The sequence below is a fragment of the Ensifer sp. EB106-05-01-XG146 genome (assembly GCF_058791875.1).
The window spans coordinates 2392014-2610384 of the sequence record NZ_JBYTDX010000001.1; the positions used below are offsets into that span (position 1 = coordinate 2392014).

Below are 218371 nucleotides of genomic sequence, written 5' to 3' on the forward strand. Positions count from 1 at the left end.
TGTTCACGCGGATGGCGATCGCCATGCGTACGATCGCCGGCGCAAAGAATTCGCCGGTGCCGAAATGGTGGGCTCTGACCAGCGCATTGTTGAATTCGGCGAGATCGTCGGCGGTCCAGAGCCGGTCCTTCATCGAGCCGACGCCGGTGTTGGAGCCGTAGACGGGAAGCCCCATCGCGACACGTTCGGCAACCACCTTGTGGGCGGCCGCCACCCGTTCCATGCCGCCGTCGTCGGCCACCGGTCGCGCCCTTCCCGCCCCGATATCCTCGAGCGTCGCGAAGTCCAGCGGTTTCCCGCAGAGAACGGTGGTTTTGACCTGATACAGCATGCCGATAAATATCCTTCCGCGCCGAGCGCGCTTCGGTTTCGAAACGGTGCGCGGATGCTCTGATGTCTCGCACCCGACGCTCGAAAACGCCGGGGTGCTTCATGCATGCTATGCGCTTATCGCGCATCCATGCTATATCCCAAATCCGGAACGGGTGATGCATATTTCAGAACGCACCTGGTGAAGGTGCCACGTCCGGGGTCATTGGAATGGATATGGCGACGATCGCGTTGGTCGATGCGGTGCTTCGTGAAGGTGGCGTTCGCCGCGCCGCAACTCGCTGCGGCCGGGCGCCGTCCAGCGTGAGCGCCGCGGTCAAGCGCTTCGAGCAGGCGATCTCCATGCCGCTTTTCCGTCGGGAAGAAACAGCGCTGGTGGTTACGCTCGAAGCGCGCGCGCGCGCCGTCGACGTCGAAGAGGCAACCGGCAAGATCACCGCCATCCTGGAAGGCGTCGGACGGGAGACGACCGCCCCCGTGCCGCCGATCGGCCTCGTCGCGCTCGACCGCTTCGTGCGCATCGCCCGCTCCGGCAGCATCCGTGCCACGGCAAAGGCGCTCGGCCTCGGCCAGCCGCAACTGACGCGGCAGATGGCGGATCTCGAACGCCATCTCGGCACCAGGCTGTTCGAACGCTCCCATGGCGGGGTCCTCTGTACGCCAACCGCGGAGCGGATCATTCCGCTCAGCGAGGCCCTGCTCGATATCTGGGCGCGGCTGACCCACGCCTCTGCCGACCGCTTTCGCCGCGACGTCGCCACCTGGCGGCTCGGCGCCGTCATGCCGCTTGGTCCGGAAAGCGAGATCGCCCGCATGCTGGCGGCCCTGACGGCAAACTGGCACCGCGCCCGCCCGCGCCAACCACTGTTCATTTCCAGCACCACGGCCGACGAACTGCTCGTCGGCCTTCGCAGCCGACGGTTCGATGCCGCGCTGCTCGATGTCGCCGAGATCCCGGCCGACTGTGAGGGCCGGCTGGTGTCGCAGACGCCGCTGGTGCTGGCGGGGCCAGCCTCCGCCCTTTCGGAACTGGGCGGCAACCTGCCCCGGCTGCTCGCCGCCTGCCCGATCGCGGTGCCGAGCGTCCGGAGCGGCCTTCGCCGCGAGGCCGCGCGCTTCCTCGACGACACGCTTGATGAAGCCGAACGGCGGCGCATCACCCTCGTCGAGGTCGATTCCATCCCCGTCATCATCAACCTCGTTCGCCAGCACGGCTATCTCTCGGTGCTGCCGCAATCCTCGCTCGCCCGCGTGCATCGCCCGCCAGCCATGATCCGGCTCGGCCCCGCCTATCGGCAGTCGCTGACACTCGTCTGGCCGCGCGGCGCCTTCGCCGCCGAGATCGGCGAGTTGATGATTTCGATGATGAAGATGAGCGCCGAGACGAGACCGCCGGCGGAATCAGTTCCTGATCATCGGCCGCCAAACGCCTGAAACGACTCTGAAATTCCCGCTTGAATCGATACTTGAAGCGCGCGCTCAGCTCTTCAGCTTCAGCCGCCTGCGCGTTTCGCTCGGGCTTTCACGGTAGTGCGCCCTGTAGCTGCGCGAGAAAGAAGACGACGAGTTGAAGCCGGAGATCGCGGCAATGTCGGCAAATTCCATCCGCGTCTCGATCACCTTGCGCCGCGCTGCATTGAGACGAAGCGCCAGGTAGTGCTCGTGCGGCGCAACGCCCATCGTGTCGCGAAAGAGATCTTGCAGATGCCGGGTGCTGACGCCGATGCGGCGGGCGAGCCTGGCGAGCGTCAAGGGCGCTTCCACCGTTTCCTCCATCAGCTTGACGGCGGCACCGACGCGTGGATCGAGGATGCGCATGTTGCCGATCGTCGGCATCTGCAGGAGATCGCCGCGGGTGCGCTCCTGCTCGTAGATGAAGAGGCGGGAGACTTCGAGTGCCAGCGAATAGCCATGCGCCCGGCGGATCAGCTCCAGCATCAGGTCGAGCGTCGGCAACGAGCCACCGGTCGTGATGCGCTTGCCGTCGATGACGAAGCGCTCGCGCACCATCGTCACCTGCGGGTAGGCGGCGGTGAAATCCTCGAAATCCTCCCAGTGGGTCGTCGCCTTGAAATTGTCGAGCAGGCTGGTCTCGGCAAGCAGCCAGGAGCCGGATTCGATGCCGGCCATCAGCTCGCGGTGCCGCGCGGTCTGCGAGAGCAGCATCTTTAGCTGCGAAGTGGCGCTGCGCTGCCAGTTGTAGCTCGAGAGGATGAAAAGCGGCGACGTCTCGCGCTGCGGCCGGAAGATACCGGAGACCGGAATGGGGATGCCGCTCTTCGTTTCGATCGGCGCACCGTCGGGGCTGTAGATCGTCCAGTCGTAGAGCGGGCGGCCGGCAATGCGGTTGGCGGCACGCATCGGCTCGATGACCGAGGCAACGAGGATCAGATTGGTCTCCGGCAGCACCAGGACATCGACGTGCTGCACCTGCGAAACGTTCTGATCCATGCCCAAACTTCTCCACTCTGTCGCCGATAATGTATAGAATGAAGCCGATAATGAAAAGCAGCGCGGTCTTTCTTGGCTCGTAATGGGCGCAATAAAAGGGAGACAGCAATGCCGCTCAGCATGAACCGCGAGGTATTCATCACCTGTGCCGTCACCGGCTCGGGAGACACCGTTTCAAAGTCCAGCCACGTGCCGATCACGCCGAAAAAGATCGCCGAAGCGGCGGTCGAGGCGGCCAAGGCCGGCGCTGCCGTGGTCCACTGCCACGTCCGCGATCCGGAGACCGGCGCGCCGGCCCGCAGGCTCGATCTCTACAGGGAAGTGACTGACCGTATCCGCTCTGCCGATGTCGACATGGTGCTGAACCTGACCGCCGGCATGGGCGGGGACCTGATCTTCGGCAACGTCGAAAGCCCGCTCCCGCTCAGCGAGAAAGGCACCGACATGGCCGGCGCCACCGAGCGCGTCGCCCACGTGGCCGAATGTCTGCCGGAAATCTGCACGCTCGACTGTGGCACCATGAACTTTTCGCTCGGCGACTACGTCATGACCAACACGCCGTCGATGCTGCGCGAAATGGCCCGCCAGATGACCGCCCTTGGCGTGCGTCCGGAGATCGAAGCCTTCGACACCGGCCACCTCTGGTTTGCCAAGCAGCTGGTCGAGGAAGGCCTGATCGAGGATCCGGTCTTGATCCAGCTCTGCATGGGCATTCCGTGGGGCGCGCCCGACGACCTCAACACCTTCATGGCCATGGTCAACAACGTGCCTGCCTACTGGACCTTCTCGGCCTTCTCCATCGGCCGCAACGCGCTCGCCTATCCGGCAGCAGCCATCCTTGCCGGCGGCAACGTCCGCGTCGGCCTCGAAGACAACCTCTATATCGGCAAGGGCCAGCTCGCCACCAACGGTCAGCTCGTCGAAAAGGCGGTCGGCGTCATCGAGGGCATGGGCGCCAAGATCATCGGACCGAAAGAGGTCCGCGAGAAACTGAAGCTGACGAAGCGCTGAGCAAGGACTGGACACCATGAGCTTTATCACCAAAGCAGCCTGTGTCGGCGGCGGCGTCATCGGCGGCGCCTGGGTGGCGCGCTTTGCGCTTGCCGGCATCGACGTAAATATCTTCGACCCGCATCCGGAAGCCGAGCGCATCATCGGCGAAGTCATGGCCAATGCCGAGCGCGCCTATGCCATGCTGACCATGGCGCCGTTGCCGCCGAAGGGAAAACTCACCTTCTGCAAGAGCATCGAGGAAGCGGTCGAAGGTGCTGACTGGATTCAGGAAAGCGTGCCGGAGCGGCTGGAACTGAAGCGCGGCGTGATCACCAAGATCGATGCCGCCGCAAGGCCCGATGCGCTGATCGGGTCCTCCACCTCGGGCCTTTTGCCCTCCGACCTGCAGTCCGAGATGCACCACCCCGAGCGCATGTTCGTGGCGCATCCCTACAACCCCGTCTACCTCTTGCCGCTCGTCGAGCTCGTCGGCGGCAAGAAGACGTCGAAGGCGACGATCGAGCGCGCCATGCAGGGCGTCGAGCAGATCGGCATGAAGGGCGTCGTCATCGCCAAGGAGATCGAGGCCTTCGTCGGCGACCGCCTGCTCGAGGCACTCTGGCGCGAGGCACTCTGGCTGATCCAGGACGACATCTGCGATACCGAAACGCTCGACAACGTCATGCGTTATTCCTTCGGCATGCGCTGGGCGCAAATGGGCCTGTTCGAGACCTACCGCATCGCCGGCGGCGAGGCCGGCATGCGCCACTTCCTCGCCCAGTTCGGCCCCTGCCTGAAATGGCCCTGGACGAAGTTCACCGACGTCGTCGACCTCGACGATGCGTTGGTCGAAAAGATCGGAGCCCAGTCGGACGCGCAGGCCGCCGGTCGCTCGATCCGCGAGCTCGAACGCATCCGCGACGAAAACCTCGTCGGCATCATGCATGCGCTGAAATCCGGTAACGGCGGCGAAGGCTGGGGTGCGGGCAAGCTGCTTGCCGATTTCGAGGCCAAGCTCTGGGCCAACGCCCGGAAGCCGGAAGCCGACCTCGGCGACGTCAAGCCGCTGCGCATCCTCGACACCAAGGTCAGCGCCGCCTGGGTCGATTACAACGGCCACATGACCGAGCACCGTTATCTCCAGGTCTTCGGCGACACCTCCGACGGCGTGCTGCGCCTCATCGGCGTCGACCTCGACTATGTCCGCGACGGTCACAGCTACTACACGGTCGAGACCCATATCCGGAACCTTGGCGAAGCCAAGCTCGGCGAGGCGCTCTACTCGACCTGCCAGATCCTGTCGTCGGACGAAAAGCGTCTTCACATCTTTTCGACGATCTACAACGCCGCAACCAACGAGGCCGTCGCCACCGCCGAACAGATGATGCTGCATGTCGACAGCAAGGCCGGCAAGGCGGTCGCGGCACCCGAGGCGGTGCTGAGCAAGCTCCGCGCGATCACTGAAGCCCATGCGCAACTGCCGACGCCCGTTGGTGCCGGACGCTTCGTCGGCCAGAAGCGCGCCTGACCGCAACAGCGGCGGGCCAGCAACAACAGGCAGCTTCGCCTTCCGGCGGAGCCGCAAACCGCAGCCGAAGGACGCTTGAGGAGGCGGCCATCGTTTGCGGCACCGACGTCAGCGGCGCGAAAACGAGGGGAACAACACAATGAATTTCGCACTGACCGAAGAACAGCAGATGATCGTCGATACGGTCAGGAGCTTCGTCGAAACGGAAATCTATCCGCATGAGGACGAGGTCGAGCGCACCGGCGTAGTGCCGCGCGAACTCGGTCAGGAGATCGCCCGCAAATGCAAGGAGATCGGCTTCTTCGGCTGTAATTTCCCGGAGGAAGTCGGCGGCGCCGGTCTCGATCACACCTCCTTCACCCTGGTCGAGCGCGAGCTTGGCCGCGGCTCCATGGGCCTGACCGTCTTCTTCGGTCGCCCCTCTGGCATCCTGATGGCCTGCAACGCCGAGCAGCGCGAAAAGTACCTGCTGCCGGCCGTCAAAGGTGACAAGTTCGATGCGCTTGCGATGACCGAGCCGGACGCCGGCTCGGACGTGCGCGGCATGAAGTGCTTTGCCCGCAAGGACGGCGACGACTGGATCGTCAACGGCACGAAGCATTTCATCAGCCACGCCGACATCGCCGATTTCGTCATCGTCTTCATCGCGACCGGCGAAGAGGATACGCCGCGCGGCCCGAAAAAGAAGATCACCTGCTTTCTCGTCGATCGCGGCACGCCCGGCTTCGAGATCCGCAAGGGCTACAATTCCGTGTCGCACCGCGGCTACAACAACTGTGTCCTGACCTTCGACGATTGTCGCCTGCCCTCCGCCCAGATCCTCGGCGAGGTGCACAAGGGTTTCGACGTCGCCAACGACTGGCTGTTCGCCACCCGCCTGACGGTGGCGGCGACTTCGGTCGGCCGTGCCCGTCGCGCCTTCGACTATGCGCTGAATTACGCCGCCGAACGCAAGCAGTTCGGCAAGCCGATCGGTGCCAACCAGGGCGTCTCCTTCAAGCTCGCCGACATGATCACCGAGATCGACGCCGCCGACCTCCTGACCCTTTCGGCCGCCTGGCGGCTCGATAACGGCCTGCCCTCGAACCGCGAGATTGCGTCCGCCAAGGTTTTTGCCACCGAGATGCTCGCCCGCGTCACCGACGAGGCGATCCAGATCTTCGGCGGCATGGGCCTGATGGACGACCTGCCGCTCGCCCGCTTCTGGCGCGACGCTCGCGTCGAACGCATCTGGGACGGCACGTCTGAAATCCAGCGCCACATCATCAGCCGCGACCTGCTGCGGCCTCTGGGAGCGTGATCGGCCGATGATACGCTCCCTCGACCGCCTCATCCGCCCGCGCACCATCGCCGTCTTCGGCGGCAAGGAAGCCCGGCGTGTCATCGAGCAATGCGACAAGATGGGCTTTACCGGTGAGATCTGGCCGGTGCACCCGCGCGAAGCCGAAATCCTCGGCCGCAAGTGCTATCGCTCGGTGGCAGAACTGCCAGGCGCACCGGATGCCTCCTTCGTCGGCGTCAACCGGCAGCTGACGATCGATATCATCCGCGATCTTGCGAGCCGCGGCGCCGGCGGCGCCGTCTGCTACGCCTCCGGCTTTCGCGAGGCGGCAAGCGAGCTTGACGACGGCAACGACATGCAGGAGGCGCTGGTGGCGGCTGCCGGCGACATGCCGATCGTCGGGCCGAATTGCTACGGCTTCATCAACATGCTCGATGGCGCCCTGCTCTGGCCGGACCAACACGGCATGCAACGCGTCGAAAAAGGCGTCGCGATCCTGACGCAGTCCTCCAACATCGCCTGCAACATTTCGATGCAGACGCGCGGTCTGCCGCTTGCCTATGTCATGACCGCCGGCAACCAGGCGCAGACGGGTCTGTCGGACATCGCCTGCGCCGTGCTCGAAGACCCGCGCGTCACCGCCGTCGGCCTGCATATCGAGGGTTTCGACAGCGTTGCTGCCCTCGAGCGGCTGGCGACGCGCGCGCGCGAACTCGGCAAACCGGTCGTGACGCTGAAGGTCGGCAAGTCGGAAGCGGCCCAGCTTGCGACGGTGTCGCACACCGCATCGCTTGCCGGCAACGACCGCGTCTCCTCGGCGCTTCTTGCCCGCCTCGGCATCGGCCGCGTCGACACGTTGCCGGCGCTCTTGGAAACGCTGAAGCTGCTGCATGTGGCAGGCCCACTCGAGAGCAACGACATCTCCTCGATGAGCTGCTCCGGCGGCGAGGCCTCGCTGATGGCGGATGCCGGCGAGCGCTACCGGGTCAATTACCGGCCCTTGCGCGACGAGCAGAAGAAGCCGCTGAAGGATGCGCTCGGCGAGATGGTGACGATCGCCAACCCGCTCGACTACCACACCTTCGTCTGGGGCAACCGCGAGAAGCAGACCACCGCCTTTACCGCCATGATGAAGGGCGGCTACGCGATCAACCTGCTCGTGCTCGACTTCCCGCGCCTTGACCGCTGCGACCCGGCAGACTGGGAAACCACCTGCCATGCGGTGATCGACGCGGCCCGGGCAACGGGTGCCCGCGCCGGCATCGTCGCCAGCCTTGGCGAAAACATGCCGGAAGCCACCGCCCTCTTCCTGATGAAGGCGGGTGTCGTGCCCTTCTTCGGCATCGAGGAAGCACTGGCAGCCATCGAGACGGCCGCCGAGATCGGCACCGCCTGGGCCAAGCCCGTCCCGCCCCGCCTGCACGATGGCGGTGTCGCCGCTGCCGGTGAAGCCATCACGCTCAGCGAACACGAGGCCAAGGTGGAGCTTGCTGCCGCCGGCCTGACCGTGCCGAAGGGCAAGACCGCAGCAACCGCCGAAGAAGCCGCAGACGCTGCCGAAGCGCTCGGTTTCCCGGTCGTGCTGAAAGGCCTCGGCGTCGCCCACAAGACCGAAGCGGGTGCCGTGAAGCTCAACCTTGCGAGCCGCGCGGACGTCCTTGCGGCGGCCAAGGCCATGGCCGCCGTCACCTCCGGGTACCTTGTCGAGAAGATGGTGGCGAAACCGGTCGCCGAGCTCATTATCGGCGCCATGCGCGACCCCGTCGCCGGCCCGGTTTTGACGATCGGTGCCGGCGGCATCCTCGTGGAACTGCTCGATGATTCCGCCATCCTGACGCTGCCGACGACGCCGGAAGCGATCGGGGAAGCAATCGGCGGGCTGAAGATCCGCAAGCTGCTCGACGGTTATCGCGGCGCGCCTGCTGCCGATTACGCCGCTTTAACCGCGGCTGTCGCGGCAGCGGCATCCTATGTCGTTGCAAACGCTTCGAAACTCGAAGAACTGGATATCAATCCATTGATGGTGTTGCCGAACGGTCAGGGTGCCGTTGCCGCCGACGCTCTCATTCGCCGGAGGAACTGACCCTCATGACCGGACCGATCCTCACACGCCGCGAAGGCGGTATTCTGGAAGTCACGATCGACCGGCCGAAGGCGAACGCCATCGACCTGAAAACCAGCCGGGTCATGGGCGAGATCTTCCGCGACTTCCGCGACGACGACAGCCTACGTGTCGCGATCATCACCGGCGCCGGTGAAAAATTCTTCTGTCCGGGATGGGACCTGAAGGCTGCTGCCGACGGTGACGCGGTCGATGGTGACTACGGCGTCGGCGGCTTCGGCGGCATGCAGGAACTGCGCGATCTCAACAAGCCGATCATCGCCGCGATCAACGGCATCTGCTGCGGCGGCGGCCTCGAGATCGCGCTTTCGACCGACCTGATCCTTGCCGCCGAACACGCGACCTTCGCGTTGCCCGAAATCCGCTCCGGCACCGTTGCCGATGCTGCCTCGATCAAGCTGCCGAAGCGCATCCCCTATCACATCGCCATGGACATGCTTCTGACCGGCCGCTGGCTCGACGTGCAGGAAGCCCACCGCTGGGGCTTCGTCAACGAGATCCTGCCGGCAGGCAAACTGATGGAGCGCGCCTGGGAGCTCGCCCGCCTGCTCGAAAGCGGCCCGCCGCTGGTCTATGCGGCGATCAAGGAAGTGGTCCGCGCCGCCGAGGGCGAAGCCTTCCAGACGACCATGAACAAGATCACCCAGCGGCAGTTCAAAACCGTCGATATTCTCTATTCGAGCGAAGACCAGCTGGAGGGCGCGCGCGCCTTCGCGGAGAAGCGCGACCCCGTGTGGAAGGGGCGCTGAGACCGAACGAGAGTGCGTGCGGTTTCCGCCCGCAACCCGCTTCGAAGAGCACCGCCAACCCTTGGCGGCGCAGGCAACAGAGCCGGATGGACCGGCACCGGAACGTGACGAGACGCGCGGGCAACATCGCGCGCCATTAAACACGTGTCCATAAGCCATGCTTATGGAAATAAATTGTAATTTAGGGCGTTACAACAAGAGTTCCAGCGATTACGCTTATCGATCTGAACGAAGGACGCCCGGCCAGAAGGAAGGAGAGACAAGAACCCGGAAGAAAACAAGCGGCCCTCCGGCCCAGTCCGAAGCCATCGATACAATGGCTGTACGCAGCAATCTCTACCAACCACAACGAACGGCGAATGCCGACGAGAAAAGGGAACAGGGGAATGAGCGATTACAAGGATTACCTCACACGACAGGTCATGCTCGGCAAGATGAACCGGCGCGAGTTTTTGGGCCGCGCGGCAGCAGCCGGCATTCTCGCCTCGACGGCCGGCACTTTGTTTGCCACCAGCGCTGCAGCGCAGGAGCCGAAGCGCGGCGGTCACCTGAAACTCGGTCTCGAAGGCGCTGCCGCCACCGACTCGAAGGACCCGGCCAAGGCGCTGTCGCAATTCATGTTCGTCGTCGGCCGCAACTGGGGCGACATGCTCGTCGAAAGCCACCCGACGACCGGCGCGCCGGTGCCGGCACTCGCCGAATCCTGGGAGCCCTCGACCGACGCGTCGACCTGGACCTTTACCATCCGCAAGGGCGTAAAATTCCACGACGGCAAGGAGCTGACGCTCGACGACGTCATCAAGACGCTGCAGCGCCACACCGACGAAAAGTCTGAATCCGGCGCGCTCGGCGTGATGAAGTCGATCAAGGAAATCAAGGCCGACGGCGACAAGCTGGTGCTCGTGCTGACCGAAGGCAATGCCGACCTGCCGCTGCTTCTGACCGACTATCACCTCATCATCCAGCCGGGCGGCGGCATCGACAAGCCGGACGCGATGATCGGCACCGGCCCCTTCAAGGTGACGAGCTTCGAAGCCGGCGTTCGTGCCACCTTCGAGAAGAATGCCGACGACTGGCGCACCGACCGCGGCTATGTGGACTCGGTCGAGCTGATCGCCATGAACGACGCCACGGCCCGCATCGCCGCGCTTTCCTCCGGCCAGGTGCACTACATCAACCGCGTCGATCCGAAGACGGTCAACCTTCTGAAGAAGGCGCCGACGGTCGAGATCCTGAACACGTCCGGCCGCGGCCACTACGTGTTCATCATGCATTGCAACACCGCACCCTTCGACAACAACGACCTGCGCATGGCGCTGAAATATTCGATGGACCGCGAGACCATGGTCCAGCGCATCCTCGGCGGTTACGGCAAGGTCGGCAACGACTTCCCGATCAACGACACCTACGCCCTCTTCCCCGAAGGCATCGAGCAGCGTGCCTATGATCCGGACAAGGCGGCCTTCCACTACAAGAAATCCGGCCACAGCGGTCCGGTACTGCTGCGCACCTCCGACGTCGCCTTCCCGGGTGCTGTCGATGCAGCGGTGCTCTACCAGGAAAGCGCCAAGAAGGCGGGCATCGAGATCGAGGTCAAGCGCGAGCCGGGTGACGGCTACTGGACCAACGTCTGGAACGTACAGCCCTTCTCCACCTCCTACTGGGGCGGCCGTCCGACCCAGGACCAGATGTACTCCACCGCCTATCTTTCGACCGCCGACTGGAACGACACCCGCTTCAAGCGTCCGGATTTCGACAAGATCCTGCTCGAGGCCCGCTCGGAACTCGACGAGGCCAAGCGCAAGGACATGTACCGCACCATGGCCATGATGGTGCGTGACGAAGGCGGCCTGATCCTGCCGATGTTCAACGACTTCGTGAACGCCTCCACCAAGCAGGTGAAAGGCTACGTGCACGACATCGGCAACGACATGTCGAACGGCTATGTCGCAACCCGGGTATGGCTGGACGCATGATGATGGAAAGCGGACCGCTCACTGGTCCGGTTCCGACGGATGGAACCGCGGGTGCAACACACCCGCGGTCTGCCGAACTTTCCGGAGTACCAGCAAAACCCAACCCTGCCACCAATCCCTCGAACGGTGAAATCGGCGGCACCTTCTGGCGGCGCTTCACCTTCCGCCGCCCGCTCGCGGCGCTGATCCTGCAGCGCCTCGGCTTGAGCGTCGGCCTTCTGTTCGCCGTATCGCTGATGATCTTCGGCGGCATCGAGGCGCTTCCAGGCGACTTCGCCACCACCTATCTCGGCCAGTCGGCAACGCCGCAGGCGGTCGAAAACATCCGCAAGGATCTCGGCCTCGACCGGCCCTGGACCGAACGCTACGTCTCCTGGCTCGGCGGCGCTGTCCAAGGCGATTTCGGCACCTCCTGGGCGAGCAAGAACTCGGTCGGCGAGCAGATTTCCAAGCGCCTCGGCAACTCGCTGTTCCTTGCCTTCTTCGCAGCCCTCGTCTCCGTACCGCTCGCCGTCGGCCTCGGCATGCTGGCGGTGCAGTTCCGCAACCGGCTGCCCGACAAGATCATCAACGTCGTCTCGCTCGCGGCGATCTCGCTGCCCGAGTTCTTCGTCGGCTATCTCCTGATCATGTTCTTCGCCGTCAAATACGGCGTCGCGACCTTCCCCGCGACCGTCTATGACAGCATGAGCTTCACCGAACGTCTCTCGGCGATCGCGCTTCCCGTCGCGACCCTCGTTCTCGTCGTTCTCGCCCACATGATGCGCATGACCCGCGCGGCGATCCTCAACGTCATGTCGTCGGCCTATGTCGAGACGGCGGAACTGAAGGGCCTCGGCATGTTCCGCATCATCGCGCGTCACGCCGCCCCCAATGCGGTGGCGCCGGTCATCAACGTCATTGCGCTCAACCTGGCCTATCTCGTGGTCGGCGTCGTCGTGGTCGAAGTGGTCTTCGTCTATCCGGGCATGGGCCAATATATGGTGGATGCGGTGACCGTGCGCGACATGCCGGTCGTTCAGGCCTGCGGTCTGATCTTTGCCGCCTTCTACATCTTCCTGAACATGGCGGCCGACATTCTCGCGATCATCGCCAACCCGAGACTGAGGCATCCGCGATGAACCTGAGATCCATCCCCTTCAGCGCCTGGATCGGCATCGCCGGCATCGCGATTGCGATCTTCTGCGCCCTCTTTGCGCCTGTCATCGCCCCCTTCGGTGAACGCGACGTGGTCGGCGACGTCTGGCTTCCGGCCGGCGGCGACTTCTTGCTCGGCACCGACAATCTCGGCCGCGACCTGCTGTCGCGTCTGATCTATGGCGCCCGCACCACCATCTTCGTGGCATTTGCGGCAACCGTGCTTTCCTTCTCGCTCGGCATGATCCTGAGCTTCACCGCCGCTGTTGTCGGTGGTTTCACGGACCAGCTGTTTTCCCGCTTCAACGACCTGATGATGGCGATTCCGACGCTCATTTTCGCCCTCGTCGTTCTCGCCGTCCTGCCGCAGCATCTGTGGATCCTGATCCTGGTGATGGCGGTACTCGACAGTACCCGCGTCTTCCGCATCGGCCGCGCCGTGGCGCTCGATGTCGCGGTCATGGAGTTCGTCGAGGCGGCAAGGCTGCGTGGAGAAGGTTCGCTCTGGATCATCTTCCGCGAGATCCTGCCGAACACGCTGTCGCCGCTCTTGGCCGAATTCGGCCTGCGCTTCGCCTTCTCGATCCTGTTCCTCTCCACCCTCTCCTTCCTCGGCCTCGGCATCCAGCCGCCGGCAGCCGACTGGGGCGGCATGGTCAAGGACAACAAGGACGGCATCATCTTCGGCATTTCGGCAGCGCTCATCCCCGGTGCTGCGATCGCGACGCTCGCGATCTGCGTCAACCTTGTGGTCGACTGGCTGATGAAGAGAACCTCCAGCCTCAAGGGAGGACGCGGCGATGCCTGAGATGCTCTCCGTCAAGAACTTGAAGATCGAAGCGACCAGCTACCCGCCGGGCGAACCGCCGAAGGTTGTCACCCTCGTCGAGGGCGTCTCCTTCGACGTTCAGAAGGGCAAGGTGCTCGGCCTCATCGGCGAGTCCGGCGCCGGCAAGTCGACCATCGGCCTTTCGGCGCTCGCCTATGGCCGCGGCGGCGTGCGCATCACTGGCGGCCAGGTCCTGCTCGACGGCAAGGACATTCTGACGCTCGACAAGAACGGCATCCGCTCGATCCGCGGCGCCCGCGTCTGCTACGTCGCGCAATCGGCAGCGGCCGCCTTCAATCCGGCGCATCGGCTTGGCGACCAGGTGATCGAGGCGTCGCTCCGCCACGGCATCATGAGCCGCGAGGAGGCTAAGAAGCGGGCGCTCTATCTCTTCCGCGTGCTGGGCCTGCCCAATCCGGAAACCTTTGGCGAGCGCTATCCGCACCAGGTCTCCGGCGGCCAGCTGCAGCGCGCCATGACCGCCATGGCGCTCTGCCCCAACCCGGAGCTGATCGTCTTCGACGAGCCGACGACCGCGCTCGACGTCACCACCCAGATCGACGTGCTCGCCGCGATCAAGCATGCGATCGAAGAGACGCACACGGCAGCCCTCTACATCACCCACGACCTCGCCGTCGTCGCCCAGATCTCCGACGACATCATGGTGCTGCGCCATGGCAAGACGGTGGAATACGGCTCGACGAAGCAGATCATCGAAGAGCCGCGCGAGGATTACACCCGGGCACTCGTCAGCGTCCGCCAGACGAAACGCGAGGAAGCCGCCGACCAGACCGGGACGCAGTTGAAGATCGAGCATATCAGCGCCGGCTATGCCAACGGCTTCAAGGTGCTGCATGATGTCTCGATGCATCTGCCGAAAGGCCAGACACTGGCGATCGTCGGCGAAAGCGGCTCGGGCAAGTCCACCCTTGCCCGCGTCATCACCGGGCTTTTGCCGCCGACCGAGGGGCGCATCACCTTCGAGGGCAAGGAGCTGCCGCGGGCGCTGAAAGGCCGCAGCAACGACGAGCTCCGCCGCATCCAGATGATCTACCAGATGGCCGATACGGCGATGAACCCGCGCCAGACGGTGCGAGACATCGTCGGTCGACCGCTCTCCTTCTACTTCGGCATGCACGGCCAGAAGAAGACGGAGCGGGTCAAGGAACTGCTCGACCAGATCGAAATGGGAACGCGTTTCCTCGATCGTTATCCGGCCGAACTTTCGGGCGGCCAGAAGCAGCGCGTGGCGATCGCAAGGGCGCTCGCCGCCAAACCGGAGCTGATCCTCTGCGACGAGCCCACCTCGGCACTCGATCCGCTTGTGGCCGAAGGCATCCTGAATCTGCTTCTTAAGCTTCAGGAGGAAACCGCTGTTTCCTATGTCTTTATCACCCACGACATCGCCATCGTGCGGGCGATCGCCGACAGCGTCGCGGTCATGCATCGCGGCCGCCTCGTGCGCTTCGGGCCGAAGTCGAAGGTGCTGTCGCCACCCTTCGACGACTACACGGACCTGCTGTTGAAGTCGGTTCCGGAGATGGAAATCGGCTGGCTGGAGCGGGTGCTGAAGACACGCCGCATGGAAAGCGCCGGCAACTGAAAAACGAGACGGCGGCACGATCGCGTGCCGCCGTCTCATGCCTTCGTCAGGCAAGCTCAGCGTTGCCAGAAGGCCTTGCTCGTCTCTGCGCGAACCTCAGCCCTCGTCATCCCGATATCCTTGAGCCGCTCCGGATATTGATCCGCCATGAGCTGAAGTTGCTCGCGGACGCGAACGCGGTCCTCCCAGACGACAAGGATCCGGAAGGGATCGTGGCGGCCGAGGCTGTCGGCCAGATGCTTGGCCGGCTGGTTGAGATCAAGCCGAACGGCGTGATAGAAATCGGACATTCCCGAAAGCAGGCTGCTCATCGCCGTTCCCACCTCTTCCTGCCCCTCAGGGCGTTGAAACACTGTCGGAACTCTAGGCCCGTGGAACGCGTCCCACATCGCGCAGCTGCTGTGTTTTCCTCTCCTGCATTTGTAGTATTTTGCCTGCAGCACCGCGCGCGCCGTTGGACGCGCAAGAGGCACTGTGGCACCTTGCCTTATGTCGCCATTGAAAACGGCCCGGTCAGATGGCAGGAAGCAGCCATGAACCGTATCCCGACACCACAGGTCGCCACCGAAGCCTTGTCAGACCGCGAGCGCGCCGTGGCCGAGCGTTTTGCCGCCGGCCTGACCTATCGCGAAATCGGCGAGGCGCTGTTTATCGCGCCGTCGACGGTGCGCACGCATCTGGCGACGATCTACGGCAAGCTTGGCGTTCGCAACAAGATCGAGCTTGCCGCCTCGGTCGCGCAGATGGTGGCCGGCAGGACGGCGACCGAGGCGGTCGCGCCGTTACGCGACGCCGAGCCCGCCTCGCCGACGCTCGCGGTCTTTCCCATTGAAAGCCTCAATCCGGAGGAGCGCTGGCGCCGTTTCGCCGACGGGCTGTCATCCGACATCTGCGTCGATCTCGCGCGCTTCGCCGATCTGCCCGTGATCGCCTTCCACACAATGAAGCTGCTCGGCAACCGGCCGGAAAGCTTCGAAGACCACGTCCAGGCGGTCGGCGCCACCTATGCCATCACCGGGCAGCTGCGCGCGGACGACCGGCGGGTCCGCCTGACGATCCAGCTTTCCGATACCCGCACCGGCATGACGCTCTGGAGCGAGCGCTACGAGCGCACCATGGAAGACGTGCTGACGCTGCAGGACAGCCTCACCGAAAGCGTCATCAACGTGCTCGCCGGCTGCTTCGGCACGCTGGCCGCCATCGGCCGCAAGGCGAGCCGGCAAAAGCCGCCGGGCAGCCTGCAAGCCTATGACTACTTCCTGCTGGGCGTCGAACAGCACAATCGCTTCAGCCCGGATGGCAACGCCGCCGCCATGCAATTGCTGGCGCGCTCGATCGAGCTCGATCCGGGGCGGGCGCGCGCCTGGACCGAACTTGCCTATGCCCATTCCATCCAGGCGGCGAACGGCTTCGGCGACGACCTCGAAAGCGCAAGAAAGAACTGGCGCAGCGCCGCCGAGGAGGCGCTGCGGCTCGATCCGACGGATCCGGCCGGCCATACCTGTATCGGCGATTTCAAAGCCTGCATCGGTGATCTGGCGGGTGCCGCCGAGGCCCACGCCCGGGCGCTCGAATATGGCAGGAACAACGCCGATACGCTGGCGCTGCTCGCGGGAGCCAAGGCCCTGATCGTCGGCGATCCCGCCGACGGGATTCCCTTCATCGAGCGCGCCCTCTCGCTCAACCCGCTCGGCCCGCCCTGGTACCACGGCATGTTCGCGCGCGTTCTCTTCGTCGTCGGGCGCTATCGCGCGTGCTTGTCCGCGCTTGAAAAGAGTTCGCAGGAATCGCCGAACACACTGATGTTCCAGGCGATGGCACACGCGTACCTTGGCGAGATGAAGGAAGCGGCAGAGGTCGTGTCGCGGCTGCAAAGCCAGTTCCCGTCGTTCACGGTCGAGGGCTTCATTGCCGGCTATCCCATCTCCAATCCGCCGGCGCTTTCGGCCGTTCGGGAGGGTGCCCGGTTGGCCAGGCTCGTCTGACGATAGCTGTCACTTCTGCCGGCAATCGACGTCGCCCACCCTCTGCGCCGCCTCGCCTTCGAAGGTCACCGTCGCCTCGCCCTTGGCCGAGCAGTCGCCCTTTTCGCCGCTGCCGGCGCGGAAGTGCACCACCGGCTGGCCTTCGACCATGATGCTCGGCACCACCTCGTAGAGTTCCGGCGGGCAATTGGCGACATCGGAAAGCCTGAGCGCCGGCTGCCCGCCGATCATCACGCTGGACGCACCCGAAAGCGCACAGGACGGGATCGGCGCCCGTGCCTCCTCGGCCTTTGCCGGTGACATCGGCAATGCGAAGCAAAGGCAGGCGATAGCGGCCAAAGCAGATTTCATGATCCCCTCCTCGATCGGTGCGTTCGGCGAAACCTACCACATGGCGACGCCGCCTCAATATTCGGTCGGCACGGTCAAGAGCTCGGCATCGGGCGTATCGAGGAAGGCTCGCACCGTCTGCGGCAGGTGCCGCGAGCCGAAGGACAGCACGCCGCAGCGTGAGAGCATCTGCCGCAGATCCGGCTGCGCCCCGAGCGAGCGCCAGATCATCCGGGACGCGTAAGGCAGGTTTTCCTTGCGCCAGGAGACCCCCATGGTGGTGCCGCGCAGATAGACCCGCTGATGCACTTCGAACGGCAGAAGGATGGTCTGCGCCAGCATCGGCTCGCGCCCGATGCTGCGCTCGGCGATGAAGATGCGGTTTCGCCAGAGAGTGACGAGGCCGACATATTTTGAGAACTGTTGGATCTCGTTTGCGGGATCGCGGATGCGCTCGATCGATTTCACCCGGATCGAGCCTGCCTCCTCGTAGATCCGCGCGCAGGAGCAGACGACCAGCCCCGGCCAGGAGAGCGACACGTGATAGGTCTGGTAGTAGCCGACATGGCGCCGGAGGCCCGCGATGTCGCCCGGGAAACCCTCAAGCAGCAGGCCCGCATCCGAGCGGTCCCGATCGGGGCGCGTGATGCGCGCCTCGAACTGTTTGGCCGGCAACGCGAAGTCTTCGGCCGAAAGCCCGAAGAAGCGGGCAATGCGCGCCACATTGTGCGCCGATGGCCGCGCCTCGCCACCGATGTAGCGGTTGAACTGCTGGCGGTTAATGCCGATTTCGCGGCAGATCTGCGAAATCGACCGTCGCGTCGCACAGGCAAACTTGAGATTGGCGGCGAAGATGTCGATGTCCTGCACGATGCTTTTCGAACCCCATTCAACGCGCTTCCAATCCCTGTCGAACAGGAAGCATTCAGGTAGCGTAAAAGAGCGTAAAGAAGCGTCAAGTCGCGAAATTGTGTGCCGGTCGGCAAACGCTAGGTTTTCCCTAACAAGCATCACTCCAAAGGGAACCCTAGAATGACCGAATTCACGAAGCGTCCTGACGGCCTCCTTATCCCCGCGAGCCTTGCCTCGACCGGCCTCAGCCGGCGCGGCTTCCTGGCCGGCACGGCAGCATTGGGCCTTGCGGCCGGTTTCGGCGGCACGCTCGCCGCCACGGACGCAAGGGCTCAGGAGCCGAAGCGTGGCGGCCATCTGAAGCTCGGTCTCAAGGGCGGCGCCACGACGGACTCGCTCGACCCGGCCGCCTATAGCGGTTCCGTTTCCTTCGTCATCGGTCACCTCTGGGGTGATACGCTGGTCGAATCCGACCCGAAGACCGGCGCGCCCCTGCCGGCGCTTGCCGAATCTTGGGAGCCCTCGGCCGATGCGTCCGAGTGGACCTTCAAGATCCGCGGCGACGTGAGCTTCCACGACGGCAGCAAGCTGACCGTTGCCGACGTCGTCGCCACGCTGAAGCGCCATGCGGACGAAGGCTCGAAGTCCGGCGCGCTCGGGCTGATGCGCTCGATCAAGACGATCGAGGAGAAGGCAGGCAGCCTGGTGCTGACGCTCACCGAAGGCAATGCCGACCTGCCGCTGCTTCTGACCGACTATCACCTGATCATCCAGCCGAAGGGCGGCGTCGACAATCCGGCCTCGCCTGTTGGTACCGGCCCCTACAAGCTTGCAAGCTACGAGGCAGGCCTGCGCGCCACCTTCGAGAAGAACGCCGATGACTGGCGCTCGGACCGCGGCTTCGTCGACAGTGTCGAGATCATCGTGATGAACGACACGACGGCGCGCATCGCAGCACTTTCTTCCGGCCAGGTCCACTTCATCAACAACATCGACCCGAAGACCGTGCCGCTCCTGAAGCGCGCCCCGCGCGTCGAGATCCTCAGGACCTCCGGCAAGGGCTTCTACAGCTTCCTGATGCATTGCGACACCGCGCCCTTCGACAACAACGACCTCAGACTGGCGCTGAAATATGCGGTCGATCGACAGGCGATCCTCGACCGGGTGCTCGGCGGCTTCGGCACCCTCGGCAACGACTATCCCGTCAACGGCAACTATGCGCTGGCACCCGAAGGCATCGAGCAGCGCGCCTATGACCCGGACAAGGCGGCCTTCCACTTCAAGAAGTCCGGCCATGACCGGCCGATCCTGCTGCGCACTTCCGACGCCGCCTTCCCGGGTGCTGCCGACGCCGCGGTGCTCTTCCAGGAAAGCGCCAAGAAGGCGGGCATCGAGATCGAAGTGCGCCGCGAGCCGGAAGACGGCTACTGGACCAATGTCTGGAACGTGCAGCCCTTCTGCGCCTCCTATTGGGGCGGCCGGCCGACGCAGGATTCGCGCTACTCGACCTCCTATCTCTCGACCGCCGAATGGAACGACACCCGCTTCAAGCGCGAGGATTTCGACAAGCTCCTGCTGCAGGCCCGCTCCGAGCTCGACGAGGCCAAGCGCAAGGAAATGTACCGCACCATGGCGATGACCGTGCGCGACGAAGGCGGCCTGATCCTGCCCGTCTTCAACGATTACGTGAACGCCGCCTCGGCTTCGCTCAAGGGCTTCGTCGACGACATCGGCAACGATCTCTCGAACGGCTACGTCGGCAGCCGCGTCTGGTTCGACAGCTAAGCCATTGCGACGAATGCCGGACGCGGGCTCGCGTCCGGCATTTCCCGAGAAAACAAAGAGATCGTTAGAACCACATGTCAGAGCGCGAATTCACAGTCATCGAAAACGAATGGATCCGGCTGAAGGACGGCACCGAGCTTGCCGCCCGCATCTGGATGCCGGCCGGCACGGAGGCCGATCCGGTTCCGGCCGTGCTCGAATACCTGCCCTACCGCAAGCAGGGCGGCACGAGCCTGCGTGACGAATCCACCTATCCCGTGTTTGCCGCCGCCGGCATTGCCGGCGTGCGCGTCGACATCAGAGGCTCCGGCGAAAGCGAAGGCGTGATCGACGGCGAATATACGCCGCGCGAGCTTTCCGACGGTTGCGAGATCGTCGAATGGATCGCCGCCCAGCCCTGGTCAAACGGCAAGGTCGGCATGATGGGCATCTCCTGGGGCGGCTTCAACTGCCTGCAGGTCGCGGCCTTGAAGCCGCCGGCGCTGAAAGCCGTCATCTCCATCGCCTCGACCGTCGACCGCTACAACGACGACATCCACTACAAGAACGGCTGCCACCTCTCCGCCCAGCTGTCCTGGGCGGCGACCATGCTCGGCTACCAGTCGCGCTCGCCGGATCCCGCCATCGTCGGCGACCGTTGGAAGCAGATGTGGATGGAGCGGCTGGAGAAAGAGCCCTTCTTCATGGAGGAATGGCTGGAGCACCAGCGTCGAGACGAATTCTGGCAGCACGGATCGATCTGCGAAGATTTCGACAGGGTTGGGATCCCCGCGCTGGTCATCGCCGGCTGGGCCGACGGCTACCGCAACACGCCCTTGAAGGCGGTCGAAGGCCTTGGGGAAAAGGCCAAGGCGCTGATCGGCCCCTGGGTGCACAAGTACCCGCATTTCGCCTTTCCGAAGCCGCGCGCCGATTTCCACGGCGAGGCGATCCGCTGGTGGAACCGCTGGCTGCGCGACGAGGAAAACGGCGCCGAGAACGGGCCACAGGTGCGCGCCTATATTCTCGACGGGCCCCGCCCGTCGCTCCGGCGTGACAGCGATCCCGGCCGCTGGGTGGCGAAGGACGCCTGGGCAACGCCGGAAATGCAGCTCTTCGGCATCTCCCATGACGGCCGGCTGACGCCGTCGGCCGGCGGCACCGGCATCGGCGAGGTCTACCTGAAATCGCCGCTCGATACCGGCACGGCATCCGGCGAGTATTTCACGCTGAAGCCCGATGCCGAAATGGCCGGCGACCAGCGCATCGACGATGCCGGCTCGCTCACCTTCGAGACGGCACCGCTACTGGAAGCCGCCGACTATCTCGGCCAGCCAACGCTGACCGTCGACGTCACCTGCCAGGAGCCGACCGCCAATCTCGCCGTGCGCCTCGTCGACGTGCATCCGGACGGTACCGCCACCCGCGTCGCCTTCGGCGTGCTCAACCTTTCGCATCGCGACGGCAACGCCCAGCCGCGCGCCATGGAGCCCGGGCGCAAGACGCGCATCACGCTTACGCTCGATGCCTGCGGCTACCGCTTCCGCGCGGGCAATCGCATCCGGGTGTCGCTCTCGACCTCCTATTGGCCGCTGATCCTTCCCACCCCGACCGATCCGGGTCTTTCGATCGACACAGCAAGCCTCTCGCTCGCCCTTCCCCTGCTCGGCGCCCACAGGGAGATCACCGTGCCCGAGCCGGAGAACCCCGACCCGCTGCCAAAGTATCGCGAGCTGACGCGCGGTATTTCGAGCCGCACCGTCGAGCGCGACATGACCCACGGCATGACCCATTACCGGATCTACGAGGACACCGGGCTTTCAGAACATCCGGATACGGGCCTTGCCACCCAGGATATCCGCGACGAGACCTGGTCGATCGCGCCGGACGACCCCTCGTCGATGATCGGAACCTCGACCTGGACCTGTGTTGCCAAGCGCGAGGGCTGGTCTGTGCGTACCGTCTCGACCTCGACGCTCCACTGCACGAAAAGCGAGTGGATCACCGAGGCGGAGGTCGTCGCCTATGAGGGCGAGACACGGATTTTCGAGAAGCATTTCAAGAAGCGCATCCCCCGCGACTTCATGTGAAGGGCACGGGCGGCCGGTTCCAACGCGCTGCCCCGCCCCCGCATTGACATCTCACACAAGTCAGTGTACCAATCGGTAAATAGTTTACTGATTGGTACACCCATGCGCCATTTCTTCTCGCGTCATCAGCCTCCCGTTCATATCAACCGCGGCTTGATTGCCGGCATCGGCGGCCTCGTCGCCATCGCCGCCGTCGGCGCCCTCACAGGCCTTGTCGGCCACCCCATGTTGATGGCGCCCTTCGGCGCCAGCTGCGTGCTGATCTTTTCCGTCACGGCGAGCCCGCTGTCGCAGCCGGCCAACGTCGTCGGCGGCCACTTCGTCGCCACCCTCGTCGGCCTGATCCTCAGAACCGTCTTTCCGAATGAATGGTGGGCGGTCGCCATCGCCGTCGGCGCGGCGATCGCGCTGATGGCGGCATTGCGCATCACCCATCCGCCGGCAGGCGCCAACCCGCTCGTCGTCTTCGCCGCCGATCCCGGCTTCGAATTCCTGCTCTTCCCGGTGCTGACCGGCTCGCTTATTCTCGTCGCCATTGGCGCGCTGTTCCACCGTTTCGCCAAGGTCGAGTATCCGCTGGTGAGGAAGCCCGCATGAGCCGCGTCGTCGCTGAGCGAAAGGACGTGATCGCCATGCTTGCGGAAATCTTCCGCGAGCACGGTTATGACGGCACCAGCCTCAGCCTGATCACCGAGAAGACCGGGCTTGGCAAAGGCAGCCTCTACCACTTCTTCCCCGGCGGGAAGGAGGAGATGGCAGAGGCCGTGCTTGGCGATATCGCCGCCTGGTTCCGCACGCACATCTTCGAGCCACTACGCAATGCGGAAGACCCGGCCGCAGCGCTGGGCGCGATGTTTGCCGCCGTCGACGGCTACTTTCGCCAGGGCCGACGCCTCTGCCTGATGGGGGTGATCGCTACGAGCGGCGCACACGACCGCTTCGCCCGCGAACTCAACCGCTATTTCTCCGATTGGCGTGCCGATCTATCCGCAACGCTTGAACGCGCCGGCACACCGGCCGCCGAGTGCGACGGCCTTGCCGAGGAAATCGTCGGCGGCATCCAGGGCGCGCTGATCCTTGCCCGAAGCCTCGAGGACCCCGGCGCCTTCGTCCGGGTGCTGGCCCGCCTCAAGGCGCGCCTGCCCGTATCATCGTAAAAGCAAGCGACCACCCTTCCTCCCCCGCCCAAATTGACAAAAATCAGATCGGGGCTTGAGCCTGCCTTGACAATCGCCTTTTCGCACGGATATTAACCGCTAAGTTAAATAACTCTACGGTTAAAGACTGGGCGTATTGGGGCGCCCGGAGGAGGAGGATTCATGACAGCGGCGACCGCAAACGCAGCACGCAAGGATATCAGCCTGGAAATCGTGCACGACTTCGAGGCGCCGATAAACCTCGTCTTCAAGGTCTGGTCGACGCCGGAGCACCTGTTGCGCTGGTGGGGACCGCAGGACTTCACGCCGCATTCGGTCAACATGGACTTCCGTCCGGGCGGGGCCTGGCGCGCCTGCATCCGCTCGCCCGAAGGCCAGGACTATTGGATGAGCGGCATCTTTCGCGAAGTGCGCGAGCCCGAGAAGCTGGTCTTCACCTTCGCCTGGGACGAAGACGGCGAGCCCGGCAGCGACACGCTGATCACCGTTTCCTTCGCCGATATCGGCGGCAAGACGCGGCTCACCTTCCAGCAAACACCATTCGAGACCGTCGAAGAGCGCGACTCGCACCAGGATGGCTGGGGCGAGTGCCTCGAGCGGCTCAGGGATTACGTCGACCATGTCTGAGATTTCGAACCTTGAAACCGAAAACGCGCCCGGTCCGAAGGCGACCCGGCGCGAATGGATCGGGCTCGCCGTGCTGGCGCTGCCCTGCATGCTCTATTCCATGGACCTGACGGTGCTGAACCTCGCGGTCCCGCAGCTTGCCGAACAGCTCAAGCCCTCGGCCGCCCAGCTTCTCTGGATCATCGATATCTACGGCTTCATGGTCGCAGGCTCGCTGATCACCATGGGCACGCTCGGCGACCGCATCGGCCGCCGGCGCCTGCTGATGATCGGCTCGGTCGCCTTTGGCCTGGCGTCGATCTTCGCCGCCTTCGCCTGGAATGCCGAGACGCTGATCATCGCGCGCGCGGTGCTTGGTGTCGCGGCAGCAACGCTTGCGCCCTCCACCCTCTCGCTCATCCGCAACATGTTCCTCGACGACCGCCAGCGCACGTTTGCGATCGGGGTGTGGATCGCCAGCTTCTCGGCCGGCGGCGCCATCGGCCCCGTGGTCGGCGGGCTGATGCTGTCGCAGTTCTGGTGGGGCTCGGTCTTCCTGCTCGCCGTGCCGGTCATGGTGCTGATCCTCATCCTCGGGCCGATCCTCCTGCCGGAATTCCGCGATCCCGAGGCCGGCCGGATCGATCTCGTCAGCGCCGCCCAGTCGCTCGTCGCCGTGCTTTCGGTGATCTACGGCATGAAGCACATCGCCGAGGCCGGGTTCGATACGATCGCAGTCTTCTTCATCCTGCTCGGCATCGTCGTCGCGATCCTGTTTGCGCGGCGCCAGCTTCGTCTCGCCGATCCGCTGATCGACCTCGCGCTGTTCAGGACGCCGGCCTTCAGCGCCGCCCTTGGCGTCAATATCCTCGGTCTCTTCGTCGGCTTCGGCGCCTTCCTGTTCGTGGCGCAGTACCTGCAGCTGGTGCTCGGGCTCACGCCCTTCGTCGCCGGTCTCTGGTCGGTGCCGACGGGTGTGGCGATGATCGTCGCCTCGATGACCGTGCCTATGCTTGCCACCCGTTTTGCCGCCTCCAACCTGATTGCAGCGGGCTTCGTGCTGACGGCGATCGGCTTTGCCATCTGCACCCAGGTCGGCACCACAAGCAGCCCGCTTCTCGTCACCACAGGCCTCGTGGTGCTCTGCCTCGGTTTTGCCCCGGTCGGCACGCTGACGACGGATATGATCGTTGGCTCTGCCCCGCCGGAGCGCGCCGGCGCCGCCTCGGCGATCTCGGAGACCAGCTTCGAGTTCGGCGGCGCGCTCGGCATTGCCGTGCTCGGCAGCCTGCTGACCTCGGCCTATCGCGGCCGCATGGACCAGCTGGTGGTCACCGGCCTGCCGGAGGAAACCGTTGCCGCCGCCCGGCAGACGCTCGGCGGAGCGGTCGCGGTGGCTGCCGACCTGCCACCTGCAGAAGCCGAACGGCTGCTGACGGCGGCGCGCGGCGTCTTCACTCAGTCCTTCGCCTTCACCGCCTCGATCTGCGTGCTGCTATCGCTCGGCACCGCACTCATCGCCTTCCTGCTCCTGCGCAAGGCCAGCGATGACGGTGACGGCAAGGCGCAGGTGGCCGCCGATCAGCCGGCGCCTTCGGGCAACTCCGGTTAACGGTGCCCGGCGCCAGGCGCCGGGCCGGAAACGCAAAGTGGCGCAAATCTCAAGCGGCGCCGGCCATATGGCCGGCGGGCGATGATCTGCGTCCAATCCCAAGGAGGAAACCGATGAAGAAGCTCTATCGCGGCAGCTGCCATTGCGGCGCCATCGCCTTCGAATGCCAGCTTGATCTCGCCGAGGGCATCCGCCGCTGCAACTGCTCCTTCTGCGCCAAGACACGGATGCAGAAGGCCTTTGCGCTGCGCGAAGAATTCGAGATCACGTCAAGCAAGGACCGGCTGACGAGCTACCGGGCCGACAATTCGAGCTGGATCGAAGGCGAGGTCGATCATTATTTTTGCAGCCGCTGCGGTGTCCGGCCCTTCTCGCGCGGCTACCACAAGGATTTCATCGGCCATTTCTACGCGGTCAATGTCGCCTGCCTCGATGGCGTCAGCGACGCGGAACTCGCCGATGCGCCGATCATCTACGAAAACGGCCGCGATGACGACCACTTCAACGCACCCGCCGACACGCGCTTCATGTGAGCGTACACGGCCAGTCAGGCGACGGTCAGCGCCCGGAGCGCATCGAGCGCTCGCTCGGCATCGGCTTCCGGCACGAAGATGTGGTCATGGTAATAGGCGGCGATCACATTGGCGCTGATGCCCTCGCGCGTCAGCGCTGCCGAAACGGCCGCCGTCAGCCCCACGGCCTCGAGCGCCGAATGCACGTTGAGCGTGATGCGGCGAAGCAGCGGACCATAGGCGAGCCCGGCCTCGTCAGCGGCCGCGCGGGTAACGACCAGGGTCAGCCCCTCGTCCTCGCGATAGGTGGCAAGCGCCTCCAGCGCCTGGTAGCGCGCCTGATCCTGATAGGCGACGGTACAATAGACGTAGGTCTGCGGAAACAGCACCGGGTTCATCGTCGAAAGCAGTTTCGCGAGATCCGTTTCTCCGGCCATGTCATCGTCCCTCGTTCTCGGCGCCTCGTGCTTGCCCACTGGTATCGGATCGTCACGTTGGCGTGAAGCACGCGATCGCGATTTGACCGTTGCCAATCCCATGAAAACATGAGGTCATCGAACGCCGGCGCTGGAGCCGGGCGACGGGAGGACGCGATGGCGCGCAGCAAGTCGGTACAAACCTCTGACAGATCCCTCACAAGATTGACCGCGGCCTTCGCCGCGTTGCTGGCGTTTTCGCCCATCGCCGCCGCCCAGGAGCCGGCCGTCGTCATCCCGCCGCCGTCACTCGACGAGAAGTCATCCGCTTCGACCGAAATCGCCGTCTTTGCCGGCGGCTGTTTCTGGGGCGTGCAGGGCGTCTTCCAGCACCTTAAGGGCGTGAAGAAAGCGGTCTCCGGCTATTCCGGCGGCACCGCGGCAACCGCCGACTACGAGACGGTGAGCGGCGGCAAGACCGGCCATGCGGAGGCGGTGGAAGTGACCTTCGATCCGCGCGACGTCACCTATGGCCGGCTGCTGCAGGTGTTCTTCTCCGTCGCCCACAATCCGACCCAACTCAACTATCAGGGGCCGGATCACGGCCCGCAGTATCGATCGGCGCTCTTTACCGTCACCGATGAACAGAAGCGGATCGCCGATGCCTATATAGCCCAGCTCGGCAAATCAGCCGCCTTCCCGGCAAGGATCGTCACGCAGGTTTCGCCCTTCAAGGGCTTCTACGCTGCCGAGGACTATCATCAGGATTTCCTGACGCGAAACCCGACGCACCCCTATATCGTCTACAACGACCTGCCGAAGATCGAGAACTTGAGAACCCTGTTCCCCGAGGCCTTCCAGGCAAATCCGGCGCTGGTGTTCAAGCCGAAGAGCTAGGCCCGCTTCACAAACGGACACAGCAGGTCGTCAACGCGTTCCGACAAGGACCGCCACGCCTTCCGCCAGCCGGCGAAACCCGTCGCGCGCGCCCTCGCTCATGTGCCGCGCCCTCAGCCACGCATGGATCATCTGCGGCTCCTCGCGGAAGGTGACGTTCACGCCGGCCATGGCAAGCCGCGCCGCATAGAGGCGGGCATCGTCGCGCAAGGGGTCAAAGAAGGCGCCGGTTACATAGCTCGGCGGCAGGCCCGAGAGATCCGTTTCCGCCAGCGGCGCGGCGAAGGGATTGTCCGCCGGCGCCTTGAGGATATCGCGATAATAGCTGACATCGGCGGTCGTCAACCCCGGCGCCTCGGCCATGTCGGCATAGGAACCCGACACGAGATCGCCGCCAAGGCCGGGATAGATCAGCACTTGGCCAACGATGCCGGAAAGCCTTTCCGCCCGTGCCTTGAGAACGATGCCAGCCGTGAGATTGCCGCCGGCGCTGTCGCCGGCCACGACGACCGGGCGGCCGTCGGACAGGAGGTGTTGCAGCACGGCGTAGCTGTCGTCGAAAGCAGCCGGCCAGACATGCTCCGGCGCGAGCCGATAATCGACCGAGACCAGCTCGGCCTGAGCGAAATTCGCAAGCTCGGCACAGATCGCATCATGGCTGTCGAGCGAACCGACGACGAAGCCGCCGCCATGGATGTAATAGATGCGCGTTTCGCTCGAGACCTTGGCCGGCCGGTAGCGCCGGGTCGGGATACGGCCGTCGACGAGTTCATCCATGCGCGTCAGCCCGGCCGGGCTCGGCGCATCGAACTCGGCGCAGAGCGCGTCATACCATTTGCGCTGCTGTTCGATCGAGGCATCGACCGCGTCGGCGGGATAGAAGTCCTCGCAGCGGCGATGAAAGGCGAGGATCCCCTCCTCCGTCGGCATCGGCCGCTTGGTCACCTGATCCACGTCGTCCTCCCTGCAATCCCGAAGTCGCCTGCAGCTTAGCACCGGCGTTCCGGCTCCCTGTCCGAAAACCGACATGACGGGAAAAAATCGGCGGTCGATCCGGTTGCATCGGCCACCCGCTTGCCAGCCCGGCCTCGCACCTATTAACTCGCGCCATGGCCTTCACTTTCAGACAGTTGCAGTATTTCGTCGCCGTTGCCGAACAGGGGTCGATCACCCGTGCGGCGCAGAACCTGTCGATCTCGCAATCCTCGATCACCGAGGCGATCAAGGAGCTGGAAGGCGATCTCGGCGTCGAGCTCTTCGACCGGCATCCGCGCGGCCTGTCGATCACCCACAACGGCCACCAGTTCCTGCGCCACGCCACCAAGATCCTCTCCAATGTCTCGGACGCCCGCCGCAGCTTTTCCGACAGCCGCGAGGAAACCGGCGGCAAGCTCAATCTCGGCGTCACCTCGCTGGTTGCCGGCTACGTGCTTTCCGATCTGCTCGCCCGCTATCGCCGCGCCTGCCCCGGCGTGGAAGTCAGCGCCATCGAGGACAACGGCTCCTATCTCGAACATCTGCTGATCGGCGGCGAGCTCGATGTCGCCGTCATGGTCATATCCAACCTGCGCGACCGCATGGCGCTGCAGGCGGAGATTTTGGAGACCTCGCCCTATCGCCTATGGCTGCCGATCGGACATCCCTTGGTCAGCGCCGACATCATCTCCGTCAGCGATATCGCCAAGGAACCGCTGATCATGCTGACAGTGGACGAAATCGAGGAGAACACCGGCAAGCTTTTGTCCGCACTTGGCGCCCGCCCGCATGTCGCCTTCCGCACCCGCTCGGTCGAAGCGGTGCGCAGCCTGGTGGCGACAGGCGCCGGCATCGCGCTTTTGCCTGACCTCGTCTACCGCCCCTGGTCGCTGGAAGGCGACCGCATCGAGAGTCGCGACGTGTCGGGCGCGCTTCCCGTCGTGCAGGTCGGCATGGTCTGGCGCAAGGGCTCCGGCCTGCCACAATCGGCGCGCGATTTCGTCGGCATCGCCGAAGCGCTGAGAAGCGCCAGACCGCGCTAATTCACTAGATTTATTAGTCTTCTCCCGACACTGGCCACACCTTTGGCGTGCCGGTGGGTGACCGATATCGGAAAAACCGAAAGCGACATTCTGTTTAATGAATTTGCGAATACGGTGAAATGAAGGCACGCTTCATCCTGGGAACGAAGCCGCAAAACGCGGCTCAAAACTGGGAGAATTCAGATGAAGCAGATGCTCAAATCCTGCACGGCATTGACCTTGTCGCTCGGCCTTGTCGCCCCGGCCTTCGCGCAGGAGCCGCTGAAGGAACTCGGCAAGGGCGAAGGCGAACTCTCCATCGTCGCCTGGGCCGGCTACATCGAGCGCGGCGAGACCGACAAGGCCTATGACTGGGTCACGGATTTCGAAAAGCAGACCGGCTGCAAGGTCTCGGTCAAGACCGCCGCCACCTCGGACGAAATGGTGGCGCTGATGAACGAAGGCGGCTTCGACCTTGTCACCGCCTCGGGCGACGCCTCGCTGCGCCTCGTCGCCGGCAAGCGCGTCCAGCCGATCAACACCGATCTCATCCCGAGCTGGAAGACGATCGACGAGCGCATGCAGAACGCGCCCTGGTACACAGTCAATGGCGTCCACTACGGCACGCCCTACGTCTGGGGCCCGAACGTGCTGATGTACAACAAGGACGCCTTCAAGGGCGAAGCGCCGAAGAGCTGGAACGTCGTCTTCGAGGAAATGAACCTGCCCGACGGCAAGTCCAATAAGGGCCGCGTCCAGGCCTATGACGGCCCGATCCATGTGGCCGACGCTGCCAACTACCTGATGAAGCACAAGCCGGAACTCGGCATCAAGGACCCCTACGAACTCAATGAAGACCAGTACAAGGCAGCGCTCGAGCTGCTGCGCGGCCAGCGCAAGATCGTCGGCCGCTACTGGCACGACGCAATGATCCAGATCGACGACTTCAAGAACGAAGGCGTCGTCGCCTCCGGCTCCTGGCCGTTCCAGGTCAACCTGATGGAAGCCGAGAAGCTGCCGATCGCCTCGACCATTCCGGAAGAAGGCGTGACCGGATGGGCCGACACCACCATGCTGCACGCCGACAGCCAGCATCCGAACTGCGCCTATATGTGGATGGAGCACTCGCTGTCGCCGAAGGTCCAGGGCGACGTCTCCGCCTGGTTCGGCGCCAACCCGTCGGTCGGTGCGGCCTGCAAGGGCAACGAACTCTTGACCGACGCCGGCTGCAAGACCAACGGCTACGAGGACTTCGACAAGGTCAAGTTCTGGAAGACGCCGGTGACGAAGTGTGAAAGCCAGGGCGAATGCGTGCCCTATCACCGCTGGGTCTCCGACTATATCGGCGTGATCGGCGGCCGCTAAGCCGTCAGACCTATCGCAAGCATTTGCCCCTCACCCTGACCCTCTCCCCGCACGCGGGGAGAGGGAACGCCCCCGGCCAAACCGTAGGGCGTGAACTTGAGGCAAGACGCCCGCCGCATGTCCCCTTCGCCCCGCCTGCGCGGAGAAGGCGCCGGCAGGGCGGATGAGGGGCCACATTTCCCGGAGCCATACAATGACCACCGCCGTTCTCTTCGACAATGTTTCCCGCCACTTCGGCGCCGTGCGCGCCGTTGATGGCGTGAACCTCGAGATTGCCGAGGGCGAGTTCTTCGCCATGCTCGGCCCCTCAGGCTCCGGCAAGACCACCTGCCTGCGCCTGATGGCCGGCTTCGAGCAGCCGACCGGCGGCCATATCGAGATCTTCGGCGAAACGGCGGAGGGCGTGCCGCCCTATCGCCGCAGCGTCAACACCGTCTTCCAGGACTACGCGCTCTTCCCGCACCTCTCGATCCTCGACAACGTCGCCTATGGGCTGATGGTCAAGGGTGTCGGCCGCGAGGAGCGGCGCAAGGCGGCCGAGGACGCACTCGCCATGGTGAAGCTGCCGGGCTATGGCACCCGCCGTCCCGGGCAACTCTCCGGCGGCCAGCGCCAGCGCGTGGCGCTCGCCCGGGCACTTGTCAACAAGCCCAAGGTGTTGCTCCTCGACGAGCCGCTCGGCGCGCTCGATCTGAAGCTGCGCGAGCAGATGCAGGAGGAACTGAAGAGCCTGCAGAAGTCGCTGGGCATCACCTTCGTCTTCGTCACCCACGACCAGGGCGAGGCGCTGTCGATGGCCGACCGCATCGCCGTCTTCAACGATGGCCGCATCCAGCAGCTTGGCAGCCCGGAAGACGTCTACAAGCAGCCGAAGACGCGGTTTGTCGCAGATTTCGTCGGCTCGTCCAACGTGCTGCCGCAAAAGCTCTGCCAGCGGCTCGGGCTGAAGGCACCCTTTGCGAGCCTGCGTCCCGAAGCGATCGTCCTCGCCCAGCCGGTAGATGGCGCGCTCAGCCTCTCGGGCACCGTCTCGGCCCATAGCTTCCTCGGTGCCGTCAACCGTGTCGTCGTCGATGTCGATGGCGCCCGCGTCGCGGTCGCCAGCCCCGCAGCGCTCGCCGTGCCCGCGCTCGGCAGCCCCGTCACCATCAGCTTTGCCGCAAACGAGCTGCACCCGATGGAGGACGCATGACCGCCTTTGCCGAACCCCTCGTTCTGCCTGAACGCCGAGGCCCCGCCGGCCGCCTGTCGGACTTCTTCTGGAAGCACCCGCATCTGCTTCTGTTGATCATGCTCGCCCCGCCGCTGCTCTGGCTCGGCGTCGTTTATCTCGGCTCGCTGTTTGCGCTTCTGCTCCAGAGCTTCTTCTCGATCGACGATTTCTCGGGCCTGATTAACTACGAGTTCACGCTCGCGACCTATCGCCAACTGCTCAGCGAAACCAATCTCGACATTATCCTGCGCACCGTGCTGATGGCGGCGACCGTCACCGTCGCTTCCGCCGTCATCGCCTTCCCGATCGCCTATTACGCCGCGCGCTACGCACAGGGGAAATGGAAGGTGCTCTTCTATCTCGGCGTGATGCTGCCGCTCTGGTCGAGCTATCTGGTCAAGATCTATGCCTGGAAGCTGATTTTGGCCAAGGAGGGCATCCTCACCTGGTTCTTCGAAAAGCTGCATCTCATGTGGCTGCTCGACGGCTGGCTGTCGCTACCCGTGGTCGGCGGCAACTCGCTCTCGGTCAGCTACACCGGCACCTTCATCGTCTTCGTCTATGTCTGGCTGCCCTTCATGATCCTGCCGATCCAGGCAGCGCTGGAGCGCGTGCCCGGCAACCTGATCGAGGCCTCCTCCGATCTCGGCGGCACGCCGGCCCAGACCTTCCGCTACGTGCTCTTTCCGCTGGCCCTGCCCGGCATCGTCGCCGGCTCGATCTTCACGTTCTCGCTGACGCTCGGCGACTACATCATCCCGCAGATCGTCGGCTCGTCGCGCCTCTTCATTGGCCAGGCCGTCTATGCCCAGCAGGGCACGGCCGGCAACATCCCGCTGGCTGCCGCATTCACGGTCGTCCCGATCGTCATCATGGGCGCGTACCTCTTCGTCGCCAAACGCATGGGAGCCTTCGATGCGCTCTGAACGAAACCGCTCACCGATGGGCCTGAAGATTGCGGCCGCCGCCGGCCTCGCCTTCCTGCACCTGCCGATCCTCCTGATCTTCCTCTATGCCTTCACGACGGAGGAAAAGAGCTATCAGTTCCCGCCGCCGGGGCTGACGACGCAATGGTTCGCCGTTGCGTGGAACCGGCCCGACGTCTGGGCGGCGCTGACGCTTTCGGTCAAGGTCGCCTCGATCGCAACCGCGGTCGCGCTGGTGCTCGGCACGCTCTGCGCCGCAGCCGTCAGCCAGACGCGCTTCTTCGGCCGCGAGACGGTCTCGCTGCTCGTCATCCTGCCGATCGCGTTGCCCGGCATCATCACCGGCATTGCGCTGCGCTCCGCCTTCTCGATGGCCGATATTCCGTTTTCCTTCTGGACCATCGTGCTCGGCCACGCGACCTTCTGCATCGTCGTCGTCTACAACAATGCGGTCGCACGCTTCCGGCGGATTTCCGGCTCGCTGATCGAGGCCTCGATGGACCTTGGCGCCGACGGCTTCCAGACCTTCCGCTACATCATCCTGCCCAACATCGGCACGGCTCTGCTTGCCGGCGGCATGCTCGCCTTCGCGCTCTCCTTCGACGAGGTGATCGTTACCACCTTCACTGCCGGCCAGCAGTCCACGCTGCCGATCTGGATGCTCGAAGAGCTGATCCGCCCGCGCCAGCGGCCGGTGACCAATGTGGTTGCCATGGTCGTGGTGCTCGTCACTTTCCTGCCGATCCTCGGCGCCTACTACCTCACCCGCGACGGCGACCAGATCGCCGGCGCCGGCAAATAACTCGACTATCAAGGGAGAACAGACATGGACACCCAACTGCTGATCGGATCGCGCTTCGAGGCCGGCACCGAGGCCGACGAACACATCCTGAACCCGCGGACGGGCGGCAAGATCGTCGATCTGCCGGAAGCCTCGCATGCCCAGGTCGAGGCGGCCGTCGACGCTGCTGAAAGCGCCTTCACCAGCTGGTCGCAGACGACACCGGCCGAACGCTCCAACTATCTCTTGAAGATCGCCGATGCGATCGAGAAGGATGCGGACGGCTTTGCAGCCCTCGAGGCGCTCAACTGCGGCAAGCCGATCAACGCGGTCAAGAACGACGAACTGCCGGCGATCGTCGACTGCTGGCGTTTCTTTGCCGGCGCCGTGCGCAACCTGCACGCCCCGACCGCAGGCGAATACCTGCCCGGCCACACCTCGATGATCCGCCGCGATCCGATCGGCATCGTCGGCTCGATCGCGCCGTGGAACTATCCGCTGATGATGATGGCCTGGAAGCTGGCGCCGGCGATCGCCGGCGGCAACACCGTCGTCTTCAAGCCATCCGAACAGACGCCGCTGACGGCGCTGAAGCTGGCCCGCGTGCTTGCCGACATCCTGCCGGAAGGCGTGGTCAATGTTGTCAGCGGCCGCGGCGAAACCGTCGGCAATGCGCTGATCAACCATCCGAAGATTTCGATGGTCTCGATCACCGGCGATATCGCTACCGGCAAGAAAGTGCTGGCGGCGGCCGCCAAGACCGTGAAACGCACCCATCTGGAGCTCGGCGGCAAGGCCCCGGTCATCGTCTATGACGACGCCGACCTCGAAGCGGTGGTCAACGGCATCCGCACCTTCGGCTATTACAATGCCGGCCAGGACTGCACCGCCGCCTGCCGCATCTATGCCGAAGCCGGTATCTACGAGAAGCTGGTCGCCGACCTCACCTCGGCGGTCTCGACCATCCGCTACAACCTCGCCGACGACACCGAAAACGAGATCGGCCCGCTGATCTCGCGCCGCCAGCGCGATCGCGTTGCGAGCTTCGTCGAGCGCGCCGCCGACCAGAAGCACATCGAGATCACCACCGGCGGTGCCGCCGGCAGCTCGGACGGCTTCTTTTTCCAGCCGACGGTTGTGGCCGGCGCCACGCAGGAAGACGAGATCGTGCGCCGCGAAGTCTTCGGCCCCGTCGTCTCCGTTACCCGCTTCACCGGCAAGGACGATGCCGTCGCCTGGGCCAACGACAGCGACTATGGCCTCGCCTCCTCCGTCTGGACCAAGGACATTTCCCGGGCGATGAAGGCCGCCTCCCGCCTGCAATACGGCTGCACCTGGATCAACACCCACTTCATGCTGACCAACGAGATGCCGCATGGCGGCGTCAAGCAGTCGGGCTACGGCAAGGACATGTCGGTCTACGCGCTCGAGGACTACACCGCCGTTCGCCACATCATGATCAACCACGGCTGAGGCTCACCGCCCCGGGCGCGGAGAATGCATGCAAACGAAACAAACGGGAGGAGTTTGCGATGTACCGTCGTCAATTGCTTGTTGCCGCTGGAGCCCTCGGCCTCAGCGCCCTCGTGCTCACGCCGGCGGCGTTTGCCGCCGACGCGGCGCCGGATGTGGTCGCGGCCTATGTCGCGGCCTGGAATGCCCATGACTCGAGCAAGGCCGCATCCTACTTCGCCGATGACGTCACCTATTACGACGCGTCGGTCGGCAAGCCGGTCACCGGCAAGGATGCAGCCAAGACCGGCGTCATCGACAATTTCCTGAACGCGGTGCCTGATGCCGTCTGGACCATGAAGGGTGATCCGATCGCTAGCGGCGACAAGGTCTCCTTCGAATGGGAGTTCTCCGGCACCAATTCGGGCGCCTGGGCCGACGGCACGGCCGCGACCAACAAGAGCTTCAAGTTCACCGGCGCCTCGGTCTTCACCGTCAAGGATGGCAAGATCGCCGCCCAGAATGACTATTACGACGCGCTCGGCTTTTACAAGCAGCTCGGTCTGATGCAGTAGGCGAGCCGAGCGGCGGTTTCGCCGCTTCGATGGCCGCAGGCTTCGGCTTCCGGCCATCGTCTCTTGGCTTCAAATCATGAATACAAAACTCATAAATGACTTGCACCGGAAAAAATCTTGAGTAACACGATCACCTTATGAGTTTCTGACCACGCTCAGAAGGTATCGCATGCTTGCAGGACGGCGTTCTTCCAAGGCTCCATTACCGATCGGGCTTACCCGCGCGCGGGTGACGTCTTGACGGCGGCCGTGTCCGAACCGGTCGTCGCGACAGGCGGCCCCAAGGCGCTGTCGGTCGCCTTTGCCGGCACCCATGCCTGGTGCAATGAGAAGATGGTGCTCTCGGACGAGCTTTCCGACGGCATGGCGCTGCCGGACTTCTTTGCCTCCGGCGCCTTCGACCGCGCGCTCGATATCTACACGGAGAAATCCGGCGCCAGCGACCGCCGTGCCGTCGCCTCCATGTGGTCGCTCTACTATTTTTCGAGCCTCACCATTCCCTATCTCGTCGCGCGCGTGCTTGACGATCAGGTGCTGCCCGTCGCCTTCGATCAGATGAAGGTGGCGCTCGCCGAGGATGGCCTGCCGCGAACCTTCGGTGTCGCCACACTGGGCGACTGGCAGAAAGCGGACGATAGCGACGTTTTCGCCACGCTTGCCCCCCTGATGCAGGGGCATCTGCGTGAGGTCGTCAGTTATCTCAAGTCCGTCGGCGGCATAGCCCCGAAGCTCGCTTGGAACAATGCGCTCGTCTATATCGACTATGCGCTGCGCGCCTCCGGCATCGAGCCGCTGAACGCGCAAGCCGACGCGCTGATCGGCAGCAAGTCCCTGCCGGACGGCACACCCAATCCCTTCTTCGATTGCCTGCGGCACGAGGAGGAAGATGGCGCCCGTGTCTGCCGGCGCAAGATCTGCTGCCTGCGCTATCTGCTGCCCGGCGTCCCGAGCTGCGGCAGCCTCTGCGCCCTCCCAAGCCAAAGGAACCAATAGGTTTTGTCTTCCCGCTTCCTCTTCCCGGCCGCCCTGCGGCTGACGCTCGTTTTCATCACCGCCCTGCTCTTTGCTGTCTCCGCCCGCGCCGAAAGCAACTGGCCGATGACCGTCACCGATGCGGTCGGCCGCGAGGTGACGATACCGGCAAAGCCGAAGGCGATCCTGCTTGGAAGCGGCTTCAATCTCGTCGCCCTGTCGCTCATCCATCCCGATCCCGTCAGCCTGCTTGCGGCCTGGTCCGGCGACATGAAGACCGACAACCCCGAGATCTACGAGAGCTTCCGGCGTAAGTTTCCTGATATCGCCGACGTGCCGCAGATCGACGATGGCACCGGCCCGGGCCTCTCCTTCGAGACGCTGCTGACGGTGAAGGCCGATCTCGCGCTGCTCAATAACTGGCAATCCGACACTGAGTCCGGCAGGCGCGCCATCGAGTATCTGACCGGCATCGGCGTGCCCGTGGTGGTGGTCGATTTCAACAACGACGCGCTGACCGGCACGCCGCGCATGATGCGTCTGCTCGGCCGCATCCTCGAACGGGACGAACAGGCAGAAGCTTTCGCCCGGTTCTACGAGGACAAGCTCAAGCTGATCCGCGACCGCATCGCCGCCAAGCCGGAACCGCGCCCGCTGGTGCTGATGGACGCCTTCCCCCAACCCGACCGCTGTTGCTGGGCCTATGGCACCGGCGGTCTCGGCGAATTCCTGACGGTGGCCGGCGGCCGCAATTTTGCCGAAGGCGTGCTGCCGCGGCCGGGCGGGACCGTCAACGCCGAGGCGATCATGGCCGCCAATCCGGAAATCTATATCGCCACCTCCTCGCCCGGCGGCAAATACGGCACGCTCTCGATCGGCCCCGGCGTCAGCGAAGACGAAGCGCGCGAGACGCTGGCCCGCACCATCGAGGCGCCGGCGCTGAAGACCATCCGCGCCGTCGAGGAAAAGCGCGTGCACGGTCTCTGGAACTTCTTCAACGCGATCCCGCTCAACATCGTCGCCGCCGAAGCCTTCGCCACCTGGATCCGGCCGGATCTGTTTGGCGATCTCGACCCCCAGAAGAGCCTTGCCGAGATCAACGCCCGCTTCGCCGCGGTGCCGTTCGAGGGCACCTACTGGGTGGACCTGACACCCGCCAGATAGGGAGACGCCCTGCACACGCGAGCGCGGACCCACACGGCATCGTCACGCGTGTTCACCAATTCGTCAGGGTGCTTCCTTTCGTCCGACGCCCCGGCGTGTTGCCAGTCGGCGCCCACCCTATATAAAGGCCAGGTGGTGTAGCGCGCCGTTCCAAAAGGCGAGCGTCGCTGTAACACGTTGATCGGCTGCACGATTTCTCTGTTGCGTCGATTCCGGACCAAGGAATGATGCGGGGTTGAGGAGGATCTTGATGCTATGGTTGATCGCGTTACCGCTGGGTCTTGTCGTGGTGTATCTGGCAGCGCGCTTCAGCCGCTTTCGTCATTGGGCCGAACCGATCCTCTCCGTCGCCGTGGCGCTCGGCCTGCTCGTCGCCTTCATCATCTGGTTTGCCGACCGCGACGGTCGCACGCCGGCCGCGCCGCCGCCCGTTGAGACGACCCAACCGGCCGGCCTCACGGCCGCCGACGTTGCCCTCGAAGGCCTGACCTTCGAACAGAGCCAGCCGGAGAGAAGCTTCCGGCTGCGCGGCACGGTGACGAATAAAGGGCCGCAACTGCTCGAATATTTCCGCCTCGCGGTAACGCTCGAAAACTGCCCTGACGGCAATTGCGAGACGATCGGCAATGACACCGCACTCATCCTCGCCCGCGTGCCGGCGGGCCAGAGCCGTTCGTTCGAAACCTTCCTCACCTTCCCCAACCGCGAGGGCGAAAGCCTGACGGCGCCGAAATGGACGACCGAGATCCAGGAAGTCCGCGGCGCCAACCGGTAGTCGGCGGCGCGGGAGCGGAAGCGCCTGAACGGTAGCCCCCGTCTGCCCTCGCCCGACCGTCAAGCCGCTGCCGGTCGCTGCAACGCCTCGACGAGCTTCGCCGTCGACAACACCTCGGCAAATTCCGCCCGCAAGGTCGCCACGTGGGCGCGGTGGATTTCGCGCGCCGAGATGACTCCGCCTTCGCCGTCCGGCTGGTCGAAACAATCGCAGGCATCCTCGACGAGGATCATTCGGTAGCCGAGATTGGCGCCGACGCGCACCGAGGTCGAGACGCACATGTCGGTAGAAATGCCGAAGGCGACGACCGTCTCGACGCCGAGACGACGCAGGCGCAAGTCGAGGTCGGTGCCGATAAAGGCGGCGTTGACGCCCTTGGTGACGAGTGCCTCGTCTCCCATCGGTCCGAAGCCCGGCCGGAAGCCGTTGCCGGGCGCGCCGAGGGAAAGCGTCGAGCCGGGCATGACGCTGTCGTGGCGCACGTGAATGACTGGTCGGCCGCTTGCCCGCCAGGCGGCAAGAAGCGCAAGGCCGTTTTCATCGACCGCCTCATTCCAGCGACGCGGCCAGGGGGCGCTGTCAAAGGCCTGCTGCATGTCGATCGGCAGCAGCACGGCGTTGTCGGGGACACTCATTTTGGGCATGGCAAGGCTCCTTGGTTGTAGGGAGACGCTATCTTGCCTATCGTCCGATTTCACTGGACACGATGACGCCTGACCGGACATATGTCCGGAAATGGCGACAAGGAGGCGACGTTTTGACGGAAATCGATGAAAAGGATCGCCTGCTTTTGGCAGCGCTCAGGCAGGATTCGCGCCAGAGCCTGGTGGCACTGGCCCGCCACAGCGGCCTTTCGCGCAGCGCGGCCCATGACCGGCTGCGACGGCTGGAATCCAAGGGCGTGATTGCCGGCTACACCATCCGCCTCGGCATCGAAGACCAGAGCCCGACCGTCAAATCGCTGATCGCGATCACTTTCCAGCCCGGCAAGAACTGCGACCATATCGTGCCGCATCTCTCGGCCATGCCGCCCATCGTCACCTGCTGGTCGCTCGCCGGCGCCACCGACCTGATGGTGCTGGTCGAATGCGCCTCCAACGGCGATCTCGACACCATCCGCCGCCAGATATCGATCATCCCGGGCGTCGCGACGGTGCAGACGCACGTGGCGCTGAGGACGCATTTCAACCGGCGGGACTAGGCAAACGAAATGCGTCGCCGGCACGCTTGCAACGGCGACGCGATTTGCCTGCAGCTTGCCGCTCAGGCCGGCCGGCTGATCTCGTCGAGATACCAGTTGATGTAGCGCAGCTCGTTCTGCTCCATCGGCGCGATTGGGCCTGGCACAAAGTAGTGCGAGCGCACGCCCCGAGCGGTGTGCTCGATGATCGCCTTGTCCTCGTCGGTCGTCACCTTCCAGAGCCAGGTGAGCTTTTCCAGATCGTAGTCGCGCCCCTCCTCGGCCTTGCCGTCGACGAGCCAGATCAGCTCCATCTCCGAGGTTTCGGCCGTCTTCGGGATGAAGCGGTAGATCATGCCGTGGTCCGGATAGCAGACGAGGAAGGTGGTGCCGCCCAGATGGATCGAGGTGACGCCGCCGTCGAAATCGGTGAAGCGGCCCATCAGCGTGCTCAGCGCCTGCCCGTCCTTGCTGCCGGTCTGGACGCCATCATAGAGCGCGTAGCGGAAGGCATGAATGGTCTCCTTGCCGCCGGTGGAATTCTGCCAGTGATTGCCGGAGGCGACCTCGATGCCGAGCGCGCAGGTGCGCGCCTCCATCCTGGCGTTCAGTTCCTCGATCAGGTGCAGCGGCTGTTCCAGCGCATGGGTTTCGGAATATTCCGGATGCGCCGGCCCGCAATGGTAGCACTCGACATAGTTTTCGACCGCAAGCTTCCAGTTGGCGTCGATCGCATAGCTCTGACGATGGGCGATCTTCGCCGATCCCCAGCCATACTGGCCGCAAGTCGCACGCAACAGGCGCTCGACTTCGGAGAAATCAAGCGGCTCGGCGGCAAAGGAGATGAAGATCAATCCTTCGACGACACGCACGTTGAGCTTCTTCAGGCCGTGGTCCTCGCGCTTGAAGTCCTTGGGCATCAGCCGCGCCGCCTTCAGCGCGCCATCATTGCCATAGGTCCAGGCATGGTAGGGACAGATGAAGGCACGGGCATTGCCCTTGTCCTTGGTGCAGACCTCGGCCCCGCGATGACGGCAGACATTGAGCATCGCATGGATCTCGCCGCTTGCCGTACGGGTGACGATCACCTGCTCGGACGCCATGCGGAAGACCTCGAAATCATTGGCGTTGGGGATCGCGCTTTCATGGGCGACGCAATGCCAGTGACGCCGAAAAACCCGCTCGAGGTCCCGTTCATAGATCTCCGGGTCGAGGTAGAAGGCGCGGGCAAGCCCATGGCCCGGACGATGGCCGGCGACCAGCTGATCGATGCGGTCGCCCGCAACTGTCGTATCCTTAAGCTCCGATGCGAGCATGGACTGAACTCCAGAAAGAAGACCGGAAACCCGCGATCCGGCACGCGTATTTTCGTTGTGCCTCGAAAGGCCCCTCATCCGCGCGGTGAGGGGCTGTCTCAAGCGCCAGGCACGCCACCCAAACGCCTGCCTACATCCGCACCCGCTCCGCCCGCGGGTCGTACATCGGCTTCAACGACACCTCCGCCTTCACCCGCGTTCCGGCGATCTCGATCTCGAAGCTTGATCCGAGCACCTCCTCTGCGCTCTCGCCTTCCGAAGGCACGTAGCCAAGCCCGATGGCACCGCCGAGGTGGTGGCCGTAATTGCCTGACGTGATCGTGCCGACGATCTTGCCGTCGCGAACGATCGCCTCGTTGTGGAAGAGCAGCGGCTCTGGATCCGAGAGCCGAAACTGCACCAGCCGGCGCGAAAGCCCGCGATTGTGCTTGGCGAGCACCGCTTCGCGGCCGATGAAATCGCCCTTGTCGGCCTTGACCGCAAAGCCGAGCCCGGCTTCGAGCACATGATCTTCGTCGGTGATGTCGTGGCCGAAATGGCGGAAGGCCTTTTCGATGCGGCAGCTATCCAGTGTGTGGATGCCGCAGAGCTTGAGGCCCAGGTCCTGCCCCGCCGCCTCCAGCGCCTCGAACACATGCGCCGTCTGGTCGGTCGAGACATAGAGCTCCCAGCCGAGCTCGCCGACATAGGTGACGCGGTGGGCGCGGGCGAGGCCCATGCCGACCTCGATCTCGCGCGCCGTGCCGAACGGATGCCCCGCGTTGGAAAAATCGTTCGGGCTCACCTTCTGCATGAGCTCACGCGCCTTCGGCCCCATGACGCAGAGCACGCTTTCGCCAGCGCCGACATCGGTGATCACCACGAACTCGTCCGTCAGATGCTTGCGCAGCCAGGCGAGGTCGCGCTGGAGCGTGGCGCCGGGCACGACCAGCAGGAAGGCGGTTTCCGACAGCCGCGTCACCGTCAGGTCGCTCTCGATGCCGCCGCGGGCGTTGAGCATCTGGGTATAGACGATCCGGCCGGGCTCGACGTTCATCTCGTTGGCGCAGAGCCGCTGCAGGAAGGAAAGCGCATCGCGCCCTTCGACCCGGATCTTGCCGAAGGAGGTCATGTCGAACAGGCCGACGCCGTTTCGCACCGCAAGATGCTCGTCCCTCTGGTTCTCGAACCAGTTCTGCCGCTTCCATGAATAGCGGTACTCGCGCTCCTGGCCTTCCTTCGCAAACCAGTTGGCGCGTTCCCATCCGGCGACTTCACCGAAGACAGCGCCGCGGGCTTTCAGATGCTCGTGCAGCGGCGAACGGCGCACCCCGCGCGCGGTCGCCATCTGGCGATAGGGGAAATGGTCGGCGTAGAGCAGGCCGAGCGTTTCCGAGACGCGGTCTTTCAAATACGCGCGGTTCTTCTGGAACGGCTGCGCCCGGCGGATATCCACCTCCCAGAGATCGAAGGGCGGCTCGCCGTCATTCATCCATTGGGCGAGCGCCATGCCGGCGCCGCCCGAGGAAACGATGCCGATCGAATTGTAGCCGGCCGCGACCCAGTATCCCTTCACCTCCGGCGCTTCGCCGAGATAGTAGCGGTCGTCGGGCGTAAAGCTTTCCGGGCCGTTGAAGAAGGTATGGATCCCAGCCGTTTCCAGCATCGGCATGCGGTTGACCGCCATTTCGAGGATCGGCGCGAAGTGGTCGAAATCGTCCGGCAACTGGTCGAAGCAGAAATCCTCGCGGATGCCGTCCATTCCCCAGGGCTTGGCCTTGAGCTCGAAGGCCCCGATCAGCATCTTGCCGGCATCTTCCTTGTAATAGGTGCACTCGTCCGGCACGCGCAGAACCGGCAGGCGCTTCAGCTCCGGAATCGCCTCGGTGACGATGTAGAAATGCTCGCAGGCGTGCAGCGGCACCGTGACGCCGGATTGCCGCGCAAACTCCCTGCCCCACATACCGGCGCAGTTGACGACATGATCGGTCTCGATCGTGTAGCTCTCGCCGTTCTGCTCGCAGGTGACGCCGGTGACCCGGCCGTCCTTCTTCACGACGGACCTCACCTTGACGCCCTCGATGATCGTTGCGCCGTTCTGGCGGGCGCCCTTGGCGAGCGCCATGGCGATGTTGGCCGGGTCGCACTGGCCATCGAGCGGCAGATGCACCGCCGCCTTCACATCCGAGGTGTTGAGGTGCGGATACATCGCCTTTACTTCGTCAGGCGTGATCTCGCGCACGTCGACATTGAAGGCACGCGCCAGCGACGCCTGGCGATAGATCTCCTCCTTGCGCTCCTCCGTCAGCGCGACGGTGATCGAGCCGTTCTGGCGCATGCCGGTGGAAATGCCGGTTTCGGCCTCGAGCTTGACGTAGAGGTCGGCCGAGTATTTCGCGAGCCGCGTCATGTTCTGCGAGGCGCGAAGCTGACCGATCAGGCCGGCCGCATGCCAGGTGGTACCGGAGGTCAGCTGCTTGCGCTCAAGCAGAACCACATCGGTCCAGCCGAGCTTGGCGAGGTGATAGGCGACGGAACAGCCGGAGACGCCGCCACCGATGATGACTGCGCGGGCTTTCGAGGGAATGGGCTTGCTCATGCGCGCAGTCTTTCATTGGAGGGATCCCAGAGCGGTTGGTCCGCCTCGACCGTCGCCTTGAAGCGATCGCCGAAGATCTCGACCTCGATTTCCTTGCCGGGCACGGCAAGGTCGGCGCGCAGCATGCCGAGCGCGATCGACTTGCCGACGCGGTAGCCCCAGTTGCCCGAGGTCGTCTCGCCGACAACCTGGCCGTCGGACCAGAGCGTCGACATGTAAGGCGCGTCGCAGCCGTCGGCGGCGACGGTCAACGTCACGAAGCGTTTGGAAACGCCCTGCTGCTTCTCACGCTCCAGCGCCGCCTTGCCATTGAAGCCGGGCTTGCCCCAGTCGACGAAGCGCTCCAGCCCACCCTGCAGGATGGTGTAGTCGGTCGACAGATCGCCCTTCCAGGCACGGTAGCCCTTCTCGATGCGCAGACTGTCGAGCGCTTCCATGCCGAAGGGTTTGAGGCCATGCTTCTGACCGGCCGCCCAGACGGCGTCGAAGATGGCGGCCGTGTCCTCGACCTTGGTATGGATCTCCCAGCCGAGTTCGCCGGCGAAGGAGACGCGCACGAGCTGGCAATAGCGCCCGGCGATCTGCGCCGTCTGGTGCGTGAGCCAGCCCTTGGCGAGATCCGCTTCGCTGACCTCGGCGAGGATCGCGCGCGATTTTGGCCCGGTGAGGATCTGGCAGGAGAAGGACTTGGTGACGTCGTCGATGGTGAAGGCGGCGTCTGCCGGCCGGTGCTTCATCAGCCATTCGAAATCGTGCCACTGCGCGGTTGCGGCGGTGATGAGGAAGAAGAAGTCTTCGTCGAGCATCATCACCGACATCTCGGTAACGATCCGGCCCTTGTCGTCGGCGAAATAGGCCAGGCCGATGCGCCCAGGCTTCGGCACGCGGCCTGTGATGAGGCCGGAGAGCCATGCGGTCGCGCCCTCGCCCTTTACCCGGAAGCGCGAGAAGCCCGGCAGGTCGAGAATGCCGGCGGCATCGCGCACGGCCAGGCACTCTTCTTCGATGCGCTTGGCCCAAGGCCCTTCGCGGCCCCAGGTCTGCGTCGCCTCTTCCGAGGTGTCATCGCCTGGTTTGGCGTACCACATCGCACGCTCCCAGCCGTTATAGGGCTTGAACTGGGCGCCGAGTGCGGCGATGCGATCGTGGATCGGCGATAACTTCTTGCCGCGCCCGGCTGGCCAGTAATGCTTCGGAAAGTGCATCGCGTATTCATGGCCGTAGATCTCCATGCCCTTGGCGATGCAATAATCCTGGTCGGTGTAGTCGGTGTAGCGGCGCGGATCGCAGGACCACATGTCCCACTCGGTCTGGCCCTCGGTGATCCATTCGGCGAGCACCTTGCCGGCGCCACCCGCCTGGCAGATACCGAAAGTGAAGACGCAGGCCTCGAAGGCATTGGGCACGCCGGGCATCGGCCCGATCAGCGGGTTGCCGTCGGGTGCATAGGGGATCGGGCCGTTGATGATCCGCGACAGCCCGGCCGTTCCGAGGATCGGCACGCGCTCGACGGCGTCGTTCAGGTACCATTCCAGCCGGTCGAGATCGTCCGGGAAGAGCTGGAACGAAAAGTCTTCCGGCATCGGGTCGTCGGGCGTTACCCAGTGGGCGCGACAGTTGCGCTCGTAGGGGCCGAGGTTCATGCCGTTCTTTTCCTGGCGCAGATAGTAGGAGCTGTCGACGTCGCGCAGGAGCGGCAGCTTGTGGCCGGCCTCCTTCGACCAGGCGGCGAGTTCCGGGATTTCGTCGAACAGGATATACTGATGGCTCATCACCATCATCGGCACGTCGCGGCCAAACATCTTGCCGACCTCGCGGGCGTAGTAGCCGGCGGCGTTGACGACGTATTCGCAGCGGATCTCGCCCTGCGGCGTCGAGATGACCCATTCGTCGTTTTCGCGGCGCGCGCCCGTCACCGGACAGAAGCGGATGATCTTGGCGCCCATGTCGCGCGCACCCTTGGCGAGCGCCTGGGTCAGCTGCGCCGGGTCGATGTCGCCGTCATAGGGATCGTAGAGCGCGCCGGTCAGCTCGCGGGTTTCGAGGAAGGGATAGCGGGCGCGCATCTCGTCGGGCGACAGGATATCGAGATCCATGCCCTGGTAGCGCCCCATGCCGACGACGCGTTTGAACTCCTGCAGCCGCTCCTTGGAGTGGCCGAGCCGGATCGAGCCGGTGACGTGATAGTTCATCGGATAGTCGACGAGCGCCCCGAGGTCACGATAGAGCGACGCCGAATAGCGCTGCATGTTCATGATCGACCAGGAGGACGAGAAAGTCGGCACGTTGCCGGCGGCATGCCAGGTGGAGCCCGCCGTCAGCTCGTTCTTTTCCAGAAGCACGCAGTCGGTCCAGCCGGCCTTGGCAAGGTGGTAAAGCGAGGAAGCCCCAATCGCTCCCCCACCGATGATCACGACGCGTGCGTGCGACGGCAAATTCGACATTAACTGTTCCCTCGTTTTGGCGAATTCTTGCCGGTGAAGCCGGGCGCCATCAAGCAACGGAAACAGGCTTTATTGATCGATGTTTTCGATTAGATTGGAGCGATTGCAGCGGGAGAGAACGGCATGCAGGTGGAGCTGATCGAAACCTTCCTGGACCTGATGGAGAGCCGCTCCTTCAACCGCACCGCCGAGCGCCTGAACCTTACCCAGTCGACCGTCTCACATCGGGTGAAGGCACTGGAAGCGCAGTTCAACCGCAAGCTCTTTACCCGCAACAAGGGCGGCACCGTGCCGACGGCCGCCGGCCTGCGCTTTCTAGATTACGCAAAAGCCCTGCAAAACCAATGGCATGAGGCCACACGCGCGGTCACCAACGCCGGCGCGCTGGAGCGCTCCATGCGGCTTGGTGTCCAGCATGATCTGGCGGAAGCCTTTGCCGGGGAATGGATGGCGACGATCCGCCGGGAGCTGCCCGGCATCGAGATCTATATGGAGGCGGACTACTCCAACCAGATGAACCGCGATCTCGGCGCTGGCGAGCTGGATCTGGCGATCCTCTACACGCCCCACTACCTGCCCGATCTCTATTACGAAAGGATCGGCGATCTGCATTACGTGATGGTGAGCACGGAGGCGCAGATGCTCGCCGAGATCCGCTCCGAGAGCTACATCCGCTCAAGCTATTCGCCAGGCTTCGATCGCGCCCACCGGCTGGCGCTGCCGCATCTCTCCGCAGCGCTGCTTGCCGCCGGCCAGAACATGGCGATCACCCGGCTGCTTCGCACACTCGGCGGATCGGCCTACGTGACGGCAGCAACGGCCGAGCGGCTGGCGGACGATGGATTTACTGCGCGCGTTCAGGACGCGCCCGTCATCCCGCAAACGGTCTATGCCGCCACCAGCCTGCGCACCCGCCACGCCCACCAGCACCGCAAGATCATCGCCGCCATGGCCGATCTGCTTGCAACGCTGCCGGTGCCGAATTCGGAAACGGGTTAAGCCATGCGGCGTTGAATCAGCCGCTGCAGAAACATCAGGATCGAAACGATCGCGAGATAGTAGACCAGCGCTGCCGAATACCACTCGACGAAGCGGAAGCTGGAGGCGATCGCGTCGTTGACGACCGCCATGATCTCGCGCATCGAGATTACATAGGCAAGCGAGGTCAGCTTGATCAGGTTGATGAATTCGTTGACCAGCACCGGCATGACGATCCTGAGCGCCTGCGGCAGAACCACCAGAAAGAAGGTCTGCCAGCGATTGAGCCCGAGCGCGCGGGCGGCATCCGTCTGCCCCTGGCCGATCGCCGCAAGCGCCCCGCGCATCGCCTCCGCCATATAGGCGGCCGTGACCAGCGTAAACGCGATGAAGGCAGCGACGAAGGGCGTGTACCAGGGCGCCCGCGTGAGCCCCGGAAAGAGCTGCGGTGCGCCGTTCCAGACGATCAGGAGCACGAGTATCAGCGGCGCCGAGCGAAACAGCCAGACATAGACCTGCGCCGCTGTGCGCCTGACCGCCGCCATCGAATTGAGCGCGACGGCCAGCGGCAGGCAGAGCAGGAACGACGCCGCCTGCACCAGGATCGACAGCAGGATGGCGATGCCCGCCCCCTGCAACATGACGGGCATGGTCAGGGCATCGAAAAACAGTTTCGTATCGAAGTTCATGCCCCGCCTCCTTTCGCTCAGGAGTCGTAGTCGACGTCGAAGAGCGCCGGATCGAGCCCGTATTTCCTGGCGAGATCGCCGAAGAAGCCCTTCTCCTTGAGCGCCTTCAGCCCTGCCTTCACCGCGGCTGCATCGCCACCGTCACGGCGGCTGTAGATGCCGTATTTGAAGTCCGAGGCCCAGATATAGGGGAGCGTGAGCGCGCCGTCGGAGCGCGACGCGCGATAGGCGCCCTCCGCCTCTTCCGTTACGGTCGCATCGACGCGGCCGACGAGCACCTGCTGGTAGGCGGCCTGCTGGGTCGGGTATTCCTGCACATCGACCGGCGGCAGGCCCTTGGCCGCGAGCGCCTCGTTTAAGGGCCCGATCCGCTCTTCCTTGTAGTAGGCGCCGGCTTCGAGCGCGATGACCTTGCCGCTGAGATCCTCCGGCGCCTTGATCGTATCGCTGCCCGCTTTGGTGACCATGGCGGTCGCCGATTTCATGTAGGGCACGCCGTCATAGGTCTCGCGCCGCTTGGCGTTGATGTAGATGCCGCTGACGATGACGTCGCAGCGCCCTGCCCCGAGCGTCGGCAAGAGGCCGGCGAATTCGGTGACGGTGTAGTTCACCTTCGCATTCCATTGCGCGGCCAACGCTTCGGCGATCTCGATGTCGATGCCGGTCGGCTTCGCATCGGCCGGATGTTCCTTGAAGGAGAGCGGCGGAAAGGCCGCGGTGGTGCACACGCCAACCTCTCCATCGGCGGCGAAAGCCGGCGGCTCGGCCTGTGCGGCGCCGGCCGAAAGCACGGCGGTCGTCAGAAGGGTTGCGCAGGATGCCAGTCTGATCATCTTCATTCCCCTCATTGTGCTGGTGAAACGCGGCCGACGATGTCGCCATAGGTCTGGCTGTCGAAGGCGGGAAGGATGAGCGGATCCACAAAGCCGTCGCGCCGCGCCGCCAGCGCGTATTGCATCATCGACGCATTGTCCGGCATCTCGAAAACCTGGACGAAGTCATAGGTCCCGAGCGTGGCATAGAAGGCGACCGAGCGGCCGCCGAGCGCTGCGACCCGATCCTCGCTCACCTTGCGCCGGCTGCCACTATCGGCAAGCTCGGCCAGTCCCTTCGAGGTCAGTCGCATCAGCGAGATGTATCTTTGCATGGGGCATCATTCCGTTGAACGGTTGGCAAAAGGCTTTGGAAATGTGAGGACCGCGCCTGGAGCAATTCCAGGAGAAGCCTGAAGCGGCTTTTCGTCCGGAATTGCGCGGTGCCAGAGCGCTAGCGGGCGGCCTTGGCCAGTCCGGCAATTACGGCATCACTGGTCGAGACCGTGCCGAAGATGCCGTTCTCGATCGAGATCATGTTGATCGCCGCCTCATGCGCCCACTGCTCGCCGCTGGCGCAGCAGTCCGAAATCGTCAGGCACTGGAAATTGCGGTCGCAGGCTTCGCGCAGCGTCGTATGCACGCAAACGTCAGTGGTGCAGCCGGTAAAGAGCATGTGGGTGATGCCCTGGGATCTCAAGACATGCTCGAGATCCGTATAGGTGAAGGAGCTGTTGCAGGTCTTGTCGATGATGACGTCGGTCTCGGCGACATCGAGTTCCGGGAGCAACTGGAAGCCGGGGCTGGAACGCAAAAGCACCTGCGTGTTCTCAAGTCCCGAGCGCTTGCGCCGCCATTTCTCGTAAGGCGTCATGTCGGCGAGATCGGCGCGGTAGCCCTGGCGCGTGTGGATGATCAGGCAGCCGGCTTGCCGTGCCGCCGCAATCACCCGGTTGACCGCGGGCACGATCGCGGCCAGCGGCGCCGGATCGTAGCCCATCGAGGCGAAGTAACCGTTGGGCGAGCAGAAGTCGATCTGCAAATCGATCACCATCAGCGCCGTCTGCGCCGGAACCAGCTTTCCATCATAAGGAAAATCAAACGGTTGTGCCTCGATCATCGTAGTCCTCCCTCTCTCCGGTCCGATTCATAGGAGCAAAAATCGATTGGGAATAGCGATTTTTTATGCTTGATATTGTGCAGTCTGGCTAAACGATTTCACGCCGTGAGGGGCGCGATCAGAGCGGGAGGGCTCACGTGAAGGCGTTGCATTTCCTGCCCTATATCCGGGCGTTCGAGGCGGTCGCGCGCATCGGTTCCGTGCGCCAGGCGGCGGATGAGCTGGGCTTGAGTCCCGGCGCCGTGTCGCTGCAGCTGCGCCGGCTCTCGGAGACGACCGGCCTGACGCTGCTTGAAAAATCCGGCCGCAACATCAGGCTTACGGCCGCCGGCCGCGAGTTCGCGCAGACGGTTTCCCACGCGATCGGCAACCTTGCCGCCGCCGTCGAGGACGGCACCGACCGACGGCTCGAAAGCCACCAGCGCAAGCTGACGGTCGGCCTGCCCCCGGCGCTCGCGATTGCCTGGATGGCCGGCCTCCTCGTACAGTTCGCGGGTGCGCGCGGCGTCACCGATCTTTCGATGCGCAATTGCATCCGCGCCAGCGACGTCGTCTGGGACGATGTCGATCTCGCCGTCGTCTACGACAATCCGCCCTTCGACGGCCTGTGGTGGCAGGCAGTCAGCGACGTGAAGCTCAGGACGGTCTGCTCGCCGCTGCTCTTTCCGCGGCTCGAAGGCCCGCTGCGCGAGCGGAAGCTGCGCGACGTCACGCTGCTGCATGAGGATGACGGCCGGGAATGGACGCGCTGGTCGGCCGCCTCGCGCATCTCGCTCGAAGGCAGCCGGAGCGTGCGGGTGCAATCGGTCGCGATCGCCGTCGCCTCGGCGCTACAGGGCCAGGGCATCGCGCTCGTCTCCGACGTGCTGACACGCTCCTATCTCTACGAAGGACGCCTGATCCAGCCCTTCCCGACGGCGATACCGGCCTCGGCCGGCTACTATCTGCTCTGCCCGACGGAAAAGGCGGAGGAGCCGCTGATCCAGGCCTTCGCCAACCAGATCGCCGCGCACCTGCGTGGCGAGCGGTCCGGCGACAAGCAGGCTCAGTAGCGACCCTTGAGCAGCGCCTTCAGCCGCTCGGCGTCCGCCTCGCTGACATCAGCCGGTGCCATCACCTGCATCCACGCGTCGATATAGTGCTCCGGCGCATAGACATGGCCGTAGCCGATCGGCGAGGTCGTCGCGAGCGCCATGTCGGCGAGCAGTTGGAACATGGTGACGACGGGGAACCATCTGAGCGCAGGAGAGACGTCGGCACCGCGCGGCGCCTTCATCCAGTCGGGCTCGCGGTAGAAGGAGTATGGATCGAAGAAGGTGATCGGGTCACTGGCATATTGCAGATAGACGATGCGGACATTGCCCCAGGTCGCGCCCGGGATGTTCAGCGCATTCTCCTGATTGGTGAAACGGATCACCGAGCCGTCGCGATAAAGTGGCCGCCATTCCGGCGAGCCCGGATTGCGGTTTCGGGTGATCTGCAGCCAGGTCTTGGTCGGGAATGGCGAGCCGACCCAGAGCGCGCCCTGGAACGGATCGCTGATGATATCGAAGGGATCGACCGAGCCTTGCGAGTTCATCGAGCCGAGGCTGAGGCCATAGAGATAGAGCTTCGGCCTTCTGTCCTTCGGCAACGTCGTCCAGTAGCCATAGACCGCATCGAAGAGCGCATCGGCAGTCTCCGCGCCATATTCCGGCTCGACCAGCAGCGACAGCCAGCTCGTGAGATAGGAATACTGCACCGCGACGCTGGCGACGTCGCCCTTCAACAGATATTCGAGCGAATCGAGGCCCGGCGGATCGATCCAGCCGGTGCCGGTCGGCACCACGATCAGAAGGTTCGATCGCTCGAAACCACCGACGCGCTTCAATTCCTCCAGCGCGAGCTTCGCCCGCTCCTTGGCGGTCTCGGCCGAGTTGAGACCGGCGTAGACGCGCAATGGCTCTTTTGCCTCTCCGCCGAAGAAGCCGGCGATGTCCTTCGCCGCCGGACCGGAAGCGATGAACTGGCGGCCCTGGCGGCCGAGTTCGTCCCACGTCATCAGCGACGCGTTGCTGCCGGTCTTCAACGGATCGGTCGGCGGCGCGACATCCGGATCGATCAGCGCGTCCAACCGCTGGAACGAGCTGTCGGCCGCATGCAGCGCGAAGCGGAAGATGACGCCGTCAACGGCGGACCAGAACAGCGCGACGGCGGCAACGACGGCTGCGACCTTTGCCAGCGGCCGGGTCAACACATGCTCGAAGCGGCGGGTCAGAAACCGGAAGGTCAAGCGGAATAGGCGCGCGATGAGCACGATGGCGACAAACACGAGGGCCGCGATCAGCCCGAGCTTGAACGGCTCAGCACTTTCGACCGGGTCGAGCCCCATGATCTGCCGCACCGTGTTCTGCCAGTAGGCGGTGCGCCAGAGGAAGGCGAGCGCAACCGCGGTGCAGCCGAGCGCCGCTAGCACCTTCACCGTAAGGCCTGTGCGGCCGCGGATCTCCGGCAGGTCGAGCAAGGACCACAGCCAGCGCAACAGTACGCCGATCGCATAGCCGGCGGAAAGCGACAGGCCCGAAATCACCGCCTGCACCACATAGGGCCGCGGGATGAGGCTCGGCGTCAGCGACATGGCAAAGAAGAAGACGCCGACGATGAGCCCCGTGGTCGAGAACGATGCCAGCAGCGTCGAGAGAAAACGCGGCATCGGCAACCTCGACAGCGGCGTCTGTTGAAGATGGTCCATGGCGTCGGGTCCCCACTGATGCTGGCACGGTCACCGGAACAACTGCGGGCTGTTCCGGCGCCGGCAATGTCGCTTCCCCGGCGTGTCCAGTCAATCGCCACAACCGCACGACACCCTGACGCGAACCGGTCGACGGGCACTTCGGCCCCTAAACCCGGGTGACCTCGACCGGCGTCTTCATGATGATTTCACGGTGCGGGAACGGGATCGAAATGCCCGCCGCCTTGAACGCATCCCAGAGCGCCATCAGCACCTGGCCGCGGATGTTGGTGAGCCCGTTGCTCGGATCGGAAATCCAGAACCTCAGCTTGAAATCGAGCGACGAGGCGCCGAAACCCGTCATCCAGCACACCGGCTGGGCGTAGCTGCTCGCCACCCGCGGCAGCGATGCGGCGGTCTCGATGGCGATGCGCGCCACCTCGTGCGGGTCGCTGTCATAGGAGGTGCCGAAATCGACCTCGATGCGGACGAAGTCGCTGGAGAACGACCAGTTCACCACCTGCTGCGAAATGAAGTCCTCATTTGGAATGAGGTATTCCTTGCCGTCCCGGGTGATGACGGAGACGAAGCGGGAGCGCAGGTCGCGCACGGACCCGAAGGTATCGCCGAGCGTGATCGTGTCGCCCGGCTTGATGGATTTGTCGAGCAGGATGATGATACCGGAGATGAAGTTGGAAACCACCTTCTGCAGACCGAAACCGATGCCGACACCGACCGCCCCGGAGAAAACCGTCAGCGCCGTCAGGTCGATGCCGGTGGCCGATAGCGCGATTGCGCCGGCAAAGCCAATCAGTGCAATCTTGACCAGCTTGCTGATCAGAACCTTGAAGGAGGGTGTCAGGTCCGCTGACCGCTGGATCCAGTGCGACGAGACATTGCCGATCAAAACGGCAAGCCAGATCAGCGCGGCGGAGAGCACGATGGCTTTCAGGACGAGCAGCAGCGACAGGCGAACCGCACCGAGATTGATGGCAACGCCATCAAGTGTCGTCAGGATCACCCGGTCGAGCCCGACCGCATAGAGCGCAAAATAGATCCAGCCGACGACGGCGGTGACGCGCGCCAGCATCTGGTTGCGGATGATGCGTGTGAGCACCGAGATGACGAACCACGCCGCCGTCAGCGTCAGCGCGGTCGCCACCAGCCAGCGATAGGACGGCCAGCCAAAGCGCAGGATCATGCCGTCGGCAATCCAGAGCCAGACGATCAGAAACAGCCACCGCAGCCGCCGCATGAAGGCGATGATGACCCGCAAGAGATCCGGGTTGCCCTTGATCAGACGGGCTCGGGCTTCGACCCGCGGCTCTATCCGCTTCGCCAGTGCGCCGCAGACCAGGTAGCCGGCGACGATGATGGCGAGCTGATAATAGGTCCACTCGTTCAAAAAGACCGTCTGTAGCCAGGAAGCGGCGGCATCGAGCGCTGTTGCGAAATCCATCGTCTCTCTCCGAGAGAGCAAGGCGCCCGCCGAGCGTGTGGGACGCCCTCCTAACTCGAATCTAGGGCATCCCTGATGGTTTCAAAGCCGGATGGACGATTATCGAACCGCTTCAGAGGCTTATGGAGGGGTTGGCACTAGACGCGCCGCTCCTTGATCGTGTTCATCACGAAACTCGTCTCGATCGAGGCGACGCATTTGAGCCTTGCGATCTTCTCCTTGATGAAACGCTCGTACTGATCGAGGCCGGCGCTCATCACCTTCAGCACGTAGTCGCGCGAGCCGGTCACCAGATGGCATTCGAGCACCTCGTCCCAGCCGCGCACCGCCTCTTCGAACATGACGATCTCGTCTTCGTGCTGGCGGCTGAGCGTGACGGTCGCAATCGCCGTCATCGTCCAGCCGTCGACTGCGGGATCGACCAAAGCCGTATAGCCGCGGATGACCCCGGTCTCCTCCAGCCGCCGTAGCCGACGCAGACAGGGCGACGCCGAGAGCCCCACCCGCTCGGCGAGCTCGTTGTTGGTCAGGCGGGCATCCGCCACCAGTTCCTTCAAAATCCTGCGATCCGTCTCGTCGGCAATTTTCTGCGCCATATCTTCTCAACTCAGCCAAATCTTTGCGCAACTCAAGGCGATCCCGCCGGAAATAGCAAGGATCGGTCCAAGCATCTGATATAATTTGCCTGTCAGTCGAGTCCGCTTCGCTTGAGGAGACAAGCCATGACCGCACCGCATCCCTCCAAAACCCACATCGGAAACCACAAGCTGCATCCTGAAACGCAGATGCTGAACTATGGCTACGATCCGGAACTGTCGGAGGGCGCGGTCAAACCTCCGGTCTTTCTGACCTCCACCTTCGTCTTCCGCTCCGCCGAAGAGGGCCGCGACTTCTTCGACTTTGTCTCCGGCCGGAAGGAACCGCCGGCGGGTGTCGGCGCCGGCCTCGTCTATTCGCGCTTCAACCACCCGAACAGCGAGATCGTCGAAGACCGTCTCGCCGTCTACGAGCGCACCGAAAGCTGCGCACTGTTCTCGTCGGGCATGTCGGCGATCGCCACGACGCTGCTCGCCTTCGTCAAGCCGGGCGACGCGGTGCTGCACAGCCAGCCGCTCTATGGCGGCACCGAGACGCTGCTTGCCCGCACCTTCCTCAATCTCGGCGTTTCCGCCGTCGGTTTTGCCGATGGCGTGAACGAGGCGGCCGTCAGCGCCGCCGCAGAAGAGGCGATGGCCAAGGGCCGGGTCTCGGTGATCCTGATCGAGACGCCGGCGAACCCGACCAATAGCCTCGTCGACGTCGCCATGATCCGCCGCGTTGCCGATGCGATCGGCAGGAAGCAGGGCCATACCCCGATCGTCGCCTGCGACAACACGCTGCTTGGGCCCGTCTTCCAGCGGCCGATCGAGCACGGCGCCGACATCTCGCTCTATTCGCTGACCAAGTATGTCGGTGGTCACTCCGACCTGATCGCCGGCGCCGCGCTCGGCTCCAAGGCGGTGATGAAGCAGGTAAAGGCGCTACGCGGTGCGATCGGCACGCAGCTCGATCCGCATTCCTGCTGGATGCTCGGCCGTTCGCTCGAAACGCTGGCGGTGCGCATGCAGAAGGCCGACGACAATGCCCGCATCGTCGCCGAATTCCTGCACGACCACCCGAAGGTCGAGCGTATCCACTACCTGCCCTTCCACGGCGAGGACACGCCGGTCGGCCGCACTTTCAAGACGCAGTGCACCGGCGCTGGCTCGACCTTCTCCTTCGATATCGCTGGCGGCCAGGAGGCGGCCTTCCGCTTCCTCAATGCGCTGCAGATCTTCAAGCTCGCCGTCAGCCTCGGCGGCACGGAATCGCTCGCCAGCCACCCGGCGGCGATGACCCATTCCGGCGTGCCGATCGAGGTGCGCCACCGCATCGGCGTGCTGGAATCGACCATCCGCCTGTCGATCGGTATCGAGCATCCCGACGACCTCGTGGCCGATCTTTCAAACGCGCTGTCGCTCGCCTGATGCAAGAGGCCGCCGGTCCAGCCGGTGGCATCCTTCGCGAGTTCGCAAGGACGCAATTCCGGACGGAAAACCGCTGCGCACTTTTCCTGGAACTGCTTAGCTTGAAGTGGCGCATTCCGGACGGAAAACCGCTGCGCACTTTTCCTGGAACTGCTCAGTGCGCCAGGATGTTGACGATATTGCCGAACGGGTCGCGCATGTAGAAACGGCGCACGCCCCAGGGCTCGTTGGTGATGTCGTAGACGATCTCGACACCGGCGGCCTTGGCTCGCTGATAGGCCCGGTCGACATCGTCCACCTCGATCGAAAGCACCGGCACCGGCGTATCGTTGCCGCCCTCGCTGGCGATGCTCACCTGTGGCATCGCGGCCTTGCCCTCGGCGGCAAAGGTCAGGATCCAGCCGTGATCCATCACCACGTCGAGTTCAAGCAGGTCGCCGTAGAAGGCGCGCGCCACCTGCGGGTCCGGGGCGTAGAGGTTTGAGACGATACGCTTGACTGTCATGGAATTCTGCTCCCTTCGACGCGCCGCAACGCGGCAGCATCGACGCTTACTGGTTGTTCGGCTGATAACGATACAGCCCATACTGCCCGCCAACGGCAGCCGATTGAAAGCGGAAATCGCCTCGCTTCAGAATGAAGCCGCCGCATGTTCCGATGGCGCCTTCGGGTTTGCTCCGGAAAGCGCCACCCGCACAAGCGTCGCCGCAGCCTTGCCCGCCACCTCCATATAGCTTGGATCCCGGTGCAGCAGCACGACCGCGAAACTGCCGTCGAGCAGCAGCAGGATCTGCTTTGCCAGCATGGCCGGCTCGGCGACACCGGCTTCGGTAAAGGTCTCGGCAATCCAGGCCTCGAACTTCTTCTTGTGGGCGGCACCGATGCGGATCGCCGGATGACCGGGCATGTTGGCAAGCTCGGCGGACGTGCGCAGGAAGCCACAGCCCTTCCATTTCGGATGGCGCGCCGCCCGCACCAGGTTGACGAAGATCGCCTCGATCTTGTCGGCAATGTCCCCGTCGCCCGCGTCGAACCACTTGCGGAAGAGTTTCAGATTGGGCTGGTCGCGGCCTTCGAGATAGGCGGCGATCAGCTCGTCCTTGCTGTCGAAATGATAGTAGAGCGTGCGTTTGGTCACGCCCGCGGCTTCCGCCACCGCATCGACGCTGACGGCGCGGATGCCCTCGGCATAAAACAGCTTTTCCGCCGCTGCGACGATCAGCTCCCGGGTCGATTTCTCTGCTTTCGCCATCTCTCATGTATACCGACTAGTGAATATACATGGCATCTTCCCTCACCTAGCCTCTCCCCGTCAACACCTGCCGGAGAGCAACCATGTCGAACACCGTGCTGATGCAGATTTCCGAGGGCATCGCCCTCCTCAGTCTCAACCGCCCAGAGAAACTCAACGCGCTGAACTACGAGCTGATCGACCGGCTCATGAGCCTTCTCGACCAGATCGAAGCGAACGACGGCGTCGGCGCCGTGATCATCACTGGCACCGGCGACCGCGCCTTTTCCGCCGGCGGCGATATCCATGAGTTCTCGGAAAGCGTGGCCAAGGGCGTAAACCCGGCCGTGCGCGATTTCGTCCGTCGCGGCCAGGGCCTGACGGCCCGGCTCGAAGCCTTTCCGAAGCCGGTCATCGCTGCCGTCAACGGGCTTGCTTATGGCGGCGGCTGCGAGATCACCGAAGCGGTGCATCTCGCTGTTGCCAGCGACCGGGCGCGTTTTGCCAAACCGGAAATCAAGCTCGGCATGCCGCCGACCTTCGGCGGCACCCAGCGCCTGCCGCGGCTCGCCGGCCGCAAGCGCGCGCTTGAACTGCTGCTGACAGGCGAGGATTTCTTGGCCGATCGCGCGCTGGAGCTGGGGCTCGTCAACCATGTCGTCGCTCATGAGGAACTGATGTCGGCCGCCCGTGACCTGGCAAAACGCATCATGGGCTACTCCCCGCTTGCAGTGCGCTCGATTATCACCGCCGTCACCCGCGGCCTCAACATGTCGATCGCCGAGGGGCTGTTGGTCGAAAGCGAACAGTTTGCCCAGATGGTGCCGACCGACGATCTTGCCGATGCGCTTGCCGCCTGGACGGGACGGCGCCTCCACGACGACCCACCGCGGCGTGGTCTCTTTTCGCGATACTTTTAAATTCAACCGAACGGTTGACAATTAGGTCGACCGAGAGGATATTCAACAATATGGTTGAATATCAGAACGCACATCTCGATGCCGTGTTTCACGCGCTTTCGGACCCGACGCGGCGCGCCATGCTCCAGGACCTTTCGCAGGGCGAAAGACTGGTGGGTGAGCTTGCGGCGCCGTTCTCGATCTCGCTGGCCGCGGCATCGAAGCACATCAAGGTGCTGGAAGGAGCAGGTCTGGTGCGCCGCGAAGTGAAAGGTCGCACGCATGTGTGCCGGCTCGATGCCGCGCCGATGCATGCAGGCATGGAATGGATGCGCCACTACGAAGCCTTCTGGCGCACCCGCATCGACGCACTCGAGGCGCTGCTTCTCGTCGAAGACGCCACAATCCAAACTGATCCGGAGGAAAAGCCATGACTTCGTCTGCCACAGCCTTTGCCGGCGCCGACTACGGCCGTGTCGTCGCACCGGACGCGGTGCGCATCGAGCGCCTGCTTCCCGGCCCGATCGAGCGGGTCTGGTCCTATCTGACGGAGGAAAGCAAGCGCCGGCTCTGGATGGCGTCCGGAACGATCGGATCGAAGGAAGGGGCCGAGGTCGAGCACGTCTTCCGCCATTCGGAACTGACGACGGAGGACGATCGGCCACCGCAGAAATACGCCGAGCACGCCGGCGAGGTGCGCAATTACGGCCACGTGCTCGCCTGGGAGCCGCCACGACTACTGGCCTATACCTGGAACGAAGAGACCGGCACCCCGTCGGAGGTCCGCTTCGAGCTCAGCCCCCGCGGCGACAAGGTGCTGCTCGTCGTCACCCATAAGCGCATCGCCGACCGCGCGGTCATGACCAGCTTCTCCGCCGGCTGGCACGTACACCTCGACATTTTGCGAGCTCTGCTCGAAGGCGAAAAGCCGGCAGCCTCCTGGAGCAAGTTTGCCGACCTTGAAGCGCAATACGACGCGCGTATTCCGAAGCCCTGACGGCGGGATGGGCTTGAAGGTCAGGACGCGTGCAGGCGCCGGCAAGGATCGACTTGCCGGCGCTTTTCGTCAGGTGCGGGCGAAACCGAGAACGAAAAACGCCAGCGCGCCGATCGAGGCCCATGTGCGCACGTGGTTCCACCAGACCCAATCGGTCAGATAGCGCTCATGCCAGAGATCGGTCGCCGCCTGACCGGGGGCTGCCGCGGCGAGCGCGTCATTCATCGGCACGTTGAAGACAATGGTCACCAGCAGTACGCCAACGACATAGGCAATGCCACCGGCGGCAAGCCACCACCTGCCCTCGCCGCCCGAGATGAAGGCGACGACGACGAGCGCCAGGGCGAGCAGCGCCGTGCCCATGAAGGCGCTGAGGAAGATCGGGTTCTGGATCACGACATTGATGGCGTTCATCGCGGCGATCCCCTGCTCCGGCGGCAGCCGCGACAGGGCCTGCATGATGCAGACCGAGAAGATGAAGAAAAGCCCGGCCATCAGGCCGGAACCGATCGCGGCGGCAAACGCCAGAGCGGGGATCAGCGGGATCATGCGGCAAGACTCCAAACACCAGTTGCTGCGGTTTCCCGGGCGTAATCGGCAAAGTCGCGCGGACGCCGCCCAAGCACGCGCTCGACATCGGACGTCATGCTGGAATTGCGCCCGTCGAGCACCGAGGTGAAGAGATAGCGGATGAGTTCGACATAGTCATCCGGCACGCCGTCCGCCTTGAGATGCGCTGCGAAGTCGGAAACCGGAATGGCCTGATAAGAGATCCGACGGTTGGCGGCCGCGGCGATCTCGGCGACGGCCTGGGCAAAGGTCATCAGGCGCGGGCCGGTCAAGGCATAGACCTTGCCGATATGCGCATCGTCCAGAAGGGCCTCAACCGCCACGTCGGCAATGTCGTCGCAACTGACGAAGGGCTCGGTGACCTCGTCCACCGGCAGGAAGACCGAACCACTCACCACGCCGTCGGCCAGGAAGCCTTCGTCGAAGTTCTCGAAGAACCAGCTGCCCCGGATGACCGTCCAGTCGGCGCCGGAGGCCTGCAGCGCACGCTCGGAGGCTTCCGCCTCGTCCTCGCCGCGGCCCGACAGGAGCACCAGCCGCTTGATGCCGGAGCGAACGGCAAGGCTCGAGAACCGGTCGATGACGTCGACGGCGCCCGGCACCGCCAGATCGGGCTGGTAGCAGACATAGATGCGATCGACATTTTCAAGGGCGGGCGTCCAGGTCGCCTCATCCGTCCAATCGAAGGAAGGCGACGCCGAACGGGCGCCGATGCGGACCGCTATGCCCCGCTCCCGAAGGCGATCGGCCACCCGCCGCCCCGTCTTGCCGGTACCGCCCAAAACCAGTGTGACTTTCCGAGACATCGTTTCCTCCTGAGGTTCCATCAACAAACATGAGCATCTCTCACATTTGCAAATGTGATAAATCCTCGTATTTTAGGAGTCAAGTCAAAATGTGAGCATTACTCATGATTCCAGATGCAAGTCCCGCCACGCTTCCCGCCGACGACGAGCGTGCGCTGCGCCGGACGCCGAGCCAGAAGCGCAGCCGCGAGCGCGTCGAGCAGATCCTTGCCTGCGCGACGGCGCTCATCCAGGAGAAGGGCAGCGACGCCATGCGCATGAGCGAAGTCGCTGAAAAGGCTGGGATTTCGATCGGATCGCTGTATCAGTACTTCCCCGACAAGGCGGCAATCGTGCGCACGCTGGCCGAGCGCTACAATGCGGTCTGCAACGAGTGCATCGCGGCCGAACTGGCCAAGGTCACGTCGATAGCCGAACTGCGCGACGCCTTCTCGCTGCTGTTCGACATCTACTACGACATGTTCCTCGCCGAGCCGGTCATGCGCGACATCTGGTCGGCGATGCAAGCCGACAAGGCGCTGCGCGAGATCGATCTTGCGCAAAGCCGCGCCGGCGGAAAGCTGCTTGCCGATGTCTGGGCCCGCCTTGTGCCGGAGACGCCGCGCGAAGAGATCGACAGCGCCGCCTTCCTGATCATGCATCTCGGCGACTGCACCATGCGACTTGCAGTCTCGGTCGACCGGGCCGAGGGTGACCAGATCGTCGAAGCCTACAAACGCATGACCGTCAAGGATTTTGTCGCGGATGGACCGCGCGGCGGCGCGCACTCAATTGACAACTCCATGACACAATCCTAATCATCTGGGATCGATTGGTTCCCGGGACGCGAACGTGTTTCGGGAGTAAACGGGAATGTGACGGATGGACCCAAGCTGGGCATTCAAATCACGGCCGACCCCGCGACTGTAGAGCGACGTCGATCCACCGTTCCGGAGCGATCCGGAAGAAGCCACTGGCAAGACCGCGAGAGGGCGGCCGAGCTGGGAAGGCGAGGCAGATCGAGGGCATCGAGCCCAACGCCGTGAGCCAGGAAACCTGCCACTCGATACGGGCATAGGGCCCAACCGGGAATTTCCCGATGCCATCACGGAGGTTGTCATGGCTACGTCTACCATTTCGAGCACCCCGCTCTCCCTCAGCGATCGTCTGACCGCTGGCGTCATCGCGCTCTTCATCGGCGCATTCCTCGTCTTTGGCGCCGGCCTTGCCAACTCGGCAGTGCTGCACGACACGGCGCACGACACCCGCCACTCCTACGGCTTCCCCTGCCACTGACCGATGCGCCGGAACGTGAACAACGTTCCGCATCGAACAATCTGCGGACCTGAACGCATCCGGCCCGAGCCGGATGGAGGGCTGCGTGCATCCCGGTTTTTCCGGCGCGCGAAGGCCATCCGCAGCATAGGGAAAATGGGAAGGCTCGAGGACCACGCCATAGGGCGTGGCTTTTGTCGTTATCGAGGGATTTCAAGATGATTGTCAGAACGCTTCTGGCCGCGATCGTGGCTGGATTGATTGCCGGTGTCTTCATGACCGGCGCCCAGGAACTGCGCGTCACACCGCTGATCCTGCATGCAGAAGAATTCGAAGGCGAGGCACCGGCCGCTACCGAACAGCCCGCCGCCCAGCCGGGTGCGGCACAGCCGGCCGCAGAAAACCACGACCAGCATTCGTCGCTCAAAGCCGTGTCGCCGTTCGGCGCTTTCCTCGACGCTTTGTCGCCGATCACCCCGGCCTATGCCCATGAGGGCGAGCATGAGGAAGGCGGCATCATGTTCGGCATGAGCCGCTTCTCCGGCACGCTGATGGCGAACCTCGTCACAGGTTCCGGCTTCGGCCTGCTGCTCGCCGGCGTCAGCCTGGTGATCGGCTACCCGATCACGCTCAGGAACGGCGCGCTGTGGGGCGCCTGCGGCTGGCTTGCCGTGCACATGCTGCCGGCGATCGGTCTGCCGCCGGAACTGCCGGGATTTCCGGCAGCCGAACTCGGCGACCGCCAGACCTGGTGGCTGGTGACCGTGGCGCTCTCCGCCGTCGGCCTCTATCTCGTCGTCCTGCGCGAGGAGATCGTCTCCAAGGTCGCAGGCCTGGTGCTGATCGCAGCACCCCATGTCTACGGTGCGCCGCAGCCGCTCGATATCACCAGCAACGTTCCGGCCGTGCTCGGCGCCGAGTTTGCGGTTGCCGCACTCGCCACCACGCTTGCCTTCTGGATCGTGCTCGGCGTCGTCTCCGGCTTCATCAACGAGCGCTTCGTCAAGGCACAGTGATCACTGATCACAGATCGTCAGCAAAGCGACGGCGGGGTTCAGGTCCCGCCGTTTTGCATGAGATGCGCCGCCAGCCGCGCGCGGCGATCTTCCGGCTCCAGCAGCACGCAAGTGTCGCAGAAACTGCCCCCTTCCGTCTTGAAGTAGAGACAGCAGCCGCAACGGATCCGATACTGGCGCGACAGCTCAGCGCCGCTTGCCGGATCGAGAGCCGCGATCTGCTCGTAGCAGAGCTCCTCTGAGTAGAGCCGCGAACCCGGTCGTTTGACGATCGCCAGCGCCTCGGCCATGCCGCGCGCCTCGTCGCCGATCGCGCGGCCGATTTCCAGGAACGCGCCGGCCAGGGCATCGGCCGCGAGCCGCCATTGCGCCCCGCTCGACAGCCCTGCTCGCGCTTTCAGAACCGCAACGACGGGTGCCAGATGGGCGATGAAGCCCTGTTCGAATGCGCTGACGCCTTCGCCACCCTGGCGCTCCGTGGCCGGCGGATGCAGGCGAAAATGATAGCGCTTGCCCGCGATTTCGACGCCACGGTGAAGCCGCGTCCAATCCTCGAAACGAATGCCGGCCACCTCCGCCTGCAACCCGGCGCCGAGATGGAACGCGCCAAGGACCACGCTCAGCTGGCGGCTATAGAAGGCGATCAGATGCGCCGCCCGGATCCGGTCGGTCATGCCGACCCCAAAGAAATCCTGATAGGCGAGCCCCGCCTCGAGGCCAGCGCTGCCCGCAGCCCAGAAGTCGCCCGGCGCGCTGAAATCACTGGCCGCCGGCCCGAGCGAGACGGCAGCCTCGGGAAACTGGGTACGCAGATGGTCGGCGACGGCCAGCGCCTGCGGCGCAAACGCCGCGGTCTCCGCTGTCGGCCGGTGGTCGTTCAAGCGCATGCCGTCTCCGTCGTCCATTCTCATCCTCTGGCGCAGGATGCGGGCGGATTACCACACGCGCCTTCCCCCTCCTGCAGCCAGCCACCGTCGAAGCCCGCCCGTTCAAGGCCGAGGCGGATCGCCGGCATGCTGCGCATCAGTGCCCAGCTAAGGCCGCTTTGCCAGTTCTCGATCATCATGACAACGAGGCCCTGGTCAAGACCGACGACCCGCGCATCGATCCAGCCCTCCGGGCCTGCGCCGGCGGCCAGGCTCGGGTTGAAGCCGCCGGGAAAGCGCCCTTCGCTCAGAAGTCCCGGATAACTGTCTGCCATATGCACGAGGGAGGCCTGCGCCGCATCCGGCTCGAACGGCAGGCAGGCAAGCGGCGCCCAGGGCACCAGCGTGCCGTCATCAAGGCCGTAGGGTGCGCCGCGGTTCACATAGCCGAAAAGCCGCTGCTGGCGCCCATCCGCAAGCCGCAGCCGGCCGCGGGGCGCATGGCAGGCGCTCAGGCCCCACAGGTCCTCGCCATATCCGGCAAAACCGCCGGGATTGGAGCGCGCATGGTCCCGCTGCAAGGCAATGGCGCGTCGGGTATTCTCGAAATAATCCGTCCCCCGCTCCCGCATCGGCCGGTCGGAAAGCCCGCGTAGATCGAGCCAGGCCTGCGGAAAGAGATGGATGAAGAGTGGGGCCGCATGCAGATGCGGCCGGCCGTCGACCGGGATCCAGTCATGGCCCTCGGCAAAGGCCGCATAGTGCTCCGGTTCGATCGAATGGTCGGGCGCGCCGAGTGCCAGCACATAGAGCAGCAGCGCTTCGCTGTAACCCCGCCAGCGATGCTTCAAGAACCGCCCCGGCGGCCGCCAGCCCATCGTCAGCGTGTCGCCCCGATTGAGCGCCCAGCGCCAGTCCACCCGCGCATAGAGCCGATCGGCAAGAGCGCGGATCTCGCATTCGTCCGCATCCCTACCGGAAAAATATGCAGAGGCGGTCAGGCAGCCGGCGATCAGCAGCGCCGTATCGACGGTCGAAAGCTCGCTCTGCCAGGTGCGCTCGCCGGTCCGCATGTCGAGGAAGTGATGGTAGAAGCCGCGATAGCCGGTCGCCTGCCGGTGGCGGGACTGCGGGCTTTGGACAAGGAAGCGCAGCGTCGTCGCCACCCGCCGCGCGGCATCGCTGCGCGAGAGCCAGCCGCGCTCGACGCCGATGGGATAGCAGGAAAGGCCGAAGCCGGTCGCAGCGATGCTCGCCGGCGCGCCCGGCAACGCGGTGTCGGCGATCAGTCCGGTGACCGGATCCGAATGTTCGAGGAAATACCCGAACGCCGCCTGCTGCAATCGATCAATCTGAAATCGCTCAGTATTTTCCGTACGCTGCGGCATTTCGCCTTTCCTGTCCGACATCCGGCCTCATGCAGGAACCGGCAAAATCACTCTTTAGTGAAGGCCAACTACACCCAAACGGTCGCCGAAATCCAATCTTGTGTTACAGTCTTCTAATCTGACCGCGCGCAATGACTGGTTGAAGCGATGTTGAGCGTGTTGGCGTTACTCCTTTCATTGAGTGGTGGCCCGAGCCCATCGACCGCCGAGGCGACGAATGTCGACGTCGAACTGATCCTGGCGGTCGACATGTCCGGCTCGATGGATCTCGACGAGGCCCGCATCCAGCGGGCCGGCTATGTCGAGGCACTCCGGCATCGCGACTTCCTTGATGCGGTCGAAAGCGGCCAGCTGGGCAAGATCGCCATCGGCTATTTCGAATGGGCCGGAACGGTGAACGAGTCCTCCGTTGTCGCCTGGAAGGTCATCGACAATGCCGCCGACGCCGACGCCTTCGCCAAGCTGATCGAAGCGCGGCCGGTCGGCACACGCCGCGGCACCTCCATCTCCAACGCCATCACCTATGGCACGGCGCTGATCGATTCCAACGCGTTCAGCGGCGTGCGAAGGGTCATCGACATCTCCGGCGACGGGCCGAACAACATCGGCCCGCCGGTGCTTCCAGCCCGCGAGATCGCGATCACGCGCGGCATCACCATCAACGGGCTTGCCATCCTCATCCGCCCGTCGGTTTCGACCGGCCCGCTTGACCAATACTATGCCGAATGTGTCATCGGCGGCCCCGGCTCCTTCGTGCTGCCGGTGCACGAGCCCGAAGATTTCTCCATCGCGATCCGCCAGAAACTGGTGCTCGAAGTCAGCGGCCTGCCACCGCCGCCGACCATACGCTATGTCGATGCCTTCCCGGCGCCCGATTGCCTGATCGGCGAGAAATTGCGGCCGGGCTTCCTCGACCGGGTCTATCCGGAGCTCGACAAGTAGCCTCGCTAGACCGGACGATGCCCCCGCAACCTTTGCGCGTCAGATTGTCGTTTCCCTTCGCTTCGTCCGACGATAAGATGGCGCGTTGCTTCGCGGATCGATTCATGTCCTTGACCACCACGCCCCATCAGGCCGACCTGGCCACAGACCCGACCACCGACACCGGCAGTCAGCACATCCGCGATACATTGCGCGATGCGATCGTCGAGCGGCGGCTTGCGCCTGGCACGAAGCTTTCGGAAAGCGACGTCGGCGAACTGTTCAACGTCAGCCGAACGCTGGTGCGCGCCGCCCTGCAGGCGCTGTCCTATGAGGGCCTCGTCAACGTCGAGAAGAACCGCGGCGCCTTCGTTGCGCACCCTTCGATCGACGAGGCGCGCCAGATCTTTGCGACCCGCCGGCTGATCGAACCCGGCGTCGTGCGCGCCGCCGCCGCCCAGATCGGCAAGGCGGAGCTTTCCGAACTCAGGCGCATGCTGGCAGCCGAGCGCCAACTGACTGAACAGCGCGGTCAATCGGCCCGTCGTGCGGAAATCAAGGCATCGGGCGATTTCCACCTGGCGCTTGCCGACCTCTCGGGCAACACCATTCTGCGCCGCTTCATGGACGAGCTCGTCGCCCGCTCCTCGCTGGTCATCGCGCTTTACGGACAATCGACCGTTTCGAGCTGCGGCCACAGCGAACACGACGAGATCGTCAACGCGATCGAGCGTGGCGACATCGACGCGGCCGCGCGGCTGATGGTCCACCACATCGACCATATCGAAGCCGACCTCGACCTGCGCGTTCTGAAGTCGACCGACCTCAAGGCAGCGCTGGAACTCTAGTGCCGCCACCTGCGCCGGGCCTGGATTTTCAAAGCTTTTCAACACCGGTCCGAGCCCGATGGAGCTCCCCGCCGCACCTCCCTTCGTCCGCCGTCGGCAAAAGCGACGCAACCAAAAGATCAGGTTCGCAAAGCCGGAGAGAACTCGCCTGCCGTCAGCGCGAATAAAATCGGTAGACAACATGGAACCATCCCGCTGCTCTCGCGTTGCCCTCTCGCTCGAAAAGACTGTGAACGAGGAATGCAATGAGCGAGAAACTCTTTCCCACTCCCATCCCCCTGAAACTTTCGGCACGACGGCAGACCGTGGTCAGAACGGTGTTCGAAGCCGTGGAACTGCTCAGGCAGTGGCCGGGCCGTCGTGGCCGGGAATATCGCGCAGCCCTCAGGCGCTGCCTGGATGCGCTGGATGGATTGACGAGTACGGACCGGGCGAGCCGCTGCTTTGCCGCAGCCGCCCGGGAATCGGGCCTGTTGCTGGCCTGATCCGGGCGACCGGGATGATCCGGAACCGCAAAGGTGATCCGGGATATCAAGGGCTCGGCGTTTGAAGCTTTCACGATGCGCCGAAGGACGATCGGCGCATCGCCCCGACCGAAAGCACCTCAGCTGCGATCAGCAAGATTTCATGCCACGCGCGGTGATCAGTCGGCGAGTTCGGCCGCTTCCTTCGGTCCACGGTCGGCAAGCGCCTTGAGCGCCGCCTTGTCGAGCCGCCAGTCCGGCGCGCCGTAACCGAGCGGCCACTTGTACGGCTCCTTGTCGTTGAAGAAGACGACGGTCGTCAGAAGCGGGAAGGCCTGGCGGTAGGTCTGCTGATCCAGGATTTCGGCATACCATGCACGCTTGTAATCGGCCGAGCCGGAGACCCCGAGTTCGGCAACGATCACGGGCTTGCCGTAACGCGAAACGCGCTGGTACTTTTCCTTGAGCGCTTCGCCGAAGCGACGCTCGCGACCCCAATAGTCGACGTCCATCTTCTGCAGGCCCCAGACAGGGATGCCGATCGCATCGACGACATCGTCGCCCGGATAATAGGCCGCGAGATTGCGATGGCCCTTCGGCGACCAGACGTAGCGGGCGGCCGGCGCGAGTTCCCGGCACTTGCTGACGAAGTAGCGGAACGCCGTCTTGTAGCCTTCGCTGTCGCGCCGCGCCCAGGGATAGCGCTCGCCGGGCTCTTCCATCTCATGGCCCCAGCGAACGTAGACCGGCCCGCGGAAGTCGGCGGCGCGCGTGCAAATATCGGTAATCTCGCGATCGAAGCGGCCGTTGCCGATATCGGCAAACAGCCGGTTGCCGCCGGCGCGCCAGTCGGCGGCATGGGTATAGGGCTCGACTGAAAGCATCAGCGCCCGCCCCTGTCGCGCGGCATTTGCGAACTTCCGTTTCAGCTGCGCCCGATCCGGCTTCTGCCAGTAGACGAAGACATGCTCAAGTGTCAGCGCGTCGCTGGATGCGACCGCATCATGCGGATCGTAAACGCCGATTTCGACCGTGCGTGTTTCCCGCTCCCTTGCCTCAGGCGTGATGGCGGCGGTCGTCAGCGACCGGTCGATACCGTCTACGGAATCCTGCGCGCGGCCCGGCGTGACTCCGGCAACCGCCAGAAGCGCCAGCGCGCCAGCACCGAGGACCGATCTTGGGACAGCAATAGGCAACGATTTTCTCCGGCGTGCCACATCTGGCACCGCATAAAACCAGACATGGCTTGCTGCGCGCTGGAAGCCGGTGCGATCGCGAGGCCGTGGGCGTCATGCCCGGATGGCAAAAAGGCCGCCGCCAAGGCTGGCAACCGCCCCGTCTCCATGATCGATTGCGCCTGCCTTCCCGAACGCGACAGACCGTTAGAGCGAGGCTCTGAGGAAACAGTGCGACGTGCGCCCGAAGCCGCTCGGCGAGCAGATATAGGGCGCGCGGCCGAGGTAGGTTGCCGTGCGCCTGCGCGTCGGTGCCGGCTCGACGATGTCTTCATCCGCCTCGGCGATCTTCAGCTGCTTCTCTTCCTTGCGGACCTTGATCGAAGGGCTCGCATAGGCGCTCGAATGGCCCGATGCAAACAGCGGCGTTTCGCTGACGACCGTCGACGAGCAGCCGGCGGACAGAAGCAGGAGGCTTAGAACTGATGTCGTCGGTACGAGAAACTTGAAACCCGAAACGGCGGTGCGGCCTACGCCGGCACATGCGGTTTTGATTCGCATAAACGTCCTTTCGAATAGCGGTCCAGCCGCCTGGGGCTTCCTTTGGGCGAAAAGGTGGCGATCTTCAACCCCCTTTTTCATTATTCATTGCTTAAATTAACAATTCCTTTCTTAGAGATTCCGCCATGGTTGTGCCGCCGCTTTCGCCTTGCGCTGGCGAACATCGACGCCTTGCGGACGGCGGACGCAGGCATCGGCGTGGGCTATGAGCGAAACAAATACGGAAAAGCAAAGGCTTGCCGGGCCCCTGTATCACGGCATCGGCGAACGGCGACCCGTCTCTGCCGCTTCCGCGCCACCACGCCCGGTGGCAATATCCGGCCGATGCTACGGCTGATATCCCCGGACAAAAAATCGACCCCAGCCACCGGTTCTCCGCTGGAATCCGGACGGCGGCGGCTGGCGGGGACGACGGGCCGCTGCCATTCGCTATTTTTAGCTATCGCGCATTTACGGATCCTTGACCTCTGACGGCCACCTTGGAGCGAGGCGCAACATGTTTGAGCGTATGCGCCCACTCCAAAACTGCCCGCCTCCCGCGGGCATTTTTTTTGCGCGCACGGTAGCCCTGCGAGCACCAGCCGCCCGGTATTCCCAGAGACGACACCTTCCCCCGCGCGCCGCTTCAACCCGCCCCATCCTCGGCGCCCATTGCACGGGCTGAGGCCTTCCAACGTCTGGTCTTGCCTTGCCGATGGGACATGCGAACTGCGCGCCGGCCAGCCGCGATCGGCTGTTCGCCAGCGCGTTTACCACACTGCGAAAGTCCCATTGCGAGAATTTAAGGAGTTGTTAATAATAGAAAGCGGAGAGCGAGGGGCAATCCAAATTGGATCAAGATACAGGTGCCGACATCGTCGGAGCCGCCGGCATCGCTGGCGCGCGCATAACCATCATTGTTTCTGCACTCGGCGCCGGCGGCACCGAGCACGTCGTCAGTCTCGTTGCCAGCCACTGGGCCCGCCTCGGCTGCACCGTCACGGTGATTACGCTCGAAGCGCCGACCTCCGAACCCTATTACAGGCTCGATCCGCGCGTCACCATCGAGCGGCTCGACGTGCCGGTTCAGAAGGCTGGCAAGCTGCGGGCCGCCTGGCTGGTGGCAAGGCGGCTCTACCGACTGCGCTCGACGATCAGCCGCACCCGTCCCGACTTCGTGCTGAGCTTCCTGACGCGCACGAACGTGCTGACGCTGCTCGCAACGCGAGGCCTCAGGCTCCCGGTGATCGTGTCCGAGCGCAACAACCCGGCGGCGCAGCCCTTCGGCCCCTTCTGGAAATGGCTGCAGCTTCGTCTCTACCCGCGCGCCTTTGCGCTGGTGACGATGACCAAGGGCGCGCTGGACTATTTCCCGCCGAATGTTCGCCGCTCCAGCCGGGTGATCGCCAATGCGATCAATCTGCCCGACGGCTGGCAAAAGAAGCGCGGCAACAATGTGCTCACCGCCGTCGGGCGCCTGACTGAGCAAAAGGGCTTCGATCTGCTGCTCGAAGCCTTCGCCAAGGCGGCCAGCGACCACCCCGAATGGAAGCTCGTCATCTGGGGCGAAGGCGAGGCGAGAAAAGCGCTGGAAGCCCAGCGCAACGCGCTCGGATTGGCCGACCGGGTGGAAATGCCCGGCGTCACCGCGAAACCCGGCCTCTGGGTCGAAACCGCCGACCTCTTCGTCCTGTCATCCCGCTACGAAGGCTGGGGCATCGCCCTGCTTGAAGCGATGGCCGCAGGCCTCCCCGTCGTCTCCTTCGCCTGCGAATGGGGCCCGACCGACATGATTGCCAACGGCGACGACGGCATCCTCGTCGAAAACGGCGACATCAACGCCCTGGCCGAAGCCCTCTCCAACCTGATGGGCGACGAGACCCTGCGCGCCCGTCTCGCGGACAACGCCGAAGCCAATGTCCGACGCTACGACGCCGAACATATCCTCTCCCAATGGGACGCCGTGGCGCTCTCGGCACTGGAAAACTCGAGCACCCCGAGGGCCACGATGAAGCCCCGGGCCATCCCCGCTTCCGGCTAAGGATCTGGCCGCGTTAGCGGAGACAACTGCGAACGTGGCCTCGGAAAGGGTATGTCCTGACAAAGCGGTCGTGACAGGCGAGCGCTTTGTAGACCAATGTTGGTCAGCGTGCCGCCGCAGTTGAAGACCCGGTAGATGCCGGCGCCGAAGCTGCCGCCGGAGGGGACGGAAACGTTGAGCGTGGCGTCGAGCACCAGGTTGCCACCGACATCGACAAGATCGTTGAGCGCGCCACCGGCGACATTGGCCTGGCCGAATTCGAAATCGAGGAAGGAAGCGGCAGCGAGCGACAGATTGCCATTGATCGTCAACGTTCCCGGGCTGTTGCCGGGCGCCAGCGTGCCGCGGTCGTTCAGGACGACGCTGCCGCCGATCGTGCCGCTGCCGCCGGGCACGGCACCAGAACCAACCGTCGTCAGTCCGGTTGCAATCGACTGGTTGCCGTTGACCAGCAGCTTGCCGGCATCGACGTTCGTGGCACCCGAATAGCTGTTGCGCCGGAGAGGATCCGTCGCTCACGATCCTTGCATGAGGTGACGTGCAATCTGCACCAGCGCTGCATCGCTGCCGTCTGACCCCTTTGTTCGTTTTCCCGCCTCCAGCCAGCAAACGTTCATGACCGCCAGAATGTCGTCGTCGGATTGGACCACGCCTGCCGCGTCAAAGTCTCTTCGAATGATCGCAAGAATGTCGCTGCGTTCGACGTCCAGCGCCGCCATCGCAAGACCATCCGAGTAGGTCTTGGCATTTTCGCCGGCAAGGGCCAGTTTCTCCGCCGCCCAAAAGCCAACCAGCTTGTTGCGACGTACGATTCGCACCATTTCCGCGCCCGGACCAGCCATCGAAATTCTCCATTGCTGCCTGGCCGGCCATCCTAGCAGAAACCACGAGGGAGAGGGTTGGATTATCCGACGTTGGCGGAACATGCCGTGCGCAATTTCGCGTCGTACAAAATCGCTGGAAATGTCCCAAACCTGCGCGCACATCAAATCTGGGCAAAAATCAGCCAGAAAACCTAGAAAATTCAATGTTCGCAAGTGACTGGTGGGCCCGGAGGTGTCACGAAAAGCGTTTCAGATCAACAAGATGCTAGAAAGTGGGACAAAAAATTACTCTTTGATAGTGTTATGTTTTCTGTCGGGCTTGTCCCACTATTTCCTGTCTACTTGCTGGCCTGAGGCCCAAGAACGTCGCTACTCAAGCGAGTATGAAAGCGTCATTCACCAGAATCTCGGTCTCGCCCCTTCCGGATGCGATCCAGGGCCTGTTTTATATGAGGCTGGCTGCAAAGCTGCGGGTATCTGAAGTCCCGGAAAGTCTTCCCGCCATCCGGATTTCGCCGAGCTACCAGGTAACCTCTGAAAAATCCCAACTGGTCATAAAGCTGTTCAATTTCTTGAGCGATCCTTTCGAGCGTCCCAAGCTCGTACACGAATTGTTTGCGCCTAAAGGCGTCGGGATCTCCACCACCGGCGGAGTACGCCATGTAGTCTGCCTGCGAGATCCAAACTACGTGATCGGGGATGGACAGCGAAACTCCATAGCAGCCGTGCGCCAAGTCGTTGCGTTCCTTCTCCAACGAAGCTTTGCGGGATAGGTGTGCCTGAAATAATTCGAGGTCGCGCTCGTCGAGCACGACTTCAGCTGCTGCGATAAGCGCGTCGTGTTGTGTCCGACTGTTGCGCAGTGCACCAAAAACCGCGACAGCGGTCGGTACGTTGGCCCCCATGAGCTCAGCCAGCAATCGACCGCTTTCAACCTCTACATCAGCCCAGGCAGTAATAATTCTGCCGACTATCGCTGCGGCAGAAGGCCGGTCCTCAATATAGCCGACGCCAAAAGTTGTCTTGGCCTTTGGGTAGGCTTTCCAGAGGGGTTTTCGCTGTGCGGAGGAGGTCGCCACGCGCTCGGGCCGCCCTCCTGCCAGATCTTCTGATGCCTCGGTTACAAATAAGTCCAGCGTCGAATATAAATCATCGTGCGCACAACGAAGGCAAGGCACGCTTAACTGGCCATCTCCCCCGATGTTGACCTTCTTCTTCCCGCCAGAGGTGTCCTCGAGCAAATATGCCGGTTTATTACACCCCTTGCATTCGACCGCGTAATACCACAATCCCTTTGTGACTGGTTCCCGTCGGTAAATGCGATAGGCCATGCGCTACACCTCACTAAGCGTCGGAGACTTTGCCAACCCTCATTGTAGGTGAACTCTTTTGCAAGTAGTAAAAGGCAGAAGGTAAAACCGGAGGATACGATGGAAACTGAAACCATACTGTGGGCGATTTCAGTGCTGATAGGTGTTGGATTAGCGTTCGTAGGAGGAAAATGGGTAATTAACCGCCGTTCCCAAAGCGCAAAGGCGGACAATGGTTCGACAATCATTCAGTCCGGCCGCGATACGAAGCTGAAATGAGCGTTAAACAGAATGCTGAATCACAGGGTGGCGTCGTGCTTCAAGCCGCCGGGGACATCACCCTGACGACCTTCGATGCTGCTCCAATGATTCAGGTCATAGAAACCCTCAGCAAGCAGCTGATGGTCTTGACCGAGTCGGCGAACTTGAAGGTCGAGGAACGCTTGGCGGATCTGGAATCGCGAATTGTCTCAGCATTTGAAAAGTCAGACCTTGCTAACCCTCAAGCGTTTGCCGATCCCGATTTCCAATTCGCTTTAAGGAAAGCGCAGCAGGCATGTGCACGAAGCGGAGACGACGCGCTTAGTGATGTGCTCGTGGACTTGCTGGTCCACCGCTCGGCGCAAAATGATCGGACGCGACTTCGCCTTAGTCTTAATGACGCGATCGAGAGGTCCGCAGCGCTGACAGAGGAAGAGTTTGCGGAGCTGTCGCTCGCATTCCTCGTTCGCAACATTACGGTCAACGCCGGTTCAATAGCGACTTTCATACAAGATTTCGCAACCCATGCCGCGCCGCTCCTCGACAAGATTTCACTTGATCCTACGAGCTATCACTATCTGGCTGCACATTCGTGCGCGTCGATCGCCATGCCGAAAGAAACGCTGGAGGAACTTTTTCGAGAAAAGTACGCGGGCTTGTTCCATCGGGGCGTCGAGAGGAGTGAGTACGATCAGTATGAGGACCAAATCATAGGATCTCACCCTGACCTTATAATCCCATGCCTTCATGATCCTTCTCGGTTTCAACTGGCGGTCTTGACGCGCAAGGACCTTCTAAACATGCTCAGCGATACCTTGCCGGAAAGCCAAGTTATCGATTTGTGGAACATCAATATGCAGGGGTTTGGGGGACGCGATTTTATTATTTCGATCCTCAATCCACATTTTCCCGACGCCAAAAAATTGTTCGACGTCTGGGATAACTCAATGATCAGCCGCCTGGCTCTCACGTCAGTGGGGATCGTTATCGCTCACGCGAATCTTAAAAGGCTCTCGCAATTCGATTTGGACTTATCGCTGTTTATCAAGTAACGGCCCCGCCCTATTGTGACCGCATCCTTGGACCGCGACCGTTTTCCTCCAATCGTTGCAGGATCTCCCTAACGAGCCGCATGTCAGAACTCAGATTGTTGAGTGTGCTTTCGACGGCACGCATCGAAGTAGCCGCCTCCGCAGCCTGCTTCTCGACCGAGACGAGCCGGAGCTCGTGGTTGTCGATCTGACGAATCGTCGTCTCGATTTTCGTCACGCGGTCCTCAAGCTTCCCGAGACTTGTCGCGTGGGCGTCCTGGTTAGCCGCCATCCGCTCCCATGTCATGCCCCAGGCAACGAGTCCGCTGCCAAAGCCGATGAGGAGCGCGATGGTGTTTAGGTTCCACTCCCATTTCCAGACTGGTGCTCGAACGCTGGTCATCTCATCATTCCCGTTGCTCACTCTTTGCCCCTTGTGTCGCAATGCTTGTCATGGAAAAGGCCGCCCCGTCCCCAGAGCGACCTTTCGTCACCGTTATTCGCCCAGCGGCTTCTTTGCTGCCCAGCGCCCGTAAAGGGTGAGCGCGGCGCCCGCGATGACGACGACCTGGGCGGTGAGGCTTTCAGCCGTCGGCAAGGTGCCGTCGAGGAAGTCGAGCACGAGGCCATAGGTGCCACCGATGAGACCGGCCGCCGCGCCGATCGTCACCCGACTTTGCCAGATTGGCTCGTTGTTCGTCGCATGGACGATGGCTGGCGCGATCTTCTCGGAAACGGCATTGATGATCGGGCGAGCCGCGGCGGCGTCAGCCGGCACGGCCGGATCTCCCACCGCTCCGATTACAGCCAGAGCGATCTTCTCTTCGAGGGCCTGCTTAGCGTCCATTGGCTTACTCCACCGCCTTGGCTTCGCGGACTGCGACCGTGATAGCGGCGTAGGCCTCGGCGGCCTTCACGAGTGCTGTTGCGGCGGTGACGCTGCCCGGATCCCTGCAGACGGTTTCGAGCGCCGCCCACGCTGCCGCCTCCTTCGCGACCGTCTTGGGCTTGACGTTGCCGGTGCTGGCAACGATGACGAACGCAGAATGCGCCGTGGCTGCAGCCGAGCAGATCTGCGGCAGGTTCTTCTGGATGGCGGCGTTGATCGAGCCGGTGGTCGTGCAGGAGGCGAGCGAGAGCGCCGCCACTGCGCAAAGCAGCATGCGTTTCATGTGATGGTCCTTCGATGTTGGAGAGGTGATTAGCGGCGCGTTCTGAATTCGGCGCGCGTCGATCGCCGCATGCAAAGAGCGTCAGTCGGCGGCGCGAAGGGCGGCCTCGAAGGCTTTGCCGTAGGCATCGATTTTCGAGCCGTTCGCTTGAACGTCGCCGTTGATGATCGCGCGTGAGGCATAGAAGCGGTAGCCAGGCACTTCCGGCTTGGTCGTCACCAGGTAGTCGTAATCGGCGAGCTTCTTGCCGGTGAAGAGTCCGCGCTCCATGCCGTCGAAGAGGATCCGGACGGCGACGGACAATTTTCCCGCCTCATCAGGTGCGCCGGCAATGCCGAACTTGGCATAGTTCGTCCTGCCGGTGATCTGGGCGAGGCCCCTGCCCCGGAAGAGCCAGCCATCATCAGCGCCGGTATTGCCGAGCCGGCCGCCGTAGACCTTGTTGGCGAGCTTACGCGGGTTGTTCGCGAACGGCTGCGCGCTGGCGAGCGTCGGGAACCGACCCGGCCACACCTGCGTCAGCCGCTTCGCTGTGTAGGTGAGGTTCTCTGTCACCGGCTGCATGGCGCCGCCGGTCTCGTGATATGCCTCCGCAAAGATAGCCGCGAGATGAAGCCGACTTGTGCCACGGCGCTGGGCCTCGTCGAGGATCGTCTCGACGCCCTCGACCTGAGTCTTAGAAAGGGACTTTCCGAATACGCCAGACGTGCTCCGGCGCAGGGCGGCGTAAAACGCTGCTCTGTTCATGTTTCACCTGAATTTTGGAGAGAGGTTAGAGGTTAGAGGCTGACGGAAGCCAGCCACATGGCGTCGATCTTGACGTCAGAGAGGCCGAGCGCGGCGCCAACGGTCGCGATCAGCGGGTGCAAGCGATTGAACGTGGTCGCATACTCCCATTCGATCTGGGCTTTATCCTTGTCTGGACCCGCCGGCATAGCGCCGATCGTGGTCGTGACGGTGGAAGGCGAAATACCGGCGTCCAGCAACCCCAAGCGAAGCTGTCGCGCGGTGAGCGGCGGCATCAGGGCGCGCAGCTCCTCCTCCGTTGGCGGTACATAGGAGGAGACTTCGAATCCCGGATGATCCGCAAGCCACTGCCCCACCGCGGGGGTCAATCCGTGTGGGTCGCCCGGGACATAGCCAAAATCTGCCTGGTAACGGTCCCCATCCGAATCCGTGATGTCGACGACGACGATCAATGATCCTGGCGTTGCCGTCTCGCGTGCTGAGATGACCTCATGAAGCTGCATTATGCTACCCTCTGCCAAAGGTTGGTAGTATCTGCGCCACCCTCGACAACCGATCCTCTACGCCGCCAAGTGCCGGCGAGTGCTGTGCCGGCCCCGGCGATTTCGTATCGATGGTTACCGGAGAGCGTGAGCGTTGCTGTGCCGTTGCGGTTACCCGCAGCGCCGAACGAGATGACCGGATGCCCGATGGGGAAAGAGGTCTCGTTGACGTTGGAGCTCGTCGAGAAGCCGGCAGCCACGAGGTTGGCACGCGCGGTGTCAGCGTCCGAGGCGCCGGTACCGCCGTTGGCAACGGAAAGATCTGTCCCAGACCAGAGGCTGTTCTCGATTGAGTTCAGCGTCGCGAGACCGCCAAGAGCCAGCGTGGCCCTCGCAGCTGTTGCCGTAGCGTCGTCGATCAACGAGGCGCCGAAGGTTGAAACAGCGAGGTTCCCCGCGTGCCAGACCGTATTGCCGGCGACCTGTATATAAGCGGAACCGGTCACAGGGTTGATGGTGATGACCGGGCCGGCATAGGTGACGTCTGCGGAGAACCCGATTTGCTTGCCGGTGATGTTCTCGATCGACAAGGTGGCCGTGGCATCCGCTCCACGCTGACGCACAAACCAGGAGCGATCCATGCTGAATGTCAGGAGGTCAGTTCCGTCAACCGCCGCCGAACCTGGGCCCAGTGTCAGGCTTGTCATCGAATATGAGCCGAAGACGCGGGCAGCCGGTAGCGTTCCCGTTGCGTTGGCCAGATCGCGATAGAACGAGCCTTGCGCACCGTCGAGGAGGTCCGCATCCAGGAGAGAGCCTGCTCCATCATTTCCGGCATGCCAGACCGTGTTCCCTTCCACCGTGATCGAGGCACTGCCCGTGACCGGTGTAAACAAGATGACGGGGGTCGCGTAGACATTGTCTGACGAGAACCCGATTGCCTTGTTCGCGGTGTTTTCCAGCGAAAGGTTCGCCGTCGCGGCTTCTCCCCGCTGCCGGAGCGTCCACGGCCGATCGGTGGCGATCGTCAGCGCAATCTCACCGTCCGTGAAGTCACCGTCGCCCATCGTGACAGCGGTCGTGAAGGTCTTGCCGGCCATCGATGTTGGCAAGCGCGCATCCGCAACCGTGCCTGCCGTCAGGTTGCTAGCATCGTTCGCGCCGAGCGTCGCCCGGGCGGTGGCAGCATCCACGTCGTCGAGGAATGTTCTCGCGAACGGCGTCAGCGCTGTCGTCGCATAGGCGTCAGCGCCGGTCGTGTAGATCATCTGGTTGGCAGCAGTCGTAAGGCCAGAGATGGACTGAAGGCCAGCATCATAGGCTTGCACGTTCGTACCGATTGCGAGCCCGAGAGCGCTTCGAGCAGCGCTTGCCGACGTCGACCCAGTACCGCCTGCCGTGATCGGGCGAGCGGCATTTGCGTCGGCCGTCAGGTCGTCGACCCACGTATTGTAAGGGCTCGACTGGATAGTCGTTCCGGGCACGCCTTTGGTGCCTGCCGGTGGGCTATATACACCGCCTGTCCTGGGCATTGGCATTCTCCATGAAAAAAGGCTCCCGGTAAGGGAGCCTTGTAAGTTCTGCGGGTTCGTATTTTAGAATTGCCTCGACAACTTCTCGGCGATTTGCTTCATTCCCCCCATCAATGCCTGGGGGAAATCATGAAACTTAAACTTGCTGCGGTTCTCGCTACCGTCGTGGGCCTGTCTGGCTGCGTCAGCCAGGACGAAATGGCGCTCTCGAAGAACGTCTATAAGATCGACGTCGACGCGCGGGGACTGATCCCGATCGCCATTGCCCGAGGGCAAATGCAGCAACGGGTTGCTGAATCGACCCTTGCTAAGGGCTACACCCACTACATCATCCAGCAGGCCGGCTCGCAGAGCGGATCGATCTACGCCGGTAACACGCCGGTGTATGGAAACACGACCGTCAACGTCTACGGCAACACGGCTTACGCAAACACCACCTATACAGGCGGCCACCCGATCAACATCCCGACGTACCAGAACTCCATCATCGTCGCGATGTTCAAGGCGCCGAACGTCCCAGCCGGTGCGCTTGACGCTGCCGAGGTGCTTGCGGCCTCCAAACCGAAGAAGAAGAAAAATGTCCCTTCCACCTGACGTCGAAGAAGCACTCGCCGCCTTCGCGAAGGAACGCGGCATCACGAGAGACGAGGCGATCGTCATCCTCCTCAGGGACTGGCTGACAGGCGGGGGGTACATCCCCCTACCATCCGAGGATTGAGCAAACCCCGATCTCGTGTATTTTAAGGCCATGCAGATCGACCACAACCCGAACGAACCGTCTCATGCCGCGCTGAAAATCATCGGCGTGCTAACGGCTGTGATCGTCCTGGCTGTGATGATCCCCGTCAATCTCGGGGTCCGATGGGCAGTTGATCTCGTTCCCGAGGAGCTGATCTGGATTATCGACGGGGTGATTTTCGGCCTTTGCGTCGGCTTTTTCCTTGGCCGTCGCGACGCCATCCGTCAGTTCCGCACGCCTGGCAGGGCCGAGTAACCGGCGAGACCGCCAGCCCGCGTAAGAGCCCGCACCGTCGATGCCCGCTGCTGATCAATCACATTCTGCTGGCCGCGCCGAAGGATCGCCTCGACGATCTGGTCTCGGGTCGAACCTGTGGCTACGCTGAGACGACCGATATCTTCCGCCAGCTTGCCGGCGTTCGTCTCGGCGTTGCCTTGCACCACCCTCTTCATGATCGACTTGAACAGCTTGGCCGCCGTCCCCGTCAGCGTGGCATCCGAGGGGATTTCCTGCCCCTTCGACACCTCATCGAGGAACTGATTGAACCGTGAGCCCATCGCCGTGTCCGAGCCGCGCGCGACGCGGTTTGCGGTATCAGCGAAGACGTTTTCACGATCTATCGAGTTCAGCACGTTGTCGGCCCGGTCCTGGCCGAACAGCATGCCCAGTTTTTCCCGGTTCCAATCGCCCTCGCCTCGAACCGTCTTGCGCAGCGCGTTGAGGTCGTTGGCTTCCGTGCCGATCGCCCGATAGATCTCGCCTAGCGAGCTTTGCTGCATGCGGAGCGGTACACCAGACGGCCCGACCATTTCGCCCTGAGGAAGGGCGCCGTGACGAAGCGCGTCGTCGAGTTCGGACGGGCGCATGGCGGTAGCGCCATTGTTCAGGATTGCCCGCCCCTCGCCCAACGCCTCCCGCTGGCGTGCGATTTCAGCAAACTGACCGTCAACTTCCTTGATCCGCGGCACCGACGCGCGCAGACCGTCGTCGATCATTTGGCGGGCCTCTGTCAGAGCCGAAATCACCTTCGGGTTCTGCTCGGTTTCGAGAATGCCGTCTATCGCCTGCCGGGTCTCGAAGGCAATGGCAGGGTCAGTCGTGACGAGGTCCTGCCCATTGACGTTGAGCATCTGCCGGACGTTCCGCAATTGGCGCTGCGCCGGTCCGCGCGTCCTCTGGATTTCATCCTCGAGCGTGTCGGTGATGGGCGTGAAATCGTAGTTCGACCTTTCCGCCATCACCGGCCGATAGCGTTGCCTGACCTGGTCCTGGTCGCCGGCAAGCGTACGGTCCACGCGCGACGGCACCGGGTCAGGGCCGAGGTTATCGGCGACGTCGGTGCGCAGACGCGTGTTTGCGAAGCCGCTGCGCTCGTTGAGCGGATCGACGATAAGACCGCGTGTTCCCGGACGAGCTGCGGCACCGCGCGCGACACCAAGCCACTCCGGTGAGACGTCGGCCAGCATGGCGTCAGGGCCAAGCTGATCGAGGGAATCGCGGTACCGAGTGACCTTCGCCGGATCGGATAACTCGTCGACGATGTAGCGGCGCGCCTGGTCGGTGACCGTAGACAGCGCGTCGTTGCTCTCGCCCAGGATCTTGCGGGCGAGAGTGGACGCGAGCTTGTTGGCGCCGGCAGCGACAGGGAGCATGACAACGCCTGTCCCAGCGCCGATAGCCATTTCCCGCCCCGCCTGCTTCGCCCGGTCGCCCGCACCGCCCTCACCGGCGCCGAAACCTTGAACAGCACCAGTTCCGCCGCCAGCGGCCAAAGCAGACACCGCCCGGGCGCCAGTCGAAGCACCGGTATTGCCGAGCGCGTAGTTACCGATGATCGGAGCGGCCCGAAGCAGTGCAGCGGCCGAGCCGACACCGCCCGCGATCTGCAGCCCGGTCGATAGCTTCGGATTGTCGGCGTCGTATTCGTCGTCTTTCCGGCGCTGGATGCCGAGCGCCTGGTCGTAGCGCTCGCCCCAAGTCTCACCCGGCAGCTTTTCATAGCTATCGGGCAAGAACGGATCGACCAGCGGGGCAAGCGTCGCATTCGTCGCGGCGTCGAGTTCGTCGAGATAGGAGCCGATGCCGAGCGTTCCACGCGCGACCGAGCGCACCGCCCCATCAACGCCGCCGGAGCGCGCGGGAGTGTTGCCCTTGCCGCCGGCAGCGATCTGCGCAGCAATCTCGTTGACGGTGGCCTCCTGCTCTTCAGGCGACAGCGTCTTGAAGCTGTCATCGACCTTGACCTTGACGCCATTTACCGTGAGCGTGCCCATTATTCTTCGTAGCCCCAGTTTACGCCGGTCCGGGTTTTCTTGGTCCCCTCATTTGGGGTCGGTCCGTCCGGGATTTTGTAGTTTTCAAGCGGGTTCTGCAGGTCGCGGATGCGCTTGCGGCCTTCTGCCGGGGTAATTTCACGGTCAGCGACCGCGTCCGCGATGACGCCCATTTGCTGCTCATACTCGGCGATCCCGCGCATGGTCTGGAAAATGAGCTCGTTACCGCCTGGTTGGTTGATGACGCGGGGAAGCGATGCCCGGAACATCCGGATATCGGCATCTGACATCGGACCGGACCCCGGCGCGCGCTGCTCGGGAACCATCTTTTCAAGCAGCGCGGACGCTGCCTGAATGTCGCTTGTGCCTTCGCCGATCGCTACACCCCAGTCACCCGCAAGCTTCTTGAAACCGCCCTCGATGCCCTGCGGCATGTTGTTGAACAGACCTTCCAGGCGGTTGATCTGCCCTATGCGTGCCCTTGCCTGCATTCCGGTCTCGGAGAGAGCCGCGAAGGTCTCGGCGTTCTTCTTGTCCAGGTTCTCATAGAACTTGTCGCTTTCGCCGACGGTGACGTTCGTGGTTCCGGCACCGGCCTTGCGCTGCGCCTGCTCCCATTCGAGCGGCCCCAGCGGCGTGCGCCCGTTCGCGACCTCAAAATCGCGATAGTACTCGTAGTTTTGCCGGTCCGCTGTCGGCTTGTTCGCATCAGGGTACTCGGCGATGACCTGGCCCGTCTGGTTGTCGACGAGCCGGCCGTTGACGACTGAAGTCTCACGTTTGCGCGGGGCGTCCAGTTCCCGCTGAAGCTTCTGCATCTCCAGTTGCCGCTTCGGATCGCTCGCGAGCATCTGCTGTTCGATCATCGATTGCGCAATGGCTTTCATTTCCGGGGACGCAAAGTCGTTCGTCAGGATCTGATAAAGCCGCGGATCGACACCGCCTGTAGATTGCGCAGCCGGCCCCGGCTGCTGCTGCCCGGCCGCCTGTGCCTGCGCGACCTGCTGCGGCGTCGCTGGCGTTCCACCGTTGAGGGCGTTCATGATCCCGCCTTCCGCACCGGCAAGCTGCTGCGAGCCCGCGAACTGTGCAGGGATCTGCGTGTTGGCGAGAGGCTGAGAGTTCGGTGGAACAGGGTTTGCTCCCACGTTTACCGCTTGCGGAAGCGCGGCAACGGCCATGTCGTCGGCTTCCTTGCCCGGGAAAGACGGGCCGACGTTGCGGCCCGGGAAGCGAGCAGCGTACTCCGGCGTCTGCTCGAATGCGGCCACCTCTTCGGAAAGAGACGCGCCGGCCTGGTTGGCAGCCGCGGCCGACTGCATGCGAGAATCGACGAAGGGAGACACGAACGGGCTCGTCGCCGGCATGTTGCCGCCAGCCATCGCCGTCACCGCTTCGGCGGCGTTGCCCGGCGCGTTGGCCTCGACCGTCGATCGAGCATTTCCAGACGGCCGCGTCTGAGCGTCAGGAGTGACTGACGGCTGACGGCTTTCCACAGACATGCCGCTATCGTCGTAGTAGGCCATAGGCTCGCCGACGGTGGCGCCGCCCTGCCCCAGCAAGGCAAGCGCCTTCTGACGGTGGTCCGCCATCTGATTGTTGACTTTGTCGGCCACAGTACCGGGAGCGCCACCGTTGTTCGCGTCCGATGCGCCATAGCGGCCGACACCGCCGGCATTGATGGCGGAATAGATGTCCATCATGCCCATGCCGGGTTTCACGCCGGCCTTGCGCAGGTAGCTGACGACGGCACCGTTCTCGCCGAGCTGCGAGCCGACGGGGTTATTCCAGTCAACGCCGTGCTCTGCCGCCTGAGGCTCCCCGAACTGGATGAACCCCTGATGCTGGCCCCATTGCGTCCTCGGGCCCTTCTTCGTCGGGTCGAAGGTACCGGCGGTCTCGTAAGAGATGGCTGTCGCCAGGTCCACCGGGTCGACGCCGAGAGCATTAGCAGATGCCATGATGCCGTTTCGGATCTCGTCGTTGCCGGCGGTCGCAACCGGGACATTTCCCTTGCCGTCGACCTTCCGCATGTTGCCGCCCATGGCACCGGGCGTGACGGCAGGTGCGGAGCCGTTGGCGGCCGGCGAGCGAGCGGGCGTGCCAAGGATCGAATTGAAAATAGACGTCGCAGCGTCGGTGCCTTCCTTCTGCGCGCGATCCGTCCGGTACCGGCTGATACCCACGCCGATGCCGCTCAAGAGCGCACCGATGCCCTCCTGGGCCGTCTTCGGTTGCGATCCCATGATCTGACGCGCGATCGCGTCCTCAATACCGCGCTTGCGGGCGAGAGATTCGGCCGTCTCGCCTGTGTTTCCGCCGAACAGAAAATTGACCATCAATAGAGCCCTCCACTTCGGCCCATCGTGAAGAAATTGGCGAGACCGGTGAACGGTGACGGCGTCGCCCCGCCCGGAGCGGTCGGAAACGCGGCATTCCTTTTCGCGGCGCCGGCCGCAATGCCAGTCATAAGCGCGCCGACGCCAGCGGGGGCATTCTGGGGCATCGGCTGCCCCATGATCCTGGCTTGAAGCTCCTCGGCTAGCTTCTGTCGGTTCTGGGTGCTGTCAGGGCGCCTCAGGTTGCCGAGCAATGGGAGCTGGTTCATGCCTTCTTCCTTCCTGCGGCAAAGAGGGCGCCGTAATTGACGCGACGAAGGCCGTCGCTGCCTTTCACGACCGCATCGGGACGAACCTTCTCGACTTCCTGCGCCATGACGCCAATGCGCTTCGGAGCATCCTTGCCCTCGCCCTTGTAGCGGTATTCATAGAGGCCGCCGACGCGCTTGATGTCCTTCTTCGCACGCTTGTCGGACAGCGCGGCGAGACCAGCCAAACCGCCGAAAATCGAGCCGATACCGGCCTGCTTGGAGTTGTAGGCGCCGACCTTGTTCGCATAGTCCTGCTGAACCAGGCCGGCATAATCGACGGTCGGGATTGTCGCGCCCTGAGCATTGACGAAGTTCGGGTTGGTTACCTGAGCGCCGGAAAGCAGGCTCGATATCTCGTTGATCGGCTGGTTTCGGGCGGCGTAGAGCTCGTTCAGGTACTGCGCTCGCGCGTTGTTCTGGGCCGAAAGCTTCGCCTGCTGCGCGTTGAAGGTCTGATCCTTCAGCGCATTGCTTGCCGCAGTCGTCGTGTTTCGGTTCTGGAACATCTGCTGGTTGGCGTCATTGCTGAACCCAGCCGCCGCGAGTGCCTGCTGGAAATTCTGCGCCTGGGCCGAGTTGTTTGCCTCCAACTGGGCCGCATTCTGCCCGAACTGCTGCGCCTGAGCAGCGTTTGCTTGCTGCATGTTGTTGGCGTTCTGGCCGTACTGCTGCGCCTGCGCCTGGTTGGAGAAACCGGCAGCCGCGAGTGCCTGATTGAAGTTCTGCTGCTGCGCCGAGTTCTGGAACGTCGCCTGGTCGCGAGCGAGGCCTGCAAGGCGCGACTGTTCCTGACCAGCGTTCAGGATCACGCCGATGCGCGCGTCGTTCTCCTGGCGGGTCGCCGCATCGATCGCCCTGTTGAAGGCCTCGGAGCCGGGTTGCAGGCCCTGGTTCGCCAATTGCGTTTCCAGCGCCGCGCGGCTCTGTGAAAGCTGCGGGTTCAGCCGCTCCATCAGCGCGTTTTCATAGCGCGACGTGTCGATATCAACGTCGTAGTTGCGAGTGATGTCGCCGGTATCACCGAGCGACGTCTGGATCTTGCCCGCGTCCGCAACACCGCGCTGAATGTTACCGGCGCCAGCGATCGACGACTTAATGTTTCCGGCATTCGGCAGCGACGTCTGCAGCGTTGGTCCCGTTCCATAGCCGGCATACTGCGGCAGTCCGATCTTCGAAGGGTCCCCCGCCGCCGGCGCCTTCGACGTGTCGACCGGTCGGCCCAGCAGATCGTTCAGCTTGGCCGACTGGCTCGCTGCGAGCGTGGCGAGGTTCAGTTCGGCCTTGTCGCCCTGATCCTTGATCGCTTGCTGGCCCGGGGAAAGCGACTGCGTCGCGGTCGGCACTTGCAGATCGTAGACTTTACCGTTGAGCGGGTCGGTCCACTTCTGGGTGGTGTAGGTATACTTCAGAGTGCCATCTGGCGTGACCTGGTTGACGTTGCCCATGAGGTTGTTGGCAACCGCGGTCCCGATGTTCGTGGCCGTCTGCGCCGAGGCGGTCGACTTCGGGTCGGGGGATTTGGGAGCTTCAGGATACAAGCCCATATCTCATTCCTTTATCCAGTCCGCGACGGTCTCTTTCGAGCCGGCATGGCAGAGTTCGAAGAATTCTTCGGTGACTGTCTTGGCGTGCTCATGCCCGCCGATGATGGCCGCAACTGCGGTGACGATGGACCCGACGGCCTCGCGCATGACGAAGCCGAATTGCCGCTTCAGTGCATCCCGGGACGAACGCCATTCGTCGCTCAGTTGCCACTGCACGACGACGTTGTTGATGATCGGCGCCAGCGCCGCGGCATGGCGCATGAAGAACGGGTTCACCGGCAGGTGCGTCATCGTCCGCACGAGCAACCAGGCGACGTTGCGCTGCCGACATTCGTCCTCATCGACGATGTCGTCGGCTAGCCGGGCAATCTCGGCGGTCTCGTTCAGGAAATCGGCCGCGGCCTCATCACCGCACGTCCATCGAAGCACTGCCGTGCGTACCGCGCCCGGATCAGCCGGGAGCATTACGCGCTGGCCTCGCCAACACCGACCTGGAGCGTGGCGAGATCCACCTCTAGGTCGAGCTTCACAGTCCCGCCGGATGTCACTACGCAACCAACCGCGAGCATATCGCCCGATGCCCTGACGTTCTGCCGAAAGGCGTAGCGATTCAGCATGGTGACACCGTCCCAGATGGCGGTGCCCCAGAGGCCGACGTCCCACTCAGACGCTGTGGTGTCACCCTCCGACACGGCGCTGAATGTCGGAATACTCTTGTTGTCGTCTGCTCGCGCAAACAGCAGAACGCTTGGCTTCGTGTTTGCCCGGAAGAACATGTGAGCCATGTTCGCCGTGGCACGCTGGCCGAACTGTCCAGCCGCGGCCGCCTGCGACAGATAGGCGGCAGAGAACGTCATTCCGTCGTCGGTGCCTCCCGTGTCGCCCTGCAGCACGTATCCGTCCATCGAGCCGAAGAAGAGGCTGCCTTGCAGGGTCTCGTAGCAGTTGGCTCGCCAGTTCGAGAGCGTGGACCACCGACCGTTCAGGACATTGAGGACGAAGGTCGTATCGGTGACGACGGTGTTCTCCGGGAATGACACGAAGACGAGATTCTGTTCCGGCCACTGCTTCAGCGTCCAACCGGTGCCCGTCGCCTTGGCAGCGAGACGCCAATCGTCCTCGATCGGCCGCGAGACAGAAACCAGGTTGATCGACTGCCGGTCGCGCTGGAAAACCTGAGAGATCGGCGTCAGTCCATCCACGGTCGCGACAAGCACGTCGCCCCCTGCCCTGATCCAGGCGTTCTTTCCGAGCGGTTTGCCGATCTGGTAGACGCCCTTCAGCGCCCAGTTATTCGCGTCGGATGGGTCGGAGCCGGCATAGACCGCGACCTCGCCTTCGGTCGAGACGAAGACGCACATGTCGTTGAGGCCGTCGCCGCTTTCAAGCGACCACGAGAAGCCGGTCAGCAGTGAACCACCCCGCTTCATAACGCCGCCAAGCGGAAACACGACCGCAGCGCCGCCGACTGCGTTGATGGGCAGATAGTACGCATCGAGCGTTGCGTTCTTCAGGAAGAACTGCCGATTTTTGAAGAGCCAGCCATAATTGAGCTGGGGCATCGTCGTGGCGTCAGCGAACGTGATGGCCGGCGACGTCGTCCAACTGATCCCGTTGAAAAGCTGCCGATTGTTCGCCCCGTTCAGGCAGACGAGATACGATGTTCCGGCGTTCGTATGCTGGAAGGCGCACCAATCACCGCCGCTAAGCCCACTGACATCAGCCGCCGTCGTCGCCGGCGGTGCTGACGGGGCCGTCATGTTGTAGATGCCCGTCGCGGTCGCCATGAACAGGCGCTCGATGGCGCCGTACTTGTACTTGAAGGCGCTGAGGATATCCGTTCCGTCGACAGCCAGGCCGAACTTCTGCGACCCGCCTCGGATCTTGCAGCCGGTGAGCGTCGGAAAGAAATTGCGAAGGACGGTTGCAGAGCCGGGCCGCTGCGAGGCCATATCAGCGGTCGTGACCAGCCCATCCTTCGGCGCTGGATAGGTGATCGGCTGCGAGGTCTGCTGCTGGCCGATCGATACGGACCCGCGATTGCTCTGCCCGACACGCGCGGGCCTGACTGCCATCTTCATGCGACACCTCGATCGGCGTTGATTTCCTGCACGAGGTCGGCCTCAAATTCAGCGAGGTTGTCCTCATAGGGCAGGCCCTTCTGTCGCTTCCAGCGCCAGATGATGCCTTTCACGAGCAGGCGCTCCGGAAATAGCGGCGTGTCATCGTCGGCGGTCAGCGTGGCCTGAGGCCCTTCAGGATCATGCAGAACCCAGAATTTCGACAGGTACTCGATTACGGCACCGACGGCCGATGCTGCCGGCGAAAACAGGATCTGCTGGCCTCGGACGAAGAAATACGGCTGCACGGACGGGATGCCGACGATGACGGCCCATTGCGAACTGTTGGTGATCGGCCGGAAGAAATCGCCTGTCGCGGTCCGGACGGCCCCGCCAGGTGTCATGCGCTGATACTCTTCAGGCAGGTTCTCCGGAGAGCCGGCAGCGGTGTGCGTGGCCAGCATGCGCTGCCAGTCGGCGCGGCGTGCAATCTCGTCACCGGCTTCCTGGGCGAGCGCAACCATCGTCTGTGCGTTCGGATTATTGGAACCGTAGACGCTTTCGAACTGGTCTAGCGAAACGACATCGCAGACCTCGTTGATGGCGGAAAGCAGGGTCATGGTGTCGGGCCTCCAACGACGACTTGGGCATTGCCCCAGCGCGAGCGCTCATCGCCGATTTTGAGACCGGAAAGCGCCTGCATCTTCAGCTGCAGGGCGCCGCCTGCCTTGTCGACATCACGCTCCCAGATCGCGATTTCCTCGACGAGGGCGTAGAGATACGCGTCAGGCGCCTTTTCCAGCAGCCAGTTAGTCGGGTTCGTTGGCGTAAGCGGTGGGATCTTGCCGTAATAGGTGACCGTCAAATTGCCATCGCCGAGGGGGCGAACGTTGATCGTGCTCCCGACAATGGCGTAACCGGACGGGATGCCGGCACGCCCCATATAGCTGTCGGTCAGCTGCTGCAGAGCAACGGCACGAATAGGAATGCCGTTTGAATTCTTCACTTCGCGCGCCTCGAGGAAATCGGTCGGGAGCGTGCCGGTGCCATTCGTGATGGCGACGGTGTCGACCAACTCCATGTTGGCAACGCGAAGGAAGCGGTTGAGCTTGATCTCGGCGAGACCGACAAAGCGCGGGAAGAGGTGCGCGACGTCATTGCGGCCGCTGTACTCGCCGGCATCGACGAGTAGCGACACATAATCAGGAATGGCGCTCATAGGGGAACCTTTCGGGACCGCTCGGCAGCGGCGTACATGCGTGACCGATCGATCAGACGGGAGATCTGCTCATTCGCTTCCCGGTGGCCCTCGGGGTTCTCCTCGGCGCTGGGCCGACCCGCCTCAATGGCGTTCACCTGCCCTTTGATGCGGTCGTATTCGACGCTCATAGATGGCCGTCCTTTGTCCGCCAGGCGCGATTGTCGGAGCTGTTGAGGAAACGCTTCACATAGCGGTCATCGCCCTCGCTGTGGGCCTGCACGAGGCCGCTGTTGTGGGCGATGTTCAGCGGGATTGAAGCGACCCGGTGCCAGTCGCCGCGCCAGGCCTTTTCGGCGCTGTTGCGGACGTCCTGGTTCTCGCTGATGAGGTTGTCGACGGGGTAGTCGACGCGGAATACGTCTTTCTCCCCGTCGAACAGATGCCAGACCGAGCGGCCCGTCATCACGTCGTGATCGTAGAGCGTCCACGCTCCATCACGAATGATCATTTGGACTCGCCCGGAAGCGGATCGTTCCGCTCGGCTTTGCCTTCCGCGATGAGCTGCTTCGCAAAGTCGAGGGGGAGGTCGATTTCGCCACCTTTCAGCAGACGCTGGCCGTCCTCGTCCCAGACGTCGCGCTTCAGCTTGACGGGGACAAGATTGCCACCGGCTTTCGGGCCATCTTCATCGCCCTGCGAGCCGTTGCCGCTAAGAGCCGCGTCAATCCGCCTCTGCAATTCGCTTGCGTCCCAACCGGCAAAGGGGTTCTTGCCGACAAGCTCCTTGTAGTCGGCCCGAAGTTTGTTGATGTCCTCAGACATTGGTTACTCCTGTGTTTCGTTACGAAAAAGGCCCCGCACGAATGCGAGGCCTTGCTGATGATTGCTGTCTGGATGGCTTACGAGGCGGCGCTCAGGCCGAAGAGGTCGGCGGCGACGCCGAGGCCCTTTTCGTTGTGCACTTTCAGCGTGCCCTCGCCGATGAGGACGCCCTTGTCAGCGTCGCCCGTCTTCGCGACGTCCTTGTCTTCCTGGATCTTGCGGAGCCAGAGGAAGGACAGCATGTCCGGATCGATGAAGAAGGCATTGCGCGCCTGGGCGGCCGCTCCTGCCTGCACCCGGTTCGGGTGGATCATCACCGTGCCGAACGGGCCTTCGTAGTAGTCGGCCGTGGCGACGATGGTATTGCGCTCGCCACCCTTGGAAACGGCGTACCGGAACGGCGCGACGTTGCTGTCCGACATGAAGGTGACGAACACGCTCTTCACGTACGGCGAGGCCGAAACGTGACGGAAGTTCGCCCCGCTCTGGAAGCCCTGCTGCATGACGCTGTCCAAGATGGCCTTGGTAAACGCACGCTGCGTGCCGTTGGTCGGTGCGACCGTGAGACCGGTCGGAGTGTCGAAGCCGCCGTTGGCGCCGCCGGCACCGCGGGAAACGTTCGTCTCGATCCACGTGTTCAGAGAACCGAACTCGCGCGTGGCGCCGCCAACGGAAGCGTTGGTATCGACGATGGCGAACTCGGTATCCTTGCGGAGTTCAACGCCCTTCTTCAGCTTCTGGTACTTGCGCTTCTGGACGTTGCCGGCCTCGGAAACGACTTCCTGGGTGGCAGAGATGATCCAGTCCTTGCGCAGGATCTGGGTGTAATTGCCCAGACGCTCCGGAGGAGTGATCGCGCCGAAGGTGTATTCGTCACCTTCAGTCTTGATGTTGGCTGCCGGAGCGGCGAGCTCGTCGGTCTCCCATTCGGGGTGCACCGATTTCGCGGTGCCCTTCTCGATCAGGGAGTAGATCGGGGTATCTTCCGGCGTGATGCGCGACACCACGTCGGAAAGGTCTTCGCGGTTGCCCACGGCCTGGTTGGTCGTGAAGGTGTTTGCCAATGCGGCCATTTCCGTATTCCTTCGATTAAGGGGTTAGTCGAAGTCGATCGCCATTGCGTCCTTGATCGACCCGGATTTCGACAACCGCTGCATCGCTTCCTTGTTCTTGCGAACCTGCTGGGTGGCCGGCCCGTTCGGCTTGGCCTTGACGGCTGCCGGCGGGGCGTTCTGGACCTTCGCCAAAGCCTTGCCCTTCGCTTGCTCGGCCTGAAGCCCCAGCATGGCGTAGTGCATGACCTTGAAATAGCGGTGGTCCGTGAACCTCTGCATCTCGTCCTGAGAAAACCCGAGGTCCTGGCCGACCGAGAAGGCGTCGGTAAAGAACTTCTCCCGGGCGTCCTCTTTTTCGAGGTGCGGGAAGGCTTCAAGCAGCTTGGCATTCTCGGTTTGCAACGTCTCTTCAGATGCCGCTGACGCGAGTTCGCCGCCAACGGACGTAGAGTCGTTGGCCATTGCAATGATCTGGTTGATGTTTGCCAAACCATCCTCGTACGCCGCTCTCTGGCGGGTGTACTCGGCGGGGTTCTGATACGCCAACGAGCGCGGCGGTTCAGGCGGCAAACGGTCCGCCAGGTAAGAAGCGATACCCTTGACCGTGTTGGTCACGCGGGTTGTCATGGCCTCAAGAGAGCGGCTTTTGTTGCCGATTTCCTGAGTTTTGTGTCTGTAGTCGCGATCACGCATGTAACCGAGCTTCAACTCGGAAAACGGCACCTGTTCGCCACCCTTCAGGGTGATGATCTGGTTGTCGGCTACGTTGGCTGCCTCGCCATTCTCGGCACCGGCCAGCTCGTCGCTTTCGGCGTTGTCTGCGGGATCGCCGGTCTCTTGGCCATCATCCGTGGCCTCACCGGTCGCATTCGTCGACTGCCCATCTTCCTCTTCCAGCTCGTTGGCCTCTCCGGGCTCGGCAAAGTCGAGGTTCGCTGCGTCGTCGATAGTGAGTGCGGGGCGACCGCTATCACTCTCCCCGACGAACGGGGAGTTGGTGGCTGCGTCTGTCATGTGTGCTTGCCTTCTAAGGTTTGGCCCGGGCCCTATGCCGGGGCGCCTTTACCGTCAGCCGTGGCTTGTTCCTCGGCGAGAAACTTGAGCTTGCTGCGGAATTTCCGGATGGTCCGCGCTTCTGCCGCATAGGCGGCGCGGGTCTCGTCGTCGGTGATCGGGGCGTTGATGCACCCGTTGATAGCTGCCGCTTCCAGATCGTCCATGACGAGGTGGAAGAGCGGATTGTTGAGCATAGCGCGCGCGGCGGCCCGCTTCTCTTCCGGCTTCATCCTGGTAGCCCTCCGATCTGGGTCGTGGTGACGTGCTGGCTGGTCAAAAGCTGCGCCGCGTTCTGCTGGCGCTTCAGCTCAATTTCTTTGTCGATCTGGTAGCGCTTGAGTTCGGCTTCCGACTGGATCTTCGCCATTTCGATCTGCGCCTGCTGCTGAAGCTTAAGACGATCGGTCTCTGCTTGCAGCTGCGCCTTCTGCACGTCGGCCTGCGCTTCGATCTGGGCCTTTTGCAGTTCCGGGTCAGGCTTGTTGGCCTGCTCCTGCTGCCGCTTCTGGATGTCCTCAGGCGTCGGCTTCGTGAAATACAGGTCCGGGGACTTCAGGCCCGCCGCCTCGACCATCTTGGCGACCGAGTTATAGACGTTGTCGGGCGACACATACGGATTGTCCGGGCCCAGAGCCGCGACCAGCTTCTCCTGCAGCTGCTGGATCACCTGAACCATCATCATGTCACGTTCGCGCGTGCCGGCGCCGAGACCAGTGTTGACGCTGGCATCCATGCCCGCATTCCAGTGCCGAGGATCGAACGTCACCCACTTACCGCGCAGGCGAACCGTGCGCGGCTGGTCCTGGTGCTTGATGATCAGCTTCAGGAGGCCCTGAAAAACGCGCTTGAGGCCCTGCGCGAAGGTGCGAACCATCAGTTCAGTCTGGCCGATGCCCGCCGCCTCGATCATCGACGACGCCTTAGCGGTCATGTTCTGCAAGGCATCCGGCGCCATGCCGCTCGATGCATCCGAAATGCCCGTGCGGTCGCTGGCCTCCTGGTCGAGGTATCCCAGCATGTTGAACGACTTGTCAGCGACCATCGGCACTTGGTGGAAGCCGACAGCATTGCCCACGGCGGTGCCCTGCGTCACCCGGATCGGCTGGCCGAATTTCGGGTTAAGCACTGCCTCCGGGTTCTCGATGGTGCCTTCCTGCACGATCGGCTGAAGGTTGTTCTGCCAATAAAGGTTGTCGAGGGTCTGGCGTAGCAACACCGTCTTGATGCGCTGGATTTCGGTCATATCGTCGGTGACCGAGTTGCCCTCGCGCTGATGCGGCCGGCGCTCAGTGATCAGGTCGGCGAACGGCACCTCGTCCCACTCCTCGTTTTCGAGGAGGTTCTTCTCGGCGGTACCGCCCGCAAAGACCATGCGGCGTAGCTCGGCGATTCCGTCGTCGTCGGCGTCGATCCTGACATAGAGTTCGTAGTAATCGACCTCCTGAGCGGCCTTGTCCGCCTGGTCGTCGCTGCTCACGACGTCACGACGGCGCGCAAACTCCTCGGTTTCCTTCTCGTTGTCCTTAGTTGTCTCGGGCAGAGCATCGATCACCTCCCGGTCATAGCCCATCGCGACCAGGTCAGACCGGCGCATCTTCATGCTGATGCCGGTGCAGAGGCTGTCGTCGATCGACATAGCGTCGGGATGGATGAGGAATTCCTCAAGCGGCACCGCGGCGAGTTTCGTGCAGCCGTAGACCGAGGTTTTCCGGATCTTGACGTTGTAGAACTTCGTCGGAACCAACCCCTCGGGCGTCTCGACAGCCTCGACGTATTCTTCCTTTTCGAGAACGTCGATATCGTCGGCGGCGACGAGTTGGACCACCGCGGCCTCATCAAGGCCGGTATGGCTCGAAACCTGCACCTGGCGCTTCTTGTCGTACCACCAACGGACAACACCGTTGCGGAGCTTCAGCGCGTCGTGCGCTGCATCCTGCACCGCGTTGTAGCCGTCGCTCTCGGGGAAAACGACGTTATTGATGTAGTCGGTGGCTTGTTCGGCTCCCGCCTCGTCACCCTGGTTCACCGGCTCGTATTCTACAACCTTGTCGTTGCCGAGAATAGTCTTGATGAGCGACGGCAACACCTTCTTGATGGCAGAGCGCACGTCGCGCGACACGACTTTCGACCGGTTCGGGTCAGCCGGCACGTCTTTCATCTCGCCGTCGTAATACTCCATCGCCTTGACGCGATCGGCCGACGACTGGTCGCGGAAGCACTCGCAATCCTTTACCAGCTGCGACACCTGAGAGGCGACTTGTCCCTTCGTCAGCGCGGTCATCAGGCCACTTTCTCAACGTTGATGTATTCGACGTGACCGACGGGCTTTATCTCGTCGAAGGAAACGCCTTCCCGGCAAGGTGTCCATTTGACACCCCCCTTATCGTTAGCCGTCGCGTACTCGCACCGGATCAAACGACCACGAGCAGCCCCTCCCGGAGTCCACACATCACGGATCATGAAGACATCGCCGTTGTGCTCGTGACGGCGCACCTGGCCATATTCAAAGCTAGCCATGTCAAACTACCTTCCTATCTGTGAAGGCCCAGGCCTTGTTGTCGGGCTTGACCTTCGCAAAGCGCTTCATCATCAGCGCGTAACGGGACGCCGAAAGCACGTCGTCCATCTCCTTGACGACCTTCCCATCCTTGCGGTGGTAGAGAAGGAACTCGTCAAACCACTCCGGACACGTCGAGAACACTTTCCAGCGCCCGGTGATCATGCGGTCGAGCATGTCCATAAGGCCCGCCTCGACGCTGTTGCTGCCGTCCTCGAACGTCGCCTTTTCCGGCAGCAGGTTCAGGCTCTGTGCCCTGTACTGAGATGCTAGGTTCGGACCGGCCGCCATGTCGTTGTTGCCATCGTGCGGCCATGACCATGGAAGCCAGCTGCCCCACGCCTTGAGCGCTGCAGCGTGAACGATCGGCGTCGCCTCTCGCTGCCGGTAAACCTTCGTGACGTACATCACGTCTGCGTCGCGATCCCATGCCAGAGCGGCGCCGGCCGTCGGGTGGTCCCATCCGAAGTCTATGCCGCCGATCTGAACCCAATGCTTCGGAATCTCGAACGGCGCGACCTTGATACTCTCTTCCGTCACCGGGAAGATGCGGCCAGAGCCCAGCGCTGGAATGCCCTTCGTGCGAGCCTCGCGCTCGTGAGCTGGATAGCTGGCGATGATCTTTGCCCGCTCTTCCGGCGTGTAATGCTCGGCATCCTCGATCGTCATCGTTGTGACGTTGCGGTCTACGGCGCCGGGATCGTCGCCAGGCTTGATGTAGCGTCGGACCACTTCACTCATCCCCTGCAACGGCGTGAACGTGACCGCGATCAGGCCACCGGTCGCGTTTGTTCGGGTGATGCCCTCGAAATAGACTGCCTGGGGCGGCTCTTCGTCGAACCAGACGTAGTTGACCGTGTTGGCCTGCCATTTCGACCGGCCTTGCTCGTACGCCTTGAACAGCAGGGTCGAGACGCCGCCCGACTTATGCCGAACCGTGACGCTATCGAGCGCACCAGATACGCCTGAGCGCTTGGTGGTCGCGACAATGGCCTTCTTCGGAACATACCCGGTTCCCCGGTCCTCGGGGTTCATCGGTGGCCCGATCATGAGCCGCTGCACGCCGTCGCGCGTCAGTTCGTACGATTCGGAACCGGCGAGCATGACGATCGGCCCCGAGAACCGATATCCTTGCCACCAGTCCGGATATTCCCCTGTGAGGTGCATCGCCGCTTCCGCAGCGCCCGCCAGCGTCTTGCCGAGCTGGTTTCCTGCCATGAACAGCCGCTCTCGGTAGGCGGCGCCTGCGAGGTGAAACTCGCGCTGCTTCTTATAGGGGCTGTAGGAACCGAGCCGGTTTGCTCGTTGCCGGCGCTCTAGTTCCTCAAGAAGCTGCACCGCCTCCAATTTTTCCGAGTAACTCAGCGAGGCGAGCGCCGATAGATTCATCCGTCAAACCCTCAAACTTGCCCGTCACCTCGCGCCGATTCGTGTAGCTGTCGCCGACTTCCTTGGCGGCTTGCTCCATCAATGAGGCCGCCAGCACCATGTTGCCCACCCCTTCGGCCTTCTCTGCCATGCGCTGAAGAGCGCGCAGACGAACCGCACGGTGGCTGATTGCGATAGGTGAGGTGTCCTCTAGAAACCGCTTGCGTGTGGCCTCGAAAAGAAGCTTCCACTTCACTGCGAGGTTGTTGCCGGCCTTCTTCGTCGGGTCGTAGCATTCAACCGCTTGTGGGCTAATCTCTACGCCGTGGTCTTTCTTGAGCACCCCGGCGACGACAGACGGGCTGTCGAAGCACGCGAGCGACTGCACAACAAAGGTTTGCTGCGCCTGGGTGAGTTTTGCCCTGGCCATTCAAAAAATCCGGTTCTTCAAGATAGGATCAAGGATCACGCCACCCGAAGGCGACATGTCCCGCACGCGTGATCGATGGTCGCTCTCGCTATCTCCGGCGGCCGATTGGCAGCGTCGACCATTTCCTTCACACCAGAGGCAACCGCCCCATAGCGGCGGACCACACCGACGAACTGCTCGACGTCGTGCCCCATGATCGTGAACACCGGCAATCCTGTCATCCGACTGAACTTCGGGGCGCCGAAGGCGTCGCGCTCTTGGGTGGCGTGATAGAGCTCATGCTCGCACAGCGCCATGAATTCGGCGTCACCGCACTGGCTGCAATAGTCAGCATCAAGCGTGATGATGAAATCCGGGACGAACCCGAACCATTCCGTCACCTGCAGCTCTGCTCGGGCCCTTGCCCACTTCCCCATTACCCCCTGAGGCGACCCCACCTCACACTGGCCGATGACGCGGCGGCCCTTGCGACTATTCCCGACGGTGGCCCACAGAACGCCGATCGTCGCTTCCTTGAGGTGGCCATGGTCTTGATTGTGCGCCGGGCCGCCCTCGTCGATGAACGTTGCCTTCATCCAGTCGCTGACCTCGGGCGCCGGTGCGAACGAGACGAGGCCGTCAAACATCGCTGGGGGCGGAACGGGCCTCATGCGAACAACACCAGCAGCCAGGTCGCCTTACACCCGAGGTGCAGGGCCTGATCCTGGGCGAACGTCGTTCTGCCGATAACCTTCGCCTCGTCGATCACGGTATGAGCGGCCCACTCGGCGATGCCGAGCCAGACACTGCCTGTGACGAGTGCGACGGCGGCGCCTTGGATGCCGGCGTGGGCGACGAGGTGATAGAACCGAAGCGGCCCTTTCTCCTTGGCATCGGAGAGGAACTGCCCCTGCAGCGGATAGTCGCAAAGCCAGTGCGCGCCGAGCAACATCAGCGCGAGCATCAAGACTTCGTGCATGTTAACTCCATCAGGGGCCGCCCTAAGAGCTTCAACCGGCTTTCGCCTGCGGGTCTTTCGGGGTCACTCGTGTGGCGGCGCTACTACAGACCCTTGTTCGCTGGGCCCTGAAAGTTTTGTTACCGACTTGCTCACTTGGCACCGTTATGACGGGGTTCATCCTCCCCTAGGGCGGCGGCGCAGGCCTCTACGGCCACGAGTGAAAGCCTTGTCCCTCGCGTCGGTTGTCGAAGTTGGATCCCCGCCCATACAAAAAGCCGCCCGATTATAAGTCGGACGGCTTTAATTTCTAACTCGGTCAAATAGACGGACGCCCATAGGGCGCCTTGTGCGCCTAGGGCCAACGGCGGCCACTATTTCTTCGCGGGCTGCCACACACCATCAGCCAGCTCGACCCGCTTACCCTTGCGCTTCGCGACGTAGCCATTTGGCGTCGCGGCGATTGAAGTCGGCGAGTGTTCAGCCAGCTTGATTTCGTCATCCAAGATCGCCTTAGCTCCCTCTTTGTCGCCACTTCGGGCTAGGCGAATCATGTCGTCAATCCTGCTCATCGTCTGATTCCTTTTCGGGTTGAAGAGGCGACGGTGAGCCTTTCAGCAGCGCGCGACAATCACGCGGGGACAGATATACACAACCGAAGATGGGCTTATTCACAGGCCAGAACAGCCTCTCACTCGCTTTCTTCGAACGTCGTTCGTGCAAAGCTGCGGTTTGATTTCGTTCACGTCCGCTTGAAGCCCGGCGACAAGACCGGTGCCTTGTCGCTTGGCTAAACTTGTGATTGATGATCGTTTGCCAGGCGTGTGACGCAATCAACAGCGGGAGAGACCATGGAACGATTTACGAGCGCTGTACGCGATGCCGTCGCGGCGCATAATTGGTACGGGGCTCTTGCTGTCGCCCTTACGCTTCCTGACATTTGCGGGCGCTTGCAGGACCCCTCATGCTCGACCAGAGATCGCTATATGCAATGGTGGAACTCTTACCTTCTGGGACGTTACACGACTTCAAAAGGCCGGGTTTTTCTTGGCGCAGATGACGCTTACGCCCTCCGGTGCGCGTACCTTCACGAGGGATGCGCCGATATTACGATGCAGCGTGCCAGAAAGGTCCTTTCTGGGTTTCGGTTCATCAAACCGCTGCCTGGTTCCTTTCTTCACAACAACCGGATGAACAATAGACTGCAGCTTCAGACGGATATCTTCTGTCTCGACATGTGCGAAGGCGTTGATGAATGGACCGTCGATTACGCGGACGATGAAGAAATTAAGGAAAGAATGGATGCGCTAATCACCATTAATGACGATTATGGTGGTCTCATTGGATGACACCCAGCACGGGCCGGGTGCGATCACTATGCGACAAAATCGGTAGACGCTCGCTGACGGCGCCTTCCATGGCGCCGTCGTTGGACAATCTCAAATGAGGCCTTCCGACCTCAGTTCGACCAATGCGCGATCAATGTAGACTTGCCGGCGTCGGTCATCGATCGGAACCCTCGTGGGCGAATTCGGGCCTTCACGCTCTGTGAAGGCCATATAGGCGCTACCCCCGCCAACCAGGTCTCCCCACACCTCAGCGGGGTTGGTATTCTCCCTCTCAAAAATCCCTCTTGCTCGACGCTCTACAAGCTTGGCTCGTTCGTCCATTTTCGACCTCCAGTTCGAGGGTCCCACGTAGCATTTTGAATCGAGCATTCCCAGTACTTACGAAGCATAAACTTACGCGAGCTATAGTCCCCACAGATTTGATGAGGGTTGCAATGGAAGCTCTGGGTTCGATAGTAGCCGACGTTAAGAATTACGACGGCTTATGGGGCCTAGTAAGCGTCGTCCTTGTCTTCTTGACCGCCGTCGGGGCAACATGGTTCGGCTGGATCCAGCTTCAGCGAGCAGGGCGCCAAAAAATTGCCGAGGCTCGCTTAATCTGGGCTGACCAGTACCGGCAACTGGCTGTCCATCTCGATCACACCCTTATGGAGATCAACCGGCTCATGAAGCCGGGGAAACTGCCCAATTCGTTCCGCCGCCGTCGTCTTCAACTCGAAGCTCGTCGCACGGCGATCGAGATGTTCTTGATGGTGAATCCTGAGAGCCACGATGAAGCGGCGGACGCCGAGCGCATCATGGAAAGGGATCTCTGCACCCGCCTGGCCCGCCTGGGCGTGTCAATCGATATGGACTATGTCCGACACCACCGAAAGGTTCTCAAGCACAACTGGCATCGCGCGAAGAAGGAGTTCTAGATATCTGTCGATGCACACTTCCGAAAAACAAAAAGCCGCCCGGAGGCGGCCTGATTTGGTGACCGCGTCACGCAAATCACCAATGTAGTTTTTCTATATCAAACTCGTGTACACGGGCAAGCGGATTATCGCCCAATTCTGGATTTGCCACGGTTTTCATATCCCCAATGCCGAGCCAAGGCCGTGAGGCCGTCCTTTAGGTATTCTGCATAGGCTCGACGTCTCGACTGGTTATCCGATAGTTCGGAGATACCCAGCCCCTCCCCGGCAACCTTCACCATGACGTCGTAGCCAATCCCTAGAACCCGACGGGCTTCCGCCAGGTCCTGGCCGGCCGCGATCTGCCGTTCCGAAAGCGCCTCCCGAGCGCCGCCACCATCGACGGGTTCCCGCGAATAGTCGAAAGCGCCGGTACCGCTCCCACCCAGCGCTTCCCAGATAGCGCGGAACCGCTCGCCGGCCTTAACCTGGGCATCGTCGATCGACCCTCGCTGCTCGAGCACCACAAGCGCGCTTTCCTTGACGTTGACGGCGACACGGATTTTCTTCGGGTTCCATGTCTCGCCTTCGTGGGCAACGTTGTGCAGCGGGTTATCGACCATCTTGCCTTCGACAACCGCTTTCATCGTCCCGAGGCCGAGCAAGTCAACCGTGAGCTTCTCCTTCTTCGTTGCTCTCGCCTTCTGAAGGGACCCGCTACGCTCGCTCATGCGGCGTCTCCCGCCAGAACGCGGATACGGCCGCCGAACTCTCCCAGGCACTCTTCAGCCTCCCGGCGCGCCTTGATGATGTCCGTACCGCTCCACATGCAGATGCGGCCGCCACCCGCCTCGATGACATCGACGAAGTACATCCGCGTCCCAGCGTCGACCGGTGCCAGGTGTGCACCATTTGCATCGACGGTAGAGCTTCTCGTCACCACACCCGAGAAGATCTCGACCCCGACGAGTTCCGGGAACTCGATGACGTTGTCGGCAGAAAAATTATTGTCGTTCATGCAAACTCCCATTCGATCCAGTTGACCCCATCGCCCGGTTCGAGGAGATGGTCGGGCACCATGCAATTCGGCTTTCTCGGCGCTGGGCCCCACTTCGCCGTTGACCACGTGCACTTGCCCCGCGCATGGCGGAGCCGCCTCACCCAAAGATCATCATCGGGGGGCGCCGACGCGTCGGCAGACTGCGGCGGTCCGTTGTTCCAGCTCTCGGCGTTGAGCCAACGAGCGGCGTGGCGAATGAACTGCGCCTCCTTGCCCTGGACTTCCAACGCGTAGATCCGAATGCCCGCCATGATGGTTTCCAATGGCGCGACACTGCGCGCCTTCATGAAGGCCTTCAGGGCATCCTTCTTGTCGACTTTGCGGGGGTAGGCTGGCCAGAATGCTTTATCGAACTCGTCCTGAAGAGCTTTTTTGCTTTGGAGCGGAGCATCAGTCGTCGTCGCGCCATCAGGCGGCGATGAGGAAGAATCTTTATTCTCTTCCCTTCCCTTCCCTTCGTGGCCAGTAACAACCTCTCTCACAGACGCTGTCACGGTCTCTGTTACAGACTCGGTGACAGGGGTCGCGCGCTTCTTATCAGCCGCTTTTTGGGCTGCCTCTCTGGCTGCCTCGGTCCGCTTTTGGTTCTTTCGGAGCTTGCCGAATGCCTCTGTCGCAAGCTCTGTTACAGTCCTGTGATAGACCCTGCCGTCACGGACCTCCCAGCCTTCGAGAAGCAACGGCCGAAGCTCACCCCATGCCTTAGGGTCGCACATTGCCGCGTCCGCCAAGACGTCATCGTCATCCTCGATGCTGCCGGCAGGAAGCTCGTGCCACGCCCGCATCCACAAATTCATGAGATAGAAACCGAGCTCCGGCCGGCGACGGCAGCGGAGCCAAGCTTTCGATTTGCGCAGCTGCTCGATCTGCAACGGCATGTAAGGCAGGCAACGAACATCCAGATCACCGATCGACATCAAAACCTCGCTGCATTTCGGACCGCTGAGCAGGCGATATCGACGAACAGGTCGATCGTCTTGACCGCCCCGTTGCGCTGCTTGGCGATGATGAATTCAAGTTTGTTCTGGCAGTCGATCAGCCGTTCGGTCCGCTCGATCTCGGCGTCCGGGTCTTTCCCTTTCGCCTTCTCAAGGTAGTAGGCCTCACGGAAGAGGAAGGCGACGGTGTCGGCGTCCTGTTCCAGCGATCCGGAATCGCGAAGGTCGGAAAGCATCGGCCGCTTGTCTTCACGGCTCTCGACGCCGCGGCTAAGTTGCGCCAGGGCGACCAAGGCGAGGTTATTCTCTCGAGCGATCTGTCGGAGCCCGAATGAGATCTCGGCGACCTCGTTCGTTCGGTTGCCTGAGTACCGCGAGGAAGCGGCGATCAGCTGCAGATAATCGACGATCAAGACATCAATCTTGCTGCCGGCGCGCTCGGCCACATCCTGCATATGTTCGACCTTGACGCGGATGTCCGAAACGGACATGCCAGCCTGCTCCTCGATCCATAGAGGCAGCCTGTTCAGATCCTGCTTGGCCGCGATGATGGCCTCAAAGTCCTTCTCTGCCACCCGACCTGTAATCAGGTCGCTGTAAGGAACCCGAATATTCCAGTCATAGGCAATGTCCGTGAGCGCGCGCATCGCCAGGCGGTTTGAGCCCATTTCGAGGGAGAGGAAACCGACGCCGGCTCCACTCTTGGCGGCCTTGATGGCAATGCCAAGCCCGACGGCTGTTTTGCCCATGGACGGCCTGGCGCCAAGAATTACCATTTCCCCACCATGCAGGCCGCCGGTGGCACCATTCACGTCATTCAGGCCCCACGTAATCCCGGTGATGCCGCTTCCCCGGCTCATTGCCTGTTGCACCTCGTCGAGCGCTGTGTCTGCCGCTTCCGAGATGGAAAATCGGGTCTTGCCCTTTCCTCCCACGCGAAGCCCCGAACCGACTTCGTCGAGCGAGCGCGTTGCCGACCGGATCAGTTCGGCCGGGTCTATGCCCGCATCCGAGGCGGCAACCGCTATCCGCTCGGCTTCAACGCCGACGCTGATGCGAGCCCACTGCTGGATAAGATTGGGAATGCTGTCTCGAAACCCAGCAACCCCGCGCACCGTGTTGGACGTCAGCGCTGCCAGATAGGTGGCCAGGGGGTTATCGAGCGCGTCGCTCCATGCCTTGATCTCCGCTGCAGAGAACAACTTGTAAACGAGATCCAACCGGCAGGATTTGTAGCGTTCGGCCGCCAACTGGATCAGTTCAAAGAGGCGCCGATGCAGCGGCTCGACGAAGTGTTCCGGACGCACCGTGCCAGAGACAGCAGCGAATTGCCCTGTCAGCAAGAGGCCGCCCAGCACCTCCTGTTCCAATTCGATGACAAAACCGCGCTGGGAGAGATCAATGTTTGCAACCGGACCCGCCGTCACGATGTCGCCTCCGGCGAGCAGAACAATTGCATGAACGCTTGGAAGGCCTTGGCTGCTGCACGCCCGTCCTCGAACTTCATCGTCCGGTTCGCGAGCGTGAGCGCTGCCACATAGGCATTCCAGAGCATCAGCTCGCGTTCGGTGCGGGCGTCGATCGGGGTGGCGCTCCCCTCGCGTGCGTCACGCACATGCGTATGCGCAGGTGCACGAGGGATGCCCGGTTTCATCGGGGAGCCGGCGAAGTGCGGATAGACCGTTTCCGGGGTGCCGGTGGACGCTTTGCCGACGGGGAACTGGATGACGTTCTTCATGCCGACACCTCACTCTGGCGAGCAAAGTACGCCTCACGCACTCGCACCCACGATGACGGCGGCACCAGGCCATTGCTCATCTCTTCGATTTTGCAGACCAGCGCGAGAGGTGGCTCGCGCTCGCCGTTTTCATATCGATGCCAAGTCCGAGAAGGGTTCTTGCCGTCGATCCCTAGCAGTCGGGCGACAGAGGCCATGGAATAGCCGTTCGCCTTACGCCAGTCTTTCGGATTGAGGGGTGTTTTTTTCATAGCCTCTCGATTTAGCCATATAGGCAAGTTTGACGCAACTAAAATTTAGCCATTCCGGTTATGTTTTTATTAAAGATCCAAAGCCATAATGGCTTCATGGAAAACATTTCATCGAACAGATTGGCTGAAGCTCGCAAGGCCAAGGGTATTACCCAGCAAGAATTGGCCGACCGCCTCGGCGTTCACTTCGTTACAATATCCAAGCTCGAACGCGGGAAGATGCAACTCACGGCCGATTGGATCGTGAAGCTGGCTTCAGCGCTGGGGGTAGAGGTTTCGGAAATCTTTTCCCCTCCGAATCTGAAAATGCGGGTGGAGCTAGAAGGCGTCGTCCAGAATGGCTTTTCCGTTCGCCCGGTTAAGGGGATCGAGAGCCGATACATCCTGGAAACAGGGGACGCAGACAACGAAGCGAGCTTCTGGGTGGCCGTCGCCGATGACGCGTTCGCGCCATTTTTCCACCGCGGCGATGTCCTGAGATTTACAGCCTATCATGAAACTGGATACGCGAACTCCGAGGGTCGCCTTGGGTGCCTTACCCTTAGAGACGGGCGCACACTGATCGCGGTCGTGGAAAACCACCTCGGCGGCAGTCTATTTGATGTCCGCTCAACAAATGGCCAGAGGTTCCAGAGCGTCGATGTTGACCAGTTTGCGCTACTATCTGGCGCGAAAATCAAAGAGATAGAAGATAACTAGCCGTTTAGGCTTAGTTATCTATTGACTGCAACTTGCCGATACGGCTAAGTTCACTCCATCTTAACCGATGGAGATACCCATGGCGAACCAGTGTGTTCCAGCCGCCGGCGAAGCTTTGCCGTCCAGCGCCGATCCTATCATTGCTGCGATCAGAGACTATCGGAACGGCGTCGCCGCATTCAACGCGATCAAGGAGGATGACTGGGACATCCATGGCGGCGAGGAAGCCGTCATTGCCACAACGTACGCTGCGCCGATGGACGTCCTGGATGAATGGGATCGTCCCGCTGAGACGATGGGAGGCGTGATCGATGCCTTGCGCTTCGCGCTGGAGGAAGCCAAGGATTTCGCGACGTCCCAGGCAGTGCCCCGCATGATTGCGGCTGCGCTCGGCTACCTTCAGACGGCTCACCCGAACCGCAGCTGTATCGCCCTCCTCGATCTGATGAACCATCGCAAGGAAGCCATGCGGCTTGACCTCGACGCCTGGAACAAGGTCGGCGACGTTGAGGACAGCGGCGCAATGGATGCCCTGCCCCTCGTCCGGGTCCAGCTCGGGAAGCTGCGCCACGGCTACGACGACGAGGGCAACCCGATCGAAGAACCCATTTGGGGTCACAGCGCCGAACAGGTTCGCACGAAGATGCAGAAGGATTTCGACGCCTGGATGACCTTCATGGTGCCGAAGTCTGGCCCAATTCGAGAGAAGAACGTCGCCGAATGGGACAAGGCTATTCAGGCTAAGGTCAACGAGCTAGCCACACTTCAGGCCGAGGCGGATCGCATTAAGCAAGAGAGCGGCTATGCCGAAGCCCTGAGCATCGCCCAGGCGACGACGGCCGCCGTCAAGCGCATCGACCGCGCCATCATCGCGTTCGTTCCCAGGACGCTCGACGAGGCTGTAACCCTCGCCTCATGGGTGATCGAGGCCCGCAAGGAAGAATACACGCATCTCGAAGATGAGGATTTCGCCCTGGTGCTCGGGTCTATCGCGAGCGCCACGGTGCCCGCCGCGCAGGAGTCCGCCGCGTGATGGCAGATCCTGACGTCTCACTCGGTCGACGTATCATCAGGGAAGGTTCGTCCGCCGATCTGGTAGTTTTTCATGGTCAAGTCGATGGTAGAGTCCATTACCTTGATCTGCTCTTTAAGGGCGTCCGTGAGATCGTTTCCGGATGCGGCCGCCTGATACAGGCCCGCAAGCATGGTCGCGTCAATCACGGCCTGAAGCATGTCCGGCCCGGCCGCCGCAAGCATGCCCTCATAGATTTCAAGCCGCTCGGCGTCGGATTTGCCTCGAGACTGCTCAAAGGCCTCGTGGAAGTGGTCGTAGGCCGTTTTCGCGCTGGAAAGAAAAACATCGATCTCAGCAGGAATCCGGATACCCACTTGGCAAAGGCGCCGGATCGCCTCGCCACGCGAGCGAATCCGATTCTCGTGCATCCAATCGTCAAGCTCCTGAAGCTCAGACGGCGCCATCACGAGAGGCACTCGTTGGTCTTTTACTTCGCCGTCGGTCTTTTTCGGTCTAGCCATTTTTGGATTTTCACATGTTTGATTAAGTTACGCAAGAAAACCGTTGACCGTAATATCAGTCAGTGGTTAACGTTTTCTTGCGCAACTTAATCACTTAATGGAGCGCAGCATGAAGAAGGAAGCGAAGGAGCAACGAGTTCCGCTCGTGATGGAGAGAAGTTTGCTCCAACGAATTGACACCTATCGGTTCGGCGAACGCATAGGCAGTCGGTCGGAAGCTATCCGGCAGCTGATCAACGCTGGGCTAGAAAGCAAACAAGCACCGACACCGGCCGGTCAGCAGCAGAGGAGGCCCGCAGCGTGACTGGTAAAAAAGACATTCCTGTTCGCCTCGTCCAAGCAGTCAAAAGGGCTGGGACCAAGATTGCCTCTCAACGCTCGATCATTCGTTTTCAGTATCTGGCTTGGTCTTACGGGTTCCTCGAAGCGCCCTGTAGTGATTGCGGAGCTTCAGCCACTCATCGATTCTATCGTCGCTCGATGCCTTCTGTGCATCGAAAACGGTTGCATCGATTTTATCGATCGGCGCAGCTGCGTTCCTCTCTATCTCTTGCAGGTGTGTCATCACTTCAGCCCACGAGATTGGTAGGCCATCCGCGTCAAGAAGTACGTATAGAGTGTTGTCAGGTCGTACGCCCTGCTCTCGGGCAGCCTTTAACTCATGGATCAACGCTGCCCTGGATGCAGAAAGATCGGCTATCGTCGCCATCAAGCGACGTTCTGACTGACGCAGTCTCACCAGTACGTTTTTCGCGTCATACGCCTCCTGTAGGCGTGCAACCATTTCGGCATTCATCGATCGGCCAGCTTGCTGCGCGTGCTCAGCTACTGTCTCACGCAACCCCTCAGGCATGCGCAGCAGGAACTTATCGAGTTCATCGTTCGGCGTTTTCGTCGTCTTGGCCATGTGTAATCCATACTATCGTTTCGATATGAGGAAAATGATATCGGAACGATATTAGATGATTGACTCCTGATGATATCAAAACGATATATTCATTAACGTGAGGTGAAGAATGCGAGAGACGACGGAAAAGATGGGGCTCATGGTTCGGCTGCCCACCGACTTAAAGGCATTCATCAGGCATGAGGCCGAACGTAATGGGAGTTCGCAGAACAGCGAAGTCATCCGAAGCATTCGGGAACGCATGGAGCGGGCTGTTCCGCACCTGAAACGCAAAACGGCGACTGAATAGGGTTGCAGCCCTACCCGTCGCCGTAATGACCGGAAGCCGATTGCAGTCGGCTTGCCACACAGGATGTCCACACCCGTAAGGAGGTTCTGATGGACGCATTGATGAGTAACACGCCGCCAGGTGGCGGTAAACCCGGCCATATGTCGAGCCGCGAGATCGCGGACCTGCTTGACGTTCGGCATGACAGCGTCAAGCGGACGATTGAGCGCTTGGCAGACAAAGAGCACATTAGGTTCACACCGTCGGTGGAAACCTCGCATGAAGGGGCTGGCGCTCGCCCCGTTGAGGTCTATCTCGTTAACGAGCGCGACAGCTACGTTGTCGTCGCGCAGCTCTCGCCCGAGTTCACAGCTCGCCTCGTCGATTATTGGCAGGCGCACCGAAACAGCGTACCGCGTCTCCCTACGACGGCTGAAGCGTTCGCCGAGGTATTCCGGCTTGCCGCCGAAGCGGAGCGCTTGCAGGCCCAGCAGTCAGCCGCCATCCAGGCGATTGACGCGAAGGTCGACAAGATGGCCCAGGCTCACGTCATCCTCGACAAAATGCCGAGTGATTGCGAATCGATCATGCGCGTTCGCGAACGCATGTCGTCTCAGCACGGTCTCTCTGAAAAAGTGGTCGACACGATCATGCGGGACAGCCCTTTCGCCCCGACAATCCGTTGCCTTGTCAGGAACTCGCATGTTGATGCCGACGGCGCCCATTATTCCGGGTTCGCTAAAAAGGAAGTCTCGGCAATTTTCAAGCGCTTCCTGAGCGAATGCAAGCAGGTCAGCCCGAGGTTCTGGACGCATCCTTACATCGTCGGGAAGTTCCAAATCACGCAATAGCCAGCGGACCGGCGCCCGGCGCCGATCTCCTCACGAACAGTTTTGGAGAAATTTCAATGCCGAACGCGAATCCGGCCGCTGGCGAAGCCATGCCGAATGACATCTTGCCCTCGATCGACCGCTATATCGCCGCCGAGCAGGTACTCAACGCAACGAACATGCCGATCGAGGGAACGCCCGTAGGGGCCGAGTTCGAAGCGGCCATAGAGGCCATCATGGATGGCAAGCTCAAGGCCCTCACCTTCCACGGCGCCATGAAGGCGCTCCGGCTCGCCCAAGCCGAGGTAGCCAACTCCGATATCGCAGGCTCGATGGTCGAGCCGCTTCTTAACGGCGCGATGGCCTATTTCGACAGCCTGGAAGGACGCGACAGCTGGGACGAGCGTATCTTGGCAGAAAAGCTCCTCAGTTTCGATATGACGGCCATCAGCAGTGACGGATGGTCCGCCGTCTACGATGCGCTGACGATTGTCATCCACTCGCTCGAAGGAATCTCCTGCCAGCCGCGTTGCGGCAACGATAAGGGGTTTAATGCTGCCGGGAAATACCTTGCAGCATTGGAGGTGTTCGCGGTCTTGTCCAGGCGGCGCCTCGTCGATGCCGCGGCTGCCGCAAGGCCAATCAATGAGCACGATTGGGATGCGCGCGACGAGGTCCTTATGCTCGACCGCGTCGCCGGCTGCGTCGACGGCAACCTGAAAGAGATTGGCGAGTTCGCGCTTGAGCTCCACGCCCAGCGTGCCGAGCATTTCGGAGAGAACCGCTCATGACCAAAGCTATGTTGGATGCCATCACGGCAGCCAGAAGCCCTGTCCGAGACCAGATCTTTCGGCACCGCGACGCCGTCATTGCGGACGAAGCGTCGTTCGAAGATCAATGCGTGCCGATCGACGAGGACGCCGCACGGACAACCGGAGAGGCAGAAATCGCCGAGTTTCAACGGTTCGCCAAGTTTCCCTGCCAGACCCACGCGGATGCGCAGGCGAAGCTGCTCTATGTGCTTCATGGATCCGTGGGCGCCCGTTACACGCTGCTGACCTCCCTGCAGCTCGAAGAGTATGCGGCCGAGCCCGGAGAGGACACCATGTCGCTTGGGCTCGTAGAGCATTTTCTCAAGTCGCTGATCGTGCCGGAGGTGCCAAATGGCTAGAATACGGCCCGGCGCCACTCTCCCCGCTTCTCTTCCTCCCTTCGGCATCAACCGGGAACAGGCCGCCGAGCTGGTCGGCGTCTCAGTGAGCACGTTTGACAAGATGATCGCGGCGGGACGTATGCCACGACCGCGAATCGCTTCCGCGGGACGCCTCGTCTATGACGTTGCGGAAATTGCCGAGGCGTTCCGCAAGCTCCCGCGTCACGGTCCGGTTGTGGATCCAGTTGACGAAGACGAATCAGGGAGCAATCCTTGGGATCATGACTAGCAAGCCCCCAAAGACCGAAAACAAGCTTCCTAAAGGCGTGTCTCCCGACTGGGATCGACACGGCAATGTCAGATATTATTTTCGCACCAGCGGGCGACCAAAGGTACGCCTGACGGAAACACCCGGCACGCAGCTGTTCGAGAAAGAGGTCGCAGCGGCCCGCCTGGGCATCAAATGGGTGAAGCCTGACGAGAAGAAACCACCGGCGCCTGTTTCCGACGAAGCTAAGGCCGGATCGCTTCGCTGGCTCCTCGTAGAATACAAGCGACGAGCACACGGCACCGTATCAGACGACCTTATGAGCCGGCGCGTGCGCATGCTCGAGGAAATCTGCGAGAGCAAAACAGCGGGGAAGACGCCGAAGAAGCGCGGGGATTTGCCCTTCGCCCTCATGGAGCGACGGCATGTGACCGAGATTAGGGACGAGTTGCGCCAAACGATCGGCGCCAGGAACAATGTCGTCAAAGCTCTGTCTGCAATGTTCGCCTGGGCGATCGAGAATGAGGTTGCGCGTACGAACCCCTGCGCAGGCATCAAACGGAAGAAGTCGGGCGACGGTTTCCACACCTGGTCGATTGCCGAGGTCCGCCAGTACGAAGCAGTACATCCGCCCGGCAGCAAGGCACGGCTTGCCCTCCACCTCGCGCTGTTCACCGGGATGAGGCGCGGCGACCTCGTGATTCTCGGGCGCCAGCACCTTCAAAATGGATGGATCGCTCTTCGACCGGGGAAGACCGCAGGCTCGTCTGGGGTAATGGTCGAAATACCTCTGCTACCCGGCCTCTCGCAAACTCTGAAATCGTCACCAGTCGGAAACATGACCTGGCTGACGACCGAGTACGGTGCTCCGTTCACAGACGACGGGTTCGGGAATCGCTTTCGCAAGTGGTGCGATGAGGCAGGACTGTTCCATTGCTCGCTGCATGGCCTCAGGAAAGCCGGCGCCACCATCGCCGCCGAGAACGGCGCGACAGACGATCAATTGATGGCGATCTACGGCTGGACCACGAAGCAGCAGTCCACTCTTTACACCGCAAAGGCGAACCGTCGGAAGCTGGCAGCTGCTGGCATCCAACACCTCGCCCTGGAACAAAACGACGACAAAGTTGTCCCACCGCCTCAAGGGGTCGAAGAAAGTGGGACAAAAACAGTCAAAAAATCCAATAAAATCAATACCTGAAAGGAGGTATTGGTGGGCCCGGAGGGACTCGAACCCCCAACCAAGCGGTTATGAGCCGCCGGCTCTAACCATTGAGCTACAGGCCCACTCTGGATCCGCTCCTGTCCTTAAACCGTAACGGTCCAGGGATAAGACACGGGGCAGCAACTTTAAGTGCTACGGTGGCCTTTGCGCTTCTGAACGAGGCGTGGCACCGTCGTGATCCAGGCCCGCGAACCAATGGCAGTTTGCGGGTGGCCAAGGCTCTAGCGGAAAACCTTTTTGCGGACAAGCCATTGCCGCAATGCTCACACAATCGATAGCCAAGAAGACGCTTGGGACGGAACAACCGGAGAGACATTGAAGATGATTTCCACACGCACTGCCCGCACGCTTTCGATCGCCGCCTTCGCTGCAGCTTTTGCTGGCGTTGCCGCCGCTCAGGCGCAGGAGACGGACAAGGACAAGGCCACCATCGTCGTTGCCGGCGAAGGCCGCGCGACGACCGCGCCGGACATGGCAGTCCTGCAGCTGAGCGTCGTCAAGGATGGCAAGACCGCGCGTGAAGCGCTGGACGCCAACAACAAGACCATGGCCGAAGTGCTGAAGGCGCTGAAGGACGGTGGCATTGCCGATCGCGACCTGCAGACGAGCGGCTTCATGCTCAACCCGCAATACAGCTACCCGACCAACACCGACGGCAGCAACCGCGCGCCGGAGCTGATCGGCTACCAGGTGACGAACGGCGTCAGCGTCCGCGTTCGCGATCTCGCCAAGCTCGGCGAAGTGATCGACAAGTCGGTTTCGCTCGGCGTCAACCAAGGTGGCGGCGTACAGTTCACCAACGACAAGCCGGAAGCCGTGATCACCGAAGCGCGCAAGGCAGCCGTTGCCGACGCGGTTGAGAAGGCCAAGGTGCTGGCCGAAGCGGCCGGCGTCTCGGTCGGCAAGATCGTCAACATCTCCGAGCAGGGCTTCCGCCCCGAGCCGGTGCCGATGATGCGCGCCGGCATGGCCAAGGAATATGCCGCCGACGCCGTTCCGGTCGCAACCGGCGAAAACAGCTACAACGTGACGGTCAACGTGACCTTCGAAATCAAGCAGTAAGGCTTGTCAGCAACGCCCGCGGCCAAGCGCGGGCGCTCAACGATCGAACGCCCCTGGTGCCAAGGATCGGTGCCGGGGGCTTTTCTTTTGGGCGCTGGTGATCGCGATGCACTCGACTAAGACTGGGCCCGGCGCTGAACGCCGTCCGACCTCCAGGCTTAAATTTGCCGGCACCTGCTTTGACATCGCTTCCCGCGCGCGATTTGCTGCCGTCCCTCGCCCTGCGGCATCGCCCGCGACCGCTCCGCGATCTCCGCCTAGCGTCGCCCTCGCCTTCACGTCCTCGTCATCCTCGCCGCTAAAGCGGACCTCCAGCCACATCGCATGGATCGTTGGTCCCGAGTGTTCGGTCGAGGAGATCCTTGGCAGGTGTTCCGGGCGATGGCTGACACATGGGCTGGATCCGGTCTGAAGAAGATCAGCCGATGCCTAGGCCGCAGATGTCCGCGATGGAATTGCGCCGCGCGTTCATTCGTCTGGCAATGCTAGAGGGCAAACCGGCCGGAGCCTTGCCGTCGGTTCGGCAACTACGGTGCCTGACACGACGATCGCCCGAGCGGACGATTCGCACGTGTGGACCGCGCTGTCGGCCTGATCCACTTCGCTTCGTTCACGCGTCCCGACCAGGGCTGCGCGCAACCGGCGCCCCTTGGTCGCTGCGGCGTCAAACAAAAAGCCCCCCATGCCTTGGCATGAGGGGCCATTCTTCCGCCGGCCGGGGGAGACGAGGCGGGAAGATTGCTTAGGTGTTACCAGCGGCCGATCGTCGGGCAGCCGCGGGCGTTCGCAAACACGATCGTCTGGCGTTGGCCGTGGCGACGGCCTTCGACGACGACGCGGCGCGAAGAGACGTCGGCGACATAGGCGCGGCGGAGTCCACGATCGCGGGCCTTGTCGACGGCCATCCAGGGCGCGCAACGGCCGCGGCGGTCACGGTCCCAGTGGCGGTCACGGCCGCGACCCCAGTCGCGCTCGTCACCGTAGCCGCCGTCGTAGTCGCGATACTGGACATCGACGCCACCGCGCGGGCCGAAACCGAATTCGATCGATTCCGCCGAAGCGGTGGAGGCGGCACCCAGCAGGCCGGTAAGTCCGATGACGGCGGCGGCAGCGGCGTTAAAAAGGCGGTTCTTCATAAGATCTCTCCAAGCTTGAAGGGTTCGAGGGGCAATCACCGTCCCAAGCGATTGATCAGAGAATAGGGTCGCCAAGCTGAACGACAGCGGAACCCGATGTTCATGGGACGTTCAGATTGCCAGAACGAGATGACCACACGCGCGTGGAGGAGACTTTCGTGCAAGTCACAGTCGATAAGGCATTGCTTATAAACAAGTATTTCGAAGGGCTTTGACCGCGGCCAAGGCGCTGGGACGCGCCTTCGCCTGCGCTTGGACAAGCGGCGAATCAGCCGCCGTCATCGGCGTGCCAGAGGTGATTCGCGCCCGTATTTTCCCGATCAAGACATGATCGGTCATCCGGCGGTCAGTAAGAAAACTTGAAAATGAAGGGGCGCGACCGTCAGGAGCGGTCGGCTACGCGTCGCTCAGCCGGCAAGCGCCCGCTCAAAGACGCGAATATTGCGATAATGGCTGAGGCGGGTGATGGCGCCGTCCTCGATCTCGAAGACGAGCACGCTGGGAATGGAGTAGCTCTGGCCAGTCGCAGGGGGAAAGCCTTCCATGGTCTCGCGGTAGGTGCCCCGTACCGTCAAATCGGCGGCCACGCGCTGGCCGAAGGCATCGCGCATCAGCACCACGTCTCCGAACTGCTCGTCGAAACGGCGCAGATAGTTCATCAGCCAGGCGCGCAAGGGGCCGACGCCGACGGTGCGTTGACCGGTCAGCGAATCGAGTTCTATGTCCTCATGCACGAGCCGCGCCAGCGCCTCGAAATCCCGCTGGTTCAGCGCCTCGATAAAGCCGCTGGCAATCGTCTGTGCATCGGTCATTCCGGTTCCTCCCTAGCCTCGAAGGCCGGTTCCCAAGCCCTTGCTCTCGCCCCTTTATCTAGAACCCTTGCGCCGCCGTTCAATCGTCGGCGCCGGCCAATCAGGCGGAAAGATGCAGGACGATCTCGCGGCGATGCGGGCGGTCGCGATGCTCGAAGAGGTAGAGCCCCTGCCAGGTGCCGGTGAGCATCCGGCCACCACTGACGGGAATGCCGAGCGATACCGGCGTCAACGCCGCCTTGATATGTGCCGGCATATCGTCGGGGCCTTCCTGGGTGTGCACGATCCAGCGCATGGAGGTATCCGAGGAAGGCGGCACGAGGCGGCGAAAAAAGGCGTCCAGATCGCGCTTCACGTCCGGGTCAGCGTTCTCCTGGATGAGAAGCGAACAGGAGGTGTGCCGCACGAAGACCGTGAGCAGCCCCTCGCAGTCGGCGTTGGCGCGTACGAAGGCCGCCGCCTGGTCGGTAAATTCATAGAGCCCCTGGCCATGGGTGGCGATGGTGATGCGCGTTTGCGGCATGAAGGCCTCCGGCAGGCGGTCGCATCCGCCTGAGAAGCGGTGCGACCCGGTGATATGCCCAATGCTTCTATCCCCGGACCGCTCCCGGTCCAAGGCGATCTGCCGCAATCCGTCGCGCAAACAGCGCCTACATCTCCAGGAAGGCCTCGAAGCCGCCATAGATCATGCGCTTGCCGTCGAACACCTGCTTCCAGGCATCGCCCTGCAGCCGCGGATCGGCCATGACCTTGGCAACGATCGCGTCGCGCTCGGCGCGGGATTTGTAGGTGATCCAGGAGAACACCACCGTCTCATCGTCCTTGGCCTGCACCGAGCGGGGAAAGGACGTCACTTCGCCATAGGGCGCGTCATCCGCCAGGCATTCGTTGTAGGCGAGCGCGCCGTGCTCCATCCACACCTCACCCGCCGCCTTCGCCATCGCCTTGTAGGCCTCGATATTCGCCTTCGGCACGGCAACGATAAAGCCATCCACATAGGTCATCGACATAGTCTCCTCTGTTCGTTCTACGAGCATAGGACGCAGGACGGCCAAGAGTTCCGACATCGGGACGGAATTTTCTTTCAAGTGCGGCGCTGCTTTTGTCGGAACCGCGCTTCCCCGTTCGTCCTTGGCCGGTAGCATCCAAATCGGGAGACACCCATGCAGAAGATCACGCCGTTTCTCTGGTTCGACGATCAGCTGGAGGACGCCATCACTTTCTACACCGACATTTTCCGCAACACCCGCATCACCGACGTGAAGCGGGGCCCCGACGGCAGGGCCTTTACCGCATCCTTCGAGATCGAGGGGCAGCACTTCATGGGGCTCAACGGCGGGCCGCATTTCAAGTTCAGCGAGGCCGTGTCGTTCTTCCTGCGCTGCACCGACCAGGCGGAAGTCGACTACTTCTGGGAAAGGCTCTTGGACGGCGGCACGCCGCAGCATTGCGGCTGGCTGAAGGACAGGTTCGGTCTTTCCTGGCAGATCATCCCGGACGCCCTGATGCGCCACCTCGGCGATCCTGATCCGGCGCGTGCCGCCCGCGCCCAGCAGGCGATGATGGGCATGGTGAAGATCGATGTCGCGGAACTTGATCGCGCAGCCGCTGGTTAAGCGGAAGAACGGTCCCCTGGCGCCGGCTCAACCGGGCTGCGGCGTTAGCTGCCGCAGCCTCTGAGCTGCTTGCTGTAGACCTGGGCCATGCCGGCCGCCCGCTTGGCGCCGTTCTTGGCCGTATCGCTCCAGTTGCCTCGGGAATAGCCGCCGTGGCCATGGTAATAGGCGATGTAGAGCCTGTAGGCGTCGTTGAGGGCGATGCCGTTCCGCTGGGCACTTTCGCGATGGTACCAGGCGATGAAGCGGATCGCGTCGCCGAAGTCCGAACGCCGCGCCGCCCAGCGGCCGGTCTCGCTCTGATAGCGCGCCCAGGTGCCGTCGAGCGCCTGGGAATAGCCGTAGGCGGTCGAAGCGCGCGTCCAGGGGATGAAGCCGAAAAGCTTGGTGCGTGGCGGACGGGCATTATGGCGGAAGCCGGATTCGGTGTAGATCGTCGCCATCAGGATCGGCACGGGCACGCCGTATTCACGCTGGGCGCTATAGGCTTCCCGGCGCCAATTGTTGAAAAGGCCATCTTGCTGCTCGAAAACCGCGCAGGCATTCCGGGTGTCTCTCGGCACCGTTCCGCAGCCGGCCAGCAACAGGAGGACGACGACAAATACGCAACGCATCGCAGAACCTCTTGCTTCCCGCAGCACGGCTTGCGCGCAAGGCAATGCCGCGGGAAAAATGCTCGAACACCACGGGCCGCCCGTCGGGGCCGCGGCGCTCCAGAGATTGATAAAACGTAAACCTTAAGGATCTCTTTTGATTCAAAGGAGAACCATCGAAGGCCCGGCCATTGAACTTTCGCCACCGGAGGTTTTACGATCCACGGGAGACATGCCGCGCCAGCCATTGGGCGCAAAGGAGCGTATCGATGAAAGTATCCGCCTTGATGGTGCTCGCCTTCACCGGCCTGTTCGCCGCGACTGGCCTCGCGCGCGCCGACGAATGCGCCGATGCGAGCGACCAGGCGACGATGAATGCCTGCGCCGACAAGGCGCTGAAGGCCTCCGACGCCGAACTGAACGCCCTTTACAAGCAAATCCAGGGACGCCTGAAGGACGATGCCGACAAGACGAAGCTGCTGGTTGCCGCGCAAAGGGCCTGGATCGCCTATCGCGATGCCGAATGCGATTTCGCAAGCTCGGGCGTTGCCGGCGGCTCCGCCCAGCCGATGATCACGCTTGAATGCCGCGACGATCGCACACAGAAGCGCGTCGCCGACTTCAAGACCTATCTGAGCTGTGAGGAGGGCGATCTCAGTTGCGTCCTGCCGCCGGCAAACTGATCCGGAAAAGAGCGACGGTCACGGCGCTCGTAGCGGCGCTTCTCTGCCACGCCGGCAGCAACGCCGGGGCGGCAGATATCGACGCGCTTTATCGCAGTGACGCGATCGTCACCGGCACGGGTGAGGCCAACCGTGAGATCGGTTTTCGCGAATGCCTGCGTGAAGTGCTCGTCAAACTATCCGGCGATCCGATGATCACAGAGGCGCCCCGGTTTGCTGCAGCGGAGGCCAAGGCCGGCAGCTTCGTCTCGACCTTCTCCTACCGCGATCGCCTCGAAGGCATCCCGATCCATGACGAACAGGGCACGCACGACCGCCCGCATGACCTCACCTGCCGGTACCAGCCAGCAACACTGAATCCGCTTCTCGCAGAACTCGGCCGCAAGCCATGGCTCTCCCCTCGCCCGGCGATCGCCGTATGGCTGGCGGTCAAGGACCAGAAGCGCCGCTTCGTGCTGACACGCGACGGCAGTGAAAGCCCCTATATGGCGGATTCGCTTGAGGCAGCTGCAAGGCCGCTGGCGCTTTCGACCGTGCTGCCGGATGCGGCGACCGTAACCGCCCGGAAACCCGCGCTCGACACCCTGCCGCAAGCGGATCCGGCGCAGCTCTTTTCACCCGTGACACAAACCGACGGCGACGTGCCGCTCCTCGGCACGCTCGTCTGGTCCGACGCCGCCCGTGGCTGGATCGCCCAATGGCAGATGGACGCGGGCGGCAAGCGTTACCGCTGGCAGTTGAGCGGCATCAGCTTTGACGACGCCTTTCGCAACGCCATGCGCGGCGCGGCCCGCATCCTCTCAGGAAACGGTGCGCCGTGAACGAGGCATCTGGCGTTGTGGCCGCGATTATCCTCACGGCCGCAACACCGGCTGTTCATCCAAGCGAGGCGATCAGTTCGCGATAGGCAGCCTCAGGGAAAGCTTTCAGCGTCGTCGAGCGCACATTGCCGGCCATGCCAAGCGTGAGCGCGAAGCGTGCGGCCACCGCATCGTCAGGCGCTTCGACGATGGCCACCATGTCGTAGTCGCCCATGGTCAGGAAGAAATGCTTGAAGGAACCGCCCATCTCGCCGAGCACATTCCGTGCGAGGTCGAGCCTCTTCGGGGAATCACGCACATTCTTGACGCCCTGCTCGGTCCAGTTGAGGAGCATGACATACGTCGTCATCTGACACCTCCACGGGGGCACGCTTCACGCCCGCGGTGCGATTGCTCCCGCGTACAAGACGGGGTGCCCCAGATTACTGCGAAGGGGCGACTATACTCTCCGGCGAAAGCGCCCACAATAAATCGCATGGGTGAGGCGGAAACGAAAAAGCCGGGCACGTGGCCCGGCTTTCGATCTTTCCATGTACCCGACTTTAGCTGTCGAGGAAGCTTCTGAGCTTCCTGGAGCGGCTCGGATGCTTGAGCTTGCGGAGCGCCTTCGCCTCGATCTGACGGATACGTTCGCGGGTAACCGAGAACTGCTGGCCGACTTCTTCGAGCGTGTGGTCGGTGTTCATGCCGATGCCGAAGCGCATGCGCAGAACGCGCTCTTCGCGCGGCGTCAGCGAGGCGAGAACGCGGGTGGTTGTCTCGCGCAGGTTCGCCTGGATGGCGGCGTCGATCGGCAGCAGTGCGTTCTTGTCCTCGATGAAATCGCCGAGGTGCGAATCCTCTTCGTCACCGACAGGCGTTTCGAGCGAGATCGGCTCCTTGGCGATCTTCAGGACCTTGCGGACCTTTTCGAGCGGCATGGCGAGCTTTTCGGCCAGTTCTTCCGGCGTCGGCTCGCGGCCGATCTCGTGCAGCATCTGGCGCGAGGTGCGGACGATCTTGTTGATCGTCTCGATCATGTGCACCGGGATGCGGATCGTGCGGGCCTGGTCGGCGATCGACCGGGTGATCGCCTGACGGATCCACCAGGTGGCATAGGTCGAGAACTTGTAACCGCGGCGGTATTCGAACTTGTCGACCGCCTTCATCAGGCCGATGTTGCCTTCCTGGATGAGATCGAGGAACTGCAGGCCGCGGTTGGTGTACTTCTTGGCGATGGAGATGACGAGGCGCAGGTTCGCTTCGACCATTTCCTTCTTGGCGATACGCGCTTCGCGCTCGCCCTTCTGCACCATCGAAACGATGCGGCGGAACTCGGCGATCGAGATGCCGGTTTCCGTGGCCAGATTCTGGATCTCCTGGCGGATGTCGCGGATCGTCTGGTTTTCGCTCTTGGCGAATTCCTTCCAGCCCTTGCCGGCCAGGTTGCTGATCGACTTCATCCAGTTCGGATCAAGTTCGGCGCCCGAATACTGCTCCAGGAACGAGTCGCGCTTGACGCCGTAGGATTCTGCAAGACGCAGCAGACGGCCTTCGTTCTGCATCAGGCGCTTGGAGATGTCGTAGAGCTGCTCGACCAGGCTGTCGACGCGGTTCTGGTTGAGCGACAGCGACTTGACCGCCTTGATCAGCTCGTCCTTGAGTTCCTTGTAGCGGCGCTCCTGTGCGGGCGACAGCGTGCCGGTGGCAGCAAGGCGGGCTTCCACCTGCTGGTCCTGCAGCTTGCGCAGCTTCTTGTAGGTCTCCGCGATGATGTCGAGGGTTTCCATGACCTGCGGGCGCAGTTCCGCTTCCATGGCGGCGAGCGAGAGGTTCGACTCGTCGTCGTCTTCCTCTTCCTCCTCGGCTGGCATGACATCGCCGCCGACATTGGTGATGTCGTCGTCGTTGGCAGGCGAGCGAACCTTGCGGGTCTTTTCCTTTTCCTCGGCAGCCTTGCGGTCGGCCTCGATCTTTTCCGGGCTCTGGAACTGCGGAGCAGCCTTGGCCTCGGGACCGGAATAGGTGGTCTCGAGATCGATGATCTCGCGCAGAAGCGTCTGGCCTTCATTCAGTTCGTCGCGCCAGATAATCAGCGCCTGGAAGGTCAGCGGGCTCTCACAGAGACCGGCGATCATTGTCTCGCGGCCAGCCTCGATGCGCTTGGCAATCGCGATCTCGCCTTCGCGCGACAGAAGCTCGACCGAACCCATTTCGCGCAGGTACATGCGAACCGGGTCGTCAGTGCGATCGGTCGGTTCCTTCTTCTTGCTGGTGGCAAGCGAAGTACCGCTGGAAGGGGCCAGTTCGCCGCCTTCGCTTTCGTTATCGTCGTCGCTGGCCTCATCGTCGCCGCCGCCGGCAGCTTCTTCGGCTTCCTCGTCCTCGATCACGTTGATGCCCATGTCGGACAGCATCGCCATCGTGTCTTCGATCTGTTCGGAGGTGACTTCCTCGGACGGAAGGACGGAGTTCAGCTCGTCCATCGTCACGTAGCCGCGCTTCTTGGCAGCCTTGATCATCTTCTTGACAGCGTCATCGGAAAGATCGAGAAGCGGGCCGTCCGGAGCGCCTTCGCGTTCTACGTCAGCTTCTTCGTTTTCTTTGACTTTGGTTGCCATTTAGTTCGTCGCTTTCCTTGTCGCAACCGGCGTGAGCCCGGTGCCAATGCCGCTCGAAGGTCCGGGTGCGCCGCGCACCCGCCACCGAATCATTTCCCCTGACGTAACGGGATGATGTTTAATTCCTGTTTAACCACGAGTGTACTCGTGGCAAAGCGGACAAGCTCCGACAGTCCTGCCACTGAAACGTCTCTGGCATGATTCCCTAACCGCCGTGTCATCTCGCCATTTCTTATTCGGAAATGGTGATTCCCAGAATTTTCGATCCCGTCAAGCATTTCCGCTGAAAAACCGGATGATTCGGTAAAAATCACCGTTCCTGTCGCTTTTTGGGGTTTATCAGCTTCCGCTGAAGATGTAGGCGCTGCCCGCCAAAAGACAAGGGTAGCAACAATTTAATCGGCAAGGTCTCGTTGTGCCATATGCGCACGCGCAACCAGGACTGCATTTTTCGGTCCGGTCCTAAACCGACCGGCCGTCGTATTTGACGACTTTCACCGCCTCGATATCGAACTCCGGCAGGCAGCGCAGGTTGATCGCCGCCATCTTCCCATGCGGCCCGTCGCCCTCACCGAATGGCGCGATTCCGCAGGTGTCGCAGAACCGGTGCTGGATCACATGCTTGTTGAAGACATAGGTCGAGAGGTCCGCTTCCGGCGTCGTCAGCGTCAGCTTGTCGCGGGCAACGAAGGCGAGCAGTCCGCCGCGACGACGGCAGAGCGAGCAATTGCAGTCGATCGCTTCGCCAAATTCCCCTTCCACCTCGAAGGCGATCTTGCCGCAATGACAGCTTCCCTCATAACGCATGCATGCATCTCCTCTACTTCCCGGTGCGACGACGTCGCCACTGCCATCAAGATAGAGCCTCCCTGCCCTCAAGCAAGCGCAGGCGGCAGCCAGGCATGTGCACGCAAAACGATTCCCGAAGGAGCCCATTGTCGAGGAAAAATCGCAAGATTATTCCGGCTTTTTGCTTGCGCTTGACCTGATCGCGCAGGACCTTCGCACCGAAACGGAGGCTCGAATGCTCATCAAGGAAACCGACGCCATGCGGGTGTTATCGATCGGTCGGCGGCTCACCATTCCAGACGTCAAGACGGAGAGCGCCATGCTGGCGCCTCTCATCGAGGCGGAGATGGAACGTGCAGGCATGATGCCCGCAGGCCCTTGGATCTTCATCGCGAACGATCTACCGAAAAACGCCAAGACGCCGTTCGACTGGCGCATCTGCCGCCCGGTCACGGGCGGCAAGGATTATCGCGGCGCGCTCGATCTGATCGAACTGGAGCCGATCATGGTGGCGTCCACGCTGCACCAGGGTCCGATGCGCAGCCTTTTCACCCAGGGCTACGCGCCGCTGGTCGCAATGATCGAGATGTCCAGGCACAATTTCTCCGGCGAGAGCCGCGAGATTTATCATCGCTGGGCGGGCCAGGGCGCCCGCTATCACGAGATCGAGATCCAGTTCGGCCTCGCCAACTGAACCGCCGCCGTTCACGGGTACGGCGGCCCTTGCGACCTTACCAGTCCATGACGACCTTTCCGGAATTGCCGGAGCGCATGGCCTGAAAGCCGTCGCGGAACTCGTCGATCTTGATGCGGTGGGTGATGACGGGGGCAAGGTCGAGGCCGCCCTGCACGAAGGCGATCATCTTGTACCAGGTCTCGAACATCTCGCGGCCATAGATGCCCTTGAGGTTGAGCATCTTGAAGATCACCTTGTTCCAGTCGATCTCGAAGCCGGCCGGTGCGATGCCGAGAATGGCGATCTTGCCGCCATTGTTCATCTTGTCGATCATGTCGCGGAAGGCAGGGGCCGCACCCGACATTTCCAGCCCGACGTCAAAACCTTCGGTCATGCCGATCGCCTTCATCACGTCGGCAAGGTTTTCCTTCGAGGCATCGACGACATGGTCGATGCCGACGCTCTTGGCGAGCGCCAGCCGCGTCGGGTTGATGTCGGTGATCACCACCTTGCGCGCGCCCGAACGCTTGGCGACCAGCGCCCCCATGATGCCGATCGGACCGGCGCCGGTCACCAGCACGTCCTCGCCGACGAGATCGAAGGAGAGTGCCGTGTGCACCGCATTGCCGAACGGATCGAAGATCGCCGCGATCTCGTCGGGCACATCCTCCGGGATCGGCACGACGTTATACTCCGGCAGGCAGACGAACTCGCCGAACGAGCCCGGCCGGTTGACGCCGACGCCGAGCGTGTTGCGGCACAGATGCCCGCGGCCGGCCCGGCAGTTGCGGCACTTGCCGCAGACGATATGGCCCTCGCCCGAGACGCGCTCGCCGACATGGTACTTGGTGACGGCCGATCCGACCTCGGCGATCTCGCCCATGAACTCGTGACCAACGACCATCGGCACCGGAATGGTCTTTTGCGCCCACTGGTCCCAGTTCCAGATGTGCACGTCGGTGCCGCAGATCGCCGATTTCTTCACCTTGATCAGCACGTCGTTCGGGCCGATCTCCGGCACCGGCACGCGCTCCATCCAGAGGCCCTCTTCCGGCTTCGACTTCACCAGCGCCTTCATCATGTTCGTCATCAGTCTCTCCCTCAGATCACGCCGAGGTCGCGGCCGACCTCTTCGAAGGCGGCGATTGCCCGCCGGACGTCCGCTTCACTATGCGCTGCCGACATCTGCGTGCGGATGCGCGCCTGGCCCTTCGGCACCACCGGGAAGGAGAAGCCGATGACATAGACGCCCTTCTTCAGCATGCGCGCCGCCATCTCCTGGGCGAGTGCGGCATCACCGAGCATCACCGGGATGATCGGATGGCCCTCGCCGGCCAGCGTGAAGCCGAGCCTGGTCATCTCGGTGCGAAACAGCGCCGCATTGGCATAGAGCCGCTCGCGCAAGGCATCGCCGTTGTCGATCAGGTCGAACACCTTCAGCGAGGCGGCGGCAATCACCGGCGCCAGGGTGTTGGAAAACAGATAAGGGCGCGAGCGCTGCCTGAGCCAGTCGACGACTTCGGCCTTGGCCGCGGTGTAGCCGCCCGAAGCGCCGCCGAGCGCCTTGCCGAGCGTGCCGGTGATGATGTCGATCCGGCCCTCGACGCCACAATGTTCGGCCGAGCCACGGCCATTCTTCCCGACGAAACCGACCGCATGGCTGTCGTCGACCATGACCATGGCGCCATATTTGTCGGCGAGATCGCAGACGCCCTTAAGATTGGCGATGATGCCGTCCATCGAGAAGACGCCGTCCGTGGCGATCAGCTTGAAGCGGCTGCCCTCGGCCTTCTTTAGTTCCTCCTCCAGCGCCGCCATGTCGTTGTTGGCATAGCGGAAGCGCCTGGCCTTCGACAGCCGCACGCCGTCGATGATCGAGGCGTGGTTGAGGGCATCGGAGATGATCGCATCCTCTTCGCCGAGCAGCGTCTCGAACAGGCCGCCATTGGCGTCGAAGCAGGAGGAATAGAGGATCGTGTCTTCCAGCCCGAGGAAGGACGAAATGCGTGCCTCGAGTGCTTTATGCTCCTCCTGCGTGCCGCAGATGAAGCGCACCGAGGCCATGCCGTAACCGTAGCGGTCGAGCGCCTGTTTGCCGGCCTCGGCCAGCTCCGCGTTATCGGCAAGGCCGAGATAGTTGTTGGCGCAGAAGTTGAGCACCCGCTCGCCCGAGGCGACTTCGATCTCACCCGCCTGCTTCGAGGTGATCACACGCTCCGACTTGTACAACCCGGCCGTCTTCAGGCCCTCGAGTTCTAAACGGAGATGGGTGAGAAAGGCTGAAGTCATGGCGCTCTCGCTTCAAGAAAACATCGCGTGCCTGACGAGTATCATGACGGCTTTTGACTTGCAGCAAAATCCGGCGCTCGGCCGCATCCAGCGTAAAAACGACAGGCCATTTCAAGGCGCGATGGCGGGCCGGACATATTATGTCGCGAAGCGCTTCGCCACAGACATTTTCCGACGACGGAGACGCGGGGCCTACCGCCATCACCCGTCGAGATACCCGTCGATGACCGCCAGAAATGCCTCGCCGTAGCGTTCGCGTTTGCTTTCGCCGATACCGGGAATGTCGAGCAGTTCATCGAGGTCGCGCGGGCGTTCCTTGGCAAGCGCAATCAAGGTCGCATCGGGGAAGACGACATAGGGCGGGACGTTCAGATCCTTGGCGATCGAGAAGCGCTCGGCGCGCAGCAGTTCGAAAAGTTCGAGATCGGACCCGGCCAGATCGGCCCGTTCGCGCTGCGATCCCGACTTGGCGCCGCGCGCCGCCTTGCCCGAGGTCGGGCGGTCCTTGCGGAAAAACACCTGGCGCTCGCGCTTGAACACCGCACGCGCCTCCGCCTCGAGCTTCATCGCGCCGAAGGCCGCGTGGTCGACGCTGATCAGGCCCGCCGCCAGCAATTGCCGGAAGACCGATTGCCAGGTGCGAGCCGGCAGGTCCTTGCCGGCGCCGAAGACGGGCATGTCGACATGGCCGAAGCGCTCGGTCTTCTCGTTGACCGTGCCCATGAGCACATCGACGACATGGCCGGTGCCGAAGCGCTCGCCGGTGCGATAGACCGCGGCCAGCGCCTTGATCGCCGCTTCCGTCCCGTCCCAGGTCTCGACCGGCTTCAGGCAGGTGTCGCAATGGCCGCAACGGCCGGGATGGGCCTCGCCGAAATGCGCAAGGATCGCCTGGCGGCGGCAGCCCGCCGTCTCGCAGATCGCCAAGAGCGCGTTGAGCTTGCCGCGCTCGATGCGCTTGATGTCATCCGCCGCTCCACCCTCGTCGATCATCCGGCGGCGCTGCAGCACATCGGCCATGCCATAGGCCATCCAGACCTCAGAGGGCTGCCCGTCACGACCGGCGCGGCCGGTCTCCTGGTAATAGGCCTCCACCGATCCCGGCAGGTCGAGATGGGCGACATAACGCACGTCGGGCTTGTCGATGCCCATGCCGAAAGCGACGGTCGCAACGAGGCAAAGGCTCTCTTCTTTCAGGAAGGCGTCCTGATGCCTGTCGCGGAGCATGCGGTCCATGCCGGCATGATAGGGTAGCGCCCGGATGCCTTGCGCGTTCAGCCATTCGGCCGTGTCCTCGACCTTTGCGCGCGACAGGCAATAGACGATGCCGGAGGCCCCTTTGAAGCGGGAGAGAAAGCGCAGCAATTGCTGGCGCGGCTGGTCGCGCTCGACGATTTCATAGGCGATGTTCGGCCGGTCGAAGCTGGTGGTAAACACCTCGGCATTGCTGAGCGCCAGCCGCTCGACGATGTCGTCGCGGGTGTGCGGATCGGCGGTGGCAGTGAGCGCGATGCGCGGCACGCCGGGATAGCGCTCGGCTAGCAATCCGAGCGCGCGGTACTCGGGGCGGAAATCATGGCCCCATTGCGAAACGCAGTGCGCCTCGTCGATGGCAAAAAGCGCGATTCGGGCATTGCCTATGAGATCGGCGAAGCCGTCGGTGACGGTCCGCTCCGGCGTCACATAGAGAAGGTCGAGCGTACCGTCGTGGATCTGGCGCCTGACCGCAATCGCCTCCTCGCGCGTCAGCGACGAATTCAGCGCAGCCGCATTGACGCCAAGCTGTTTCAGCGCCTCCACCTGATCGCGCATCAGCGCGATCAGCGGCGAGACGACGACACCCAAACCGGGCCGGCAGAGCGCCGGGATCTGGAAGCAGAGCGACTTGCCGGCGCCGGTCGGAAAGAGAACGACGGCATCGCCGCCAGCGGTCACATGCTCGACCACTGCCTGCTGCTTGCCGCGAAAGGCGGAATAGCCATAGACGCGTTTCAGCACGTCGAGCGGTGCCTGGCCGGCTTCGTCGAAGGGCTTGCTGGCAGCGCTTCTTGAGGGCGTCGCCCTTTCGACGAACTCCATCACATCTCCTTCGGGAATCAGCTTAGGCCATCATGGCCAGATGCGCAGGCAATGCCATAGCCCTTGCCGCAACTGAAGAGACAAGGGCTGTTTTTCCCCGCAGGCCCTGCTGCGCTTCACCGGGGATTGCCCCGACAGCTTGACCTTGATAACGCATCGGTACTTTAGTGGCGCGCAGAAATCGGGACGTGATTATGGCAAATATTCTAGCGGCGAGCGGCGGCGTCAAGCAGATCATCTGCATCAACTGGGGTACGAAGTACGGCGCACCGTTCATCAACCGGCTCTACGCCATGGTGGCGCGCAACATCACCCCGCCCTTCACCTTCACCTGCTTTACCGACAATCGCGACGGCCTGCGTCCGGAAATCCTGTGCGAGGATTTGCCGCCGCTGGACATCGGCGAAATGCCCAAGAACACGCCCGGCATCTGGCAGAAGTCGCGGCTGTGGGGGCCGAAGCTCGGCAATCTCAAAGGCCCCGTCCTGTTCCTGGACCTCGACCTGGTCATCGTCGGATCGCTCGATGGTTTCTTCGAGAAGGGAGAACCGGACGACGTCATCCTCGCCCGTAACCAGACGACGCCGTTCGAGCGCCTCGGCCAGACCTCGCTGTTTCGCTATCCAGTCGGCAAGCTGGTGCCGTTGCAGGAGAAATTCCGCGCCGACCCGCAAGGCATTGCCGACGAATACCGTTTCGAGCAGCGCTTCGTCACGCGCAATGCGCCGGGCGGGACCAAACTTTTCCCCCGCCGCTGGGTCCTGCATTTCCGGCAGGACTGCCGCCGGCCGTTCCCGCTCAACTTTTTCCTGGCACCCCGACTGCCCAAGGACGCGCGCGTCGTGCTGTTCCCGCGCAACCTCCTGCCGCAGCATGCGATCGAAGGCCGCTTCGGCAAGAAGGACAAGGTCTCCACCCCGCTTGGCCATATCCTCGGGCTGTTTGCATCCGACCGTTACGAGAAGAATGCGTTTCGCTATCTCCGGCACTACCTTCGCCCATCGCCATGGGTGGCCGATCATTGGCGCGAATAGTCGAGACTTCGCCGAGAACAGGCCTGCTTTCGCTGCGGGGAAAACCCAGCAGCTAGCGCGCCGCCGGCCCCTTCACGCGGCCTGAAAGCACGCCGAAGCCCTCGATGATCGCTTCCTGGTTTTCAAGCCGCGTCACTTCGTGCTGCACTTCCTGAAGCGTGCGCAAAAGCTGTGGCACGGCTTCGAGGTCGCCCTCCTCGGTCGCATAGGCCAGTTCGCGTTCGAGCTCGCGCACCTGCCAGTGCAATGCCTTCGAGCGCTGGTGCAGTGCCAGCGCCTGCAGATAGCCTTCGCGGGCGTCCTCGGGCGCGGCCGCCGTTGTCGCGGTCCAGAGCCGCGCATAGCGGATCTGCTGGTCGATCGCGGTAATCAGCGCACCAAAACCCTCCGCCTGCAATTGTTCGAGCAGATCCTCGCGGTTCAACCGCGGCCCCTGCGCAGCCGCAGCGTTCAGCACCGCCGCCCAGCAGCGCTGCAGCTCGCGGTGGTCGAACTCGATCGTCGAGATCTCGTCATATTCGTCGAACAGCAATTGCGGGTGGTTGACGATGGTGAGTGCCAGAACGCTCTCTCTCAGAAGCGGCGCCACCTGCTGTCCGCTGACCAGTGTCGAGCGCGCCAGCCGGTCGGAGATTGCCGTCGGCCCGCTCGCATTCGGCCCCCGGGGCTGACCGGCACCGCGTGCTCCGCCGCCACCGCCTTGGCGAACGCCGCGTTCAAACGGGCGCCGCTCGCCCCGCCCTGCCCCTGAGGATTGCAGGAAGGCGTGAAGCCGGTCGCGCATGTCCTGGCCATAGTGCCGGCGCACGCTTTCGTCGGCGATCACGGATGTCACCTGCTTCAGCCGTGCTTCGAGCTCGGCGCGCTTTTCCGGCGTGTCGAAAGCGCCTCCCTGGACCTCGCGCTGCCAGACCATCTCGGCGAGCGAACGGGCGTTGGCGAGCACCTTGTCGAAAGGCCCACGGCCCTCCTGACGCACGAGGTCGTCGGGATCCTTGCCGTCCGGAAGCATGGCGAAGCGGACCGAACGACCGGGCTTCAGATGCGGCAGCGCCAGGTCGACGCCGCGGTTTGCGGCACGAATGCCTGCCCCATCGCCGTCGAAGCAGAGCACCGGCTGCGACGTCATCTTCCACAAGAGATCGAGCTGGTTTTCGGTGAGCGCCGTGCCGAGCGGCGCAACGGCGTTTTCGACGCCTGCCTGATGCAGCGCGATCACGTCCATGTAGCCTTCGACGGCGATGATCGTTCCGGCCGCATCGTCCTGCCCGACGTCACGTGCGGCTCCTTGCGAAGCACGGCGCGCGCGGGCGAAATTGTAGAGCACGTTGCCCTTGTGGAAGAGCTCGGTCTCGTTCGAGTTCAGATACTTGGCCGGTGCGTCCGGCGACATGGCGCGGCCGCCAAACGCGATGACCTTCTCGCGCGACGACAGGATCGGGAACATGATGCGGTCGCGGAACCGGTCGTAGGAAACCGGCACGTCCGGCCCGTGCACCACGAGGCCGCAGGCCTCGATCTGTTCCTTGCCGACACCCTTGCCGGCGAGATGTTCCTTGAGCGCGTTGCGGCTGTCGGGCGCGTAGCCCAAACGAAAGGTCTCGATCGTGCGCCCCGTCAGCCCGCGCTCGCGCAGATAGGCGCGCGCCTTGGCGCCGTTGGCCGTCTGGAGTTGGTCCTCGAAGTACGCGGTCGCCAGCTCCATCACGTCGAGCAGGCTTGTACGTTCCTTCTCCCGGCGCTCTGCCTGCGGATCCGGTTGCGGCATGGCAACGCCCGCCATGTCGGCGATCTGCTGTACGGCTTCGGGAAAGCTCAGGCCTTCGAGATCGGTGAGAAAGCGGAAGTGGTCACCCGAGACACCGCAGCCGAAGCAATGGTAGCGGCCCTTGCCGTCCTCGCAGTGAAAGCTCGGCGACTTCTCGCCGTGAAAGGGGCAGCAGGCCCAATAGTCGCCGCGCGAGACGTTGGTCTTGCGCCGGTCCCAGCTAACGCGCTTGGCAATCACGTCCGAAATCGGAACGCGATCGCGTATCTCGTCAAGAAAGGACTGTGAAAAGCGCATGGATACCTCTGGTCGATCCTCCATATAGGCGGCATGGCCGGCGGGCGCTACAACAGTGATCCTGCTTGCACGCTATTCACAGGAGCGAAACGGGAATCGCACGCCGGACGCCCAATCAAAAGTTGTGTATGAATATTTTCTGAAGACCCAAAGTAGCACTTGACACCCCTTTGACGAAAAGGATCAATTCGCCGTCTCGAATTGGATCACTTGCCATGGCCATTTCCGTCAAAGTGCTCGCCTCCAGTCCGGCTTTCTTCGGCGCGGTGCTGAGCTATGCGCGCAGCATGGTGGAGATGTATGCGGCAAACCCGCGGCTCGCCTCTATCTTTGCCTCGCAGCAGCGCTGGCTGATGGCCCAATCCGGGCTTGCACTTTATCACGACCGCGATCCGGATGATCCCTCGAGCGGTCTCTACAGCGGCCGTTTCATCAACTATGCCGTCATGCACGGGATCGCCAGCCGCAACACCGCGGCATCCTTCGTGCAGGAAATGGTTGCCTACCGCTTCGCCCGCTACATCACGGTGCAGCCCGACAAGCGCAGCCGGCCGCTGGAGCCTACCGAGGCAGCACTCGACTATGTCTGGAAATGGATGCAGTCCCATCTGGCCATCCTCGACGCCTTCGATGGCCAGTCGCGGCTGGCACGCCTAGGCGAAGAGCAGGACCAGTTCGGCCGGCTGCAGGCCGCCGTCGCCCACGCGCTTGTCGGCAACGACACGGTCCGTCGTCCAGGCCCGACCTTCGACCTCTTCACCTGGGTCAATTCCGGGGGCGTGGTGATGGACGATCTCTTTTCCCGCATCGGCGCCTTCGACCCCGAGGCGGAGCGCTTCGCCATCGGGCCGGTTTCGCCGAGCGATCTCAGCGAACGCTTCATCATCTCCAAGACCCACCTCAAGCGGATCTTCGACAAGGCAGCCCTTTTGGGCAATATGGGGTGGGAGCGGTCGCCCGGACGCGGCGCGGTCTGGCTGTCCAAAGCCTTCATCCGTGAATACTGGGATTATCAGGCGGAGAAGTTCGCGCTCATCGATCGCGCATTCGAAGCGACGTTTCCGGCGAAAGCCGAGGTGGCGACGCCCGTCTTATCGCAACGGGCGGCGGCACTGACTTGAGCGGAGCTACTTGAGCAGTTCCTTCACCAGGCCGGAGGCCTTGGCGAAGTCCATCTGGCCGGGGTAGCGCTCCTTGAGCACGTTCATGCACTTGCCCATATCACGCAGGCCATGTGCGCCGGTTTCGGCGATGACCGAGGCGCAGAGTTCCTTCACCTTTGCCTCCGGAAGCTGGGCCGGCAGGAACTGGTTGATGATGACGATTTCCTCACGCTCCTGCGCGGCAAGCTCCGGCCGGCCGGCGTCGTCGTAGATACGAGCCGATTCTTCGCGCTGCTTGATCATCTTGGCGAGGATCTGCAGGATTTCGTCATCGCTGACCGGGTCCTTGCCGAGGCCCCGATTGGCAATGTCCCGATCCTTGATCGCCGCCTGGATCAGCCGCACGGTCGAGGTACGCCGTGCGTCCTTGGCTTTGAGGGCTTCCTTCAGTGCGTTAGCGAACAGGTCGCGCATGTCCATACTCCATGTCAAAACCGGCCCGCGGTGCTCTGCCCGGAACCGGTTCGAAACCATCGTTGTTGTCGTCGTCTTAAACCAGTGTGACAGGCGCAATCAAACGGAATACGCAACCGCTTGAATTATAAGGAATTTTATTTCCCGACAATTCACAGCGGCCGGTTGACCCGGCTAAGCGCTTTGGGTATTTTCCCGCACCTGCACAACATCGGCATGAGAGCACTTTTCCGCGGGGTTTCCGCGCGTCCATGCCTGAGCAAAGAAATGGCGATCGACTGCCGGGCTTTCAAGCCCCCGCTTCGCGCCGCAACGGGATAGGAACGATGACCGCGACACCCGCATGGACCACTGAAAAACCAACCGCACTGCTCGTTCTGGCCGACGGCACCGTGATCGAGGGCAAGGGCATCGGCGCGACCGGCAAAGTGCAGGCGGAGGTCTGCTTCAACACGGCGCTGACGGGCTACCAGGAAATTCTGACGGACCCCTCCTATCTCGGCCAGATCGTCACCTTCACCTTCCCGCACATCGGCAACATCGGCGCCAATGACGAAGACATCGAAGACCTGACGCCGGCAGCACGCCACGGCGCGGTCGGCGTCATCTTCAAGGCCGACATCACCGAGCCGTCCAACTACCGCGCCGCCAAGCACCTCGACGCCTGGCTGAAGGCCCGCGGCATCATCGGCCTTTGCGGCATCGACACCCGCGCCCTCACCGCCTGGATCCGCGAAAACGGCATGCCGAACGCCGTCATCGCCCACGACCCCTCGGGCGTCTTCGACATCGAGACGCTGAAGAAAGAAGCCAAGGCCTGGAGCGGCCTCGAAGGCCTCGACCTTGCCAAGGTCGCGACCTCCGGCCAGTCGTCGCGCTGGGACGAGCAGCCCTGGGTCTGGAACGAAGGTTATTCGACGCTCGGCGAAACCGATGCCGCCTACCATATCGTCGCGCTCGACTACGGCGTGAAGCGCAACATCCTGCGCCTCTTTGCCGGCCTCAACGCCCGCGTCACGGTCATGCCGGCCACGACCAGCGCCGACGAAGTGCTGGCGCAGAAGCCGGACGGCATCTTCCTGTCGAACGGCCCCGGCGACCCGGCAGCAACCGGAAAATACGCCGTGCCGGTCATCCAGGACCTGCTCAAGACCGACATCCCGGTCTTCGGCATCTGCCTCGGCCACCAGATGCTGGCGCTGGCACTCGGCGGCAAGACCGAAAAGATGCACCAGGGCCACCACGGCGCCAACCATCCGGTCAAGGACCACACCACCGGCAAGGTCGAGATCGTCTCGATGAACCACGGCTTCGCGGTGGATTCGAAGTCGCTGCCGCAGGGTGTTGATGAGACTCACATTTCGCTCTTCGACGGCACCAATTGCGGCCTGCGCGTCGCCGGCAAGCCGGTGTTCTCGGTCCAGCACCACCCGGAAGCCTCCCCCGGCCCGCAGGACAGCCACTATCTCTTCCGCCGCTTCATGAACCTCGTGCGCGAGAAGAAGGGCGAACCGGCGCTCGCAGAGCGCTAAGCGACCGATCGAGACAAGCTTCGAAGGCCCGCTCCTAGCGGGCCTTTTCTTTTCGAGCATGCGCCTTCGCTGCCGCCCAGCCTCACTCTCCTGGCAGATGCGTGACGATGAAGTCGACGACGGCGCGAACCGACGGCAGTTGCCCGCGCCGATGCGGCATCAACAGCGTCGTCGTCACGCTGCCTGCCTCCCAATCGGCAAGCACACGCACAAGACTTCCAGCCTCGATTGCAGCCCGACAGATCTTTCTCGGTAGCGCGGTGATGCCAAGACCGGAGACGGCGGCCTCGAGCAACACGTTGGATTCGTCTGCGAGGAACCGCGGCATGGGGCGCACCCTGACGACCACGCCCGCGTCGTTGCGCATCGTCCATCCCTCCGAGGTCAGGGAGGCCAGCAGCCCGTCGTGGCGCGAAAGGTCGCTCGGTTCGCGCGGGTGCCCGCGATTTTCCAGGTAGGCGGGCGCTGCCACGAGCAGGATGGCATCGTTTGCCACCCGCCGCTGCACCATGCCGGAATCGGGCAGCGGTGCGAAGTGATCGCGCACCGCGATGTCGAAGCCCTCCTGCACCACATCGACGAAACGGTCCGTCGCATGCAGCATCACCCGCATCTTGGGATAGGCCTGCGCCAGCGGCGGCAGCAGCCCCGCCAGCATCATCTGAGCCGTCGGCACAGAGGCGGTGATCCTCACCGTTCCGCTCGGTTCGGCAAGGCGCCCCTTGACGATGGCTTCGGCCGCCTCCGCCTCTATCAACATCGCCGAGGCATGCCGGTAGAAATCCTCGCCTATCTCCGTCACGGTGAAGCGACGCGAAGTTCGGTTGATCAGCCGGACGCCAAGCGTCTTTTCCAGCTCGGCCACGCGCTTGCTCAGCGTCGATTTCGGCACGTTCAGCGCCCGCGCCGCCGGCGCAAATCCCTTGTGATCGACCACATGGGCAAAGACGATGAAGTCGTTGAGATTGCGCATCGCGGGTCCCCAATGTCTACAAACGTGGACGATACATCCACGTTTGCCCATCTTACGCAATATCGTCCACGAAATTATCTCTTCCTCATCGAAGCCTGATATCGAAGGAAAAGACAATGGGTATCTATCAAAACAAGAAAGCCGTCGTCATCGGCGGCACGCATGGCATGGGTCTGGCGACGGTCGAGCGGCTCGTCGACGGCGGCGCCGAGGTGCTTCTGACCGGAAACAACGAAGAGAACCTCGCCCGGATCCAGCAGCGCTTCGGCGACCGCGTTCATGCGGTAAAGTCAGATATCGCCGATCTCGGCGAGATCGCTGTACTCGGGGCGACGGTCGGGCAGAAGCTGGGTTCGATCGATCTCCTGCACGTCAACGCCGGCACATCGCTGCTCGAGCCATTCGACCAGGTGACGGAGGCCTCCTATGATCGCCAGTTCACCATCAACACCAAGGGTGCCTTTTTCACCGTCCAGCGGCTGGCGCCTCTGATCCGCGACGGCGGCTCGATCGTCTTTACCTCGTCGGTTGCTGATGTCGGCGGCCATCCGGGAATGGCGGTCTATAGCGGCAGCAAGGCGGCGCTGATCTCGTTTGCCTCCGTCTTTGCCGCCGAGCTTCTGCCGCGCGGCATAAGGGTCAACTCGGTCAGCCCCGGCTTCATCGATACGCCGACCAAGGGCGTGGCGGGCGTCACCGACGCCGAACGTGCCGAGTTCAAGGCGCTCGGCGATGCGATCACCCCGATGGGCCGCAACGGCACGGCGGACGAAGTCGCCCGCGCCGTGCTGTTCCTCGCCTTCGATGCCACCTTCACCACCGGCGCCCGCCTCACCGTCGACGGTGGCCTCGGCCAGCAATTGTCGGCGGCGGCCTGAAGCGGGCCAGAGCGGGGAACCAGGAGCGGAGAAACACGATGTCCAAATCCAAATCCAAATCCATCTCCATCATCGGCCTCGGCGCCATGGGCACGGCACTTGCCAAAACCCTCATCGACGCGGGCAACACCGCCACCGTCTGGAACCGTACGCCCGCGCGGGCCGACGCGCTGGTTGCCCGCGGCGCTCGCCGGGCAGCAACGGTCACCGAAGCCATTGCGGCCAGCGATATCCTCATCCTATGCCTCACCGACTACGCCGCCGTCGAAACGACGCTGGCAGATGTCGGCACCGCAATTGCCAGCAAGACAGTCGTCAATCTCACCAATGGTCGTCCGGATGAAGTCCGGGCGGTCGCGGCCCGCCTTGAAGCGTCCGGCGCACGCTATCTCGACGGAGGAATCATGGCGACGCCGCCGATGATCGGCACACCGGATGCCTTCATTCTCTATAGTGGTAGCGCCGATGCTTTCGAAAAAACCAGGGAGCAATTGGCCGCCTTCGGCCAGAGCCACTATCTCGGCGAGGATCCTGTTCTCGCCGCGGTCAGCGACCTCGCCTTGCTGTCGGCGATGTACGGTCTCTTCGGCGGCTATCTGCACGCAACGGCGCTCGCCGGCAGCGTCGGCTTCACCGCGAAGCAGTTCCTGCCGCTGGTCGAGCCCTGGCTTGCCGCGATGATGACGGCGCTGCCTGATTATGCCGAACGGATCGACAGCGGCGACCACGGCCGCGACGTGATGTCGAACCTCTCAATGCAATCGGTGGCGATCACCAACATCGTTGCCGCAAGCCGCAGCCTGGGCATCGATCCGACCTTCATGGAGCCGATCGAAAGGCTGGCAAAAAAGCGCCTCGCCGCCGGCTTTGGCAGCGACGAGGCCTCCGGCCTCATCGAGGCGATGCGGGGCAAATAGAGGGCGGCCCCAGCGGTCCGGATGCAAGCGCACGCCGATGATGCTCGCCAGCGCGCCGCAAGCAAACAACAAGCAGATGGCCCGCGGTCGAAACGCCGCGGGCTATCTGCTTGTTGTTGACCCTCGGCCACCCTTCGCGCATCCTCACCGCAACTGGAGGTGACGATGATTACAGGTCCACAGTGCCGCGCCGCCCGGGCGCTGATCGAAATTTCGCGCGAAATGCTTTCGAGCTTTTCCGGCGTCGACGAGGAGACGATCCTCAAGTTCGAGCGCAAGCTGGAGAAACCCGGCGACGCCGTGATCCTCTCGTTGAAGCATGCGCTCGAAAATGCCGGCGCGGTGTTCCTGCCGGAGGGCGAACGCGGCATCGGCGTACGGCTGAAGTTCACCCGCTCCGAGGCCCGCCGCCTCTCGATCCTCGAAAGCGAGGGTGGCATCGTTGGCGACGATGAGGTTCCCGGCGCCTGAGAATGAGCCCTGATTTCAAGGCCTTAGCCGGCTGACTTGAATCAGGATGACCAACGGTTGAATCGCTTTACGAACGAAAAACCCGCCGTTGCCGGCGGGTTCTTTTTTTGAAAGACGGTCGCCCGCGCTTACTTGCAGGCGGCGCAGAAGCGCTGGATGCGGCGGCAGGCTTCCTCGAGCTGGGCTTCCGAGGTCGCATAGGAGATGCGGAAGTTCGGGCCGAGGCCGAAGGCCGAACCGTGGACGACGGCGACGCCTTCGGATTCCAGCAGTTCCGACACGAAGTCTTCGTCCGTCTCGATGACCTTGCCCGACGGCGCGGTCTTGCCGATCAAGCCGGCGCAGGACGGATAGACGTAGAAGGCGCCTTCGGGCGTCGGGCACGAAATGCCCTTGGCCTGGTTCAGCATCGACACGACGAGATCGCGGCGGCCTTCGAAGATCTTCTTGTTTTCGGGAATGAAGTCCTGCGTGCCGTTCAGCGCCTCGACGGCCGCCCACTGGGCGATCGAGGTGGCGCCCGAGGTCTGCTGGCCCTGGATCATGTCCATGGCCTTGATCAGCTGCAGCGGGCCGGCGGCGTAGCCGATGCGCCAGCCGGTCATGGCATAGGCCTTGGAGACGCCGTTCATCGTCAGCGTGCGGTCATAGAGACCGGGCTCGACCTCGACCGGGGTCGCGAACTTGAAGTCGCCATAGGTCAGGTGCTCGTACATGTCGTCGGTGAGGATCCAGACATGCGGGTGCTTCATCAGCACGTCGGTCAGCGCCTTCAGCTCGGCATGGCTGTAGGCGGCACCCGACGGGTTGGACGGCGAGTTGAAGATGAACCACTTGGTCTTCGGCGTGATCGCCTTGTCCAGATCTTCGGCCTTGAGCTTGAAGTTGTTTTCCTGCTTGGTCGAAACCGTCACCGGCGTACCACCGCACAGCGCCACCATTTCCGGGTAGGAAACCCAGTAGGGTGCAGGGATCACGACTTCATCGCCGGCGTTCAGGGTCGCCATGAAGGCGTTGAAAAGAATCTGCTTTCCGCCGGTGCCGACGATCGTCTGAGCGGCGGTGTAGTCGAGGTTGTTTTCGCGCTTGAACTTCTTGGCGATCGCTTCGCGCAGTTCCGGAATGCCGGAGACCGGCGTGTACTTCGTCTCGCCGCGGTTGATCGCGTCGATGGCGGCCTTCTTGATATTGTCGGGCGTGTCGAAGTCCGGCTCACCGGCGCCAAGGCCGATGACATCGCGGCCTTTCGCTTTCAGCTCACGGGCTTTCTGCGAAACGGCGATGGTGGCGGAAGGCTTTACACGGGAAAGGGCATCGGCAAGGAAGGCCATGGGTGAAGGTCCTGATCGTTTCGAGACGAGGTGATCGCTACGGAACGAAAAGGCAGGCTCCATAGCGGTTAGGTCTATGTCGAAAGACGCCCGGTCTTGCAAGCGCCGGATAGGCAAAAACGCCGGAAACGCGGGCAAAAAGCGTCACCATGACAAAGTTTCATGAATGCGATCAGCATCGTCGATCGGAGGTCGCGATACCGAGCGATGCATCACCGTCCGTCGAGCGCCGACAAAACGGATTGTGGCACCCGTTCGAACGGCCACGAAACGTAACGGTCAGAAACGGTTGGTGATCGCGATTTATTCAAAAAAATCAGCGCAATCCCGCAATTTTTCAAATGCCATAATTTAGCCACCACAACTGTCGCGGAACGCCGCAATTCCGTCCAGCAACAGCCGGTTTCCGGGCATTTCCTTCGATGATCCGAACACATTCGCATTACGGGGGTTATGCAATGTTTCTCGACGACGAAATCGCTTCCATGAAGACACGGCAGAACGAAGCACGCTGGGGCATGTACCTGGCGCTCGCGGCCCTTGCCGCCTGCATCCTGATGTTCATCGGCCTGATGACCCAGGCGACCGCGCAAACTGCTGATGCCAAGCCGCGGCAGCTGGCGGGCTACGTTCGCCCCAACGACATCGGCACCGGCGCCCTGCTCTTTCCGTCGAAGGAGCCGGGCTATTTCGTCGAGGCGCCGCGCCTTGCGACCGACGTTCAGATCGACGTCAACGGCCCGATCATGCGCACCCGCGTCACCCAGCGCTTCGAGAACCCGAGCAAGGGCTGGGTTGAGGGCACCTATGTCTTTCCCCTGCCCGAGGATTCGGCCGTCGACACGCTGAAGATGCAGATCGGCGACCGCTTCATCGAGGGTGAGATCAAGGCGCGTGAGGCGGCCAGGGAGATTTACGAGCAGGCAAAGGCCGAGGGCAAGAAGGCAGCGCTTCTCGAACAGCAGCGCCCGAACATCTTCACCAACCAGGTCGCCAATATCGGTCCCGGCGAAACGGTCGTCGTGCAGATCGAGTACCAGAGCGCGGTCCGCCAATCGAACGGCCTCTATTCGCTGCGTTTCCCCATGGTCGTGGCGCCGCGCTACAACCCGCAGCCGATCGTTCAGACCGTCGATCTCGACAGCCGCACCGGTTATGCCGTCAGCGACCCGGTCCCCGACCGCGAGAAGATCGAAGCGCCAGTCCTCGACCCCAAAGAGAACGCCAGGATCAACCCCGTCACACTGACGGTGAACCTCAAGGCCGGCTTCCCGCTCGGCGAAGTGGAATCAGGCTACCACGACGTCGATATCGCCAATCTTGACGATCTCAGCCGCCGCGTGACGCTGAAGGGCGACAGCGTGCCTGCCGATCGCGACTTCGAGCTCACCTGGAAGGCGATCGAGGGCAAGAGCCCCTATGCCGGCCTGTTCCGCGAAACGGTCGGCGGCAAGACCTATCTGCTTTCCTTCGTCACGCCGCCGGCAGCAGCAAACGAGGCCGGCGCCAAGCCGGTCAAGCGGGAGATCGTCTTCGTCATCGACAATTCCGGCTCGATGGCCGGCCCGTCGATGGAGCAAGCCAAGGAGAGCCTGGCGCTCGCGATCTCGAGGCTGAAGCCCGAGGACCGTTTCAACGTCATCCGCTTCGACGACACCATGTCGGTACACTTCCCCGAGCTGGTCGAAGCGACACCGGATAAGCGGGAGGACGCAATCGCCTATGTGCGCGGCCTGACGGCCGATGGCGGCACCGAGATGCTGCCGGCGCTGGAAGCGGCCCTTCGCACGCAAGGACCGGTCCAGCCCGGCGCGCTTCGCCAGGTGGTCTTCCTGACCGACGGCGCGATTGGCAACGAGACGCAGCTTTTCGAGGAGATCCAGAAGAACCGCGACGAGGCTCGCGTCTTCACCGTCGGCATCGGCTCTGCTCCGAACAGCCACTTCATGACCAAGGCGGCCGAATATGGCCGCGGCACCTTCACGCTGATCGGCTCGGAGAGCGAGGTCGCCGCGCGCATGGGCGAGCTTTTCACCAAGCTCGAAAGCCCCGCAATGACCGATATCGCCGCGAGCTTCGAGGGCGCCTCGGCGAGCGACATCACCCCCAACCCGATGCCCGATCTTTATCGCGGCGAGCCCGTGGTGCTGACGGCCGAACTCGACGGCACCGCACCCGAAGGCAAGCTGCAGATCCTCGGCAAGGCCGGCGACCAGCCCTGGCGGGTGGAGATGGACATCGCCAAGGCCTCGACCGGCGAAGGCATCGCCAAGCTCTGGGCGCGCCGCAAGATCGACGACCTCGAGGCGAGCGCGTCGACGATCGCCGACCCGGCGACCCTCGACAAGCGGATCGAGACGGTGGCACTTGCCCACCATCTGGTCTCCCGCGTGACCAGCCTCGTTGCCGTCGACGCGGCGCCGTCGCGGCCCGCCAGCGAGAACCTGAGCGAAACGAAGCTGCCGCTCAATCTCCCCGCCGGCTGGGACTTCGGAAAGGTCTTCGGCGAAGCCCCTGTCGAGACTGTCCCCGGCAAAGTCGACGAACGTGACGCCGCGCTCGAAAGCCGAACCAAGCTTGCGATGGTCACGGCCGACCGCATGCTGGCCGCACCGACGGCGCGGGCGGCAGGTCTGCTCGCGGAAGCCAACAACCAGGTCGCCCTGCCGCAGACGGCAACGGAGGCCGACAAGCAGATCCTGATCGGCCTGATGCTGCTCGTCTTCGCTCTGCTTGCCGGCACGACCTTTGTCTACTGGCGGGCGCCGATCGCCGCCGTCGTGCTTGCCGGAGTGCGCCGCCGTGGCCGCTGACAAGGATCAGTCCGAGCCACGGCCGGGCTTTCTCGCCCGCCTCTCGGCGGTCGAAACGATCGTGCTCGCGATCATCTCGCTCATCGCCCTTGCCGGTCTGCTTCTGATCGGCAAGGGCTTCTACATGAAGGCCAAGGCCGAGGTCTCGCAGGTGCTTCTGAAGCGTACCTTCGAGGCGCAGCTGCACGGCAACCCGGATGGCAAGCCCTGGCCCTGGGCCGATTTTCAGACAGCCGCGGAAATCTCGGCGCCACGGATCAACCGCTCGGCGATCGTGCTCCAAGGCGCAAGCGGCGAAGCGCTGGTCTTCGGGCCCGCCTGGCTGACGACGACGCCGCTCCCCGGCGACGAAGGTACCTCGGTCATCGCCGCCCATCGCGACACGCATTTTCGCTGGCTGAAGGAGGTCAACCCCGGCGACCTTCTGGTGCTGACCCGCAAGGACGGCCGCCGCTTCCTGTTTAGGGCCGGCGAAAGCCGGGTTGCCCGCTGGGACGAAAGCGGCATCAACGCGTCCGCCAGCGGCCACCATCTGGCGCTCGCCACCTGCTGGCCCTTCGACGCGATCGAGCAGGGACCGATGCGCTACATCGTCGATGCAGAACTCATCGGCGAAGCGTCCGGTACCGCTGACGACGGGCTCGATCTCGAAATAAACCGCTTTTGATCGGATGTGACTTGAACCGCTCCGTCGATCGCCCCAGCTTGCCTGCTGAACGAGTCGGTGTGGGAGAAACGGAATGCGGCATACGGGCGCTGGAACATCGGGACGGGCGGGCAAACGGTCGCGTGCGGTCGGAATCCTGGCGGTGTCCGTTGCGCTGACAACGTTTGCTCCTCCGAGCGCCGGGGCACAGGATGCCCGCGAGTTTCCGAGCGAGCACGGTACCGTGCGTGTCGAGACGCTCGCGACCGGGCTTGAACACCCCTGGTCCGTCGAGGCACTCCCCGATGGCGGCCTGATCGTCAGCGAGCGGCCGGGTCGGCTGCGGATCCTGCGCGACGGCAAGCTCTCGAAACCGCTGACGGGCGTGCCCGAGGTCGCCGAGCGTGGCCAGGGCGGCCTGCTCGACATCGCGCTCGATCCCCGTTTTGCAGAAACCCGGACGCTCTACTTGACGATGGCTGCCAACGGCAAAGGCGGCTACGGCACCGTCGTCGTACGGGCAAAACTCGCCGCCGACGGAACCGGGCTTATCGACGTCAAGGAGCTCTTCCGGATGAGCAAGTTTACCGGCAAGGGCCAGCATTTCGGCTCGCGCATCGCAATCGCTCCCGATGGCAGCCTTTTCTTCGGCATCGGCGATCGCGGCGAAGGCGACCGGGCGCAGGACCCGCGCGATCATGCCGGCGCCATCCTGCATATCAATGCCGACGGCAGCGTTCCCGGATCGAACCCTTATGGCGGCGGCACCGGCGGCCTGCCGGAGATCTGGTCGAAGGGCCACCGCAATCCTCAAGGGATCGCCTTCGATCCGAAGGACGGCACGCTTCTGACGGTCGAGCACGGCGCGCGCGGCGGCGACGAGATCAACAATCCGAAGCCCGGCCACAATTACGGCTGGCCCGTCATTACCTACGGCAAGGACTATTCCGGCGCCGAGATCGGCGAAGGCACGGCGAAAGAAGGCCTCGATCAGCCGCTCTTCTATTGGGATCCCTCGATCGCGCCTGGCGCGCTTGCCGTCTATCGCGGCGAGATGTTTCCCGAATGGGATGGCGATCTTCTGGTGGCGGCGCTGAAGTACCAGTTGCTCGCCCGGCTCGAACGCGACGACAGCGGCGCGATCGGCTCCGAGGAGCGGCTGTTCGACGGCGAATTCGGCCGCATCCGTGACGTCGTCGTGGCACCCGACGGCGCCTTGCTGATGGTGACGGACGAGGAAGACGGCGCCGTGCTCAGGGTCTCCAAGGCGGCGACGCAATAGCCGGCGCGCGCCGCATGTTCACGATAGCCGATCGCGAACCTCGCGCCGGAACATGAATTTCAGCCCGGACCAGACGGCATCGACCGCGCAAACCTTCACGTCGACAAGGCCGAGCGGCAGGAAGATTTCACGCAAAACGTCCTCGGTCAGTGTCGTCGGCCGCTTCGACGCCTTCTTTGGCCACGAGACCCACAGCATGCCGTCCGGCTTCAATCTCGCAGCCAGCTTCGGCGCGAGCTCTTCCAAAACCGATCGCTCCGTTTCGAACACATGCGCATAGTCAATGTCGCGCGCGGCCACGGTGCCGATCTCGGTCTCGCTGGCCCGAAAGCCGGAAAAACCGCTGATCGCATCGAGCTCGGCTGGAACCCCGAGAAGCAGGGCCCGCTGCCCGTCTTTCAGCCCCAGCTTGCGCCCGAGCGGCGTGCCGGAATAGCCGGCATCGCTCATGGTCGCCGATCTCCGATGGGTGATAGGAGCTGAGCCCCCTCCTCGGCGCCCTCTCCCGGCACCGTGTCTCCGGCCGTTTCCATCGACAACAACTCCGCCCAACCGTGGCGACGATGAGCCTTGCCCGGCGAAAACGCAACTGCTAGACGCGCCTGTCCGAGGAGAGAACGACATGTCGCGCATTCAGGCCAATCTGCTGCTTTTGATTTCAGGCGCCATCTGGGGCGCCGGCTTCGTTGCACAGTCGACGGCGATGGATGCGATCAGCCCGCTGTGGTTCATCGCGCTTCGTTTTGCGATCGCGACACTGGTCGCCATGCCCTTGGCCATCATCGAAACGAAACGCGCGGCCGAACCGATCAAGCTGACGACCGTGCGCAATTTCATCTTCATCGGCCTGGCGCTCTTTGCCGGCGCCGTGACGCAGCAATTCGGCCTGCTCGACACCAGCGTCACCAATTCCGGCTTCCTCACCGGTCTCTACGTCGTCTTCGTCCCGGTCTTGACGGTGATCTTCTTGCGCCGCAAGCCGCATTGGGTGATCTGGCCGGGGGCGTCGATGGCACTGTTCGGCATTTTCCTCTTGAGCGGCGGCACGCTGTCGACGCTGACGGGTGGCGACTACCTGACCGTGGTCTGCGCCCTGTTCTGGGCGGTGCAACTGCTGCTCATCGGCCTGTTTGCCCCAAGCAGCGGCCGGCCGATGCTGCTGTCGATGACGCAATTCGCCGTCTGCGCCGTGCTCGGCTTCGCCCTCGCCGTCACGACCGAGCCGCTGAGCTTCGCTGCCATAGAGGGCGCGCTCTTCGAGATCCTCTATGCCGGCATCTTTTCGAGCGGCCTTGCCTTCATTCTTCAGGTCGTCGGGCAGCGCTACACCACGGCGCCGCAGGCTGCGATCTTCCTGTCGAGCGAAGCACTCTTTGCCGCCCTCTTCGGCGTTCTCCTGCTTGGCGAAGTCATCACCCCGATCGGTTATGTCGGCTGCGCCATCATCTTTGCCGCCATGCTGACGGTAGAGATCGTGCCGGAACTGACGAAGGGCCGCCGCGCCGCAGCACCTGCCTGAGGGCTCCTCAAGAAACTATAGGCACCCCACCGCCAAGACGCTGGACTGAGGCTTTACTTGCTGTTGTTCAGGCAATAGGCCCGTTGCTTCGCAACGAAGGCGTAGCTTTGCCCTGCGTTTTCGACCCGGCCCGAGAGCTCTGGATTTTCTGCAAGAAATCTACGTAAGAAACCGCCGACGTGAGAAGCCTCAAACATATCAGGGAGTTGCCGACGGCACGCATCCCAGGCGATTGGCCTGCTTTACGCGCCGCGCACGAGGAATCGGCGAAAACCACTCAATTTTGCAGCAATTGTTTTCAAAAAGCTGTGATTTCAACAGCTTGCGATATATTTTGCGCAACGCCCCACAAAGCCGCAAATGACCGATTTTTGAGCAATGACAAGACGCAATACCAATCCCGAAAAGTTTTGCTTGCCAATTCAAAATAAACCCATCAATCTTACTTTCGTTCGGGCAATCTGCGAACATGGGAAGATCTTGAAATAAAAGCGGGCCGGAGACGCAAAAACTCCGGGCGGCCAGACCGATGGGAAGCAGAGATGCGGCCCTTCCAATGGCTGGCTGCGGTAACCAGGACCCTTTCCTCAAACGTCGAGAACTGCCTGCCAACGCCCATCCGGGCACATTGCAATGCTACCCGTCCGTCAAACGGGTGGAGAGAAAAGGACCTGACGCATGGCCGAAACTGGCACTGTAAAATTCTTCAACACCGACAAGGGCTTTGGTTTCATCAAGCCTGACAACGGTGGTGCAGATATCTTCGTACACATTTCCGCGGTCCAGGCTTCCGGCCTGACCGGTCTGACGGAAAACCAGAAGGTAAGCTTCGACACCGAACCGGATCGCCGCGGCAAAGGCCCGAAGGCGGTCAACCTGCAGATCGCCGGCTAACGCCGTTATCTGCTGACAGATTCCAGTTGAAGCCCGGCATTCTTGCCGGGTTTTTTTGTTCAGGCTCGGTTCAGTTTGGCCGCGTTAACCTTCCTCCATCATGAAGGCCGGGTTGATCCGGTCCATGCGAAGGATTGAAGCCAAATGAACAAGTTCATCAAAGCCGCCGTTCTCTCGATCGCCGCAGCCGCTCTGGTCATCCCGACCTTTGGCGCCGCCGAGGCAGGCGGCAGGCATCACCACAACAATGACGATGCATGGGCAGCTGGTGCAGCAGGTCTCGTTGCCGGCGCTCTGATCGGCGGCGCGATCGCTTCGCAGCCGCGTTACAACGGCGGCTACAACGAGCGCGTCTACATCGATCCGGAACCGGAATACGACTATTACGAGCCGCGTCCGGCCTACCGCCCTCGCCCGGTCTACCAGGCACGCCCTGTCGTCGTCGACAGCTATGGTGGCGGTTACCGCTCGCTCGAGCCCTGGACCCCGTCCTGGTACCGCTACTGCGCGCAGCGTTACCGCTCGTTCAACCCGGATAGCGGCACCTTCCGCGGCTACGACGGTCGCAGCTACTTCTGCACCGCCGGCTAATCAGGTTCGGCGTAAGAATCGAAAAGCCCATGTCTTGATAGAGACATGGGCTTTTTTCGTGAGCGTGTGCGGTGGCTCAGAGCCCGCGCAGATAAGGATTGGTGCGGCGCTCCTCGCCGATCTGGCCGCCCGGGCCATGTCCGCAGATGAAGCCGACGCTATCGCCGAGCGGCAGGATCTTGTCGCGGATCGAATCGAGCAATTGCTGGTGATTGCCGCCGGGCAGGTCGGTGCGGCCGATCGAGCCGTGGAAGAGCACGTCGCCGACATGGGCGAAGTTCTGCGCCCGGTTGAAATAGACGACGTGTCCCGGCGCATGGCCCGGGCAATGCAGGACTTCGAAGATATGGTCGCCGAAGGAGACCGTGTCGCCTTCTTCGAGCCAGCGATCGGGAATGACGTTCTGAACCTTCATCGCCAGACCGAAGCGCTCCGCCTGGCTTTCGAGCCTTTCGAGCAGCGGCAGGTCGTCCTTGTGCGGACCGATGATTTCGAGCCCGAGGGCGTCCTTCAGTTCCTTGGCGCCGCCGGCATGGTCGATATGGCCGTGGGTGATCCAGATCGCCTTCAGCGTGATGCCGTTTTCGCGGATGGTCTGCAGGATGAGATCGACGTCGCCGCCGGGATCGACGATCACGCCTTCCTTGGTCTCGCTGTCGAACAGCACGGTGCAGTTCTGCTCGAAATGGGTAACCGGGATGATGCCCGCCTGTAACATGCGCGTCTGCCTCTCTAGAGCATGTCGCGCAAAAGTTTGGGAGCGGTATTGCGATAACGACATGCGACAAATCCAGAACCTAAAGCGTAGGAAGCGAATCTGGAAGATCGCAACGCGCTCTAGGATCTCGTCATCTTCCTATAGCGGCAATTGGCGGCGGTGACAGCGCCAATCAGCGAAGCGAGGCTATTTGCGGTGCAGACAGCTGCTGGGGTGCCGGCCACTGCACGGTAGTCATCAGCAGCGCCGAAATCGCGATCTCCGCGGCGACGACGATCCGAACGACCGGCTTGAGGCTGCGCGCGGCGACGTTGTTCTGATCCGGCTGAGCATTCTGCATTTTGTCCCTCTCCCGTTGCCTGCTCTCCTGGCGTGTCCTGCCCTCGGCAACGGCTGGAGAATGTCACAGCGTCACATTTCGTGACGTTCCCGGGGGAACATCCGCGCGTTTGCTGGCGTTTGGCCCTCGTCAATATAAGGAGAAACACGATGGTGAAGCTTACCCGCCCCCTGTTGCGAGCCGCTGCGGCCGCGGGTTTGGTGTTGGCGATCGGTACGCCGTCCGCCTTTGCAGCCATGACCGCGACCACGGTGACGGACCTTAACATCCGCACAGGTCCGGGCCCTCAATATCCGACAGTCGGCCTTGCGACCCGCGGTAGCACCGCGGTTATCGACGGCTGCATCGAAGGCAGCAAGTGGTGCCGCATTGACGTCGGCGGCGTGCGCGGCTGGGTCTATTCCCAGTATCTGACGACGGATCTTGGCGGTTCTGCCGTCGTGGTCCAGGAGCGCCGGTCCGACCTGGCCATTCCGGCCGTCACCTACGAAGTGCAGCCCAATGACCCCGTGATCGTCAGCAGCGGCGACGAATTGATCGGCCCGGTCGAACAGATCGACCCGATCGTGCCGCCGGAAAATGTGCGGACCTACGTCACGTCCAACCCCAGCGAGACCGTCTATCTCGATGGTGAAGTCGTCGTCGGTGCCGAACTGCCGCAGACCGTGGCCGTTCAACGCGTTCCCGACTACAGCTACGACTATGTCAGCATCAACGGCCAGCCCGTTCTGGTCGAGCCGGCAACGCGACGCATCGTCTACGTCTATCGCTAGCAATCGAGACCCCCGGCAATCGTTCGGTTGCCGGGGGTTCCCGACGTGCCTGCATTACCCTCCCTCGCTCTCCCGACGGCACGAATCATGCGCGGCAAGGTCATTCCCTCCAGCCGCCCCCGCCGCCGGCTTCGTTTTCCCGCTTTGCCTGTAAGAGGTTGCCTCTGCCTAAAATCGAGCCATTTCAATTGGCTACGAAGCGGGCGCCGCAACGTCATTTCACTCAAATTGACAATAATCCGGAATAGGCTTCAACCTATTGATGCCGGCTCATCGGCTTTTAGTGGCGCGTCCACGACGAGCCACGACACGGAGGGATCAATGGAAGCATTAATGCCTATCATTACCCAATTGATCGCGGGGGCCGCCGGCGGGAACGCGGCCAGCGCAGTGTTGAAGCAGCAGGCATTCGGTGTCGTCGCACGGACCATCGTCGGCGCCATTGGAGGCCTTGGCGGCGGGTTCCTCATTCAGATGCTCGGCGGAGAAGCAGCCGCGACCGGTCTCGCCATGCAAGCCATCGGCGGCCTTGTCGGCGGCGGCGTACTGAGCGGAATCGTCGGGCAATTCTTGGGGAAGACCGCCTAATTCTGCGATCATATCCGTAGCAAGACAAAAGGCGGCCCGGGGGCCGCCTTTTCTGCTTTCGAGAGCATTCCGGATGCCGTTACTCGGCTGCCGCGGCAACCGGATAGACTTCCTTCATGTAGTCGTTCATCAGCGTTTCGCAGATCGTCGCCGGCGTGAAGCGGTAAGGACCGATTTCGGAAACCGGCGTCACTTCGGCGGCCGAGCCGGTGAGGAAGCATTCGCTGAAACCGGACAGTTCCTCCGGCATGATCGCCCGCTCGACCACTTCATAGCCGCGGCGCTTGGCAAGCTCGATCACCGTGCGACGGGTGATGCCGTCGAGGAAGCAATCCGGCACCGGCGTGTGGATGACGCCGTCCTTGACGAAGAAGATGTTGGCACCGGTCGCTTCGGCCACGCGGCCGCGGTAATCCAGCATCATCGCGTCCGCATAGCCCTTGGCCTCGGCCGCATGCTTGGAGATGGTGCAGATCATGTAGAGGCCGGCGGCTTTCGACTTCGAAGGTGCCGTCTGCGGATCCGGGCGGCGATATTCTGCGATATCGAGCCGGATGCCCTTGAGCTTTTCGGCCGGGTTGAAATAGCTGCCCCACTGCCAGATGGCGATGGCGACGTTGATGCGGTTGTTCTGCGCCGAAACGCCCATGCTCTCGCTGCCGCGCCAGGCGATCGGCCGCACATAGGCCTCGGAGAAGCCCTGACGCTTCAGAAGCTCGACGCTGGCTGCGTCCAGTTCTTCCACCGAATAAGGGATCTTGAAGCCGAGGATTTCGGCGGACTGATGCAGGCGCTGGTTGTGCTCGGTCAGCTTGAAGATGCGCCCGCCATAGGCGCGCTCGCCCTCAAAGACCGCGCTGGCATAGTGCAGGCCGTGGGTCAGCACGTGAATCTTGGCATCCTTCCACGCGACGAACTCGCCGTTGAACCAGATCTGTCCGTCCAACTGATCAAAAGGAACCGCTGCCATGGTGTCATCCTCCGGCGCATGCGCGCCATTCTTAGTTGATTATCGCCCTGCTTTCAGTCTATCGGCAAACTGATTGAGGGAAAATTCAATTTCGTGATTTTGGATTTGCGATCGGAACGGCACGGCATATCCTTTCAGATGTTGCCAACGCCAAATGTCTCGCTTACCGAGCATGGACGCTAATGCTATGGTAAAAATATGTCAACAAAGCTGACATATTTTTTCGAATGTTTCGCAAGTTGCAATCAGGCTGAAAGGAAATGACCGCGTGGCCGGCCAATCCAAAGAGAACACCCGGTATCTGAACGATGCCGCCGCCGATGACGATACGATCGATTTCGAGATCATCGAGCTGCTCTTCTTCGCCTATCGCGACTTCACCTCCGACCCGGATGCGATCCTGGAAAAGAGCGGCTTCGGACGGGCGCACCACCGCGTCGTGCACTTTGTCGACCGCGAGCCGGGCATGACAGTCGCCGACCTCCTGGACACGCTGAAGATTACCAAGCAGAGCCTTGCCCGGGTGCTGAAGCAACTGATCGACTCCGGGTATATTCGCCAGGAAACCGGCCCTGAAGACCGGCGCCAGCGGATGCTCTACACGACGGAAGAAGGCCAGGCACTGGCGCGTGCGCTTGCCGAGCCACAGTCCCGCCGCATAGCCGATGCATTGGCAAGAACCGGTCCGGGCGCGCGCGAAACGGTCAAGCGCTTTCTCGCCGGGATGAAGAACAACGCCGCAGACTGACGCCCGCCGTAGCGCGGGTCTGACCTGCAACTTGGGAAGCGTGGAATGACGACAAAAGCGACTGTCTCGGACGATGCGGCTCACCTTCTGGTCGTTGACGACGACCGGCGCATCCGCGATCTGCTCAACCGCTACCTGGTCGAACAGGGTTTTCGCGTGACGACCGCGTCCGATGCGGACGAAGCCCGACGCAAGCTCGTCGGCCTCGACTTCGACCTTCTGATCGTCGACGTGATGATGCCCGGCGAAAGCGGCATTTCGCTCACCCAGAGCCTCAGGCAAATCAAGACCGTGCCGATCCTGATGTTGACGGCGCTGGCGGAATCCAACTCCCGCATCGAGGGTCTCGAGGCCGGCGCCGACGATTATCTGTCGAAGCCCTTCGACCCGCGCGAACTGGTGCTGCGCATCAACAACATCCTGCGCCGCAACCAGCCGGCCCAGGCCCCCAAGGTCGACCAGGTGATCTTCGGTCCCTACACCTTCTCGGTGGTGCGCAAGGAGCTGCGTCGTGGCGCCGATCACATCCGCCTGACGGACCGCGAGCAGGAGATCATGACACTCTTTTCGCAACGTGCCGGCGAAACCATCCCGCGCCACGAGTTGATCGGCGACGATGCCGAAGTCGGCGAGCGCACGATCGACGTGCAGATCAACCGCCTGCGCCGCAAGATCGAGGACGACCCGTCCAACCCCGTCTGGCTGCAGACGGTGCGCGGCATCGGCTACCGGCTGAGCGTGGACTGAAATGGCAGCCTTTCCGATGAGCGCGGCAAACCATGGCAAGCTTTGACGGCATAGAGCACGGCGCATCCGGGGCGAACGACAATGCCTGGAGGCGGTTCACCCGCTGGCTGCGCCGTCGCCTGCCCATGGGGCTTTACGCCCGCTCGCTGCTGATCGTCATCATTCCCATGGTGCTTCTGCAGTCGGTGGTCGCCTTCATCTTCATGGAGCGCCACTGGCAGCTGGTGACGCAGCGCCTGTCGGCCGCCGTCACCGGGGACATTGCCGCGATCGTCGATCTTATCGACACCTTCCCTGCCGACCGCGACATCTCCGAGATCATCCGCATCGCCCGCGATCAGCTCGATCTCAGCATCTCCGTGGACCCGCCCGGCGAACTGCCGCCGCCGCGCCCCAGCCCCTTCTTCGAAATCCTCGACCAGATCCTCGGCGAAGAGATTTCCAACCAGGTCCGCCGCCCCTTCTGGATCGATACGGTCGGCAACTCCAAGCTCGTCGAGATCCGCATCAAGCTCGATGACGGCCGCATCCTGCGCGTCTATGCCCGGCGCAACCAGGCCTACGCTTCCAACACCCACATCTTCCTCGTCTGGATGGTGGCGGCCTCGCTGGTGCTGCTGACGATCGCGGTGCTCTTCCTGCGCGGCCAGATCCGCCCGATCCTGGCCTTGACCAAGGCGGCCGAAAGCTTCGGCAAGGGCCAGAAGATCGACGACTTCGCGCCGCGCGGCGCCGATGAAATCCGCCGCGCCGGCCTCGCCTTCATCCAGATGCGCGAGCGCATCGAACGCCAGATCGAGCAGCGCACCGCGATGCTGACTGGCGTCAGCCACGATCTTCGAACCATCCTCACCCGCTTCAAGCTGCAGCTGGCGCTTGCCGGCAACAACCCCGATCTCGAAGGCCTGAACCAGGACGTCGATGACATGCAGAACATGCTGGAAGGCTATCTGGCCTTCGCCCGCAGCGAAGCGGAGGAGGACGTCGGCCAGCTGAAACTCAGCGACCTGATGACCCGGCTCGCCGCTGAAGCCGAACTGCTCGGCAAGACCCTGACCACATCCATCGAGGGGGAAGACGATATCCGCGTGCGGCCAAACGCCTTCACCCGTCTCGTCGCCAACATCGCCTCGAACGCCTACCGCTACGCCAACACTGTCAAGATCGATGCGCGCCACAGTGCCAAGTGGCTCACCATCACCGTCGACGATGACGGCCCAGGTATTCCCGAACGTTCGCGCGAGGATGTGTTCAAGCCGTTCTTCCGCCTCGACGAAGCCCGCAATCTCGACAGTTCCGGCACCGGCCTCGGGCTGGCGATCGCCCGCGATATCGCCCGCAGCCACGGGGGCAACGTCACGCTTGGCGACAGCCCGCTCGGCGGCCTCAGGGCAACGGTGCGCGTCCCGGCTTGACGTTCCCGCGCGGGCGGGCCACTTCTGGCCACGAATGGGCTAAGGGGAACGGGCCATGGTAGACGCCATCGATTGGGCTGACTGGGAGCGACGGCTGGCCGAACTCTGGGCAACCTTCGACCCGACAGATAGCGACGCCTTTATCGCCCGCATCGATGCCCTTGCCGCCGAACTGCCGGCAGGACATGCCATCGGATTGTTCGAAAGAGCCTCGGCGCAGGATTCGACCGGCCATGAGATGAAGGCGGAGCCGCTCTACCGGCAGGCGCTGGAAAACGGTCTTCAGGGAATTCGCCGCCGACGGGCCACCATCCAGCTCGCCAGCACCCTGCGCAATCTCGGCCGCGCCAAAGAAGGTGTCGCCCTGCTCACCGCCGAGCGGGACAAGCCATCGGACGAACTCGACGATGCGGTCGTCGCCTTCCTGGCGCTCTGCCTCGTCGATACTGGCCAGGCGCAACAGGCGGCCGCGCTCGCGCTCGCCAGCCTGTCACGGCACCTCCCCCGCTACAACCGCTCACTCAAGCGCTACGCCGAGATGCTGTTGCCGGAGAGTTGAGCCCGTCAGCGCTGGTAGATCGACGTCAGGCCGCGTCGTTCGTTGAAACGGTGCCAGGCGTCGATACGGCGCGGATGACGGGCGCGCATGACATCGAGCGGCGCGAGCAGTCGGCCGCCGCGGCCAAGGGCGGCATCGAGGATCTCGATGATGCGGCGATTCGGCCAGGGCTTGCGGGTGATCGTCAAGAGCGCCCGGAAGGCTTCGTCCTCTCGTCCCGCGCCAAGCTGATGCGCAATCAGACCATAGGCAAAGGCCGTCGAGCGGCTGACGCCGGCATGGCAATGCACGAGAATGCGGCTCTCAGCATGCTCGGCCGCCGGGCGCATCGCCTCGAAAACTTCGAGCACCAGATCCGGGAAATGCTGGGTGGCGGTCGGGTTTTCCTGGTCGCGCATGCGCACGACCCGGTGGCTGGCGTCCGCAATCACGGGCACGTTGGCATCCGGCAATTCGGGATCGAGCAGCGACAGCACATGACTTGCGCGCCAGTCGCGCGCGGCATCGGCGGCGCGCCAAAGGCAGGACACCTTGACGCGCTCGGGGATCACTTCGAAAGCAATGTTCATGGGGATCACATCAATTTCTTGCCGTTGGGGACCGGCCGTTCGGTGGCAGCCAGCACGATCGCACCGGCCTCGTCTGCAAAGCCCAGCGTCAGCACTTCAGAGCGCACAGGTCCGATCTGGCGCGGCGGAAAATTGACAACGCCCAGCACCTGCCGCCCGACGAGATCCTCCGGACGATAATGCACCGTGATTTGCGCTGATGACTTTTTTATGCCGATTTCCGGGCCGAAATCGATTTTCAGCTTGATGGCCGGCTTACGCGCTTCCGGAAACGGTTCGGCCTCGACGATGGTGCCCACGCGAATGTCCACGCGCTCGAAATCAGCAAATTCAATAGTTTCAGCCATCGTCATTCCCTATGTGAAATCTCATCCGAGGAGCTGGATTAAAGCATCGGGCGAGATTTCGGAAGCACGGCGGCCTCGGCGGGCTCCCCGCGAAATCTGGCCTCCTCCCATGGGCGACGCGCGAACTGCTCGGCAAGGAAATCGACGAAAACACGCACGCGTGGCGGCAAGAATCGCCGGTGCGGATAGACGACCGTGATCGGCTCTGCCTCGGCATAGTTGCTGCCGGTCAGAAGCGGCACCAGCAATCCCGCCTTGATATCTCCGCCCACGAGCAGTTCGGAAAGGCGCACGATGCCGATGCCTGCGAGCGCAAGCCGTCGGAGCGCTTCGGTGCTGTTGGCTTCGACGGAGCCACGAACACGGATCGCACGCCGGCCGTTGCCATCCTGAAATTCCCAAACGTTGAGACGGCCGCGGGCGGTGATGGCAAGGCAGACATGCCGCTGCAGGTCGTCAGGCGTTTGCGGCGCGCCGTGCCGCTCGAGATAGGCGGGTGCAGCGCAGATGACGCGACGGTTTGGTGCGAGCCGCCGCGTCACCAGCGTGCTGTCGCTTTGTTCCGCCACCCGCAGCGCAACATCCGCCTCACCGTTCATGAGGTCGACGACCGCGTCGCTGAAATCGAGTTCCAGGTCGATCTCCGGAAACCGTTCGATGAAATCAGGCAGCATGGGCACGATCAGACGATGACCGAAGGCGCTGGGCAGGCTCACCCGCAGCCGCCCGCGCGGCACCGCCCCCGGTTGGATCGCAACCTCCGCATCTTCCATGTCGCCGAGGATGCGGCGGCTCGATTCCGCATAGGCGCTGCCTTCGCTCGTCAGGCTGATGCTGCGCGTCGATCGCTGCAGCAGGCGCACGCCAAGGCGCGCCTCCAGCCGGCCAACGATCTTGCTGACCGCCGATGGCGTCATGCGCAACCGCCGCGCCGCCGCCGAGAAATCTCCCTCCTCGACGACAGCGAGAAACACCGCCATGGCTTCCTGTCGATCCATCTATCTATTCCATTTCGTCACAGATAAACGGAATTTAACATGGATTATCGCCGCGAGCGACAGGCTGTAGCTTGGACCGGAACTCAGACAGCGAAGCTTGAGGAGTAACGGAAATGGGCAAGCAGCCGAGCAGCAGTCTGCCGATGAGTTATGAGCTGCATTCCTGGGCTCGGCGTCAACGCAGCATTGCGATCGGCGACCTCTGCCGCCGCGTGATCGGCACAATCTGGAGAAGTCTCGTCAATCGCCAGCCAAGCCGCGATCATGGGGCCTGCGCCGGCGCTTCCCCGGCGCGAAACCCTTAGGCCAGGCGCCATGCCGGCCCAACATGGGGCCAGCCGCATTCAATATTCAGCCTGCGAGTTCTTCCGCGCGCTTGCGCGCCGCAGCGATCGCCTTGTCAAACAGCGGCTGCATGCCGTCGTCGGCCATCAGCACGGACAGTGCCGCAGCCGTCGTGCCGCCGGGCGAGGTCACGTTCTGGCGCAGCCGCGCGGCTTCGTCAGGCGACTGGTGCAAAAGTTCGCCAGCCCCAGCGACGGTTTCCCGCGCGAGCCGCATGGCGAGGTCCGCCTCAAGGCCGGCCTTGCGGCCCGCCTCGGCCATGCATTCGACGAGGTAGAAGACATAGGCCGGACCGCTGCCCGAAACGGCGGTGACGGCATCGATCTCGGCTTCGGTGCGGACCCATTCGACCGGACCGCTGACCTTCAGGAGATCATGAACCCGAGCGCGCTGCTGATCGCTGACGCGGGCATTGGCAAAGGCGCCGGTGACACCGCGGCCGATCATGGCCGGGGTATTCGGCATGGCGCGCACGGTCGCCGCGGCACCAAGATGGGCTTCGATGAAGGAAAGCGTCTTGCCGGCAGCAACCGAAACGATGACGGTATCCGGGCCGACGAGAGATTTCAGCGGCGGCAAGACGGCGTCCATCACCTGCGGCTTGACCGCAAGGAAGATCACACCCGCCTGGACACCCAACGGTACCGAGGTCGCATGCGTCACGCCGTTGTCCGAGATCAGCTGCGCCATGGCCGGCGGCGGGCCGGGATCGACGACGAGAACGTCCGCGCCTTTAACGCCGCTCTTCAGCCAGCCCGAAAGCATGGCGCCGCCCATATTGCCGGCGCCGACGAGCACGATGGGACCGGAAGCGGCGTTCGTCATGATCAGGCTTCTCCAACCGTTTCGAACAGGACGGCATCGACGGCGCGCTGCGCGTCCATGCCGGACCAGACGACGAATTGAAACGCCTGATAATAGGATTCGCAAGCGTCGAGTGCGCTCGAAAGCAGAACTTCGACCTGCTGGTTGGTGGGCTCGGCGCCGCCGGCAAGCAGCAGCGACTGGCGGAAGATCACCACTTCCTCCTGGCGCCACAGATCGAAGTGGCCCATCAAAACCTGCCCATTGATATGGGAGAGCAGACGGATGACTTCGTTGACCCGGCTTTCCGACACCTTGATGTCGAAGGCACAGGCCAGGTGCAGCGCCTCGAATTCCTCCATCCAGGAGAAGGAAACGTGGTAGTCCGCCCACTTGCCTTCGACCGTCATGGCGATTTCGTCTTCGCCGGATCGTTCGAACGACCAGTCGTTATTGGCAGCCACGAACTCGATCATATCGACCGGGTTGGATTGGCGCTCGACTTCCATTTCCAAAAGGCTCATGCATCACCCTGCATAGGTGTGGCACGGGCATGCGTCATCACGCTCACAAGACGCAACGCCGCAAACCCAACACCGATTACAAACACGTATGATTGCTGAACTCACATCCATCCTGGCTGACTTACCCTGCCCGGAGCTTACGTGGTTCGTTTCGAATCATCATTTAAAATCAGTGTATAATGGCGGAGTCAGGCTGCCAGCCCCTCGGCCCAAAAATAGCCGTGAACAATCGCGTCCACGTTGTCATGTGAATGAAGCGGTTGAGCTTAACTGACTCTGCCATAAGGGTTTTTTGGCAGTGTCCACAGGTGGAAAACTTTTCAGGTTTTATTAACCACCCATCATGCCGTTTCAGACCTATGCGGCTGAACCACAGCAAAACGCCCGCAGATGAGGTCCGCGGGCGAAGTAAAAACGCTGAAATGCCGTTATTTCAAGGGAATCGCGTTACTTGCCCGTATCGACGAGACGCGCTTCGAGAGCCTCAATACGGGCCAGAAGCGCATCGTTTTCCTCGCGCGCCTTGATGGCCATTTCCTTGACCATTTCGAACTCTTCGCGCTTGACGACGTCGAGCGAATTCAGCGCCCGCTCCGCCTGCGCCCGGAAGGCCGTTTCAACCTCGCGGCGCACGCCTTGAGCGGCGCCGGCAGCATCGGTCATCAGCTTGGCAAAGTCATCCAGGATGCGGTTGGTGCCTGTGCTCATCGTCGCGATCTCCATATCAGCCATCGCCTCTAAAGGCGCGATGCGGTCCATGGGTTTCAGGTAGGGTCACCGGCCGCGCGATGCAAGAAAAATCACGCGCGCCATCACGGCTCCCTTCACGACCCTGTGTCCGGGGCGCGCATTGCCGCCCTTGACCGAGGTGAAATCGCTCGCCATGGTCCGCCGAAACAACCGGCCCGGCACGAGAACAATAAATTGGAAACATTAGCGACCCGCCTCGCCATCCTCCCCTTCCCCGAAATCGACCCCGTTATCGTCCAGATCGGCCCGCTGGCCATCCACTGGTACGGGCTCGCCTATGTGGCGGGCATTCTGCTCGGCTGGTTCTACGCCCGGCGCCTGGCGATGAACGCCTCGCTCTGGCGGGACGACAAGCCGGCCATCACGCTGCAGCAGCTCGACGACTTCCTGCTGTGGGCCGCCGGCGGCATCGTGCTCGGCGGCCGCATCGGCTACATTCTCTTCTACGATCTCGGCTCAGTGCTCGCCAATCCGATCCGCGCGCTGGAAATCTGGAACGGCGGCATGTCGTTCCACGGCGGCTTCCTCGGCACGACACTCGCCATGATCCTGTTTGCGCGCAAGAACAAGATCGCCATCTGGAGCCTGTTCGACATTGTCGCCGCCGTCGTCCCGATCGGCCTGTTCTTCGGTCGTATCGCCAACTTCATCAACGGCGAACTCTGGGGCCGCCTCTCGTCGATGCCCTGGGCGATCGTATTCCCGACCGGCGGTCCGTTCGCCCGCCACCCGAGCCAGCTCTACGAGGCCGCCCTTGAAGGTATCGTCCTGCTCTCCGTCCTCGCCTGGTTCATCTATCGTCGTCACGCGTTGAAATCCCCGGGGCTCGTCACCGGCATCTTCGTGCTCGGCTATGCCCTGAGCCGCATTTTCGTCGAATTCTTCCGCGAACCGGACGCGCAGATCGGCTATCTTGTCGGTGGCTGGCTGACCATGGGCATGCTTTTGTCGCTGCCAATGGCGCTCGCCGGCATCTGGGCCATTGCCCGGGCGCGGCGCGCAGCCACCTGAGAGCGGATGGGGCAAGGGCGCGCGGCTATTCCGGCCGCCGCCCCGCGAATTGGACGAAGGCATGACGACACCACTTGCGGACAAGATCAAGGCGCTGATCAAGACCCACGGGCCGATCAGCGTCACCGATTATTTCTCGCTTTGCCTGGCGGATCCGGAGCACGGCTACTACCGTGTGCACGAGCCCTTCGGCAAGGAAGGCGACTTCACCACGGCGCCGGAGATCAGCCAGCTCTTCGGCGAGATGATCGGCATCTTCCTCGTCCATGCCTGGCAGCAGCACGGCAAGCCTGAGGGCGCCGTGATTGCTGAAATCGGCCCCGGCCGCGGCACGATGATGGCCGACATGCTGCGCGTCGTGCGCCGCCTGGCACCTGATCTCTATGCTTCCGCCGGCGTGCATCTCGTCGAAACCAGCGAACGGCTGCGTAAGGTGCAGTCGGAAACGCTCGCCGCCCATGGTCACAAGGTCGAATGGCACACGAGCTTCGAGACCCTGCCGGAAGGCTTCCTGCTGCTTGCCGCCAACGAGCTTTTCGACGCCATTCCGATCCGGCAGTTCGTGCGCACGGCGCAAGGCTTCCGCGAGCGCATGGTCGGGCTTGATGCCACGGACGAACTGACCTTTGCCGCCGGCGTTGCCGGCATCGATCCCGAGCTTCTTCCGACGCCGGCGCAGGGTGTTGCCGAAGGCACGATCTTCGAGATTGCTCCCGCCCGCGACGCTGTCATGTCGGCCCTCTGCGAACGGTTGAAGATCAGCGGCGGCACCGCCGTGATCATCGACTATGGCCATATGGCTACCGGCTATGGCGATACGCTGCAGGCCGTGCGCGATCACGAATACGATCCGCCGCTCGCCAGCCCCGGCCGCGCCGATCTCACCAGCCACGTCGATTTCGAGCAACTCGCCCGCCGCGCCAAGACGGACGATGTGCAGATCAACGGTCTTGCCCACCAGGGCGATTTTTTGGTCGGCCTCGGTCTTCTGGAACGCGCCGCGGCCCTTGGCCGCGACAAGGATGCGCTGACGCAGGAAACCATCCGCCAGGACGTCGAGAGGCTTGCCGGCGCAGGCGCCGGAAAGATGGGCGAACTGTTCAAGGTCCTGGCCGTCAGCAGCCCGCCGGTGCCGCTCTCGCCGTTCCGCAAACCGAAGGCTTGAACCTCCACCCGACGGCACCCCTGCCGTTCGGGAATTGACAGCCCTGCCGTCGCGGGTCAACATCGCGCCGGCAAATCAAGAGCCAGTCGCCGGGCCGGAGCGCGCGCCCAAACCCATTGATTTTCCTGATAAAGCAAAGGCGAATATACCAATGCAGCATGACGCCGCGCTCTCTCCTGTGCAAAGCTCGCTTTTCAGCGAGAAGGCCGGACCGGCAATCGCCCATGGCTATTTCACCCGAACAGGCGGCGTTTCCGAAGGGATCTATCGCGGCCTCAATGTCGGGCTTGGCTCCAAGGACGAGCGTACCCATGTCAACGAGAACCGCGCCCGCGTCGCCCGCTGGTTCGGCGCCTCGCCAGAGCGCCTGGCGACCGTGCACCAGGTCCATTCCCCAGACGCCGTGGTGGTCGACGAAAGCTACGACGGCGCCCGCCCCGAGGCCGATGCGCTGGTGACGGCAACGCCGGGCATCGTGCTCGGCGTGCTCTCGGCCGATTGCGGCCCCATCCTCTTTGCCGATGCCGAAGCCAACGTCATCGGTGCCGCGCATGCCGGCTGGAAGGGCGCGCTCGGTGGCGTGCTCGAAAGCACCATCGACACGATGGTTTCGCTCGGCGCGCAGCGCGAGCGCATCGTCGCCTGCCTCGGCCCGTCGATCAGCCGTCGGAACTATGAGGTCGGCTCCGAGTTCGTAGAACGCTTCGTCGCGGCGAACGAAAGCTACGCCACTTTCTTCCGGCCTTCGGAGCGCGACGGCCATGCCATGTTCGACCTGCCAGGGCTGACGATCAAACGGCTGGTCGAAGCGGGCGTTGCCGCCGAGAATCTCGACATCTGCACCTATGCCGACGAGGAGCGTTTCTTCTCCTATCGGCGCACGACCCACAGGCAGGAACCGGACTACGGCCGACAGATTTCCGCCATTTGCATACGAGGGACCTGACATGGCGCTTCACTTTGCCCAGGAAGAATATGCAAGCCGTCTCGAGCGGCTGACGGAGAAGATGCGCGAGGAGAAGCTGGACGCGGTGCTGCTTTTCGCCCAGGAGAGCATGTACTGGCTGACCGGCTACGACACCTTCGGCTACTGCTTCTTCCAGACGCTGGTCGTCAAGAAGGACGGCTCGATGGTGCTTTTGACGCGCTCGGCCGACCTGCGCCAGGCCCGTCATACATCGAACATCGAGCGTATCGAGATCTGGGTCGACCGGGCCAATGCCGACCCGACCATGGATCTCAAGAACCTCTTGAGCGAACTCGACCTGCTCGGCTGCCGCATCGGCATCGAATACGACACCCACGGCATGACCGGCCGCGCCGCGCGGCTGATCGACCGGCAGCTACAGACCTTTGGCGAGCTGATCGACGCCTCGCATCTGGTCGGCCGCCTGCGCCTGATCAAGAGCGAGGCGGAAATCGCCCATGTCGAAAAGGCCGCAAGCCTTGCCGACGACGCGCTCGATGCCGCCCTGCCCCTCATTCGTCCTGGCGGCAACGAGGCCGACATTCTGGCCGCGATGCAGGGAACGATCCTTGCCGGCGGCGGCGACTATCCGGCCAACGAGTTCATCATCGGCTCCGGCGCCGATGCGCTGCTCTGCCGCTACAAGTCCGGACGGCGCCTGCTGGACAGCCAGGACCAGCTTACGCTGGAATGGGCCGGCGTCAGTGCTCACTATCATGCGGCGATGATGCGCACCGTCGTCATCGGCGAGCCGACCAATCGCCATCGCGAACTCTACAGCGCCTGCCGCGAAACCATCCAGGCGATCGAGATGGTGCTTCGCCCCGGCAACACCTTCGGCACCGTCTTCGACGTGCACGCCAGGATCATGGACGAACGCGGCCTTGCCCGCCACCGGCTGAACGCCTGCGGCTATTCGCTCGGCGCCCGCTTCTCCCCCTCCTGGATGGAGCAGCAGATGTTCCACCTCGGCAATCCCCAGGAGATCGAGCCGAACATGTCGCTGTTCGTGCACATGATCATTATGGATTCCGACAGCGGCACCGCCATGACGCTTGGCCAGACCTACCTCACCACGACAGACACGCCGCGCGCGCTGTCGCGTTACGGCCTGGACTTCATTTCTGCTTAGGGAAATCCGCCTAGACTTGCGTTCGTAATGGCAGACGACAGGAGACGTTTCAGGAAACTGCCGCGAAGAAACGGACGGACGGTTTGAACATGCGAAAGCTCACCACGCCCATCGTAGCTCTTGGCCTCGCCATTGCGCTCGCCGCCTGCAACAGCACCGAGATGCTGACGCCACAGGTTGACGTCGGCGGGGGAACCTTCCGCTCGCCGCCAGTGACGCAATCCGACCTCGACGCCATGTCGACGCAGACGGCGATGGCGCCGGTGCAGCGCGAACCCGTCAGCCAGACCACCGCCTATTCGCCTCAGCCGGCTCCGTCGAACACACCGACGGCCTATGCCACCGGCGACGCGACCTATACCGATCCGGCCGGCACCTTCGAGGGACAGGCAAGCCGGCTTGCCGCCGGTTCCGAGCCCGTCCAGAACACGATCGAGAGCCGCCAGGCACCGGTGGAACAGGCGCCAATACAGCACACGCCCGTTCAGCAGGCGGCGGCCGCGGCCGAAGAAATCCAGAGCCAGCCGACCGTCGCCGCCCTGCCGAAGGCAAGTGCTGCCGCGAGCGGCACGATCCGCTTCCTGCCGATCATCGGCGCACCGGTCCAGGCGGTGACACCGCTTTCCAAACAGCTCGGTGCCGACGCTCGCGCCCGCGGCCTGACGATCAAGGGCTCGGCGGACGCCAGCAGCGAGCATATCCTCAAAGGCTATTTCTCGGCGCTGAAGGACGGCGACAAGACGACGGTCGTTTATGTTTGGGACGTGCTCGACGGCAGCGGCAACCGCCTGCACCGCATCCAAGGACAGGATCAGGTTCCCGGCGGCGGCACGGATTTGTGGAGTGGCGTTCCGGACACAACCATGCAGGGAATTGCGACGAAAACCATCGACGCCTATCTCGAATGGCGGCAATCTCAAGCCGGTTGACACAAAGTTTTTAGGATATTGGCCTTCGCGGCGCAGCATTCCCCTTGCATTCAAGTTCAGTCTCGCTAAAAAGCGGCCGATCAGCTCTGAACGGCGGCCATCCGCAAAGAATGACCGCGATTGGAATGGCTCTCGGAATCTGCGCGGAAAACACCGCTGCCGGAAAAGTACCGGACGGTGACCGCGCCAGCTCAAGGCGGTCCGTCAATGAAGGTTTTCGCAGGTAATTCGAACCGGCTCCTGGCCGAAGCGATCTGCAACTATCTCAACCTGCCTCTCGGCAAAGCGACGGTACGCCGTTTCGCCGATCAGGAAATCTTCGTCGAGATCGGCGAAAACGTACGCGGCGAGGATGTCTTCATCATCCAGTCGACCTCGTTTCCCACCAACGATCACCTGATGGAACTGCTCATCATGATCGACGCGGTGCGCCGCTCCTCCGCTCGCCGCATCACTGCCGTGCTTCCCTATTTCGGCTATGCCCGCCAGGACCGCAAACCCGGTCCGCGCACGCCGATCTCAGCCAAGCTGGTCTCCAACCTGATCACCGAAGCCGGCGCCGACCGCGTGCTGACCCTCGATCTTCATGCCGGCCAGATCCAGGGCTTCTTCGACATCCCGACCGACAACCTCTATGCGATCCCGATCCTGGCGCGCGACGTCAAGGAAAACTACGACCTGAAGAACGTCATGGTCGTTTCGCCGGACGTCGGCGGCGTGGTACGCGCCCGTGCGCTTGCCAAGCGTCTCGACTGTCTGCTGGCGATCGTCGACAAGCGCCGCGACCGTCCGGGTGAATCCGAAGTCATGAACGTCATCGGCGACGTGAAGGGCAAGGACTGCCTGCTGATCGACGACATCGTCGATTCCGGCGGCACGCTCTGCAACGCGGCCGAGGCGCTTTTAAAGAACGGCGCGACCAGCGTCACCGCCTACATCACCCACGGCGTTCTCTCCGGCGGCGCGGTTGCCCGCGTTACCTCGTCGATGCTGAAGGAACTGGTCATCACCGACTCGATCCAGCCGACGACCGCCGTCCAGTCAGCCCACAACATCCGCGTCATCTCGACCGCGGGCCTGCTCGGCGAAGCCATCAGCCGCACGAGCCAGGAAGAGTCGGTATCGAGCCTCTTCGACTGAGGTCGTCCGGAACGCCCGAATTTCCAAATCGCCGGCGCCATACGCGCCGGCGTTTTTCGTTGCGGGACGCGGTTACTCCCCGAACGCCTGGGCCAGCGGCTGGTCGACGAGATTGTCGATGAACCAGTTGGGATAGACAGGCGCCGGCACGGTCTCGGCATCGAGCGCCGAGATCTCCGGCGCCGTCAGAGCGAGATCGGCGGCGCCAAGATTGTCCTTCAACTGGTGGGGCTTGGAAGCGCCGAGCAGCACACTGGTCACCGCCCTCTTCGAAAGCAGCCAGGCGATCGCCACCTGGGCGACACTCGCCCGATGTTCGCCGGCGATGCCGCGCATGCGCTCCACCAGCTTGAAGCCCTGCTCCTTGTCGAAGGGCAGGATGTCGAAGCCGGAATAGCGGTTGTCCGGATCGCCGAGATTGTCGCGGGTGTACTTGCCCGAAAGGAAACCCGAGGCGAGTGGGCTCCACACCGTCAGCCCCAGCCCATAGCGCTGCATCATCGGAATGACGTCACGCTCGACGTCGCGGCCGAGCAGCGAATAGTGCATCTGGCCATGGGTGAAAGGTGCCAGTCCGTTGGCCTTCTGGATTTCGAGGGCCGCTGCCACCTTCCAGGCCGACCAGTTGGAAAAGCCGATATAGCGTACCTTGCCGGAGCGCACGACCGCGTCGAGCGCTGCGAGCGTTTCCTCAAGCGGCGTATGCGGGTCTTCCTTGTGGACGATATAGGCGTCGATCCAGTCGGTTGCGAGCCGCTTCAGGCTCTGGTCGACCGACCAGAGAATGTGACGGCGCGACAGACCGGCCTGGTTGAGCGACGTGCCGGTGCGGAAACCGACTTTGGTGGCGATCACCACCTCGTCGCGACGTGATTTGAGCGCCGCACCCAGGATCCGCTCCGACTGGCCGGAGGCATAGGCGTCGGCGGTGTCGAAGAAATTGATGCCGGCATCGAGCGCCTGCCCGACAAGGGCGTCGGCAGCCTCGGCATCGGTCTTGTAGACCGCGCCGAGGCTGCGGTCGCCGGCAGTAAACGTCATCGCCCCGAAGGCGAGGCGCGAAACCACCAGACCGGTATTTCCAAGCGTCGTATATTGCATGTCGATCTCCATCCTCTGAAAGACAGGTTGCCGTTGGACAGATCATGCCGAAGTGGATTGCGGTGAAAAACCACCGCCTTCTTGATGGGCTTGGAAGAGTTGCTTCATAATCGCCGGATGGCGAACGACCCTTTCAACGGACTGAGAGAGTTTCTGGCGGTGGCAGAAGCAAAGAGCTTCACCGCAGCAGCGGCGGCGCTCGGCGTCACGCCCAATGCCGTCAGCCAGACGATCAGGGCGCTCGAAGCCCGCCTCGGCCTCCAGCTTTTCGTGCGCACCACCCGGCGCGTTGCTCTGACCGAGGCGGGCCTCGCCTTCCTGAAGCGCGTACGTCCCGCCGCCACCGAGATCGCCGACGCCTATGAGTTGCTCGGCGATTTTCGCGACCGGCCGATGGGCAATCTCCGGCTGACCGTGCCGCGCATGGCCATCCCACTTGTGCTGACGCCCCTCCTGCCGCGGTTTCGCCAGGCCTATCCAGACGTTTCCGTCGAAGTCTCCATCGACGATGCGGCCGTCGACATCACCGAACATGGCTTCGATGCCGGTATGCGCATCGGCGAAGCGGTCGAGCGCGACATGATTGCCGTCCGGCTGACGCCTGACATCACGTGGGCCGTGGTCGGTTCGCCCTCCTATTTTGTCAAGCACGGGCGGCCGTCGACACCCGAGGACGTGACGCGCCACGAAGCCGTCCGCTATCGTTATCCGGGATCCGGCACGATCTACCGCTGGGAGTTCGAGCGCGAGGGGCGCGACGTCTCGGTCGATGCTCCGGGCGCCCTCACCGTCAATGATTTTCAGATGCTCATGGAGATGGCGGAGGCCGGCACCGGGCTTGCCTATCTGCCGGATCTTTCGGTGCGCGACGCCGTTGCGAGCGGCCGCCTCGAACGGGTGCTCGAAGCCTATCTGCCGACGTCGCCAGGTCTGTTCATCTATTTCCCCGCCAAGGCCCAGACACAGCCAAAACTGCGGGCCTTTCTGGACCTGGCGGCAAAAGTCATGCGGGAGCGGACATAGTTCCGCAGCTCACCGTCCACGGAAAACCACGGCACAGGCCTCGCCGCCGCCAAAGAGCCGGGAGCGCGTCAGGAAACGTCTCTCCCGTCCGTTGTCGAGCGAAAACATGCCGCCCCTGCCCGGCACCACGTCGATGATCAGTTGCGTGTGTTTCCACACTTCGAACTGGCTGGCGCTGATATAGACAGGCACGCCGCCGATCTCGCCGAGCTTCACGTCATTGTCGCCGACGATGTAGTCATCGGCCGGATAACACATGGGCGACGAGCCGTCGCAGCAGCCACCGGACTGGTGAAACAGGATATCGGGGTGATCCCGCCGGATTTCGGCGATGAAGCCGAGCGCCGCATCGGTTGCAAGCACGCGGGGTTCGCCGATTCCGCTGGATCCTATGAGTTCAGTGGACATTCGCGAGCCTCACTGTTCGAGAGCATTCTGCAAAAAGCCGGCTGAGGCGCGGGTGGAGAGCACGCCTCAGCCGTTGATCGAGCGAGAGGTAAAGGAGGAGAACACCCTCCCTCCCGCTCCTGTCGCCTTCCCCAGGCGGCGGGGAAGGCAGATCCAATCAGAAGAAGCCGAGCGCCTTGGAGCTGTAGCTCACCAGCATGTTCTTGGTCTGCTGGTAGTGATCGAGCATCATCTTGTGCGTCTCGCGGCCGATGCCGGACTGCTTGTAGCCGCCGAAGGCCGCATGCGCCGGATAGGCGTGATAGCAATTGGTCCACACACGCCCGGCCTGGATCTCGCGGCCGAAGCGGTAGCAGCGGTTGGCATCGCGGCTCCACACACCGGCTCCGAGGCCATAGAGCGTGTCGTTGGCGATCTCCAGCGCTTCGGCCTCGGTCTTGAAGGTGGTGACCGAAACGACAGGCCCGAAGATCTCCTCCTGGAACACGCGCATCTTGTTGTGCCCGCGGAAAACGGTCGGCTTGACGTAGAAGCCTTCCGACAGCTCGCCTTCGAGCACATTGCGGCCGCCGCCGGTCAGCACCTCGGCGCCTTCCTGTTTGCCGATATCGATGTAGGAGAGGATCTTTTCGAGCTGTTCGCTCGACGCCTGCGCGCCGATCATCGTGGCGCTGTCGAGCGGATTGCCCTGGCGGATCGCCTCGACGCGTTTTACCGCCCGTTCGATGAAGCGGTCATAGATGCTCTCCTGCACCAGTGCGCGGCTCGGGCAGGTGCAAACCTCACCCTGGTTCAGCGCGAACATGGCAAAGCCTTCGAGCGCCTTGTCGAAGTAGTCGTCGTCTTCGGCGAGCACATCGGCGAAGAAGATGTTCGGCGACTTGCCGCCGAGCTCCAGCGTCACCGGAATAAGGTTCTGGCTGGCATATTGCATGATCAGCCGCCCGGTCGTCGTCTCGCCGGTAAAGGCGATCTTGGCGATGCGCGGGCTGGTGGCGAGCGGCTTGCCGGCTTCGAGACCGAAACCATTGACGATGTTGAGCACGCCGGCCGGAAGGAGATCGCCGATCAGCTCCGCCCAGACGAGGATCGACGCCGGTGTCTGCTCCGCCGGTTTCAGCACGACGCAGTTGCCGGCCGCAAGTGCCGGCGCCAGCTTCCAGGCGGCCATCAGGATCGGGAAGTTCCAGGGGATGATCTGACCGACGACGCCGAGCGGCTCGTGGAAGTGATAGGCGACCGTGTCATGGTCAATCTCGCCGATCGAACCTTCCTGGGCACGGATGCAGGCGGCGAAATAGCGGAAATGGTCGATGGCCAGCGGAATGTCGGCGGCCATGGTCTCGCGGATCGGCTTGCCGTTGTCGAAGGTCTCGGCCCGTGCCAGCAGTTCGAGATTGTCCTCCATCCGGCCGGCGATCTTCATCAGGATGTTGGAACGCTCGGCGGCCGAGGTGCGGCCCCATTTCTCGCGGACGGCATGGGCAGCATCGAGCGCCAACTCGATATCGGCGGCATCCGAGCGCGCCACCTGGCAAAGCACACCGCCGGTCACCGGCGTCGTATTGTCGAAGTAGCGGCCGGCCACCGGCTCGCGCCATTCCCCGCCGATGAAGTTGCCGTATTTCTGTTTGAACGGGCTTTCGACGATCTTCTGATGCAGCATGCTCATTCCTCCCTGAGACCCAGCAATGGAGCTGTGAGGAGGAGCGTGGAGCGGTTCGGTTGTCTTCGATAGTGAGGCGTGATCGCCCGCGACGCGATCTGTTTCAGAATTGAGACAGCCAGGCGCCAGCTACTGTGCTGCAACGCAGCAAACGGGAACGGACACGATCGGAAGCTGCACCTCATCCCCCTGCCGGGACCTTCTCCCCGCGAGCGGGGAGAAGGGGCAAGCGGCAGCCCCCACGTCCCAATCAACGTAGTCACCCAAGCACGAAGACCGCCGTAAGGCACGTCCCCTCTCCCCGTATGCGGGGAGAGGGCTATGGTGAGGAGCAGATCGAGAATGTTGTGCGGTCAGTTGACCTGAAGCCGCTTCATCTTGCGGTAAAGCGTGGCGCGGCTGATGCCGAGCAGATCGGCCGCCATGGAGACATTGCCGTTGGCGCGCGAGAGCACCCGTCGAAGCGCAGCACGCTCCGCATCGGGAAGCTCGCCGGCATCACCCGACGTATCTTCCCGCAGAAGGTCAGAGGCCGGAACTCCGGCGGCAATGCGTTTGTCGTCGAGATCGAGCCATTGCCGGGCTGCACGCGTTGCGCCTAGCACGAGGTCGTCGCGGTCGACGGCGAGAAGCGCCGGCCCGGCGCGATCGACCGGGACCAGCACGATGCGCGCGCTGGCAAAGGCGCGACGGAAAAGGCCTGCCTCGATGCGCGCAGCCGCGTCGCGCACCGCCTGCGACAAGAGCGACATGGTCATTTCGGAGGCGTCCGAGCGGCAGGTGGAGATATCGATGGCCGCGGCCAACCGGCCGAGATGGTCGCGGATCGGCGCCGTGGTGCAACTGAGGCCGATATTGCTGCTGAGGAAATGCTGGTCGCGCTGGATGACGACGGCGCGCTCGTCGGCGATCGCGGTGCCGATGCCGTTGGTGCCGACGCTTGCCTCGCTCCAGACCGTACCCGACCAGAGCCCGACATCGCGAAAATCGGCATCGTCGCCGACGGCGCCGCGGCGTTCCAGCGCCACGCCCTTGTCGTCAGTCAAAAGCAGGCAGCAGCCGGCCCGGCCGACGGTGGCGAACAGCCGGTCGAGTTCACCGCCCGCTTCCAGGATCAGCTCGGCCGACCTCTGCCGGGCAAGCTCGAACTCCGCGCCGGACAGTCTGAGCGGCTGACGCCCCTCCTCGGGTGCCAGCCCATGCAGCGTCATGCACCGGCGCCACGACGCGGCGATCGGCGAACTGGCAGCCGCCGACGGCTGGTGCGCAACCTTGTAGACATAGTCTGAATGTTCCCTGACGGCAGCCATCGGCTTCCTCCCTGAAAGCGTCGTCCGGCGAAATGTCGACACGGCCGATCTCCCAAGCAGGCCGCATCCACGGGGGCCACTATAGCCGTCGTTTTCCGCGAAGGTCCAGCCAGACGAAGGTTCGAGAGCCGGCGCCTGTCAACGAGTTTGATCGGTGGATCACGCCGCCGATATCGACAGAGCGCCCGAATGTGCTACGCGAAAGGATCAAATTGCCGCGACTCAACCTCACAACAGCCGGTTGCCGCCATGCTTCGTGACTTTTCGCTCCAGAGCCTGTTCATGGGCCTGCTGATCGCCTTCGTCGGCTTCGCCAGTTCCTTTGCCGTCGTGCTGCACGGGCTCATCGGCGTCGGCGCCAGCGAAGCGCAGGCAGCCTCCGGGCTGATGGCGCTGTCGATCTCCATGGGCCTTTGCGCCATCGTCATCAGCGCCGTGACGCGGCTGCCGGTCAGCATTGCCTGGTCGACGCCGGGCGCCGCCTTGCTTGCGAGCGCGGGCATCGTCGAAGGTGGCTTTAATGCCGCTGTCGGCGCCTTTCTCGTCTGCGGCCTGCTCGTCGTCGTCGCCGGCCTCTGGAAACCGCTCGGCCGCCTGGTCTCCTCCATCCCGGCGCCGCTCGCCAATGCGATGCTGGCCGGCGTGCTGCTCAGCCTCTGCTTTGCCCCTGTCAAGGCGATCGCCTTCAATCCGCTTTTCGGCCTGCCGATTCTCATCGCCTGGGCACTCGTCGGCAGCATCAACAAGCTCTATGCAGTGCCCGCCGCGCTGATCGCCTTCGTGCTGGTCATCACCTTCGGCGTCGAAATCCCGGCCGGCGCCTTTTCCGCCCTCTCCTCGGCGCTGGTACCGACCGTGGAATTCGTGATGCCGCAGTTCAACGTCGCGGCCATGATCAGCATCGCCCTGCCGCTCTTCATCGTCACCATGGCCTCGCAGAACATTCCCGGCATCGCCGTGCTGAAGGTCAACGACTATCACCCGGAGCCGGGACCGCTGTTTGCGACGACCGGCGTCTTTTCGATGTTGAGCGCCCCCTTCGGCGGCCATGCGGTCAATCTGGCTGCAATCACGGCCGCCATGTGCGCCGGCGGCGATTCCCATCCGGATCGCAACCGGCGCTACTGGTCGGCGATCAATGCCGGTGCCTTCTACATCCTCTTCGGCCTGCTTGCCGGCGTCGTCACCACCTTCGTCAGCCTTGCGCCGTCGATCCTGATCGAGGCTGTGGCGGGCCTTGCCCTCGTCGGTGCCTTCGCCGGCTCCGCCATGGCCGCCTTTACGGACCCGAAGACCCGTGAGGCGGCCGCAATCACCTTCCTCGTGACCGCGTCCGGCGTCAGCTTCGGCGGCGTTTCTGGCGCCTTCTGGGGGCTGATTGCCGGCGGTGCCATGCTGGCGCTCGCACGTTTCACCGGTAAAAAGAGCTGAAACCGCGGCAAAGCTTGCATTTGCGGGGGATCTCGTCTATGGAGCGCCCGTCCGCGTAGACACCCTTGGAGGCAACGCGGATGAAGTCCTTGCGGCTTCAGTTCTTCCGCATGGCGGTCGAACTCTCCAGCATTAGACACAGAAAGGTCTATCCATGAGCCACGCATCCTACGAGCTCAAGGCCGAGACGCGCGAACGGGTTGGTAAGGGGTCCTCCCGTGAACTTCGTCGCAACGGTCTTATCCCGGCTGTCATCTACGGTGACAAGCAGGCCCCCCTTTCCATCGCGCTCTCCACCAAGGAAGTGACGATGAAGATCCACGCCGGCGGTTTCATGACCACCGTTGCAACCATCGACGTCAACGGCGAAAAGATCCGCGTCCTGCCGAAGGACTACCAGCTGGATCCGGTCCGTGACTTCACGATGCATGTCGACTTCCTGCGCGTCTCCAAGGACAGCCAGGTTACCGTTGCAGTTCCGGTTCACTTCGAAAACGAAGAGAAGTCCCCGGGCCTCAAGGCTGGCGGCGTTCTCAACATCGTTCGTCACGACGTCGAACTCAACGTTTCGGCTAACGACATTCCGGAATTCCTGACCGTTGACCTCTCCGGTCTCAAGGTCGGCGACGCCATTCACATCTCCAACATCAAGCTGCCGAAGGGCGCGACCCCGGTTATCACCGACCGCGACTTCACCATTGCAACGATCGTTGCTCCGGCCGGTGGCGTGAAGGAAGAAGCCGAAGGCGAAGCAGAAGCCTGATTGGCCTCTGGGCGACCGGCGAAAGCCGGTCCCGCCACACTTCATCGAAAGCCCGTCCCATTCGTTTGGGGCGGGCTTTTTGCATTGGCGGCTGCCCGCCGTCACTCGGCCGCATCGATGCCGCGCCCCACGAATTATCATGAAGCGATTTCAGCAACATTTAAGATTTTGATGATGTTCTTCTGACGGGGAAAATGGGCTTGTCTGAAGAGAATCCTGATATGAGATGGGTGGCAGCTGCTTCTGAGGCGTGCATGCGATGATGCACTCCGTGGAGAACCGGTTTATTGCGATTGTCTGCGGCGCGATGCTCGTCTTCATTGCCCCGCTGCTTGCACTCTTTCTCAGCATCTCCAGCGATCGCATTGCACGCGAGCGCCTGCACAACATCGAACTGTTGATGGCCGCGAGCGCCGAGGCGCTCGGCAAGCCCATCTGGGACTTTGACAGTGACGCCATCAAGCACATCGCCCGTTCGCTGATAAACGGCACCGACATCCTCTCCGTCACCATCCGCGACCAATCCGGATCGATCCTCGCGCAGATGCCGCTGGGCGGCGTGTTGCCGAGCACCAAGGACCGGGTCCTCATCCTGCCCATTTCCTACCAGTCGGTCGATGGCATGAAAGAGGTCGGACGCATCGAAGTCAGGGTCCCGACGCCGGGTCTGCTGTCGCAATTCAGTAAGGACGAACTGGCGATTCTCGCCATCCTGCTTTTTGCGGTCGCGATCGTCTTTGCCGCTGCGCTCGTCGGCAATCGCTTTACGGTGATGCGCCCGCTGATGCGCCTGACCGCCGCGATCGAGGCTACGCGCCGGCTCGGGTCTCGCCACCGCGTCGACTGGACCTCCGACGATGAAATGGGCGCACTCGCCGCCAACTTCAACGAGATGCAGGACCGCCTCGAGCGCGAAGAGACCGAGCTGAAGAACGCCCATGAGCGCGTCACCGACATCTACAACCTGACGCCGGCGATGCTGTTTTCGCTGGATGTCGACGGGCGCCTGCTCGCCGTCAGCGACTATTGGCTGCTGGCGACCGGCTACAGCCGCGACGACGTCGTCGGGCGCGACTTCATCGATTTCGTCGATCCGCACTGGCACGAAACCTATCGCAGCCACGCCAAGACGATCGCCGTTGCCGATCACGCCATCCGCGAAGTGACCGTTCCCTTCCGCAAGGCGGATGGCGAAGCGATGACCGTGCTGATCCAGGAGACGAAGGCGACCGGCGAGAGCAGCCTGTCGCTCTCGGTCATGACCGACGTGACCGCGCTGAAGCAGGCGGAAAGCCGCAACCACACCCAGGCGATCACCGATCACCTGACCGGCCTGTTGAACCGCCAGGGTTTCGAAGCCGCGCTCGACGAGGCGATCACCGAGGCCGATCAATGCGGCATGCAGCTCGGCTGCCTGTTCATCGACCTCGACCGCTTCAAGTGGATCAACGACAATTTCGGCCATGCCGCCGGCGACGAAGTGCTGCGCCAGACGGTCGAACTCATACAGGCCGCCCTGCCGCCCGGCGACATCATGGCCCGGCTCGGTGGCGACGAATTCGCCATCCTGCTTTCCGATCCGAACGCCGGGAACCTTGCGGCCGAGATCGGCGAGCGCATCGTCACGGCGCTGCACGAACCGATGGCGATCGCCGGCAACGAGCTTTTCGTCAGCGCCAGCGTCGGCATCGCCGTCTACCCGACTCATGCCGAAAACGCCTCCGACCTGCTGCTGAAGGCGGACATGGCGATGTATGCGCGCAAGCACGACGGCAAGAATGGCCTGCAGGTGTTCGACGCCGGCATGCTCGACGCCTCGCGCGAGCGCCACGAGATCGAGCAGTGCATCGAAGCCGGCCTGAAGGACGATCACTTCGAAGCCTGGCTGCAACCGATCGTCAGCCTCGCCGATGGGCAGATCGCCGGCTTCGAGGCGCTGATGCGCCTCAACCACCCGGAAAAGGGCCTGATGGCGCCCGGCAAGATCATCGGCATCGCCGAAGAAACCGGCATGATCGCCCGCATCGGCGACCAGATCCTTGAAAAGGCAATCCGCCATCTGGCAGCGATCTCCGAGCTCGACGGCACCCAGAACACCTATCTCGCTGTCAACTTCTCACCGCTGCAGTTCGAACTGACGCTGCCGCACAAGCTCGCGGCCCTGCTTCTGAAGCATCATATCTCGCCGAGCCGGATCGTCGTCGAGATCACCGAAGCGGTGCTGATGCTCGACAATCCGGAAGTTCACTCGGTGCTGAAGCAGCTCAACGAATTCGGCTGCCGCATCGCGCTCGACGATTTCGGCACCGGCTATTCGTCGCTGAGCTATCTCAACCGTTTCCCGGTCGATATCGTCAAGGTCGATCAGTCCTTCACCCGGTCGCTGAGCTCCGGCACCGCCGATATCCGCCGCAAGAGCCGCATGCTGATCAAGGGCATCCGCACGATCTCGCACCAGATGGGCTGCACCGTCGTTGCCGAAGGCATCGAGACGAAGGAACAGTGGCAGCTGCTGCGCAAGCTCGGCGTCGATTGCGGCCAGGGCTATCTCTTCAGCCGTCCGATGCCGGTCGACCGGATGCTGGCCATGCTCGAAAGCGACTCCGAGGCAAAAGCGGCTTCCGCACCCAGCATGCGGGCATGAGTTCACCCACCTGGTTCCCTGGGGCGCGGGAGAGCTTTGGGGCCTAAGGTCGAGCACAGGCCGGGGATAGAAAGAAAGATCCGTCGCAAGGCGGACGCAGAAGAGGAGGAAAAGATGTGAAGGCGCTGATCGCAGCATTATTCCTTGGTCTTGCAACGACGGCCGAGGCTCAGACGATCAAGTTCGTCACCGAGGAGTATCCGCCTTACAACTTTTCGACCGGGGCCGGCCCGAGCGGTGCGGCCGTCGACCAGGTCAAGCTCATCATGGAGCGCCTGAAGCTGCCCTATACGATCGAGGTTCTACCCTGGGCGCGGGCTTTCATGCTGGCCGAGACCGATCCCGCCTATTGTGTTTTCACCACCGGCCACGACGCCGAGCGCGACCGAAACTTCCAGTGGGTCGAGCCGCTGCTGATCGACCACATGGTCATGGTCCGGCAGGCCGGATCCGCCATCGCGCCGGCATCGCTGGAGGACGCGCACCAATATACCGTGGGCACGCAGCGCGAGGATTTTTCGGCGTCCTATCTCAAGGAGCACCGCTTCCCCAAGATCGACTATGCGGCCAATCTCGACTCCAGCCTGAAAAAGCTGCTCGCCGGCCGGGTCGATCTTTTGATGACGTCCGAGAAGACCTTCGAAAGCATGCGCAGCGAAGGCAAACCGATAGAGGCGGCGCTCGTGCTGGAAGGCAAGCTTTACGGCATCGCCTGCCATCGCGACTTTCCCCGCGATATCGTCGCCGCCATGCAATACGAACTCGACCGGCTGATCGGCAACGGCACCCAGGATGTGATCTTCAAGCAATATGGGCTCAAGCCCAATGCCAGCCTGCAGGCGGAGAAATAGGCGTTGACTTCCGGGGGGCGCGGTGTTTTTGGATGGCATCACCCCGAAATCATGAATGCGCAGCACCATGTTGATCATCGTAGGGCTTGGCAATCCAGGTTCGAAATACGCCGCCAACCGGCACAATATCGGCTTTATGGCGGTTGACGTCATTCACCGCCGGCACAGCTTTTCCTCCTGGTCGAAGAAGTTCAAGGCCGAGATCGCCGAGGGCGACATCGGCGGCGAGCGCGTTCTGTTGATGAAACCGCAGACCTACATGAACCTGTCCGGCGAAGCGGTCGGCGAGGCCATGCGCTTCTACAAGCTGCAGCCGAAGGACATCACCGTCATCTATGATGAACTCGACCTGCCGTCCGCCAAGGCGCGCATCAAGGTTGGCGGCGGCCATGGCGGGCATAACGGCATCAAGTCGATCGACGCCCATTGCGGCAAGGACTATCGCCGCATGCGGCTTGGCATCGGCCATCCCGGCGTCAAGGATCTGGTGCATGCCCATGTGCTCGGCGATTTCGCCAAGGCCGACCAGGCCTGGCTGGTGCCCCTGCTCGACGCCATCGCCGACAATGCCGACATGCTGGTGCGCGGCGAGGATTCCCAGCTTCTGAACAAGATCGCGCTTGCCACCGGCGGCAAGCCGGAGGCGGAAAAGGCTGAAGGCCCGCAGAAGCAGGGCGCGCAATCACATATCCGCCAGGCGCGCAATTCCGCCCAGCCGAAGAAGCTGCCGGCAACCGGCCCAATGGCCGACATGCTGAAGAAGATGTTCGGCTCGAAGAACGACTAGCTTCCCCAATCCGGAACGCGCCCTAGCTTGTCCAGTCGAAACGGGTCAGATCGACCCGATGGCACAAGCCTGGAGCACGCCCGTGACCGACCCGGTGATTGACTGGCTTCTCGCATCGGATCCCGCAATTCGCTGGCAGGTGATGCGCGACCTGCTGGACGCCCCAGATTCCCTATGGAATGCCGAACGGGCCAAGGTGGAGACCGAAGGCTGGGGCGCCAGGCTTCTCTCGCATCAGGATGACGATGGGCAATGGGCGGCAGGCGCCTTCATTCCCGCCGGTTTCGACGCGCACGAGTGGACCGAGCACGGCCAGCCCTGGACGGCAACGTGCTTTTCGCTGTCGCAGCTGCGGGAGTTCGGTCTCGACCCTTCGTCCGATCGGGCCCGACGAACCGTCGACCTGATCGGCGCCAATTCGCGCTGGGACGAAGGCGGCCAGCCCTATTGGCAAGGCGAAGTCGAGGAGTGCATCAACGGCCGCACCGTTGCCGACGGCGCCTATTTCGGCGTCGACGTTTCGCGGATCGTCGACAGGCTCGTCGGCGAGGCCCAGGCCGATGGCGGCTGGAACTGCGAACGGGCAAACGGTTCGCTCCGGTCCTCCTTTGCCACCACCATCAACGTGCTCGAAGGCTTGCTTGCGTTCGAAAGGGCGACCGGTGGCACGCCACAGTCCAAGGCGGCGCGCCGGGCCGGCGAGGACTATCTGCTCAAGCGCCATCTCTTCCGCCGCCTGAGCACGGGCAAAGCCGCCGACGAACGCTTCCTGTGCCTCTGCCACCCGAGCCGCTGGCGATACGACATCCTGCGGGCGCTCGATTACTTTCGCGCCGCGACGCTCCTTTGCGGTGCGGCACCTGATCCACGGCTCAGCGAAGCGATCGGCCATCTGCGTTCGAGGCGGCTCGAAAACGGCGCATGGCCGCTCGACTGGCGCCCCGCCGGAGGCGTGTGGTTCGACGTCGATGACGGGGTCGACGCCCCTTCGCGGTGGGTGACGCTCAAGGCGATGCGCGTGCTCAAATGGTGGGACGCCCACTTGCCGTGAAGGCGGCGCGCCTGAGCACAGTCCGTATCCATCCATCACCCGGGCCTATGGGCCGCCAGAAAGATCCGCACCGCCTCCGACGCATGGGCTCGGAGCACCTCCGGCGTCGGAATGGCGCTGTCTCCGAGCAGCATGGCGTCATTTACCGGCCCGCCCATGACCAGCCAGTTGAAGAACCCGCCGGCGACCTCGGCGTCCTTCACCCGAATGTCGCCCTTCTCGCCATAGCGCCTGAAGGCGACCGCCAGCCGCCGGATCGAGCGCATCGGCCCGCGCTCGTGCAGCGCTTCGCCAAGCTGCGGAAACCGCTCCACCTCGGCGATGACGAGACGGCGAACCTGCATCAGCCGCGGCGTCATCACGATCGTCAGCAACTGCGTGGCATAGTCGAGCAGGAAGTCCTCGATCCGCGCGTCGCCATCGGGATCGGCCACCTGCTCCTGGAATTCGTCGCCTGCTCCCCCCGTCATGCTGCGCACGACTTCGAGAAACAGCGCCTCCTTGTTCTGGAAATGGGAATAAACCGTCTGCTTCGACACCTCCGCCGTCGCGGCGATCTCGTCCATGTTGGTGCCGAGAAAGCCGTGCTTGAGAAAGAGATCACTGGCTGCAGCCACGATCAGTTTGCGGGTGCGCTCCATGCGCGTCTTTGCGCCATTGCTCAAACCTGCCCTCCCCCTGCCGTATCTCACCAAATCACTTGGCTTACAGAATAGGCCAGTCGGATTGACAAATCAAACTGGACGGTCCAGTCTAGTTAGCGAAGTCGGATCAGGAGATGGCCATGGCCAAACCACAGGAAAGACATCGCATTGCCGCCTGCCGCTGCGGGTTAGTTGCCTTTGAAGCCGCCGGCGAGCCGATCGTCGGCGCCGCCTGCTACTGCACCAGTTGCCGCACCGCCGGCGAGCGTTTCGAGGCCTTGCCGGAGGCGTCGCCGGTCATGGAAGCCGACGGCTCGACGCGGTTTGCGCTCTACCGCAAGGACCGGATCCGCTGCGTCAGGGGCAGCGACCTTCTGCGCGAACACCGGCTGACGCCGGAAGCGCCGACGCGCCGGGTCATCGCCAGCTGCTGCAACTCGGCCATGTTCCTGGAATTCAAGGGCGGTCACTGGCTGAGCGTCTACAACCAGCGTTTTGCCCGGGACGAACAGCCGCCGCTCGAAATGCGCACGATGACGAAGGATCGCAAGGCCGGCGTCGAGTTTGCCGACACGCTGCCGAGCTACAAGACACATTCGGGCCGCTTCATGTGGCGGCTTTTGACCGCCTGGGCGGCGATGGGATTCAAGGCGCCGAAGATCGACTATGTGAAAGGCGAGGCCAATGGCATCCCAGGCTGAGAAGATCGAGATCGAAAACATCGTCTCGCCCGGCCACAAGTACCGCGTCGACCGGATGAAATACGAGGCGATGCGTGAAGCCCTGCTCGCGGTGCTGCCGCCCTCAGCACCGGGCCTGACCGTGGCGGACGCGAAGGAGCAGCTTCTGCCCTTGCTGCCGCAGGACCTTTTCCCCGGCGGAGCGAAGGCGGGCTGGTGGCTAAAGGCTGTACAGCTCGATCTCGAAGCCAAGGGCACGATCGAGCGCGAAGCGAGCAAGCCGCTTCGCCTGCACAGGAAGCCATGAGGCAGGCCGATGGCCGCCGGGCATTTCCCCGGCCGCCGCCAACTATTCATGAGGCCTGCTAGTCCTCCGGCTCGGTGGTGAAAAGCAGCGGGAAACCCGCTTCCTTGGCGAGATCGGTTGCTTCCTTGGCCTTGGTTTCGGCGATGTCGCGGGCGCAGACGACCACCACGCAGCTCCCCATCTTGTGGGCCGTCATCATCACCCGGTAGCCCGCCTCCTCGCTCATATGGAACACGGCCTTGAGCACGCCGACGACGAACTCGCGCGGCGTGTAATCGTCATTGAGCAGCATGACCCTGTAAAGCTTCGGCCGATCGAGCTTCGGCTTCACCCTCACTTTGACTTTTCTGGCAACCTCGTTGTCACTCATCGGAACCACCCCGTTGATGACAGATTGGCCGGCACCACCGCGGGGCAGAACCGCCTCGGCGCACCGTCAGGCGCACTATCCTACGGGCGCAGGTGCCGATCAAGCAAAAGCAAGCGCACGGACGCAGGCGGAGATCAGCGCCTCCCCCAATGGCCGACGAACATCGCTGCTGCTTCGTCATAGGAGCGGGCTTTTTCCAGCGCCGCCCTTGCCTCTTGCTTGCGCGCCAGCAGCGCATGGAAGAAGCAATGCACGAAAAGCGGCGCGTCCGCTCCTTCCGGCGAGCCGTCAGGCGCAACGTAGAGGGCCGCCCCTCCCTTTTTGACAAAGGCATCGCCGTAGCGCTTGCCACCGGTCTCGCAGCAGGTGCTGAGCACGATCTTGCCGTCAAGCCTGGCATGTTCGGCGATAACGGCGGGCGGCAGGCTGCCCTCGATGAGCATCGAGGTGTCGATTTCCTCGATGTATTCGCCAAAGACGAAGCCGTTCTCGTCGCCGTGGCCGGAAATGATCAGGTGCTGGTGAACGAGCTCGCCGCCAGCGAGCAAGGTCAGGAAATCGCCTGGTGTCCCCGGCAGATGCAGCGTGACGACGGCGCCCATGCTTTCGAGCGTCGCGCGGATCAACAGCGCCTCGAGTGTGTCGCCAATATCGACGACGGCAACCGGCACGCGCGGAAACAAGAACTTCTGGTCGATCAATGCGGGGCTCCTCAATTTCTTGGCCGCCGAACAGGGCCGGCGAAAATCCGAGCGCATATGCGGCCCGAAGAGCACGCGTTCAACGGCCTCGACCCCTTATTTACTGTGAACAGGGCCTGCGCCCTTGACCGGGGAGCGCCCTTCCCGCATAGCCACGCCAACGGAATTTTAAGATACGGACGAGACCCCATGGGCTTCAAATGCGGTATTGTCGGACTGCCGAACGTCGGCAAGTCCACGCTCTTCAACGCACTCACCAAGACGGCAGCGGCGCAAGCGGCCAACTATCCCTTCTGCACCATCGAGCCGAACACCGGCGAAGTGGCGGTGCCGGATCCGCGCATGCGCAAGCTGGCCGACATCGCGAAGTCGAAGGAAATCATCCCGACGCGCATCTCCTTCGTCGACATCGCCGGCCTGGTGCGCGGCGCATCGAAGGGCGAAGGCCTCGGCAACCAGTTCCTCGCCAACATCCGCGAAGTGGACGCCGTGGTTCACGTGCTGCGCTGCTTCGAGGATGACGACATCACCCACGTCGAAGGCCGCATCAATCCGGTCGCCGATGCCGAGACGATCGAGACCGAGCTGATGCTCGCCGACCTCGACAGCCTCGAGCGCCGCACCGAGCAGACCCGCAAGCGCGCCGGCGGCAAGGACAAGGATTCGATGGCACAGCTTCCGATCATGGAAGCCTCGCTGAAGCTTCTGCAGGACGGCAAGCCGGTCCGCACGCTGCTTTCGACGCTCGATGCCGAAGAACTGCGCATCCTGCAGGGTCTCAACCTCCTGACCGCCCATCCGGTCCTCTATGTCTGCAACGTCGCGGAAAGCGATGCCGTCGACGGCAACGAACACACACGCGCGGTGGCCGAAATGGCCAAGGCGCAAGGGGCGGAAAGCGTCGTGATCTCCGCTGCCATCGAGTCGGAAGTGGCGCAGCTGCCGGAAGAAGAAGCCAAGGAGTTCCTGAGCGCGCTCGGTCTCGAAGAAGCCGGTCTCGACCGACTGATCCGTGCCGGCTACAAGCTGCTCGACCTCATCACCTATTTCACCGTCGGCCCCAAGGAAACGCGCGCCTGGACAATCCAGCGCGGCACCAAGGCTCCGCAGGCCGCCGGCGTCATCCACACGGACTTCGAGCGCGGCTTCATCCGCGCCAACACCATTGCCTTTGAAGACTACATCGCACTTGGCGGCGAAGTGGGCGCCAAGGAAGCCGGCAAGGCCCGCGACGAAGGCAAGGAATACGTCGTCCAGGACGGCGACGTCATCCACTTCCGCTTCAACACGTAAGACCTGTCGGTCTGATCCCGCACTCAAGGCGCGGGATCGGAGCACATCAGAACTTGATACTACGGCGCGGCATGCAACCGCGCCGTTATCGTTTCCGGCAAGAGGTCGATGACCATGCGGCGCAGCCGCTGCCAGAAAATGCCGATGAACAAGACCGTTACCCCGACGACCGCCAAGGCTATGAAGACGTAACTGTCGAGCGATGCATTGGTCTTGCTCAGCACGGTCCAGATCGCGCCGCCCAGCGACAACAGCCCCGATGTGACGAAGGCGCGGCGGTCGATGACGAGCCCGACCAGCATGAACACGGCGACGATCACAATGGCGGAAGCGGCCTGATTGAAGCTCGCCTGTCCGTCCCACCACGTTGCACCGCCATTGACCAGGAACACCAGTCCCATCAGCGAGTAAAGCAGAGCCGGCGCGGCTGCGAGATGCAGCCAGAAGGCGATGTCCGAACGGGTGGTGAGCCGCTGCGGGTCCGAAACGTCGTAGCGCATGGCGATCGCGAAGACAGCCAGTGCCCCGACGAGCAGGGTCAATGGAAGCAGCAGGACGTAATCGGGGTTGGCCACGTCGATACCGAGGGCCCTCTCGAATGCGAGCAGGACCGCCACCACGCAGGTGAGCGCGATCGACAGCACCAGACCGGCCAGCGCAAGCGGAACGCGATAGCGCCAGTAGAACAGCGCCAGCGGGATCGGGAAGGTCGCAACGTAGACCAGGGTGAAGGTAAGCGGGTGCCAGGTGTCCTCATGATCGTCCACCAGCCACATCGACGTCATTGCGACCCAATGGACGAGCGCGAGCGTCAGCACCACCGAAGGCAGCGCCAGACGCTGGCGCCGCACGAGAATTTCCGCAAGCACGAGAATGACCGGCAGCGTTGCAAGCGGACCGGTCAGGCCCCACAGGCCGATGAGCACGACCACGATGCCGATGGTGATCAGGATGTCGTGAAAGCCTCTGATAAAGCGCGGCTGTTCGCTGTCTTCCGCCGCCCGCGCATCGAGCGCGGCGTCGGCCCTGTCGACCGCGGCATCCGATGCCGCCGGTCCGAAACGGAAGCCGCGATCAGCCAGATAGACTTCGAGATCGCGCACCTGATGCGCGGATATGATGCCTTTTTCGGCTGCGCCCGCGAGCGCTCTGTTCAGTTCGGTCACGCGCTTTCCTCAGTCAAGACACGAGCGGATGGGACGGATTATCAGCTGGTTGCATGGACAAGAGCCAAGCGCAACCGCGAAACGTCGCGAGCGACCTGCGATGTTGCGCATCTCCGCTCAAATCGATTCCGCTTCCGGAGATTATGCAGTAGGTAATGCGGCAACAAATCAGACGGGACAAGGCAAGCATGCTCTACTTCGAGGATTTTTCCGAAGGCCGGCGGTTCGACTACAAGCCGGTCGAGATGAAGCCACCGGAGATGATCGCGTTTGCCAACGAATTCGATCAGCAGCCGATGCACCTTGACGAGGAAGCGGGAAAACGCAGCATTCTTGGTGGTCTCGCCGCCTCCGGCTGGCACACCAGCGCCATCGGCATGCGCATGATGCTCGACGCCTTCATGGGAAACTCCACGTCCCAGGGCTCGCCCGGCATCGATTTCATGGATTGGAGGAGGCCGGTCATTGCCGGCGACGTGCTCTCGGGCTTCAGCATTGTGCTGGAGGCGCGCCGTTCGAGGTCGAAACCCGATCTCGGCATCGTCAAATTCCGAAACGAAATCAATAACCAGGCCGGTGAACCCGTGGCGGTTTCCGAATGCTCGGTTCTCTTTCGCTGCCGCGACAAGGGCAAAGCCTGATGATGACGATGGAAGAATTCTACGCGGCCAAGAGCCGGACCGTGATCGGCAGCCTGACCTTTACGGCCGAGGACATCATCCGGTTTGCCACCGACTTCGACCCCCAACCCTTCCATCTCGATGCGGAAGCGGCGCGGCATTCGCTGTTTGGCGGCCTTTGTGCCTCGGGCTGGCATACCTGCGCCGGGTGGATGCAGTGCTTCGTCAAGTTCTGGCGAAACGAGCAACGCCGGCTTGCCGCCGAAGGCCTGAAGGCGCCGAACCTCGGCCCCTCGCCCGGATTTCGTGACCTGAAATGGCTGAAGCCCGTCTATGCCGACGACACGGTCACCTACTTCGTCACGTTTCTTGAAAGCCGGTCGCTTGCTTCAAAGCCCGGCTGGCGGGTCAACACGATCCTGTGCGAAGGCGAAAACCAGCACGGCGAAGCGGTGATCCGTTTCGAGAGCAAGGTCATCGAGTTCGTCTGACCGGACGAAACCGGCCAAACACCATCATTTCTTAAAATCGCCTTTCGCCGGGTGTACACTCTCGGGATAAAGGTTGCGCGCCCTTGGCCGCGCTCAAGCGGCTTGCGGGCAGCGACCATTGCTAGCGGAGGAGCGGCTATGGAAAAAACCCACGCCCGCGAACTGGCGGACGAATATCTGCGTCTTGGCGGTCACCGTCGCGTCGTCATCGATGATAACGAAACATCGGTGAGAAGCTGGGAAGACGAGCCGCCGGAAGCCGAAAAATTCTGGCTCACCGAAGTGGAGACATTGTCGCCGGCAGCCCAGCGCGAAGTGCAATTGATGCTGCGGACGATCAACCGCATGTAGGCCAAAGGAAGGGCGCGGTTCTCCGCACCCATCCCGCAACGACCGATCAGTGGCCCTCGAACTCGATCAGCGTGCGGACATTGATGCCGAGCGCTTCGAGTTTCTTGCGCCCGCCGAGTTCAGGCAGGTCGATGACGAAACAGGCGGCGACGATCTCGGCGCCCATCTGCTTCAAGAGCTTGGTGGCCGCTTCCGCCGTGCCGCCGGTCGCGATCAGGTCGTCGACCAGGATCACCTTTTCGCCCGGCTGGATCGCATCCTTGTGCATCTCCATCTCGTCGACGCCATACTCCAGGCTGTAGGCGATACGTACGGTGTCGTGCGGCAGCTTGCCCTTCTTGCGGATCGGCACAAATCCCGACGAGAGCTGATGCGCGATCGCACCACCGAGAATGAAGCCACGCGCCTCGATGCCGGCGATCTTGTCGATCTTGGTGCCGGCATAGGGATGCACCAGTTCGTCGATCGCGCGGCGGAAGGCGCGCGGATTGCCGAGCAACGTGGTGATATCGCGAAACATCACGCCCGGCTTCGGATAGTCAGGAATGTTCCGGATGGCGGCAATCAGTTCCGATTGAACGGTGGAGGTCATGGGCAAAAGGGCCTTTGCGTCTCTTGTTACCGCAAACCCATAACACCATCGGCCCGCTTGTCTATAACGGTTTCTTGTCGCGCGTTCGGCGGGAACAATTGGCCGTGCCGGGGGTTGATGCTACTCTGACCGTGCGGTCGCCCGACCGGCGCGCCGCGCTCTCGCATCAAACTTACACAGGGAAGGAAGCAACCATGCGCCTGTTTGAATGCGGTTCCCTCGTCCCGGGTTGCGAATGGCACACCCGCGCCGACAACGATGCCGAAATCGTGCGCCGCGTCGTCGACCACATGCGTGAAACGCATGGCGAGACCGTCATCCGCGAAAACATGATCGACAACATCAAGGCCCGGATCACCGACGAGTCCAAGGCGGCCTAGCCGTCCGGCCAAGGCGGCTTAAGCCGTCCGGCCAAGGCGGCCTGATCAGGACGGCTGCACCATGGCTTCGAGCCGGGCGACGAGGTTTGCCCGGTCGAGATTGAAGTTGCGCTCGATCCAGAGATTTTCGAGTTCGCCGAGGATTTCCCCCACACGCGGGCCGGCCGGCACGCCGGCTTTCAGGACGTCACCGCCATTCAGCGGGAAGCTTGGCCGCTTGAAGGCCTCGACCCGTGCCAGGAGCCGCCGCAGCGAAGCGGTCTCGGACAAAAACGCCGGGTCGCCTTCCGACTTGCGCCGCGCTGTTGAGAGCGCCAGTCGCAGTCTTACAACGATCCCTTCCACGCCATTACGATAGAGCAACCGATCGAATGCCGTGTCGACGATCGTCGCCGGGACCGCAGGCGCCTTCGCCCAGCGGCTGAAATAGGCAGCCTCCGCCTTCGAGACACGCAGACGCTCTGCCATCGCCTCCAGACGCTCCTCATCCGGCGGCACGATCGCGGAAAGGCGTAGAAGCGGGTCCGGCTTCCAGCCGAAGGCCCGCTCGGCGGCAACGAGTTCCGGGATTGCGTCGATGCCCCATTTCTCGGTTTCCGGCAGGATTTCGGTGAGCACGCCGGCCTGGCGCATCCAAAGCAGCGCGCGGCCGGGATCATCGGCCGAAAGCAGCTTCTTCGTTTCCGCCCAGACCCGCTCGGCCGAAAGCGTTGCAAGCTTCGAGCGCGCACGGGCACAGGCACGCAAGCCGTCGGCATCCGGCCGGCCGCGGCCGTAATGGGCGAAGAAGCGGAAGAAGCGCAGGATGCGCAGATAGTCCTCGGCGACACGCTCGCTGGCATCGCCGATGAAGCGCAGCGTCCGCGTTTCGATGTCGGCGAGCCCCCCGACATCGTCGAAGACCTCGCCGCGGTCGTTGGCGTAGAGTGCGTTGATGGTGAAGTCCCGCCGCTCGGCATCGGCCTTCCAGTCGGTGCCGAAGGCCACTTCCGCACGGCGGCCATCGGTCGCAACGTCACGGCGAAGCGTCGTGACCTCATAGGGCGTGCCGTCGATGACGAGCGTCACCGTGCCATGGTCGATGCCGGTCGGCACCACCTTGATGCCGGCCGCCTTCGCCCGCTCGGCGACCTCGTCGGGGCGCCAGGTGGTCGCCATGTCGATATCGCCGGCCGGCAAGCCCATCAAGCTGTTGCGCACTGCGCCGCCGACGACCCGGACTTCGCCGCCGTCGACATTGAGCACATCGAAAACGCGACGCAGAGAAGGCGTCGAGAACCAGCCTTCGCCAGCAACCGAGGTCATGCATAAAGCCTTTCATAGAGCATGCGCAGAATTCCGGCGGTGATACCCCAGATGTTGCGGTCGCCATAGGGCATCCGGTAGAAATGCCGTTCCTCGCCCTGCCAGTGCCCGCTGCCGCGATCGTGATTGCCGGGGTTCATCAGGAACGACAGCGGCACCTCGAAGACGCTTTCGACCTCTTCCGGGTTGGGAACCAGTTCGAAACCCGGCTTGACCACCGCCAGCACCGGGGTGATGCGGAAACCGGACATGGCCATGTAATGCGGAAGCCGGCCGATGGTTTCGACGAAGCGCGGATCGAGCCCGATCTCTTCCTGCGCCTCGCGCAACGCCGCCACTTCGACCGACCGGTCTTCGGGGTCCACGGCACCGCCCGGAAAGGCGACCTGGCCGGAATGCTTGCGCAGGCTGGTGGTGCGCTGCGTCAGGATAACCGTCGCATCGTCGCCATCATCAACAACGGGCACCAGGACCGCGGCATCCTTGAGCTTCAGCGTCTCCAGATAGGGCACGATGCCCGGATTGAGCAGGAAGTCGCCGTGCTCGCGCCAGGAGGTCTCGATCGGCCCACCCATCTGGGTCAGCGCCCGACGACGAAACTCGTCGGCTGAGAAGGGATGCGCATTCATCGGGAAAGCGCTTCCAGCTCGGCTGCCGGCATGATCGGGAAGACCGCACCGCCCGAGCGCACGCAGAACATCTCGGTGCCGTCGATCGCAACCGTCTCGCCGAGCTCGACGATGTCATACATGACCGGCCGCGACACCAGGGCTTCCAGCCGCCCTCGCACGTGCAGGTAAGGCTTCAGCTCGCGGTTCTCGCCATGGATGACGAAGCGCAGCGGATGCTCCGGCCCGGCTTCGACCACGTCGCCGACATTGGTGCGGAAGGTCAGGACCTGCCCCTCCTTCCCCTCGGTCACGCTCATCTCGACGGCGACAAAAGGCGCATCGACGATGCGGATGCCGACCTTTTCCACAGGCGTGACGAGATAGGTGCGCCCATCCTCGTCCTTGCGCAAAACGGTGGAAAACAGCCGCACCAAGGGCTGCCGGCCAATCGGCGTGCCCAGATAGAACCAGGTTCCGTCGGCGCGGATCTCCATGTCGATGTCACCGCAAAACGGCGGATTCCAGCGGTCCACCGGTGGCAGGCCGCGCGCTTTTTCGCCGGTCTGCCCGGCGGCACGCGCAATCAGGGCCGCCAGTCCGGCCGCATCGCCGGTTTGCTGAATTTCGGCTTCTGCCATTGTTCCGTCCCGTTTGACCTCGATTTTGCATCGAGACCTTTGATATCTCACGAGATAGTGCGTCGGCGCCGACTTGTCAGCCGTCCGGCAGGGTCTAAATTGGATTTTGGCGACTGAAATCCAGGCTACCGCATGATTCCTTGAATCGGGATCGATCTAAGGACAGGCGTCATGCGGCGGCTCAATATTACAGCGAGCCTGGCGCGCTCTATAAGGACGCGCGGCGCTGTAGGGGCGATTCGGTTTAACAACGGGCGACCGGGGAGTATGACCATGAGTGTGATGAAGGGCGCGGCTGACGCGATCGACGAGAAGGCGATTGTCGCTGCGGCCGAAAGTGCGCTGGGTGAAATCGCCCGGGTGCGTGCGGAAGTCGGCAAAGTCATCTTCGGCCAGGAAAGCGTCGTCGAGCAGACCCTGCTCGCGGTGCTCTCCGGCGGTCACGCGCTGCTCGTCGGCGTTCCCGGCCTTGCCAAGACGAAGCTCGTCGCCACGCTCGGCACCGTGCTGGGGCTCGATTCCAGCCGCGTACAGTTCACGCCCGACCTGATGCCGTCGGATATTCTCGGTTCCGAAGTGATGGACCAGGACGGGGCCGGCCATCGCTCGTTCCGCTTCATTCCCGGCCCCATCTTCACGCAGTTGCTGATGGCCGACGAAATCAACCGCGCCTCGCCGCGCACCCAATCGGCACTGTTGCAGGCCATGCAGGAGTACCACATCACGGTTGCCGGCGCCCGCAAGGACCTGCCGGCGCCCTTCCATGTGCTCGCGACCCAGAACCCTCTGGAGCAGGAAGGCACCTATCCCCTGCCCGAGGCGCAGCTCGACCGCTTCCTGATGCAGGTCGACGTCGGCTATCCGGACCTCACGGCCGAGCGGCAGATCCTGCTCGAAACCACAGGTGTCGGCGAAGCGACCGCCCACCCGGTCATCGATGCCGCCCGGCTGCTGCAGATCCAGAGCCTCATCCGCCAGATGCCGGTCGGCGAAAAGGTGGTCGACGCGATCCTTTCGCTGGTGCGCTCCGCCCGTCCGGGCAACGGTAATGCCGCGACCGACAAGAACGTCGCCTGGGGTCCAGGCCCGCGCGCCGGCCAGGCGCTGATGCTCTGCGCCCGTGCCCGCGCGCTCTACGACGGCCGTCTGGCGCCTTCGATCGACGATATCCTGGCGCTGGCCGAACCGGTGCTTCAGCACCGCATGGCGCTGACCTTCGCCGCCCGCGCCGAAGGCATGACCGTGCGCGACGTCGTCGCCGATCTGGTGAAGCAGGCCAGAGGCTGACGCATGGCCACCGTCGGGCACATAGTCTCGCGTACTCCCGCCAGTGAAGTGCTTTCACGAGCGCAGCAGCGCGCCATGCTCGTACCCGATTGCCTGGTCGAGGCGCGACGGATCGCCAACACCGTAATTTCCGGCTGGCATGGCCGGCGCAAGCGCGGCATCGGCGAGAATTTCTGGCAGTTCCGGCCCTATTCGGACGGCGAGAGCATGTCGCGCATCGACTGGCGGCGTTCTGCCCGTGACGACCATACCTACGTGCGCGACCGCGAATGGGAAGCCGCCCACACCATCTGGCTGTGGGCCGATCTTTCGCCGTCGATGATGTACAAGTCGAAGCTCGGCACCGTGTCCAAGGAGAGCCGTGCGCTGGTACTGATGCTGGCGCTCGCCGAAATCCTCGCGCGCTCGGGCGAGCGCATCGGCTGCCCGGGCATCATGGAGCCGGTCTCGGCGCGCAACGCCGCCGAACGGCTGGCGACCGCCATCATGCTGAGCCCACTTGCCGAGGGCCTGCCGGAAACCGGAATGATCCGCAGCGCCAGCGACCTCGTGCTGATCGGCGATTTTCTCGATCCTGCCGAAAAGATCATGGACCGCCTCGGCCCGCTGGCCAGACGCGGCCTGCGCGGCCATGTGGTCGAGATCGCCGACCCGGCCGAAGAAGTGTTTCCCTATTCCGGCCGGACCGAATTCACCGACCCGGAGACCGGCGAGAAGCTGACCGCCGGCCGCGCCGAAGTGCTGCGTGAAGACTATCAGCGCGCCTATATTGGCCGCCGCGACACGCTGGGCGTGACGCTGCGCCATCTCGGCTGGACCTTCACCCCGCACAAGACCGACCGGCCCGCCTCCGAGGCGCTCGTCGCCGTGCACACCTATCTCTCCGGCATGCCGGGACGCGCGACCCACGGAGGCCAGCTATGAGCGGCCTCGCCTTCCTCTTCACCAATCCGGCCATCCTTGCCGCCCTGGTTGCCCTGCCGGTCATCTGGTGGCTGCTGCGCATGACGCCGCCAAGGCCGTCGGCCGAAGTCTTCCCGCCGCTGCGCATCCTCGCGTCGGTGATGAAGCGTGAGGAGACCCCGGCGCAAAGCCCGTGGTGGCTGACGCTGTTGCGCATGCTGATGGCCGCCGCCCTTATCCTTGCGATCGCCGATCCGGTGATCAACCCGCGGCAGAACACGCTTTCGTCAGCCGGTCCGCTTGCCCTCGTCATCGACAATAGCTGGGCGACGGTCTCCGACTGGAACCAGCGGGTCGAAGCCGCCGGTGCGCTGATCGACGACGCGGAAGCCAAGGAGCTTCCCGTTTCGATCGTCTTTACCACCGACCGCCAGCACGACGCGACGCCCGCTTCCGCCGCCGCGGCGCGCGACCGCCTGGCCGCCGCCCAGCCGCAACCGCTGCCGGCCGACCGAGAGCGGGCACTCGCTGCCATGAAGGCCGCGCTTGCCGGCTCTCCGCCCGGCACCCTCGCCTTCCTCAGCGACGGCATCGAAGCGTCGAATGGCGGGACGATGCAGCAGATCGCAGAGCTCGGCGCTACGAATGTCCGCCGGGTCGAGGGCAATGCGGAAAGCGCCATCGCACTGACGGCAGCGACCAACGAAAACGACGGAATGCGGGTTACCGCCTCGCGCCTGCCGCTCGGCGAGCCACGCGCCTATTACGTGCTTGCCCGTGACATTCGCGGCACGGCGATCGCCGAGGGCGAGCTTCGCTTCGCGACGGGCGCCACGACGGCGGATGCCTTGCTGAAGGCGCCCTTCGAGCTGCGCAACGACTTCGCACGTCTGACGATCGAGGGCCAGGCGACGGCCGGCGGCCTGCACTTGCTCGACGACGGCAACCGCCGCCGCCGGGTCGCGCTGCTCAGCGGCGAGGTTCATCAGTCGCAGCCGCTGCTTTCGCCGCTCTACTACATCAAGCGCGCGCTCGAGCCGCATGCCGACCTGATCGAACCCCGCGAAGAGGCGGTCGGGAAGGCAATCGCCGAGCTTCTGGCGCAAAATCCGTCGATCCTCGTCATGGCCGACGTCGGCCGTTTGCCGGACGAAAGCTACCCGCTGGTCACGCGCTGGCTGGAAAATGGCGGCATGCTGGTGCGCTTCGCCGGCCCGAGGCTCGCCGGCGCGCCCGCCGACGACCCGCTCGTACCGGTCGTGCTCCGGCAGGGCGAGCGTACGCTCGACGGCGCGCTTTCCTGGTCGGAACCGCAGCCGCTTGCCGATTATCCGTCCTCGAGCCCCTTTGCCGGACTGGAACGCCCGCGTGACGTCCTGGTAAAGCGCCAGGTGCTGGCGCAACCGACACCCGATCTCACGGAGCGGACCTGGGCCAACCTCGCCGACGGCACACCGCTGGTGACGACCGCCGAGCGCGGCCGCGGCCGCATCGTGCTCTTCCACGTGAGCGCCGATCCGAACTGGTCGAACCTGCCGATCTCCGGCTCGTTCGTCGACATGCTGCGCCGCTCCATCCAGCTGTCGCGCGCCGGCGGCGTTGCCGGCGATCAGCCAAGCAAGGCGCAGACGTTGCCCCCCTATCGCCTGGTGAGCGCCCGCGGCGAACTGACCGGCGACACCGGCAGCGCTCGACCGCTCGAAATCGCACCCGGCATCGCGCCCACCGTTTCCGCCGACACGCCCCCCGGCCTCTACGGCTCGGAGGAAGGTTTCGTCGCCAACAATCTGCTGCCTGACGGCGGCAAGCTCACCCCGATTGCAGGCAATCTCGTCGGAGCGCGGGCCGAAGGACTGGAGGGCGCCCGGCCCTTCTCGATCCGACCCTACCTCTTCGGGCTGGCGCTGGCGCTCTTCGTCCTCGATACGCTGATCGTTCTCTACATGGCCGGCGGTCTTGCCGGGCTGCGCCGGCGCGCAGGCCGCGGCGCCGCGGCCGCGGCACTGGTCGCAACCCTTGGCCTTGCGACGCTCGGCCTTGTAGCCGCTCTCGCCCCGGCGATCGCACATGCGCAGGACAGCCAGCCGAGCGACGAGCAGACGCTGCAGCGGCTGGACACGACCCATCTCGCCTACGTCATCACCGGCGAGCAGGAGGTCGACCGCCTCTCCGAACAGGGCCTCATCGGCCTCAGCAACTATCTGACCTACCGGACGGCGCTCGAACCAGGAGCGCCCGTCGGCGTCGACCTCGAACAGGACGAACTGGCCTTCTATCCGATCATCTACTGGCCGGTTTCGGCCACCGCTCCGATGCCAAGCAGCCGGGTCATGAGCCGGATCGACGCCTATATGCGCAACGGCGGCACCGTGCTCTTCGACACGCGCGACCAGTTTTCCTCGCTGACACCGTCGGACGCCGGCGACAGTCCCAACGTGCAGCGCCTGCAGGCGATGCTGAGCGGGCTCGACATTCCGCCGCTGGAGCCGGTGCCCTCCGACCACGTGCTGACGAAGGCCTTCTATCTGCTTTCGAACTTCCCCGGGCGCTATGCGGAAAGCCAGCTCTGGGTCGAGGCCGCCCCCAATGGCGACGAAGACCGCAGCAATCGCCCCGTGCGCGGCGGCGACGGCGTCACGCCGATCATGATCACAGGCAACGATTTTGCCGGTGCCTGGGCCGTTGACGTCAACGGCGCGCCGCTCTTGCCGACAGTGCCGCCGGACGAGATGCAGCGCGAATATGCCTACCGCGCCGGCGTCAACATCATGATGTATATGCTGACGGGCAACTACAAGGCCGATCAGGTTCACGTGCCGGACCTTCTGCAAAGGCTTGGACAGTGAGGGCCGATCGATGACCTATGGCTTTGCCCCGCTGATCCCGTGGATCTACTTCGTCCCGCTGCTCGCAATCGCGGCGCTGTTCATCGCCTTTGGCCTCTGGCAGAAGGTGCGCGGCGCCTGGCTGCGCCTGGCCGCACTCGCGGCGCTCGGACTGGCGATCGCCAACCCCTCCATTTTCGTGGAGTTGCGCGATCCACTCTCGACCATCGTCGCCGTCGTCGTCGACCGCAGCCAGAGCCAGCAGAACGGCGACCGCACCGCGCAGACCGATCGCGCCGTCGAGGGCCTGAAGGAACGGCTGGCGGCCATACCGCTGATCGAGCCGCGTATCATCGAGGCAAACACCGATCCGGCAGATGTCTCGCCGTCGACCAATCTCTTTGGCGCGCTTGCCTCCTCGCTGTCTGACGTTCCCCCGGCGCGCATCGGCGGCGCCATTTTCGTCACCGATGGCCAGATCCACGATGTGCCCGATGTCGCTCGCGCGCTCGGTTTCGACGCGCCCGTGCACGGGCTGATCACCGGCAAGCCCGATGAATTCGACCGGCGTGTCGAACTGATCAACCCGCCGCGCTTCGGCATCGTCGGCGAGGAACAGAAGCTCTCGTTCCGGGTGGTCGACGACGGGGCGGCACCCGGCGGCAGCGCCGAAGTCACGATCCGCCTCAACGGCAACGAGATCGCCCGCGAGCGGGCCGAGCCCGGCACGGACGTGCCGTTCGCCTTCAACGTTCCGCGCGGCGGCAACAACGTGCTCGAATTCGCCGTCGATGCCGTTCCGGGCGAAGTGACGACGGCCAACAACCGCGCGGTCCACGTGCTCGACGGCATTCGCGAGAACCTGCGCGTGCTCTTGGTCTCCGGCGAGCCGCATGCCGGCGAACGCGCCTGGCGCAACCTCTTGAAATCCGATGCGGCCGTCGATCTCGTACATTTCACCATTCTGCGTCCGCAGGAAAAGCAGGACGGCACACCGATCAACGAGCTATCGCTGATCGCCTTTCCGACGCGCGAACTCTTCGTCGACAAGATCAACGAGTTCGATCTGATCATCCTCGACCGCTACCAGCACCGCGGTCTGTTGCCGATCCTCTACTACGACAACATCGCGCAATATGTGGAGAACGGCGGCGCGCTGCTGATCGCGGCAGGTCCCGAACATGCCGGCGACGATTCGATTGCAGCGACACCGCTTGAGGCAGTGCTGCCGGCCGCGCCGACGGGCGTCATGAACGAAAAGGCCTTCTTCCCGCGCCTGTCGGAGGAAGGAAAGAAGCATCCGGTGACCCGGGGTCTGGAAGGCTCCGACAGCGAGCCGCCGCATTGGGGCCGCTGGTTCCGCACCGTGGACGTCAACCGACCGCAGGGCCATACGGTCATGGAAGCGGCCGACGGCAAACCGCTGCTGGTGCTCAACCGTGTCGGCAAGGGCCGCGTCGCCATGCTGCTCTCCGATCAGGGCTGGCTCTGGGCTCGCGGCTTCGAAGGCGGCGGACCCCACGTGTCACTCTATCGCCGCACCGCCCATTGGCTGATGCAGGAGCCCTCGCTCGAAGAAGAGGCGCTAACGGCACGCGCACGCGGCCGGACACTCGAAATCACCCGCCAGACGATCGATGGCGATCCGGGTCCGGTGACGCTGGTCGCTCCCTCCGGCGGGAAGCAGGACGTCAAGCTGACCGAACGCCAGCCGGGCCTCTACTCGGCCGAAGTCGCCACCACGGAAACCGGGCTGTTCGAGATGTCGAACGGGGAGCTCACGGCTCTTGCCCATGTCGGCGACCCCAACGCTCCGGAATTCAAGGCCGCGATCTCGACCGAGGACAAGCTGCGTCCCTGGGCGGAAAAGACCAAGGGCATCGTGCGGCGCCTCGCAAGTGCCGATGGACCGCTCGACCTGCCTACGGTTCTGCCGGTCAGGGGCTCGATCCGAGCGGCAGACGACCAGCGGCTCTCGATCCGCATGACCGACGAAACCGTGCTGAAGGGCGTCAATTCAGTGCCGCTGTTTACCGGCTTCCTTGGTCTTGCGGCGCTGCTGCTGCTGATTTCCGCCACCTGGTATCGCGAGGGACGATGAGCGACAGCACCATGGTCGTCAGCGACCTTCGCGACGCACCGCATTTCTTCGATGCCGTGGCCGACCGCGTCTGGCGCGCCTGGTGGGAGCCGCACGGCTTCCCGCTGGAACACATTGCCGGCCTGCTTCAGGCGAGCCTTGCCGAAGATGCCGAGCCGCTGTGTCTGGTGGCGCATGCCGGCGACCGTTTCGTCGGCACCGCCTCGGTCATCGCCTCCGATCTTGAGGAGCGACCGGATCTCACGCCGTGGGTCGCTGCCGTCTGGGTCGATCCGCCGTTCCGCGGGGCAGGTATCGGCGGCGACATCGTGCTGAAGGCAGCGCAGGCGGCGCTCGATACCGGCGCCGAAGCCGTGCATCTTTGCGCCCTCTCGGGCAAGCGCGCCTTCTACGAGCGTCTCGGCTGGCAGCTCGACGAGACGGATGTCGGCGAAGACCGCCTGGATGTCTTCAGCATGCGCCGTGTCGAAAGGTAAAGGCCGATGTTCGTCGTCACCGACGCCCCGCCGCCCGAGGCGATCGAAGCAATCGGCAACGGTCTTGCAGCCTTCAACGCCGCCGACGTCGGCCCGTCGGAGCGACGCCCCCTCGCCGTCCTTGTCGGCGGCCCCGAGGCACAGGGAGCCCGCGGCGGCCTGAACGGCTACACCGGCTGGGGCTGGCTATTCGTGCAATGGCTGTGGTTACCGGAAGGTCTTCGCGGACAGGGGCTTGCCGGCAAGTTGCTCCAGGCGGCCGAGGACGAAGCGCGCAATCGCGGCTGCCACAGCGCCTGGATCGACACCTTCAACCCGCAGGCCCTGCGCGCCTACGAGCGTCAGGGCTATGCGGCCTTCGGTGAACTGCCGGATTTCCCTGTTGGCCGAACCCGGGTGTTTCTGAAGAAATCGCTCGTCGCGCGATAAGGTCCGGGATCAGACGGCCAGCGGCAACGCAATCGGCTCCGCCTGCATCAGCCTATCATCCCGCCAGGAGATAACGCCGGCAAGTCCGGCATGCACACCCTCTGCCATCGGCACGACGAGCACCCGCGCCGGGTCGACCGGCCCAGGGAACTCGAGTGCCGCGTAACGCACCTTCTCGAAGCCGAGCGGCTGGTAATAGGGCGGATCGCCGACAAGGATCACCGCGTGTGAGCCCTTGCGCCGCGCCGCCTCGACCGCGATACGCACCAGTTCCCGGCCGATGCCCTGGTTCTTGTGCGACGGCCTGACGGCGAGCGGTCCGAGCAGGTGGCCCTTGATCGAGCCCGCCATGACCGGCGTCATCCGGACCGATGCGATCGTCTCGCCATTGTCGGCGCAGATGAAGGACAGCGACCGGTCATGCGGCCCCTGCTCGCGGATGCGCGCGGCCGCCCGGGCAAACCGGCCGGGGCCGAAAGCTTCTTCGTTGATGATTTCGATGGCTGCGTCATGGGACGCGTCTTCGGTCAGATAGACGAGATCGTGCTTTTTCATGAGATCGAGAAACCAGGCATGCGAACAGACATAGGGATGGCTTCGCCCGATGAGGGCGTTGGCAGCATCAGCGTCGTCGCAGGTTTCCCGAGAACATCATCTGTGCGGATTCTTCCAGACACGAAAAAAGTTGTGAAATCGCCGATAGCAGAAATTTGCCCTCTGTCAAAGCCTAAAACGCACTGTTCCGATTTCGCCACCTATCGAATGTCGCTGGAAGCGCTATCTATTGACGCAACGATCACGAAGGAGTTTGTCCGATGGGCAGGTTGGTAGATGGCGTCTGGCAGGACGTCTGGTACGACACGGTGGCAACGAACGGCCACTTCAAGCGCAGCGCTTCGCAGTTCCGCAACTGGGTGACGGCGGACGGGTCGGCCGGCCCGAGCGGCGACGCCGGCTTCAAGGCCGAGGCCGATCGCTATCACCTCTATGTTTCGCTCGCCTGCCCATGGGCCCATCGTACACTGATCTTCCGCAAGCTGAAAAAGCTCGAGGACCTGATCTCCGTTTCCGTAGTCGATCCGCTGATGCTCACCCAGGGCTGGGAATTCAAGGACGGCGGCATCGGCACCGGCGATCATCTCTTCGGCTCGAAGGCGCTGTGGCAGGTCTATACCCGCGCCGATGCCAACTATTCCGGCCGCGTGACCGTGCCCGTCCTCTGGGACAAGAAGCAGAACACCATCGTTTCGAATGAATCCTCCGAGATCATCCGGATGTTCAACTCCGCCTTCGATGGCCTGACCGGCTCGACGCTCGATTTCTATCCGGAAGAGCTCCGCGGCGAGATCGATGCGATGAACACCGACGTCTACAACGACGTCAACAACGGCGTCTACAAGGCAGGCTTTGCCACCACGCAATCCGCCTACGAGGAAAGTGTGACGGCACTCTTTGCCCGGCTGGACAAGCTGGAAGAGCGCCTCGGCTCGCACCGTTACCTCACCGGCAGCCGCCTCACCGAGGCCGACTGGCGGCTATTCACGACGCTGGTGCGCTTCGATCCTGTCTATGTCGGCCATTTCAAATGCAACATCCGCCGGATCGCCGGCTATCCGAACCTCCAAGGGTATCTGCGGGAACTCTATCAGGTGCCGGGCGTGGCCGAGACGGTCGACATGCGCCACATCAAGGAGCACTACTACCGCAGCCACACGACCATCAACCCGACCGGCGTCGTGCCGGTGGGCCCGGTGCTCGACCTCACCGCCCCGCACGGACGCGAGGCGCTGTAAGCCCGCAATGAAACGGGCAATCGATCGCTACCAGTAGCGATCGATTGCGACGTCGCCGGCAAGTTCCGCAAGCCGGCGGCGTGTCGCCGGCGTGGTGTCGTCAGGCAGCGCGTCCAGTGCGAAGAAGCCACTTTCGGAAATCTCGAGATCGGGCGTTTTCGGCGCGCTCTGGCTGACACCGTCACAGCGGTAGAAGACGACGTGGTCGCGGCGGCTCGTGCGCCTGTTGTAGTAGACCTGGACGAGCACCGGTGGCGCCGAAACTTCGAGGTTCCCCTCCTCGCGCAACTCCCGCAGCAAGCCGTCGATCGAGGCCTCGTCGCGGTCGAGCCCCCCGCCCGGCAGGTGCCAGCCCGGCAGGTAGGAGTGGCGGACGAGGAAAACGCGGCCCTCGCCATCGAAACAGGCCGCCCGCACACCCATCGTCATGCCGCGTGCAACAGCGTAGTAGCCATGCGCAAGCCACATCAGCAGCCGGAGATACCAGCGCCGCATCTCCGGTGGCCGATCCTGTTCCAGGCGTTTTTTCCTTCCTCGTCCCGGCCACACGCGATTCATCGGGCGACCTGATTCCCCTCGGCCGGAATATGCGCTAGACGGGGTCGATGTTCAAACTCGCCCATATTTCCGACGTCCACCTCGGGCCCTTGCCCGAGCTATCCCTCAGGGAACTCGCTTCCAAGCGCATCACCGGTTTCGTCAACTGGCACCGCAACCGCAGCCGCCATCTCTTCACCGGTACGCTCGACACCCTGCTGGCCGACATCGAGAAGAAGGATCCGGACCATCTGGCGATGACGGGCGATCTCGTCAATCTCGCCTCCTCGCTCGAGATCAAGGCGGTCACCGAATGGCTGGAGGATGCGGGCAAGCCGGAAAACATCTCCGTCGTTCCGGGCAACCACGACGCCTATGTTCCGGGCGCCTACGAGAAGACCACCCGTGCCTGGTATCCCTATATGCGCGGCGACGATGCGCCGGCGCATTGGCATGACCGGCACCGCTGCTTTCCCTACATGCGCGTGCGCGGCCCGGTGGCGCTGATCGGCTGCTCGACCGCCGTTGCGACCCCGCCCTTTGCCGCCAGCGGCTATTTCGGCCAGCGCCAGGCCCGCGCCACCGTCAATCTGCTGAGACAAGCCGGCGAAGCCGGGCTCTTCCGAATCGTCATGATCCACCATCCGCCGATCCGCGGCGCAACCTCGATGCACAAGCGCATGATCGGCATTCGCCGCTTTGCTGCGACGATCTCGTCCGGCGGCGCGGAACTCGTGATCCACGGCCACACGCACCTCAACACTGTCTATTGGCTGAAGGGCCAGCATGCCCCTGTCCCGGTTGTCGGCATCGCCTCGGCCTCGCAAGGTCCTGGCGGCCACAAGCCGCCGGCAGCTTACAACCTGTTCACCGTCGCCGGTGAAGCCGGGAACTGGCACCTGACGCGCGAGCGCTACGCCCTGAACGACGATGCCACCACGGTGTCGCTCGCCGAAACCACGCGCTTCTAGCCGAACGCAGCCTCCCTCCGCAGAAAATTCATCGCCCGGCGAATAAACCCCGGCCCTGCTGCGTCATACTCCGGTGCGCCGCCGCATGGCAGCGCGCCCGCCTCTGCGCGAATGCAGGACACGCAGTCGTTTGAAACAGCGCGAGGCTTTCGCGGTCATGCGCCAGCAATGGGAGATGGCATGATGAACCACAAGAACCTCGTTTTCGCCCTGTTCGCCGCCGGGGCAACCAGCTTCATGGCGCATGCGGTGATGGCCGCCGGCGAGGATACGAGCGAACCGCCGAAGAAAACCAAGACGACCAGCGAATGCACCGACGGCAAGGTGTGGGACGCCAAGAAAAAGGCCTGCGTTGACGCCAAGAAGAGCGACCTTGGCGACGATATCCTGTTCCAGGCGGCCCGCGAACTCGCCTATGCCGGCCAATATGAAAATTCGATCAGAGTGCTCGGCGCCGTCAAGGACCAGCGGAGCGCCCGGGTGCTCAACTACCTCGGCTATGCCAACCGCAAGGCCGGGCGCATGGAACTCGGCATGCAGTACTACAAACGCGCGCTCCAGGCCGACGAGAACTACATCCTCGCCCGCTCCTACATGGGCCAGGCGCTCATCGAACAGGGCCGCGTCGAGGAAGCGCGTGTGCAACTCGTCGAGATCCGCGACCGCGGCGGCGAAAACACCTGGGCTTACCGCGCCCTGCTGCAGTCGCTCGGCGGCGTCCGCCAGTACTGACCGGGCGGTAACATGGACGGGCGGCGCCAGGCGCCGCCCTCGATCCGACGTGCCACAGACACGGACTGGGACGCTAGGTTTTCTTCGACCCGCTTGCCGCCGGCCCGTTCTTTTTGGGCTCGCTTCCCTTGGCTGCATTTCCCTTCGCCCCGCCTGCCGTGGGACCGCTTCCGGTCGTGCCATCAGCAATCGACTTTGCCTCGTTCTTCTTCTCCGACCATTCCGGCGGCAGGCCGAGCGCGCCGCCGGCGATGCCGCCGAGACCGGACCCCTTGCCGAACACGGCGCAATCCGGATCGGTGGGTTTGCCGGTGACGGCATAGGCGACGCTGTTCTTGACGTTCTTCATCGACGGCAGCTCAAAATCGGACTTCATCGGGTCACCCGATTTTTCGAGCAGCGCACTGAAGTCGCTTGAGAAGTCGCCTGCAAGCTCGAAGGCGTCGGCGGCCGTCGAGGCGCGGGACCCGTTGGTGAGGATGTTGGCGCCACGCGCCCATGCCAGCCCGGCGATCTGCTTGCCCATCGGGTCGAATGCCTCCGCCTCGACCGCGAGACTTCCAAGGCCGATGGGAATGCGCGGAACCGGGATCGGAGCGACGGCCGAGGTGACGGTCGACACGCCGGCGACGACTGCATTGGTCGATTTGACCTTGCTGATCACGGAGCGCACCGCCATGTCGGCGGGCTTGGAGATCGGCACGACGTCGAATTGCTCGCTCAGGGCTTCGCAGAGCGACCGGTCGATCGCCGTGGCCACCAGCTTCTTTTGCGGATCCCCGAGCTTGTCGAGATCCGCGGTGGCGGCAAAGGTTGTCGGGATCACATGCACCGTCTTGACGTTCTTGGTGGCAGCAGAATCCACCCGGTACTTCGTCTTGGTCACCATCCCGTCGCTGGCAACGAAATCCTTGTAGGAGGATAGAGACCCCGTTTCCATGACCTGGGCGCTCTGGCAGGCGGCGAGCCCCGCAAACAAAGGCACCAGCGCAGCCGTGCGAATGACGGCCGCACCTCCCCGAATGCGGCGTCCGCCACAATGTCTCCCGACAAACCTGACAATACTCATGCCATTGCGATGCTGTGCGTTCATTGGCGTATCCCCGACGTCGACCTGCAGTTGTGCATGAGGTCCGGCCAGATTCGGGCCGAACTTTGACGCGATCTCCGGCCACCATTGCAGTTAACGGTAACGAAGCGCGTGATTAACGGCCGCGGGCAAGCGAAAGCTTTTTGGGAAAAGGCGCCATGAAGCAGCAGAATTTGCTTTCCGTTCCGGGACTTCCCTTGCAGACTAAGGAGCAAATGTTTCATATCATCCGCTCGTGCGCAGCACGGCGAATAAATGCATGATCCGGCACGTTTCATTGGAAGAGAAATGCGTCCAGCGGCAGAAACGAAGGACTTCAGACGCGACTTGGTCAGCCTGCTGCCCAAATTGCGCCGTTTCGCGATGACGCTGACGCGCAATGCCAATGACGCCGACGACCTCGTCCAGGAAGCCTGCGAGCGCGCGATCACCCGCAGCCACCTCTGGAACGGAGAGGGCCGGCTGGAAAGCTGGGTCTACGCGATGACGCGCAATCTCTGGGTCGACGAAATCCGCAAGCGCAAGGTCCGCACCGGCAGCGGCACCGTCGATGCGCTCGGACATGACGAACTCAGCATCGAGCCGTCGGCCGAAAAAGCCGTCTACGCCAATCAGTTGCAGAAGATGATCCTGTCGATGCCCGAGGGACTGGCGAGCGTATTCCTGCTGGTCAATGTCGAAGGCCACAGCTATCGCGAGACCGCCGATATCCTGGGCATTCCGATCGGCACCGTCATGAGCAGACTGTCGACCGCGCGCCTCAGGCTCGCGGCGATGATCTCAGAGAATACCGAAAGGAGGGCCTGACCGTTGCAACAGACAAGGGGTCAAGCGCTCGAAGTGCGCCTTTCTGCCTATATCGACGGCGAGATCGGCGAAGCTGAACGAACCGAACTCGACGCGATTCTCGCCCGCGACGAGGACGCCAAGGCGTTGTTCGAGAGGCTGAAGGCCGGCAGCAGCTTCGGCGATACCGCCTTCGAAGATTTCCTGCACGATCCCGTGCCGCTCGCTCTTGTCCGGCAAATCAAGCAGGGTCCAGGGGTCAATCCGAAGACCGAGCGGATTGCGGCAACGACGACCACTGTCCGGCACGCGCGGGTCTGGCCGCGCATGCTTGCCGCATCGGTGGCCCTGCTGCTGCTCGGCGGCGGCGCCGGCTTCATCGTCGGGACGGCGAACACCGGGAGCGAGCCGACCAAGCTCGCCGCAGCGCGTGGCTGGCTCGACGACATCGCCGACTATCACCGCATCTATTCGCGGCAGAAGGAGCATCTGGTCGAGGTCCCGGCGACAGAGGGACCGAAGATCGAGACCTGGCTTGCCGCAAGCGTCGGTGTTCCCTTCAAGGTCCCGCAGCTTTCCGGCAAGGGCCTGACCTTCGAGGGCGCGCGGCTGCTCGTCGCCAACGGCAAGCCCGTGGCGCAGCTCGTCTACCGAAGCACCGAAGGCGAAATCTTCGCGATCTGTTTCCTCAAGAACACCACCGGCCCGCAGGCGGAGCAGTTCGACGAGAGCATCCGCGACGATCTCGGCATGGTCTCCTGGCAGCGAGGCGGCGCCTCGTTCGTGCTCGTCGGCCCGTCTTCGCATGTCGGCATGCAGGACATCGCCGAAGCCGTCGCCGCGACGATCTGAGATCGACGGCAGCCCCTACCCCTGAAACGAAAAGGCCGCGCCGGGTTTCCCCGACGCGGCTTCATTCGTCACGCTGAAGTGTATCAGCCGCGCTTCATCTCGAGTACGCGGTTTGCCGCCGAAACGATCGCTTCGAGCGAGGCGGCAACGATGTTGGTGTTGATACCGGCGCCGAACAGCTTGCCACCCGGGTGCTCCATCTCGACATAGGCGATCGCGGCTGCGTTCGAGCCGTGCTGCAGCGAGTGCTCGGAGTAATCCGCAACCGAGAGGTCGATGCCGAGATAGATCGACAGCGCATTGATAAAGCCGTCGATCGGGCCGGTGCCCTTGCCTTCGATGCGCTTGACCTCGCCATTGTCGGTGATCTCGGCCGCCACCACGCGCACGCCCTTGTGCTCGCCCACCGGATAAGTGTGATGGTCGACGAACTTGATGCGCGCGCCCGGCTGCTCGACGTAGCGCTCGATGAAGCGCTCGTAGATGCGCTTGGACGGCAGCTCCTTGCCTTCCTCGTCGGTGATGCGCTGGATGTCCTCGCGGAACTCGACCTGGAGGTTGCGCGGCAGGTTGATGCCGTAGTCTTCCTGCAGGATGTAGGCGATGCCGCCCTTGCCCGACTGCGAGTTGATGCGGATGATCGCCTCGTAGGAGCGGCCGACGTCACGCGGATCGATCGGCAGGTACGGCACTTCCCAGAGCGGCTTGTTGGCGGTCTTGATCGCCTTCATGCCCTTGTTGATCGCATCCTGGTGCGAGCCGGAGAAGGCCGTGTAGACCAGTTCGCCGACATAAGGATGGCGCTCGGGAATGACCATCTGGTTGGAGTATTCGTAGACTTCCTTGATCCGCTCGATATCGGAGCAGTCGAGCTGCGGATCGACGCCCTGCGTGAACATGTTCAGCGCCAGCGTCACGACATCGACGTTGCCGGTGCGCTCGCCATTACCGAACAGCGTGCCTTCGACGCGGTCGGCGCCAGCCATCAGGCCCAATTCGGTGGCGGCGATGCCGGTGCCGCGGTCGTTGTGCGGGTGCAGCGAGATGATCAGGCTTTCGCGGTTGTCGAGGTTGCGGCACATCCATTCGATCTGGTCGGCATAGATGTTCGGCGTCGCCATCTCGACGGTCGAGGGCAGGTTCAGGATCAGCTTGTTGTCTGGCGTCGGCTTGACGATCTCGGTGACCGCGTTGCAGATCTCCAAGGCCACTTCGAGCTCGGTGCCGGTAAAGCTTTCCGGCGAATACTCGAAGCGGTAGCCGCCGCCGGCCTTGGCCGCCATGTCGGTGATCATCTTGGCGGCGTCGGTCGCAATCTGCTTGATGCCGCGCACGTCCTTGGCAAACACCACGCGGCGCTGCAGTTCACTCGTCGAATTGTAGAAATGCACGATCGGTTGGTGCGCGCCTTCCAGCGCTTCGAAGGTGCGGGTGATCAACTCGGGCCGGCACTGCACCAGCACCTGCAGCGACACATCCTTGGCGACATTGCCTTCCTCGATGCACCAGCGGGCAAAATCGAAATCGGTCTGCGAGGCCGAGGGGAAGCCGATTTCGATTTCCTTGAAGCCCATGTCGAGCAGCAGCTGGAACATGCGGGCCTTGCGATCGTGCCCCATCGGGTCGACCAGCGACTGGTTGCCGTCACGCAAGTCGACCGAGCACCAGATCGGCGCCTTGGTGATCGTCTTCGACGGCCAGGTGCGGTCGGTGAGCGCGATCTGCGGATAGGCCTGGTACTTCACCGCCGCTTCCGGCATGCCAATCTTAACGGGATGGGATTTCTGGATCATTGCAGCTTCTCTTCATCACTGGACGTCCTGGCCGCCTTGCCATACCCGATCGGGGATCGGATTGCGATGGCTAATGCCGCGCCGAACGCGCCTTTATCCTAAAACACTTGATGGGGTCGAGGAGCATCCGCCGGCGTGGCTTTTCGGCCGCCGGGCGCTCCTCAGCGAACCCGGCAACCGCGAGTAAGGCCGAGAAGAAGAAGCGAGGCGAAGGCGCGCGACGGCGCACGATTGGTATCGTGTCCGGCGGGGATCGAGGCGATCCGATATGCGTCAGCCTTGGTCATGCTCAAAGCCTATACACGGCTTGCCAGAGTGGAGCAAGCCACGCGATGGCGAGGATCACCGCAAAAAGAAAAGGGCACCGGCGAAATGCCGATGCCCTCCAAATCCTTGACTTGCTTGCGAACTCAGATGTCCGCAGCAGACGAGATGATCCGCGAAACGAGGCCGTAGGACTTCGCTTCCTCAGCGGAAAGCCAGTAATCGCGGTCCGTGTCCTTGGCGATCTTCTCGACCGGCTGGCCGGTTGCGTCGGCGAAGATCTTGTTCAGGCGATCGTTCATCTTGATGATTTCGCGTGCCTGGATCTCGATGTCCGACGCCATGCCGCGGGTGCCGCCCGACGGTTGGTGAAGCAGGAAGCGGGTGTTCGGCAGGCAAATGCGACGCTCCTTGGGAGCGCCGACAAAGATCAGCGCGCCGGCGGAAGCGACCCAGCCGGTGCCGATGGTCCAGACCTTCGGCTTCACGAACTTGATCATGTCGTGGATGCTGTCGCCCGATTCGACATGGCCGCCCGGCGAATTGACGAAGATGCGGATGTCTTCGTCGCTGGCGGCGGCAAGCGCCACGAGCTGCGAGCAGACCTTCTGCGCCAGTTCCTGATTGATCGACCCGTAGATGAAAATCGAACGCGACTTGAAAAGGTTCGCCTCCGTTTCCTTGCCGAGCGGCAATTCGGTCTTCTTGTCGTCCTCGTCGTCGTTCATCATCCGTTTTTCTCCGGCGTCTCATGAAGTCTTCAGTCAAAGTCAGATAATGCGACTCGACCCCGAAGACAATGCAACAAACCGAAGCGGCGACAAAGCAGCAAGGTCGACTATGCTTATGGTAAAAACACCTACCGCCAAATGCCGTATAGACAGGGGGACGGAGGCCAATAAGATCGGTCGCGTCAAACACTCAAGAGTGGGGCCAGCCTCCCAGGTCCCGCCGATCCATGGGGACACGCATGAACAGACGCATCCTGATCGCCACTGCGGCGCTGATCGCCTCCGCCGCACCCGCCTTCGCCCATCTCAATCCGGCAGAGCACGGCTCGTTTGCCGCCGGCTTCTCGCATCCGCTGTTCGGACTTGACCATATCCTGGTCATGGTCGCCGTCGGCCTCTGGGCGGCGCAGATCGGCGGCCGGGCGCTCGTCGTCGTGCCGGCGGCCTTCGTCGCGATGATGGCAGCGGGCTTCGCGCTGGCGGTTGCCGGTGTCGACCTGCCCTTCGTCGAGCCGGCGATCCTCGCCTCGGTGGTGGCACTCGGCCTGCTTGTTGCCATGGCGGTGCGGCTCGACACGGCAGCATCCGCTGCGATCGTCGGCGTCTTCGCCCTCTTCCACGGCCATGCCCATGGCGGCGAACTCGGCAGCGCCGGGGCGCTTGCCTTCTCGGTCGGCTTCATCCTCGCCACCGCCGCGCTGCACGTGGCCGGCATCGGCCTCGGCATCGCCCTTCAGCGCCTCTCCGGCGGCGGCCTGCTTGCCCGCCTCCTCGGTGGTCTCACGGCTCTGGCCGGCGCTGCCTTGATCTTCGGCTGAAATCAAACGGGCATGCAGCACGGACGAATTATCTTTCTGAACGGCACGTCGAGTGCCGGAAAGTCAACGCTGGCAAAGGCGCTCCGGGAAATCCTCCCGGAGCCCTTTTGTTACTATGCCTCCGACCAGCTTGCCGACGCCGGATTTCGGGTCCTTAGGCGCGGCATGCATCCTGGAATGCGCGGCGAGCGTGCGAGGTTCTTCGACGGATTTCATCGCTCGATCGCAGCCTTCGCCGAGGCCGGCAACGACCTGATCGTCGAGCACATCGTCGAGGAGTCGGAGTGCACGCGCCGATCGAAGACCTGGAGCGTCGCGAGCGCGAGCGCGGCGACCGCACGATCGGCGAAGCCCGCTTTCACCTGAAGACGCACGATTACTGCGCCTACGACCTAGAAGTGGACACGCGCGACCCGACCGATCAGATCGCCGCGCGCATCGTTGACGCCTGGCTCAAACGCCAGTCACTCAGACCGTAGCGGGGGATCTCCCGCTTTAGCCGCGACCGCGATAGGTCGGCACGCCCTGGTCGGGCAGCCACAGGCCCTCGGGCGGCTTGCCGGTCTGCCAGAAGACGTCGATCGGGATGCCGCCGCGCGGATACCAATAGGCGCCGATGCGAAGCCAGCGTGGCTGAAGCAACGACACCAGCCGTTGGGCGATCTCGATGGTGCAGTCTTCGTGGAATGCGCCGTGGTTGCGGAAGGAATGCAGGAACAGCTTCAGCGACTTCGATTCGACCAGCCATTCGTCCGGCACATAGTCGATGACGATATGGGCGAAATCCGGCTGGCCGGTCATCGGGCAGAGCGAGGTGAATTCCGGCGCGGTGAAACGCACCAGATAGTCCTTGCCCTTGTTGCCGCTCGGGACCCGCTCCAGCACCGCGTCTTCCGGGCTCTGCGGCAGGTCGACCTTTGCGCCCAGTTGCGAAAGGCCGGATACGTCAGTCTTGCTCATATGCCTGTTGCTCCATGAGAACATCCGCGCGTGGGTGCGGTCGACTGGCCTCTGCCCTCGTCGGCCCGCTCCGTTTGCGGCCCTTAAATCAGAACTGCCTCAAGAAGGAAACCTCGTCACGGTTGAAGTGCCGTCGACCTTGAATCAGTGGCGCCCGACCGTCGTCTTGACGCGCACACCATGCGCCTTCTCACCTTCGGGCTCCACATGGATCGCGATCTTGGCACCGGGATGCACGTCCCGGATCGCATCCTCGATCCGATCGCAGATGTCATGCGCCTCGCCGACCGGCATCAACTCCGGCACGACCATGTGGAAATCGACGAAGATCGCCGGACCGGCCTGACGGGTCTTCAGATCGTGCACGCCGAGCGAACCCGCGGCGTTGGCGGCGATCGCCTGTTTGATCGCTTCTTCTTCTTCACCCGAGACGGCCCGGTCCATCAGCCCGTCGATCGAGCGCGAGATCACCATCCAGCCCTGGTAAAGAATGTTGCAGGCGACAATGACGGCCAGCAGCGGATCAAGGATCGCGTAGCCGGTGGCGATCGCAAGCACGAGGCCGACGAGAACGCCGATCGAGGTGACGACGTCCGACAGGATGTGGTGGCCGTCGGCGCTGAGTGCCGGCGAGCGGTGCTTGCGGCCGGCGGTGATCAGCACATAGGCCCAGATGGCGTTGATGACGCCGGCGACGAAATTGATCGCCAGGCCGAGAGCCGGTGCTTCCATCAACACTGGCGCCATCATTGCCGGCACCGCCTCCCAGACGATGAGCAGTGCCGCAACGACGATCAGAACGCCTTCGATAACGGCAGAGAAATACTCCGCCTTGTGGTGACCGAAGGGGTGGCCGGCGTCGGCCGGCTTGGAAGCATAGCCGATCATCAGATAGGCGATGACCGCCGCGATCACGTTGACGGTCGACTCTAGCCCGTCGGAGAGAAGCGCGATCGAGCCTGTCAGCCACCAGGCAAGCAGCTTCAGGCCGAGCACAGCGAGCGAGAGCGGTATGCCCCAGAAAGCAAGGCGGAGCACGGTGCGGTTTTCGGTTCCAGTCGTCATTGTCATTCCTCGTGCAGATGCAAACGAGTTGCAAACGCAAGCCCATTCAAACGCAAAACCGCCCGCGCGAATTTTCGCGCAGGCGGTCGATGGACAAGCATATGCTGGATTAAGCGGCGCTTGTCAAAGATTGGATCGGCCGGTTCCGGTTTCTCCGCAGGCAATCGCCTCGAAAGGCAGAGCACCGGCTTCGATCTCCGCATCACCGGCGGCCTTATCGCCCCTGCCGATGAAGAAGAATACCACGGCCGCAGTTGCGACAGTGATGCCGGTCAAAACCAGAAGCAGGACGCTGAACGCGTCGCCATAGGCCTGCAGCAGCGCGGCGTGCGATGTCTCAGGGGCAAGCTGCATCGCCGCGGGCAGATTGCCGGTGACGATACGCTGCGCCATGGGAGCCGCAGTGGCGCCGGCTTCCGATCCGAGGTTCCAGGCCGTAAGCGCGGAGAGGATGGCGGTCACGATCGCCAGCGCAATGCCCTCCCCGGCCACGCGCGTGGTGCTGAAGATGCCCGTCGCCATCCCGGCGCGCTCCTTCGGCACGACACTGACCGCAAGCCCGTCCATCAGCCCCCAAGGCAAGCTGATGCCGAGACCGATCATCATCAGTGGTGCAAGCAGCGTGGCCGGCCCGGACCCCGCCGGAAACAGACTGAGCCAGAGGAGCCCGGCCGCCGATATCAGCAAGCCCACACCGCAGATAACCGCCGGCGTGAACCAGCGCGTCAGAAGGCCCGCCGCGATCGGCAGGATCAGAAGCGGCGCGGACATGGCGATCATCATCTGCCCGCCCGCGACGGCGCTCATGCCTTCGATACCGATGAAGCGGACCGGAAGCAGGATGAGCAGCACCACGAAGCCGTAGGCGGGGGCTGCCGCCAGCAATTGCACGCCGACAAAACGCGGATATCGAAACAGCGTCAGATCCAGCATCGGCCGCGCGACCGAACGCTCGATCCGCCAGAAGGCCAGGAAGAAGAACAACGATGCCGCGAGCATCGCGAGCACGAGCGGATGGCTCCAGCCGTTTTCCGGACCCTGCAGAATGCCGAAGGTGAGTGCGGTGAGCGCCGCCGTGAAACTTGCCGCTCCCTTCCAGTCGAGGCCAGCAGCGTCCGGATCGCGTGTTTCCCGCAGGAAGACCGCACCGAGTGCCAGAGACAGGCCGGCGAGCGCCACGACCAGGACGAAGATCGCCGGCCAGCCGAAGGCCTCGACCATCAGGCCGGAGGCGATCGGCCCAAAGGCAAGGCCGACACCGAAGCTGGCGCCGACCAGGCTGAAGGCCCGGAGCCGCTCGTTCTCGTCGAACTCCTGTGCGAGCGAAGCCATGCCGCCGGAAAAGGCGGCGGCCGCCCCAATACCCTGAAGCGCTCTCAGGGCATCGAACCATAGGATATCCCGAGCGAAGGCGAGCCCGGCCGAAAACAGCAGGAAGGCCGCAAGACCACCCAGGAACACGCGTTTGCGACCGAAACTGTCGGCAAGCGCACCGGCCGCCATCAGCGAACTGCCGAAGGTCAGCATGAAGGCGTTGGTGACCCAGTTGAGGGCAACTGGATCGGCGCCGAGGCTGCGACTGATCGACGGCAGCGCCACCGCCGGTCCGGTGAAGGTGAGCGGCATTGCCGCCGCGGCGCAACAGACCGCAAGAAGGACGAGCCGGCGCCCGCGCGGTTCTCGAATTTCGGTTCTCATTCCCCGTTCCATCCGTTCGAGCAAAGGGGATACCCGCGCAGGCCCGGTAGGACCTTGCGTCTTGAGGTCGACACTTGCCGGGTATCGATTGACGAATGCAGGATAGTTTCGACATAATTCGATGAGAACGGCATCAACGCTCCGATCATACCGGAACAAAACGCTCGAATGGAGGTAGCATGGATCGCTTGAGCGGCTTGACCGCCTTCGTCCGCACCGCCGACCTCGGCAGTTTCGTCGCGGCCGGTCGCGTGCTCGGCCTGTCCGCTTCCGCGGTCGGAAAGGCTGTTACCACTCTCGAAAGAGAACTCGGCGTCCGCCTGCTTCAGCGCTCGACCCGTAGTATCCGCTTGACCGAGGAGGGACGCCTCTTTCACGAGCGCTGCCGCCGCATCCTCGATGATCTCGACGACGCCGAGGCGTCATTGGCGGACGCCGTGGCGACGCCGCGCGGTCGGCTGCGCGTCAGCGTGCCGATCGTCAGCTACCACCTGCTGTTGCCGGTGCTGCCGGAGTTCGTACGGCGTTATCCGGAACTCGAACTCGACCTCGACTTCAACGACCGCATCGTCGACCTGATCGACGAGGAAGTGGATGTCGCGATCCGCAGCGGTGTGCTGCCGGATTCACGACTGATGACGCGCGCGCTCAGGCCGTTCCAGCTTCTGCTCTGCGCTGCTCCGTCATACCTTCGAGAGCATGGCAGGCCCGAATGCCCCCGCGACCTCGAAGGACACCATGCGGTTCGCTTCCGCTTTCCCAACAGCCGCAAGCTGCAGGAATGGCCGATCACGCTGCCGCCTGAGGGAAAGGAGCCGCGCCTCAAGACCGTGCTGAACTGCAACAACATGGAAGCGCTCGGCGGCGCCGTGCTTAGCGGCCTCGGCATCGGCTGCCTGCCGGACTTTCTCGCCCGCCACCATCTTCGCGACGGCAGACTGCACACAGTGCTCGACGCCCATCTCGACGCGCCCGGACAGTTCCACCTGTTGTGGCCGTCGAACCGTCACCTCTCCCCCAAGGTCCGCGTCTTCGTCGATTTTCTGAGCGAGCGACTGTTTGCCGATCGCTGCGAGAATGTGCCGGCCATTCAGGCGGCACAGTAGGAACAGAAAGGGCCGCCTCCACGGTGGAAGCGGCACCTTGTCTTCGTCAACATCTGCTCCATCCCGGAATGGGGATTGCCGGGCTAATCAGGCGGCCTTGATCTTGGCGCGCTTGGCGAGGTGCGCCACGACGTTCTCGATCATCCGCATGCCGGCGTCGCCGCCGAGCGTCATGATCGATTCCGGATGGAACTGCACCGCCGCCACCGGCTCCTTCGTGTGCTCGATGCCCATAATCGTGCCATCTTCGCTTTCGGCGGTGATCATGAACTCCGCGGGCAGGCTCGCCGGATCGGCAAAGATTGAATGGTAACGACCGACGGTCACTTCCTTGCCGAGGCCGGAAAAGACGATTCCCGGCTCCAGCACGCGGATGCGCGACGGCTTGCCGTGCATCGGGATCGCGAGTTGGCGGAGATCCCCGCCGTAGGCTTCGGCAAGCGCCTGCAGCCCGAGGCAGACGCCGAAGATCGGCAGGTCGCGCGCCCGCGCCTTCTTGATCGTCGCCTTGCAGTCGAAATCCTTGGGATTGCCAGGTCCGGGCGAAAGCACGACGAGATCCGGCTTCACCCGATCGAAGATCTCCTCGGCGACCGGCGAGCGCACCGTCGTGACGGTTGCCCCCGTCTGGCGGAAATAGTTCGCAAGCGTATGGACGAAGCTGTCCTCGTGATCGACCAAGAGGATGTTGACGCCGGCGCCAACGGCGGCAACGTCGCGACCGGCCTTGCCGGCATTGGCGGATCTCGCATCGCGAATGGCAGCGATCATGGCGGAGGCCTTCAGTTCGGTTTCGGCTTCTTCTTCTTCCGGATTTGAATCGTAGAGCAGCGTCGCCCCTGCCCTCACCTCGGCGATACCGTCCTTGATGCGGATCGTGCGCAGCGTCAGGCCCGTGTTCATGTCGCCATTGAAGCCGACCATGCCGATCGCGCCACCATACCATGCGCGCGGGCTCTTCTCATGGCTTTCGATGAAGCGCATGGCCCAGAGCTTCGGCGCACCGGTGACGGTCACCGCCCAGGCGTGGCTGAGGAAGCCGTCGAAGGCGTCCATGTCGTCGCGCAGGCGTCCCTCAATATGGTCGACCGTATGGATCAGGCGCGAATACATCTCGATCTGGCGGCGGCCGATGACCTTGACCGAGCCCGGCACGCAGACCCGGCTCTTGTCGTTGCGGTCGACGTCCGAGCACATGGTGAGTTCGGATTCGTCCTTCTTGGAGTTCAACAGCTTCAGGATCTGCTCGCTGTCGGCGATCGGATCGTCGCCGCGCTTGATCGTGCCCGAGATCGGGCAGGTCTCGATGCGGCGGCCGGAAACACGCACGAACATTTCCGGCGAGGCGCCGACGAGATATTCCTGATTTCCAAGGTTGATGAAGAAGGAATAGGGCGACGGATTGATCGCCTTCAGCCGGTTGGAAATCTCCGACGGCTTGCTCTCGCAGCGCTCGAAGAATTTCTGGCCGGGCACCACTTCGAAAAGGTCGCCGCGGCGGAAGCTCTCCTTCGCCTTGACGACGAGTTCGGCATATTCGCCCGGGTGATGGTCGCCATGCGGCGGAATGCTGTCGACGGTCTTAAAGGGTTCGCTGGCGATCTCTTCCGCCTTGCCTTCGGTGGTCTTGCCGTCCTTGGCGAAATCGTAGCGGTCGATCCAGGCCTTGGCTGCATAGTGGTCGACGACGAGGATTTCATCCGGCAGGAACAGCACCATGTCGCGCTGGTCGTCGGGACGCTTCAGCTTCAGGTCGATCGCATCGAACTGGAAGGCGAGATCGTAGCCGAAGGCACCGTAGAGCCCGAGGCTCGCATCCTCGGCCGAATGGAAAAGATTGGTGACGGCGCGCAGCACGCTGAACACCGTCGGCATCTTGGAGCGCTCTTCTTCCGTGAAGACGCGATCCGGCGCGTTGATCGTCAGGTCGAGGCGACGGCTGGTCGAAGCGCCGAGCGTGATGTCGGCGACGGTCTTCAGATGTTCGGCGATGATCGCAAGCAGCACTTCGCCGCGGCCGTTATAGGCTTCAATCCAGAGCGAGCGGCCGAAGGAGGAGATGCCGAGCGGCGGGTCGACGACAGCCGTGTCCCAACGAGTGTAGCGGCCGGGATATTCGTAGTTGGAGGAGAACACTGCACCACGGCGTTCGTCGAGCTTGTCCACATAGCTCGCGATCGCCTGGCCATAGGACGCTTCCCGCCGCCGGCGCGTCACCGTAATGCCGCCCTTGGTGGTGTAGCTCTCCGAGCCGTCCTCGAGAATTACCGTTGCCATTCGCCTCGCTCCGTAAAAGCCCGGTCCTTGAGCGGCCTGGATACAAAAAAGCCGCCTCGAAATCTCCGGGCGGCTTCATCTCTCAATCACGCATGACTGGTCAAGGCCGCTTCAGCGAGCCCACCACCAGATCGAAATGTTGCGTGCGTTTTCCATGGGCGAAAGTGTTAGCTTGGGTTGCGGACTTGCGCAAGCGGGAAAGCGGCGCGCATCGTCACGGTTGCGCCAAAAAAAGAGGCGGCCCCGAAGAGCCGCCCCGACTGGAATTGATCTGATCCTATCAGAACTTCGCCTTCGCCGTCACCAGGAAGGTGCGGCCGCGGCCGGTATCGATCGTGCTTCCGGCAATGGTGCTCGAAGACGGCGTATAGGTCTTGTCGAACAGGTTCGTGACCTGAGCCGTGACTTCAAAGCCGTTCTCGAACTTGTAGTTGGCGAAGAGATCGACGAGACCGTAGCCCGGAACGTTCGGCGGCGTACGATTGATTTCGCCGACAAACGCGTTCGAAACGGCGTAGAGGCGCGTACCGACCGTCAGGCGCTGGTCTTCGAGGAAGCGGGCGCCAAGCGTTGCGCTGACAATGTTTTCAGGCAGGTAGCTCTGCACGCCGAAACCATTGATCTGCGACGGCAGATCGCTCTCGGTGTAGGTGTAGGCAAGGTCGCCGAAGACGTATCCGGCGTCATACGCCGCCTGCAGCTCGAAACCCTGGACCGTCGAGATCCCGGGATTGTTGACGAAGAAGATCTGACGACCGCCGTTGAGCATCGCTGCGGTGATGTAGTTGTCGACGCGGCTATGGAAGTAGTTGGCCTTGACCCGCAGGCTGTCGCTGGGATCGAGCAGCCCGTCGAAGGCGAAGTTCGCACCGATTTCCCAGCCCTTGGAGGTTTCCGGCTCAAGAAACGGATTGGGGAAGAACGACTGGCCCGACGGTCCCGGATGTGTGCCGCCGGCGAAGGTCTCGTTGACCGTCGGCGAACGCGAGGTTTCCGCGTATGTAACGTATGGCTGGAACCACTCCGTCGGGTTGAGCGCGACCGTGATGCTCGGGTTGAGGCGACCTTCGGACTTATCGACGGTGTAGGGGCCGGCCGGCAGACCGATCGGGTTGCCGGCAACGACAGCGCCGGAGCCATCGAGGCTGAAGTGATCCCACCTCAGGCCTGCCGTCAGATCCAGCATGCCATAGGTGAAGGTCGTATTGCTGAAGACGCCGGTGGTGGCATTGGTGCCGCTGCCGTTGACGCCGGCGCCCGGCCGGGCCGTGCTGTTGATGACACCGTAGTCGTCGCGGAAATACTCGACGCCGTAGTTCGCCTTGACGGCAACGTCGCCAAGGTCGAACAGAGAGGTGTTCGAGATGTCAAAGCCCTTACCCGTGTCGGTGATGCGCCGACCGGCCGCCGTGCCGCCACCGCGAATGTCGGTGTCGTACTTCATCTTTAGCCGGTTCCAGTAGGCGTTCGCACGGAAATCGATGAGTTCGTTGTCCGGCGTGTAGGAATAGCTTGCAGAAACCGTCTGGTTCTTCACGTTCTGGAAGTAGGAGTTCGCGAAGAAGTCGTTGTCATAGGTGAGGCCGGTGAGCTTGAAGGTGTGATCCTTGTCCGGCGTCACTTCGAACTTCAACAGGCCCGACAGAAGGTCCTCCTCGGTGAAGGGTACCTCGACCCCGTTGCCGTTGTCATAGTTGCCGGGATCAGCCTTGCTGATGCCACCGAGCACGGAGAAGACGTCATTGAAACGGTAGGCGCCGATCAGTGATTCCGACCAGCCGGCACCGTTTGTGCCGTACGTAGCCGAAGCAATGCCACCGTAGTTCTTGCCGTCCTGGATCAGGTCTTCGACATCATAGGTCCGGAAGTTGACCGAACCGGCCAGTGCACCGCCGCCAACCCCGGTCACGGCGCCGCGGGTCACATCGATTTCGGAAAGGAATGCCGGATCGAAATAGGCAAAACCCTGGGCTTCGTGGCCGGTGAAGCGGAAGTTCTGGCGCACGCCGTCGATCATCATGTTGACGCGGCCGGAACCCTCGAAACCGCGGATGTTGACCGCGACGCCCGGGTTTTGCGGGTTGTTCGCGGTCGAGGTGCCGGGAACGCTGCGCAACAGGTCGTCAGTCTCCTGCCCCGATTGCAGATCGATCTGGTCCGTCGTGACGACGCTGACAGGGCCGGGCTTGGCATAGGGGTCAGCGGTGCGCCCGCCCTTGGCAACGATCGGCGAGAGGTAAGTTTCGCCCTTCTTTGTCTCCTCGGCCTTCTCTTCCGACTTAGCCTGGGTTGTTGCGCTTTGCGCGAATGCGACGGTAGCGACTGAAATTGCAAGAGTTGTCGTGCAAGCCAAAAAAGCCAGGCGACGATGCCGGGTGAGCATGGACCAATCCTTTGATTTTCGGAGGCCGGGCTTGCTGTTGAGCGGCAAACTCAAGGGGCTGGCTGGGCGGTAGATTCTAGAGCGGCGCGACATGTCGTCGCCTCATTTAAGCCGCATAAAAAACATGAGTGTTCTTGTCAACATACAAAGGCAGTCCCCACAATTTATGGGGTCGTGCCAATTCGAGGCGTTGCTAAACTGCAACGCTTTTGCCGAAGGCCGGATGAAACCAGATCCGGTTCCGTGCGTTCCCTCCCTTCCAGGCCCCGCTGCGGGGGCAATGCGAAAGGACCCGGATGCGTCGCTCTTTTCCCTTGATCCTGCTGTCACTCCTGATCCTCACCGGCGCCAGCCTGCCGAAATCCGGACCGATCCCGCTAAAAAAGCCGCCGAGCGAAGCGGGAGAGAAAGAGGCTGCTCCCACACCCGAAGAGAAACCGGCGACGCCTACGGACGGTGGCAAGGCCGATCAGCCAGAGGTGCCGACTGGCGACGAACAGCCCGTGCCGCAGCCAAAGCCCAAGGACGGGAGTGAAGGAGCGGCGAAGGATCAAAAGCCGGCCACAGGCGAAAAGGACCAGCCCGCCGACGACAAGAAAGAGGAAAAGCCGGCACCGATCGTCTATCCGCCGGTCGAAGCAGAGGACGCCGCCGACTACGCAAAGTGTGTCGCCGACCTGAAGGCGATCGGAGCGACGTTTGTCGAAGCCAAACGCATCGACGACGGCAAGGGCTGCGGCATCGACAAGCCACTGGAGGTCACGAGCATCCTGCCCGCCGTCACACTCGCGCCCAAGGGGCTTATGCGGTGCGAAACGGCGCTGGCGCTTGCACGCTGGACCAAGGAGACCGCACAGCCGGCCGCCGAAGTCGCCTTCGACAAGACCATCAAGATCAAGGCGCTGAACCAGGCATCGACCTATATCTGCCGCCTGCGCAACAATGCGACGACGGGCAAAATCTCCGAGCATGCGCACGGCAACGCCGTCGACATCGCGTCCTTCACGTTAAGCAACGGCACGACGATCGCCATCCAGCCGCGCGACGAGGATGGCACCATGGACGGCGCCTTCCAGCGCGCGGTCACTGCGTCCGCCTGCCTCTACTTCAAGACTGTGCTCGACCCCGGCAGCGACGCCGCCCACGAAACCCACCTGCATCTCGACGTCATCGAGCGCCGCAACGACTACCGCTACTGCCGCTAGGAATGAGCCTCCTTGCGCTGGCGCTCGTCAGGCGTTGTCGTAGCCAGGGCGACAAACTCGCCCTCGAAGCGACCGGCCAAGGTGTCGCCGTCGAGGAGGTCGGCAACGACCACGGCGCGCGCCCTGCCCCGACGTTCGAGCAATCGCAGAAAGCCCGGCCATTGCCCGGCGTCCGCCAGCGACGAGCGTGCGGCGAAAGCGCCGGCGACCGGCTTCAGATAATCCATCCGGTTGCTCTGGATCACCAGGCGCGCGACAACGCCGCTTTTGCGCATGCGCACATGCAGCAGCGTCGTGGCATCCCTGATGCGTTCCTGCGCGGATCAGTGCACGAGACCACGTGTCCTGACCAGAGCAAGGCGCCTGCGTCCTGTCGTCTCCCGCAGGCCCCTCGTAGCCCAAAAGATACCGGGCTGCGCGCCTTGCAGGAGCCCGCCCCGGCTCCCAAATACGGCGCGAGGAAAATCCACCCGCTTTGCGCCTAATCTCAAGGAAATCTGCCATGGCATTGACGATGTACCAGCTCTCCATTCCCGCACTCGTTCGCGGCCTTGGTGTCCTCACCAAGCTGCTCGACAAGGCGGAGGCTTTCGCTGAGGAAAAGGGCATCCCCACGGATGATCTCGTCCACGCCCGGCTGGCGCCCGATATGCTGACGCTTGCCGGCCAGGTGCAGCGTGTCAGCGACACCAGCAAGGGCCTGGTCGGCCGGCTGACGTCGATCGAAGTGCCCCGGTTCCCGGACGAGGAAAAGACGTTTGACGAACTGCGCCAGCGCATCGCCAAGTCCGTCGCCTTCCTTGAAACGGTGCGCCCTGTCGATCTCGAAGACAGCGACAGTCGCGAAGTCGTGCTGAATTTCCCGAACCTGAAGGTGACGCTCACGGGTGAGGAATACCTGCAAAAATTCGTGCTGCCGAACTTCTACTTCCACCTGACGACCGCCTACGACATCCTGCGCCACGAGGGCGTGCCGCTCGGCAAGGCAGACTTCCTCAGCCTCACCGCCTGATTTCCGCCTCGGGAGACCCCGGACACAAGAATGCCGCGCATCCATCCGGATGTGCGGCATTGTTTTTCAGGCAGGCAGGAAGCGCCTAGAACAGCCCTTCGATGTAGCCCTGATCATTGAGGAAGATCTTTTCCGACGAAGGCACCTTCGGCAGGCCGGGCATCGTCATGATCTCGCCGGTGATCACCACGATGAAGCCGGCGCCGGCGGCCAGCCGCACTTCGCGGATCGGCACAGCATGGCCTGTCGGCGCACCGCGCAGGTTCGGATCGGTCGAGAAGGAATACTGCGTCTTTGCCATGCAGATCGGCAGATGGCCGTAACCCTGATCTTCCCAGCTGCGCAGCTGGTCGCGCACCGACTTGTCGGCAATCACCTCGCTCGCATGGTAGATGTCCTTGGCGATCGTCTCGATCTTGTGGAAGAGCGACATGTCGTCGGGGTAAAGCGGCGAGAACTGCGAGTGTCCGCCCTCGGCAAGTGCCGCCACCTTCATCGCCAGCTCCTCGATGCCGGCGGAGCCCTCGGCCCAATGGCGGCAGAGCACCGCTTCGGCGCCAAGCGTCGCCACATAATCCTTGATAGCCTGCACTTCGGCCTCGGTATCGGAGGTGAAGTGGTTAATCGCGACGATGACGGGTACGCCGAACTTCTTGACGTTCTGCACATGCCGGCCAAGGTTGGCGCAGCCCTTGCGCAGCGCTTCCAGATTTTCCTTCCCGAGGTCGTCCTTCTTGACGCCGCCGTTCATCTTGATCGCGCGGACGGTCGCGACCAGCACCGCGGCATCCGGCTTCAGCCCGGCCTTGCGGCACTTGATGTCGAAGAATTTTTCCGCGCCGAGATCGGCGCCGAAGCCGGCTTCGGTCACCACATAGTCGGCAAGCTTCAGTGCCGTCGTCGTCGCAATCACCGAGTTGCAGCCATGGGCGATATTGGCAAAGGGGCCGCCATGGACGAAGGCGGGGTTGTTTTCGAGGGTCTGCACCAGGTTCGGCTGAATAGCATCCTTGAGCAGCACCGCCATCGCCCCATCGGCCTTGATGTCGCGCGCAAAGACCGGGCTCTTGTCACGGCGATAGCCGATGATGATGTTGCCAAGCCGCTGCTCGAGATCCCTAAGATCCGCCGAAAGGCAGAGGATCGCCATGACTTCGGAGGCAACGGTGATGTCGAAGCCGGTCTCGCGTGGATAACCGTTGGCGATCCCGCCGAGCGAGCCGACGATGTTGCGCAGTGCGCGGTCGTTCATGTCCATCACCCGCCGCCACGAAATACGACGGACGTCGATGTTCTGCTCGTTGCCCCAGTAGATGTGATTGTCGAGCAGCGCCGCCAGCAGATTGTGGGCCGAGGTGATCGCGTGGAAATCGCCGGTGAAGTGGAGGTTCATGTCCTCCATCGGCACAACCTGCGCATAACCGCCGCCGGCAGCACCGCCCTTGACGCCGAAGCAGGGCCCGAGGGACGCCTCGCGGATGCAGATGATCGCCTTCTTGCCGATGCGGTTCAGCCCATCGCCGAGGCCCACGGTCGTTGTCGTCTTGCCTTCGCCTGCCGGCGTCGGGTTGATCGCCGTCACCAGGATCAGATGGCCGTTCTTCTTCCCGCGCTGGCGGGCGATGAAATCGGCGCTGATCTTCGCCTTGTCATGGCCGTACGGCAACAGGTCCTCCGGCGGTATGCCGAGTGCGGCCCCGATCTCCAGGATCGGCTTTTTCTTCGCCGCGCGCGCAATCTCGATATCGGACTTGACCTCCGCCATGACAGTTCCCTCCCCAGGGTCTCGTTTTTACCCGCGCCTTTCAAGGCGCAGTTCATGATACCGGAGCGGGATGAGGAAACGCGTCTGCGGTTTTCGACCCGCGTCCCGCTTGAACTCAAGTAATCGGCAGCGCCCGGATACTCGGGCGCCACCTTACCGTTCGGTCTTAGCGCGCGAGGATGTCGCGCATCTCGACGATGTTGGAGCGGACGCGCAGCGTATAGAAGCCCATCGTCGCCAGATGCGTCGGCATGATCCAGCCGGCTTCCTCGCCATTGGAGATGATCCATGGCTGGATGCGGAGTGCTGCCCGCAGTTGCTTGATCGTTTCCGTCCAGATCGGCAACAGGCCGCGCTGGGCGACGACGTTGTCGAAGTCGGCACCGGCGGCCGAAAGGATACCGTAGTAGCCGTAGAGCTGGCCATAGGCGAACCAGAAGCGGTCATCCGCACGCGTGTCGAACCAGCCGCCATTGTGGTTTTCCGAGCGCTCGCGCAGGATCGCCGAGGTATTGCCGAGGTCGTTGGCGACACGGTCGAGGAACTCGACGAGGTTATCGGAGCGGCCGTCGAAAATCGCCTCACACTTGCTGAGCGAGGTGTTGAAGGACCTCAGATCCTTCATCGCCGCGCGATAGAAGCTCGGCGTCGGAGTTTTCGGACCGAACGGGTTGATCCCGAAATACCAGGTCTCTTCATCGAACTGCATGTTGCCGCGCGCGCTCTGCAGGGCGTTGTTGATGCCCGAGGTGCCGCGCATGCGACCGAGCGAATCGACGAGCTCCACGGAGGTACGGCGGATCGCCTGGTTGACCCCGCGCTGGAACGACGCCTTGTTGTCGAGCCAGGGCGTGTCGTCCCAGTCGAGCCCGAAGAGGCCGACCTTGTAGAGCAGCATCGACGAGATCCAGGCATTCTCGTTGACATTGAAATCGATGAGGTCGGCGGTGACATCGACGATCGCCGACGTCTGGCACACGGTGCCGGCCGGCAGTTGAACGGCCGCGAGCGCCTCCGGCGTCGATTCCATCGGCTGCGTCGCGACACCCGCAAGGTTGTTGGCAGTGCCGCCGGTCGTCGATTGTCCCGTCGACGTCGCACCGGGGCCGCTCATCGGCGAGCCGGCGGGCACCTTGCGTTCTGCCAGCTTGTACTGGTCGATGTAGTCTTCGTTGAAGTTCGTCCAGGCTTGGGTCTGCCAGATGAAGTAGCCGTAGAACAGGACCAGACCGATGAGGATGAGGCCGATCGGCCCCTTGAGCAGCCAGCTGCGCTGCCGGTACCAGTTGCCCGCCGCCACGAAGGGCCAAAGCAGCCAGGCAACGACGAGCCCGATGCCGCGCCCGATCGCGGTGAAGACACGCTGGAAAAACGCAACGATCGGATCGAACATGTCCTATTCCTCTCTGAGCCCATAGAGCTTGTGGCGGAAGGCCGCCTTGTCTTTCAGATATGTGCCGGTCAGCGTCGCCACAACATACTCCTTGAAGGTTTCGCTATAACGCTCGTAGGCGTCGTAGAAACCTTGCTTGTCGAAGACGAAGCGCGAGACGAAATCGCGGGGCACGAGCTGGGATATCAACCGGTTGACCAGCCACTGGTCCGGATGGGTGGGGGCTGCGCGCACCAACATGAAGCGATTTGCCGGCGCCACGTCCTGCATCCTGATCGTGCCGGTGGCAGCGACCGTGCGGATCATCTCCTGCAGGAACGGATAGGCGCCGTCTTTTGCGACCGCGGCGGCATATCGGTGCATCCAGGTCTGCAGCCAGATCCGGTCGGCATTGGCAAGATCGGCCGTCGGGTCGCTCTCGTTGATCAGCCCGCGCACCACCATGTCTGCGCGGTGCTGATAGAGCCCGGAATCCTCGACCCAGGAGGCCTGCGGCAGTTGCAGCCGCTTGGTCGAGGCGAGGAAATCGTAGATCCGGGCGTGATCGTTTATGGCGATATAGCTCACCTGCCAGGGCCGCGAGCGGCGGAAGCCTGGCACCGAGGGGTCGCAGATGACTGTCGTCGTCTTGTCGTCGAGAAAGACATAGACGCCGCCGAAATGATTGGCCCAGAAGGCTTCGTGATGGAAGACGAGCTGATCCGGCACCAGTGCGTTCTGGCGGATATCGCCGGTCTGCTTGGCAAGCTCGACCATACGCGTCAGCATCTCGTCGTCGGCCCAGGCCGTCGGCACCTTC

The 218371-nt window shown here is 63.0% G+C and carries 233 protein-coding genes, 1 tRNA gene, 2 pseudogenes and 1 riboswitch (2 of these 237 only partly in view); of the genes and pseudogenes, 118 read left to right on the plus strand and 118 right to left on the minus strand.

All coding sequences use genetic code 11. The features are described from left to right. Nucleotides 1-331, minus strand: partial view of an aromatic amino acid ammonia-lyase gene (locus AC3WVQ_RS11855; protein ID WP_034792145.1) — the start only. Its footprint begins 1208 nt before the window's first position; the window shows 331 of its 1539 coding nt (coding positions 1-331); its start codon is at nt 329-331; its stop codon lies beyond the left edge, outside the window. Nucleotides 332-546: 215 nt separating this feature from the next. Between AC3WVQ_RS11855 and AC3WVQ_RS11860 the strand changes: the two genes are divergently transcribed. After that, nucleotides 547-1764, plus strand: coding sequence for a LysR family transcriptional regulator (locus AC3WVQ_RS11860; RefSeq protein WP_181432579.1), 1218 nt, complete (start codon nt 547-549; stop codon nt 1762-1764). Nucleotides 1765-1809: 45 nt separating this feature from the next. On the opposite strand, the pseudogene AC3WVQ_RS11865 reads toward AC3WVQ_RS11860, so the two are convergent. Continuing rightward, a pseudogene (locus AC3WVQ_RS11865) lies at nt 1810-2921 on the minus strand (GlxA family transcriptional regulator). Between AC3WVQ_RS11865 and bcoG the strand changes: the two are divergent. From bcoG to AC3WVQ_RS11910, 9 genes are all read left to right on the plus strand, one after another. Next, nucleotides 2890-3792, plus strand: coding sequence for a 3-dehydrocarnitine:acetyl-CoA trimethylamine transferase BcoG (bcoG, locus tag AC3WVQ_RS11870; RefSeq protein WP_492382732.1), 903 nt, complete (start codon nt 2890-2892; stop codon nt 3790-3792). The pseudogene AC3WVQ_RS11865 and the gene bcoG overlap by 32 nt on opposite strands. A gap of 16 nt (nt 3793-3808) precedes the next feature. After that, nucleotides 3809-5302 carry a carnitine 3-dehydrogenase gene (locus AC3WVQ_RS11875; RefSeq protein ID WP_090294345.1) on the plus strand — a complete coding sequence of 498 codons (1494 nt, stop codon included), beginning with the start codon at nt 3809-3811 and terminating at the stop codon, nt 5300-5302. A 139-nt stretch (nt 5303-5441) separates the two neighbouring features. Further along, complete coding sequence (locus AC3WVQ_RS11880) at nt 5442-6602, plus strand: acyl-CoA dehydrogenase family protein (protein WP_029742617.1); 1161 nt, start codon at nt 5442-5444, stop codon at nt 6600-6602. Nucleotides 6603-6609: 7 nt separating this feature from the next. Beyond that, nucleotides 6610-8667, plus strand: coding sequence for an acetate--CoA ligase family protein (locus AC3WVQ_RS11885; protein WP_090294346.1), 2058 nt, complete (start codon nt 6610-6612; stop codon nt 8665-8667). Between the two features lie 5 nt (nt 8668-8672). Further along, entirely contained in the window at nt 8673-9455 is a 783-nt protein-coding gene (locus tag AC3WVQ_RS11890; RefSeq protein ID WP_029742615.1) for a carnitinyl-CoA dehydratase, read from the plus strand. 386 nt (nt 9456-9841) lie between these two features. Next, nucleotides 9842-11431 carry an ABC transporter substrate-binding protein gene (locus AC3WVQ_RS11895; RefSeq protein WP_029742614.1) on the plus strand — a complete coding sequence of 530 codons (1590 nt, stop codon included), beginning with the start codon at nt 9842-9844 and terminating at the stop codon, nt 11429-11431. Continuing rightward, entirely contained in the window at nt 11416-12552 is a 1137-nt protein-coding gene (locus tag AC3WVQ_RS11900) for an ABC transporter permease (RefSeq protein WP_060515884.1), read from the plus strand. The genes AC3WVQ_RS11895 and AC3WVQ_RS11900 overlap by 16 nt, the downstream gene beginning before the upstream one ends. Then, nucleotides 12549-13376: an ABC transporter permease gene (locus AC3WVQ_RS11905; RefSeq protein WP_029742612.1), complete on the plus strand. Its 828-nt coding sequence runs from the start codon at nt 12549-12551 to the stop codon at nt 13374-13376. Before AC3WVQ_RS11900 ends, AC3WVQ_RS11905 begins: the two co-directional genes overlap by 4 nt. Further along, nucleotides 13369-15000: an ABC transporter ATP-binding protein gene (locus tag AC3WVQ_RS11910; protein WP_029742611.1), complete on the plus strand. Its 1632-nt coding sequence runs from the start codon at nt 13369-13371 to the stop codon at nt 14998-15000. Before AC3WVQ_RS11905 ends, AC3WVQ_RS11910 begins: the two co-directional genes overlap by 8 nt. A 56-nt stretch (nt 15001-15056) precedes the next feature. On the opposite strand, the gene AC3WVQ_RS11915 is transcribed toward AC3WVQ_RS11910, so the two are convergent. Continuing rightward, entirely contained in the window at nt 15057-15353 is a 297-nt protein-coding gene (locus AC3WVQ_RS11915) for a DUF1127 domain-containing protein (protein ID WP_127889278.1), read from the minus strand. Between the two features lie 180 nt (nt 15354-15533). On the opposite strand from AC3WVQ_RS11915, the gene AC3WVQ_RS11920 reads away from it, so the two are divergent. After that, nucleotides 15534-16985: a LuxR C-terminal-related transcriptional regulator gene (locus AC3WVQ_RS11920; RefSeq protein WP_492382733.1), complete on the plus strand. Its 1452-nt coding sequence runs from the start codon at nt 15534-15536 to the stop codon at nt 16983-16985. Between the two features lie 9 nt (nt 16986-16994). Here the strand turns inward: AC3WVQ_RS11920 and AC3WVQ_RS11925 are convergent, their stop codons facing one another. Both AC3WVQ_RS11925 and AC3WVQ_RS11930 read right to left on the minus strand, forming a co-directional pair. After that, entirely contained in the window at nt 16995-17336 is a 342-nt protein-coding gene (locus tag AC3WVQ_RS11925; protein ID WP_060515882.1) for a PAAR domain-containing protein, read from the minus strand. Between the two features lie 54 nt (nt 17337-17390). Beyond that, nucleotides 17391-18185: a helix-turn-helix domain-containing protein gene (locus tag AC3WVQ_RS11930; protein ID WP_090294351.1), complete on the minus strand. Its 795-nt coding sequence runs from the start codon at nt 18183-18185 to the stop codon at nt 17391-17393. Between the two features lie 162 nt (nt 18186-18347). Between AC3WVQ_RS11930 and AC3WVQ_RS11935 the strand changes: the two genes are divergently transcribed. The 7 genes from AC3WVQ_RS11935 to AC3WVQ_RS11965 all read left to right on the plus strand — a co-directional run bounded on the left by AC3WVQ_RS11935 (nt 18348) and on the right by AC3WVQ_RS11965 (nt 25929). Continuing rightward, nucleotides 18348-19952: an ABC transporter substrate-binding protein gene (locus AC3WVQ_RS11935; RefSeq protein WP_060605627.1), complete on the plus strand. Its 1605-nt coding sequence runs from the start codon at nt 18348-18350 to the stop codon at nt 19950-19952. A 74-nt stretch (nt 19953-20026) separates the two neighbouring features. Beyond that, nucleotides 20027-22021, plus strand: a complete 1995-nt coding sequence (locus AC3WVQ_RS11940; RefSeq protein ID WP_090294353.1) for a CocE/NonD family hydrolase — start codon at nt 20027-20029, stop codon at nt 22019-22021. Nucleotides 22022-22123: 102 nt separating this feature from the next. Continuing rightward, entirely contained in the window at nt 22124-22618 is a 495-nt protein-coding gene (locus AC3WVQ_RS11945) for an HPP family protein (RefSeq protein WP_090294355.1), read from the plus strand. Beyond that, on the plus strand, nt 22615-23178 hold the full coding sequence (locus tag AC3WVQ_RS11950; RefSeq protein WP_110818691.1) for a TetR/AcrR family transcriptional regulator: 564 nt from the start codon (nt 22615-22617) through the stop codon (nt 23176-23178). The genes AC3WVQ_RS11945 and AC3WVQ_RS11950 overlap by 4 nt, the downstream gene beginning before the upstream one ends. A gap of 162 nt (nt 23179-23340) precedes the next feature. Next, nucleotides 23341-23805, plus strand: a complete 465-nt coding sequence (locus AC3WVQ_RS11955) for an SRPBCC family protein (protein ID WP_110818692.1) — start codon at nt 23341-23343, stop codon at nt 23803-23805. Continuing rightward, on the plus strand, nt 23798-25396 hold the full coding sequence (locus AC3WVQ_RS11960) for an MFS transporter (protein WP_090294360.1): 1599 nt from the start codon (nt 23798-23800) through the stop codon (nt 25394-25396). The genes AC3WVQ_RS11955 and AC3WVQ_RS11960 overlap by 8 nt, the downstream gene beginning before the upstream one ends. Before the next feature lie 113 nt (nt 25397-25509). Next, nucleotides 25510-25929, plus strand: coding sequence for a GFA family protein (locus AC3WVQ_RS11965; protein WP_110818693.1), 420 nt, complete (start codon nt 25510-25512; stop codon nt 25927-25929). A 14-nt stretch (nt 25930-25943) separates the two neighbouring features. On the opposite strand, the gene AC3WVQ_RS11970 is transcribed toward AC3WVQ_RS11965, so the two are convergent. Then, nucleotides 25944-26345 carry an ACT domain-containing protein gene (locus tag AC3WVQ_RS11970; RefSeq protein WP_029742599.1) on the minus strand — a complete coding sequence of 134 codons (402 nt, stop codon included), beginning with the start codon at nt 26343-26345 and terminating at the stop codon, nt 25944-25946. 156 nt (nt 26346-26501) lie between these two features. Between AC3WVQ_RS11970 and msrA the strand changes: the two genes are divergently transcribed. Further along, on the plus strand, nt 26502-27221 hold the full coding sequence (msrA, locus tag AC3WVQ_RS11975; protein WP_090294364.1) for a peptide-methionine (S)-S-oxide reductase MsrA: 720 nt from the start codon (nt 26502-26504) through the stop codon (nt 27219-27221). A gap of 30 nt (nt 27222-27251) precedes the next feature. Here msrA and AC3WVQ_RS11980 read toward each other — a convergent pair whose 3' ends face one another. Further along, entirely contained in the window at nt 27252-28151 is a 900-nt protein-coding gene (locus tag AC3WVQ_RS11980; protein WP_090294479.1) for an alpha/beta hydrolase, read from the minus strand. Between the two features lie 179 nt (nt 28152-28330). On the opposite strand from AC3WVQ_RS11980, the gene AC3WVQ_RS11985 reads away from it, so the two are divergent. The 10 genes from AC3WVQ_RS11985 (at nt 28331) to AC3WVQ_RS12030 (ending at nt 38441) form a co-directional block, all read left to right on the plus strand. Next, nucleotides 28331-29239 carry a LysR family transcriptional regulator gene (locus tag AC3WVQ_RS11985; protein ID WP_029742595.1) on the plus strand — a complete coding sequence of 303 codons (909 nt, stop codon included), beginning with the start codon at nt 28331-28333 and terminating at the stop codon, nt 29237-29239. Nucleotides 29240-29422: 183 nt separating this feature from the next. Further along, nucleotides 29423-30583: an ABC transporter substrate-binding protein gene (locus tag AC3WVQ_RS11990; protein WP_029742594.1), complete on the plus strand. Its 1161-nt coding sequence runs from the start codon at nt 29423-29425 to the stop codon at nt 30581-30583. Between the two features lie 193 nt (nt 30584-30776). Next, a complete protein-coding gene (locus AC3WVQ_RS11995) occupies nt 30777-31775 on the plus strand; it encodes an ABC transporter ATP-binding protein (RefSeq protein ID WP_029742593.1) in 999 nt (332 codons plus the stop codon). Beyond that, entirely contained in the window at nt 31772-32722 is a 951-nt protein-coding gene (locus AC3WVQ_RS12000) for an ABC transporter permease (protein ID WP_060515874.1), read from the plus strand. Before AC3WVQ_RS11995 ends, AC3WVQ_RS12000 begins: the two co-directional genes overlap by 4 nt. Continuing rightward, nucleotides 32712-33524, plus strand: coding sequence for an ABC transporter permease (locus AC3WVQ_RS12005; protein ID WP_034792091.1), 813 nt, complete (start codon nt 32712-32714; stop codon nt 33522-33524). Before AC3WVQ_RS12000 ends, AC3WVQ_RS12005 begins: the two co-directional genes overlap by 11 nt. Before the next feature lie 24 nt (nt 33525-33548). Continuing rightward, complete coding sequence (locus AC3WVQ_RS12010) at nt 33549-34976, plus strand: gamma-aminobutyraldehyde dehydrogenase (protein WP_034792090.1); 1428 nt, start codon at nt 33549-33551, stop codon at nt 34974-34976. A 59-nt stretch (nt 34977-35035) separates the two neighbouring features. Next, the gene (locus AC3WVQ_RS12015; RefSeq protein WP_060515873.1) at nt 35036-35530 is read left to right on the plus strand and encodes an ester cyclase; all 495 of its coding nucleotides are present in this window, start codon (nt 35036-35038) and stop codon (nt 35528-35530) included. A gap of 333 nt (nt 35531-35863) precedes the next feature. Next, on the plus strand, nt 35864-36523 hold the full coding sequence (fhuF, locus tag AC3WVQ_RS12020; RefSeq protein WP_090294481.1) for a siderophore-iron reductase FhuF: 660 nt from the start codon (nt 35864-35866) through the stop codon (nt 36521-36523). A 33-nt stretch (nt 36524-36556) separates the two neighbouring features. Next, nucleotides 36557-37666, plus strand: a complete 1110-nt coding sequence (locus AC3WVQ_RS12025; protein WP_034793544.1) for an ABC transporter substrate-binding protein — start codon at nt 36557-36559, stop codon at nt 37664-37666. A gap of 250 nt (nt 37667-37916) precedes the next feature. Then, nucleotides 37917-38441, plus strand: coding sequence for a hypothetical protein (locus AC3WVQ_RS12030; RefSeq protein ID WP_060515871.1), 525 nt, complete (start codon nt 37917-37919; stop codon nt 38439-38441). A gap of 59 nt (nt 38442-38500) precedes the next feature. Here AC3WVQ_RS12030 and AC3WVQ_RS12035 read toward each other — a convergent pair whose 3' ends face one another. Beyond that, on the minus strand, nt 38501-39085 hold the full coding sequence (locus AC3WVQ_RS12035; protein ID WP_089043398.1) for a cysteine hydrolase family protein: 585 nt from the start codon (nt 39083-39085) through the stop codon (nt 38501-38503). Between the two features lie 113 nt (nt 39086-39198). On the opposite strand from AC3WVQ_RS12035, the gene AC3WVQ_RS12040 reads away from it, so the two are divergent. After that, nucleotides 39199-39642, plus strand: a complete 444-nt coding sequence (locus AC3WVQ_RS12040; RefSeq protein WP_226020607.1) for an Lrp/AsnC family transcriptional regulator — start codon at nt 39199-39201, stop codon at nt 39640-39642. 62 nt (nt 39643-39704) lie between these two features. Here AC3WVQ_RS12040 and AC3WVQ_RS12045 read toward each other — a convergent pair whose 3' ends face one another. The 3 genes from AC3WVQ_RS12045 to AC3WVQ_RS12055 all read right to left on the minus strand — a co-directional run bounded on the left by AC3WVQ_RS12045 (nt 39705) and on the right by AC3WVQ_RS12055 (nt 45959). After that, nucleotides 39705-40937, minus strand: a complete 1233-nt coding sequence (locus tag AC3WVQ_RS12045; protein ID WP_090294368.1) for an aromatic ring-hydroxylating oxygenase subunit alpha — start codon at nt 40935-40937, stop codon at nt 39705-39707. A gap of 130 nt (nt 40938-41067) precedes the next feature. Continuing rightward, a complete protein-coding gene (locus tag AC3WVQ_RS12050; RefSeq protein ID WP_492382734.1) occupies nt 41068-43515 on the minus strand; it encodes a GcvT family protein in 2448 nt (815 codons plus the stop codon). Beyond that, complete coding sequence (locus AC3WVQ_RS12055) at nt 43512-45959, minus strand: GcvT family protein (RefSeq protein WP_090294372.1); 2448 nt, start codon at nt 45957-45959, stop codon at nt 43512-43514. Before AC3WVQ_RS12055 ends, AC3WVQ_RS12050 begins: the two co-directional genes overlap by 4 nt. 123 nt (nt 45960-46082) lie before the next feature. On the opposite strand from AC3WVQ_RS12055, the gene AC3WVQ_RS12060 reads away from it, so the two are divergent. Further along, entirely contained in the window at nt 46083-46958 is an 876-nt protein-coding gene (locus AC3WVQ_RS12060; RefSeq protein WP_090294373.1) for a LysR family transcriptional regulator, read from the plus strand. On the opposite strand, the gene AC3WVQ_RS12065 is transcribed toward AC3WVQ_RS12060, so the two are convergent. The 4 genes from AC3WVQ_RS12065 to AC3WVQ_RS12080 all read right to left on the minus strand — a co-directional run bounded on the left by AC3WVQ_RS12065 (nt 46955) and on the right by AC3WVQ_RS12080 (nt 49558). After that, the gene (locus AC3WVQ_RS12065; RefSeq protein ID WP_034792072.1) at nt 46955-47626 is read right to left on the minus strand and encodes an amino acid ABC transporter permease; all 672 of its coding nucleotides are present in this window, start codon (nt 47624-47626) and stop codon (nt 46955-46957) included. The two genes, AC3WVQ_RS12060 and AC3WVQ_RS12065, sit on opposite strands and share 4 nt — an antisense overlap. Before the next feature lie 17 nt (nt 47627-47643). Further along, the gene (locus AC3WVQ_RS12070) at nt 47644-48459 is read right to left on the minus strand and encodes a transporter substrate-binding domain-containing protein (protein ID WP_176960265.1); all 816 of its coding nucleotides are present in this window, start codon (nt 48457-48459) and stop codon (nt 47644-47646) included. Nucleotides 48460-48470: 11 nt separating this feature from the next. Further along, nucleotides 48471-48773, minus strand: a complete 303-nt coding sequence (locus AC3WVQ_RS12075) for a GYD domain-containing protein (protein WP_492382735.1) — start codon at nt 48771-48773, stop codon at nt 48471-48473. A 119-nt stretch (nt 48774-48892) separates the two neighbouring features. Beyond that, a complete protein-coding gene (locus AC3WVQ_RS12080; RefSeq protein ID WP_090294377.1) occupies nt 48893-49558 on the minus strand; it encodes a cysteine hydrolase family protein in 666 nt (221 codons plus the stop codon). 137 nt (nt 49559-49695) lie between these two features. Between AC3WVQ_RS12080 and AC3WVQ_RS12085 the strand changes: the two genes are divergently transcribed. After that, nucleotides 49696-50610, plus strand: coding sequence for a LysR substrate-binding domain-containing protein (locus AC3WVQ_RS12085; protein ID WP_110818695.1), 915 nt, complete (start codon nt 49696-49698; stop codon nt 50608-50610). Here the strand turns inward: AC3WVQ_RS12085 and AC3WVQ_RS12090 are convergent. The 3 genes from AC3WVQ_RS12090 to AC3WVQ_RS12100 form a co-directional block, all read right to left on the minus strand. Continuing rightward, nucleotides 50604-52289, minus strand: a complete 1686-nt coding sequence (locus tag AC3WVQ_RS12090) for an alpha/beta hydrolase (protein ID WP_090294380.1) — start codon at nt 52287-52289, stop codon at nt 50604-50606. The genes AC3WVQ_RS12085 and AC3WVQ_RS12090 overlap by 7 nt on opposite strands. Before the next feature lie 148 nt (nt 52290-52437). After that, complete coding sequence (locus AC3WVQ_RS12095) at nt 52438-53727, minus strand: mechanosensitive ion channel family protein (protein WP_060515860.1); 1290 nt, start codon at nt 53725-53727, stop codon at nt 52438-52440. 137 nt (nt 53728-53864) lie between these two features. Further along, complete coding sequence (locus AC3WVQ_RS12100; protein WP_034792047.1) at nt 53865-54323, minus strand: Lrp/AsnC family transcriptional regulator; 459 nt, start codon at nt 54321-54323, stop codon at nt 53865-53867. Between the two features lie 126 nt (nt 54324-54449). On the opposite strand from AC3WVQ_RS12100, the gene AC3WVQ_RS12105 reads away from it, so the two are divergent. Then, complete coding sequence (locus tag AC3WVQ_RS12105; RefSeq protein ID WP_034792023.1) at nt 54450-55733, plus strand: cystathionine gamma-synthase family protein; 1284 nt, start codon at nt 54450-54452, stop codon at nt 55731-55733. 154 nt (nt 55734-55887) lie between these two features. Here the strand turns inward: AC3WVQ_RS12105 and AC3WVQ_RS12110 are convergent, their stop codons facing one another. After that, nucleotides 55888-56238, minus strand: coding sequence for a VOC family protein (locus AC3WVQ_RS12110; RefSeq protein WP_034792008.1), 351 nt, complete (start codon nt 56236-56238; stop codon nt 55888-55890). A gap of 126 nt (nt 56239-56364) precedes the next feature. Beyond that, nucleotides 56365-56985 (minus strand): TetR/AcrR family transcriptional regulator, encoded by a 621-nt coding sequence (locus AC3WVQ_RS12115; RefSeq protein WP_110818696.1) that lies wholly within the window; start codon nt 56983-56985, stop codon nt 56365-56367. A gap of 83 nt (nt 56986-57068) precedes the next feature. Between AC3WVQ_RS12115 and AC3WVQ_RS12120 the strand changes: the two genes are divergently transcribed. Genes AC3WVQ_RS12120 through AC3WVQ_RS12130 form a run of 3 tightly spaced genes read left to right on the plus strand, consistent with a single transcriptional unit; the run spans nt 57069 to nt 58860 of the window. Further along, nucleotides 57069-57884 carry a crotonase/enoyl-CoA hydratase family protein gene (locus AC3WVQ_RS12120; protein ID WP_492382736.1) on the plus strand — a complete coding sequence of 272 codons (816 nt, stop codon included), beginning with the start codon at nt 57069-57071 and terminating at the stop codon, nt 57882-57884. Nucleotides 57885-57934: 50 nt separating this feature from the next. Beyond that, nucleotides 57935-58297 (plus strand): ArsR/SmtB family transcription factor, encoded by a 363-nt coding sequence (locus AC3WVQ_RS12125; protein WP_110818698.1) that lies wholly within the window; start codon nt 57935-57937, stop codon nt 58295-58297. Next, the gene (locus AC3WVQ_RS12130; RefSeq protein WP_492382737.1) at nt 58294-58860 is read left to right on the plus strand and encodes an SRPBCC family protein; all 567 of its coding nucleotides are present in this window, start codon (nt 58294-58296) and stop codon (nt 58858-58860) included. Before AC3WVQ_RS12125 ends, AC3WVQ_RS12130 begins: the two co-directional genes overlap by 4 nt. A 69-nt stretch (nt 58861-58929) precedes the next feature. Here the strand turns inward: AC3WVQ_RS12130 and AC3WVQ_RS12135 are convergent, their stop codons facing one another. Further along, nucleotides 58930-59409, minus strand: coding sequence for an anthrone oxygenase family protein (locus AC3WVQ_RS12135; RefSeq protein ID WP_110818699.1), 480 nt, complete (start codon nt 59407-59409; stop codon nt 58930-58932). Beyond that, complete coding sequence (locus AC3WVQ_RS12140; protein WP_110818700.1) at nt 59406-60236, minus strand: NAD(P)H-binding protein; 831 nt, start codon at nt 60234-60236, stop codon at nt 59406-59408. Before AC3WVQ_RS12140 ends, AC3WVQ_RS12135 begins: the two co-directional genes overlap by 4 nt. A 104-nt stretch (nt 60237-60340) precedes the next feature. Here AC3WVQ_RS12140 and AC3WVQ_RS12145 point away from each other — a divergent pair, with 104 nt between their 5' ends. The 3 genes from AC3WVQ_RS12145 (at nt 60341) to AC3WVQ_RS12155 (ending at nt 62506) form a co-directional block, all read left to right on the plus strand. Next, entirely contained in the window at nt 60341-61033 is a 693-nt protein-coding gene (locus tag AC3WVQ_RS12145) for a TetR/AcrR family transcriptional regulator (RefSeq protein ID WP_110818701.1), read from the plus strand. Then, a riboswitch (cobalamin riboswitch) is annotated at nt 61032-61293 on the plus strand. Its footprint overlaps the gene before it by 2 nt. Nucleotides 61294-61334: 41 nt before the next feature. Then, nucleotides 61335-61511, plus strand: a complete 177-nt coding sequence (locus tag AC3WVQ_RS12150; protein ID WP_034791966.1) for a CbtB domain-containing protein — start codon at nt 61335-61337, stop codon at nt 61509-61511. Nucleotides 61512-61708: 197 nt separating this feature from the next. After that, nucleotides 61709-62506, plus strand: coding sequence for a CbtA family protein (locus tag AC3WVQ_RS12155; RefSeq protein WP_110818702.1), 798 nt, complete (start codon nt 61709-61711; stop codon nt 62504-62506). 38 nt (nt 62507-62544) lie between these two features. Here AC3WVQ_RS12155 and AC3WVQ_RS12160 read toward each other — a convergent pair whose 3' ends face one another. After that, nucleotides 62545-63411 (minus strand): ferric iron reductase, encoded by an 867-nt coding sequence (locus tag AC3WVQ_RS12160; RefSeq protein WP_492382738.1) that lies wholly within the window; start codon nt 63409-63411, stop codon nt 62545-62547. Nucleotides 63412-63413: 2 nt separating this feature from the next. Then, entirely contained in the window at nt 63414-64760 is a 1347-nt protein-coding gene (locus AC3WVQ_RS12165; protein WP_110818703.1) for a glucoamylase family protein, read from the minus strand. Between the two features lie 147 nt (nt 64761-64907). Here AC3WVQ_RS12165 and AC3WVQ_RS12170 point away from each other — a divergent pair, with 147 nt between their 5' ends. From AC3WVQ_RS12170 to AC3WVQ_RS12180, 3 genes are all read left to right on the plus strand, one after another. Next, entirely contained in the window at nt 64908-65702 is a 795-nt protein-coding gene (locus AC3WVQ_RS12170; protein WP_034791962.1) for a DUF1194 domain-containing protein, read from the plus strand. A gap of 104 nt (nt 65703-65806) precedes the next feature. Next, nucleotides 65807-66529 (plus strand): GntR family transcriptional regulator, encoded by a 723-nt coding sequence (locus AC3WVQ_RS12175; protein WP_090294484.1) that lies wholly within the window; start codon nt 65807-65809, stop codon nt 66527-66529. Between the two features lie 245 nt (nt 66530-66774). After that, on the plus strand, nt 66775-67014 hold the full coding sequence (locus tag AC3WVQ_RS12180; protein WP_034791960.1) for a DUF982 domain-containing protein: 240 nt from the start codon (nt 66775-66777) through the stop codon (nt 67012-67014). A gap of 158 nt (nt 67015-67172) precedes the next feature. On the opposite strand, the gene AC3WVQ_RS12185 is transcribed toward AC3WVQ_RS12180, so the two are convergent. Together AC3WVQ_RS12185 and AC3WVQ_RS12190 are read right to left on the minus strand one after the other, a co-directional pair. Further along, entirely contained in the window at nt 67173-68189 is a 1017-nt protein-coding gene (locus tag AC3WVQ_RS12185) for a glycoside hydrolase family 26 protein (protein ID WP_090294394.1), read from the minus strand. A 186-nt stretch (nt 68190-68375) separates the two neighbouring features. After that, nucleotides 68376-68729: a hypothetical protein gene (locus AC3WVQ_RS12190; RefSeq protein ID WP_034791958.1), complete on the minus strand. Its 354-nt coding sequence runs from the start codon at nt 68727-68729 to the stop codon at nt 68376-68378. Between the two features lie 42 nt (nt 68730-68771). On the opposite strand from AC3WVQ_RS12190, the gene AC3WVQ_RS12195 reads away from it, so the two are divergent. Continuing rightward, nucleotides 68772-69200, plus strand: a complete 429-nt coding sequence (locus AC3WVQ_RS12195) for a hypothetical protein (protein WP_146242993.1) — start codon at nt 68772-68774, stop codon at nt 69198-69200. 358 nt (nt 69201-69558) lie between these two features. Further along, complete coding sequence (locus AC3WVQ_RS12200) at nt 69559-70749, plus strand: glycosyltransferase family 4 protein (RefSeq protein ID WP_090294396.1); 1191 nt, start codon at nt 69559-69561, stop codon at nt 70747-70749. Here AC3WVQ_RS12200 and AC3WVQ_RS12205 read toward each other — a convergent pair. The 3 genes from AC3WVQ_RS12205 to AC3WVQ_RS12215 all read right to left on the minus strand — a co-directional run bounded on the left by AC3WVQ_RS12205 (nt 70746) and on the right by AC3WVQ_RS12215 (nt 72904). Beyond that, nucleotides 70746-71144 carry a hypothetical protein gene (locus tag AC3WVQ_RS12205; RefSeq protein ID WP_090294399.1) on the minus strand — a complete coding sequence of 133 codons (399 nt, stop codon included), beginning with the start codon at nt 71142-71144 and terminating at the stop codon, nt 70746-70748. The genes AC3WVQ_RS12200 and AC3WVQ_RS12205 overlap by 4 nt on opposite strands. A 120-nt stretch (nt 71145-71264) precedes the next feature. Continuing rightward, on the minus strand, nt 71265-71591 hold the full coding sequence (locus AC3WVQ_RS12210; RefSeq protein WP_060515850.1) for an ATPase inhibitor subunit zeta: 327 nt from the start codon (nt 71589-71591) through the stop codon (nt 71265-71267). A 374-nt stretch (nt 71592-71965) separates the two neighbouring features. Beyond that, nucleotides 71966-72904 carry a hypothetical protein gene (locus tag AC3WVQ_RS12215; protein WP_492382739.1) on the minus strand — a complete coding sequence of 313 codons (939 nt, stop codon included), beginning with the start codon at nt 72902-72904 and terminating at the stop codon, nt 71966-71968. A gap of 99 nt (nt 72905-73003) precedes the next feature. Here AC3WVQ_RS12215 and AC3WVQ_RS12220 point away from each other — a divergent pair, with 99 nt between their 5' ends. After that, nucleotides 73004-73162 carry a hypothetical protein gene (locus tag AC3WVQ_RS12220; RefSeq protein WP_492382740.1) on the plus strand — a complete coding sequence of 53 codons (159 nt, stop codon included), beginning with the start codon at nt 73004-73006 and terminating at the stop codon, nt 73160-73162. Continuing rightward, a complete protein-coding gene (locus AC3WVQ_RS12225; RefSeq protein WP_492382741.1) occupies nt 73159-74196 on the plus strand; it encodes an LPO_1073/Vpar_1526 family protein in 1038 nt (345 codons plus the stop codon). Before AC3WVQ_RS12220 ends, AC3WVQ_RS12225 begins: the two co-directional genes overlap by 4 nt. Nucleotides 74197-74206: 10 nt before the next feature. Here the strand turns inward: AC3WVQ_RS12225 and AC3WVQ_RS12230 are convergent, their stop codons facing one another. From AC3WVQ_RS12230 to AC3WVQ_RS12255, 6 genes are all read right to left on the minus strand, one after another. After that, complete coding sequence (locus tag AC3WVQ_RS12230; protein ID WP_492382742.1) at nt 74207-74578, minus strand: hypothetical protein; 372 nt, start codon at nt 74576-74578, stop codon at nt 74207-74209. 93 nt (nt 74579-74671) lie between these two features. Then, complete coding sequence (locus AC3WVQ_RS12235; protein ID WP_492382743.1) at nt 74672-75022, minus strand: hypothetical protein; 351 nt, start codon at nt 75020-75022, stop codon at nt 74672-74674. A gap of 4 nt (nt 75023-75026) precedes the next feature. Then, nucleotides 75027-75347: a cell wall anchor protein gene (locus AC3WVQ_RS12240; protein WP_492382744.1), complete on the minus strand. Its 321-nt coding sequence runs from the start codon at nt 75345-75347 to the stop codon at nt 75027-75029. 81 nt (nt 75348-75428) lie between these two features. Continuing rightward, nucleotides 75429-76094, minus strand: a complete 666-nt coding sequence (locus AC3WVQ_RS12245) for a hypothetical protein (RefSeq protein ID WP_492382745.1) — start codon at nt 76092-76094, stop codon at nt 75429-75431. 32 nt (nt 76095-76126) lie between these two features. Next, complete coding sequence (locus tag AC3WVQ_RS12250) at nt 76127-76597, minus strand: hypothetical protein (protein ID WP_492382746.1); 471 nt, start codon at nt 76595-76597, stop codon at nt 76127-76129. Next, entirely contained in the window at nt 76597-78108 is a 1512-nt protein-coding gene (locus AC3WVQ_RS12255) for an autotransporter outer membrane beta-barrel domain-containing protein (protein ID WP_492382747.1), read from the minus strand. The genes AC3WVQ_RS12250 and AC3WVQ_RS12255 overlap by 1 nt, the downstream gene beginning before the upstream one ends. Before the next feature lie 129 nt (nt 78109-78237). Here AC3WVQ_RS12255 and AC3WVQ_RS12260 point away from each other — a divergent pair, with 129 nt between their 5' ends. The 3 genes from AC3WVQ_RS12260 to AC3WVQ_RS12270 are packed head-to-tail and all read left to right on the plus strand — an operon-like array spanning nt 78238 to nt 79102. Beyond that, nucleotides 78238-78702 carry a hypothetical protein gene (locus tag AC3WVQ_RS12260; protein ID WP_492382748.1) on the plus strand — a complete coding sequence of 155 codons (465 nt, stop codon included), beginning with the start codon at nt 78238-78240 and terminating at the stop codon, nt 78700-78702. Next, nucleotides 78686-78826: a hypothetical protein gene (locus tag AC3WVQ_RS12265; RefSeq protein ID WP_492382749.1), complete on the plus strand. Its 141-nt coding sequence runs from the start codon at nt 78686-78688 to the stop codon at nt 78824-78826. The genes AC3WVQ_RS12260 and AC3WVQ_RS12265 overlap by 17 nt, the downstream gene beginning before the upstream one ends. Nucleotides 78827-78841: 15 nt before the next feature. Continuing rightward, nucleotides 78842-79102 carry a hypothetical protein gene (locus AC3WVQ_RS12270; RefSeq protein ID WP_492382750.1) on the plus strand — a complete coding sequence of 87 codons (261 nt, stop codon included), beginning with the start codon at nt 78842-78844 and terminating at the stop codon, nt 79100-79102. Here AC3WVQ_RS12270 and AC3WVQ_RS12275 read toward each other — a convergent pair. From AC3WVQ_RS12275 to AC3WVQ_RS12375, 21 genes are all read right to left on the minus strand, one after another. After that, nucleotides 79072-81120: a hypothetical protein gene (locus tag AC3WVQ_RS12275; protein ID WP_492382751.1), complete on the minus strand. Its 2049-nt coding sequence runs from the start codon at nt 81118-81120 to the stop codon at nt 79072-79074. The genes AC3WVQ_RS12270 and AC3WVQ_RS12275 overlap by 31 nt on opposite strands. Beyond that, nucleotides 81120-83459, minus strand: a complete 2340-nt coding sequence (locus AC3WVQ_RS12280; RefSeq protein WP_492382752.1) for a hypothetical protein — start codon at nt 83457-83459, stop codon at nt 81120-81122. The genes AC3WVQ_RS12275 and AC3WVQ_RS12280 overlap by 1 nt, the downstream gene beginning before the upstream one ends. Beyond that, the gene (locus AC3WVQ_RS12285) at nt 83459-83728 is read right to left on the minus strand and encodes a hypothetical protein (RefSeq protein WP_492382753.1); all 270 of its coding nucleotides are present in this window, start codon (nt 83726-83728) and stop codon (nt 83459-83461) included. Before AC3WVQ_RS12285 ends, AC3WVQ_RS12280 begins: the two co-directional genes overlap by 1 nt. Further along, nucleotides 83725-85314: a tail fiber domain-containing protein gene (locus AC3WVQ_RS12290; RefSeq protein WP_492382754.1), complete on the minus strand. Its 1590-nt coding sequence runs from the start codon at nt 85312-85314 to the stop codon at nt 83725-83727. Before AC3WVQ_RS12290 ends, AC3WVQ_RS12285 begins: the two co-directional genes overlap by 4 nt. A 3-nt stretch (nt 85315-85317) precedes the next feature. Then, nucleotides 85318-85779, minus strand: a complete 462-nt coding sequence (locus AC3WVQ_RS12295; protein ID WP_492382755.1) for a hypothetical protein — start codon at nt 85777-85779, stop codon at nt 85318-85320. Next, entirely contained in the window at nt 85779-87389 is a 1611-nt protein-coding gene (locus AC3WVQ_RS12300; RefSeq protein ID WP_492382925.1) for a hypothetical protein, read from the minus strand. The genes AC3WVQ_RS12295 and AC3WVQ_RS12300 overlap by 1 nt, the downstream gene beginning before the upstream one ends. Nucleotides 87390-87391: 2 nt before the next feature. Next, nucleotides 87392-87994, minus strand: a complete 603-nt coding sequence (locus tag AC3WVQ_RS12305; protein WP_492382756.1) for a phage adaptor protein — start codon at nt 87992-87994, stop codon at nt 87392-87394. Beyond that, nucleotides 87991-88593, minus strand: coding sequence for a phage adaptor protein (locus tag AC3WVQ_RS12310; RefSeq protein ID WP_492382757.1), 603 nt, complete (start codon nt 88591-88593; stop codon nt 87991-87993). The genes AC3WVQ_RS12305 and AC3WVQ_RS12310 overlap by 4 nt, the downstream gene beginning before the upstream one ends. Continuing rightward, complete coding sequence (locus tag AC3WVQ_RS12315) at nt 88590-88763, minus strand: hypothetical protein (RefSeq protein WP_492382758.1); 174 nt, start codon at nt 88761-88763, stop codon at nt 88590-88592. The genes AC3WVQ_RS12310 and AC3WVQ_RS12315 overlap by 4 nt, the downstream gene beginning before the upstream one ends. Continuing rightward, nucleotides 88760-89083 (minus strand): hypothetical protein, encoded by a 324-nt coding sequence (locus tag AC3WVQ_RS12320; protein WP_492382759.1) that lies wholly within the window; start codon nt 89081-89083, stop codon nt 88760-88762. Before AC3WVQ_RS12320 ends, AC3WVQ_RS12315 begins: the two co-directional genes overlap by 4 nt. Further along, a complete protein-coding gene (locus tag AC3WVQ_RS12325; protein ID WP_492382760.1) occupies nt 89080-89397 on the minus strand; it encodes a hypothetical protein in 318 nt (105 codons plus the stop codon). The genes AC3WVQ_RS12320 and AC3WVQ_RS12325 overlap by 4 nt, the downstream gene beginning before the upstream one ends. Before the next feature lie 77 nt (nt 89398-89474). After that, the gene (locus AC3WVQ_RS12330) at nt 89475-90470 is read right to left on the minus strand and encodes a DUF5309 domain-containing protein (protein ID WP_492382761.1); all 996 of its coding nucleotides are present in this window, start codon (nt 90468-90470) and stop codon (nt 89475-89477) included. A 24-nt stretch (nt 90471-90494) separates the two neighbouring features. Then, nucleotides 90495-91466 (minus strand): hypothetical protein, encoded by a 972-nt coding sequence (locus tag AC3WVQ_RS12335; protein WP_492382762.1) that lies wholly within the window; start codon nt 91464-91466, stop codon nt 90495-90497. A 32-nt stretch (nt 91467-91498) separates the two neighbouring features. Next, entirely contained in the window at nt 91499-91738 is a 240-nt protein-coding gene (locus tag AC3WVQ_RS12340; RefSeq protein WP_492382763.1) for a hypothetical protein, read from the minus strand. Further along, a complete protein-coding gene (locus AC3WVQ_RS12345; protein ID WP_492382764.1) occupies nt 91735-93789 on the minus strand; it encodes a portal protein in 2055 nt (684 codons plus the stop codon). Before AC3WVQ_RS12345 ends, AC3WVQ_RS12340 begins: the two co-directional genes overlap by 4 nt. Further along, nucleotides 93789-94025, minus strand: coding sequence for a hypothetical protein (locus AC3WVQ_RS12350; protein WP_492382765.1), 237 nt, complete (start codon nt 94023-94025; stop codon nt 93789-93791). Before AC3WVQ_RS12350 ends, AC3WVQ_RS12345 begins: the two co-directional genes overlap by 1 nt. A gap of 1 nt (nt 94026) precedes the next feature. Then, complete coding sequence (locus AC3WVQ_RS12355) at nt 94027-95454, minus strand: terminase large subunit domain-containing protein (RefSeq protein WP_492382766.1); 1428 nt, start codon at nt 95452-95454, stop codon at nt 94027-94029. Beyond that, nucleotides 95390-95863, minus strand: a complete 474-nt coding sequence (locus AC3WVQ_RS12360; RefSeq protein WP_492382767.1) for a DUF2280 domain-containing protein — start codon at nt 95861-95863, stop codon at nt 95390-95392. Before AC3WVQ_RS12360 ends, AC3WVQ_RS12355 begins: the two co-directional genes overlap by 65 nt. 35 nt (nt 95864-95898) lie before the next feature. Continuing rightward, nucleotides 95899-96513: a putative metallopeptidase gene (locus tag AC3WVQ_RS12365; RefSeq protein ID WP_492382768.1), complete on the minus strand. Its 615-nt coding sequence runs from the start codon at nt 96511-96513 to the stop codon at nt 95899-95901. Continuing rightward, nucleotides 96510-96821, minus strand: a complete 312-nt coding sequence (locus AC3WVQ_RS12370) for a DUF3307 domain-containing protein (RefSeq protein ID WP_492382769.1) — start codon at nt 96819-96821, stop codon at nt 96510-96512. Before AC3WVQ_RS12370 ends, AC3WVQ_RS12365 begins: the two co-directional genes overlap by 4 nt. A 353-nt stretch (nt 96822-97174) precedes the next feature. Continuing rightward, entirely contained in the window at nt 97175-97372 is a 198-nt protein-coding gene (locus AC3WVQ_RS12375) for a hypothetical protein (RefSeq protein WP_492382770.1), read from the minus strand. Nucleotides 97373-97651: 279 nt separating this feature from the next. Here AC3WVQ_RS12375 and AC3WVQ_RS12380 point away from each other — a divergent pair, with 279 nt between their 5' ends. Beyond that, complete coding sequence (locus AC3WVQ_RS12380; protein ID WP_492382771.1) at nt 97652-98149, plus strand: hypothetical protein; 498 nt, start codon at nt 97652-97654, stop codon at nt 98147-98149. Between the two features lie 434 nt (nt 98150-98583). Beyond that, nucleotides 98584-99066: a hypothetical protein gene (locus AC3WVQ_RS12385; RefSeq protein ID WP_492382772.1), complete on the plus strand. Its 483-nt coding sequence runs from the start codon at nt 98584-98586 to the stop codon at nt 99064-99066. A 125-nt stretch (nt 99067-99191) separates the two neighbouring features. Here the strand turns inward: AC3WVQ_RS12385 and AC3WVQ_RS12390 are convergent, their stop codons facing one another. The 6 genes from AC3WVQ_RS12390 to AC3WVQ_RS12415 are packed head-to-tail and all read right to left on the minus strand — an operon-like array spanning nt 99192 to nt 103032. After that, nucleotides 99192-99776 carry a DUF6456 domain-containing protein gene (locus AC3WVQ_RS12390; RefSeq protein ID WP_492382773.1) on the minus strand — a complete coding sequence of 195 codons (585 nt, stop codon included), beginning with the start codon at nt 99774-99776 and terminating at the stop codon, nt 99192-99194. Continuing rightward, nucleotides 99773-100063 carry a hypothetical protein gene (locus AC3WVQ_RS12395; protein WP_492382774.1) on the minus strand — a complete coding sequence of 97 codons (291 nt, stop codon included), beginning with the start codon at nt 100061-100063 and terminating at the stop codon, nt 99773-99775. Before AC3WVQ_RS12395 ends, AC3WVQ_RS12390 begins: the two co-directional genes overlap by 4 nt. Next, nucleotides 100060-101022, minus strand: a complete 963-nt coding sequence (locus AC3WVQ_RS12400) for a DUF1376 domain-containing protein (protein WP_492382775.1) — start codon at nt 101020-101022, stop codon at nt 100060-100062. The genes AC3WVQ_RS12395 and AC3WVQ_RS12400 overlap by 4 nt, the downstream gene beginning before the upstream one ends. Beyond that, the gene (locus tag AC3WVQ_RS12405; protein WP_492382776.1) at nt 101022-102470 is read right to left on the minus strand and encodes a replicative DNA helicase; all 1449 of its coding nucleotides are present in this window, start codon (nt 102468-102470) and stop codon (nt 101022-101024) included. The genes AC3WVQ_RS12400 and AC3WVQ_RS12405 overlap by 1 nt, the downstream gene beginning before the upstream one ends. Continuing rightward, on the minus strand, nt 102467-102781 hold the full coding sequence (locus AC3WVQ_RS12410) for a hypothetical protein (protein WP_492382777.1): 315 nt from the start codon (nt 102779-102781) through the stop codon (nt 102467-102469). Before AC3WVQ_RS12410 ends, AC3WVQ_RS12405 begins: the two co-directional genes overlap by 4 nt. Beyond that, a complete protein-coding gene (locus AC3WVQ_RS12415; protein WP_492382778.1) occupies nt 102778-103032 on the minus strand; it encodes a helix-turn-helix domain-containing protein in 255 nt (84 codons plus the stop codon). Before AC3WVQ_RS12415 ends, AC3WVQ_RS12410 begins: the two co-directional genes overlap by 4 nt. 96 nt (nt 103033-103128) lie before the next feature. On the opposite strand from AC3WVQ_RS12415, the gene AC3WVQ_RS12420 reads away from it, so the two are divergent. Together AC3WVQ_RS12420 and AC3WVQ_RS12425 are read left to right on the plus strand one after the other, a co-directional pair. Then, nucleotides 103129-103731, plus strand: a complete 603-nt coding sequence (locus AC3WVQ_RS12420) for a helix-turn-helix transcriptional regulator (protein WP_492382779.1) — start codon at nt 103129-103131, stop codon at nt 103729-103731. A 79-nt stretch (nt 103732-103810) separates the two neighbouring features. Next, a complete protein-coding gene (locus tag AC3WVQ_RS12425; protein WP_492382780.1) occupies nt 103811-104764 on the plus strand; it encodes a hypothetical protein in 954 nt (317 codons plus the stop codon). Between the two features lie 17 nt (nt 104765-104781). On the opposite strand, the gene AC3WVQ_RS12430 is transcribed toward AC3WVQ_RS12425, so the two are convergent. Continuing rightward, entirely contained in the window at nt 104782-105267 is a 486-nt protein-coding gene (locus AC3WVQ_RS12430) for a hypothetical protein (RefSeq protein ID WP_492382781.1), read from the minus strand. Between the two features lie 109 nt (nt 105268-105376). Here AC3WVQ_RS12430 and AC3WVQ_RS12435 point away from each other — a divergent pair, with 109 nt between their 5' ends. Further along, nucleotides 105377-105571: a hypothetical protein gene (locus AC3WVQ_RS12435; protein WP_492382782.1), complete on the plus strand. Its 195-nt coding sequence runs from the start codon at nt 105377-105379 to the stop codon at nt 105569-105571. A gap of 78 nt (nt 105572-105649) precedes the next feature. On the opposite strand, the gene AC3WVQ_RS12440 is transcribed toward AC3WVQ_RS12435, so the two are convergent. Further along, nucleotides 105650-106174 (minus strand): Arc family DNA-binding protein, encoded by a 525-nt coding sequence (locus AC3WVQ_RS12440; RefSeq protein WP_492382783.1) that lies wholly within the window; start codon nt 106172-106174, stop codon nt 105650-105652. Between the two features lie 139 nt (nt 106175-106313). Here AC3WVQ_RS12440 and AC3WVQ_RS12445 point away from each other — a divergent pair, with 139 nt between their 5' ends. The 5 genes from AC3WVQ_RS12445 (at nt 106314) to AC3WVQ_RS12465 (ending at nt 109894) form a co-directional block, all read left to right on the plus strand. Next, nucleotides 106314-106463, plus strand: a complete 150-nt coding sequence (locus tag AC3WVQ_RS12445) for an Arc family DNA-binding protein (protein ID WP_492382926.1) — start codon at nt 106314-106316, stop codon at nt 106461-106463. 89 nt (nt 106464-106552) lie between these two features. Further along, the gene (locus AC3WVQ_RS12450) at nt 106553-107293 is read left to right on the plus strand and encodes a Rha family transcriptional regulator (protein ID WP_492382784.1); all 741 of its coding nucleotides are present in this window, start codon (nt 106553-106555) and stop codon (nt 107291-107293) included. Nucleotides 107294-107349: 56 nt separating this feature from the next. Beyond that, nucleotides 107350-108063 (plus strand): hypothetical protein, encoded by a 714-nt coding sequence (locus AC3WVQ_RS12455; protein ID WP_492382785.1) that lies wholly within the window; start codon nt 107350-107352, stop codon nt 108061-108063. Next, on the plus strand, nt 108060-108443 hold the full coding sequence (locus AC3WVQ_RS12460) for a hypothetical protein (protein ID WP_492382786.1): 384 nt from the start codon (nt 108060-108062) through the stop codon (nt 108441-108443). The genes AC3WVQ_RS12455 and AC3WVQ_RS12460 overlap by 4 nt, the downstream gene beginning before the upstream one ends. A gap of 227 nt (nt 108444-108670) precedes the next feature. Next, nucleotides 108671-109894 carry a tyrosine-type recombinase/integrase gene (locus AC3WVQ_RS12465; protein WP_492382787.1) on the plus strand — a complete coding sequence of 408 codons (1224 nt, stop codon included), beginning with the start codon at nt 108671-108673 and terminating at the stop codon, nt 109892-109894. A 10-nt stretch (nt 109895-109904) separates the two neighbouring features. Here the strand turns inward: AC3WVQ_RS12465 and AC3WVQ_RS12470 are convergent. Continuing rightward, nucleotides 109905-109980 (minus strand) — tRNA-Ile (locus AC3WVQ_RS12470). A gap of 259 nt (nt 109981-110239) precedes the next feature. Between AC3WVQ_RS12470 and AC3WVQ_RS12475 the strand changes: the two genes are divergently transcribed. Continuing rightward, entirely contained in the window at nt 110240-110980 is a 741-nt protein-coding gene (locus AC3WVQ_RS12475; protein ID WP_034803426.1) for an SIMPL domain-containing protein, read from the plus strand. A gap of 749 nt (nt 110981-111729) precedes the next feature. Here the strand turns inward: AC3WVQ_RS12475 and AC3WVQ_RS12480 are convergent. From AC3WVQ_RS12480 to AC3WVQ_RS12495, 4 genes are all read right to left on the minus strand, one after another. Then, nucleotides 111730-112116: a hypothetical protein gene (locus AC3WVQ_RS12480; RefSeq protein WP_034803430.1), complete on the minus strand. Its 387-nt coding sequence runs from the start codon at nt 112114-112116 to the stop codon at nt 111730-111732. Nucleotides 112117-112523: 407 nt separating this feature from the next. Then, on the minus strand, nt 112524-112928 hold the full coding sequence (locus AC3WVQ_RS12485) for a ketosteroid isomerase-related protein (RefSeq protein WP_034803432.1): 405 nt from the start codon (nt 112926-112928) through the stop codon (nt 112524-112526). A gap of 100 nt (nt 112929-113028) precedes the next feature. Beyond that, nucleotides 113029-113451, minus strand: a complete 423-nt coding sequence (locus tag AC3WVQ_RS12490) for a secondary thiamine-phosphate synthase enzyme YjbQ (protein ID WP_110818704.1) — start codon at nt 113449-113451, stop codon at nt 113029-113031. A 127-nt stretch (nt 113452-113578) separates the two neighbouring features. Next, nucleotides 113579-113932 (minus strand): DUF1428 domain-containing protein, encoded by a 354-nt coding sequence (locus AC3WVQ_RS12495; protein ID WP_090294485.1) that lies wholly within the window; start codon nt 113930-113932, stop codon nt 113579-113581. Nucleotides 113933-114091: 159 nt separating this feature from the next. Here AC3WVQ_RS12495 and AC3WVQ_RS12500 point away from each other — a divergent pair, with 159 nt between their 5' ends. Beyond that, nucleotides 114092-114544, plus strand: a complete 453-nt coding sequence (locus tag AC3WVQ_RS12500) for a VOC family protein (RefSeq protein WP_090294405.1) — start codon at nt 114092-114094, stop codon at nt 114542-114544. 44 nt (nt 114545-114588) lie between these two features. Here the strand turns inward: AC3WVQ_RS12500 and AC3WVQ_RS12505 are convergent, their stop codons facing one another. After that, entirely contained in the window at nt 114589-115158 is a 570-nt protein-coding gene (locus tag AC3WVQ_RS12505; RefSeq protein ID WP_034803436.1) for a transglycosylase SLT domain-containing protein, read from the minus strand. A gap of 248 nt (nt 115159-115406) precedes the next feature. Here AC3WVQ_RS12505 and AC3WVQ_RS12510 point away from each other — a divergent pair, with 248 nt between their 5' ends. Then, entirely contained in the window at nt 115407-115820 is a 414-nt protein-coding gene (locus AC3WVQ_RS12510; RefSeq protein WP_090294407.1) for a lysozyme inhibitor LprI family protein, read from the plus strand. Further along, nucleotides 115796-116641, plus strand: coding sequence for a DUF2066 domain-containing protein (locus AC3WVQ_RS12515; RefSeq protein ID WP_090294409.1), 846 nt, complete (start codon nt 115796-115798; stop codon nt 116639-116641). Before AC3WVQ_RS12510 ends, AC3WVQ_RS12515 begins: the two co-directional genes overlap by 25 nt. 55 nt (nt 116642-116696) lie before the next feature. On the opposite strand, the gene AC3WVQ_RS12520 is transcribed toward AC3WVQ_RS12515, so the two are convergent. The 3 genes from AC3WVQ_RS12520 to AC3WVQ_RS12530 form a co-directional block, all read right to left on the minus strand. Further along, nucleotides 116697-116990: a GYD domain-containing protein gene (locus tag AC3WVQ_RS12520; RefSeq protein ID WP_034803438.1), complete on the minus strand. Its 294-nt coding sequence runs from the start codon at nt 116988-116990 to the stop codon at nt 116697-116699. 193 nt (nt 116991-117183) lie between these two features. Next, entirely contained in the window at nt 117184-119241 is a 2058-nt protein-coding gene (gene rpoD / locus AC3WVQ_RS12525) for an RNA polymerase sigma factor RpoD (protein ID WP_034803439.1), read from the minus strand. A 462-nt stretch (nt 119242-119703) separates the two neighbouring features. Next, on the minus strand, nt 119704-120048 hold the full coding sequence (locus AC3WVQ_RS12530; RefSeq protein WP_034803441.1) for a GFA family protein: 345 nt from the start codon (nt 120046-120048) through the stop codon (nt 119704-119706). 217 nt (nt 120049-120265) lie between these two features. Between AC3WVQ_RS12530 and AC3WVQ_RS12535 the strand changes: the two genes are divergently transcribed. Then, a complete protein-coding gene (locus tag AC3WVQ_RS12535; protein ID WP_090294487.1) occupies nt 120266-120724 on the plus strand; it encodes a GyrI-like domain-containing protein in 459 nt (152 codons plus the stop codon). Nucleotides 120725-120761: 37 nt separating this feature from the next. Here AC3WVQ_RS12535 and tdh read toward each other — a convergent pair whose 3' ends face one another. From tdh to recQ, 3 genes are all read right to left on the minus strand, one after another. Continuing rightward, nucleotides 120762-121796, minus strand: coding sequence for an L-threonine 3-dehydrogenase (tdh, locus tag AC3WVQ_RS12540; protein WP_060611193.1), 1035 nt, complete (start codon nt 121794-121796; stop codon nt 120762-120764). Between the two features lie 11 nt (nt 121797-121807). Next, entirely contained in the window at nt 121808-122995 is a 1188-nt protein-coding gene (locus AC3WVQ_RS12545; protein WP_492382788.1) for a glycine C-acetyltransferase, read from the minus strand. A gap of 201 nt (nt 122996-123196) precedes the next feature. Next, complete coding sequence (recQ, locus tag AC3WVQ_RS12550; protein WP_090298522.1) at nt 123197-125074, minus strand: DNA helicase RecQ; 1878 nt, start codon at nt 125072-125074, stop codon at nt 123197-123199. 194 nt (nt 125075-125268) lie between these two features. Between recQ and AC3WVQ_RS12555 the strand changes: the two genes are divergently transcribed. Continuing rightward, nucleotides 125269-126108, plus strand: coding sequence for a glycosyl transferase (locus AC3WVQ_RS12555; protein ID WP_210336605.1), 840 nt, complete (start codon nt 125269-125271; stop codon nt 126106-126108). A 52-nt stretch (nt 126109-126160) separates the two neighbouring features. Here AC3WVQ_RS12555 and dnaG read toward each other — a convergent pair whose 3' ends face one another. After that, on the minus strand, nt 126161-128173 hold the full coding sequence (dnaG, locus tag AC3WVQ_RS12560) for a DNA primase (protein WP_090298520.1): 2013 nt from the start codon (nt 128171-128173) through the stop codon (nt 126161-126163). 215 nt (nt 128174-128388) lie between these two features. On the opposite strand from dnaG, the gene AC3WVQ_RS12565 reads away from it, so the two are divergent. Beyond that, nucleotides 128389-129294, plus strand: a complete 906-nt coding sequence (locus AC3WVQ_RS12565) for a hypothetical protein (RefSeq protein ID WP_244546801.1) — start codon at nt 128389-128391, stop codon at nt 129292-129294. Nucleotides 129295-129300: 6 nt separating this feature from the next. Here the strand turns inward: AC3WVQ_RS12565 and AC3WVQ_RS12570 are convergent, their stop codons facing one another. Then, nucleotides 129301-129750: a GatB/YqeY domain-containing protein gene (locus AC3WVQ_RS12570; protein ID WP_090298517.1), complete on the minus strand. Its 450-nt coding sequence runs from the start codon at nt 129748-129750 to the stop codon at nt 129301-129303. Between the two features lie 326 nt (nt 129751-130076). Here AC3WVQ_RS12570 and carA point away from each other — a divergent pair, with 326 nt between their 5' ends. Continuing rightward, complete coding sequence (carA, locus tag AC3WVQ_RS12575; protein ID WP_034788670.1) at nt 130077-131282, plus strand: glutamine-hydrolyzing carbamoyl-phosphate synthase small subunit; 1206 nt, start codon at nt 130077-130079, stop codon at nt 131280-131282. A gap of 82 nt (nt 131283-131364) precedes the next feature. Here the strand turns inward: carA and AC3WVQ_RS12580 are convergent, their stop codons facing one another. Next, the gene (locus tag AC3WVQ_RS12580) at nt 131365-132255 is read right to left on the minus strand and encodes a LysR substrate-binding domain-containing protein (protein ID WP_060606786.1); all 891 of its coding nucleotides are present in this window, start codon (nt 132253-132255) and stop codon (nt 131365-131367) included. 116 nt (nt 132256-132371) lie between these two features. On the opposite strand from AC3WVQ_RS12580, the gene AC3WVQ_RS12585 reads away from it, so the two are divergent. The 3 genes from AC3WVQ_RS12585 to AC3WVQ_RS12595 all read left to right on the plus strand — a co-directional run bounded on the left by AC3WVQ_RS12585 (nt 132372) and on the right by AC3WVQ_RS12595 (nt 134521). Next, complete coding sequence (locus tag AC3WVQ_RS12585; RefSeq protein ID WP_110819295.1) at nt 132372-133133, plus strand: SDR family oxidoreductase; 762 nt, start codon at nt 132372-132374, stop codon at nt 133131-133133. Next, entirely contained in the window at nt 133130-134050 is a 921-nt protein-coding gene (locus AC3WVQ_RS12590; RefSeq protein WP_492382927.1) for an NAD(P)-dependent oxidoreductase, read from the plus strand. The genes AC3WVQ_RS12585 and AC3WVQ_RS12590 overlap by 4 nt, the downstream gene beginning before the upstream one ends. Before the next feature lie 165 nt (nt 134051-134215). Then, complete coding sequence (locus AC3WVQ_RS12595) at nt 134216-134521, plus strand: hypothetical protein (protein WP_060518687.1); 306 nt, start codon at nt 134216-134218, stop codon at nt 134519-134521. A gap of 128 nt (nt 134522-134649) precedes the next feature. Here the strand turns inward: AC3WVQ_RS12595 and AC3WVQ_RS12600 are convergent, their stop codons facing one another. Then, nucleotides 134650-135852 carry a pyridoxal phosphate-dependent aminotransferase gene (locus tag AC3WVQ_RS12600; RefSeq protein ID WP_034788681.1) on the minus strand — a complete coding sequence of 401 codons (1203 nt, stop codon included), beginning with the start codon at nt 135850-135852 and terminating at the stop codon, nt 134650-134652. Nucleotides 135853-136310: 458 nt separating this feature from the next. Between AC3WVQ_RS12600 and AC3WVQ_RS12605 the strand changes: the two genes are divergently transcribed. The 3 genes from AC3WVQ_RS12605 (at nt 136311) to AC3WVQ_RS12615 (ending at nt 140593) form a co-directional block, all read left to right on the plus strand. Continuing rightward, nucleotides 136311-138665, plus strand: a complete 2355-nt coding sequence (locus AC3WVQ_RS12605) for a marine proteobacterial sortase target protein (RefSeq protein ID WP_492382789.1) — start codon at nt 136311-136313, stop codon at nt 138663-138665. After that, nucleotides 138655-139332: a class GN sortase gene (locus AC3WVQ_RS12610; protein WP_492382790.1), complete on the plus strand. Its 678-nt coding sequence runs from the start codon at nt 138655-138657 to the stop codon at nt 139330-139332. The genes AC3WVQ_RS12605 and AC3WVQ_RS12610 overlap by 11 nt, the downstream gene beginning before the upstream one ends. 73 nt (nt 139333-139405) lie before the next feature. After that, the gene (locus AC3WVQ_RS12615; RefSeq protein WP_110819299.1) at nt 139406-140593 is read left to right on the plus strand and encodes a PQQ-dependent sugar dehydrogenase; all 1188 of its coding nucleotides are present in this window, start codon (nt 139406-139408) and stop codon (nt 140591-140593) included. An 18-nt stretch (nt 140594-140611) separates the two neighbouring features. Here the strand turns inward: AC3WVQ_RS12615 and AC3WVQ_RS12620 are convergent, their stop codons facing one another. Next, on the minus strand, nt 140612-141043 hold the full coding sequence (locus AC3WVQ_RS12620; RefSeq protein ID WP_110819300.1) for a hypothetical protein: 432 nt from the start codon (nt 141041-141043) through the stop codon (nt 140612-140614). 172 nt (nt 141044-141215) lie between these two features. Here AC3WVQ_RS12620 and AC3WVQ_RS12625 point away from each other — a divergent pair, with 172 nt between their 5' ends. Then, entirely contained in the window at nt 141216-142112 is an 897-nt protein-coding gene (locus AC3WVQ_RS12625) for a DMT family transporter (RefSeq protein WP_110819301.1), read from the plus strand. Between the two features lie 198 nt (nt 142113-142310). Here AC3WVQ_RS12625 and AC3WVQ_RS12630 read toward each other — a convergent pair whose 3' ends face one another. Then, entirely contained in the window at nt 142311-142583 is a 273-nt protein-coding gene (locus tag AC3WVQ_RS12630; protein WP_143034246.1) for a hypothetical protein, read from the minus strand. Between the two features lie 207 nt (nt 142584-142790). Between AC3WVQ_RS12630 and AC3WVQ_RS12635 the strand changes: the two genes are divergently transcribed. Next, entirely contained in the window at nt 142791-143006 is a 216-nt protein-coding gene (locus AC3WVQ_RS12635; protein ID WP_034788690.1) for a cold-shock protein, read from the plus strand. A gap of 144 nt (nt 143007-143150) precedes the next feature. After that, the gene (locus AC3WVQ_RS12640; protein ID WP_110819302.1) at nt 143151-143597 is read left to right on the plus strand and encodes a BA14K family protein; all 447 of its coding nucleotides are present in this window, start codon (nt 143151-143153) and stop codon (nt 143595-143597) included. A 76-nt stretch (nt 143598-143673) separates the two neighbouring features. Here AC3WVQ_RS12640 and AC3WVQ_RS12645 read toward each other — a convergent pair whose 3' ends face one another. Both AC3WVQ_RS12645 and AC3WVQ_RS12650 read right to left on the minus strand, forming a co-directional pair. After that, nucleotides 143674-144315 (minus strand): MBL fold metallo-hydrolase, encoded by a 642-nt coding sequence (locus AC3WVQ_RS12645; protein WP_110819303.1) that lies wholly within the window; start codon nt 144313-144315, stop codon nt 143674-143676. 172 nt (nt 144316-144487) lie between these two features. Then, nucleotides 144488-144655 carry a hypothetical protein gene (locus AC3WVQ_RS12650; RefSeq protein ID WP_089044992.1) on the minus strand — a complete coding sequence of 56 codons (168 nt, stop codon included), beginning with the start codon at nt 144653-144655 and terminating at the stop codon, nt 144488-144490. 149 nt (nt 144656-144804) lie between these two features. Between AC3WVQ_RS12650 and AC3WVQ_RS12655 the strand changes: the two genes are divergently transcribed. Both AC3WVQ_RS12655 and AC3WVQ_RS12660 read left to right on the plus strand, forming a co-directional pair. Then, a complete protein-coding gene (locus AC3WVQ_RS12655; RefSeq protein ID WP_110819304.1) occupies nt 144805-145428 on the plus strand; it encodes a DUF1236 domain-containing protein in 624 nt (207 codons plus the stop codon). Between the two features lie 321 nt (nt 145429-145749). Further along, nucleotides 145750-146016 carry a hypothetical protein gene (locus tag AC3WVQ_RS12660; RefSeq protein ID WP_034788698.1) on the plus strand — a complete coding sequence of 89 codons (267 nt, stop codon included), beginning with the start codon at nt 145750-145752 and terminating at the stop codon, nt 146014-146016. 79 nt (nt 146017-146095) lie between these two features. Here the strand turns inward: AC3WVQ_RS12660 and AC3WVQ_RS12665 are convergent, their stop codons facing one another. Continuing rightward, nucleotides 146096-146986: a branched-chain amino acid aminotransferase gene (locus AC3WVQ_RS12665; RefSeq protein ID WP_034788707.1), complete on the minus strand. Its 891-nt coding sequence runs from the start codon at nt 146984-146986 to the stop codon at nt 146096-146098. Nucleotides 146987-147254: 268 nt separating this feature from the next. Here AC3WVQ_RS12665 and AC3WVQ_RS12670 point away from each other — a divergent pair, with 268 nt between their 5' ends. The 4 genes from AC3WVQ_RS12670 to AC3WVQ_RS12685 are packed head-to-tail and all read left to right on the plus strand — an operon-like array spanning nt 147255 to nt 150455. Then, a complete protein-coding gene (locus AC3WVQ_RS12670) occupies nt 147255-147734 on the plus strand; it encodes a MarR family winged helix-turn-helix transcriptional regulator (RefSeq protein WP_034788710.1) in 480 nt (159 codons plus the stop codon). A gap of 45 nt (nt 147735-147779) precedes the next feature. Beyond that, nucleotides 147780-148481 carry a response regulator gene (locus tag AC3WVQ_RS12675; protein WP_043618070.1) on the plus strand — a complete coding sequence of 234 codons (702 nt, stop codon included), beginning with the start codon at nt 147780-147782 and terminating at the stop codon, nt 148479-148481. 32 nt (nt 148482-148513) lie between these two features. Then, nucleotides 148514-149896 (plus strand): ATP-binding protein, encoded by a 1383-nt coding sequence (locus tag AC3WVQ_RS12680; RefSeq protein ID WP_034788716.1) that lies wholly within the window; start codon nt 148514-148516, stop codon nt 149894-149896. Nucleotides 149897-149951: 55 nt separating this feature from the next. After that, on the plus strand, nt 149952-150455 hold the full coding sequence (locus AC3WVQ_RS12685; RefSeq protein ID WP_090298494.1) for a tetratricopeptide repeat protein: 504 nt from the start codon (nt 149952-149954) through the stop codon (nt 150453-150455). Between the two features lie 5 nt (nt 150456-150460). Here AC3WVQ_RS12685 and AC3WVQ_RS12690 read toward each other — a convergent pair whose 3' ends face one another. The 6 genes from AC3WVQ_RS12690 to AC3WVQ_RS12715 all read right to left on the minus strand — a co-directional run bounded on the left by AC3WVQ_RS12690 (nt 150461) and on the right by AC3WVQ_RS12715 (nt 154750). Next, the gene (locus AC3WVQ_RS12690) at nt 150461-151024 is read right to left on the minus strand and encodes a protein-tyrosine phosphatase family protein (RefSeq protein WP_090298491.1); all 564 of its coding nucleotides are present in this window, start codon (nt 151022-151024) and stop codon (nt 150461-150463) included. A 5-nt stretch (nt 151025-151029) separates the two neighbouring features. After that, nucleotides 151030-151371 carry a tRNA-binding protein gene (locus AC3WVQ_RS12695; RefSeq protein WP_034789031.1) on the minus strand — a complete coding sequence of 114 codons (342 nt, stop codon included), beginning with the start codon at nt 151369-151371 and terminating at the stop codon, nt 151030-151032. Between the two features lie 38 nt (nt 151372-151409). Continuing rightward, nucleotides 151410-152369 (minus strand): LysR family transcriptional regulator, encoded by a 960-nt coding sequence (locus AC3WVQ_RS12700; RefSeq protein WP_060606766.1) that lies wholly within the window; start codon nt 152367-152369, stop codon nt 151410-151412. 351 nt (nt 152370-152720) lie between these two features. Then, nucleotides 152721-153539: a pyrroline-5-carboxylate reductase gene (gene proC / locus AC3WVQ_RS12705; RefSeq protein ID WP_090298482.1), complete on the minus strand. Its 819-nt coding sequence runs from the start codon at nt 153537-153539 to the stop codon at nt 152721-152723. A 2-nt stretch (nt 153540-153541) separates the two neighbouring features. Next, the gene (locus AC3WVQ_RS12710; RefSeq protein WP_034788736.1) at nt 153542-154042 is read right to left on the minus strand and encodes a type III secretion system chaperone family protein; all 501 of its coding nucleotides are present in this window, start codon (nt 154040-154042) and stop codon (nt 153542-153544) included. A gap of 447 nt (nt 154043-154489) precedes the next feature. Further along, nucleotides 154490-154750, minus strand: coding sequence for an accessory factor UbiK family protein (locus AC3WVQ_RS12715; protein ID WP_034789034.1), 261 nt, complete (start codon nt 154748-154750; stop codon nt 154490-154492). 216 nt (nt 154751-154966) lie between these two features. Between AC3WVQ_RS12715 and lgt the strand changes: the two genes are divergently transcribed. From lgt to AC3WVQ_RS12745, 6 genes are all read left to right on the plus strand, one after another. Beyond that, on the plus strand, nt 154967-155803 hold the full coding sequence (gene lgt / locus AC3WVQ_RS12720; RefSeq protein WP_034788738.1) for a prolipoprotein diacylglyceryl transferase: 837 nt from the start codon (nt 154967-154969) through the stop codon (nt 155801-155803). Nucleotides 155804-155864: 61 nt separating this feature from the next. Then, nucleotides 155865-156968 carry a class I SAM-dependent methyltransferase gene (locus AC3WVQ_RS12725; protein WP_034789036.1) on the plus strand — a complete coding sequence of 368 codons (1104 nt, stop codon included), beginning with the start codon at nt 155865-155867 and terminating at the stop codon, nt 156966-156968. 151 nt (nt 156969-157119) lie between these two features. Beyond that, a complete protein-coding gene (pgeF, locus tag AC3WVQ_RS12730) occupies nt 157120-157914 on the plus strand; it encodes a peptidoglycan editing factor PgeF (RefSeq protein WP_034788741.1) in 795 nt (264 codons plus the stop codon). Between the two features lies 1 nt (nt 157915). After that, nucleotides 157916-159067: a M24 family metallopeptidase gene (locus AC3WVQ_RS12735; protein ID WP_034788744.1), complete on the plus strand. Its 1152-nt coding sequence runs from the start codon at nt 157916-157918 to the stop codon at nt 159065-159067. 89 nt (nt 159068-159156) lie between these two features. Next, nucleotides 159157-159996 carry a hypothetical protein gene (locus AC3WVQ_RS12740; RefSeq protein WP_060518713.1) on the plus strand — a complete coding sequence of 280 codons (840 nt, stop codon included), beginning with the start codon at nt 159157-159159 and terminating at the stop codon, nt 159994-159996. 207 nt (nt 159997-160203) lie between these two features. Then, complete coding sequence (locus tag AC3WVQ_RS12745) at nt 160204-161136, plus strand: ribose-phosphate pyrophosphokinase (RefSeq protein ID WP_034788749.1); 933 nt, start codon at nt 160204-160206, stop codon at nt 161134-161136. A 72-nt stretch (nt 161137-161208) separates the two neighbouring features. Here the strand turns inward: AC3WVQ_RS12745 and AC3WVQ_RS12750 are convergent, their stop codons facing one another. Further along, nucleotides 161209-162237 carry an aldo/keto reductase gene (locus AC3WVQ_RS12750; protein WP_090298554.1) on the minus strand — a complete coding sequence of 343 codons (1029 nt, stop codon included), beginning with the start codon at nt 162235-162237 and terminating at the stop codon, nt 161209-161211. Nucleotides 162238-162354: 117 nt separating this feature from the next. On the opposite strand from AC3WVQ_RS12750, the gene AC3WVQ_RS12755 reads away from it, so the two are divergent. Continuing rightward, entirely contained in the window at nt 162355-163260 is a 906-nt protein-coding gene (locus tag AC3WVQ_RS12755) for a LysR family transcriptional regulator (protein ID WP_090298476.1), read from the plus strand. Between the two features lie 9 nt (nt 163261-163269). On the opposite strand, the gene AC3WVQ_RS12760 is transcribed toward AC3WVQ_RS12755, so the two are convergent. From AC3WVQ_RS12760 to AC3WVQ_RS12770, 3 genes are all read right to left on the minus strand, one after another. Beyond that, entirely contained in the window at nt 163270-163668 is a 399-nt protein-coding gene (locus tag AC3WVQ_RS12760; RefSeq protein WP_060581759.1) for a DUF779 domain-containing protein, read from the minus strand. A 157-nt stretch (nt 163669-163825) separates the two neighbouring features. After that, entirely contained in the window at nt 163826-165334 is a 1509-nt protein-coding gene (gene adh, locus AC3WVQ_RS12765; protein WP_492382791.1) for an aldehyde dehydrogenase, read from the minus strand. Nucleotides 165335-165687: 353 nt separating this feature from the next. Then, nucleotides 165688-166644 carry a helix-turn-helix domain-containing protein gene (locus AC3WVQ_RS12770; protein ID WP_060606738.1) on the minus strand — a complete coding sequence of 319 codons (957 nt, stop codon included), beginning with the start codon at nt 166642-166644 and terminating at the stop codon, nt 165688-165690. Nucleotides 166645-166893: 249 nt separating this feature from the next. Here AC3WVQ_RS12770 and AC3WVQ_RS12775 point away from each other — a divergent pair, with 249 nt between their 5' ends. From AC3WVQ_RS12775 to AC3WVQ_RS12800, 6 genes are all read left to right on the plus strand, one after another. Then, on the plus strand, nt 166894-168075 hold the full coding sequence (locus tag AC3WVQ_RS12775; RefSeq protein WP_060606735.1) for a benzoate/H(+) symporter BenE family transporter: 1182 nt from the start codon (nt 166894-166896) through the stop codon (nt 168073-168075). 154 nt (nt 168076-168229) lie between these two features. Further along, nucleotides 168230-168838: a 50S ribosomal protein L25/general stress protein Ctc gene (locus AC3WVQ_RS12780; RefSeq protein ID WP_034788765.1), complete on the plus strand. Its 609-nt coding sequence runs from the start codon at nt 168230-168232 to the stop codon at nt 168836-168838. A gap of 259 nt (nt 168839-169097) precedes the next feature. Continuing rightward, nucleotides 169098-171482: a putative bifunctional diguanylate cyclase/phosphodiesterase gene (locus AC3WVQ_RS12785; protein ID WP_089045004.1), complete on the plus strand. Its 2385-nt coding sequence runs from the start codon at nt 169098-169100 to the stop codon at nt 171480-171482. Between the two features lie 116 nt (nt 171483-171598). Beyond that, nucleotides 171599-172333 (plus strand): substrate-binding periplasmic protein, encoded by a 735-nt coding sequence (locus tag AC3WVQ_RS12790; RefSeq protein ID WP_090298466.1) that lies wholly within the window; start codon nt 171599-171601, stop codon nt 172331-172333. Nucleotides 172334-172400: 67 nt separating this feature from the next. Then, a complete protein-coding gene (gene pth / locus AC3WVQ_RS12795) occupies nt 172401-173120 on the plus strand; it encodes an aminoacyl-tRNA hydrolase (protein WP_492382792.1) in 720 nt (239 codons plus the stop codon). Nucleotides 173121-173178: 58 nt separating this feature from the next. Next, a complete protein-coding gene (locus AC3WVQ_RS12800) occupies nt 173179-174171 on the plus strand; it encodes a squalene cyclase (RefSeq protein ID WP_090298463.1) in 993 nt (330 codons plus the stop codon). Between the two features lie 35 nt (nt 174172-174206). Here AC3WVQ_RS12800 and AC3WVQ_RS12805 read toward each other — a convergent pair whose 3' ends face one another. Then, nucleotides 174207-174836 carry a TetR/AcrR family transcriptional regulator gene (locus AC3WVQ_RS12805; RefSeq protein WP_244546799.1) on the minus strand — a complete coding sequence of 210 codons (630 nt, stop codon included), beginning with the start codon at nt 174834-174836 and terminating at the stop codon, nt 174207-174209. A 119-nt stretch (nt 174837-174955) separates the two neighbouring features. On the opposite strand from AC3WVQ_RS12805, the gene AC3WVQ_RS12810 reads away from it, so the two are divergent. Beyond that, entirely contained in the window at nt 174956-175516 is a 561-nt protein-coding gene (locus AC3WVQ_RS12810; protein WP_244546798.1) for a GFA family protein, read from the plus strand. After that, nucleotides 175500-175802 carry a DUF6958 family protein gene (locus AC3WVQ_RS12815; protein WP_034788781.1) on the plus strand — a complete coding sequence of 101 codons (303 nt, stop codon included), beginning with the start codon at nt 175500-175502 and terminating at the stop codon, nt 175800-175802. Before AC3WVQ_RS12810 ends, AC3WVQ_RS12815 begins: the two co-directional genes overlap by 17 nt. A gap of 58 nt (nt 175803-175860) precedes the next feature. On the opposite strand, the gene clpS is transcribed toward AC3WVQ_RS12815, so the two are convergent. Both clpS and AC3WVQ_RS12825 read right to left on the minus strand, forming a co-directional pair. Then, nucleotides 175861-176172 carry an ATP-dependent Clp protease adapter ClpS gene (gene clpS / locus AC3WVQ_RS12820; RefSeq protein WP_034788786.1) on the minus strand — a complete coding sequence of 104 codons (312 nt, stop codon included), beginning with the start codon at nt 176170-176172 and terminating at the stop codon, nt 175861-175863. 134 nt (nt 176173-176306) lie between these two features. Then, complete coding sequence (locus tag AC3WVQ_RS12825) at nt 176307-176873, minus strand: hypothetical protein (protein ID WP_034788801.1); 567 nt, start codon at nt 176871-176873, stop codon at nt 176307-176309. Nucleotides 176874-177062: 189 nt separating this feature from the next. Here AC3WVQ_RS12825 and ychF point away from each other — a divergent pair, with 189 nt between their 5' ends. Then, on the plus strand, nt 177063-178166 hold the full coding sequence (gene ychF / locus AC3WVQ_RS12830) for a redox-regulated ATPase YchF (RefSeq protein ID WP_034788804.1): 1104 nt from the start codon (nt 177063-177065) through the stop codon (nt 178164-178166). 59 nt (nt 178167-178225) lie between these two features. Here the strand turns inward: ychF and AC3WVQ_RS12835 are convergent, their stop codons facing one another. Further along, complete coding sequence (locus tag AC3WVQ_RS12835; protein WP_063894946.1) at nt 178226-179332, minus strand: hypothetical protein; 1107 nt, start codon at nt 179330-179332, stop codon at nt 178226-178228. 188 nt (nt 179333-179520) lie between these two features. Here AC3WVQ_RS12835 and AC3WVQ_RS12840 point away from each other — a divergent pair, with 188 nt between their 5' ends. The 3 genes from AC3WVQ_RS12840 to AC3WVQ_RS12850 all read left to right on the plus strand — a co-directional run bounded on the left by AC3WVQ_RS12840 (nt 179521) and on the right by AC3WVQ_RS12850 (nt 180794). Next, complete coding sequence (locus AC3WVQ_RS12840) at nt 179521-179973, plus strand: MaoC family dehydratase (RefSeq protein ID WP_090298545.1); 453 nt, start codon at nt 179521-179523, stop codon at nt 179971-179973. Further along, complete coding sequence (locus AC3WVQ_RS12845) at nt 179973-180443, plus strand: MaoC family dehydratase (protein WP_089045006.1); 471 nt, start codon at nt 179973-179975, stop codon at nt 180441-180443. Before AC3WVQ_RS12840 ends, AC3WVQ_RS12845 begins: the two co-directional genes overlap by 1 nt. Before the next feature lie 138 nt (nt 180444-180581). Beyond that, complete coding sequence (locus AC3WVQ_RS12850) at nt 180582-180794, plus strand: hypothetical protein (RefSeq protein WP_060518722.1); 213 nt, start codon at nt 180582-180584, stop codon at nt 180792-180794. Nucleotides 180795-180840: 46 nt separating this feature from the next. On the opposite strand, the gene AC3WVQ_RS12855 is transcribed toward AC3WVQ_RS12850, so the two are convergent. Next, a complete protein-coding gene (locus AC3WVQ_RS12855; protein ID WP_492382793.1) occupies nt 180841-181386 on the minus strand; it encodes an adenine phosphoribosyltransferase in 546 nt (181 codons plus the stop codon). Nucleotides 181387-181580: 194 nt separating this feature from the next. On the opposite strand from AC3WVQ_RS12855, the gene AC3WVQ_RS12860 reads away from it, so the two are divergent. Further along, nucleotides 181581-181766 (plus strand): DUF1059 domain-containing protein, encoded by a 186-nt coding sequence (locus AC3WVQ_RS12860; protein ID WP_034788815.1) that lies wholly within the window; start codon nt 181581-181583, stop codon nt 181764-181766. A 45-nt stretch (nt 181767-181811) separates the two neighbouring features. Here AC3WVQ_RS12860 and AC3WVQ_RS12865 read toward each other — a convergent pair whose 3' ends face one another. Genes AC3WVQ_RS12865 through AC3WVQ_RS12875 form a run of 3 tightly spaced genes read right to left on the minus strand, consistent with a single transcriptional unit; the run spans nt 181812 to nt 184320 of the window. Then, entirely contained in the window at nt 181812-183071 is a 1260-nt protein-coding gene (locus AC3WVQ_RS12865; protein ID WP_090298460.1) for a CCA tRNA nucleotidyltransferase, read from the minus strand. Further along, complete coding sequence (locus AC3WVQ_RS12870) at nt 183068-183700, minus strand: CoA pyrophosphatase (protein ID WP_060518728.1); 633 nt, start codon at nt 183698-183700, stop codon at nt 183068-183070. Before AC3WVQ_RS12870 ends, AC3WVQ_RS12865 begins: the two co-directional genes overlap by 4 nt. Next, a complete protein-coding gene (locus AC3WVQ_RS12875; RefSeq protein ID WP_090298457.1) occupies nt 183697-184320 on the minus strand; it encodes a DUF1285 domain-containing protein in 624 nt (207 codons plus the stop codon). The genes AC3WVQ_RS12870 and AC3WVQ_RS12875 overlap by 4 nt, the downstream gene beginning before the upstream one ends. A 273-nt stretch (nt 184321-184593) precedes the next feature. On the opposite strand from AC3WVQ_RS12875, the gene AC3WVQ_RS12880 reads away from it, so the two are divergent. Genes AC3WVQ_RS12880 through AC3WVQ_RS12905 form a run of 6 tightly spaced genes read left to right on the plus strand, consistent with a single transcriptional unit; the run spans nt 184594 to nt 192341 of the window. Continuing rightward, complete coding sequence (locus tag AC3WVQ_RS12880) at nt 184594-185607, plus strand: AAA family ATPase (protein ID WP_034789050.1); 1014 nt, start codon at nt 184594-184596, stop codon at nt 185605-185607. Nucleotides 185608-185610: 3 nt separating this feature from the next. Then, nucleotides 185611-186531 (plus strand): DUF58 domain-containing protein, encoded by a 921-nt coding sequence (locus tag AC3WVQ_RS12885; protein WP_034788827.1) that lies wholly within the window; start codon nt 185611-185613, stop codon nt 186529-186531. Then, nucleotides 186528-189356 carry a DUF4159 domain-containing protein gene (locus AC3WVQ_RS12890; RefSeq protein WP_110819305.1) on the plus strand — a complete coding sequence of 943 codons (2829 nt, stop codon included), beginning with the start codon at nt 186528-186530 and terminating at the stop codon, nt 189354-189356. Before AC3WVQ_RS12885 ends, AC3WVQ_RS12890 begins: the two co-directional genes overlap by 4 nt. A 10-nt stretch (nt 189357-189366) precedes the next feature. Next, complete coding sequence (locus AC3WVQ_RS12895; protein ID WP_110819306.1) at nt 189367-191436, plus strand: hypothetical protein; 2070 nt, start codon at nt 189367-189369, stop codon at nt 191434-191436. Further along, complete coding sequence (locus AC3WVQ_RS12900) at nt 191433-191912, plus strand: GNAT family N-acetyltransferase (RefSeq protein WP_181432613.1); 480 nt, start codon at nt 191433-191435, stop codon at nt 191910-191912. Before AC3WVQ_RS12895 ends, AC3WVQ_RS12900 begins: the two co-directional genes overlap by 4 nt. A 6-nt stretch (nt 191913-191918) precedes the next feature. Then, nucleotides 191919-192341 carry a GNAT family N-acetyltransferase gene (locus AC3WVQ_RS12905; RefSeq protein ID WP_060606701.1) on the plus strand — a complete coding sequence of 141 codons (423 nt, stop codon included), beginning with the start codon at nt 191919-191921 and terminating at the stop codon, nt 192339-192341. Nucleotides 192342-192350: 9 nt separating this feature from the next. Here the strand turns inward: AC3WVQ_RS12905 and AC3WVQ_RS12910 are convergent, their stop codons facing one another. Continuing rightward, on the minus strand, nt 192351-192896 hold the full coding sequence (locus AC3WVQ_RS12910; protein ID WP_034788838.1) for a GNAT family N-acetyltransferase: 546 nt from the start codon (nt 192894-192896) through the stop codon (nt 192351-192353). 260 nt (nt 192897-193156) lie between these two features. Between AC3WVQ_RS12910 and AC3WVQ_RS12915 the strand changes: the two genes are divergently transcribed. Next, nucleotides 193157-194134, plus strand: a complete 978-nt coding sequence (locus tag AC3WVQ_RS12915) for a glutathione S-transferase family protein (protein ID WP_110819307.1) — start codon at nt 193157-193159, stop codon at nt 194132-194134. Between the two features lie 27 nt (nt 194135-194161). Here AC3WVQ_RS12915 and AC3WVQ_RS12920 read toward each other — a convergent pair whose 3' ends face one another. Then, nucleotides 194162-194629: an NUDIX domain-containing protein gene (locus tag AC3WVQ_RS12920; RefSeq protein ID WP_110819308.1), complete on the minus strand. Its 468-nt coding sequence runs from the start codon at nt 194627-194629 to the stop codon at nt 194162-194164. A 110-nt stretch (nt 194630-194739) separates the two neighbouring features. Between AC3WVQ_RS12920 and AC3WVQ_RS12925 the strand changes: the two genes are divergently transcribed. Next, nucleotides 194740-195642: a metallophosphoesterase family protein gene (locus AC3WVQ_RS12925; protein WP_034788848.1), complete on the plus strand. Its 903-nt coding sequence runs from the start codon at nt 194740-194742 to the stop codon at nt 195640-195642. 183 nt (nt 195643-195825) lie between these two features. Then, nucleotides 195826-196374 carry a tetratricopeptide repeat protein gene (locus AC3WVQ_RS12930; protein WP_090298542.1) on the plus strand — a complete coding sequence of 183 codons (549 nt, stop codon included), beginning with the start codon at nt 195826-195828 and terminating at the stop codon, nt 196372-196374. Between the two features lie 73 nt (nt 196375-196447). Here AC3WVQ_RS12930 and AC3WVQ_RS12935 read toward each other — a convergent pair whose 3' ends face one another. After that, the gene (locus tag AC3WVQ_RS12935) at nt 196448-197467 is read right to left on the minus strand and encodes a DUF3313 domain-containing protein (protein WP_110819309.1); all 1020 of its coding nucleotides are present in this window, start codon (nt 197465-197467) and stop codon (nt 196448-196450) included. A 285-nt stretch (nt 197468-197752) separates the two neighbouring features. Here AC3WVQ_RS12935 and AC3WVQ_RS12940 point away from each other — a divergent pair, with 285 nt between their 5' ends. Together AC3WVQ_RS12940 and AC3WVQ_RS12945 are read left to right on the plus strand one after the other, a co-directional pair. Further along, nucleotides 197753-198271 (plus strand): RNA polymerase sigma factor, encoded by a 519-nt coding sequence (locus tag AC3WVQ_RS12940; protein ID WP_034788854.1) that lies wholly within the window; start codon nt 197753-197755, stop codon nt 198269-198271. Nucleotides 198272-198274: 3 nt separating this feature from the next. Continuing rightward, complete coding sequence (locus AC3WVQ_RS12945; RefSeq protein ID WP_034788856.1) at nt 198275-199102, plus strand: anti-sigma factor family protein; 828 nt, start codon at nt 198275-198277, stop codon at nt 199100-199102. A gap of 83 nt (nt 199103-199185) precedes the next feature. Here AC3WVQ_RS12945 and leuA read toward each other — a convergent pair whose 3' ends face one another. Continuing rightward, nucleotides 199186-200895, minus strand: a complete 1710-nt coding sequence (leuA, locus tag AC3WVQ_RS12950; RefSeq protein ID WP_060518745.1) for a 2-isopropylmalate synthase — start codon at nt 200893-200895, stop codon at nt 199186-199188. 410 nt (nt 200896-201305) lie between these two features. Further along, nucleotides 201306-201890: an ATP-dependent Clp protease proteolytic subunit gene (locus AC3WVQ_RS12955; RefSeq protein WP_034788862.1), complete on the minus strand. Its 585-nt coding sequence runs from the start codon at nt 201888-201890 to the stop codon at nt 201306-201308. 239 nt (nt 201891-202129) lie between these two features. On the opposite strand from AC3WVQ_RS12955, the gene AC3WVQ_RS12960 reads away from it, so the two are divergent. After that, nucleotides 202130-202708, plus strand: coding sequence for a HupE/UreJ family protein (locus AC3WVQ_RS12960; protein WP_090298437.1), 579 nt, complete (start codon nt 202130-202132; stop codon nt 202706-202708). A gap of 12 nt (nt 202709-202720) precedes the next feature. Continuing rightward, nucleotides 202721-203187, plus strand: a pseudogene (locus AC3WVQ_RS12965) (chloramphenicol phosphotransferase CPT family protein). 16 nt (nt 203188-203203) lie between these two features. On the opposite strand, the gene queF reads toward AC3WVQ_RS12965, so the two are convergent. The 3 genes from queF to AC3WVQ_RS12980 form a co-directional block, all read right to left on the minus strand. Next, nucleotides 203204-203668 carry a preQ(1) synthase gene (gene queF, locus AC3WVQ_RS12970; protein WP_034788869.1) on the minus strand — a complete coding sequence of 155 codons (465 nt, stop codon included), beginning with the start codon at nt 203666-203668 and terminating at the stop codon, nt 203204-203206. Between the two features lie 144 nt (nt 203669-203812). Beyond that, complete coding sequence (locus AC3WVQ_RS12975) at nt 203813-204733, minus strand: cation diffusion facilitator family transporter (protein ID WP_370689595.1); 921 nt, start codon at nt 204731-204733, stop codon at nt 203813-203815. Nucleotides 204734-204856: 123 nt separating this feature from the next. Then, nucleotides 204857-206431 carry an MFS transporter gene (locus AC3WVQ_RS12980; protein WP_110819311.1) on the minus strand — a complete coding sequence of 525 codons (1575 nt, stop codon included), beginning with the start codon at nt 206429-206431 and terminating at the stop codon, nt 204857-204859. Nucleotides 206432-206610: 179 nt separating this feature from the next. Between AC3WVQ_RS12980 and AC3WVQ_RS12985 the strand changes: the two genes are divergently transcribed. Then, a complete protein-coding gene (locus AC3WVQ_RS12985; RefSeq protein ID WP_090298427.1) occupies nt 206611-207537 on the plus strand; it encodes a LysR family transcriptional regulator in 927 nt (308 codons plus the stop codon). 87 nt (nt 207538-207624) lie between these two features. On the opposite strand, the gene AC3WVQ_RS12990 is transcribed toward AC3WVQ_RS12985, so the two are convergent. The 3 genes from AC3WVQ_RS12990 to AC3WVQ_RS13000 all read right to left on the minus strand — a co-directional run bounded on the left by AC3WVQ_RS12990 (nt 207625) and on the right by AC3WVQ_RS13000 (nt 212197). Further along, the gene (locus AC3WVQ_RS12990; protein ID WP_060518756.1) at nt 207625-209814 is read right to left on the minus strand and encodes an anthranilate synthase; all 2190 of its coding nucleotides are present in this window, start codon (nt 209812-209814) and stop codon (nt 207625-207627) included. 111 nt (nt 209815-209925) lie between these two features. Beyond that, complete coding sequence (gene trpLE / locus AC3WVQ_RS12995) at nt 209926-209970, minus strand: trpE operon leader peptide TrpLE (protein WP_178385070.1); 45 nt, start codon at nt 209968-209970, stop codon at nt 209926-209928. 124 nt (nt 209971-210094) lie between these two features. Next, on the minus strand, nt 210095-212197 hold the full coding sequence (locus AC3WVQ_RS13000; RefSeq protein ID WP_090298424.1) for a TonB-dependent hemoglobin/transferrin/lactoferrin family receptor: 2103 nt from the start codon (nt 212195-212197) through the stop codon (nt 210095-210097). A 296-nt stretch (nt 212198-212493) separates the two neighbouring features. Here AC3WVQ_RS13000 and AC3WVQ_RS13005 point away from each other — a divergent pair, with 296 nt between their 5' ends. After that, nucleotides 212494-213402 (plus strand): extensin-like domain-containing protein, encoded by a 909-nt coding sequence (locus tag AC3WVQ_RS13005; protein WP_090298421.1) that lies wholly within the window; start codon nt 212494-212496, stop codon nt 213400-213402. On the opposite strand, the gene AC3WVQ_RS13010 is transcribed toward AC3WVQ_RS13005, so the two are convergent. Then, nucleotides 213399-213683: a YiiD C-terminal domain-containing protein gene (locus AC3WVQ_RS13010; protein ID WP_371813589.1), complete on the minus strand. Its 285-nt coding sequence runs from the start codon at nt 213681-213683 to the stop codon at nt 213399-213401. The two genes, AC3WVQ_RS13005 and AC3WVQ_RS13010, sit on opposite strands and share 4 nt — an antisense overlap. Nucleotides 213684-213904: 221 nt before the next feature. Here AC3WVQ_RS13010 and AC3WVQ_RS13015 point away from each other — a divergent pair, with 221 nt between their 5' ends. Beyond that, nucleotides 213905-214414, plus strand: coding sequence for a DUF1993 domain-containing protein (locus AC3WVQ_RS13015; protein ID WP_090298415.1), 510 nt, complete (start codon nt 213905-213907; stop codon nt 214412-214414). Between the two features lie 85 nt (nt 214415-214499). Here AC3WVQ_RS13015 and AC3WVQ_RS13020 read toward each other — a convergent pair whose 3' ends face one another. The 3 genes from AC3WVQ_RS13020 to AC3WVQ_RS13030 form a co-directional block, all read right to left on the minus strand. Further along, entirely contained in the window at nt 214500-216179 is a 1680-nt protein-coding gene (locus tag AC3WVQ_RS13020; protein ID WP_034788903.1) for a formate--tetrahydrofolate ligase, read from the minus strand. A gap of 166 nt (nt 216180-216345) precedes the next feature. Next, nucleotides 216346-217572, minus strand: a complete 1227-nt coding sequence (locus AC3WVQ_RS13025) for a DUF2333 family protein (RefSeq protein WP_034788906.1) — start codon at nt 217570-217572, stop codon at nt 216346-216348. A 3-nt stretch (nt 217573-217575) separates the two neighbouring features. Continuing rightward, nucleotides 217576-218371, minus strand: partial view of a DUF6638 family protein gene (locus AC3WVQ_RS13030; protein WP_060581717.1) — the 3' portion only. Its footprint extends 494 nt past the window's final position; the window shows 796 of its 1290 coding nt (coding positions 495-1290); its start codon lies beyond the right edge, outside the window — the gene reads right to left on this strand; the stop codon is at nt 217576-217578.

Excerpts from the sequence above, each read along its gene's own strand:
- AC3WVQ_RS12685 (WP_090298494.1), top strand. The coding sequence starts at position 149,952 with ATGGTAGACGCCATCGATTGGGCTGACTGGGAGCGACGGCTGGCCGAA.
- rpoD (WP_034803439.1), bottom strand. The coding sequence starts at position 119,241 with ATGGCAACCAAAGTCAAAGAAAACGAAGAAGCTGACGTAGAACGCGAA.
- AC3WVQ_RS12275 (WP_492382751.1), bottom strand. The coding sequence starts at position 81,120 with ATGGGCACGCTCACGGTAAATGGCGTCAAGGTCAAGGTCGATGACAGC.
- AC3WVQ_RS12225 (WP_492382741.1), top strand. The coding sequence starts at position 73,159 with ATGAGCGTTAAACAGAATGCTGAATCACAGGGTGGCGTCGTGCTTCAA.
- AC3WVQ_RS12360 (WP_492382767.1), bottom strand. The coding sequence starts at position 95,863 with ATGGCCAGGGCAAAACTCACCCAGGCGCAGCAAACCTTTGTTGTGCAG.
- AC3WVQ_RS11970 (WP_029742599.1), bottom strand. The coding sequence starts at position 26,345 with ATGGCCGGAGAAACGGATCTCGCGAAACTGCTTTCGACGATGAACCCG.
- AC3WVQ_RS12260 (WP_492382748.1), top strand. The coding sequence starts at position 78,238 with ATGAAACTTAAACTTGCTGCGGTTCTCGCTACCGTCGTGGGCCTGTCT.
- AC3WVQ_RS12585 (WP_110819295.1), top strand. The coding sequence starts at position 132,372 with ATGGGTATCTATCAAAACAAGAAAGCCGTCGTCATCGGCGGCACGCAT.
- AC3WVQ_RS12365 (WP_492382768.1), bottom strand. The coding sequence starts at position 96,513 with ATGAGGCCCGTTCCGCCCCCAGCGATGTTTGACGGCCTCGTCTCGTTC.
- AC3WVQ_RS12810 (WP_244546798.1), top strand. The coding sequence starts at position 174,956 with ATGGCCAAACCACAGGAAAGACATCGCATTGCCGCCTGCCGCTGCGGG.
- AC3WVQ_RS12510 (WP_090294407.1), top strand. The coding sequence starts at position 115,407 with ATGAAAGTATCCGCCTTGATGGTGCTCGCCTTCACCGGCCTGTTCGCC.
- AC3WVQ_RS12595 (WP_060518687.1), top strand. The coding sequence starts at position 134,216 with ATGATTACAGGTCCACAGTGCCGCGCCGCCCGGGCGCTGATCGAAATT.
- AC3WVQ_RS12635 (WP_034788690.1), top strand. The coding sequence starts at position 142,791 with ATGGCCGAAACTGGCACTGTAAAATTCTTCAACACCGACAAGGGCTTT.
- AC3WVQ_RS12485 (WP_034803432.1), bottom strand. The coding sequence starts at position 112,928 with ATGACCGATGCACAGACGATTGCCAGCGGCTTTATCGAGGCGCTGAAC.
- AC3WVQ_RS12060 (WP_090294373.1), top strand. The coding sequence starts at position 46,083 with ATGCAGGTGGAGCTGATCGAAACCTTCCTGGACCTGATGGAGAGCCGC.
- AC3WVQ_RS12620 (WP_110819300.1), bottom strand. The coding sequence starts at position 141,043 with ATGAGCGATGCCGGCTATTCCGGCACGCCGCTCGGGCGCAAGCTGGGG.
- AC3WVQ_RS12290 (WP_492382754.1), bottom strand. The coding sequence starts at position 85,314 with ATGGGCTTGTATCCTGAAGCTCCCAAATCCCCCGACCCGAAGTCGACC.
- dnaG (WP_090298520.1), bottom strand. The coding sequence starts at position 128,173 with ATGCGCTTTTCACAGTCCTTTCTTGACGAGATACGCGATCGCGTTCCG.
- AC3WVQ_RS12665 (WP_034788707.1), bottom strand. The coding sequence starts at position 146,986 with ATGGCAGCGGTTCCTTTTGATCAGTTGGACGGACAGATCTGGTTCAAC.
- AC3WVQ_RS12315 (WP_492382758.1), bottom strand. The coding sequence starts at position 88,763 with ATGAGCGTCGAATACGACCGCATCAAAGGGCAGGTGAACGCCATTGAG.
- AC3WVQ_RS12715 (WP_034789034.1), bottom strand. The coding sequence starts at position 154,750 with ATGAGCACAGGCACCAACCGCATCCTGGATGACTTTGCCAAGCTGATG.
- AC3WVQ_RS12760 (WP_060581759.1), bottom strand. The coding sequence starts at position 163,668 with ATGTCCACTGAACTCATAGGATCCAGCGGAATCGGCGAACCCCGCGTG.
- AC3WVQ_RS12010 (WP_034792090.1), top strand. The coding sequence starts at position 33,549 with ATGGACACCCAACTGCTGATCGGATCGCGCTTCGAGGCCGGCACCGAG.
- AC3WVQ_RS12695 (WP_034789031.1), bottom strand. The coding sequence starts at position 151,371 with ATGGCTGAAACTATTGAATTTGCTGATTTCGAGCGCGTGGACATTCGC.
- AC3WVQ_RS12490 (WP_110818704.1), bottom strand. The coding sequence starts at position 113,451 with ATGCCGCAAACGCGCATCACCATCGCCACCCATGGCCAGGGGCTCTAT.
- AC3WVQ_RS12000 (WP_060515874.1), top strand. The coding sequence starts at position 31,772 with ATGACCGCCTTTGCCGAACCCCTCGTTCTGCCTGAACGCCGAGGCCCC.
- AC3WVQ_RS12030 (WP_060515871.1), top strand. The coding sequence starts at position 37,917 with ATGCTATGGTTGATCGCGTTACCGCTGGGTCTTGTCGTGGTGTATCTG.
- AC3WVQ_RS13015 (WP_090298415.1), top strand. The coding sequence starts at position 213,905 with ATGGCATTGACGATGTACCAGCTCTCCATTCCCGCACTCGTTCGCGGC.
- AC3WVQ_RS12385 (WP_492382772.1), top strand. The coding sequence starts at position 98,584 with ATGGAAGCTCTGGGTTCGATAGTAGCCGACGTTAAGAATTACGACGGC.
- AC3WVQ_RS12440 (WP_492382783.1), bottom strand. The coding sequence starts at position 106,174 with ATGGCCAAGACGACGAAAACGCCGAACGATGAACTCGATAAGTTCCTG.
- AC3WVQ_RS12675 (WP_043618070.1), top strand. The coding sequence starts at position 147,780 with ATGACGACAAAAGCGACTGTCTCGGACGATGCGGCTCACCTTCTGGTC.
- AC3WVQ_RS12990 (WP_060518756.1), bottom strand. The coding sequence starts at position 209,814 with ATGGCAACGGTAATTCTCGAGGACGGCTCGGAGAGCTACACCACCAAG.
- AC3WVQ_RS12710 (WP_034788736.1), bottom strand. The coding sequence starts at position 154,042 with ATGAGCCTTTTGGAAATGGAAGTCGAGCGCCAATCCAACCCGGTCGAT.
- AC3WVQ_RS12565 (WP_244546801.1), top strand. The coding sequence starts at position 128,389 with ATGGCCATTTCCGTCAAAGTGCTCGCCTCCAGTCCGGCTTTCTTCGGC.
- AC3WVQ_RS12420 (WP_492382779.1), top strand. The coding sequence starts at position 103,129 with ATGGAAAACATTTCATCGAACAGATTGGCTGAAGCTCGCAAGGCCAAG.
- AC3WVQ_RS12875 (WP_090298457.1), bottom strand. The coding sequence starts at position 184,320 with ATGGCAGAAGCCGAAATTCAGCAAACCGGCGATGCGGCCGGACTGGCG.
- AC3WVQ_RS12080 (WP_090294377.1), bottom strand. The coding sequence starts at position 49,558 with ATGATCGAGGCACAACCGTTTGATTTTCCTTATGATGGAAAGCTGGTT.
- AC3WVQ_RS12435 (WP_492382782.1), top strand. The coding sequence starts at position 105,377 with ATGAAGAAGGAAGCGAAGGAGCAACGAGTTCCGCTCGTGATGGAGAGA.
- AC3WVQ_RS11955 (WP_110818692.1), top strand. The coding sequence starts at position 23,341 with ATGACAGCGGCGACCGCAAACGCAGCACGCAAGGATATCAGCCTGGAA.
- AC3WVQ_RS12530 (WP_034803441.1), bottom strand. The coding sequence starts at position 120,048 with ATGCGTTATGAGGGAAGCTGTCATTGCGGCAAGATCGCCTTCGAGGTG.
- AC3WVQ_RS12960 (WP_090298437.1), top strand. The coding sequence starts at position 202,130 with ATGAACAGACGCATCCTGATCGCCACTGCGGCGCTGATCGCCTCCGCC.
- AC3WVQ_RS11900 (WP_060515884.1), top strand. The coding sequence starts at position 11,416 with ATGGCTGGACGCATGATGATGGAAAGCGGACCGCTCACTGGTCCGGTT.
- AC3WVQ_RS12045 (WP_090294368.1), bottom strand. The coding sequence starts at position 40,937 with ATGCTCGCATCGGAGCTTAAGGATACGACAGTTGCGGGCGACCGCATC.
- AC3WVQ_RS12940 (WP_034788854.1), top strand. The coding sequence starts at position 197,753 with ATGCGTCCAGCGGCAGAAACGAAGGACTTCAGACGCGACTTGGTCAGC.
- AC3WVQ_RS12095 (WP_060515860.1), bottom strand. The coding sequence starts at position 53,727 with ATGGATTTCGCAACAGCGCTCGATGCCGCCGCTTCCTGGCTACAGACG.
- AC3WVQ_RS12120 (WP_492382736.1), top strand. The coding sequence starts at position 57,069 with ATGTCGAACACCGTGCTGATGCAGATTTCCGAGGGCATCGCCCTCCTC.
- AC3WVQ_RS12220 (WP_492382740.1), top strand. The coding sequence starts at position 73,004 with ATGGAAACTGAAACCATACTGTGGGCGATTTCAGTGCTGATAGGTGTT.
- AC3WVQ_RS12150 (WP_034791966.1), top strand. The coding sequence starts at position 61,335 with ATGGCTACGTCTACCATTTCGAGCACCCCGCTCTCCCTCAGCGATCGT.
- AC3WVQ_RS12245 (WP_492382745.1), bottom strand. The coding sequence starts at position 76,094 with ATGAACAGAGCAGCGTTTTACGCCGCCCTGCGCCGGAGCACGTCTGGC.
- AC3WVQ_RS12535 (WP_090294487.1), top strand. The coding sequence starts at position 120,266 with ATGCTCATCAAGGAAACCGACGCCATGCGGGTGTTATCGATCGGTCGG.
- AC3WVQ_RS12505 (WP_034803436.1), bottom strand. The coding sequence starts at position 115,158 with ATGCGTTGCGTATTTGTCGTCGTCCTCCTGTTGCTGGCCGGCTGCGGA.
- AC3WVQ_RS11985 (WP_029742595.1), top strand. The coding sequence starts at position 28,331 with ATGGCCTTCACTTTCAGACAGTTGCAGTATTTCGTCGCCGTTGCCGAA.
- AC3WVQ_RS11910 (WP_029742611.1), top strand. The coding sequence starts at position 13,369 with ATGCCTGAGATGCTCTCCGTCAAGAACTTGAAGATCGAAGCGACCAGC.
- AC3WVQ_RS12415 (WP_492382778.1), bottom strand. The coding sequence starts at position 103,032 with ATGAAAAAAACACCCCTCAATCCGAAAGACTGGCGTAAGGCGAACGGC.
- AC3WVQ_RS12145 (WP_110818701.1), top strand. The coding sequence starts at position 60,341 with ATGATTCCAGATGCAAGTCCCGCCACGCTTCCCGCCGACGACGAGCGT.
- AC3WVQ_RS12775 (WP_060606735.1), top strand. The coding sequence starts at position 166,894 with ATGCTTCGTGACTTTTCGCTCCAGAGCCTGTTCATGGGCCTGCTGATC.
- proC (WP_090298482.1), bottom strand. The coding sequence starts at position 153,539 with ATGACGAACGCCGCTTCCGGTCCCATCGTGCTCGTCGGCGCCGGCAAT.
- AC3WVQ_RS12865 (WP_090298460.1), bottom strand. The coding sequence starts at position 183,071 with ATGACCTCGGTTGCTGGCGAAGGCTGGTTCTCGACGCCTTCTCTGCGT.
- AC3WVQ_RS12915 (WP_110819307.1), top strand. The coding sequence starts at position 193,157 with ATGGGCAGGTTGGTAGATGGCGTCTGGCAGGACGTCTGGTACGACACG.
- AC3WVQ_RS12235 (WP_492382743.1), bottom strand. The coding sequence starts at position 75,022 with ATGGACGCTAAGCAGGCCCTCGAAGAGAAGATCGCTCTGGCTGTAATC.
- AC3WVQ_RS11950 (WP_110818691.1), top strand. The coding sequence starts at position 22,615 with ATGAGCCGCGTCGTCGCTGAGCGAAAGGACGTGATCGCCATGCTTGCG.
- AC3WVQ_RS11935 (WP_060605627.1), top strand. The coding sequence starts at position 18,348 with ATGACCGAATTCACGAAGCGTCCTGACGGCCTCCTTATCCCCGCGAGC.
- AC3WVQ_RS11905 (WP_029742612.1), top strand. The coding sequence starts at position 12,549 with ATGAACCTGAGATCCATCCCCTTCAGCGCCTGGATCGGCATCGCCGGC.
- AC3WVQ_RS12855 (WP_492382793.1), bottom strand. The coding sequence starts at position 181,386 with ATGACCTCCACCGTTCAATCGGAACTGATTGCCGCCATCCGGAACATT.
- AC3WVQ_RS11925 (WP_060515882.1), bottom strand. The coding sequence starts at position 17,336 with ATGAAATCTGCTTTGGCCGCTATCGCCTGCCTTTGCTTCGCATTGCCG.
- leuA (WP_060518745.1), bottom strand. The coding sequence starts at position 200,895 with ATGATCCAGAAATCCCATCCCGTTAAGATTGGCATGCCGGAAGCGGCG.
- AC3WVQ_RS12450 (WP_492382784.1), top strand. The coding sequence starts at position 106,553 with ATGGACGCATTGATGAGTAACACGCCGCCAGGTGGCGGTAAACCCGGC.
- AC3WVQ_RS12285 (WP_492382753.1), bottom strand. The coding sequence starts at position 83,728 with ATGAACCAGCTCCCATTGCTCGGCAACCTGAGGCGCCCTGACAGCACC.
- AC3WVQ_RS12070 (WP_176960265.1), bottom strand. The coding sequence starts at position 48,459 with ATGATCAGACTGGCATCCTGCGCAACCCTTCTGACGACCGCCGTGCTT.
- AC3WVQ_RS11960 (WP_090294360.1), top strand. The coding sequence starts at position 23,798 with ATGTCTGAGATTTCGAACCTTGAAACCGAAAACGCGCCCGGTCCGAAG.
- AC3WVQ_RS12785 (WP_089045004.1), top strand. The coding sequence starts at position 169,098 with ATGATGCACTCCGTGGAGAACCGGTTTATTGCGATTGTCTGCGGCGCG.
- AC3WVQ_RS12125 (WP_110818698.1), top strand. The coding sequence starts at position 57,935 with ATGGTTGAATATCAGAACGCACATCTCGATGCCGTGTTTCACGCGCTT.
- AC3WVQ_RS12930 (WP_090298542.1), top strand. The coding sequence starts at position 195,826 with ATGAACCACAAGAACCTCGTTTTCGCCCTGTTCGCCGCCGGGGCAACC.
- AC3WVQ_RS12645 (WP_110819303.1), bottom strand. The coding sequence starts at position 144,315 with ATGTTACAGGCGGGCATCATCCCGGTTACCCATTTCGAGCAGAACTGC.
- AC3WVQ_RS12300 (WP_492382925.1), bottom strand. The coding sequence starts at position 87,389 with ATGGCAGTCAGGCCCGCGCGTGTCGGGCAGAGCAATCGCGGGTCCGTA.
- AC3WVQ_RS12920 (WP_110819308.1), bottom strand. The coding sequence starts at position 194,629 with ATGCGGCGCTGGTATCTCCGGCTGCTGATGTGGCTTGCGCATGGCTAC.
- pgeF (WP_034788741.1), top strand. The coding sequence starts at position 157,120 with ATGCAGCATGACGCCGCGCTCTCTCCTGTGCAAAGCTCGCTTTTCAGC.
- AC3WVQ_RS12325 (WP_492382760.1), bottom strand. The coding sequence starts at position 89,397 with ATGTCTGAGGACATCAACAAACTTCGGGCCGACTACAAGGAGCTTGTC.
- AC3WVQ_RS11990 (WP_029742594.1), top strand. The coding sequence starts at position 29,423 with ATGAAGCAGATGCTCAAATCCTGCACGGCATTGACCTTGTCGCTCGGC.
- AC3WVQ_RS12770 (WP_060606738.1), bottom strand. The coding sequence starts at position 166,644 with ATGGCTGCCGTCAGGGAACATTCAGACTATGTCTACAAGGTTGCGCAC.
- AC3WVQ_RS12110 (WP_034792008.1), bottom strand. The coding sequence starts at position 56,238 with ATGACAGTCAAGCGTATCGTCTCAAACCTCTACGCCCCGGACCCGCAG.
- AC3WVQ_RS12980 (WP_110819311.1), bottom strand. The coding sequence starts at position 206,431 with ATGAGAACCGAAATTCGAGAACCGCGCGGGCGCCGGCTCGTCCTTCTT.
- adh (WP_492382791.1), bottom strand. The coding sequence starts at position 165,334 with ATGCTGCATCAGAAGATCGTCGAAAGCCCGTTCAAACAGAAATACGGC.
- AC3WVQ_RS12910 (WP_034788838.1), bottom strand. The coding sequence starts at position 192,896 with ATGAAAAAGCACGATCTCGTCTATCTGACCGAAGACGCGTCCCATGAC.
- AC3WVQ_RS12340 (WP_492382763.1), bottom strand. The coding sequence starts at position 91,738 with ATGAAGCCGGAAGAGAAGCGGGCCGCCGCGCGCGCTATGCTCAACAAT.
- AC3WVQ_RS12305 (WP_492382756.1), bottom strand. The coding sequence starts at position 87,994 with ATGACCCTGCTTTCCGCCATCAACGAGGTCTGCGATGTCGTTTCGCTA.
- AC3WVQ_RS12735 (WP_034788744.1), top strand. The coding sequence starts at position 157,916 with ATGGCGCTTCACTTTGCCCAGGAAGAATATGCAAGCCGTCTCGAGCGG.
- AC3WVQ_RS12160 (WP_492382738.1), bottom strand. The coding sequence starts at position 63,411 with ATGGACGACGGAGACGGCATGCGCTTGAACGACCACCGGCCGACAGCG.
- AC3WVQ_RS12005 (WP_034792091.1), top strand. The coding sequence starts at position 32,712 with ATGCGCTCTGAACGAAACCGCTCACCGATGGGCCTGAAGATTGCGGCC.
- AC3WVQ_RS12105 (WP_034792023.1), top strand. The coding sequence starts at position 54,450 with ATGACCGCACCGCATCCCTCCAAAACCCACATCGGAAACCACAAGCTG.
- AC3WVQ_RS12090 (WP_090294380.1), bottom strand. The coding sequence starts at position 52,289 with ATGGACCATCTTCAACAGACGCCGCTGTCGAGGTTGCCGATGCCGCGT.
- AC3WVQ_RS12035 (WP_089043398.1), bottom strand. The coding sequence starts at position 39,085 with ATGCCCAAAATGAGTGTCCCCGACAACGCCGTGCTGCTGCCGATCGAC.
- AC3WVQ_RS12845 (WP_089045006.1), top strand. The coding sequence starts at position 179,973 with ATGATGACGATGGAAGAATTCTACGCGGCCAAGAGCCGGACCGTGATC.
- AC3WVQ_RS12335 (WP_492382762.1), bottom strand. The coding sequence starts at position 91,466 with ATGACAGACGCAGCCACCAACTCCCCGTTCGTCGGGGAGAGTGATAGC.
- AC3WVQ_RS11875 (WP_090294345.1), top strand. The coding sequence starts at position 3,809 with ATGAGCTTTATCACCAAAGCAGCCTGTGTCGGCGGCGGCGTCATCGGC.
- AC3WVQ_RS12870 (WP_060518728.1), bottom strand. The coding sequence starts at position 183,700 with ATGAATGCGCATCCCTTCTCAGCCGACGAGTTTCGTCGTCGGGCGCTG.
- AC3WVQ_RS12390 (WP_492382773.1), bottom strand. The coding sequence starts at position 99,776 with ATGAGCGAGCGTAGCGGGTCCCTTCAGAAGGCGAGAGCAACGAAGAAG.
- AC3WVQ_RS12425 (WP_492382780.1), top strand. The coding sequence starts at position 103,811 with ATGGCGAACCAGTGTGTTCCAGCCGCCGGCGAAGCTTTGCCGTCCAGC.
- AC3WVQ_RS12055 (WP_090294372.1), bottom strand. The coding sequence starts at position 45,959 with ATGTCGAATTTGCCGTCGCACGCACGCGTCGTGATCATCGGTGGGGGA.
- AC3WVQ_RS12240 (WP_492382744.1), bottom strand. The coding sequence starts at position 75,347 with ATGAAACGCATGCTGCTTTGCGCAGTGGCGGCGCTCTCGCTCGCCTCC.
- queF (WP_034788869.1), bottom strand. The coding sequence starts at position 203,668 with ATGAGCAAGACTGACGTATCCGGCCTTTCGCAACTGGGCGCAAAGGTC.
- AC3WVQ_RS12410 (WP_492382777.1), bottom strand. The coding sequence starts at position 102,781 with ATGAAGAACGTCATCCAGTTCCCCGTCGGCAAAGCGTCCACCGGCACC.
- AC3WVQ_RS11940 (WP_090294353.1), top strand. The coding sequence starts at position 20,027 with ATGTCAGAGCGCGAATTCACAGTCATCGAAAACGAATGGATCCGGCTG.
- AC3WVQ_RS13025 (WP_034788906.1), bottom strand. The coding sequence starts at position 217,572 with ATGTTCGATCCGATCGTTGCGTTTTTCCAGCGTGTCTTCACCGCGATC.
- AC3WVQ_RS12890 (WP_110819305.1), top strand. The coding sequence starts at position 186,528 with ATGAGCGGCCTCGCCTTCCTCTTCACCAATCCGGCCATCCTTGCCGCC.
- AC3WVQ_RS12650 (WP_089044992.1), bottom strand. The coding sequence starts at position 144,655 with ATGCAGAATGCTCAGCCGGATCAGAACAACGTCGCCGCGCGCAGCCTC.
- AC3WVQ_RS12050 (WP_492382734.1), bottom strand. The coding sequence starts at position 43,515 with ATGAGCAAGCCCATTCCCTCGAAAGCCCGCGCAGTCATCATCGGTGGC.
- AC3WVQ_RS12740 (WP_060518713.1), top strand. The coding sequence starts at position 159,157 with ATGCGAAAGCTCACCACGCCCATCGTAGCTCTTGGCCTCGCCATTGCG.
- msrA (WP_090294364.1), top strand. The coding sequence starts at position 26,502 with ATGGCGCGCAGCAAGTCGGTACAAACCTCTGACAGATCCCTCACAAGA.
- AC3WVQ_RS12170 (WP_034791962.1), top strand. The coding sequence starts at position 64,908 with ATGTTGAGCGTGTTGGCGTTACTCCTTTCATTGAGTGGTGGCCCGAGC.
- pth (WP_492382792.1), top strand. The coding sequence starts at position 172,401 with ATGTTGATCATCGTAGGGCTTGGCAATCCAGGTTCGAAATACGCCGCC.
- AC3WVQ_RS12925 (WP_034788848.1), top strand. The coding sequence starts at position 194,740 with ATGTTCAAACTCGCCCATATTTCCGACGTCCACCTCGGGCCCTTGCCC.
- AC3WVQ_RS12280 (WP_492382752.1), bottom strand. The coding sequence starts at position 83,459 with ATGGTCAATTTTCTGTTCGGCGGAAACACAGGCGAGACGGCCGAATCT.
- AC3WVQ_RS12430 (WP_492382781.1), bottom strand. The coding sequence starts at position 105,267 with ATGGCTAGACCGAAAAAGACCGACGGCGAAGTAAAAGACCAACGAGTG.
- AC3WVQ_RS12975 (WP_370689595.1), bottom strand. The coding sequence starts at position 204,733 with ATGACGACTGGAACCGAAAACCGCACCGTGCTCCGCCTTGCTTTCTGG.
- AC3WVQ_RS12750 (WP_090298554.1), bottom strand. The coding sequence starts at position 162,237 with ATGCAATATACGACGCTTGGAAATACCGGTCTGGTGGTTTCGCGCCTC.
- AC3WVQ_RS12400 (WP_492382775.1), bottom strand. The coding sequence starts at position 101,022 with ATGTCGATCGGTGATCTGGATGTTCGTTGCCTGCCTTACATGCCGTTG.
- AC3WVQ_RS12905 (WP_060606701.1), top strand. The coding sequence starts at position 191,919 with ATGTTCGTCGTCACCGACGCCCCGCCGCCCGAGGCGATCGAAGCAATC.
- AC3WVQ_RS12140 (WP_110818700.1), bottom strand. The coding sequence starts at position 60,236 with ATGTCTCGGAAAGTCACACTGGTTTTGGGCGGTACCGGCAAGACGGGG.
- AC3WVQ_RS12375 (WP_492382770.1), bottom strand. The coding sequence starts at position 97,372 with ATGAGCAGGATTGACGACATGATTCGCCTAGCCCGAAGTGGCGACAAA.
- AC3WVQ_RS12100 (WP_034792047.1), bottom strand. The coding sequence starts at position 54,323 with ATGGCGCAGAAAATTGCCGACGAGACGGATCGCAGGATTTTGAAGGAA.
- AC3WVQ_RS12155 (WP_110818702.1), top strand. The coding sequence starts at position 61,709 with ATGATTGTCAGAACGCTTCTGGCCGCGATCGTGGCTGGATTGATTGCC.
- AC3WVQ_RS12475 (WP_034803426.1), top strand. The coding sequence starts at position 110,240 with ATGATTTCCACACGCACTGCCCGCACGCTTTCGATCGCCGCCTTCGCT.
- AC3WVQ_RS12545 (WP_492382788.1), bottom strand. The coding sequence starts at position 122,995 with ATGACTTCAGCCTTTCTCACCCATCTCCGTTTAGAACTCGAGGGCCTG.
- AC3WVQ_RS12885 (WP_034788827.1), top strand. The coding sequence starts at position 185,611 with ATGGCCACCGTCGGGCACATAGTCTCGCGTACTCCCGCCAGTGAAGTG.
- fhuF (WP_090294481.1), top strand. The coding sequence starts at position 35,864 with ATGGTGCTCTCGGACGAGCTTTCCGACGGCATGGCGCTGCCGGACTTC.
- AC3WVQ_RS12355 (WP_492382766.1), bottom strand. The coding sequence starts at position 95,454 with ATGAATCTATCGGCGCTCGCCTCGCTGAGTTACTCGGAAAAATTGGAG.
- AC3WVQ_RS12955 (WP_034788862.1), bottom strand. The coding sequence starts at position 201,890 with ATGATGAACGACGACGAGGACGACAAGAAGACCGAATTGCCGCTCGGC.
- AC3WVQ_RS12660 (WP_034788698.1), top strand. The coding sequence starts at position 145,750 with ATGGAAGCATTAATGCCTATCATTACCCAATTGATCGCGGGGGCCGCC.
- AC3WVQ_RS12680 (WP_034788716.1), top strand. The coding sequence starts at position 148,514 with ATGGCAAGCTTTGACGGCATAGAGCACGGCGCATCCGGGGCGAACGAC.
- AC3WVQ_RS12690 (WP_090298491.1), bottom strand. The coding sequence starts at position 151,024 with ATGAACATTGCTTTCGAAGTGATCCCCGAGCGCGTCAAGGTGTCCTGC.
- AC3WVQ_RS12295 (WP_492382755.1), bottom strand. The coding sequence starts at position 85,779 with ATGCTCCCGGCTGATCCGGGCGCGGTACGCACGGCAGTGCTTCGATGG.
- AC3WVQ_RS11860 (WP_181432579.1), top strand. The coding sequence starts at position 547 with ATGGCGACGATCGCGTTGGTCGATGCGGTGCTTCGTGAAGGTGGCGTT.
- AC3WVQ_RS12135 (WP_110818699.1), bottom strand. The coding sequence starts at position 59,409 with ATGATCCCGCTGATCCCCGCTCTGGCGTTTGCCGCCGCGATCGGTTCC.
- AC3WVQ_RS13000 (WP_090298424.1), bottom strand. The coding sequence starts at position 212,197 with ATGCTCACCCGGCATCGTCGCCTGGCTTTTTTGGCTTGCACGACAACT.
- AC3WVQ_RS11895 (WP_029742614.1), top strand. The coding sequence starts at position 9,842 with ATGAGCGATTACAAGGATTACCTCACACGACAGGTCATGCTCGGCAAG.
- AC3WVQ_RS12570 (WP_090298517.1), bottom strand. The coding sequence starts at position 129,750 with ATGCGCGACCTGTTCGCTAACGCACTGAAGGAAGCCCTCAAAGCCAAG.
- AC3WVQ_RS12015 (WP_060515873.1), top strand. The coding sequence starts at position 35,036 with ATGTACCGTCGTCAATTGCTTGTTGCCGCTGGAGCCCTCGGCCTCAGC.
- AC3WVQ_RS12265 (WP_492382749.1), top strand. The coding sequence starts at position 78,686 with ATGTCCCTTCCACCTGACGTCGAAGAAGCACTCGCCGCCTTCGCGAAG.
- AC3WVQ_RS12180 (WP_034791960.1), top strand. The coding sequence starts at position 66,775 with ATGAGCGAGAAACTCTTTCCCACTCCCATCCCCCTGAAACTTTCGGCA.
- AC3WVQ_RS12255 (WP_492382747.1), bottom strand. The coding sequence starts at position 78,108 with ATGCCCAGGACAGGCGGTGTATATAGCCCACCGGCAGGCACCAAAGGC.
- AC3WVQ_RS12455 (WP_492382785.1), top strand. The coding sequence starts at position 107,350 with ATGCCGAACGCGAATCCGGCCGCTGGCGAAGCCATGCCGAATGACATC.
- AC3WVQ_RS12840 (WP_090298545.1), top strand. The coding sequence starts at position 179,521 with ATGCTCTACTTCGAGGATTTTTCCGAAGGCCGGCGGTTCGACTACAAG.
- AC3WVQ_RS12500 (WP_090294405.1), top strand. The coding sequence starts at position 114,092 with ATGCAGAAGATCACGCCGTTTCTCTGGTTCGACGATCAGCTGGAGGAC.
- recQ (WP_090298522.1), bottom strand. The coding sequence starts at position 125,074 with ATGGAGTTCGTCGAAAGGGCGACGCCCTCAAGAAGCGCTGCCAGCAAG.
- AC3WVQ_RS12580 (WP_060606786.1), bottom strand. The coding sequence starts at position 132,255 with ATGCGCAATCTCAACGACTTCATCGTCTTTGCCCATGTGGTCGATCAC.
- AC3WVQ_RS11965 (WP_110818693.1), top strand. The coding sequence starts at position 25,510 with ATGAAGAAGCTCTATCGCGGCAGCTGCCATTGCGGCGCCATCGCCTTC.
- AC3WVQ_RS12075 (WP_492382735.1), bottom strand. The coding sequence starts at position 48,773 with ATGCAAAGATACATCTCGCTGATGCGACTGACCTCGAAGGGACTGGCC.
- tdh (WP_060611193.1), bottom strand. The coding sequence starts at position 121,796 with ATGACGAACATGATGAAGGCGCTGGTGAAGTCGAAGCCGGAAGAGGGC.
- AC3WVQ_RS11890 (WP_029742615.1), top strand. The coding sequence starts at position 8,673 with ATGACCGGACCGATCCTCACACGCCGCGAAGGCGGTATTCTGGAAGTC.
- AC3WVQ_RS12625 (WP_110819301.1), top strand. The coding sequence starts at position 141,216 with ATGTCGCGCATTCAGGCCAATCTGCTGCTTTTGATTTCAGGCGCCATC.
- AC3WVQ_RS12745 (WP_034788749.1), top strand. The coding sequence starts at position 160,204 with ATGAAGGTTTTCGCAGGTAATTCGAACCGGCTCCTGGCCGAAGCGATC.
- AC3WVQ_RS12985 (WP_090298427.1), top strand. The coding sequence starts at position 206,611 with ATGGATCGCTTGAGCGGCTTGACCGCCTTCGTCCGCACCGCCGACCTC.
- AC3WVQ_RS11980 (WP_090294479.1), bottom strand. The coding sequence starts at position 28,151 with ATGCCGACGGAGGAGGGGATCCTCGCCTTTCATCGCCGCTGCGAGGAC.
- AC3WVQ_RS12520 (WP_034803438.1), bottom strand. The coding sequence starts at position 116,990 with ATGACGACGTATGTCATGCTCCTCAACTGGACCGAGCAGGGCGTCAAG.
- AC3WVQ_RS12800 (WP_090298463.1), top strand. The coding sequence starts at position 173,179 with ATGGCACAAGCCTGGAGCACGCCCGTGACCGACCCGGTGATTGACTGG.
- AC3WVQ_RS11920 (WP_492382733.1), top strand. The coding sequence starts at position 15,534 with ATGAACCGTATCCCGACACCACAGGTCGCCACCGAAGCCTTGTCAGAC.
- AC3WVQ_RS12250 (WP_492382746.1), bottom strand. The coding sequence starts at position 76,597 with ATGCAGCTTCATGAGGTCATCTCAGCACGCGAGACGGCAACGCCAGGA.
- AC3WVQ_RS12880 (WP_034789050.1), top strand. The coding sequence starts at position 184,594 with ATGAGTGTGATGAAGGGCGCGGCTGACGCGATCGACGAGAAGGCGATT.
- ychF (WP_034788804.1), top strand. The coding sequence starts at position 177,063 with ATGGGCTTCAAATGCGGTATTGTCGGACTGCCGAACGTCGGCAAGTCC.
- AC3WVQ_RS12130 (WP_492382737.1), top strand. The coding sequence starts at position 58,294 with ATGACTTCGTCTGCCACAGCCTTTGCCGGCGCCGACTACGGCCGTGTC.
- AC3WVQ_RS11995 (WP_029742593.1), top strand. The coding sequence starts at position 30,777 with ATGACCACCGCCGTTCTCTTCGACAATGTTTCCCGCCACTTCGGCGCC.
- AC3WVQ_RS12395 (WP_492382774.1), bottom strand. The coding sequence starts at position 100,063 with ATGAACGACAATAATTTTTCTGCCGACAACGTCATCGAGTTCCCGGAA.
- AC3WVQ_RS12900 (WP_181432613.1), top strand. The coding sequence starts at position 191,433 with ATGAGCGACAGCACCATGGTCGTCAGCGACCTTCGCGACGCACCGCAT.
- AC3WVQ_RS12860 (WP_034788815.1), top strand. The coding sequence starts at position 181,581 with ATGCGCCTGTTTGAATGCGGTTCCCTCGTCCCGGGTTGCGAATGGCAC.
- clpS (WP_034788786.1), bottom strand. The coding sequence starts at position 176,172 with ATGAGTGACAACGAGGTTGCCAGAAAAGTCAAAGTGAGGGTGAAGCCG.
- AC3WVQ_RS12065 (WP_034792072.1), bottom strand. The coding sequence starts at position 47,626 with ATGAACTTCGATACGAAACTGTTTTTCGATGCCCTGACCATGCCCGTC.
- AC3WVQ_RS12655 (WP_110819304.1), top strand. The coding sequence starts at position 144,805 with ATGGTGAAGCTTACCCGCCCCCTGTTGCGAGCCGCTGCGGCCGCGGGT.
- bcoG (WP_492382732.1), top strand. The coding sequence starts at position 2,890 with ATGCCGCTCAGCATGAACCGCGAGGTATTCATCACCTGTGCCGTCACC.
- AC3WVQ_RS12460 (WP_492382786.1), top strand. The coding sequence starts at position 108,060 with ATGACCAAAGCTATGTTGGATGCCATCACGGCAGCCAGAAGCCCTGTC.
- AC3WVQ_RS12165 (WP_110818703.1), bottom strand. The coding sequence starts at position 64,760 with ATGCCGCAGCGTACGGAAAATACTGAGCGATTTCAGATTGATCGATTG.
- AC3WVQ_RS12345 (WP_492382764.1), bottom strand. The coding sequence starts at position 93,789 with ATGACCGCGCTGACGAAGGGACAAGTCGCCTCTCAGGTGTCGCAGCTG.
- AC3WVQ_RS11885 (WP_090294346.1), top strand. The coding sequence starts at position 6,610 with ATGATACGCTCCCTCGACCGCCTCATCCGCCCGCGCACCATCGCCGTC.
- AC3WVQ_RS12725 (WP_034789036.1), top strand. The coding sequence starts at position 155,865 with ATGACGACACCACTTGCGGACAAGATCAAGGCGCTGATCAAGACCCAC.
- AC3WVQ_RS12495 (WP_090294485.1), bottom strand. The coding sequence starts at position 113,932 with ATGACCTATGTGGATGGCTTTATCGTTGCCGTGCCGAAGGCGAATATC.
- AC3WVQ_RS12380 (WP_492382771.1), top strand. The coding sequence starts at position 97,652 with ATGGAACGATTTACGAGCGCTGTACGCGATGCCGTCGCGGCGCATAAT.
- AC3WVQ_RS11945 (WP_090294355.1), top strand. The coding sequence starts at position 22,124 with ATGCGCCATTTCTTCTCGCGTCATCAGCCTCCCGTTCATATCAACCGC.
- AC3WVQ_RS12175 (WP_090294484.1), top strand. The coding sequence starts at position 65,807 with ATGTCCTTGACCACCACGCCCCATCAGGCCGACCTGGCCACAGACCCG.
- AC3WVQ_RS12330 (WP_492382761.1), bottom strand. The coding sequence starts at position 90,470 with ATGGCCGCATTGGCAAACACCTTCACGACCAACCAGGCCGTGGGCAAC.
- AC3WVQ_RS13005 (WP_090298421.1), top strand. The coding sequence starts at position 212,494 with ATGCGTCGCTCTTTTCCCTTGATCCTGCTGTCACTCCTGATCCTCACC.
- carA (WP_034788670.1), top strand. The coding sequence starts at position 130,077 with ATGACCGCGACACCCGCATGGACCACTGAAAAACCAACCGCACTGCTC.
- AC3WVQ_RS12615 (WP_110819299.1), top strand. The coding sequence starts at position 139,406 with ATGCGGCATACGGGCGCTGGAACATCGGGACGGGCGGGCAAACGGTCG.
- AC3WVQ_RS12850 (WP_060518722.1), top strand. The coding sequence starts at position 180,582 with ATGGAAAAAACCCACGCCCGCGAACTGGCGGACGAATATCTGCGTCTT.
- AC3WVQ_RS12215 (WP_492382739.1), bottom strand. The coding sequence starts at position 72,904 with ATGGCCTATCGCATTTACCGACGGGAACCAGTCACAAAGGGATTGTGG.
- AC3WVQ_RS12935 (WP_110819309.1), bottom strand. The coding sequence starts at position 197,467 with ATGAACGCACAGCATCGCAATGGCATGAGTATTGTCAGGTTTGTCGGG.
- AC3WVQ_RS12815 (WP_034788781.1), top strand. The coding sequence starts at position 175,500 with ATGGCATCCCAGGCTGAGAAGATCGAGATCGAAAACATCGTCTCGCCC.
- AC3WVQ_RS12480 (WP_034803430.1), bottom strand. The coding sequence starts at position 112,116 with ATGAAGAACCGCCTTTTTAACGCCGCTGCCGCCGCCGTCATCGGACTT.
- AC3WVQ_RS12350 (WP_492382765.1), bottom strand. The coding sequence starts at position 94,025 with ATGGCTAGCTTTGAATATGGCCAGGTGCGCCGTCACGAGCACAACGGC.
- AC3WVQ_RS12780 (WP_034788765.1), top strand. The coding sequence starts at position 168,230 with ATGAGCCACGCATCCTACGAGCTCAAGGCCGAGACGCGCGAACGGGTT.
- AC3WVQ_RS12640 (WP_110819302.1), top strand. The coding sequence starts at position 143,151 with ATGAACAAGTTCATCAAAGCCGCCGTTCTCTCGATCGCCGCAGCCGCT.
- AC3WVQ_RS12320 (WP_492382759.1), bottom strand. The coding sequence starts at position 89,083 with ATGATCATTCGTGATGGAGCGTGGACGCTCTACGATCACGACGTGATG.
- AC3WVQ_RS12755 (WP_090298476.1), top strand. The coding sequence starts at position 162,355 with ATGGCGAACGACCCTTTCAACGGACTGAGAGAGTTTCTGGCGGTGGCA.
- AC3WVQ_RS12445 (WP_492382926.1), top strand. The coding sequence starts at position 106,314 with ATGGTTCGGCTGCCCACCGACTTAAAGGCATTCATCAGGCATGAGGCC.
- AC3WVQ_RS12605 (WP_492382789.1), top strand. The coding sequence starts at position 136,311 with ATGTTTCTCGACGACGAAATCGCTTCCATGAAGACACGGCAGAACGAA.
- AC3WVQ_RS12895 (WP_110819306.1), top strand. The coding sequence starts at position 189,367 with ATGACCTATGGCTTTGCCCCGCTGATCCCGTGGATCTACTTCGTCCCG.
- AC3WVQ_RS12600 (WP_034788681.1), bottom strand. The coding sequence starts at position 135,852 with ATGGCCTTCCTTGCCGATGCCCTTTCCCGTGTAAAGCCTTCCGCCACC.
- AC3WVQ_RS12230 (WP_492382742.1), bottom strand. The coding sequence starts at position 74,578 with ATGACCAGCGTTCGAGCACCAGTCTGGAAATGGGAGTGGAACCTAAAC.
- AC3WVQ_RS12310 (WP_492382757.1), bottom strand. The coding sequence starts at position 88,593 with ATGAGCGCCATTCCTGATTATGTGTCGCTACTCGTCGATGCCGGCGAG.
- AC3WVQ_RS12630 (WP_143034246.1), bottom strand. The coding sequence starts at position 142,583 with ATGTTCGCAGATTGCCCGAACGAAAGTAAGATTGATGGGTTTATTTTG.
- AC3WVQ_RS11880 (WP_029742617.1), top strand. The coding sequence starts at position 5,442 with ATGAATTTCGCACTGACCGAAGAACAGCAGATGATCGTCGATACGGTC.
- AC3WVQ_RS12370 (WP_492382769.1), bottom strand. The coding sequence starts at position 96,821 with ATGCACGAAGTCTTGATGCTCGCGCTGATGTTGCTCGGCGCGCACTGG.
- AC3WVQ_RS12190 (WP_034791958.1), bottom strand. The coding sequence starts at position 68,729 with ATGCGAATCAAAACCGCATGTGCCGGCGTAGGCCGCACCGCCGTTTCG.
- AC3WVQ_RS13020 (WP_034788903.1), bottom strand. The coding sequence starts at position 216,179 with ATGGCGGAGGTCAAGTCCGATATCGAGATTGCGCGCGCGGCGAAGAAA.
- AC3WVQ_RS12700 (WP_060606766.1), bottom strand. The coding sequence starts at position 152,369 with ATGGATCGACAGGAAGCCATGGCGGTGTTTCTCGCTGTCGTCGAGGAG.
- AC3WVQ_RS12555 (WP_210336605.1), top strand. The coding sequence starts at position 125,269 with ATGGCAAATATTCTAGCGGCGAGCGGCGGCGTCAAGCAGATCATCTGC.
- AC3WVQ_RS12210 (WP_060515850.1), bottom strand. The coding sequence starts at position 71,591 with ATGGCTGGTCCGGGCGCGGAAATGGTGCGAATCGTACGTCGCAACAAG.
- AC3WVQ_RS12115 (WP_110818696.1), bottom strand. The coding sequence starts at position 56,985 with ATGGCGAAAGCAGAGAAATCGACCCGGGAGCTGATCGTCGCAGCGGCG.